Raw genomic sequence first — 230686 nt, 5'->3', positions numbered from 1 at the left:
ATCGTCCGGATCAACCCCGCGGCCGAAACGGTGCTCGGCGTCGACGCCCAGACCGCCCGCGACCGCCCGCTCGCCGATTTCCTCGATCTCCCGGTCCGCATCGGCGACGCGGGCGAGGGCGAACCGGACGGCGGCGAGTCCGGCCCGGACGACGAAGCGGGCGGTTCCCGCGAGACGGTCGAGATCGACGCCGGCGACGGGGCCCGCAGCCGCACGTACGCGGTGTCAGTCTCCCGGCTCACCGACCCCAACGGCACCCACGTCGGGTACACTCTCGTCCTCTCGGACGTCACCGACCGCGAGCGCCGACGCCAGCAGCTGGAGGTGCTCAACCGCATCCTGCGACACAACCTCCGCAACGACGCGGGCGTCGTCCGCGGGTACGGCGAGATCCTCCGCGATCGCGTCGACGACTCGGAACTCGTTCAGATGGCCGACGCGGTCGAGCGTCGCGCGGGCGCGCTGGCCGCGCTCGGCGAGAAGGCCGGGACCGTCGAGCGGCTGCTCGAAGATCGGGACCCCGAGCCGACGGACGTGCGCGACCTCGTGACATCGGCCGTCGCGGACGCCCGTGGTCGCGACGACGCGGCGATCGAACTCGCGGTCGACGGCGAGCCGACGACCGCCGACGGCGGGGCGGCGACTTCCGTCGGCGAGCGGACGACCGGAGACGCCGACGACGACGAGTGGGTCACGCGGGTCCGGCTCGACGCGCTCCGCGCGGTCGTCGAGAACACGGTGGAGAACGCGCTCGATCACCACGACGGTCAGGGAACAGAACGCGATGACGGCGGGGCGTGGGTACGGGTCGCGCTCCGTCGAGAGGAGCGCGGAGGCGACGGCGGCCACGAGGGCGAGGGCGACGCGCGGTTCGTGCTCACCGTCGCGGACGACGGGCCCGGGATCCCCGAGCACGAAGTCGAGGCGGTCGAGTCCGGGCGGGAGACCGCCCTCGAACACGGGTCGGGGCTGGGCCTGTGGGTCGTCGCGTGGGGCGCCGCCGCGGTCGGCGCCGACGTCGAGTACGCCGACCGGGAGCCGCGGGGGACGCGGGTGACGGTGTCGGTTCCGGTCGTAGACGGCTTATAAAGCGTGTGCCTCGCCGTACGCCTGTGCCTTCAGACGATCGTAGCGCTCTCGCGAGTCGAGTACCCACTTGTACTCGAATCCGGGCGGTGGGGTGCTTCAGTCGAGGAACGAGCGAGCCTCTTCGACCCCGAAGCGGATCGTTTCGCGGCCGTACGACGGTGAGAGGCCAATCTCCTCGAATAGATTTAAAAAGAACTCCTGACGGTCGTCTCGGTGTCGTATCCGTATTGCTGCTCTCGGTTCGCCGTACTCCTGAACATCGAGACACCCGTCACAGACGTACCACATCTTGGCGATCCGTGGCGTCAGCGATAGACTCTCTGGGAACCGCTTCTCGCCGGACCGGTACCACCGACGAAGTGACCGCATGAACGGGTGAGATCGCGATATGACGGTATACCTATCGTGATAGTTCTCAGCCCTCGCATTTGGACTGACCCCGATTCACGGTTACTATGTGCCAGCTCCGCTGCCGTCTTTTTTTAATCGGACACCGGTGCTCAACACCCCCATCTTGTGGTCGAACCACTCCAAGGATTGCTTGTAACCATCGAGAGACGGAACAGGCCGTGAGCCCCGTCGTTCGTCTTTGGGACGGACCCCCCGTCACCCATGAAACAGCCGACGAGGATCTCGCGAAGGTACGTGGGTGTTTCGGGGTAGTAACAGCTTCCGCGTGCCCAGTGACTACCGACCCGCTTGAACGACTCTCCGCATCCTGGACACGCTTCCCTCGGTAATTTACTCGCTCTGAATCCTCGGTGCAAGCATATACGTTGCCTGTCCGAGCCCCTCGGCGAAGCCGTAGTGGAGCTTGACGGGGAACTCCTCGCCGAGCTCGACGGTGACCTCGGCGTCGGAGGGGATCGCCTTGTTCATGTCCTTGAGGTAGTCGAGGCTGAACAGCGAGTCAGCGGGGCCGGCGGTGAGCGCGATGAGGTCCTCGCGGTCGAGCTTGAGGTTCACGTCGTCGGTGTCGCCCTCGGCCTCGATGAAGAACGCCTCGTCGCCCTCGTCGACGCGGAGGCGGATGTGGTCGGAGACCATGTCGGCGGCCTTGATCCCGCGGTCGAGCTGGGCGCCCTCGACGACGATCTCGGAGGCGAGATCGAGGTCGGGGATGTCCGGCTCCTGGCGGATCGAGTCGGGGTCGATGAGCGCGAGGGTGTACGAGAGGCCGTCGATCTCGATGTGGAGCTTGCGGGTCTCCTCGTCGAGTTCGAGGTGGATCAGGTCGCCCGAGTTGGCCATGCCGGCGATGTCCTCCAGGCGGGCGAGGTTGACGCCGATGACGCCGCCGTCGGCGTCGTAGGACTCGAACGCGGCCGCCTCCAGCGTGAGGTCGACCATGCCGACGTTGGCGGGGTCGACGGCCCGGATGGAGAGCTCCTCCTCGTTCAGGCGGATCTTACACTCGTCGACCAACACGCTCACCGAATCGAGCGCGTCCTGAAACGTCGACGCGCCCACGATGGCCTTGAACATATACGTTCGGCTAGGGCGGTATCCCCTAAAAAGACACCCGATCGGGTCGGCACGGAAACGCTCAAACCGACCGGATGAGCCGGGCGACGACGACCCCGAGCGTCACCACGGCTCGCAGCGGGCGGAGCCGTTCGAGCCGGTATTCGAGGGTCTCCGCCTCGTCGGCGTCCCGGCCTCTCGCCTCCGCGTCCGCGCCGTCGTCCGCCGGCTCGCGCGTGAGGTCGCGGGGCTCCTCGCTACCGGGGCCGCGGGGCGCTCCGTCGCCGGGGTCGGGCGGCTCGGATCGGCCCGTCCGTCGGGGCGCTGTCGGCCGGCTCCGCGAGCGGTGTCGGGTTCACGTCGGTCCGCTCGGGCGCTGACAGTGGCTCGTCGACCGTGTGTGGCCTGCGCCGCGCCAGGCGGTACACGACGGTGCGAGGGTAATTCATGAGTAGACGAGCCGAACGCAAGACGGAACTGAAACTCGTCCGCGCGGGATCGGGCTCCCGGACCGATCGCGCCGGTCGTCGCGCGCGGCCCTCAGACGAGCGGCTCGACGAGGTCGCGCCCCTCGGCGAGCAGGTCGTCGACGGCCTCGTCGGAGTCGGCCTCGGCGTACACCCGGAGCTTCGGCTCGGTGCCCGAGGGGCGGACGAGCAGCCACGAGCCGCTCTCTAAGAGGAGCTTGAACCCGTCGAGCGTGACGACCTTCGCTACGGGGGACCCGCCGACTGCCTCCGGGATGTGGTCCTCCAGCTCGTCGAGGACCGCTTCCTTCCGGTCGTCCGGGCAGTCGAGCGACACTTTTCCGGCCGCGATGTGGCCGTGCTCGTCGAGCAGGCGGTCGACGCGCGCGTCGAACGGCTCGGCGGCGTGGGTCGCGGCCGCGAGCAGCCCCATCAGCACGCCGTCCTTCTCCCGGACGTGACCGCGGAGGGTGAACCCGCCGGACTCCTCGCCGCCGAACAGCGCGTCGTGCTCACCCATCGCCTCGGCGACCCACTTGAAGCCGACCGGGGTCTCGTACACCGCCTCGCCGTGCGCCTCGGCGATGCGGTCGACGAGGAACGTCGTCGAGACGGTGCGGACCGCGGGCCCGGAGTCGGTCTCCAAGAGACGGTCGTAGCAGGCGGCGTAGAAGAGGTTCGCGTCGAGGACGCCGCGCTCGGGCGTGACGACCGCGATCCGGTCGGCGTCGCCGTCGTTGGCGATCCCCAGATCCACGTCGCTCTCGGGGTCGGTGACGCGCTCGGCCAGTTCTCCGAGGTGTTCGGCCGACGGCTCGGGGGAGTCGCCGCCGAAGGTCACGTCGCGCTCGCAGCGCAGGCGCTCCACCTCCGCGCCGGCCGACTCGAGGAGCGCGTCCGTGACGCCGCGCCCGCTCCCGTGCATCGCGTCGTACGCGACCGTGAGCCCGTCGAGGTCGACGCCGTCCCCGTCTCCGGCGACGCGGCCGACGACCTCGCGGGCCGCGTCGGCGTGTTCGCTCACGAGGTCGACCCGAGAGATGTCGCCGCGCTCGGCTTCGGGGAGCAGGTCGGGCTCGGCGAGCCGGTCGACGACATCCTCGGTCACGTCCGGCAGCGCCGGCGCGCCGTCGTGCGGGATGAACTTCACGCCGTTGTACTCGGGCGGGTTGTGCGAGGCGGTGATCATACACGCGCCGGCCAGTCCGCGGTCGACGATAGCGTGGGCGATCACCGGCGTCGGCGCGTCGCGCTCGGGGAGGATCACGTCGAAGCCGTTGCCCGCGAACACCTCCGCGAGGCTCTCGGCGAACCCCTCCGAGGTCTCGCGGGCGTCGTACCCCACCGCGACCGGTTCGTCGTGCCCCGCCGCGTCGAGGTGGTCGGCGATCGCCTGTCCCACGATCCGCACGCGATCGTCGGTGAACGTGTCGAGTGTCGCGCGCCACCCGTCCGTGCCGAAGGCTATCTGGTCCATGTCGGCCACGTCGGCGGCGGGGACAATAATGCCCCGTGTCGGCCGCGAAGGTTGCGCGAGCGGATCGCCCGCGGCTATTGATAAATAAACCGCGGCGGCGCGTGCCTCCGAATGCCCGCAGGGCGTGAGGAGCACGCGCGAGGGAGTCGGACCGACGCAGTCGCGCCGGTCCGACGTGGCTGGGGAGGCGTGAGGTGCTGTGCTGGGCAGAGGGGACTCACCGGGGCGCCGCGAGGCCGGGGCTTCGGAGGTGGCCGCCGCCGATCTGCTACCGGCTACTTACAATCGAGGGGCCGGAGTTATGACGGCGCGAATCGACCTTGCCAATTAGTTCCAAGGCACTATCGGTCGGAGTTTCGGGTCCGCTCCCCGTCGATCGCCTCCGTTTTTACTATCTGGTCTCGAACTCGAGGTATGACCCGAATCGTCGCCGTCTCCGGCAGCCGGAGCGCGGCCAGCACCACGCGGGCCGCCCTCCGCGTCGCGCTCGACGCCGCGGCCGACGCCGGCGCCGAGACGGACCTGATCGACCTGGCCGCGGTCGACCTCCCGCTGTACCACCCCGAAGAGGACGCCCAAGGCGACAGCGAGGCGCTGAAGCGCCGCGTCCGCGAGGCCGACGGCGTCCTCGCCGGCACGCCCGTCTACCGCGGATCCTACTCGTCGACGTTCAAGAACTTCCACGACTTCTGCGGCTCCGACGAGTACGCAGACACCGCCGTCGGCCTGCTCGCGACCGCCGGCGGCGGCTCCTACGGCGGGACGCTCGAACACCTCCGCTCGACGTTCCGGAACGTCCACGCGTGGACGGTCCCCCACGAGGTCGGGATCCGGGGCGCCTCCTCGAAGGTCGAGACGGGCGGACCGGGAGACGCGGACGCCCCGGACGACGGTCCGCGGATCACCGACGACGACCTCCGCCGGCGCACCGAGCGGCTCGGACGGGTCGTCGTCGAACACTCGGAGCGGCTGCGGGAGTGAGACCGGTCGCGGCCCCACGGTCGCCGCGCTCGACGCGCCGCAGCCGGCAGGGATTTGCCCCGCGAGACCGATCGTCCCCCGATGAGCCGTATCCGCCCGGACGAGCTGGACGAGCGCCTCGGCACGGACGACGAGCCGTTCCTGCTGGACATCCGCCCCGAGTCGGACTACCGGAGCGGCGCGATCGACGGGAGCCGGAACGTGCCCGTGTACGACGACCTCCGGAGCGGCGACGACGCCGCGCTCCGCCGCCGGCTCGACGAGATTCCCGACGACAGCGAGGTCGTCACCGTCTGTAAGATGGGGATCGTCGCCAAGCGCGCGACCCGCGTCCTCGACGAGGCGGGCTACGAGGCGTCGACGCTCTTCGGCGGGATGAGCGGCTGGAACGGGTACGAGCGGGACTCGCTCGGGTACAAGCTCCGGTCGCTGTGGTGGCGGCTGCGCGGGTGAATTCGATCGCGTCTGCGAGTTTGTCACCGGCGTCTCGCGACCCCGCCGTCGACACCCTACGACCCCGCCGTCGACGCTCCGCGACCCGCCGGGCTTTTGCCCGGCTCGCGTCTACGTCGCCCATGACCGAACCGGGTGACGACGACCGTGTCCGCTAACCGGAAGGGGGACCGCCGCGAGCGCGAACTGGTGAACGCCCTGGACGAGGCGGGCTTCGCCGTGATGCGCGCGCCGGCCAGCGGCTCCGCGACCGAGCGCGAGCTCCCCGACGTGCTCGCGGGCGACGGCGAGACGTTCTACGCCATCGAGGCGAAGTCGAGCGCGGGCGACCCGATCTACCTCACCGGCGAGGAGGTAGAAGCGCTGTTGTTCTTCGCGCGGAACTTCGGCGCGAAGGCGCGGATCGCGGTGCGGTTCGACCGCGAGGACTGGTACTTCTTCCACCCCGGCGACCTCTACACCACCGACGCCGGCTCGTACCGGGTGAAAAAGGAGAAAGCGCTGGCCGACGGCACCGACTTCCCCGAGTTCGTCGGCGAGACCGAGAAGGTGACGCTCGCGGAAGTCGGCGACGACGGCGACGACGCCGACGCGACCGACCCGGAGACCGAGGAGCGGCGGACGATCTTAGAGGCTGTCCGCGACGGGCACATGCCGGTCGCGGACGCGCTCGACGTGCTGTGACGGTCGGCGCGGCCGCTTTCCCGGGTCGCCTCGACGGCCCGCGGACCCCCTCGCTTATCCCTCGCCGCGTCGAACCCCGGGACGAATGAGCGAGGACTTCGGCCTGCTCGAACCGGCGGACCAGCCCGGCGACGAGTGGGAGAAACTCGACGTCTCCGACACCGAGGCCGACCGGATCGCCCGGCGGCAGGACCGCGAGTTCGACGAGTTCCGCAAGCGGATCAAAGACACCGAGCAGTTCAAGCTCCAGGAGTCGGTGTTCGACGACGCCACGCTGGCGGCGGTGTACAAGCTGGTCCAGGATGGCTACGTCGACGCCTTCGGCGGGCCGGTGTCGACGGGGAAGGAGGCGAGCGTCTTCGAGGCGCTCGGCGGGCAGGCGGGCGAGCGGCCGGAGCCGGGGTCGGAGGCGGCCGGCGGCGGCCCCGAGGGCGTCACGCCCGAGCGCGAGGTCGCGGTGAAGGTGTACCGGATCAACTCCTCGAACTTCCGGCAAATGCGCGACTACTTGGAGGGCGACCCGCGCTTCGAGGGCATCGCGAGCGACAAGAAGGCGGTCGTGCTGGCGTGGACGCGCAAGGAGTTCGCGAACCTCTCGCGCGCGCAGAAGGCCGGCGTCCGGGTCCCGGAACCGATCGCGGTCCAGCGGAACGTCCTCGTGATGGAGCTCGTCGGCCACGCCGAGGAGCGCGCAAGGCGGCTGAGCGAGGTCGACGTGGAGAACCCGGAGACCGCCTACGAGGTCGTCCGCGAGTACATGCGCCGGCTGTACGGTGCCGGCCTGATCCACGGCGACCTCTCGGAGTACAACATGATCATCCACGACGGCGAGCTGGTGATCATCGACCTGGGGCAGGCCGTGACGGTTCACCACCCCAACGCCGGGGAGTTCCTCGCCCGCGACTGCGAGAACGTGGCGACGTTTTTCACCCGGCAGGGGCTCGACGTCGACCCTGACGACCTCCGCGCGTACGTGACGGAGCCCGAGGCCGACCCGACCGGGGAGCCGGCGTCGGGCGGGAAGACGGAGTCGAACGCGGAGGCAGACGGGAAGTCGACCGGAGCCTCCGACGAAGCGTAATTCGGGGCGCTTCCGTCGCGGCGTCGAGGCTCAGACCTCGCGGGCGTAGATCGCGGTCGGATAGGTTTCCTCGGACAACCCCTGTACGCGGATCAGTCCCCCGGAGTCCGGGTCCGACGCCGCCGGTCTAATCTCCATACGCGTCGCTCGTGGAGTCGACAAAAAACCTCATTCCGGTGTGACACGCCTTCGGGCGGACAACCGGCCGGAGACCACCGTCACGCGGCCACACGGCGCCCGCCGCGGAACACTCTTAAAAGGCTCCGCCGGGTACTCCGTGATATGCAACACGTGACGGTTCCGCAGGACCGGATCGGCGTCGTCATCGGCGCCGGCGGCGAGACGATGCGAGAGATCGAAGAGCGGGCGAACGTGCGGCTCGACATCGACTCCGAGTCCGGCAGCGTCGCCATCGAGGAGCGCGACGACCCCGTGGCGGCGATGGTGGCCCCGGACGTGATCAAGGCGATCGGCCGCGGCTTCAAGCCGGAGACCGCGCTGTCGATCCTCGACCACGACCTCCGGACGCTCGACCTGGTCGACCTCTCCGAACACACTCGCAACGACAACGACCTCCAGCGTAAGAAGGGCCGGATAATCGGCGAGAACGGCCGGACTCGGGAGCTCATCGAGGAGCTGTCGGGCGCGAACGTCGTCGTCTACGGGTCGACCGTGGGCGCGGTGGGGCAGCCCGAGGAGCTGGAGGTGGTGCGGCGCGCTGTCGGAATGCTGCTCGACGGGGCTCCGCACGGCGCGGTGTACTCGTACTTGGAGCGCATGTCGAACGAGCTCGACGACGACGTGAGCTTCAACGCGCCGCAATAACAGAGAATATCTTTTTCCCGTTGCGGCCGCGGTCGCTTTTCGACTAACGACGACCTCTACCGGGATACGCTGATCTCCGCCAAAGCCCCAGCCTCGTCGGCCTTCCTTCAGTCGGCCGACTCCGACGAAGGACTCCCGGTCCATCTGGCAGCCGACGCGTTGCGTCGCCGACCTCGCGCGTGCTATCCGGCCGTAGAGCGGCCTCGCAGGCACGCGCCGCCGTAGTTTGGCGCCGCTCAACCTCGGCCTCAACGGTCGAGTTAGCGTACTATATAAAGGGTCGTGTGAACGCACCGCATACTGGCCGATACTCCCCCACCGTGTTGCGATTTCGCACGACCTGAACAAAGGGTTTATATAGAATCACAAACAATCAATGGTCGTAATGTCACAGCGCCAGCGGATGGGCAATCAGCCCATGATCGTACTTTCCGAGGAATCGCAGCGAACATCCGGAAAGGACGCGCAGAACATGAACATCACGGCCGGCAAGGCGGTCGCGGAGTCCGTCCGCACCACGCTCGGCCCGAAAGGGATGGACAAGATGCTCGTCGACTCCGGCGGGTCCGTCGTCGTCACGAACGACGGCGTCACCATCCTGAAAGAGATGGACATCGACCACCCGGCGGCCAACATGATCGTCGAGGTCTCCGAGACGCAGGAGGAGGAGGTCGGCGACGGCACCACCTCCGCGGTCGTGGTCGCCGGTGAGCTCCTCGATCAGGCCGAGGAGCTCCTCGACCAGGACATCCACGCGACGACCCTCGCGCAGGGGTACCGTCAGGCCGCCGAGAAGGCCAAGGAGATCCTCGACGAGGAGGCCATCGACGTCTCCGCGGACGACCGCGACACACTCGTCGAGATCGCCGAGACGGCGATGACGGGCAAGGGCGCGGAGAACTCCAAGGACCTCCTCGCCGAGCTCGTCGTCGACGCCGTCCTCGCGGTCCAGGACGATGACGGCATCGACACGGAGAACGTCTCCGTCGAGAAGGTCGTCGGCAGCTCCATCGACGAGTCTGAGCTCGTCGAGGGCGTCATCGTCGACAAGGAGCGCGTCGACGAGAACATGCCCTTCGCGGTCGAGGACGCCGACGTGGCGCTGTTCGACGGCGCCATCGAGGTGAAGGAGACGGAGATCGACGCCGAGGTCAACGTCACGGACCCCGACCAGCTCCAGCAGTTCCTCGACCAGGAAGAGGAGCAGCTCCGCGAGATGGTCGACCACCTCGTCGACATCGGCGCCGACGTCGTCTTCGTCGGCGACGGCATCGACGACATGGCCCAGCACTACCTCGCGCAGGAGGGTATCCTCGCCGTCCGCCGCGCGAAGTCCGACGACCTGAACCGCCTCGCCCGCGCGACCGGCGGCCGCGTCGTCTCCAACCTCGACGACATCGAGTCGGACGACCTCGGCTTCGCCGGCTCCGTCGCCCAGAAGGACATCGGCGGCGACGAGCGCATCTTCGTCGAGGACGTCGAAGAGGCGAAGTCCGTCACCCTCATCCTCCGCGGCGGCACCGAGCACGTCGTCGACGAGGTTGAGCGCGCCATCGATGACTCGCTCGGCGTCGTCCGCACGACGCTGCTCGACGGGCAGGTGCTGCCCGGCGGCGGCGCCCCCGAGGCCGAGCTCGCGCTGCAGCTCCGCGACTTCGCCGACTCCGTCGGCGGCCGCGAGCAGCTCGCCGTCGAGGCGTTCGCCGACGCGCTGGAAGTCGTCCCGCGCACTCTCGCCGAGAACGCGGGTCTCGACCCCATCGACTCGCTGGTCGACCTCCGCTCCCGCCACGACGGCGGCGAGTTCGGCGCCGGTCTCGACGCCTACACGGGCGACGTGATCGACATGGAGGCCGAGGGCGTCGTGGAGCCGCTCCGCGTCAAGACCCAGGCCATCGAGTCCGCCACCGAGGCGGCCGTCATGATCCTCCGCATCGACGACGTCATCGCGGCCGGCGACCTCAAGGGCGGCGGCACCGACGACGGCGGCGACGAGGGCGGCCCCGGCGGCGCGCCCGGCGGCATGGGCGGCGGCATGGGCGGCATGGGCGGCATGGGCGGCGCGATGTGAAGTTCGGCTAACGCCTTCACCCCCCACCCCGACCGCAGCTGTTCCGCTGGACCGCTTCACCGATCGACCGTCGCGCGCCCCTTCGGGCCACGACGACACGCGATTTTTATCGACGCCGACGCTCCAGCGACGCGACCGTCTCGCTTCCCGTCAGTTACGATCCGCGCTAGCGACTCCCACATTCGGTCCGCGCTAGCGACCCCCACATTCGGTCCGCGCGACACGACGGTAACACCCGCGTAACCACTGGACGGCGGTGTCCGCGAGCGGTTAAGTGACTCCCGCCCGCTCGTTCTCCCGACGAGGTTCTCACGTTTACGATGCCACAGCAAAAAGCCGACTACGCCGACGACACCGAGATCAACGCCGAACTGGACGAGCTCCCAGACGACGAGACCGTCGAAGAGACGGTCGCGAACTTAGCGGAGCGCGGCTTCGACGTGCTCGTCGTCGACGACGCCGACGAGGCGCTGGAGACTGTTACCGCCCAGATCCCAGATGAGGCCTCGGTGATGAACGGGCACTCGACGACGCTCGAAGAGATCGGGTTCGACGAGTTCCTGAGCGAGGGCGACCACGAGTGGGAGAGCCTCCCGGACCAGATCTGGAGCATCGACGACGACGCGGAGCGACAGGCCGCGCGGCGCGATTCGCAGACGGCCGACTACTTCCTCGGTGGGATCAACGCGGTCGCACAGACCGGTGAGCTCGTCGCCGCCGACCTCTCCGGCAGCCGGATCGGCGCGTACCCGTTCGCCGCTGGCAACGTCGTCATCGTCACCGGGATCAACAAGATCGTCCCGACGCTCTCGGACGCCTTCGATCGGCTGGAGTCGGTCGCGTACCCGCTGGAGAACGAGCGCGCGCAGGAGGCGTACGGCGCCGAGTCCGCGATCGCGAAACAGCTCGTCTACCGGCGCGAGACCGAGGAGGGCCGGACGACGGTCGTTCTCGTGCGTGAGCAGCTCGGCTACTGATCTCCCGCGGCCGCGCGATACACGCCGACAGAGCACACGATTTCTCCCTTTGGACGACCGCCAGCCCCCACCGTGCGACGCCGAGACGGTGAGACTGTAACCCGTCCCCGATCCTCCGAGGACCGCCGCGTCGGTTCCGCGGTAGCGCCACGCTCGGCGGTTTCGAACCTTTCCCTTCTCGACGGCCTCGCGGCTGGCGGAGTTGCTCGCCGCGAGGATACGGGCCGGGAGGGATTCGAACCCCCGACCGTCCGGTTAAAAGCCGGACGCTCTCCCTAACTGAGCTACCGGCCCAGACGAATCGCCGTAGGGGCAGCCGACGGATAAACGTTTAGAACCGCGGAAGGCGTCGGCGTCGCCACCCGAAACGGTTTCCGACCCCCAGCCGTCGCCGGGAGCATGCCATTCGACATGCGCGCGTTCGCCGCCGAGCTCTGTCGCCACCGGTCGACCGCCGGCGAGGAGGCGGCCGCGGCCGCGTTCGTCGCCGAGCGGCTCGCCGACCTCGGCTTCGAGACGTACGCCTGGGACGCCGACCCCGCCGTCCTCGCGGACCACCCCTCCTTCCCGGACGACCTCGACGCAGCGGCCGTCGACGGGCGGCGCAGCGTCGCCGGCGTGTTCGAACTGGGCGGTGCGGGCGACGACGGTGGCGCGAGCGACGGCGACGACGCGGCCCCCGAGTCCGCCGCCGCCGACCCGGTCCCCACGCTGGTCCTGAACGGCCACCTCGACGTCGTGCCCGCGGAGGCGGCGGAGTGGTCGAGCGACCCCTTCGAGCCGGTCTGGCGCGACGCGTCGGAGCGAAACGCGGACCCGGCCGCCGCCGACGCGGGCGGCGACACCCTCACGGCCCGCGGCGCGGCCGACATGAAGTGCGGGCTCGCGGCCTGCGTCGCCGCCGCCGTCGATGTCCGCGACGGGGTCGCCGACGGCGCAGTCGACCTGCCGCCGTCCGGGCTCCGACTCGTCGTCGAGGCCGTCGCCGGCGAGGAGGACGGCGGGTACGGCGCCGCGACCGCCGCGCTCGCGAACCCATACCCCTTCGAGCGCGACGCGGCGATCGTCGCCGAGCCGACCGAGCTACGTCCCGTCGTCGCCTGCGAGGGGTCGCTCATGGCACGGATCGAGATCGACGGCCGGAGCGCCCACGCGGCCACTCGGTGGCGCGGCGAGGACGTGCTCCCGCGCTTCGAGGCCGTGCGGGAGGCGTTCGCGGACTTGGAGACCGAGCGCGGCGAGTCGGTCTCGCACCCGCTGTACGGGTCGTTCGCTGTTCCGTGGCCGGTCGTCTGCGGCCGGGTCGAGGCGGGCTCGTGGGCGTCGACGGTCCCGGCGACGCTCGAAGCGGAGTTCCGGATCGGCGTCGCGCCCGGGGAGACCGTCGCGGAGGTGGAGGCGGCGTTCCGCGAGCGCCTGGACGACGTCGTCGACGCCGACCCTTGGCTGCGCGATCACCCGCCGCGGTTCGAGCGGTTCTCCGTCCAGTTCGAGCCGGCCGAGGTCGCCGTCGACGAACCGGTCGTCGAGGCGGTCCGTGCCGGCCTCGTCGCAACGGGGCTCCCGGACGTCGAGCCGCGGGGCGCGACGTACGGCGCCGACTCGCGACACTTCGTCGCGGCCGGGATCCCCGCGGTGCTGTTCGGGCCCGGTACCATCGACGAGGCGCACTACCCCGACGAGACGATCGCGTGGGAGGAGGTCGTCCGGGCACGCGACGCGATCGCCGCCGCCGCAGGACGGTTCGCGCGCGACTACGCGGCGTAGTCGTCCGGTGACGGGCAGTTCCTACCGGTCGCCGTCGAGGTACTCGTCGACCGCGTCGGCGACGATCGACCCCGGATCGACGCTCTCCATCGACGCCCGTCGGCGCAGCTCGACGTACGTCTCCGCCGGGAGCCGGACCTGAAGCCGACCGAGTTCGACCCCGGCCTCGCGGACGGCGGCCTCGACCTCCGCGCCGTCGTTGACCGCGGACGCGATCGCGCGGACCTCCCGCACGGTGAGGTCGCCGTCGATCGTCGCCCACGCGAGCAGGTAGCGGTCCCGCCCGCCGAGCCGCGCGACGTGTTTCGCCGCGCTGGGGGCGATTCGCCCGTTGGCGACCTGCCGCCGGATCGCCTGCGGGAGGTCGTGGACCCGCGCCCACTTCCGGATAAACGCGACGCTCACGTCGTCTCCGGCACGTTCGGCGGCTTCCTTGTACGACCCGACACCGCGGACGAGCGCCGCGCAGGCGGCGGCGCCGCGCAGCATCAGGACGTTGTCGTCGTCGCCGACGTCGCCGGCCGCGAAGCGGCCCACGGTCCTCGCGGCCTCGGCGACGCTGTCGGGGTCGTTCGGGTCGAACCCCACCGCGTCCGCGGCCCGGTCGCCGGTCACCGACGGGTCCGACCGGACCACCGGTTCGCCGACGGGGGACCGTCGGTCAGCGCGTGACTCCTCGGTCATACACACACCTTCGGGGCCGCGAATATAAACGCCGGGCACCGGGGCGGAACTCGCTCGAACGCCGGACGCGCCGGATCGCCGGGGGTCGATGCGCTTCGCGGTCCGGACCGGTCGTCGGCGCTCGACGCTACTTCGGGGTCCGGGCCGCCCCGTCGTCACCCTCGTCCGTTCCCCTCGCGTACAGGAGGTACGAGTACGCCACGGTGACCGCGGCGGTCGCGAGCGCCGGGCCGACGAGGAAGTACACGGCGTACTCGCCGGCGAAGAGACCGACGGCGGCGATCGCGGCCGAGAGCTTGAACAGCCGAGCACCGAGCGCGTGGGTGCGGTCCCAGACGGCGTCGTCGCTGAGCGTCCACGGCGTCCGGATCCCGAGGAACCAGTTCGGCTCGACGTGCGGGAGCAGGGTCCCGAGGTAGTAGAACAGCGCGGCGCCGCCGGCGGCCGCGACCGTCGTCACGTCGACCGCGTAGCCGAGGTTGACGGCGAGCACGGCGAGGTGGAGGGCGACCAGGAACGCCGTGAGGACGACGACGAACCGGTCGTAGTGGACCCGGAACGCCGCGACGTTCTCCCGCAGGGGATCGATCCGCGGGAGCACGGCGAACAGGCCGATCAGTCCGACCGCGAGCCCCGGCACGAGCCACATCCCGGCCGTCCGCGAGAGCGTCTCGGTCGGCTCGCCGGCGGCGTTCCACCGCGTTACCATTCGCTGCGGGAGGTCCGGTGCGACTGCGAGGCTTGCGGCGGCGCCGACGGCGACGAGGAGGACCGCGACGCCGAACCGGAGCCGCGTGGAGAGCACGGATTCGGAGGGCATGCGGCCGGAGACACGCGCCGAACCGATAAAAGGTACCCACCCGTGCGACTCCGACCCGAAGACCCCGGCGCGACGCAACCCTTACCGGTCGTGACCGCCAACTCTGGCCATATGACCGACGAACGCGACGACGACGGCCACGAGTTCTCCTCGGGGCAGGGCGTCGACGCCGACTACGACGCGTTCACGCTCGACCCGCCGGAGCTCGGCGAGGACCCGAGCCGCGTCGACCCGGTCGACTCCCGGGTGCTGACCGAGGAGCTGGACCGCCGGAACATCGGCAGCGAGGACGTCGACGTCGAGCAGCTGATCGACGTGGGCCTCTCGTACATGGGGATCAACCGGTTCGAAGAGGCGACGGAGACGTTCGAACGCGCCGCCAACTTCGCCGAGGAGGACTCGCTGGAAGCGCAGGAGGCGTGGGTGAACAAGGGCGCCGCCCACGCCCAGTTGGAGGAGTTCGACCAGGCGATCGGCGCGTATCAGGAGGCGCTCCGGATCGACGAGGAGTCCGAACACGCCGCGACCGCCGAGACGAACCTCGCGTACTCGCTCTGGGAGTCCGGCCGGAGCGAGCAGGCGCTCGAACACGCCGAGCGCGCCGTCGAGACCGACCCGCGCTTCGCGGAAGCGTGGTACAACCGCGGGTTCCTGCTGGTCGAGCGCGGGCTCGCCGAGGACGCGGTCAAGTGCTTCGACAACGCGATCCGCCTCGGCTACCGCGACGCGGGGGTCCTCGAAGAGAAGGCGCGCGCCCTCGAGGAGGCCGGCGAGCACGAGCAGGCCGAGGAAGTCGCCGACCGCGCCGAGGAGCTCCGTCGCGAGGCCGAAGAGCAGATGGTCGAAGAGCAGACTGGACAGGCCCCCGGACCCGGCGGGCAGGGCCGTCAGGGCGGGCAGGCCGGCGGCGGGCGGGGCGGCGACCCCGAGGGCCCGGAGCGAGAGCTTCAGGGCGAGGGGCCAGAGGGCTTCTGAATGCTCCTCCGCGAGCGCGAGACCGCCGAGGGACGGCTCGTCTCCGTCTGTGATCCGGACTGCCTCGGCGAGACGTACGACAACGGCCGCGCGACGATCACCGTGAGCGAGGAGTTCTACGGCGGCGACGACGCCGTCGAGGCGACCGCCGAGGAGGTCGTCGCGGGACTTCAGCGCGCACAGGTCGCGAACATCGTCGGCACCGAGGCGGTCGGCGTCGCCGTCGACGCGGGGCTTGTCGACGAGGAGACCGTCTTAGAGTTCGAGGAGACGCGGCACGCGCAGTTGCTCTGGCTGTAGCGGCGCACCGCCGCCCGCGTCTCGCCGGGATCCGAACCGGCTAAGGGCGCGGGCGACGAGGCGAATCCGATGAGACGACTCACGCGGAGCGAACTGGCGTCGCGGGTGGGGCCGCGGCCGCCGTCCGACGCCTTCTGGCGGCGCGCGATCGACCGCGGGGAGGCCGCGCTCGGCGTCGGCGCGGACGCCGTCGGCGAAAGCGCGGCCCCGGGCGACGAACCGGACGACGGACCGACGGAGCCGCTCGACACGGGGGACATCGTCGACGTGGGCGACCACGCCTTCGTCGTCGTCGACGCCGACCGCACCGAGAGCGGCGGGCAGATCTACCGGATCGAACTCGTCGCCGACCGCGAGGGAGACTGAGGATCGGGAGACGGATCGACTCGGAAGACGGGCCGGACCGGGTGGCGAAACCCGATCAGAGCCCGGCGACGTCCTCGATGGCGTCGGTGAGTTCCTTCACGCTCTCGACGGTGTGCTCGCCCATGTGGCCGATCCGGAACGTCTCCTCGCCGAGGTCGCCGTAGCCGTTCGAGAACGCCATGTCGTACTCCTCGCTCACTTCCTCGATCGTCGCGGCCACGTCGATCCCCTGCGTGTTCTCGATGCAGGCGACCGTCTGCGACTCGTACCCCGCCTCGGGGAACATCGCGAAGTGTTCGTCGGCCCAGTCGTGGACGTACTCCGTCATCTCGCGGTGGCGCTCGTCGCGGGCGCGGTGGCCCTCCTCCAGCATGCGTTTCATCTGCTTGCGATACGCCAGCATGATCGGAATGGCGGGCGTCGAGTGGGTCTGTCCCTTCCGGTCGTAGTAGTCGATCGTCCGGCGGAAGCCGCCGTACCACGAGGAGTCGCCCTTCTCGACCTCGCGGTCGTAGGCGTCGTCACTCACGACGCAGACCGCGAGCCCCGGCGGCATCGCGAACGCCTTCTGAGTGGACGCGAAGATCACGTCGATGCCGTGTTCGTCGATGTCGACGTAGTCGCCGCCGAGCGACGAGACGGCGTCGACCGCGAAGTACGTGTCCGGGTACTCGGCGATCACGTCGCCGATCTCCTCGACCGGGTTCCGCACGCCGGTGGACGACTCGTTCATCACGCCCGCGACCATGTCGTACTTCGCGTCCGCGGACTCGATCGCCTCGCGCACGTCCGCGGGTTTGACCGCCTCGCCCCACTCGTACTCTAGCCGGTCGACGTCCTTGCCGAGCCGCTCGGCGACGTTGGCGTAGCGCTCGCTGAACGCGCCGCAAGTCGGGACGAGGACGTGCTCGTCGACGAGGTTGAGCGTCGTCGCCTCCCAGAACTCCGTGCCGGAGCCGGTGAGAATTACGACCTCGTGGTCGGTGCCGAGGAACTCCTTCGTGTCCTCGACGATAGTGGTGTACAGGTCGGTCATCCGGTCCATCCGGTGCCCGAACATCGGCTCGGCCATCGCCTCGATGACGTCGTCGCGGACCTCCGTCGGGCCGGGGATGTACAGCGTCTTCTCGTCGTAGTCGTCGCGGTATTCGCGTTTCTTCGTCACGGGATCCACCTGTCAGTTCGTACCGGGACGCGTGCGGGTATGTTCCTTGTGTTACGTTCAAAAACCGGGAACGCCGGCGCCGGGCGCGACCGGCGGCGGGCCGAGGCGGCACCGCGACGGAGTTGCGCGGATCAACCGTCTTTATAGGCACAGAGCAGAGAATCATGGTATGATACATACACCGAGAGTCGCAACCGCCCGGGGTGGCCCGCCGTGAGCGGCGACGAGGAGCTCGCGAAGGACCTCGGCCCGCTCGCGGCGCTCACCATCGGGATCGGGACGATGATCGGCGCTGGGATCTTCGTCCTGCCCGGCACCGCGGTCGCCCGCGCCGGGCCGCTCGCGGCGTTCACCTTCGTCCTCGGCGGCGTGATCGCGCTGTTCACGGCGCTTTCGGCCTCCGAGCTGGGCACCGCGATGCCGAAGTCCGGTGGGGCGTACTTTTACGTTAACCGCGCGCTCGGGCCAATGTTCGGCTCCGTCGCGGGGTGGGCGAACTGGCTCGGGCTCGCGTTCGCGTCCGCCTTCTACATGTACGGCTTCGGCGAGTACGTCAACGCGCTCGTCGGGATCGGTCCGGTCGGGATCGGCTTCGTGACGCTGGAGGCGGCGCAGGTGATCGGGCTCGCGGGCGCGCTCCTCTTCATCGCGGTCAACTACTTCGGCGCGAAGGAGACCGGCGGCCTCCAGATCGTCATCGTGATGTCGCTGCTCGGGATCCTCGCCGTCTTCACCGTCGTCGGCATCCTGAACGCCGACATGGAATCGCTCCGGCCGCTCGCCCCGCCGGGCACGACGAGTCAGGTGCTGCCGGTGACGGGGATCATCTTCGTCTCGTACCTCGGCTTCGTCCAGATCACCTCGGTCGCCGAGGAGATCAAGAATCCCGGCCGCAACCTCCCGCTCGCGGTGCTCGGCTCGGTCGTCATCGTAACGGTCGTCTACGCGCTGTTCCTCCTCGTCCTCCTCGCGGCGGTGCCGAACGAACTCGTCGCGAACAACGAGACCGCGGTCGTCGACGCCGCCAGACTCCTCTTCGGGCAGTACGAGGTGTTCGGCTTCTCGCTGGGCGCGCTCGGCGCCAGCATGCTCCTGATCGGCGGGCTCCTCGCGACCGCCTCGTCCGCGAACGCGTCGATCCTCTCCTCGTCGCGGATCAACTTCGCGATGGGCCGCGAGAAGATCGTCACGCCGTCGCTCAACGAGATCCACGAGCGGTTCGGAACGCCCTACAAGTCGATCGCGCTCACCGGCGCGCTCATCCTCGTCTTCCTCGTCGCCGGGAGCGTCGAGTCGCTGTCGACGATGGGCTCCGTCCTCCACCTCGTCGTCTACGGGCTGCTCAATCTCGCGCTCATCGTAATGCGCGAGTCGGAGGTCGAGGGGTACGATCCCGACTTCGAGGTCCCGTTCTACCCGCTCGTTCCGATCATCGGTACGATATCGTCGTTCGCGCTGATAATCTACATCGACCCGACGATCATTCTGCTGTCCGCCGGGCTCGTCGTCTTCGCGCTGCTCTGGTACCTGCTGTACGCCCGCGGGAAGGTGGAGGCGCGTGGCGTGCTCGGCTCGTGGATCCTCGACCGCTCCGAGGACCTGCCCGAGCAGGCCGTCTCGGCGGCGACCGCCGTCCAGCCGAGCGGCGACGACTACCGGGTGATGGTGCCGCTCGCGAACCCCGCGACCGAGGAACACCTGATCACGCTCGCCTCGGCCATCGCAAAGCAGCGGAACGGGACCGTCGTCGCGGTCAACATCGCGAACGTCCCTGACCAGACCTCGCTGGAGGCGGCCCGGGACCGCGGCGCCCACGAGGCGGCGCACGGTCTCCTCGATCAGGCCCGCGAGGACGCCGAGACGTTCGGCGTCGACGTGGAGACCCACGTCGTCCTGTCGCACCGCGTGTTCGAGGAGGTGTTCGACGCCGCGCGCACCTACGGCGCCGACATGACCGTGATGGGCTGGGGCGAGGACTCTCACGGGGCGCCCGGGCGCGCCGAGTCCGCAGTCGACGAGCTGGCGTACTCGCTCCCCTCGGACTTCCTCGTGTTCCGCGACCGCGGGTTCGACGCCTCGCGCATCCTCGTGCCGACCGCGGGCGGTCCGGCCTCGGACCTCTCCGGCGCCGTCGCGAAGATGCTCCAGACCGAGTTCGACGGCGAGGTCACGCTGCTCCACGTCGCCGAGGACGACGAGGAGGCGGGCCGCGCGTTCCTCACCGAGTGGGCCGACGCGCACGACCTCTCCGACGCCACGCTCCGGATCGAAAGCGGCGACGTCGAGAACAGCATCGAGCGCGCCGCCCGCGACGCGACGATGCTCATCATCGGCGCGACCCAGAAGGGACTGCTCTCGCGGCTGGTCAGCGGGTCGCTCGTGTTGGACGTGCTCAACGAGGTGGAGTGTTCCGTGCTGCTCGCGGAGCCGCGCAGCGCGCGCGGCATCCTCGGCCGGCTGTTCGGGAGCGGCGCGCGGTCGAACGACGTGACGGACGCGATGGAGACGCCAGCGGAGGTTGGCGTCGGACCGGAGCCGTCGACGCCCGAGATCGACGAGGGCGCGGACCAGGGGTCGAGCGCGGGCGACGAGTCGAAGGCAGACTGACGCGGCGAATTTATGTTACATAGCGGGTGGCGTCCGAACGATCCCCGTCAGCCCCAGTGCCAGAAGTGGTTGTCGTCGTCCTCGACCGGGTCGGTGCGCTCCCGGAGGGCGGCGACGTCCTCGGCGGTCGGCTCGTGGTCGTCGGGGAGCCGCTCCATACAGTCGAAACAGAGGAAGAACTCCGAGCCGTCGGTGAGTTCGAGCGTCAGCCCCTGCGTCGACTCGAACGCGAAGTTCCACAGGTCGCCGATCCCGCCGGCGATCCGCACGGACCGCTCGCACACGTCGCACGCCTCGGAGGCCATACGCGTCTCTCACGGGGTCCGCGGGGTAAGGCGTGTCGCCTCGGTAATTATATATCGCCGCTGTTTGGAGAGACGCGATTGACAGCTCTGCGGTGAACACCGCTCGGTCAGCACCCACTCGTTTATAAGCGACTATCAGCAGATCGGCGGCGAACACTCCCAAAGCCCCAGCCGGCGGGGCGGGCGCAGGCGACGTAAGCACCGAACGAGGGAGCGACAGCGACCGAGTGAGGCGCGCAGCGAGCGTGCGCCCGCCCCGCCGGCTCCCCCTTTGAGTCCCGCCCGACCGCAACCGCACGGCGCCTCACGCCTTCCCAGCCTCGCGGTTCGCGCTCTCCGAGCGCTCACCGCGTCCAGCGAGAATCGAAGATTCTCTGGCAGCCGGCGCGTAGCGCCGGCGACCTCGCGCGCTCCGTCGCGGCCGCCGAGGGCGGCCGCTCGCAGGCACGCGCCACCGTGAGGGATTCAGCGCTGCTCCGCGTCGATAACGTGTCCGTCGCTCGGGTCGAACCCGACCGCAACCGCGCCGTCGAGGGGGTCGACGGTCCGGACGAGCAGTTCGCGGTCGCCCCAGTCGAGCGTGACGCGCGTTGTCTCGCCGAGGAACTCCGCGCTGGCGACCGTCGCGCGCAGCGTGTTTTCGCCGACCGGAGCGGCGGTCTCGCCGCCCCCTGCTCCGCCCGCGCTCGCGACGCGCAGGTGTTCCGGACGGACGCAGAACGCGATCCGGTCGCCGACTTCGGGCGAGTTCGTCGCGGGCGCGCCCTCCCCAGCATCGCCGCCGCCCCCGGGTGCGACGCGGAGGGTCTCGTCGCCGCCGTCGACGTCGACCGCGAGTTCGCCTTCGCCGAGCGACTCCACGACACGGCCCGCGAACACGTTATTGTCGCCGACGAACTCCGCGACGAACCGCGTCGCGGGCTCGCGGTACACCGTCCGCGGGGGTGCCACCTGCTCCGGCGTCCCGTCGTTCATCACCGCGACGCGGTCGGAGACGGCCAGCGCCTCCTCCTGGTCGTGCGTGACGTATATCGTGGTAATCGACAGTTCGGACTGGATCCGCTTCACCTGCGCGCGGAGCCGTTCGCGGAGCCGTGCGTCGAGCGCGCTCATCGGCTCGTCGAGGAGGAGCACGTCGGGGCCGGGCGCGAGCGCCCGCGCCATCGCGATCCGCTGCTGTTGCCCGCCCGAGAGGCTCTCCGGGTCGCGGTCGGCGGCGTCCGGCAGGTCGACCAGTTCGAGAAGTTCCGCGACGCGCTCGTCGCGCGTGACGCCGTCGGGCGGGTCGGCGAAGTTGAGCCCGTACGCGACGTTCTCTCCGACGGTCATGTGCGGGAACAGCGCGTAGCTCTGGAAGACGACGCCCACGTCGCGGTCCTCCGGGGGCACGCCGGCGACCGACTCGCCGCCGAACCGGACCGTCCCGCTCGTCGGCTCCTCGAACCCGGCGATCAGGCGGAGCGTCGTCGTCTTCCCGCAGCCGGAGGGACCGACGAGCGTGAAGAACTCGCCCTCCCGCACCCGGAGGCGCACGTCGTCGACCGCGGCCGTCTCGCCGTAGCGCTTCGTCACCCCGTCGAGTTCGACCGCGACCGGTGGGTCGGGCGCAGACTCCGACTTCGGTTCAGAGCCCACGGTGGTCACCCCCGAGCCGCTCGATGACGACGAAGCTGACCCCGGTGACGACGAGCAGGACGACGCCCATGGCGGTCGCCGGTCCGAGCCGCCGCCCGATGAACCGTTCGATCGCGACGGGCATCGTGTACGCGTCGGCGCCGGTCGCCAGCACGACGGTCGAGGTGAACTCGCCGATCGAGACGGCGAACGCGAACGCCGCGCCCGCGACGACCGCGGGCCAGACGAGGGGGATCTCCACGTCCCGGATCACCCGCGCCCGCGAGGCGCCGAGCGCCCGCGCGGACTCGACGAGCGAGCGGTCCAGCCCGGCGAGCCCGGGCGAGACGGTGCGCACGACGAACGGGTAGCCCGAGACCGCGTGCGCGACGACGATCGCGGCCGCGCCGCTCGCGGCGATCCGCCACCCCCCGATCTCGACGCCGAAGACGAGCCCCCGCAGGAGACCGAGCCCGACGATGATCCCCGACACCGCCAGCGGCGCCATCGCGGCCGCGTCGACCAGCGTCCGCCCGCGGTACCGCCGCGTGGTCAACACCGCGACGACGACGCCCATCGGGAGCGCGAGCAGCGTCGCGCCCGTCGCGAATGCGAGCGAGTTCCGGATCGCGGGCCACGGCCGCACCTGAAACGCCGCCCCCGTCTGCTGGCGCTCGACTAGGAATCGGTAGTGGTCGAGCGTGATCGCGCCGTCGCCGCCGGTCACCGACGCGAGGACCATCGACGCGATGGGCGCGAGGAAGACGACCCCGGCGACGACCGCGTAGGCGGCCAGCCCGGCCCGCGGCAACAGCTCGCGGAGCGTCGCGGCGGGCGGGGAGAGCGGGCGCCGGGGGAGCGGCCGAGCGCCGCGCGCGCCGGTCGGCTGCCGGGCCTCGTACCGGAGGTACGCGAGCAGGACGCCGAGCGAGACCGCGAGTTCGATGATCGCAAGCACGGCGGCCTCGGCGTAGCTCAGGTCCCGCACCAACCGGTAGACGAGCACCTCGACGGTCACGAGCTCGAACCCCCCGAGCGCCAGGACGATGGGGAAGGTTCCGAAGGTGAACACGAACGTCAGCGCCGCGCCCGTGAGGACGGCGGGGTACACCTGCGGCGCGACCACGTCGACGAACGCCCGGACCGGCCCGGCGCCGAGGCTGCGGGCGGTCTCGACCGCGCTCGCGTCCACCGACTCCCACGCCGCGGTCGTCACGCGCGCCACCAGCGGCGCGTTGTAGAACGCGTGGGCGATCACCACCGCTTCGAGGGTGAACATGAGTTCGACCCGCGGGAGTCCGAGCGTCGTCAGGGCGGCGTTCAACGTGCCGTTCTCGCCGAACGTGGCGACGAACCCGACCGCCACCATGATCGACGGGAGGACGAACGGGACGATGGTGAGCGAGCGCAGGGTTCGCCGCCCGGGGAACTCGAAGCGCGCGAGCAGGTAGGCGGCCGGGAGGCCCAGGGCGACGCTCGCGACGGTCGAGAGGACCGCTTGGTACGCGGTGAAGCCGACGATCCCGAGCCGGCGGTCCGGCGAGAGGAGCGCCCGCGCGACCGCGACCGGGGACTCGCCCGACAGCAGCCGGGCGAGTTCGCCGAAGTAGAACGGGTCGGTGAGCACCTCGGCGAAGGCGCCGAGGGTGACGGCGCCGTCGACGACGACCGCCTCAATCAGGACGGTCGCCGTCGGGTAGTAGAAGGCGACGACGAGCGCGGCGCTGGTGAGGACCGCGAGCGCCGTCAGCGCGCGCGCCTCGGCCCACTCCCCGAGCCGAGACAGTCGCCCGTCGTGGTCGGTCACGCGCTCGGTCCCTCGTCGGACACGCGATCAGTTCCCGGCGTATTGCCGCTCCCAGGCCTCGACCCACGCGTCGACCGAGCCCTGGAGCTCGTCGTAGGTGAACGTCACCGGGTCGGCCGGCTCCTTCGCCAGCTCGGCGTAGTCGCTCGGCAGCTCCGCGCCGTCGGTCGACGGGAACGCGACGTTGCGCTGGGCGATCTCCCCCTGAACGTCCGGCTCCAGCATGAACGACATGAACTCGCGGGCGAGGTCGGGCTCGTCTGCGTCGGCGAAGAGGGCCATCCCCTCCGGGTTCGCGTACGCCTGGTCGTTCAAAAAGCGGATCTGGTGCTTCTGGAGGTCCGCGTCCTCCATGTCCGCGAACACCTGATCGGTGGAGTAGGAGACGACGATCGGCGCCTCCCCCTCGCTCCACGCCGCGTACGCGTCGTCCCAACTCCCCAGCACGCGCACGTCGTTCGCTTGGAGTTCCGCCCAGTAGTCGAGGTAGTCGTAGTCGGGGTCGCCGTCCCCGCCCGCGACGGCCTCGCCGTCGCCGTCGCTCGCGACCCCGCCGTCGCCGAAGCGGCTGATCGTGTGGAGGAGGAACGCCCGCCCGGTCGCGGAGCCGCCGGGGTTCTGCGCGATGAGCGCGCCCGCGTGCTCGTCGTCGAGCAGTCCGTCGAACGTCTCCGGCGCCTCTGTGGTCGTGCTGTCGTACACGAGGCTGACGTAGCCGGTGTCGAACGGGACCGCCCGCTCGAACGGGTCGAACCGGAGTCCCTCCTTGACCGCGTCGCGCCCGTCGACGTCGCCCGCCTCGGCGAAGAGGTCCTCGTCGAGCGCCCCGTCGACGCGGACGAGGTCCTCCGTCGTGAGTCCGACGTAGAGGTCGGCGTCGATGCCCGCGCCAGAGGCGGCGCGCTCGACGTAGTAGTTCACCTCGTTGTCGGGCGTCGCCCACTCCAGCGTGGCGTCGTACCGGCTCTCGAACTCCTCTTTGAGCCACTCGCCGGGGCTCACCGACGGCGCGTCGATGAAGTTCGTGTACGTGGCGACCGTCAGAGTCGGCGTCTCGTCGCCGCCGTCGCCGCTCTCCGATCCGCCGTCGTCGGTTCCGTTGCCGCCGTCCCCGTCCCCGCCGTCGCCCCCGTCGTCGACCTGCTCCGCGCTACAGCCGGCGAGCGCGATGGCCCCCGCCGCCCCGGCCGCAGTCAGGAACCGCCGTCGGGTGTGTGGCCGAGCGCGTCGCCGCCGTGTCCTGCTTTCGTCGTCGGTCATCACTCGGTTGTTGTACTCGGTGGTTACATAAGGGATCCGAGTCGGGGCGACACCGATTTCCCCGTCGCCGCCGTCGAATTCGTATGAAGCAGCGTCCGACGAACGGATCTGCGGCGACGCCGCCCCCACGCGAGACGACCACCCGACGCCGCCTGATCGCCGGCGGCGCGGCGGTCGGCGTCGCCGGGCTCGCCGGCTGTCTCGGCGCCCGCGACGGGCCAGTCCCGGCGCCCGAGGTGACGAGCGACCGGATCGACGACTGGCGACGGACCGACGAGTTCGAGCGGACGGTGTTCGAGCGGTCGTACGGTCCCGTCACCGTCCGGGCGCTCGAACACACGGGAATCTACGAGTACGCGCCCGTCGCGGACGCGCTCGCCGAGACGCTCGGCGGGTCCGGGTCGCCGGTCGTCTTCTTCGCGACGCGGATCGACCTCCGGCCCGCCGTCGACCGACTCCCGGCCGAGATCGGCCGCGACCGGATCATGCGCGAGGTGGAGGCGGCCGCGACCGACGCCTTCCGCGGGCAGCTCCGGAGCGCCGGCATCGAGAACGTCGAAATCGCCGACGAGGGGATCTCCACCGTCCGGTCCGGCAACACGGCGACCGTGTGGCGGCTGACCGGCGAGTACGCGCTCGACGGCGAGGTCCCGCTCCCGGACGGGACCGCCGCGGGACTCGATCGACCCCTCGACATCGGGGCCCGCCTCGGCGTCTGGCACGACGGAACCGACGTGATAGTCGCCGGCGGCGCGTATCCGACCGATCCCCTTCTCGACGCCTTCGACGCGGCGCTGCCGGACTCAATCGACGCCGAGAGCGCTGTGCGACGGCTCGCCGGCGCCGAGAGCGCCGAGGCGCTCGCGACCGACCCCGCCGCCTACGACGAGGACGTCTCGCAGTTGCTCATCTCGGTGGTGTGAGCCGACGGCCCCCCGGAGCCCCCCGCTCGGCCCTCCTTCCGCCTCGAACCGACCCGTTTAATCGGCGCGCCCGACTCTCAGTCCGTATGAGCGACTTCCCGGAGTTCGAGGTGATCCCCGCCGTCGACGTCCAGGACGGCGAGGTCGTCCAGTTGGTCGGGGGCGAACGCGGGACGGGCAAGCGCTACGGCGACCCGGTCGCGGCCGCCGAGCGCTGGATCGAGGCGGGCGCCGAGACCCTCCACCTCGTCGATCTCGACGGCGCGTTCGAGGGCGAGCGCGTCAACGCCGCGGCGATCGAGTCGGTCGTCGAGAGCGTCCCGGACGGGGTCGGCCTCCAACTGGGCGGCGGCATCCGGACCGCGGACGGCGCGCGAGACCTGCTCGACTTGGGACTCGACCGCGTGATCCTCGGCACCGCGGCGGTCGAGACGCCCGAGATCGTCGACGAAATCGACGCGACGCACCCCGGGAGCGTCGTCGTCAGCCTCGACGCGAAGGACGGCGAGGTCGTCGTCTCGGGCTGGACGGAGGAGACCGGACTGGAGCCCGCCGCCGCCGCCGCGCAGTACGAGGACCTCGGCGCGGGCGCCATCCTGTTCACCAACGTCGACGTGGAGGGCCAACTGGAGGGGATCGACCGCGATGCGGTCGCGAGCGTCGTCGAGGCCGTGGATATCCCGGTTATCGCGTCCGGGGGCGTGGCGACGGTCGAGGACGTTATTGATTTAAAAGAGGCCGGCGCGGCCGCCGTCGTCGTCGGCACCGCGTTATACGAGGGCGAGTTCACGCTGCGCGAGGCGCAGGACGCGGCGGACGAGATTTAAATCGACTTCGTATTTACCGTTGATTGCTTATAATAATTGACTGCGGATCGCCGGCGAACACCGCCAAAGCCCCAGCCGCGAGGACTCGCGCGCCTCGTTGCGCGCTTCACTCGGTCGCTCACTCCGTTCGCTCCCTCGCTCCAGTGCTTACGTCGTCGTGCTTCGTCCTCGCGGCTGCCCCTTTGACTCCCACCCGACCGCACCGCAACCGCGCCTCACACCTCCCCAGCCTCGCGGCTCCCTCCGCTTCGGTCCGGTCGCCGCGTCCCTCGCGCGCGCGCTGCCTCGCGGCCGCCGGTGGCGACCGCTCGCAGGCACGCGCCACCGCACCGCCCGTTTATAACCATTCCCTCGACTCCCGCACCACGTCCGCTCCTCTCTCGCGGATCCGGAACCCCGCCACACCCGCAACCGACTTACGAATCCCCCGCGACGGGCCGGTATGAGCGACCACGACCGGACCGCGGCCGTCACCCGCGAGACGAGCGAGACGACGATCGAACTCACGCTCGCGGTCGACGGCGACGGCGACAGCGGGGTCTCGACGGGGATCGGCTTCTACGACCACATGCTCGAATCGTTCGCGAAGCACGGCCTGTTCGACCTCACGGTCCGCTGCGACGGCGACCTCGACATCGACGACCACCACACCGTCGAGGACGTGGCGATCTGCCTCGGCGAGGCGTTCGACGAGGCGCTCGGCGACAAGCGCGGCATCCGGCGGTACGCCGACCGCCGCGTCCCGCTCGACGAGGCGGTCGCGAGCGTCGTCGTCGACGTGGCGGGGCGGCCGTACTACGAGTTCTCCGGAGAGTTCTCACAGGAGTCTGTCGGGGAGTTCACCAGCGTCATGGCCGACCACTTCGCGCTCTCCGTAGCCCACAACGCCGGGCTGACGCTCCACGCCGCGGTCGAGCGCGGCGACAACGCCCACCACGAGGTCGAGGCGCTGTTCAAGGCGCTGGCGCGCGCGCTCGACGACGCCACCCGGCTCGACGAGCGCCGCAGCGACACGCCAAGCACGAAGGGCGAGCTCTGAGGCGGCGTCCCTCGGGGTCACTCGGGCGCGGCGAACTCGTTGTACTCCCCGTTGTGGTATACGAGCTCGCCCGTCTCTTCCAGCTCGTGGAGCAGGTCGAACACCTCGCTGTACTCGTGTTCGCGGTCGTACTCGACCGCCAGCCGCTGGACGACCACCCCCGGCGTCACCGCCGCGGCCTCGTGTTCTCGGACGATCCGGACCGCGAGCCGCCCGAGTTCCGTCCGTTCCGAGTCCATCTCGTGACGACGTTCGGCCGGGGTCGGCAAAACGGTCCGGGTCCGGGACGCGCCCGGTTCGCGTCCCGTCCGGACTCGGTTCGCGTCCGGTTCGCGTTCCGCCGACAACTTATCACACTGCGAACCGTTGGCAGGGCCGTATGGAACTCCGCTGTGAAGGCTGCGCCGGCTGCTGCGTCGACTGGCGTCCGCTCGATCCGGCCGCGGCGGGCTCAGACCGCACCGGGCCTCGTCCCCCGCTCGACGACACCTACGACCTCGTCCCGCTCACCCGCGACGAGGTCGTAGGCATCGTCGACGACGGCCTGGGCGACGCCCTGGTCCCCCGACTGTTCGAGCCGGCCGAGCGCGACGAGCGCGTTCGGATCGACGGGACCGACCTCGCCGCGATCGACGGCCGCCCCGTCTTCGTCGTCGGCCTCCGGAAGCCCCCCAAACCGGTCGCACCGATCGGGACCGACGAGCCGCGCTGGCTCGGCGCCTGCGCCTTCCTCGACCCGACGACGCTCCAGTGCCGGATCCACGGCGACGACCGCTACCCGCGCACCTGTTCGAGCTACCCGGGTCACAACCTCGAACTCGACGCCGAGACCGAGTGCGAGCGCGTCGAGGCCGCCGGGGGCGGGGACCGGCTCCTCGACGACGAGCCGGCCGACGACCTCCCGGCGCCCGCGTTCGGCCCGCAGGCGCTCGGCGCGACGGTGTTCGCGTACCCCGACCCGGAGGACCTCGACGGCGTCGTCGCCCGGCTCCGCGACGGCGGGGCGACCGCCGACGACCGCGCCCGCTTCGCCGGCGCCGCCGTCGGCTCTCGCCCCGGATCGCTGTCGGTGACGCGCGACCGCATGGCCGAGGCTCGGGACGACGCCCGCGAGGCCGACTCGTGGGTCGGGTCCGCGATCCGCGAGTGGACGGAGCGCGCCGGCGCCGACGGCGAGCGGGTCGGCCTCGACCGCGACGCGCGCGACCGCCTCGCCCGCGTCGTCGAGGACGACGCCGGCGCGCCCGGCACGCCCGGCTGGGACGCGGAGCGATAGGGGACGCGCCGACCGTCCTCGGTCGTGTGTTCGCGCCGCCTTCTTGCGCGCACGCACACGCGCGTGAGGCTTACCCGTCTCCGGACCCTCCGTTCGAACATGGACGAACGAGCCCCGACTGACGAGCCGGTCGAGTACGCGCGAGAGGACGTGTCCGTCCTCGTCGTGGGCGCCGGCGCCGCCGGCGCGCGCGCGGCGATCGAACTCGCCGAGCGCGGCGTCGACGACGTGCTCGTCCTCGGGAAGCGCGGACACGGCGACGCCCACACCACGTGGGCTCGGGGCGGGATCAACGGCGCGCTCGGGACCCACGACCCCGAGGACTCGCCCGCGATCCACGCGGCGGACACCCTCAACGAGGGCCACCTGATCAACGATCCCGGGAAGGTCGAGACAGTGACCGCGCAGATGCCCGAGCGGCTCCGCGAGCTCGACGACTGGGGGATGGCGTACTCCCGCACCGACGACGGCGCGATCGACCAGCGGTTCTTCGGCGCGCAGTCGTTCCGCCGGACCGCCTTCGCCGGCGACCACACCGGCGAGTCGCTGCTGAACACGCTCGTCGACCGCGCGCAGGCGCTGTCGGTCCCCTACCGCGAGAACGTGATGATCACGAAGCTGGTCTCCGACGGCGAGGCCGTCCACGGTGCGGTCGGTTTCGACATGGACGACGGCGAGTTCGTGCTGTTCAACGCGGGCACCGTCGTTCTCGCCGCCGGCGGCCACGCGGCGATCTACAACCGGCACACCTCCCGCGACGACGAAAACAACGGCGACGGCGCGGCGCTGGCCTTCGACGGCGGCGCGTCGCTGATGGACATGGAGTTCATGCAGTTCCACCCGACGGGGATGGCCGTCGACGAGGCCGACCCCGAGTGGGCGCCGTGGAGCGGCCGCCTCGTGACCGAGGCCGTCCGCGGCGAGGGGGGCCGCCTGTTCAACGCCGAGGGCGAGCGGTTCATGGAGCGCTACTCTCCGGACCAGATGGAGCTCGACGCCCGCGACGTGGTCGCCCGCGCCATCGCCCGCGAGATTGGCGAGGGGCGCGGCACGGAGCACGGCGGCGTCTACCTCGACATCTCTCACCGTGACGCCGACTTCATCGAGGAGCGGCTCCCCAGAATGTACGAGCGGTTCCAAGACCTCGGCGTGGACATGGCCGAGGAGCCCGTCGAGGTCGCGCCGACCTCCCACTACGGGATGGGCGGCGTCGCCGTCGACGACCACGGCGAGACCGACGTTGACGACCTCTTCGCCATCGGGGAGACGATGGCGGGCGTTCACGGCGCGAACCGCCTCGGCGGCAACTCGCTGGCCGAGACGGTCGCGTACGGCGTCGTCGCGGGCGAGCGGATCGCCGACCGCGTCGACGGGCCGGGCGAGGTGCCCGACGCCCTCCGCGAGGAGACCGTCGAGCCGCACCTCCGCGACCTGCGCGCGATGGCGGACAACGACGGCGCCAACGAGGTCGACGCGGTGCTCGCCGACCTCCGCGAGCTGATGTGGGAGCACGCGGGCATCCTCCGCGACGAGTCGTCGCTCCGGGAGGGGCTCGACCGCCTCGCCGCCGTCCGCGACCGCGCCGCGGACATGCGCGTCGGGCCGGTCACCAGCGAGTCGTTCGAGCTCGCCGTCGACGCCGGCTTCATGCTTGTCGCCGCCGAGGCGGTCCTCCGCGGCGCGCTCGAACGCGAGGAGTCGCGCGGCGCGCACTACCGCACCGACCACCCCGACACCGATCCCGACTGGCGGCGCAACGTCTACTTCGACGCGGCCGACGTCGGCGGCATGACACTCCGCACCGAACCGGTCGATCAGCCGAGCGACGCCGTCCAGGCCGCCCTCGACGAGGGCCACGAGCTGGACTACCACCAGCTAGAGTAGCGACGGCCCGCTCCGCTCGTCCCTCCTTCACCCGCCCCGCTCCCGGTACCAGACGCGCTCGCCGACCGGCGACTCGCCGTCGTCGATCGGGAGCCGGCTCACGAACAGGTCCCGCACGGCGAGCGTGAGCGTCAACTCGACGGGCTCGCCGCGGTCCCCGTCTGCCACCGCTTCATCTCCTCCCGCCTCTCTCTCCGGCACGATCGGCCGCACCGTCACGACGCAGTGGCCGTCGCGCTCGCCGATCGATTCGACGACGCCGACCGACCACTGGTCGACGTGGTGCGACGGTTCCCTGGCGTGGACGCGGTCGTGGTTCACGACCGGCTCGCCTCCGCGTCGGTTGCGTCGCCCGCGACGCGCCGCACGGCGAGCGCGCCCTCGCAGGTACACGTCTCCTCGCACTTCGGGCACTCCGCCGCGGGGCGCTCGATCGGGTCGCGGTGGATCGTCTCGTAGCCGTGCGCGTCGAACAGTTTCTCCGGGGAGTCGTCGCCGCCGTGGTACCACGAGTCCGCGAGGAACAGGTCGACGCCCCGCTCCGCGCCGGCCTCGTGGAGGCGACCGAGCAGCCGGCTGCCGATCCCCCGACCCGTCGCGCCCTCCCTGACGTACCCCGTTTCGAGGTGGCCGTATCGCCCCGCGGCGGGCAGCAGGTCGGGGTCGTCGAAGAAGTACATCTCGTCGGCGACGGCGGTCGGATCGGTGAACTCGCGGAGCGCCATGACGCCGAGGATCGCGCCGTCCCGGTCGCCCTCGCCGTCGACCGCGTCGGTTCGGTCACTCTCGCCGTCAACCGCGTCTCCCGCCGACTCGACGGCGTCCCCCTCGACCACGACCAGCACGTGGTACGTCGGGTCGTCGATCCCGAGGTCCACGCCGTAGGAGCTCCCCTCGGTGAAATGAGAGGTGATGAGCGCCTCCAGCGGCTCGGCGTCGCCCGGTCGCGGCTCGCGGATCGCGATCTCGTCCATCTACCGGACGGACGCCGTCGCCGACCAAGAGCGGTGCGGTGCCGGCACCGGCCGCCTCCGGTCGGCGCCGATCAGCCCCCGGCGCCCGGCCGCCAGACTCCCTCCCGCCGGTCGAGCCACGCCACGACGACGACGTGCGGGAGCGTCATGGCGGCGATGGCGACGAGCGACACGGCGAGCAGGTCGCCCGGCGCCGCCACGCCCGCGGGGACCGAGACGCCGACCGCGCCGACCACGAGGAACCCGCCGAGCGTGAGCGGCGCCGCGTCGCGCCCGAAGCGGGCGAGCGCGCCGACCGCGTCGCCGGCCGACGCCGCGCTCGCCGCCGCTGGGTCGACGAGGACGAGCCGGCCGACGTGCCGGAGCGCGTGCCACAGCGCGAAGTACACCCCGATCGCGAACACCGGCGCGGCGAGCAGGAACCACGCCCACAGCACGGCCAGCTCGCCGGCGTCGCGGCGCCAGCCGCCGGCGTCGCGCCCGCTCCGAACCCGCCGGTAGCCGAGCCCGACCGACGCCAGCGTCGCGGCCGCCATCCCGACGCCGACCCCGGCGCGGACCGCGGGCGCGAACAGGGGGTCGACGGCCGTCGCGGCCGCGCCCCCGTCGACGAGGAACAGGCCGACGATCCACTCGGCCACCAGCCGGTACTCCTCGGGGTGCGCGAGGAGCGGGACGCCCATCGGGAGGCCGCCGCGGACGATAAGCGCCAGCCAGCGCTCGGCCGAGGTGGGGAGGTGGTCGACGCCCGCGATCGCGAGCGTCGCCACGTCGCCCTGCCCCCAGTGGAGCCACGTGAGCGCGATGAACCCGACGAACGCGGCGACGGGCGCGGCGAAGAACGCTGCGACGACCGCCCCGCCGAGGACCGCGTAGCCGACGGAGACGACCGCGATCGACCGCCGGAGCGACACGCCCGGCGCGGCCCGTAGGGGGACGAGGTGGTCCACTGCGCCGTGCGCCATCCCGACGGCGAGGGTGCCGAGCGCGAACGTCGCGACGCCGAGTTCGACCGGAAACAGGGGGGTCGCGGCGCCGACCGGCAACAGCGCCGCCAGCACCAGCGCCGGACGTCGCGCGAACCACCGGTCGACCCGCTCGGCCGCCGGGTCGGCGTCGCGCCCGTCGCCGACGCTCTCGTCGGCCCCGCGTCCCGCGGTCGCGACGGACCGGGCGTCCGCCGCGCTCCGCGACGCCTCCGACGCCTCAGTCATCGACTACGTCCGGGTCCGGGTCGGCCGGGGACTCGGGGCCGCGAACGTCCCGCTCGGGCTCCGACCCGGCGCCGGCGACAGCGTCCGCCGCCGCCCGGCGGCGCTCGTTCCAGTCGAGCACCCACTCGAACAAGACGAGGCCGTTGATCGTCATCACTCCCGCGGCGACGAAGAACAGCATCTCTTCGATCGGGAGGCCGAGGACCGCGATCCCGGTCGTCAACTCCGGCGAGAGGTACCACGTCCCCATGCCGATCGCGATCCGGTCGGCGACCCAGAAGTACGCCGCCGGGGCGAGCGTCGCCGTGATCCACAGCCGCGGCGTGCGCGCGAGGTAGCCGCCGCCGACGCCCCACTGGAGCGCGAGGACGGGCCCGACCCACGCGATCAGCCCGCCGAGGTACAGGAACGACGGGTCGAGCCACGCGAGCCCCAGCCCGATCGGGACCATCGCGAGGCCGACGAGGACGCCGGCGGCCCGGGGCACGCGGTCGAAGTCGCCCTCGCGGAACGTCGGATCGAAACCGATCCGGTGGAGCGCGAACGCGACCACGATCGTCTGGATCGCGAAGAACAGGTACTCGCCGAGCGGGATCGAGAGCGCCCGCGCGACGACGGCGCCGTCCGCGTACCCCCAGGCGCCCCGGCGGATCATGTAGCTGATCCACGGGGTGGTGTAGGCGTACGCGATGGCGACGAGGATCGCGATCCCACCGACCGCCCGGCGCTGCCGCGTCGCCTCGTACCGCGGGGCGAGGTACCACAGCAGCGCCAGCACGGGGAGACTGAAGACGAGGTGAAACTGGAGATACGTCAGCGTCGGTAGCATCGGACCACCCCGGCGAAGACGCTCATGCCAACATATCGCCCCCGTTTCTGTTTAACCCTTCAGCCCAACGTGGTCAGGTATCGCCGGCCCGAACCGGTTCGGTGATCAGTCCCCGGCCGCGAGGACGCCGTGCGCCTCCAGCACCTTCCCCAGCCGGTACATGGAGGCGACGACCGAATCACAGACCGGCCGCACCGCGGACTTCGGGACGAAGCCGACCGCCAGGCCCGCGACCTCCAGCATCGGGAGGTCGTTCGCGCCGTCGCCGACCGCCACCGTCTCGCGCATCGGGACGCCGACCTCGGCCGCGAGGTCGGCGAGCGCGTCGTCCTTCGTCCCCTCGATCAGCGGTCCCTCCGCCTCGCCGGTGAGGGCGCCGTCCGGTCCGGTCGGCAGTCGGTTGGCGACGATCGTGTCGACGGCGACCCCCTCGCGAGCGAGCGCCGCCTCGACGCCGCGCTCGAACCCCCCGGTGAGGACGGCGACGTGGTGCCCCTCGTCGCGGAGGCGCTCGATGAGACGCGCGGCGCCGGGCCGGATCCGCACCGCGTCGAACGCGTCCTCGACCTCCGCCTCGGGAAGGGCTTCCAGCAGCTCCGCGCGCCGGTAGAGGCTCTCGGCGTAGCTGAGTTCGTCGTTCATCGCCCGCTCGGTGATCTCGGCGACCTCGTCGGCGACGCCCGCCCGCTCCGCGAGCAGGACCGTCATCTCGGAGTCGGAGAGCGTCCCGTCGAAGTCGAACGCGATGAGACTCATGGCGTCCGTTCGTCGCGGCGGGGACTTGAAGCGCGCGGTCGCCCCCGATTTTCACCGGCGGGAGTGCCTCTCGGACACGGCCCGCTCACAGCCGCTCGCCGCGGTACTCGAAGTACCTGACCTCCTCGGCGCACCAGGCGCAGCCGCACTCGCTGTAGTAGCCGCTCCGCCCGGTGAGCCGATCGGGGTGGGTGATCTCGATGCCGCGCTGGAACCGCTCCGCGAGCTCGTGGTATTGGTCGCACTCCTCCCAGAACGACGCCGCAGCGGCCATCGTGTCCGTTTACGTGAAACTCGCATTTGAACGTTACTCCGAACTCGCGCCCGCCCGGCCCCTTTCGGCCGCGTCGCAGCGGTTCGCGCCGCCCTCCTCACTCGCCGTCAGCGTCGGCGAGGAACTCCACGTCGCCGGCGATGACCGCGCTTGCGATGACGCCGACGCCGACCACGGTGGCGACCCCGAGGGTGGTCATCGTCACCGAGAGCGCCGAGCCGCCGATCGCGACGCCCACGAACGCCCCGACGGCCCCCCCGACGCCGCCGGCGATCACCGCCAGCGTCTGTGCCTCCCGCATAGGTGTCGCTTTAGTAACACGGGTTATAAGCGTTCCCGCCGGGTTCTCTCCGGTGATAACGCCGCCCTCATTCCGGCGCCGGTGCCGCTCTCGGCGGTCGCCGGCGCCTCAGCGCGGGTACCGCCGCCCGAGGTCGGCGCCGTCGTCCGCCGCGTCGCTCCCGGCGGGCTCTCCGTTCGCGTTGTCGGAGTTCTCGTCGCCCGCATCCCCGTCGCCCACCTCCTCGCCGCCCGGACTCACGCTCCCGGTTCGGTAGCCGGCCATGTCGAGGGTGACGTACTCGAAGCCGAGGTCGGTGAGGTGTTCGTGGACGGCGTCGGCGAAGGCCGGGTCGAGCGCCCGCTCCAGTTCGTCGGGGGCGATCTCGACGCGTGCGAGGCCGTCGTGGTCGCGAACCCGGAACCCCTCGAAGCCCCACTCGCGGAGCACCCGCTCCGCCTTCTCGACGCGGGTCAGCCGCTCCTCGGTGACCTCCAGCCCGGTCGGGATCCGCGAGGAGAGACACGCCATCGAGGGCTTGTCGGCCACGGAGAGGTCGCGAGACTCGGCGATCGCGCGGACCTCCGCCTTCGTGATCCCGGCGTCGAGCAGCGGCGAGAACACGTCGAGCTCCTCGACCGCGCGGAGCCCCGGTCGGTGCCCCTCGCCGGGGTCGTCCGCGTTCGTCCCGTCGCAGACGGTGTCGATCCCCAGCTCCTTCGCGGTCTCGTACATCCGGCCGAGCCGCATGGTCCGGCAGTGGTAACACCGGTCGCCGTCGTTGGCGACGAAGTTCGGGTCGTCGAGCTCGGAGAACGTCACCGTCTCGTGGCGGACCCCGATCTCGTCGGCGACTCGCTTCGCGTCGTCGAGCTCCGCCGCGGGGAGCGTCTCGCTGCGGGCGGTACACGCCACGGCGTCGTCGCCGAGCGCCTCCGTTGCCAGCGCGGCCACCACCGCGGAGTCGACGCCGCCCGAGAACGCGACGAGCACCCCGTCGCGCTCGCCGAGCGCCTCGCGGGCGGTCGCCGCCTTCGCCGCCGCCTCGGGGTCGAGCGACCCGTCGCCGACGGCACGCGCGTCCTGACTCATGGCAGGCGTTGGCGACGAGCGCGAAAAAGGGCGTCGCACCCGGCGCGCTGGTCCTCGCTCTGAGACGCGCGCCGCCCCCCGACCCGCCGGACGCCGCGGGGATCCGCGGGAGCGACCCGCACGCTTTACACCGTTGCCGTGATACCGGCGGGTAGATGGAGCTGGAGGCGATCCCCGGCGTCGGCGCCAAGACGGCCGCTTCGCTGCGCGAACTCGACGACCCGGTCGCGACCGTCGAGTCCGGCGACGTGGCCGCCATCGCCCGCGCGCCGGGCGTCAACGAGGCCCGCGCGGCCCGCATCGCCCGCGGAGCGATCCGGCGCCGCCACGGCGACGACGGTCGCGTGCTGGCCACCGACCGCGCCCGCGAGCTGTACCGGGAGGCGATCGACCTGCTGCGCGAGCGCACCGTCACCGACTACGCGGCGAAGCGGCTGGAGACGTTCTACCCGAGCGCGTCCGCCTCGCGGATCGCGGAGGCGCAGTCGTTCGCCGCCGCCGCGGCCGACCGCGACCCCGACCCGGCGGTCCGCGAGGCGCTCGCGGACTGCGCGCCCCTGTCGGACCCCCCGACCGTCCGCGTCCGCGACCGCTGCCTCGCGACGGCCGACGCCGAGACGCTCGCGCGCGCCGAGGCGGAGGTTCCCGAGCTCTCCGTCGAGACCGTCGAGGACGCGCGTGACGTCTCCGAGCTGGGCCGCTCGTACGCGTCCGTGATCGTCTTGGACGAGTCGTTCGCCGGGCTCGACGTGGAGGGCGACGTGAGCGTGCGGCCGGACGCGCTGGAGGCGCCGGCGGAGACGGTGCCCGAGCGGCTGCTCGCCTTCTTCGCCGAGAACCGCGACCGGCTGGAGGCGGCCGCGGCGGTCCACGAGGCGGCCGCGGCGGCCGGCGACCCCGTCTCGGGCGGCGGCCCTCCAGTCGCCCTCGACCGCCTGCGCGACGCGCTCTCGCGGCTCGACGACGACGGCACGATCGCCGGCGACGCGGAGCTGGACCGGCTCACCGCCGCCGTCGACGACCTCGACGCCGCGGTGTCGACGGCCGCCTCCGTCGCCGACGACCGGCTGCGCGAGGCGATCCGCGAGCGCGACGTCACCATCGAGGGGACCGACTTCCTCTCCCTCGTCGAGCAGGGCGCCCGCGTGGACTCCCTGCTGGACCGCGAGCTCGCCGACGAGTACGACGCGGCCGTCGACGCCGCCCGCGAACACCTCGCCGACGCGCTCCGACTGGAACCCGAGGAGGCGGAGCTCGCGGAGCGCGTCTTCGGCGGCGACCCATCCTTCCCGGTCGACCACGACGAGAGCGCCGTCTCGCGGCTCCGGACCGAGCTCTCCGCGGCCCGGGACCGCCGGGCGGCGAAGCTGAAGGCCGACCTCGCGAGCGACCTCGGGGACCTCCGCCAGCCGGTCGAGGAGCTGGTCCGCGACGCCCTGGAGCTCGACGTCGAGCTCGCCGTCGCGCGGTTCGCGCGCGACTTCGACTGTACGCTGCCCGAGGTGGTCGAGCCGGCGGGCGACGACGGCGGCGAGGCCCCGCCCGCCGGCTTCCGCATCGAGGGCGGTCGCTCCCCGCTCCTCGACGTCGACTTCCCCGATGTCGAGCCCGTCGACTACGGCGTGTCGGGCGCGACGCTGCTCTCCGGGGTGAACTCCGGCGGGAAGACCTCGACGCTCGATCTGGTCGCGCTGGTCGTCGTGCTCGCGCAGATGGGGATGCCCGTGCCGGCCGAGTCGGCGACCGTCGAGCGGTTCGAGGAGATCCACTACTACGCGAAGTCGCAGGGCACCCTCGACGCCGGCGCGTTCGAGGCGACGCTGCGGGACTTCGGCGATCTCGTCGACGGCGCCGACGGTCGGCTAGTCTTGGTGGACGAACTCGAATCCATCACCGAGCCGGGCGCCTCCGCGAAGATCATCGCGGGCATCTTGGAGGCGCTCGACGACCAGGACGCGACCGCCGTCTTCGTCTCGCACCTCGCCCGCGAGATCCGCGCCGCCGCCGACTTCGAAGTCGCGGTCGACGGCATCGAGGCCGCGGGGCTCGTCGACGGCGAACTCCGCGTGAACCGCTCGCCGAAGAAGGGGCACCTCGCGCGGTCGACGCCGGAGCTCATCGTCGAGAAGCTCGCGGACGACCGCGGCGGCGAGTTCTACGGCGACCTGTTGGAGAAGTTCTGAGCCGGGAGCGGGTCTTCCCCCGCCCCGAGAACTCAGTCGCCGCCGTCGAGCTCCGCCGTGACCGTGATCTCGACGTCGAGCGGCGCGGGGAGCCGAGACACCTCGACGCAGGTCCGCGCCGGGTACGGCTCCGAGAGGAACGACCGGTACGCCTCGTTCACCGCGTCGTAGTCGTCCATGTCGGTGAGGTAGACGGTCGCCGACACGATCGCGTCTGGGGTCGTCCCGGCCGCCTCCAGAATCGCGGCGACGTTTTCGAGCGTCTGCGTCGTCTGTTCGCCGACCGAGTCGGGCGCCTCCCCCGTGTCGGGGTCCACGCCCGTCTTCCCGGAGACGTGGACCATGTTGCCCGAGACGATCGCCTGCGAGTACGGGCCGAGCGCTTCCGGGACGTCGTCCGTCGTGATCTCTCGCATGACCGGGGCGACGGCGCGCCGCGGCATCAAGATGCGGGTCGCGGGGGTCGCCTCGGCCGCTCCGACACCGCCGCGAGGCGGTCGCCCCGACCCACGCCCCGTCCGGGCGTTCGTCGCCCCGCCGACATATTCATACAGGCTCGGTCGGAATCGAGCCGTATGCCAGCCGTGTCCCCGTTCGGCGTCCTCCTCTTCGCGGCGCAGGTCGGCGTCGGCGCTCAGGTGTCCCGCTTGCTCCCCGACCGTGACCGCGCCCGTCGCGCGGCCGTCGGGCTCGCCGTGGCGGTACTGGGTCTCTTGATCCTGTTCCGCTTCGGTTCCATCGCGGCGCTCACCGTCGACCTGATCGCGCTCCTCGTCGTTGCGAGAGCCGTCGGATCGCCCGGCCGTCGGCCGACGGCGGGGTAACGCGACGGTCTCGGCGCCGCGTCGTCCCGGTTACGATCGCACCCTCAGAGCCAGACGAGCCGCCACTCGCCGTCCGCGGTCGCGACGAGCCACTCCAGTTCGAACTCGTCGCCGTCGCCGTCGGTGACTGTCACCGAGACGACCGCGTTCTCCGCGGCGACGGTCTCGATCGTCTCGTCGTCCGCGGCCCCGGCGAAGAAGTCCGAGACGCTCCGGACGCGCTCGGCGTCCACGTCCTCGGCGACGACGGCGGCCTCGACGAGCCCCTGACGCCGCGCGCCGTCGAAGAGGCCCGGCACGTCCGCCGCCACCTCGCCCAGCGGCGACGCGGGGTGCGAGAGCTCCCGGACGTCGTCGGCGAACGCCGCCGCGCTCTCGGCCTCGCCCGCCCGCCGGTAGTACTCCCTGACGACTGTCACCGGTCCCTCCGGTTCGCCGGGCCACACGACGCCCCACTCGCCGTCGTCGGTCGCGACGAGCCACCGACGCTCGAACTCGCCCCCGTCGCCACCGACGACGGTCGCCGAGACGACCGCGTTCTCCGCGGCGATCGACTCCAGCTCCTCGTCGGTGAGCGAGGCCGACAGGAATCCGGATATCGAGCGGATCCGGTCGGCCGAGACGTTCTCCTCGACGACCGCGGCGTCGGCGAGTTCCTGTCTCACCGTGGTGTCGAACGCCATCGGCACGTCCTCGGCGAGCGTCGAGAGCGGGGAGACGGGGTGCGCGAGCGCCGGAACGTCCGCCGCGAACGCCTCTGCGTCTTCGCTCGCGCTCGCCCGCCGGTAGTACGCCTCGACCGCCGCCGCGGGACCGCCGGCGCCTTCGGCGGTGGAGGAGCGCCCGGCCGCGAGCGCGAGGACCGCTGCGCCGCCAACGGAGAGGAACGACCGTCGTTCCATGACCGTGTGTCAAGCGATGTCGAGCAAAAGTTCTTTTCCCAATTTCGCCCCGAAAGCCGCCACAGACGCCGCTCAGTCGTCGTCCGCGACCGCGGGCTTCCGACGGTTGCCGCGGGGGCCGTCGAGGTCCACGTCGGGCAGCATGTCGCGGAGGTAGCGCCCGGTGTGCGAGGCGTCTTCCCGAGCGATCTCCTCGGGGGTACCGCTCGCGACGAGTTCGCCGCCGCCGTCGCCGCCCTCGGGGCCGAGGTCGATCACGTGGTCGGCGTTCTTCACGAGGTCGAGCTCGTGTTCGATGACGACCACGGTGTTGCCGGCGTCGACGAGGCGGTGGAGCACGTCGATCAGCTTGCGCTCGTCCTCCTTGTGGAGCCCCGTCGTCGGCTCATCGAGCAGGTAGAGCGTGTCGCCGGTCGCGCGCTTGCCGAGCTCCTCGGCGAGCTTGACGCGCTGCGCCTCGCCGCCCGAGAGGGTGGTGGAGGGCTGGCCCAGCTCCATGTAGCCGAGCCCCACGTCCTTCAGCAGTTTCAGGCGGCGTTCGAGCCCGCGGTGGCTCTCGAAGAAGTCGTACGCCTCCGCGACGCTCATGTCGAGCACGTCGGCGATGGTCTTCCCCTTGTACTCCACGTCGAGCGTCTCGTCGTTGTAGCGGGCGCCGCCGCACTCCTCGCAGGGGACGTACACGTCCGAGAGGAAGTTCATCTCGATCTTGACGGTCCCCTGCCCGCCGCACTCCTCACAGCGGCCGCCTTTCACGTTGAACGAGAAGCGGCCCTTCTCGTAGCCGCGGCGCTTCGAGAGCTTCGTCTCCGCGAACAGCTCTCGGACGTGGTCGAACACGTCCGTGTACGTCGCGGGGTTCGACCGCGGCGTCCGCCCGATCGGCGACTGGTCGATGAGCCGCACCGTCTCGACCCCGTCGAGCCCCTCGATCGCGTCGTGTGCGCCGGGATCGACCGAGGTGTTGTCGTTCATCTCTCGCGCCAGCCCCTTGTAGAGGATGTCGTTGACGAGCGTCGACTTCCCCGAGCCGGAGACGCCGGTGACGGTCGTCAACGTGCCGAGCGGGATCGGCACGTCGAGGTCCTTCAGGTTGTGCTGGCGCGCGCCCGTCACCACGAGTTCGCCGTCTGGCTCGCGCCGCTCGTCGGGCACCGGGATCGACTTCCGGCCCGCGAGGTAGTCGGCGGTCACCGACTCGTCGGTCCCGACCACCTCGTCGAAGTCGCCCTGCGCGACGACCTCGCCGCCGCGCTTGCCGGGGCCGGGGCCCATGTCGATGATCTCGTCGGCGCGCCGCATCGTCTCCTCGTCGTGTTCGACGACGAGCAGCGTGTTGCCGAGGTCGCGGAGCCCTTCGAGCGTGTCGAGCAGACGGTCGTTGTCGCGCTGGTGGAGGCCGATGGAGGGCTCGTCGAGGACGTAGAGGACGCCCACCAGCCCGGAGCCGACCTGCGTCGCGAGCCGGATGCGCTGGCTCTCGCCGCCGGACAGCGTCGACGCCTCGCGGTCGAGCGTGAGGTACTCCAGCCCGACCTCCTCCATGAAGCCGAGCCGCGCGCGGATCTCCTTCAGAATCTCCTCGGCGATCGTCGTCTCGCGCTCGTTCAGCTCCGCCTCCATTCCCTCGAAGTGCTCGCGGGCGTCGGCGATCGACAGCTCGTTCACCTCGGTGATCGACGTGCCGGCGACGAGGACGTGCCGCGACTGCTCCTTCAGTCGGGTGCCCTCGCACTCGGGACAGGTGGTCACGGCCATGTACTCCTCGATGTGGTCGCGGGCGCGCTCGGAGTCGGTCTCGACGTGGCGGCGCTCCAAGTTGGGGATGACGCCCTCGAAGCGCTCCGTCTTCTCTCGCGTGCCGTTCTTCGTCGTCCACTCGAAGTGGACCATCCCGTCGGTGCCGTAGAGGAACTGCCGCCGGATCGACTCGTCGAGCTCCTCGAAGGGCGTGTCGAGGTCGACGCCGAAGTGCTCCGCGACGTTGTCGAGCTGGCGCGAGTAGTAGGTGCGGTCGTAGCTCCACGGCTCGAACACGTGCTTCAGCGGCTTCGAGGGGTCCTCGACGACGAGGTCCTCGTCGACCTCCTTCGTCGAGCCGATCCCCTCGCACTCCGGGCAGGCGCCGTACGGACTGTTGAAGGAGAACGAGCGCGTCTCGATCGCGGAGAACTGTACGTCGGAGTTGGGGTTGCCCAGCTCCTCGGAGAACTCGACGACGAGGCGGTCGTCGCCGTCGGCGTCGGCCGCGAGCGATCCCGTCGAGCGCGCGTTCGACGCGAAGGGAACGTCCTCGGGCGGGTCGGGGACGATCAGCTTGAGGACGCCGCCCGCCTCCTCGAGGGCGGTCTCGACCGAGTCGGTGATCCGCGAGCGCGCGTCCGGGGCCACTCGAACGCGGTCGACGATCACGTCGATCGTGTGGTCGTAGTTCTCGTTGAGGTCTGGGTCGTCGAGGGTGAGATCGACGGGCTCGCCGTCGATCTCGACGCGGCTGTACCCGTCGCTCACCAGCTCCTCGAATAAGTCCTCGAAGGCGCCCTTCTGGTCGCGGACGACCGGGGCGGCGATCTTCGCCCGCGTGCCCTCGGGCAGGTCGAGGATCTGCTTCACCATGTCCTGGGCGGACTGCTCGCCGACCTCCTCGCCCGTGACGGGGTCGTACTGGGTGCCGATCCGGGCGTACAGCAGCCGGAGGTAGTCGTGGAGTTCGGTGACGGTCCCCACCGTCGACCGTGGGTTGTTCGCCGCGTTCTTCTGGTCGATCGAGATCGCCGGCGAGAGCCCCTCGACGGACTCCACCTGCGGTTTGTCCATCTGTCCGAGGAAGTTGCGCGCGTACGCCGACAGCGACTCGATGTAGCGGCGCTGTCCCTCTGCGTAGACGGTGTCGAACGCGAGCGACGACTTCCCCGAGCCAGAGAGCCCGGTGACGACGGTGAACTCCTCCCGCGGGATCCGGACGTCGAGGTCCTTGAGGTTGTGTTCCTCGGCGCCGCGGACCTCGATGTAGTCCTTGCTCATTTCACTTCGTCCGTTGCGGGCGCGCGCGGGAATAGTCGTCGGTCGCGGGGACCGGCAGCGCCCGTTCTCGCCGTCGGCCGCGCCGAGCGCGGGGACTCACTCCCCGACGAACTCCGCGGGCGGAGAGAGGTCCCGCCGCCCCCCGAAGGTGACGAGGAAGAGGACGCCGACGCCGACGCCGTACGCCAACATCAACGGGATCGTCGCGAGGAACATCGTGATCACGTCGGCGGGGGTGAACACGGCCGCGACGAGCAGGATCCCGATCGTCACCTCGCGCCAGCGGGCGCGGAACACGCGGTACGGGACGCCGGCGTTGTTCAGCAGGACCATCGCGATGGGGATGTCCGCGAGGAAGCCGATCCCGATGGTCGTGTAGATGACGAGCCAGAGGAAGTCGCTCACCTGGTAGGTGATGACCATGTCCGCGAGGCGCGCGTCGGTGACGAGCCAGCCGATGATCCCGGGGGCGATGTACGCGTACCCGAGCGCGAAGCCGCCGATCATCCCGGCGCCGAGCGCGCCCGCCCACAGGTACACCTGATAGAGCCGCCCGGCGACGAAGCCGCGCTCGCGGAGCGCGGGCCACGCGTAGTAGAGGGCCACGGGGAACGCGGCGAAGATCCCGAGCATCACCGAGAACTTCACCATGAAGATGAGCGCCTCGACCGGGTGGAGCGTGATGATGTTGATCCCGCCCTCGACCTCCGCGGGCACGCGCCGTTCGAGGTCGCCCCGGACCGTTCCGAGCCCGCCGAGGTACAGCCACGTGAACGCGGCCGCCATCACGGCGCCGAACACCGCGACGATCCGGAACGACCGCGTGCGCAGCGAGTCGAAGATGAACTTGAGGTCCGTGTAGTAGCCGCCGATGTCGTCTTCGGCCTCCTCCTCGTTGCCGTCGGTGAGCTCCGCGAGGAACGTCGAACTCGCCCGCGAGGTCCGGTTCTGGACGTTCCCGACGAGCCCGTCCTCGCCGGCGTCGTCCGCGCCGCCGTCGCCGTCCGCGCCGCCGTCGCCGTCCGCGCCATTGTCGCCGTCGCTCCCCTCGTTCGCCTCGTCGAAGCGGTCGAGGATCGCCTGCGCCTTCTCCGGGTCGTCGTCGTCGATCGCGGATTGCGCGAGCGCGAGCGACTCCTCTTCGCCCATCTCGGCGAACGCGTCCGCGGGGGCCGCCCGCACGCCCGCGGCGTCGAGTTCGCCCACGTCGATGGCGGTCGGGTCGCCGTACCGGTAGCCCGCGCTCGCGGTGTCGAGGTCGGTGTACACCGCCCACAGCGTCGCGACGGCCGCGAACGCGATCGCCCACGCGGCCGCGTAGACGCCGAGCGCGGTCGTCGGGTCGACGCCGAGCCCGGCGCCCGGTTCGAGGAACCGCCGCGTGCTCCCCGCGAGCCGGAGCAGGTCGTTGACCGCGGTTCGACCGCCGTACTCGTAGAAGCCGTACACGAGCGCGCCACCGAGGACGGTCGCGCCCCCGACGACGTTCCAGTGGTTCCGCACGGCGCCGAGCACGTCGATCCGGTCGGAGCTCCGTTTCGCCGTGACGACGAGCTTCGCGAGGTAGAGGCTGAAGCCGTACAGCGCGACCAGCGGGAACGCCCACAGTAGCTGGGTGAACGGGTCCGGCGGCGAGAAGACGGCGCCGAACACGAAGATGGCGACGACCGCGTAGCGCCACTTGTCGCGGAACGTCTCGTACGGGACGATCTCGGCGTACGACAGCCCGGTGATGACCATCGGCATCTGTCCGGCGAGGCCGAACGAGAGGGAGAGGAAGACGATGAACTCAGTCCACATCACGATCCCGTAGGTGGGCTGGATGTCGGCCTCCAGCCCGAACTCCGCGAGAAAGCCGAACATCAGCGGGAAGAAGGCGAAGACGCCGTAGGCGACGCCGGCGGAGAACAGCCCCGCGGCGAGCAGTCCGAGGAGCGCGAGCTTCCAGCGGGCGATCGGCGACTGCGGCCACATACCGCGAGCGCGGAGTTCGTCGCGGGTGACGTAGATCAGCGGCGGGATCGCGGCGATCGCGCCCACGATCAGCCCGATCTTCGCCTGGAGGAGGATCACTTCGAACGGGGTCGTCGCGATGATGTCCGCCTCCTCGGCGACGGCGGCGCTCATGTTGGACTCGGTCACCTCCCGCAGCCGGTCCCAGATGTACGTTCGGAGCGCCCAGAACGTCGCGAGGAAGCCGATGAGGAAGACGACGAACACCTTCTGGAGATCCTTCTGGATCGACCGAAGGAACGCCTTCGCCGTCTCGCGGCCCTCCGCGATCGACTGCTGGGTGTCTTCGTCGAGGGCGCTCGCCATACGGAAGGCGACGGTCGTCGCCGTTATCAACCTTTTCGACCGCGGGCGCTCCGGCCGCCGAGCCGTCGCGGGGCCGTTGAGCAGTTACGAGCCCGCCGGGCCCGGCCAGGCCGCCGCTTCGGTCGCTCCGTCGCCGCCGCGAGACCCGGTTTCGCCCCCGCGCGACGCAGCCATCCGAAAAGGTTGATAACCGCCCGGTCGCGTAGGGCAACTGAATGGACGACTCGGACCGGCCGCGCGACGACGACTCGGCCGCCGCTGACGGGTCGACCGACGAGGACGAACCCGAGAGCGACGCCGCCGGAGAGGGCGGCGAGAGCGTCGAGTCCGTCGACGCCGCGTCCGAGAGCGTCGAGTCCGAGGTCGAAGCAGAGGTCGGACCCGAGGTGGACCCCGCCGCGGTCGACGCCGACTCGACCGCCTCCGCTGACGCCGACTCGGCCGCCTCCGCGGCCACCGGCTCCGCGGACGCCGCCGACCCGTCGACTGACGGCCTCCCGGCGACGGACGACGCCCAGAGCCTCGGCGACGGCGGCACGCCGGCGACGACCGCGGACGCACCGACCGCCGACGCCGCCACGGCCGTCGAGGACGAGCCGTTCGAGGGTATCGAAGGGCCGGAGACGGACGAGGAGATGCCGCTGGCCGCGCACATCGAGGAGATGATGCGCCGGCTCGCGGTCGTCTTCCTCATCGGCGGGCTGGCGACGCTCGTCGTCGTCACCGAGTCGACGGAGCTGATCAACTACTTCTGGAGCTACCACATCCCGGCGCCGCTGGAGAACCGCCCGCGGCTGTACGGCCCGCTCGAACTCCCGCTCACCCGCCTGAAGGTGGCCGGTCTCGCGGGCGTCGTGGTCGGGCTCCCGGCGTTCGTCTACGAGACGTACCGGTTCATGCGCCCGGGACTCTACGAGACGGAGCGCCGCTACTACCTCGCGGCGGTCCCGACGAGCCTAATCTTAGGCGGTGTCGGGATCGCGTTCGCGCACTTCCTCGTGTTGCCCGCGATCTTCTCGTATTTCACCACCTACACCTCCGACGCCGCGACGATCGCCTTCGGGCTCGCGGAGACGTTTAACCTGATCGTCATCATGCTCGCGTTCATGGCGATCGTCTTCCAGATCCCGCTTTTCATCATGCTCGCGATCATGATGAACCTCGTCACCCGGCAGTGGCTGGAGGCGAAGCGGCTGATCTTCTGGGGGTCGTTCCTCGGGATCGCGTTCCTGTTCAGCCCCGATCCGACCGGGATGGCGCCGATCATCGTGACGCTCACGATGATCGCCCTCTTCGAGGGGACGCTCGCGATACTGCGCTGGACCGGGAACTAGATCCGGTCGGTGCTGTTTCTACCACTGATTGCGGATCGACAGCAGACACCGTCAGCGCCTCAGACGCTCGGTCGTTCGTGAACTGCGGTTCTACGGCGACCGCCTCCCAATCCCCAGCCGCCCGGCTCTACGCAGACACCTGCTGATCGCCGACGACACCTCCGAAGCCCTAGCCGCGAGGACTCGCGCGCCCTGTTGCGCGGCTCACTCGGTCGCTGACGCTCCCTCGTTGCGGTGCTTACTGCGGCGTGCTTCGGCCTCGCGGCAGCGTGGCGCTACGCGCCACGGGCAGCCGGCGGCTTCGCCGCCGGCGACTGCCCCTTCGAGTCCCGCCCCGACCACACGGCGCCGCACCTCACACCGCCCCAGCCTCGCGGTTCACTCCGGGCTCCCTTCGGTCGCCCGTCGCTCACCGCGTCCCTCGCGCGTGCGACTCGCGCCCCGCGGGCGCTCGTCGGCACGCGCCGCCGCTCCGCCGACACGCGGCTCCGCTCCGCCGACACGCGGCTCCGCTCCGCCGACACGCATTAGTCCGCCGCGGCAGGATCGACTCGGTATGGTCCTCGGCCTCGTCGTTCCGGCAGCTATCTCGTTCGTGTTCGCCGCGGTCGCGGCGTACGTGGGCGCCCTCCGCGCGCTGGAGGTGTACTTCGACCCGAACCAAGACAGCGTCTTCCTCATGGACGACCGCGACCCGCCGAACCGCCGGTGAGGCCGCGGCAGTTCTGGTTCGGCCCCGCCAGCGGCGCCCTCACGCCTCGCCGAGCAGCTCGACGAGCAGCGCGTTCTGCGCGTGCATCCGGTTCTCCGCTTGGTCCCAGACCAAAGCCCGGTCGGATTCGAGCACGCCGTCCGTGATCTCCTCGCCGCGGTGCGCGGGCAGGCAGTGCATCACCTTCGCGCCGGTGTCCGCGAGCAGGTCGGCGTTCACCTGGAACCCGTCGAAGGCGGCGAGCTTCTCCTCGCGCTCGTCCTCCTGCCCCATCGAGATCCAGACATCGGTGTAAACGACGTCGGCGCCCTCGATAGCGGTCGCCGGATCAGTCGTCGGCGCCACGTCCGCGCCGAACTCGGCGGCGCGGTCGAACACGTCGGGGTCCATCCCGTAGTCGGCGGGCGTGGCGACCTCCACGTCGACGCCGGCCATCGCCGCGCCGACGACGAACGACTGCCCGACGTTGTTGCCGTCGCCGACCCACGCGACCGTGGCGTCCTCGCCGACCGTCTCCCGGATCGTGAGGAGGTCGGCGAGCGTCTGACAGGGGTGCGCCTCGTCGGTGAGCCCGTTGATCACGGGACAGTCGGCGTACTCGGCGAGGGTCTCCACGTCCTCGTGGTCGAACAGCCGGGCCATCACGCCGTCGACGTACCGGCCGAGGACCCGCGCCGTGTCCTTCAGCGGCTCGCCGTGGCCGAGCTGGATGTCGTCGGGGCCGAGGAACATCGCGTGGCCGCCGAGTCGAGTCATGCCCGTCTCGAAGGAGACCCGGGTGCGCGTCGAGGGTTTCTCGAAGATCATCCCCAGCGTCGCGTCCCCGAGTCGAGGGTCGGTCTCGCCCGCCTTCATCGCGGCGGCGCGGTCGAGCAGGGCGTCCAGTTCGGCGGGCGTCACGTCGTCGATGTCGAGGAAGTCGTCGGTTGCGAGGGGCATCGTTGGTGTGGTGTCGGGTGGTGGTGTCGTTCGAAAACAGTCGGTTTCGGGGAGGTGCGTCGGGTTACAGTCGCTCGCGGCAGACCTCGGTCAGCACGCGCACGGCGCGGTCGAGGTCGGGTAGCGGGAGCCGCTCGTCGGGCGCGTGGTCGAGGTCGGAGTTCCCGGGCCCGTAGGTGACCATCGGGCAGTCCCACGCGGCCGCGAAGAGGTTCATGTCGCTCGTGCCGGTCTTCCGGAGCAGGCGCACGTCGCCGCCCGCGGACCGGATCGCGACGCGGAACGCCCGCGCGAGGTCGGTCCGCGGACTCTCCATCACGGGCGGCATCGGCTCGCCCCAGCGGACGGTGCCGGTCGACAGCTCCGCCTCCGCGAGCTCGTGGATCTCGTCGACCGGCCGCGACGGCGGGATCCGCAGCTGGACGTCCACTGTCGCCTCCACGGCGAGGCCGTCGTCGCTCAGGCCGCCGTCGACCGAGATGGGCTTGGTCGTCACCTGGTCGAACACGGCGGTCTCCGCGTCGTCCGGCGTGAACGCCTCCTCGACGCCGTGCCACCAGTCGATCGCGTGCTGGATCGCGTTCGGCTCCGGCCGCGAGGAGTGGCCCGACTCGCTGGTGTTCACGTACGTCCCCTCGAGCAGGCCGCGGTAGCCGAGCGTGATCCCCTGCCAGCCCGACGGCTCGCCGTTGACCACCGCCTCCGGCGCGTCGCGGTCGCCGATGAGGTGGCGCGCGCCGCCGGAGTCGACCTCCTCGCGGACGACGCCCGCGAAGGAGACGCCGGTCTTCACCGCGGCGACCGCCATCGAGACGAGCGGTCCGGTCGCGTCGACTGACCCGCGACCCCACAACACGGGGTCGCCGGGGTCGCCGACGCGGACGTCGGAGGGCTCCGGCAGCTCGCCCTCGGACGGCGCGGGCCGCACCTCGACAGGGATGTCGCCGGGGACGGTGTCGACGTGCGAGGTGAGGAGCACGGCGTCGTTCGCCGGGGCGCGGACGTTGCCGACCTCGTCGATCCACGCCTCCCGGCCGTTCGCCTCGAAGAAGTCGACGAGGCGCTCGGCCGCCCGCTCCTCGTTGCGCGACGGCGAGGGGATCGAGACCATGTCGTACAGCAGCTTCCGGGCCGGCGTGTCGCAGGCCGCGGGGTAGCCGCCGCCGGCGACGACGTCGGTGCCGCCGGCCGCGGCGTCGTCGGCCGCCTCGCCGCCCTCCCGATCCTGTTCCTTGCCGGCCGCCATCAGCCGACCACCTCGGCTATCGCGTCGACGACGGCGTCGGCGTGCTCGCGCTCGATCGTCAGCGGCGGCAGCAGGCGCAGCACGGTCCGCCCCGCCGGCAGCGCGAGGATCTGGTGGTCGATGGCGAGGTCGCGCAGCAGGCGGTTCGACCCGCGGCGCACCTCGATCCCGACCATCAGCCCGTCGCCGCGCACGTCGCGCACGTCGTCGCCGAGGCGGTCGCGGAGCTCGCTGCGGAGGTAGTTCCCGACCGCCTCGGCGTGGGCCGGGAGGTCCTCGCGCTCGATCACGTCGAGGGTGGCGCCCGCCGCGGCCGACACCACGGGCCCGCCGGAGAACGTCGAGCCGTGATCGCCCGAGTCCTCGGCGATCCAGTCGCGACACAGCGTCGCGCCGATCGGGAGCCCGCTGCCGAGCCCCTTCGCGGTCGTGAGGATGTCCGGTACCACGTCGTGGCGGTCGGCGGCCCACATGTCTCCGGTGCGCCCGAGCCCGGTCTGGATCTCGTCGAGGATCATCGCCGCGCCGGAGGTGGCGGTCGCGACGCGGACAGCCTGAAGGTACTCGGTCGGGACGGGGTTGATCCCGCCCTCGCCCTGGAGCGGCTCCAAGATGACCGCGGCGGTGTCCTCGTCGACCGCCTCGCGCATCGCCTCGGCGTCGCCGTACTCGACGAACTCGACGCCGCCCGCGAGCGGGCCGAACCCGTCCTTGTACTTGTCCTTCCACGTCGTCGCGAGGGTCCCCATCGTCCGGCCGTGGAACCCCTGCGTGGTCGCGATTATCTTCTCGCGGCCCGTCGCGTGCCGGGCGAACTTCAGCGCGGCCTCGTTCGCCTCCGTCCCGGAGTTACAGAGCCAGACGTTGTCGACGTCGACGGGCGCGACCTCGGCCAACCGCTCGTACAGCGCCGTCCGCGCCGCGTGCGGGTACGACGCCTGGACGTACAGCAGCTCCTCCAGTTGGCTCGTCGCGGCGTCGACGACCTCCGGGTGGCAGTGGCCGACCGGCGTACAGGCGTAGCTGGCCCCGAAGTCGAGGTACTCCGTGCCGTTCGTGTCGGTGAGGTGTACCCCATCTCCCGAGGCGATCCCGATCGGCTTCTCCGAGAAGACGAAGCCGCTCACGCGGTCTCACCTCCGTCGGGCTCGGCGGGTCCGCTGTCGCCGTCCGCCTCTCCGGTTTGGCCGTCCGCCGCCTCGTCGTCTCCCCCCGCTGTTCCGTCGCCGCCGAGCGCCGCCCGCTCGATTGTCGTCCCCTCGCCGCCGAGCGCGGCGACGACCGGGTCGCGGACGTTGGCGTCCGCGATCACGACGCGGCCCGCTCCGCCTTCGAGCGCCTCCCTCGCGGCCATCACCTTCTTGCCCATGAACCCCTCGGCCGCGTCCTCGACGGCCGCCAACTCGTCGGGCGTCGCGGCCGCGTCGATGCGCGTCTCGGGGTCGTCCGGGTCGGCGTACACGCCCGCCACGTCGGTCAGGAGGACGAGGTCGGCGTCGAGCGCGCCCGCGACCGCCGCGGCCGCGCGGTCGGCGTCGGCGTTGACCGCCGTCACCTCGCCGTCGCCCTCGTCGCCCGCCATCGGCGGCGAGACGACCGGCGTGTAGCCGCCGTCGAGGAGGCCGGCGAGGAGGTCGGCGTTCACCGACTCGATCCGCCCGGAGTGGTCGCCGCGCCGGATCTTCCGCTTCCCGTCCTCGACGACGCGGACCGCGGACTTACGCGGCCCGGCGAGGAGGCCGCCGTCGACCCCGGAGAGGCCGACCGCGTCGACTCCGGCCGAGCGGAACTGTGCCGTCAGTTCGGTGTTGAGCTTGCCGGCCATCGCCATCGCGAACGCCTCCATCGTCTCCGCGTCGGTGAACCGCCCGGTGACGCCCGAGGCGGACTCGACGTAGTCGGGCTCGATGCCGAGCCGTTCGAGCGTCTCGTCGACGACCGTCGAGCCGCCGTGGACGACGACGACGGGGCGCCCGTTGGCCGCGAGGTGCGCGACGTCGCCGACCGCGCCGGCCGGGTCGACCGCCTTCGCGCCGCCGACCTTGACGACGACGGGCGGCTCGGCCGCCGGTTCGGAACCACTCCCCGTCACGGCGCACCCACCGGGTGGAGCCCGTCGAACTCGAGGCCCGCCGTCTCGGGCAGTCCGAGGGCGACGTTCGCCGCGTGGACCGCCTGCCCGGCGGAGCCTTTCATCATGTTGTCGATCGCCGAGAAGACGACCACACGGCGGTTGCCGGGGTCGAGCTCGAAGCCGACCTCGCCGTGGTTCGTCCCGGCGACCGCCTTCGGCTCGGGGTAGCGGTAGACGCCGCCCCCGCCCGAGACGATCCGCTCGAACGGTTCGTCCGCGTAGGCGTCGCGGTACGCGCCCCAGAGGTCCCCCTTCGAGACCGGCTCGTCGGGGAAGACGTGACACGTCGCGCTCGCGCCGCGGACCATGTCGACCGCGTGGACCGTGAAGGAGACGGAGAGTCCGATGTACGCCTCTATCTCCGCCTCGTGGCGGTGGCCGGTCGGGGCGTACGGGCGCACGACGCCCGAGCGCTCCGGGTGCGAGGAGGCCGCGCCGCCGCCCGCGCCGCCCTCCGAAGAGCCGACCTTCACGTCGACGACGACCTCGCCGCTCTCGGGACCGAGCGCGCCGGCGTCGACGAGGGGCTTCAGCCCGAGGATCGTCGCGGTCGCGTTACAGCCCCCGCCGGCGATCAGGTCGGCGCCGGGGAGGTTCCCGCGGTTGATCTCCGGGAGCGCGTACTCCGCGCGCTCCAAGTACTCCGGCGACTCGTGCCCGTCGTACCACTCGTCGTAGGCGTCGGCCTCGGGGAGCCGGAAGTCCGCCGAGAGGTCGACCACGGTGTCGGCGGCCTCGGTGAACTCGTCGATGCGTTCCATCGAGACGCCGTGCGGCGTCGCCGCGAACAGCACGTCGACCGATTCGAGGTCTTCGGGGTCCGAGAAGCGAAGGTCGAGCCCGCGCAGGTTCGGGTGCGAGCGCCCGACGGTCATGTTGTCGGCCGACCGCGAAGTCGCCTGGACGACCTCGAAGTTCGGATGGCCGGCGAGGAGCTGCAGCAGCTCGCCGCCGGTGAACCCGGTGCCGCCGACGACGCTGGCGGTGTAGGCGTCGGCGGCCGCGCCGCTGTCCTCGGCGTCTACGGTCACGCGTCGGCCCCCGCGACGGCTCCGTCGGCCAGCTCGGTCGCCTTCGCCTCCAGCCAGTCGACGACCCGCGACGGGACGTCGACGTCGGTGGCCGCGTCGAGCGCCTTGAACTCGACGGTGTGGTTCACCTCGTGGACGGTATAGTCGTCGGCCGCGCCGTCGCCGTCTGCGCCGACGCCGGTCTCGGCGGTGTCCGATTCCGCCTCGACTCCCACCTCCATCAGGTCGACGCCGAGCATACCGCCGCCGACGGCCTCCGAGGCCTTCTCGACGAGTTCGGTCGCGTGTTCGTCGAGCTCGAACGGCTCCGTCTCGCCGCCCTTCGCGGCGTTCGTGAGCCAGTGGTCCGAGGAGCGCGTCATCGCCGCGACCGGCTCGCCGTCGACCGCCAGCACGCGGATATCGCGGCCGGGCTTGTCGACGAACTCCTGGACGTAGAACACCTTGTGCTCGTAGTGGCCGAGCGTCTCCTTGTGTTCCAAGATTGCTTCGGCGGCGTTCCGCGAGTCGATCTTCGCCATCAGCCGCCCCCACGAGCCGGTCACGGGCTTGAGGACGCACGGGTAGCCGAACGACTCGATCGCCTCTAGGGCGGCCTCCGTCGTGAACGCGACCTCCGTCGCCGGGGTCGGCACGTCCGCCTCGGCGAGCGCGAGCGAGTTCTTCGCCTTGTCGGCGCAGACGTCGCCCGTCTCCGGGCCGTTCACCACGGGGACGCCGTAGCTGTCGAGGAACCGCGTCGCGTACAGCGACCGGCTCGTCGACAGGCAGCGGTCGACCACGAGGTCGAGGTCGTCGACGGCGGCCGTCGTCGAGTCCAGGCCGAACCGCTCCTTGCGCACGTCGATCTTCGCCACGTCGTGGCCCCGCTCGCGGAGCTCGCCGAGCAGGAGCTTCTCGTCTTTCCGGATCCGCGAGTAGAGGACGCCTACGCGCACGTCGATTCCCCTCCGTTCGGGTCGGTGTTCACGCGCATGTCGACCACTCGGGTGTCGCGGCCGCGGCGGTCGTCACCATCTACTCGCCCCAGTCCTCCTCGAGCTCTGGCGCCTCCTCCAAGACGACCGGGTCGAGCGAGATGACCTCCAGCTCGGTCCCCGTGACCGGACTGTCAATGATCTCGCCGACCTCCACGTCGGCCGGGATCTCGATTTCTTCGCCCGCGATCGGGTCCTCCGCGGTCAGCGTGTCAGTGTCGCTTGTCATCGTACTCCACTCTGGGTGACTCGATACCATAAATCTTCCGAACTTACCAAAAAATATACACTAGCCAAAGCACCGGCTATCGGTTCGAGAGCGGCCGAAAGCGCCCGAACGAACCGGACTATCAGATCCTAGTTACTTGTTCGTCCCCTCGCGGAGACGAGTTCGCGACCGGGGGTCGTCGGTCGACCCCCGGTCGCGGCGGTCGTCGCAGTCGGTCCGGCTGCGGCGGTCGGTTCGGCGGCGGCGGCCGGTTCGGTGTCCGCCCGCGGCGACCACCGCGGTCGGTCCCACGATCACTCATACGTCGCCACCTCCGCGTCGAGCGCCTCGGCCGCCGCCGCCAGCGCCTCGCGGCGGTCGTCGAGCGCCGTCGCGTCCGCGTCGATCCCTGCGGTCGCGGCCGTCAGGTCCGCCGCGACCGCCTCCGGCGCGGGGCCGCCCGCGGAGTCGCGGCTCGCGACGCTCGCGGCCGGATCGAGGACGCGTTCCACCTCGTCGCGGGACACGCGCTCGAAGAGGGACTCGCCCAGTACCGCCTGTGCGGCCTCGTCAACTTTTGCGGCGGCGGTCGCTGGGTCGTCGCCGTCTCCGACCGCGGGGGCGGCGCTCGCGACGATCTCGTGGGCGGTCCGGAACGGGAGGCCCGCCATCGCGAGCAGGTCGGCGACCCCCGTGGCCGTCGAGAACCCCTCGCCCGCGGCGGCCGCGAGCGCGTCCGCGTCCCACTCGGCGGTCGCGACCGCGCCCGCAGCGATCTCGGTCGCTTCGCGCACGTCGCCGGCGATATCGAAGACGCTCGCGTGGGCGCGCTGGAGGTCGCGGTTGTACGCCCGCGGCAGCCCCTTCAGGAGGCTCAACGTACCGGTCGCCTCCCCGATCGCGTCGCCCGCGACGCCGCGGGTCAGCTCCAGCGTGTCGGGGTTCTTCTTCTGGGGCATGATCGACGAGGTCGAGGCGTACGCGTCCGCCAGCTCGAGGACCCCCTTGTTCGAGAAAACGATCAGGTCCTCGGCGAGCCCCGATAGCGTCGTCGCGAGCGTCGCGAGCGCCGTCGCCGTCTCCGCGAGGAAGTCGCGCGCCGAGGCGGCGTCCATCGAGTTGCGGACCGTCCCGTCGAAGCCGAGCAGCTCCGCGGTCCGGTCGCGGTCGACGTCGAACGGCGTCCCGGCGAACGCGGCCGCGCCGAGCGGCGACCGGTTGACGCGGTCGTACGCGTCCAGGAGCCGCTCCGTGTCGCGCGCGAGCCCGCCCTCGTACGACAGCAGGTAATGCGCGACCGTCGTCGGCTGTGCCGGCTGGAGGTGGGTGTACCCCGGCATCACCGTCTCCGCGTGTTCCTCGGCGACCTCAACGAGCGCCTCCCGGGCGGCGACGGTCGCCTCGGCGGCGTCGAGCAGGTCCTCGCGCAGCCGGTACCGGATACACGTCGCCACCTCGTCGTTGCGCGAGCGGGCGGTGTGCATCCGGCCGCCGTCCGGGCCGACCCGGTCGATGACGGCGGTCTCGATCGCCTCGTGGACGTCCTCGCCGTCCGGGAGCGCGCCGTGGCCGGCGGCCTCCACCTCGTCGAGCGCGGCGAGTATCTCGCCCGCGACCCCGCCGTCGACGATCCCTTGTTCGGCGAGCATCACCGTGTGCGCCCGGTCGACGGCGAGGTCCGCCTCGAAGATTGCGGCGTCGGCCGCGAGGCTCGACAGGAACTCGCGGGCGGGTCCGCCGCTGAAGCGCTCGCGCCGGACGGCGGTGTCGTCACCGCCGGCCGCCTCGTCCGCGTCGCTCGCGTCGGGATCGTCGTCGGTCATCTAGTTATCGTCCGCGTCGGACCCGTCCGTCTCGCCGGACCCGTCCGTCGCGAGCTCGGGCTTCGAGACGCTCGCCTTCACGTCGTTGGCGAGGCGCTCCTGGAGTCCGTGGTACTTCGCGACGCCCGTCGCGTCCGACTGGGCGATGCCGGCGACGTCCTCGGTGTTGAATGAGGCCATCTCCTCGGAGTAGACGGCGTACTCGGAGTCGCGGGCGACGACGCGGCAGTCGCCGCCGGACACCTTCACGGTCGCCGTGCCGGTCACCACGTCCTGCGTCTCGTCGACGAAGGCGTTCAGCGCGTCGACGACGGGCGCGAACACGAGCCCCTCGTACGCCTTCTCCGACCACTCCTGCTCGATCCCCTTCTTGAACGAGCGCTCGTTCTTCGTCAGGACGAGATCTTCGAGTGCCTGGTGGGCCGTCAGCAGGACCGTCGCGGCCGGGTGCTCGTAGTTCTCCCGCACCTTCAGCCCGAGCATGCGGTCCTCCATCACGTCGGTGCGGCCGACGCCGTACCCCCCGGCGTGCTCGTTGAGGTGCTGGATGAGCGGCACGGGGTCCATCGCCTCGCCGTCGACGGCGACGGGGATCCCCTCCTCGAACGTCACCTCGATGGTGGTCTCGCCCTCCGGCTCGGCGGTCCACTCGTAGATGTCCTCCGGCGGCTCGTAGTTCGGGTTCTCCAGCTTCCCGCCCTCGACCGCGCGCGACCAGATGTTCTCGTCGATGGACCAGACGCCGCCGTCGCCGGCCTCGACGGGCAGGTCCTTCTCCGCGGCGTAGTCGATCTCCCACTCGCGGGTGAGGCCGAGTTCGCGCACGGGGGCGATCACTTCAAGATCGGAGCCGCGCCAGACGGCCTCGAACCGGAGCTGGTCGTTCCCCTTCCCCGTACAGCCGTGGGCGATGGCGTCACAGCCCTGCTCCTCGGCGACGCCGAGGATCGCCTCGGCGATGACCGGGCGCGCGAGGGCGGTCCCGAGCGGGTAGCCCTGATAGCTGGCGTTGGACTTCACCGCGTCGAAACAGAGGTCCGCGAACTCATCCTTCGCGTCGACGACGTGGATGTCGAGCCCCAGCGCCTCGGCGGTCTCCTCGGCCTCGTCGAACTCCTCGGTGGGCTGGCCGACGTCGACGTTCACGCCGATGACCTCGTCGTAGCCGTACTCCTCTTTCAGCAGCGGTACGCAGACCGTGGTGTCGAGTCCCCCGCTGAACGCGAGTACAACGCTCGTCATTACCAGAGTACACCCGGCCTACGGTCTTAAATTCAGCGGTTTCGAGATTGTAAGAAAAAGACAGCGCGGCCGCTCGCGGTGACGATAGTCGAGACTCTCCGGAACGGAACGGCGCGAACGCGACGAGGGATGAAGATTACTGGCCCGAAGGGCCTCGTCGTCGCGCCGCGCCGGAAGCCGGTCGCGGCGGTCGGACGTCTCGTCGCGGTCGCAGGGCTCGTCGGCCTCGGAGAAGGGCGGCGTCGAGACGAGCCACTGCGGTCATCGCGTGTATGTACCGATCTCCGATATAAAACTGTTCCGCACCGCCCGGCGCGCGCAAGGTTTGCCGGACGGCCCGGAGATCGCCGGTCGCCCGGTCTACAGCGCCTCGCGGTACGCTTCGAGCGTCGTCTCGACGTCCTCCTCCGTGTGCGCGTAGGAGGTGAACTGACACTCGTACTGGTTCGCGGTGAGGAACACGCCTCGGTCTTTCATCTTCTGCCAGAACACCCGCTCCCAGCGGTCGGTCGCAGCGTCGGCCACGTCGGCGCCCGTCTTTGGACACGAGTCGTACCGGGCGCAGTCCGGGTCCTGCCGACAGCCGCCCGCGCAACAGGCGTCGACGTCGTCCGGCGCCTCGCGGGTGAACACCGTCTTGAACATCGAGTCGGTGCCGACGACGGTGTACTCCGGCGCGCGCTCGGCGCAGATCTCGGCGATCCCCTCCCGGAGCTGCCGACCGAGGCGGTTGACGTGCTCGTACACGTCGTTTTCGGCCGCGTACTCCAGCCCGGCCTTCCCGGCGGCCATCGTCACCGGGTGCCCGGAGAAGGTGCCGGACTGGAACACCTCGCCAGCGGGCGTGAACCCCTCGATGATCTCCGCTTTCCCGCCGATCGCGCCGACCGGGAAGCCGCCGCCGATGATCTTCCCGAACGTCGTCACGTCGGGGGTGACGCCGAACTTCGACTGGGCGCAGCCGAGGCCGCCCACCCGGAACCCGGTGATCACCTCGTCGAAGATCAGTAGCGAGCCGTGGTCGTCACAGAGGTCCCGCAGCGTCTCGTGGTAGCCGTCGACGGGCATCACGATCCCCTTGTTGGCGAGTATCGGCTCGACGAGGACGGCCGCGATCTCGTCGCCGTGTTCCGCGAACACCTCCTTCGCCGCCTGCGGGTCGTTGAACGGGATCGGCAGGGTGTGCTCGGCGAACGCCTCCGGGATCCCCGCCGTCGACGGGTGCGCGTCGCCCGGCGACCCTTCCACGAGCGTCGACTCCTGCGCGCCGTGGTAGCCGCCCCGCATCACGACGATCTTGTCGCGGTCGGTGTGGCCGCGCGCCAGTCGGACCGCCGAGACGGTCGCCTCCGTGCCGGAGTTGACGAAGCGGATCGACTCGACGCTCGGGACGTGCCGCGCCACGAACTCGGCGTGTTCGACCTCGATCTCCGTGGGCGCGCCGTACATCGGTCCCTCCGCGACGTGCGACTGGACCGCCGCCTCCACCGGGTCGGGCAGGTCGTGGCCGTAAAGGAGGGGGCCGTACCCCATCACCCAGTCGACGTAGCGGTTCCCGTCGGCGTCGATCACGTGGCCGCCGTCGCCGCGCTCGACGAAGAACGGGTGCGGCATCGTCGCCCGGACCGAAGAGTTGACGCCGCCCGGCATGACCGACAGCGCGCGGTCGTACAACTCGCGCGAGCGCTCGTGGTTCATACCGACCGGTTGGGTCGGCGGGCTGAAAGTAGTTGCCGAACCGCCGTCACGCCCGCCCGAAAAAAGTCCGTCCGTCGATCCGTGCGCGGTGTCTGCCCGCCGGGAGCGTCGCTACACCGCCTCCGTTCCGGTCGCACCGGTGCGGACTTGGAGCGCGTCCTCCACCGGCATGATGAACACCTTGCCGTCGCCGGCCTCGCCGGTCTTCGCGGCGTCGGCGATGGCGTCCGCGACCTCGTCGGCCGGGATGTCGGCCACGACGACCTCGACTTTCACCTTCTGGTGGAGATCGACGGTGAACTCCTCGCCGCGCCACTGGCCCTTCTTCGCGGGCTGGCTGCCGCGACCGGAGACGTTCGTCACCGTCAGCGAGGGGGCGTTGATCTCCGCGAGCGCCTGCTTGATGTCTCCGAGCTTGTCGGGGCGGACGACCGCCGTGACCATCTTGATGTCCGTGCCGGCCGCCGCGCCGCCGTCGGCCCGGGGAGACTCCCCATCGGACTCGGTCGTGTCGATCACCGACGGGCCGCCGTCGGTCGCGACGCGGTCGCCGCCGAACTCGGGGTAGGTCTCGACGCCGTGTTCGGAGATGTCGAGGCCCTCCTGTTCGTGCTCGGCGGTGACGCGCGCCTCGCCGGCGAGCTTGAGCACGTACCAGACCGCACCGGTTGCGGTGATCGTCCAGCCGCCGATGATGACCACGCCGACGAGCTGAGCGACGAAGTGGGCGCCGATGCCCGCGCTGAGCTGACCCGGTGCGGCGACGAACGGGAAGAGGAGCGTCCCGAGAACGCCAGCACTCCCGTGAACCGGGAACACCGCGCAGACGTCGTCGATCTTCAGGTTGTCCGAGACGAACTCGAAGACGATCGGGAGCTGCGCGCCGGCGAGCCCGCCGACGACGACGGCGCCCCACCATGCCGTGGTGTCGGGGATTGCGGTGATGCCGACGAGCCCGGCGAGCAGGCCGTTGGCGACGTAGAGGGTGTCGACCTTCCCGGTCTTCGCCCAGACGACGAGCGCGGCGCCGATCCCGCCGGACGCCATCGCGATCGTCGTCCCCATCGCGACGAGGTTGAGCGTCAGCGTGTTGAACACGCCGCCGCTGACCACCGACGCCGTGCCGACGTTGAAGCCGTACCAGCCGAACGCGAGGACGAGCGTCCCCAGCACGGCGAACGTCAGCGAGTGACCGGGGATGACGTTCGTCGAGCCGTCCTTCCCGTAGCGGTCCATCCGCGGCCCGAGGATGGCCGCGGCCGTGAGGCCCGCGATGCCGCCCATGCCGTGGACGATCATGCCGCCGGCGAAGTCGTGGAACGCGGTGCCCGTCAGCTGTGCGACGAGCCCGTCACCGGAGGCCGACCACGTGAAGGCGATGACCATCGGGTAGATGACCGCGGCCAGGAGGAACGTGTAGGTGACGTACGCGCGGAGCTTCGCGCGACCCGCGACCGCCCCGGAGACGATCGTCGCTGCGGTCATCGCGAACACCGCGCCGTAGAGCCAGTTGACGTAGGGACCGACCACGCCCGACTCGACGGCGAGTTCGCCGCCGGAGTACAGCGATCCCGCGGCGGAGGCGATCCCCGACGACCCGTTCACGAGGCTCGTGAACGCCGTGCCGATGAGGAAGAACACCGCCACCCCGACGCTCCACGTCAGGAGGTTCTTCGTCAGCTGGTTGGCGACGTTCTTCGACCGCACCTGCCCGGCCTCCAGCATGGCGAAGCCGGCGTGCATGAAGAAGATGAGGAACGTCACGACGAGGATCCACGTCCCGTTCATCGCGGACGCGAACGTGCTCGGATCGATCGTGGCGAGGACGCCGCCCGTCACAATTCATCCACCTCTACTGAACGCTCGTCCGATTCAAACCGTGCTTCGCTCGTGTTCATGTGCTGAATCACGTTTCGATTCCCGGGAACGCCTATACATAAACGTTAGAGTTGAGTTTCACAAAAAACACGGTTGATAATACGGCGGTCGTCCGATATAAGGACGTGGCTATGGAATATAAGGACGTTTTTCTCGCGGTTCCGCCGCAATTGTTGCGCTCGAACTCGACGGTCGTTGTGTAGCTCAGCTATCTATTTCGGCGTGACCCGTCGCCGAGCGGCGCTCTCGGGGCGGGCGCGGTCCCCTCTGGCGAGTATTGCCGCGCCGCCGTCCCGCGCTTGGGCGTCGCACGGGCTCTCCGTCCCGAATTCGGGTCGTTCCGGCCTCGTCGGCAGAAGTAGACGTTTGTCAACCCGTCTCGCGGTCCCTCGACGGAATCGATATCTCGGCGGTGTCAGACTGCCCTCTCTGCCGACCGATGTCCCGGAAACACCGTTATTCCGGCTTCAGACCCTCGTTCTGGACGCGCATCACGGCCTCGCCGTCGGCGAGGTTCGGCGCGTCGACGAGGCGGACGATCCGCTTGTCGCCCTTCGACTTGCGGAGGTACATCCGGAACGTGGAGGCGTGTCCGAGGATGTTGCCGCCGATCGCCTGCGTCGGGTCGCCGAAGTACGAGTCGGGATTCGACGCGACCTGGTTCGTGACGAGGATGGCGGTGTTGAACAGGTCGCCGATCCGCATCAGGTCGTGGAGGTGTTTGTTGAGCTTCTGCTGGCGATCCGCAAGCTCGCCCCGACCGACGTACTCCGCGCGGAAGTGCGCGGTGAGGGAGTCGACGCAGACGATCCGGATCGGCCATTCCGTCTCCTCGTGTTCGCCGGCCAGCTCCTTCGCCTTCTCGGCGAGCAGGATCTGGTGGTTGGAGTTGAACGCCTTCGCGACGTGGATCTGGTCGAGGAACGCTTCGACGAGCTCTTCGAGCGCCTCCTCGTCCGAGGGCGTCCCCTCGATCTCGCGGCGCTCCATCTCGTCGGCGAGGATCTCGTCGTCGAGCCCGCGGACCATGTCGTCGATCCGCTCCGGTCGGAACGTGTCCTCGGAGTCGACGAAGATACAGCCGCCGTCGAGGCCGCCGTTCTCCGGCTCTAGCTGGACGTTGACCGCCATCTGATGGGTGACCTGCGACTTCCCGGACCCGAACTCGCCGTACACCTCCGTGATCGACTGCGTCTCGATGCCGCCGCCGAGCAGGTCGTCCACCTCGTCGATCTGCCAGGAGAGCTTGCCGATCTCCTGGCGGCGCTCCAGCACGCTCGCGCCGGTCTCGAAGCCGCCGACGTCGGCGGCGTCGCGGGCGGCGTTGATGATGTCGGCGGCGGACGACTCGCCGATGTCGGCCGTGTTCGACATCTCGCCGGGGCTCGCGACGGCGATCGACTGGTAACTCTCGAATCCGTTGTCCACGAGCTTGTCCGCGGTTGCCGGGCCGACGCCGGGGAGGTCCTCGAGTTCGTCTTCAGGCATGTACACAGTACTTGTTTGCCATCCCGTATAAAGACTGGTTTACACCCGAGTGAAAGTGAAGTTCGCCGAGCGTCACCGCTCGGTCGCGGTTCGCTATCTCTCGAAAGCGTTCGTCGGAGCGGCCCGCTCTGTCGCGCGGTGAAACTGGTCGAGGGGTCAGGGGCGACCCGGCGGTCGGGTCCTCAGAAGCCGACGCGGCGGACGTACCCGAGGTCGCGGATCTCCACGAGCAGGTCGCCCGACAGCTCGGCGTCGGTGATCACGTACAGCTTCGGGTCGTCGGTGAACTCGGGGTCCTCGCTCAGCACCTGCCGGATCGAGACGCCGCGGTCGGCCAGGATCCCCGTTACCTCGGCGACGATCCCGGCCTCGTCGGCGGCCGCGACCTCGATGGTGAGCACCGTCAGGTCGAGGACCGGGGCGAGGTCCATCAGGCTCGGGACCGACGAGATGTTGGTGAAGATGCGCTTCAGCTCGGGGTCGGCCAGGATCGCGTCGGTCGTCGAGTCCACGACGCGCCGGTCCACGTCGAGCTCGCGCGCGATGCCGGTGTAGGGGATCTCGATCCCGCCGGAGACGACCCGCCCCTCCTCGTTGACGGAGAAGCCGCGCTCCAAGAACAGCCGGATCACCGCCTGCTGGCTGGGTGACCCCTCGAACTTCTCGAGGATCTCGTCGAACATTCGTTGTCGGGAGTGGTCGCGGCCGGGCGTTAAAAAGGCGGGTGCGTCGCGGCCGGTCGCGTCGCGGTCGTCTGGCGACCCCGCCGGCCCGGACCACTTCCGCCCCGCCACCCGACCCCTTTTAGCCGACGCCGCCGAACTCCACCCCGTGTCAGAGTCGCCGCACCTGCGGTTCTTCCCGTACGAGGAGCCGTACCCGAACCAGCGCGAGGCGATGGACCGGGTCGCCAACGCGCTGGACCGCGGACAGGACGTGCTGTTCGAGGGGGCGCCCGGGACCGGGAAGACCCTCTCGGCGCTCGTGCCCGCGCTGGAACACGCGCGCGAGCACGACCGCACGGTCGTCATCACGACCAACGTCCACCAGCAGATGCGGCAGTTCGTCGAGGACGCCCGCGCGATCACGCGCGAAGAACCCATCCGCGCGGTCGTGTTCAAGGGGAAGTCGTCGATGTGCCACATCGACGTCGACTACCAGGAGTGTCAGACCCTCCGCGACACCACCCGCGAGATGGTCGAGACGGAGAGCGAGGTCCGCGAGCTGGAGTCGCGACAGCGCGAGCTGCTGGCCGAGAGCCGCGAGGGCGATACGGGCGCCGCCGAGGCCCGCGAGTCGGTCATGGACGAACTCGACGAGCTGGAGGCGGAGATGGAGGAGTACGACGCCGCGAACGTCTGCGAACACTACCGCAACAATCTCACCCGCGACACGGACGACTTCTTCGGGTGGCTCTTCGAGGACGTCCGCACCCCCGACGACGTGTACGAGTACGCCGACGAGCGCGCGCTGTGCGGCTACGAGCTGCTGAAGAAGGGGATGGAGGGGGTCGACCTGGTCGTTTGTAACTACCACCACCTGCTCGACCCGAACATCCGCGAGCAGTTCTTCCGGTGGATCGACCGCGACCCGAGCGAGATAATCACCGTGTTCGACGAAGCGCACAACATCGAGAACGCCGCCCGCGACCACGCCACCCGAACGCTGACGGAGAACACGCTCGACGCCGCCTTAGACGAGGTGGCCGACAGCGACGACTCCCGCGCGGAGCCCGCCGAGAACGTCCTCCGCGCCTTCCGCGACGCCCTCGTCGAGACGTACGAGGACGCGCTCGGCTTCGGCGGCTCCGAGTCCGTGACGGAGAACTGGGAGGACATTGCGGTCGCCAACGACGACCGCCGCGACGACCTCACGCTCGCGTTTCTCCGCAACTACGAGGGGACGGGGATCGACGCGGAGACCGAGCTCGCCGTCCAGCTCGGCCAGGCGATAGACGAGGAGTACGAGCGCCGCTACCGGGACGGGGAGGCGACCACCCGGTCGGAGTCGCAGACGCTCGCGGCCGCCCGGTTCGTCTCGACGTGGATGGACGAGGGCGCGGAGTTCGGCCAGTATCCCGTGCTCTCCGTCCGGCGCGACGGCGGCACCGACGAGGTGTACGGCCGGGCGGAGCTGTACACCTGTATCCCGCGGAGCGTCACGAGCGAGCTGTTCGACGAGGTGGCCGCCTCGGTCCTGATGAGCGCGACGCTGCGCCCGTTCGACGTGACCGAGGACGTGCTGGGGCTGGAGGACGTCGCCTCGATGGCCTACGACATGGGGTACCCCGAGGCGAACCGCCGGACGTTCGCCGCCGACGTGCCGCCGCTGTTCGCCGCCGACCGAAACGACCCGGAGACGCAGGAGGCCGTGTCGTCGCTGCTCCGCGACGCAATCCGCTTTACCCCGGGCAACACGCTCGCCTTCTTCCCGTCGTACGCCGAGGCCGAGCGCTACCACGAGCGGCTCGCTGGGCCGAGCGGGGGCGGAAGCGCCGCCGGCGGCGCCGCGGCGGACGCCGTCGACCTCGGTCCGATCCACCTCGACGGGCCGGGCGAGGACGAGGAGCGGCTCCGCAGCGAGTTCGTCGAGAGCGACGGCGCCGCGCTGTTCACCTCGCTGTGGGGGACGCTCGGTGAGGGCGTGAGCTTCGACGGCGACGACGCCCGGACGGTCGTCGTCGTGGGCGTCCCGTACCCGCACCTCTCGGACCGCACGGAGGCGGTCCAGGACGCCTACGACCGCGCGTTCGCGGACCGCGACCGCGCCCGCGACCCGGGGTGGACGTACGCGGTCGAGGTCCCGACGATCCGCAAGACGCGACAGGCGCTCGGCCGAGTGATCCGCGGCCCCGACGACTACGGCGTCCGGATCCTCGCGGACCGGCGCTACACGACCGCCGACATGGGGAAGTACTCGGTCCGGTCCGCGTTCCCGCCCGAGGAGCGCGAGGAGCTGCTCGACGTCGACCCCGCGAAGCTGAAGTTCGCGATGCTGAACTTCTATCAGGACCACGACGCGTACGACGGCCCGCCGCCGTCGCCGTGACGCGGGCGCGCGGTCCCGCTCGCGGGCGCTCGCCTCGACGTCACTTCCGGCCGTCCTATCCGGGCATCGACGCGAGCAGGATCGAGACCAATATCAGGAGCCCGGCCAGCAGCGTCGTGACCACGGCGTGGATCAGCGTCATCGCGGCGACCGCCCGCCGCGGCTGCTCGTAGCTCCACCAGAACATCGTCCCGTCGACGAGGAGCGCCGCGAGGAGGATGAGCCCCCCGGGGAGTTCGAGCCCGTTGCCGGCGACGCTGATCACCGCGGGCAGCGGGCCGATGTAGAGGGCCCGCCGCGGGTCGGCGTCGCCGAGGACGTTCCGGGCCGCGACGTGCGCGGTGAGACAGAGGAACAGCGCCAACAGGACGGTCGTCCCGAGCACGGAGACCGGCGTCACCGTCTGTAAGAGCATGGTCGCCATACGCGGCGACGGGTAAAAGTGATCGCGGAACGCGGTCGCGGTGTCGCCGCATCGCGGCCCCGTCTCGATCGCGGGCTCGCCGCGTCAGTCCAACAGCCCGAGGCCGTTCAGCTCCTCGACGATCACGTCGACGGCTGCCTCGGCGTCGGCGGGGCTCGTGCCGCCGGTGACGACCACTTTCCCGCTGCCGAAGAGCAGCGCGACGACCTCCGGCTCGTCGAGCCGGTAGACGAGCCCGGGGAACTGCTCCGGCTCGTACTCGATGTGTTCCAAGCCGAGCCCGATCGCGATCGCGTTCAGGTTCAGGCTCTCGCCGAGGTCGGCCGACGTGACGATGTTCTGGACGGTGACCTCCGGGTCCTCGATCGGGATCTGGAGCGCGCGGAGCTCCGCGAACACGATGTCGAGGCTCTCGTGGACCGCCTCGACCGAGTTCGCGCCCGTACAGACGATCTTCCCGGAGCGGAAGATCAGGGCGGCCGACTTCGGGTCCGTGGTGCGGTAGACGAGCCCGGGGAACTGCTCGGGGTCGTAGTCGGCGCCCTCGAGGTCCATCGCGACGCTCTGGAGATCGAGTTCCTGCCCGATCCCCGTGGAAGCGACGACGTTTTCGACGGTGATCGTCTCCTTCGGGTCGGCCCTCATTACCTCCATCCTCGCCCGAACGACTTAAAAAGGTGGCTGGTCGGAACCGCCACGCTATTGCCGTCGCCGCGCGGAGCGGTCGGCGTGTACTGGCTCGAACTCGCCGGCGAGACCGACGCCTTCGCCGCCCGCGAAGCGGCGACCGCGGCGACCGGCGTCGACCTCCTCGCGCCGGGGATCGCTCGGACCGGCGGGATCGACGGCGCGCACGTCCGGCGCCTCGCGTACACGCGCGCCGCCCACGATGCGGTCGCGCGGACGGACGCCGACGTCGACGCCGCGGTCGCCGCGCTCCGCGCCGCGCCGCTCGACCGCTCCGGAAGCGTGGCGGTCCGCGCCCGCGACGTCCGGGGAACGTCGGGAGTCTCCACCGAGGCGGTCGAGCGCGAACTCGGGAGCGTCCTCGTCGACCGCGGGTTCGACGTCGACCTCGACGACCCCGACCACGTCCTCCGCGCGCTCTTCGCCGCCGGCCCGCGCGCCGAACACGACGCGGTGGCCGGCGCGGACGGCGGCGACGCGGACCTGTGCGCGCTCGGGTGGGTCGCCGCCGAGGCCGCCCGCGACTTCGCGCCGGACCCCACCGACCGCCCCTTCTTCCAGCCGGGGAGCATGGCCCCGGTCGACGCCCGCGCCTACGCTAACCTCGCGGGCGCCGCCCCCGGGCGGACCCTGCTCGATCCCATGTGCGGCACCGGCGGTCTCCCCCTCGAAGCGGGCCTCGTCGGCGCCGACGCGGTCGCCTGCGACGCGCAGGCGAAGATGGCCGACGGCGCGCGGCGGAACTTCCGCGCATACCTCGCCGACGACGCCGACGCTCCCTCCCCCGACTGGCACGTCGCCCGCGGCGACGCGACCGCGCTCCCGCTTCCCGACGACGCCGTCGACGGGGTCGCGTTCGACGCCCCCTACGGCCGACAGTCGAAGATCGCGCGCCACGAGTTGGCCGACCTCGTCGCGGGCGCGCTTGCGGAGGCGGCCCGGGTCGCGCCGCGCGCGGTGCTGATCGCCGACCGCGACTGGCGCGGTCCCGCCCGCGACGCCGGGTGGACCGTCGACGCGGCGTTCGAGCGCCGGGTTCACCGGTCGCTGACGCGCCACGTGCTGGTGTTGCGCCGCGAGGCGGACGCGGGAGGCGAGGCGGACCCGGCGGATATCTCGCCCGACGCGGACGGAAGCTTGCCGGACCGAGAGTGAACGACCGATCGGCGGAATCGCTCTTATCCGACGCTGGCGCGACAAGTTTCAGTTCCGCCCCGACGCCGGGCAACGGTTAAGTGCGCGGCCTCTCGTGGTACTCGCATGACCGGGGACGGCGGGGACATGCTCTCGTGGGACGAGTCGGTGTTCCGCGACGAGTCGGTGTTCGAGATCGACCACGTCCCCGAGACGTTCCGCCACCGCGAGAGCCAACTGGAGAACCTCAAGTACGCGCTCCGCCCCGCGGTTCGCGGCTCCCGCCCGCTCAACACGATGGTTCGCGGACCGCCGGGAACAGGCAAGACCACCGCGGTCCAGAAGCTCTTCGGCGAGCTCGGCGCCCGGACCGAGGTGCGGACGGTCCGCGTCAACTGCCAGGTCGACTCCACGCGCTACGCGGTGTTCTCCCGGCTGTTCGAGGGGATCTTCGAGTACGAACCCCCGTCGTCGGGCATCTCGTTTAAGAAGTTGTTCGGCCAGATCACCGACCGCCTCGTCGAGGAGGACGAGGTGCTCGTCGTCGCCTTGGACGACGTGAACTACCTCTTCTACGAGAACGAGGCCTCCGACACGCTGTACTCGCTCCTCCGCGCCCACGAGGCGCACTCCGGCGCGAAGATCGGCGTCATCGTCGTCTCCTCGGACCTCGGGCTCGACGTGATCGACGACCTCGACACCCGTGTCCAGTCGGTCTTCCGGCCCGAGGAGGTGTACTTCCCCGTCTACGACGCGACCGAGATCTACGACATCCTCGCCGAGCGCGCCAAGCGCGGCTTCCACGAGGGCGTCATCGGTGACGCCGAACTGGAGCGGGTCGCCGACCTCACCGCCGAGAGCTGCGACCTCCGGGTCGGGATCGACCTCCTGCGCCGGGCCGGGCTCAACGCGGAGATGCGCGCCTCGAAGACCGTCTCGAAGGAGGACGTCGAGGACGCGTACGACAAGTCGAAGCACGTCCACCTCTCGCGGTCGCTGCGCGGGCTCTCCGACTCCGAACGTGACCTCGTCCGCGTCCTCGCCGAGCACGACGGCGAGCGCGCCGGCGCGGTGTACGACGCGTTCAACGACGAGACGGGGCTCGGCTACACCCGCTACTCGGAGATCATCAACAAGCTCGACCAGCTCGGCGTGATCGACGCGGAGTACGCCGACGTCGACGGCCGCGGCCGCTCCCGCGAACTCTCCTTGGCCTACGACGCGGAGGCCGTCTTGGACCGGTTGGAGTAGGCGGCGACCTACCTCTCGTCGTCACCACGCGCCGTCTCGTACCCAGTCGCCCATGCGAGGGCCCCGACGGCGAGGATCGCGACGGTCTCTCGGTCCGACCCGACGAGGGACTGCGCGACGACGGAGACGGCCCCGACCGAGACGGCGACGTACGCGCCTTCGGGGACCGCGAAGGGGAGTCGACCGCGCGACTGAAGCGCCGCGGTCACGAACATCGCACCGAGGAGCGTCAGGCCGAACAGCGGGAGGACAGCGGTTGCCGAGGACACACTTCCGACTGATCGCGTCGCGAGTAATACATTTCGGCGGTCGCGCGGTCGGAGCGAACCGCCGACGCCTTTTCAATAGCTCCGCCCGCACCTCGTCGCATGAAGACGAGCGGCGGGAGCGACGCGATGAAGCGGCGCGCCGGCGAGTCGGCGGCCGAGGCCGTCACCGACGGCGACGTGGTCGGACTGGGGACGGGGTCGACGGCGGCGCACGCGATCCGGCGGCTCGGGGACCGGGTCGACGCCGGCCTCGACGTCCGGGGCGTCCCGACCTCGTTCGCGAGCCGCGAACTCGCGGTCGGGGCGGGGATTCCCTGCCTCGACCTCCCCGAGGCGGTCGGTCTCGACGGCCCGGGTATCGACCTCGCCATCGACGGCGCGGACCAGGTGGCGACCGGCGTCGACGGGGGCGGCGCCCCCGACACCGGCGGGGCTCTGATAAAGGGCGGCGGCGCGGCCCACGCCCGCGAGAAGTTGGTCGACGCCGCGGCCGACCGCTTCCTCGTCGTCGCGGACCCCTCGAAGGAGTCGCCGCGGCTGGACCGGCCGGTCCCGGTCGAGGTGCTGCCATCGGGACGGACCGCCGTCGCCGCGGCCGTCCGGGAGGCCGACGGCGAGCCGACGCTGCGGCGCGCGGAGCGGAAAGACGGTCCGGTGGTGACTGACAACGGGAACCTCGTGCTCGACTGCGCGTTCGGCGAGATCGCCGACCCGGTCGCCCTGTCGGCGACGCTGGCCGAGGTTCCGGGCGTCGTCGAGCACGGGCTGTTCGTCGGGATGACCGACGAGATACATGTCGGCACCGAGTCCGGCGTCCGGATCGAGTCGGTCTGATATCCCCGGGCGACGCCCCGCAGCGCGGCCGCTCGGCGGGCGGCACGCAAATAAAATGGAACGGAAACGAGTTCCGTCTTAGAGGTCGCGCGGCTGGACCGTCTTCCGGTCGTTGGCCTCGGCGCGGCGCGCGGCGTCTTCGAGCAGCTCGTCCACTTCGTCGTCCAGCGCGTCGTAGAAGTCCGAAGCGACGTTCTTGTCGTCCAGGGCTTCCTTGACGGCCGCTTTGACAATGAGGTCTGCCATGCGATCGGGCCTACCCGGTGATGGTTAATAAGAGTTCCTGAATTCGACCGCGAGGGGCGCCGTGCGGCCCGTTCGCGGGAGGCCGCGAGTACAAGCGCGTATAAGTCTTGTGAGATTCTCGTCTCCGCCCCGCCGCGAACACGACGCGAAACGCGGCCCGACCCCACTCCGAGCGCGGTCCGGACGGAGCGCGCGTCGTCGCGTGACGCTCGCGAACGCGCTTCGACCCCGGCTCGACCTCGCGCGCGGCGCGCCCGGCTCGAACCGACAGCTTCGACCGAGGCCGCCCCCGACGACGCCCCATGCGAGAGACGTTAGCGGCGCTGGAGGCGGGTGAGATCGGCATCGAGGAGGCGGAGTCGCGGCTCGCGGGCTACGCGACCACGGACGCGGGGCGCTTCGACGCCGCCCGCGAGCGACGCCGCGGGATCCCGGAGGCGATCCTCGCGGAGGGCAAGACACCCGCGGAGGTCGCCGCCCTGGCGACGACGGCGCTCGACACCACCGGCCGGGCGCTCGTGACGCGGGCGGACGAGGCGACGGCGGCCGCGGTGGCGTCGGCGGTCGGCGACGTGGGACCGGACGCGACGGTCGAGCGCGACGATCGGACCGGGACCGTCGTCGCGCACGCGGCCGACTTCGAACTCCCCTCGCTCGACGCCGCGGTCGCGGTCGTGGCCGCCGGCACCGCGGACGCGCCCGTCGCCGGCGAGGCCGCGGTCGTCGCCCGCGAGATCGGGGCGACCGTCGACCGGGTCGACGACGTCGGCGTCGCCAACCTCGACCGGATCGTGGACCAGGCCGACCGGGTCCGCGAGGCGGACGCCGTCGTGGTCGCGGCGGGTCGCGAGGGGGCGCTCCCGACGGTCGTCGCCGGCCTCGTCGACGCCCCCGTGATCGCGCTCCCCGTCTCGACCGGCTACGGCGTCGGCGGCGAGGGAGTGGCGGCTTTGGAGGGGGCGCTCCAGTCGTGCTCCGTGCTGACGACCGTCAACGTCGACGCCGGGTTCGTCGCCGGCGCGCAGGCCGGGCTGATCGCCCGCGCGGTCGACGCCGCGCGCGCCGAGTGAGCGGGGGGATCGAGCGAGGAGATCCGGCGACATCCGGACTCGCTTAACCGACCGTATACCGGCAGCCGACTGGGTCGAAAAAGGGTATTAGTTCGTCGAGCCCGTATGGTAGTTGCCGACGCACGTCGGCATCACATGCCACGCTGTGACCACTGCGGGTCGCACGTCTCGGACCGCTTCGCTCGCGTCTTCGCGGACGAACGCGGCGACCTGAACGCGTGCCCGAAGTGCTCCGCGAACGCGGGCATCGCAGAGGTGTCTCGCGAGCGGACTCGAACCGGGGACTGACCGGCGAAACGCCGATCGAAGGACGAGCGCACGGGGAGCGACTGCTCCGTTCGCCTGCCCCTCCGGGCACACCCGCACACACTTGCCGCTCGCGCTCGGACGGCCGACCGTGGCCGACCACCACGTGTACGTCATCGAGTGCGCCGACGGCACCCTCTACACCGGGTACACGACCGACGTCGAGCGGCGCGTCGCCGAACACGACGCCGGCGAGGGCGCGAAGTACACCCGCGGGCGGACCCCCGTCACCCTCCGCCACGTCGAGTCGTTCGACTCGAAGTCGGCGGCGATGTCGCGGGAGTACGCGGTCAAGTCGCTGTCGCGCGCCGAGAAGGAGCGGCTGATCGGCGAGGGCGACGACGCGGGGGACTGACCGCTTCGCCTCTCGCTCACTCCACGAGGCGCTCGATTTCCGTGACGAGGATGCCGGTCGCGCCGACCGACCGGAGCTCCGAAATCGTCTCGAACACGTCGCGCTCGTCGACGACGGCGTGGACCGCCACCATCCCGTTGCCGTTCTCGTCGGCCTCGACGTCCATCACGGTCGGGCCGCCGAGCCCGGGGATCACGTCCTTCACTGCGTCGAGCCGCTCTTTCGGCGCGTTCATCATCAGGTAGCGACGGCCGTCCGCGGCGAGGACGGACTCGAAGGCGGTCACCACCTGCTCGACCTTCGCGTCGTCGACCACGTCGGGGCGCGCGAACAGCCGGACGGAGGAGTCGAGCACGTCGTCGATCACCGCCAGCCGGTTCACTTTCAGCGTCGTCCCCGTCGAGGTGATGTCGACGATGGCGTCCGCCATGTCGACGTGCGGGGTCAGCTCCGTCGCGCCCGTCACCGTGACCACGTCGGCGTCGACGCCCACGCGGTCGAGGTAGTCGCGGGTGACGTTCGGAAACTCGGTCGCGACCGTCCTGTCCGCTAGGTCCTCGACCGCCGACACCCCGCCGGCCTCGGGCGCGGCGAGGACGAGCCGACAGGAACCGTAGCCCAGATCGAGCAGGTCCACGAGGTCGCCCTCGGCCGCCGCGCTCGCGACGTCGACGACGCCGCCGGACTCGGCCGCCTGGTCGAGGCCGGTGACGCCGAGGTCGGCCGCGCCGTCGCGGACGTACTCGGGGATGTCGGCCGCCCGCGCGAACAGCACCGTCACGTCCTCGTCGACGGTGTCGGCGTACAGCTGGCGGTCGGCGGTCTCCTCGACGTGGAGCCCCGCGCGCTCCAACAGCGAGAGCGTCGGCTCGTGTAGGCGGCCCTTGTTGGGGACGGCGATGCGCATACGGGGAGCGTCGCGCGGACAGGGGGAAACGTTTTCGTCCGGAGGGGCGGGACTGGTAGCGACGCGAGACTGGTTATAAACAGATGCGGTGGCGCGTGCCGGTGAGCGGCCGTCAGGCCGCGAACCGCACGCGCGAGGGAGTCGGTCGCCGAGCGAAGCGACGGCGACCGACGAGGCTGGGGAGGTGTGAGGCGCGGTGCCGTGCGGGGTGGGACCCAAAGGGGTAGTCGCCGGTGGCGAAGCCGCCGGCTGCCCGTGGCGCGTAGCGCCACGCTACCGCGAGGGCGCAGTAGGCGTTCAGGAGAGCGAAGCTCTCATGAGCCAATCAGAACGCGGAGCGTTCTGATGACGACGTAAGCACCGCAGGGAGCGAACGGAGTGAGCAACCGAGGAGCGCAACAAGCGTACTGCGCCCTCGCAGTTGGGGCTTTGGCGGTGTTCGTCGCCGATTCGTTACCAACCGCTTATATACGAGTCGCCGGTCGCGTCGAATCTTCTTCCGACCACCCAGTACGCGACGGGGAGGCAGCCGGCGAACGCGACCGGCCAGACGGTCAGCTGGGAGATCGGATCGGGCGGCGAGACGAGGCTCCCGACGACCAGCCCCGCGGGACCGGCGACGGCGACGATCGCGGTGGCCCGCTCCCACCGCGACGGCGGGTACTCGCGAGACCGTCCGCGGCGCCACCACAGCAGGTAGTAGAACAGCACAATTCCCGAGAGCGGTGCGAAGACGCCCCAGACGGCCGGATAGTCACTTCCGCGGGCGTGCGCGTCGAGGTTCACCCAGACGCCGGATGCGAGCCAGACGAACAGCACTAGGGCGGCGCCGAAGGCGACGGGGGGAGTGAGGAGGGACACGACCGGGTGTTCCGTCGGATCAGTAATCGGTTTTCCCCCGAGCGGAACCGTCCGCGCGGAACCGGTTTTGTCGCAGTCACCGACGTAGCCGCGCCGCTCAAGTGGCTCGCCGCCCAACGACGCGTATCGTGAGCGACGCCGACTCCCCCCTCTCGGAGGACCGCCCGACCGTCGACCGCCCGCTCCGCGTCGACGCCCCGTTCGAGCCCGCGGGCGACCAGCCCGAGGCGATCGAGCAACTCGTCGAGGGGTACGAGTCGGGCGCGACAAAGCAGACGCTGCTCGGCGTGACGGGGTCCGGGAAGACCAACACCGTCTCGTGGGTCGCCGAGGAGTTGGACCAGCCCACTCTCGTTCTCGCCCACAACAAGACGCTCGCGGCCCAGCTGTACGAGGAGTTCCGCGAGCTGTTCCCGGACAACGCCGTCGAGTACTTCGTCTCCTACTACGACTACTACCAGCCGGAGGCGTACGTCGAGCAGACGGACACGTTCATCGACAAGGAGATGTCGATAAACGAGGAGATCGACCGCCTGCGCCACTCCGCGACGCGCTCCCTGCTGACCCGCGACGACGTGATCGTCGTCGCGAGCGTCTCGGCCATCTACGGGCTAGGCGACCCGGGGAACTACCGCGACATGGCGCTCCGCCTGGAGGTCGGCGAGGAGGTCGGCCGCGAGGAGCTGCTCACCCGGCTCGTCGACCTGAACTACGAGCGCAACGACGTGGACTTCACGCAGGGGACGTTCCGCGTCCGGGGCGACACCGTCGAGATATACCCGATGTACGGGCGCTACGCGGTGCGCGTCGAGCTGTGGGGCGAGGAGATCGACCGGATGATCAAGGTGGACCCGATGCACGGCGAGGTCGTCTCCGAGGAGCCCGCGGTGATGCTCCACCCGGCGGAGCACTACTCGATCCCGGACGACAAGCTGGAGCAGGCGATCGCGGAGATCGAGGACCTGATGGAGAAGCGGGTGAGCTACTTCGAGCGGCAGGGCGACCTCGTGGCCGCCCAGCGCATCGAGGAGCGGACCACCTTCGACATCGAGATGCTGCGGGAGGCGGGCTACTGCTCCGGGATCGAGAACTACTCGGTCCACATGGACGACCGCGAGTCCGGCGACGCCCCCTACACCCTGCTGGACTACTTCCCCGACGACTTCCTCACCGTCGTCGACGAGTCCCACCAGACGATCCCGCAGATCAAAGGGCAGTACGAGGGCGACAAGTCGCGGAAGGACTCGCTCGTCGAGAACGGGTTCCGGCTCCCGACCGCCTACGACAACCGCCCCCTGACGTTCGAGGAGTTCGAGGAGAAGACGGACCGCACCCTCTACGTCTCCGCGACGCCGGGCGACTACGAGCGCGAGACCTCCGACCGGATCGTCGAGCAGATCGTCCGGCCGACCCACCTCGTCGATCCGAAGGTGGAGGTGACGGGCGCGACGGGGCAGGTCGACGACCTCCTCGAACGCGTCGACGACCGGATCGAGCGCGACGAGCGCGTCCTCGTCACCACGCTCACCAAGCGGATGGCCGAGGACCTCACGGAGTACCTCGAGGAAGCGGGCGTCGACGTGGCGTACATGCACGACGAGACCGACACCCTCGAACGCCACGAGATCATCCGCGACCTCCGCCTAGGCAACATCGACGTGCTCGTCGGGATCAACCTGCTCCGCGAGGGGCTCGACATCCCGGAGGTGAGCCTCGTCGCCATCCTCGACGCCGACCAAGAGGGGTTCCTCCGCTCCACCACGACGCTCGTCCAGACCATGGGGCGGGCCGCGCGCAACGTCAACGGCGAGGTCGTCCTCTACGCTGACGAGGTGACCGACTCGATGGAGGCGGCGATCGAGGAGACCCAGCGCCGGCGCGAGATCCAACTGGAGTACAACGCCGAGCACGGCTACGAGGCGACCACCATCGACAAGCCGGTCAGCGAGACGAACCTCCCCGGCTCGAAGACGGACACCTCGTCGGTCAGCGTCGGCGACGTGGAGAGCGAAGCCGAGGCGAAAGCCCAGATCGAGGCCCTCGAGGACCGCATGGACGAGGCCGCGAGCAACCTCGAGTTCGAGCTGGCGGCCGACATCCGCGACCGGATCGCGGAGCTGCGCCGCGCCTTCGAGATCGACGGCGGCGACGAGGGCGTGCCCGCGCCGATGATCGACGAGTAGCGCCCGATTCTCAGCCCGCGTCACCGTGACGGCGGGGTTTTTACGTCGCTGTGCCACACTCTCGCCCGTGTACCGTCGTGCTGTCGTCTCCGGAGCGCTCGCGGTCGCCACCGCCGGGTGCGTCGACCGCCTCCACGACGTGGCCGCCTCGACGCCGCGCGACCTCGGCGTGCGGAGCCGGTACGTCGACGGCAACCCGATGGTCGACGCGCGCAGCGTCCTCGCGCGCCCGGAGGAGCTACCGACTCACGCCGCTTCCTTCCGGTCCGCCGCCGCGGCCCGCGGCGCGCTCAAACCCGACGCGACCGAGTCCCGCGCGTTCGTCGAGCGCACCGACTTCGTCGACGACGGGGGCGACGCGATCTTAGTGATCGCCCAGCGGCTCACCGCGCCCGAGGTCCGCCTCCGGCTCGGCGGGATCAGCCGCACCGGCGACCACTCGCTTCGGATCGCCGTCGACCAAGGCGGCGTCCGCGGCGAGATCGACGCCGACGAGCCGGTCGTCAAGACGCTCCTGTTGCGCCTCGCGGACGAGCGCGGCCCCCCGGAGCGCGTGATCGTCGCCATCGGCGACGAGCGCGCCGGCATCACGGTGTGACGGTCGGGCCCCCCTCCGCCGCGATCCCGGCTCGGTCCCGCGATCGTTTTGTGGCCGGGACGCTTCCGGTCACGCATGTCACTCCGCAGTCGACTCCTCGGTTCGGCCCTCCTCGTCGTCGGCGTCGCCGCGATCGGTCTCGCGGGAACGGTCGCGCCGGCGTTCGTCCCCTCCTCGTCCGCGGCCGACGGAATCGCGCTGACCGCACCCGCTCCCCTCTCATCGCTCGCCGCCCCCGCGCTCCTCGCGGCCGGGTCGGTCCTGCTCGTCGGCGGCGCGGCCGCCGCGACCGGGGGCGACGGCTCCGCCCGCGCGGCGCTGGTCGCGCCCGCGTTCGGCGCCGTCGCCGCGCTCGCGTTCGGCGTCGGCCTCGTCGCGGCGCCCGGATCGGCCCCCGCGACGGCGACGAACCCGGCGGCACACGCCGTCCTCACGACCGGTCCGCCCGCGCGGATCGCCGCCGGTGCGGCCGTCGGCGGCGCCGTGGCGCCGGTGGTCCGCGCGACGACAACCGAGGACACCGTCGCCCTCCTCGCCGGCTCCGTCCTGCTGCTCGCGGCGCTCGCGGCGGGGGCGTCCGACCCCCTCTCGTTGGTCACGGGAGGGGTCGGCGGCGCGGTCGCAGTCGCCCTCCTCTGGGCAGTCGACCCGGACCGCTGGCGGCCCTGACCCGGCTCACGATCGCCCGCGCGTCTCAGTCGCTCGGCCGCTCGCTTTCGGCCTCCAGTTCGATGTCGCGGTCGGCCTCGCGGGTCGCCGCCTCCTGCTTGGCGAGGTCGACGTCGCGGGCCGCGTCCCCGTCCCGGGTCTCGTCGGTGCGGAGGTCGTCGTCGGCCACGGTGTCGATCTGTTCGAGGGCGCTCTCGATGTCTTCCAACCCGAGCAGCTTCTCCGTCTCCTCGTCGAACTCCTTGCCCTCTAACCCCTCCATCTCTTGGACGTCGGAGCCGGAGAGGGCCTTGCCGTAGCGGCCGACGAGGCTGGTGAGCTCCTGCGGGAGGACGAAGGTGGTGGACTCGCCTTTCCCGATCTCCTCTAGGGTCTCCATGCCGCGCTCGATGATGGCGCGTTCGCCCATCGACTCGGCGGAGCGGGCGCGGAGGACGGTCGAGATGGCGTCTCCCTGCGCTTCGAGGATCTGGGACTGTTTTTCGCCCTGCGCGCGGATGATGTTGGACTGCTTGTCACCCTCGGCCTGCTCGACCGCGGAGCGGCGTTCACCCTGCGCTTCGAGGATCATCGCGCGGCGGCGGCGCTCCGCGCCGGTCTGTTGCTCCATCGCGCGCTGGACCTCCTGTGAGGGACTCACCTCGCGGACCTCGACGGCCTCGACGCGGATCCCCCACTCGTCGGTGGGTTCGTCTAACTCCTCGTTGATCCGGTCGTTGATCAGCTCCCGCTGCGAGAGCGTGTCGTCGAGCTCCATGTCGCCGATGACGGCGCGGAGGGTGGTCTGTGCGAGGTTCGAGACGGCGTTCTTGTAGTCGTCGACTTCGAGGAACGCCTTCTTCGCGTCCATCACCTTGATGTAGACGACCGCGTCGGCGGTCACGGGGGAGTTGTCCCGCGTGATCGCCGACTGGCTCGGCACGTCGATCGTCTGGGTCCGCATGTCGAACGCGTACGTCCGCGAGACGAACGGGGGGATGAGGTGGACGCCCGGTTCGAGCAGCTCGCGGTACTCGCCGAAGACGGTGAGCGCCTCCTTGTCGTAGGCGTCGACGATCTCGACGGCGCTGACGACCGTGACGGCCGCCAAAAGCACCGCCAGCGCCGCGACGCCGAACGCGAGGCTCTGCCCGAGGAGGGCGACGGCGACGAGGAGGGCGACGCCGAGCGCGAGGTACTGCCAGACCCCGTCCGGGATCTCCCCCAGCAGCTCCTCCAGCTCGGCGGAATCGCCGCGCGGACCTTGTGTTCCCATACCGGAAGTTACGGCCCGACGCTGTTAACGGTTGCCACGAGTTCGCGCGCTGACGCGTCATCTCTCGCGATCCGTCGTTCCCGCCGTCGTCCTCGCACGCGCTTGACCGCCGATCTCAGAGATACCGGAAACGCCCGCGTGGGCCGGTCGGCTTTAACTACGCGGCAGCGGAACAGAGATCCATGCCATCCGACGAGGGGGACGACGGCCCGAAGTTCAGCACGCGAAGCGTCCACGCCGGCTCTGACCCGGACCCGGCGACGGGCGCCCGCGCGACGCCCATCTACCAGACGACCGCCTATCAGTTCGACGACGCCGACCACGCCGCGGACCTGTTCGGCTTGGAGGAGGCCGGCAACGTCTACTCCCGGCTGATGAACCCGACCAACGCCGCCCTCGAAGAGCGGATCGCCTCGCTTGAGGGCGGGGTCGGCGCGGTCGCGACCGCCTCGGGCATGGCCTCGCTCGACGTGACGACGTTCCTCCTCGCCTCGGCGGGCGACAACATCGTCACCTCGTCGGCGCTGTACGGCGGCACCTACACCTACCTCACTCACTCCGTCGAGCGCCGCGGCGTCTCGACGCGGTTCGTCGACCCCCTCGACTACGAGGGGTACGCCGAGGCCATCGACGAGGACACGGCGTACGTCCACCTTGAAACGATCGGGAACCCCGCCCTGGTCACGCCCGACATCCAGCGGATCGCCGACATCGCGCACGACCACGGCGTGCCGCTGTTCGTCGACAACACGTTCGCGACGCCGTACCTCTGCCGGCCGCTCGAACACGGCGCGGACCTCGTCTGGGAGTCGACGACGAAGTGGCTCACCGGCAACGGCACCACGGTCGGCGGCGTCGTCGTCGACGGCGGCTCGTTCCCGTGGGCCGACCACGCCGAGAAGTACCCCGAGATCGCGCAGGACAACCCCGCGTACCACGGGATCAACTTCGCCGAGCGGTTCGGCGACGCGGCGTTCACCTTCGCGGCGATCACTCGCGGCCTGCGCGACTTGGGCGACCAGCAGTCGCCGTTCGACGCGTGGAACACGCTCCAGCAGACGGAGTCGCTCCCGCTGCGCATGGACCGCCACTGCGAGAACGCGGGGATCGTCGCCGAGTACCTCGACGACCACGACGACGTGGCGTGGGTGAACTACCCCGGGCTGGAGAGCCACGAGACCCACGAGGAGGCGAGCGAGTACCTGGAAGGCGGCTACGGCGGGATGCTCACGTTCGGGCTGGAGGCCGGCTACGAGGCGGCTCGCGCGACCGTCGAGGAGGCCGACCTCGCATCGCTCGTCGCGAACGTCGGCGACGCGAAGACGCTCGTCATCCACCCGGCGTCGACAACGCACCAGCAGCTGACCGAAGCGGAACAGGAGGCCGCCGGCGTCACCCCAGACATGGTGCGCCTCTCCGTCGGCATCGAGGACCCCGCCGACATCGTCGCCGACCTCGAAGCGGCTATCGAGGCGGCGACCGAATAGCCGCGGTCCGCCCTTCGCTGCCCCGTTTCTGACAGGGTCAGTTCTCCGCCTCGAAGCCGTCCTCCCACCGGAACGTCCCGTTCCGCTGGACGACCTCGCCGTCGATCTCCATCCGGGAGCGCTCGCTCACGTCGGAGATCATGTCGACGTGGACCGCGCTGTCGTTGCCGGACTCGCCCTCCGGCAGGCAGGCGTCGTAGGCGCGGCCGACCGCGAGGTGGACGGTGTCGCCCATCTTCTCGTCGAAGAGGATCGAGTCGGTGAACCGGTCGATGCCGCGGTTCATCCCGATCCCGAGCTCGCCCAGCCGCCGCGCGCCGTCGTCGGTGTCGAGGACGTCCGCGACTGCCTCCTCGCCGGACTCCGCCGAGAAGTCGACGACCTCGCCGCCCTCGAACGCGAGGTGAACGTTCCGGACCCGCGTCGCGTCGATCGTCATCGGCACGTCGAAGAAGACCTCGCCCTCGGTGTCGTACGGCGCGGTGAACACCTCACCGGAAGGGAGGTTGTGCGAGTCGTACGCGACGGAGGCGGCGGAGTTAACCGCGGTGCGGCCCGCGATCGACATCGTCACGTCGGTGTCGGGAGCGCCGTCGCGCTCGGTGACGATCCGGACCTCGTCGCCCGCGTCGAGGACAGACTTCATCTCGGCCATCTCGTCGGCGAGGGACTCCCAGTCGCGGAGGACGGCGTCGTAGACGAACTCTTGGTACTCCTCGTAGGCCATCCCCGCCTGCTGGGCGAGGCTCCGCGTCGGGTGGACCGTCGACACCCAGTCGGTGTCCATCCGCGCCTCGCGGACGCCCTGCCGCGCCTTCGCGTACGCCTGCCGGGTCGGGCGGTCGACGTCCGCGACCGCGGTGGTGTTGCGCCCGCCCCCGACTCGGAGGTAGGCGTCGGCGGCCTCGAACATCGCGCGCTCGACCGCGGGGTCCGAGTCGAAGTCGTCCGCGTCGACATCGCCGTCGGTCCCGGCCTCGACGCCTTTCAGATAGGCGCGGGAGAGCTCCGCGGAGCCGTACATCGTCGTGGCGTTCGCGCCCCGCTCGCCGAGGGCTTCGGCGACCGCGACCCCCAGCTCGTGGGCGTCCTCCGCGACGCTGACAACCACGTCGTCGCCGGCCTCGATCCGCGCGCTCCAGTCGACAAGCACCTCGGCGTGCTCGCGTACGCGTTCGTCCATGATTACTCGTGTCGCGGGGGAGCGGTAAATCGGTGCCGGGACGGTCGGACCGGTCCCCGCAAGCTGGGCCGCGACGAGTCCGCCCGGTTGCCGCCGACCGTCGAGACCGGTCCGCGACCGTCAGATCAACACTTCGGCGTCGGTGAGGAGCGTTCGCTTCGCTCGTCTTGCCTCCGGCCCCTCCGAAACGATATCGGGCGTGGCGGCCGGCTCGTCGAACCGGTCCGGGTCCGGAGCCCAGGAGTCGAGCAGCTCCGCGAACGTCGGCCCCTGCCGTCCGGTGAGATGGATGAACCCGCCGTACTGCCGCCGTTCGGCCGAGGTCGCGTCCGGGTCCGGGAACGCCTCGCGGATACAGCCGACGCTCTCGCGGAGGTACTCCGCGGCCTCGTGTTGGGAGTACTGGCTGTCCGCGTAGTACTGCTCCTGACCGCGCTCCGTGAGGTCCGCGTCCGCGAGCGCGGAGGACTCGTACCGAACCGCGTCTCGGCTGATCTCACCGCCGAGGAAACTGAGGTTCACCGTGAAACAGTCCGGGTATCGGAGGATCAACAGAAAGAAGATCTGTTCGTCGACAGTGTAGCGTTCCTGTAAGCGGTAGTAACACTCCAAGTAGTACGCGGCGAGCGCTCCGATCCAGTCGTCGCGTTCGCCGTCGAGATACGCGGTCGCGACGTCGTAGTACTCCTCGCCGGCGACCTGCTGTAAGCGGTACTCGAAGCTCTGTCGCATCTCGTCCAGTTCGTCCTCGTACACTTCCGTCAGCGGGACGTCCGGATCGTCGAGTAGCCGGGCCTGCCGCTCGCCGGCGTCCGCGATCCGGGCCATGTTCTCGTGGAGGTCCCGTTCCGCCTCCCTGTCGGGGAGCGGAATTCGAACCGCCTGTCGGCGCAGCGTGTCCGCCCCGGCCTCCGAACGCTCGTGCCACTCCATACCGTCGGTAACTGCTCAGACAGCTAATAAAATTGGAGGATGAGCGGCGGTGGTTCCCGGTGAGCGGCCGGTCGGAACCGGCCACCGCCGTCACTCGGAGTCGAGACCGCCGTCACTCGGAGTCGAGACCGCCGTCACTCGGATTCCCGACCGACGGTCGCGAGGAGCCCGACCGCGAGCAGTCCGACGCCCACGACTCCGCTCCCGAGCCGCGCCAGCCCGAACAGCGCGGTCCGGTCAACTCGCCCGCGCAAGTACTGACCGAGCACCCGGTACGAGCGGCCGTCGACGCGCAGGTCGTCGACTCCGGCGAGGCGGTCCGCGCAGTTCGCGTCGCCGAGCGCCCACCGACCGGAGGCGGAGGTGCGTTCGACGACGAGATCGAGGGAGCCGGGAGCGATCCGATACCCCCGCATCGAGACGTCGTCGCCGTCGGCGAGGGCGACGGCGGCCTCTGCGCACCTCGCGGGGAGGCCGGTCGCGTTCACGGTCCGGTGTCGTTCGAGCCCCGGTCCCGCGCGGAGCGCCGCCTCCCAGCGGACGACCCTCACGTCCGCGATCAGGGCGAGCAGGAGGAGGACACCCGGGACGACGAGCAGCCTGCGGTCCATCCCGGCGGGCGGGTTCGGCCGAGCGAATCATATGCTTTGGGCCGCCGGCTCGGTCGTTCGGGGACCGGACTGCGCCGGCCCGTCGGAGGGATCAGTCGACTCCCGCGCATCGGCGTTACTCTAAGTCGAGCAGCGCCGCGATCTCGTCGAGGTACTCGTCGTAGATCCCGACGGCGGACTCGATCGGGTCGGGCGAGGCCATGTCGATGCCGGCGAGTTCGACCACGTCGAGCGGGTAGTCGGAGCCGCCCGCCCGCAGCATCTCGCGGTAGTCGGCGGCGGCCTCGTCGCCCTCGTCGAGGACGCGCTCGACGATCGCGGCCGCGGCGGAGATGCCGGTCGCGTACTGGTAGACGTAGAAGTCGTAGTAGAAGTGCGGAATACGCTGCCACTCGCGCTCGATGCCGCCCGTGAGCTCAGCGGGCGCGTAGTAGTCCCCCTTCAAGTCGCCGTAGATCTCGTCGAACGCGTCGGGGGTGAGCGCGTCGCCGGCCTCCACGCGCTCGTGGATCTCCTGTTCGAACGTCGCGAACATCGTCTGGCGGAAGAGGGTCGAGCGGAAGCGTTCGAGGTACTCGTCGAGGACGTGGGTGCGGAGCTCGTCGTCCTCGACGGTGTCGAGCAGGTGGTGGGTGAGCAGGGTCTCGTTGACCGTCGACGCGATCTCCGCGACGAATATCTCGTAGCTCGCGTCGTGCCACGGCTGCGCGTCGCCCGCCAGCTCGGAGTGCATCGAGTGGCCGAGCTCGTGGGCCAGCGTGTACATCGAGGCGATGTCGTCCTGGTAGTTCATCATGATGTACGGCTGGGTGTCGTAGGTGCCCGAGGAGAACGCGCCCGAGCGCTTCCCGCGGTTCTCGTACACGTCGACCCACCGCGAGTCGAGCCCCTCGGCCAGTCGCTCCTGATACTCCTCGCCCAGCGGCGCGACCGCCTCGATCACCCACTCGCGGGCCTGTTCGTACTCCACGTCCGGACCCTGGTCGCCCGTCAGCGACATGTAGAGGTCGTGGCTCTGTAGCCGGTCGACGCCGAGCGCCTCGGCCTTCAGGTCGGCGTGGCGGTGAAGCACGTCGAGGTTGTCGTCGACGGTGTCGACGAGCGTGTCGTACACCTCGACGGGGACGTTCGAACCGTCGAGCGCGGCGGCGCGCGCGGAGTCGTAGTCGCGGATCTCGGCGCTCGTGACGTGTTCGCGGACGGCCTTCTCCAGCGACGTGCCGACCGCGTTGCGCACGTCGGCCCACTCGTCGTAGAACGTCTCGTGGACGCGCTCGCGGAACTCGCGGTCCGGGTTGGTCTGGAGCTTCGTGAAGTTCGCCTGCGTGATCTCGACCTCCTCGCCGTCCGGGTCCTCGACGACGCCGTAGGTCATGTCGGCGTTCGTCAACATCGAGTAGATCTCGCTCGGTGCGTCGGTGACCTCCGAGAGGTCCGCGAGCACCTCCTCGACCTCGCTCGACCGCGTGTGCGGCTTCTTGCGCAGCACGTCGTCGAAGTAGTGTTCGTACTCCGCGAGCCCGGGCTCGTCGTCGACGAAGTCCGCCACGTCCGCCTCGGTCAGCGACTGGATCTCGGGGTCGAGATACGAGATCGCGCTCGACGCCTCAGAGCCGAGCGACGACGCCTTCGCCGACATCGCCTGGTACTCCTGGTTCCGCGTGTCCTCGGCGCTCCGGAGCCGGGCGTACGTCATCACCTGCTGGAGCTCGCGGAAGATCTCCTCGCGCAGCTCGAGGAGCTCGAGGAGGGTCGCGGCGTCCTCGGTCGCGCGCCCCTCGTAGTCGGCCAGCTCGCCGATCCGGTCGGAAACCGTCTCGTAGGCGGCCTCCCACGCCTCGTCGTCGGCGTAGATGCCGTCGAGGTCCCACTTGTACTCGGCGTCGATCTCGGACCGCTCGGGAACCGAACTCATACCGATCGGGTCGGCCTCCCGGACACTAAGCCTTGGCAAACCCCGCGCCGCAAGCCGATAGGCGTGCGGCGCGTTACCTCGACTCTACACCGTCGCCGCCGCCCGACCCCGCTCGCCCGGCCCACGCGGCGAGGTCGACGACGAGCACGAGCGCGTCCTCGCCGTCGCGGTAGTAGCCGCCGACCCGCCGGACCGGTTCGAACCCCTCGTCGGCGTACAGCGAGCGGGCGGGGTCGTTCCCCTCGCGCACCTCCAGGCGGACGACCGCGACGCCGGTCGCGCGGAGCCGCGCCAGCGCCGACCGGAGGAGGGTCCGCCCGATCCCCTCGCCGCGGGCGTCGGGGTGGACGGCCAGGTCCTTGACGTGGCCGATGTCCCGGCCGTGGTTCGGCGTCCGGTCGGCGACGACGAACCCGACGACCGCGCCCTCACGCTCCGCCACGAGGAACGCCGGCTCGTCCAGCAGTCGCTCGAAGGCGTCGTGCGGCCACGGGTCCGAGAAGCAGGCGCGCTCGATCCGGACCACCGCGAGGAGGTCGGCGCGCTCGGCCTGCCGGACCGTCAGGTCGGCGACGCTCACGGGCCGAATTGGCGGCCGCGAGGAATAAACGCGCCGGGTCCTCCCCCTACCGATCGATCCAGGGCTCCTCGGGGTCGGTGTCGGCCGGATCGGGGGCGCACACCTCGAAGCACGCGCCCTCCGGGATCCGGAGCCGCCGCCCGTCCGGGAGCCCGACGGGGCCGTCGGCGTCGCAGCGGAGTTCGACCGTCCACCCGTGGGACTCGACGATCTCGCGGATGATGTCGAGCCCGTACCCCGTCCCGTCGGCTCGGGTCGTGAACCCGGACTCGAACACGGAGCCGCGGTCCTCGGGGTCGATCCCGGCCCCGTCGTCCGCGACGAGGAACCCCTCGTCGGTGGCGGTGACGAGCACGGTGAGCGCGTCGTCGCCGGACGCCGGCGCCTCCTCGTCCCCGTCTGTCGGCACGTCCTCGCAACCGTCGACCGCGGCTTCCGCCGCGCCCGGCGTCGCGTGCTCCCTCGCGTTGCGGAACAGGTTCTCCAGGGCCTGCCGCATCCGCCCCCGGTCGCCGTACACCTGCGCGTCGCCGGCGACGACCAGCTCTGCGCGCTCGTCGCCCTCGGCGGCGGTCTCCCACGCGTCGCGGGCGACGCTCGCGAGCGCGAACTCGGTCGGCTCGTCCATGCCGGTCCCCTGCCGGGCGAGGGTGAGCAGCTCCGAGACGAGCTGGTCGATCCGTTCGACGGCGCGCTCGCCGCGTTCGAGGGGCTCCGTCTCGCCGCGCAGCCGCGCCATCTCGATGGAGCCGCGGATCACCGACAGCGGGTTCCGGAGGTCGTGCGAGACGATGCTCGCGAAGCGGTCGAGCCGCTCGTTCCGGTCGGTGAGCCGCCGCTCGCGCGCCTTCCGCTCGGTGACGTCGCGGGAGTTGACGAGCAGTTCGCCGACGGGGCTGTCGGCCGGCAGCGAGCGCGTCCGCGACTCCAGCCAGACCCAGTCGCCGTCGGCGGTGCGGTAGCGGTACTCCAGGGTGGGCGCCGCGTTCGGCTCGTCGAGCGCGCGATAGAACCGCTCCGTCACCCGCTCGCGGTCGTCGGGGTGGACGTAGCCGAGCGGGGAGCGCCCGACGGTCGCCCCCTGCTCGTAGCCGAGCACCTCCTCGACGGAGGGGCTCTCGTAGACGACGAGGCCGTCGCCGTCGACGACGGTGACGAGGTCGCTACCGTACTCGAGGAAGGCCCGGTAGCGCTCTGGGAAGGTTCGGTCGACGTCGACTCGACGGACCGTGACGATCCGGCCGCCGAACTCCGGGGCGAGCTCCTCGTCGACGATCGACTCGACCCACGCGTACCCGCCGCTCGCGCGGCGGATGCGGTGGGTGACCGTCCGGTTCGCCGTGACCGCCGACAGCGCGTCGGCCACCGGGTCGCGGTCGCTCGGGTGGACGCGGTCGAGGAGGTCGCTCCCGACGAGCGCGTCGCGCTCGACGCCAACGACGTCCGTCGCCGACGGGCCGGCGAACAACACCTCGCCGTCCACGGCGACGGCGAGGAGGAACCGGTCCGCTTCGACCGAGCCGCCGTCCGGGGGCGCCCCGTCGCGAGTCCCCGACTCCCGGTCGGCGGGCGCGCCGCACGTTCTGACGGTCTCCGGTCGTGTTTCCGCGCGAGCCGCCCGCTCTGCGTCGTCGGTCTCGGGGGGATCCGTCGCCGAGGCGTCGCCCTCGTCGCCGCCGCGGTCGGGCGTCGACGTGTCGGATGGCCGGAAGGTCACTATGGGTTCTACCGACGGTACGGACGTGGGGTGATAAAGCTGCGCGCCGGAGAAATTGGTTTTGATAATCGACGGACGCCCCGATCCATCCGGACCCGGTGCGGCCGTCCAGACTGGTGGTCAGGTCGCGCTCCGACGACCCCCCGAGCGGCCGGATCCGCGGGCGTCACACCTCGTCGACGACGGCCCCGTCCGCCCACGCGGCCTCGAAGCCCTCGTTCACGCGCGCCGCGAATCCCCGGTCGCGGAGGTCGAGCATGCCGAACAGCCGGTCGGGCGAAAGCGGGTCGGCGACCTCTAGGCACACTTCCTCGCCGTCGATGAGATAGAAGTTCCCGTACGCGTCTTCGGTGACGCGTAGCTCGAAGGGCCCCTGCGCGATCGTCAGCGTCGCCCGGTCCTCGTCGACGGCGGCGCGCGCGTCGTCGAACACGCTCGGCGAGATGAGTACGGAGACGTCGACGCCGCCCCGGATCGCCGCGAGGAGCCGGTCGAGGAGCGCCGGTCCGTCGCGGTCGACGTCGAACTGCGCGGAGACCTCGGTGGCGAAGACCACGATCGACTCCTCGGCGGCGTCGATCCGCTCGAAGAGGAGGTCGAGGGAGTCGTCGTCGAGCGCCGCCCCGGACTGCTGTTCGTCGGCCGCCTGTTCGACGCCGCAGGCGCGATCGACGGCGAGAGCGACACGACCGACCGAGCCCGAACCGACGGCGGCGCGTCCGCCGGTGGCGCCGCCGCCGACTCTACGGGCGAAGCGTTCGAGTGGCAGACTGACCCGCGGGCCTCGGACGACGATCCGAGTCAGAAGGGTTAAACGCTCGCCGCGGATACCGGCTCGTGAGGGCGCGTAGCTCAGCGGACAGAGCACTTGGTTCCGGACCAAGATGCCGCGGGTTCAAATCCCGTCGCGCCCGTCACGTTTTCTGACGGAGTAAATTGACAGGACGGCGGCCGGGTGTATATAAGCCGAACCCCCAGTGACGGGTTTGAGTTCGTCACGCAGCGTGACGGGGGCCGTCGCCTTCGTGTGGTTCGTGAGATACACGTGACGGAGTCGGAGTGAACTACCCCACCCTACCGCTCGGGCTGACGCCCTCGCGCTTGAGGGTGGAGCTTCCTGTTTTCACGACGCGCTTTGCATCCACAACCGAGGACACAGGGAGCGCAGTCTCCACAGGCGTTAATTCGGAGCGTCCCGCTCCTAACCGCTTCTTCACACCGCGAGAAAGAATATTCAACGCCGCGTTCGCGTCTCTGTCAGCCTCGAACCCACACGCCGGGCAGGAGTGTTCGCGCACCCACAACGGTTTCTCGGTCGAAACGCCGCAGGACGCACACTCTTTCGTCGTTCCGCGCGGATTCACAGCAACAAAGTACGTTCCTTCGCGTTCGCACTTGTATTTGAGCATCCGCAGGAATGTTCCCCACGCCGCACCTGCCCGGTTCCGCGAGTTTCCCGGTAGTTCGACCAACCCCTTTGCGTCCAAGTCCTCGACCGCCACGAAGTCGTACTCCCGAGCGTAGTAGTTCGAGAGCTTGTGAAGGAAGTCGCGGCGCTTGTTCTTCAACTCGGCGTGGCGTTCTGCCACGACCCGACGCTGTTTCTCCCAATTGTCCGACCCGTGCTGTTTCCGCGAGAGGTCGCGCTGTGCGCGTTCCAAACGTTCGCGTTCGTCGGACAGATCGAGGGATTCGACGGCGGTTCCGTCCGTGTCGTGGGCGTACTTGAGAATCCCCACGTCGATGCCGACGCAGTTCTCGGGATTCTCCGGCTTCTCCGGCGGGTCGTCGGGCGTCTCGATGCCGAGAATGGCGTACCACTTCCCGGTAGGTTCTTGCTTGACCGTGACGGTCTTAATGTCGGCGTCGTCGGGGAGGTCGCGGTGGAAGGTGAGCGGGATTTCTCCGAGTTTTGAGAGCCACAGTCGCGTCCGACCGCCCGTGTTCTTGAGCTTGAAGCCGGATTGACTGTAGGTGAAACTGCGGCACTCGCCAGGTGCCTTCCACTTGAGCGTCCCGACGCGGTGGCCGTTCTCTTTGCGCCCTCGTAGTGTCGAGAGGTTGTCGCACAGCCGTTGCACGACCTTCTGTAGTACCTTCGAGTGAATGTCTTTCAGGTCGCTCCACTACTTCTTGAGACTCGGCAGGAGCTTCTGCTCGGAGTATGCCGAGGTGTCGTCGTTCCGATTCAGGCGGTGGAGGAAGTGGTTGTAGACTTGTCTACAGGTATCGAGAGTCCACGCTAACTGTTCTTCGAGAGCGTCGGACGGTCGGAGTCGATACCTGTAGTTGTAGTTCACGAGCGTTCTTCGATGAGTTCGTCAAGTTGTCCGCGAACGAACGACGAGAGGTTAAGATGGTTCTCCTCGACCCACTCGGCTTGGTCTTCGCGGATGGTGATGTTCTTCCGCCTCACTACATACGCACTATGCGTGTTTGTGCGCATAGTTGTTTCGATTGCGTGGGCCTGTGGGCCGAGCGTCGAACGTGTTTGAGAACCGTGCGGCGCTGTATCCCCTCCCTACTCACTCGCTTCGCTCGTTCGTTGAGGAAGGGGCCTTAGCGCCTCAATTCAGGTAAAGTCCTTTGGGTGGTTGGTGGTTTCGTCGTGCTAGGCTAGTCTAGCCCGAGGTTTCACGATTAATCAGCCGCTCTCGTCGGGAGGCGGAATCGCGACGCTCCTTCGCCCCCTCTTTCTTTGATTTGATATTTAATACTGAAAATATATCTGTCCGGTGTCTGATACTCAACTAATGTATCGGTTCACCCCGGACGAAATCGATCACGAGCGAGCCCACCACCAAGCGGTCATTCAGGGAGCCGACGACCTGGACGTCAAGCGGATCGGAAACCTCGGCGAACTCGCGTTCGAGCAGTTCTGTCGCGAGTACCTCCCCGTCGAGATGTGGGAGTAGGAAAATAAGGAAGCAATCCGGCGGTGTAACTCCGAGAGCTTCTCCGGACACGACTTCGAGGTGTTCGGCTACACGGTCGACGTGAAGTCATCGCGAGACGTCTCGGCCTTCCTTCCCGAGTCGCTCGTTGAACGGGATCCCGATGACGACATCGTAGTAATGGTCTGGCATCGGGACAACGAGGACAGTCTAATGCTACTCGGGTGGGAGCGACTCGAGACACTGAAATCGAAGGTCGAAACGGAGAAGGCGTTCTCAGGCGAGTCCCCGGAAAAACTCGACCACCTCGCGGCCCGCCCGATGAACGAACTGATCGACCTCGGGCCCAACACCGCTCACATGAACCAGAAGCCGGAGAATCCGTTTTCACCAGGGGATCGGGTGGTGAAGGCTGGCGACTCGGAGCCGTCGGTGGGGATCGTCGTCGAGGTACTGCCGCCGGAGCAGAACACCGGTGCGTTCGAACACGAAATGGACGGGGAAGCGGTTCGGGTCGCCTTTCCGAGTTCGCTCGACGAGGGACCAGGTGCGTGGCGGGACTACCACCCCGCGATCCTCGCGTCGTACTGTGACGACCAGGACGTCAAGCTCTGGACGTACAAACACGAGAATCTCGCGTTCGCGGAGAACCCGTATGTGTCGGGGGACCAGATACTCAAGACCAGCCATAGCGATCCGAACACGGCCGTCGTGGTGGAAGGCTCTGAGGAGCGTGGTGATGACAACGTGGCAGTCGCGTTCTTGGGTGACTTCGAGGCGGAGGACGTATCGCCGGGAGAGCTTGCGACGCACTGTGAGGAGAACGGGATTAAGTGCTACACGTACGAGTATTCGGAACTGAATTTCTCAACGCAAGACTCAGTCGATCACATCGACAGCCGCGTAGTCTCGTCTGATGGCGATGAATCAGATGGAACTAGCTGTGGAGGATCTTCGAACCGCTGGTGAGCATAATTTTCGGGATGGACCGTCGCTGTCGGCGGCGGACTGCCGCCGACGCGACAGTGTCGCCACTGACGACCGCTGTCCGACCCGATGGACAGCTACCGGAAGAACCGGTCGTCAAGCGGTTGATTCGCTGGAACGGACCTGCGGACACCAAGCGCTGTCCAAGCTGCGCGAAGCGTCATTTCGCAAAACTCCGTGAACGACCACTGCCAGAGGCGGCGCCCCCCGCGGCGGGGCGCCGCCACGTACCGCCAGTGTAGATACCGCCAGCTATTCTGGAGCAGTAGGCTCACCACAAACATCACCAGCCGTAGCCCAGCGTCCTGAGAACTGGTGAATGCGAGGCTCTGCTTGGCTAATCGGTAGCTCGACTCGATGCCGAAGCGCTTGCTGTAGTGCTCTCGGGCATCCCGTGGCGTGTCGATAAACGGCGCGTCAGCGGCGTAGCCGTGACGCGCCACCCCGTGTTCGTCGTATCGTCCCTGTTGGTAGACGCAGTCGATGAACACAGGGAACGTTACCTTGCCGGCGAGTTCGTGTTCGATCTCGCGGCTCCAGCCTCTACTGAGTTCGTCTTGGATCGTTTCACCCCACTTGACGATCGGCATCACGTAGGCGTAGTTGTGCGTGGACAACAGCCCAAGACAGGTGCTGTTGTAGAACCCGCGATCGAGATAGACGGCCTTGACGCTGAGGTCAAGGCCGTCGAGGAGCTCGAGAAACTCACCAAGGACGTCGCTGGTGGTGTCGCCAGCGACAAGCTGGCGCACCGCCAGCGTGTACCGTTTGTTGCGTACCCGCGCGTACAGCGTCGCGTACGCGTGAAACGTCGTCGTTCCCCGTTTCGCTTGTGAGGAGTACAGCGCTTCTGTTTCGTCTTCATCGCCGTAGTAGGGGTCGAGGTGGAGGTCTGCACAGGCCTCCACCGGTCGATCTGGAAGCGTCTCAAGCGCATCTCGTTGAAGTAGCGTGTCGCCAACCGCCTCAACGGAGTCAAGTTCAAACTGCTCGGTGAGATGTCCTCGGACGGTGTTGGCGTGTGGCGAGTCCTCGGTCGTTTCGCAGACGTGATTGATCGAGGTCCCGCCGGCGCTGGCGCCGGCGAGGACCTCGTACAACGTCTCTGTCGTGACCTTGACGTTCTCGTCGATGTCTATCTCAAGCTCTTCATCGAGGCTGTTGACGACAAAATTAAGAAGATGCTCTTCCTCTATCTCGTTGTCTGCTTCGGTAGGTTCCACACTCTTCCCAAGCAGACACTTTCACTCAAACCCGATGTGATCGACTGATATTGGTTCTCCGTTCTCTCTAAGTGGGCTATCGGTTACCCTAGCTGGATAATATTCGGGGATTAATCGGCTGTAACACCATCCTGTTCTCGGAGAACAGTTGCGACATCTCCGAGGCGCTCCGATTCCTTCGGGAGATTCTCGAGTGCCGTATCAAGATCGACTGCCAGCGAATACTGATTTTCGTCGCCACGACCTCGTCCCTGTCGCTTGTTGAGCACGTTCGTATCGGCGAGATCATTGAGCCGGTCACGGAACCGGCGGTTTGAGAGCGCGTTCACGTCCGCGTACTCACAGAAGGTCTTGTACTGAGTGTAGATCGGTGTCGTCGTCACGGGTGTGTCGCCTTGGATTCCGTGATACGTGACTGCCATGAGCGCGAGCATTCGCTGGTTCGGGAGTGTCTGAATCCCCGACTCAATGGCTTTCGTCTCCAGGAAGTCCCGTGCCTCGCGCACGTGCTCTTCTGTGACGGTCGTCTCGCCCCTATCGTCGGCAAACCGAGTCGCACGGAACAGTAGGCGGATCGCCTCGCGAGCGTCTCCCGTGTCCTGTGCGCCTAACGCCGCGGCAAGCGGGATCGTGTCGTCGCTCAGAATCTCGCTTCGGAGATGCTGGTAGTCCTCGATACTGTTCTCGAAATACGTGTCACGGAGGGCACCGGCGGCACGTCGTGCGAGGATATTGCGGAGCTGATCAGCGTCGTAGGGCTCGAAGCGGACCTCGTCTTCACCGAGGCTCGACCGGACGTCAGCGTCGAGGTTCTCGCGGAACTGGAGGTCGTTCGTAATTCCAATGAGGGAGAGACGGACGCCATCCGGATTCGACCGCGGGAGTTCGTAGAGGATGTAGTCGTCGTCACCGATGGCATCGATCTCGTCGAGGACAACGATGACCGTCCCGCCGACCTTCTCCAGATTCTCGATCACCATATTGAGGAGAGTCTTCCGCTGGTGACCGCTCGGGAGCTCCTCACCGGGCCCAAATCGCTTCTCACGGAGTCGCTTGACGAGATGTGTCAGGACGTGGTAGGAGCCGTCCATGCCCTTACAACGAATGTGGACCACAGTGAGGCCCATCTCAGAATCATCGGCGTACTCCTGAAGTTGGTCGGTCTTGAGGCGGATTCCGACGGTCTTCCCCTGCCCGGACTGCCCGTACACGATCAGGTTGAGCGGCGTCGAGCCCATCGTCGCCGGACGGAGGGCGGAGTGGATCTGGTCGAGTTCCACCTCGCGCTCCGGCAGCGACTCGGGCTGATACGTCTGCTCGTTGGGGTTGAGGACGTCCATGTCCTCGAAGATCGTGTCCTCGTCGCCGAACGCCTTCATACGCTCCCGTTTTCAGGTGTCATACATAAAACCCCCGTGTCCTACATGTCTTTCTGTCTAAGATACGGGTGTACGTCCTGAAAGCTGTGGTCGGTTCTCTCTCGGCTCTACTGTGCTTTGGGTGGCAAAGGGGGACAGAGGGGGGTGCGTCCAGCAAACTACTGAGATACTCGACTGTAGTTCTAGTGTCCTCATAACGAGCCACGATCCTAGAACCGCTCTGTACCCGATACGACACTCGTATTCATCGTCTCAGGACCGCGCAACCCTGGGAGGGGGGTGCGTCCGGCAACGGACCGCAGCGAATGTCGCTTCGAGAATAGTCGGCCCACAACGTTTTATCAAAACTCCCGAAGACGCATGTCCATGGGCCAAAATGTCTCGCGAATCCACGGGCACGACCTCCGCTCGGTGTGGGAGGACGAAGAGCGGGACTTCACGCAATGGTTGACAGAGAACATCGACCTGCTCGCGTCCGAGTTGGGGATAGAGATCGAGGACGCACGAGCTGAGGAAGCCGTCGGCGACTTTTCGGCCGACATCGTCGCACGAGAGATGAACACGGGCGAGACCGTCGTCATCGAGAATCAATACAACCGGACGGACCACGACCACTTGGGGAAACTTCTGACGTACTCGTCGGGAAAGAACGCCGGGTTCACGATGTGGCTCGCCGAGGAGTTCCGGCCGGAACACCGAAGCGTCCTCGAATGGTTGAACGAAACCGGGCCGAAAGGCGCGAAGTTCTTCGCGATCAAACCCCGCGTCGTGAGTATCGAGGGATCCGAGGAGCGTGGGTTCGAGTTCGAAGTCGTTGTCGAGCCCAACGAATGGGAACGCGAGGTGAGCACCGAGTCGCTGTCCGACCTCGGGCGTAGCTACCGGCAGTTCTTCGCCGAGATGGTCGAGGCGTACTCGCAGCGACGGCCGACTTGGTACAAACTCAAGCCCGGACCTCGGAACTGTCTAACGTTCAGTGCCGGTATCGGGGGCGTCCGATTCGGCTGGGTGTTCCACCAGGGGCCCGAGTTCTCTGTTGAGCTCTACATCTCCACGTCGGATAAGGAACGCAACGAGGAGATATTCGAGGCGCTGAAACGCGACCGAACGGAGATTGAGAGCAATTTAGGCGTCGAGTTAGAGTGGGAACGGTTGCCTGAGAAACAAGCATCCCGGATCAAACAGCCTGAAGATATTGATCGGACCATCACCGATCTCACCGCAGACCAGCGAAATCACTTGGTCGAATGGGGGGTGGATGCGATGGACGAATTTCAGGAGGAGTTCGAACCACGTCTTTCCGCTCTCGGCTCCAACTGATCGCTGCTTCTACCGGTGTAACGAACTCGCTGCGTAGGTGCCTCCCATCCTCCCCGTCTTGTCGGACGCACCCCCCTCCCCCACTATCTAGTTCGAACTACAGCTCCGATGAGATTCCCTACTGATACTGTCACTCAGCTTTGAACGTTGAAGTAGGAGCATGACGTAGGCGGTAGTGAAGACGGATGATGCCGATTACGGACTTCTTGTCGTGTACGCGTGTGTTTGACGAGTTCGAATCGCTGTCATCAGCTCAACGTTATCACGCGAAAACCTACGCCACCGGTCTTGTTGCGGCCAGCAACAAGACCGTGGCAGGCATCTCACGCGAAGTCCTTCCAGCTGGAGACAAACGCGCTCTCAACAAATTCCTCACCGAGTACGACTGGGACGAACAACAGTTCAACCACGAACGCCTCGAAGAACTCCAAAAACACGGTGAAACACGCTGGTCGAAGGCTGGCTACATCATCCTCGACGACACGATCACCCACAAAGCCGGGGACGAAGTCCCCGGCGTCGGCCACTTCTACGATCACGCTGAAGGTGACACTGTCTGGGGCCAAGACCTCATCTACGCCTTCTACGCTGACGACAAAACCGCCTACCCACTCACCTTCCGACTCTACGAAAAACAGGACGACAATGACCAAGACCACGACACCAAGTACGATCTCGCCCGCGAGATCGTCACCGAACTCGAAGACGAGGTAGGTGTCCCGGCGGACACCTACCTCTTCGACTCGTGGTTCGCCCACGATTCTGGCCTTCCTGAACTCATCGAATCCTCCGACAAAGACTGGATCGGCCCGCTCCGGAGCAACCGACAGGTGACCTACGGCGGCGAAGAGATCCGCGTCGATGCGCTTGCAGAGCGCATCGACACGGTTGAACGCGACGTTGAAGACGAGATGCCTTGTTTTGCCGCCGAGTGACGGCTATCTCAGACGCTCTCACGGAAGGATTCCGTCAAGCTAACCGGGAATTGGACGCCGTCTGGCGATATGGCATCGCTCAGACGGCTTGCCTGGACGCTCTTCGGTAGACTGGCGGAACTAGCGGAATACATTGACAGCGATACAGTCCACGAGACTGTGGATCGGTGCCCCAGTAAGGTTCAGTGACCGGAGGAAGCCGTAGGTCCGAGCGGCCTGTTCCAAGCCCTGCTTGGACAGGCCGCGGAACTTCGCCAACCACGGTTGGAGCAGTGACCAGAGACACTCTACCTGGTTCGTGTGGACGCCTTTGTCGGAGACGTACCTCTCGTCGTGGACAACGTATTGGTGATCGTGCTCCATGCCTCGGTAAGCTGGCAGTCCATCGGTCCAGACCTCTCCCAGCGGCTGGGAGAGGTCGTCTGCTTCCTCGATAACTGGCCCAAGGTCATCTTCATAGTCGCTTCCTTCCTGAGCTGAGACCACGCGAAGCACGTCGCGGCACGCCGCGACGAGCGTCAGTTCGTCACCCTGATCCCCTGTCCAGCGGGTACGTCCACCCTCGGGCGACCCGCCGCGGTTGAGTCCCTCCCGCGGCGGATCTTGGCCTTTGAAGCCCGAACACACCTGCTGTGTTTCATCGACCTGTGTTGGCCCATCGACTGTCTGGGAGATGCGCTCCCAGACAGTCGGAAATCCCCGACAGAACGCGGTTTCAAACTCTCTGAGCTGGTCGTGAAGCGTCGTGTAACACGGTGAGAGGAGTTCAGCGATTTGGGTAATGCTGAGGAGTGTATCAGCGTAGAGGATGAAGGCGATGAGGAACTCACCTGGGGTGAGTTCCGAATCGTAGAAGGGTGTCCCTCGCGTGTACGTGGTTTTCCAGTCACAGCGGCCACACCAGATGCGGTCAGAGCCGTTGAGAGCGTGGAGGTTGTCTGCGCCGCAGTGTGGACAGGAGCGTTCTTCCCAGATCGTCTTGAGACGCCGCTCGACGATGGCGTCGAGCGGCTCGGCCCGAAATTCTATTACCCCAAGTTCCGCAAGTTCTGATAGCCTCTGGCCGAAGGCAGGACGGTCTTCATACATACCCGTTTTTGCCGGGCCAGAGGCACTAATGCTCCTGGTTCCGCCAGTCTACTGAAGAGCGTCAGAGCTAGATTTCGCAACACACAATTGATCCCGTCATCGACCACGTCGAGGGATCATTCCCCCGCGTCGGCGTGCTCCCTGCCGAGAAGCGGTGGGGGGACGGCCCGATCACCGCCTTCCGTTTCGATCCTACTGATCACTCTGCGCGCGTCGCTCTCGCGGGCACGCATCTCGTCGGGGTTACTGCGCGTCGCTCTCGCTGGCGAGCGTCCCCCCGGCGTCACCGCGCGCCGCCGACCCGGTGCTCGGGCCTACTGCGCGGCCGAGCGACTCTCGTCCGAAGCCTCGGGCGATCGCGTCCGAACCGCGTCCCACCCGCCGATACAGGCCTCACACAGGTAGTACGCGAACCCGTCGACGTCCCGGTGCGTGAGTGTGGCGTCGACGCCGCATCTCTCGCAGTCCATGCTCGGGAACTGCGCTAAGGGGAATATATGTCTTCTGCTCCAGCCACTCTCCGTGATAATCCGTGATAGAACCGACCGAACGGAAAGTCCGGCGTCGGTACGTGATCCGGTCGAGAGTCTACCGCAGCGCGTCGAGGTCGAACTCGAAGGCGGCGACCGGCACCTCCAAATCGTGCTCGACGAGTACCGCGGGATGGATCTCACCGATCACGCCGACGCGTTCACCGTCGATCACGACCGCGGCGGCGCGGCCATCGATGAACGTCGGATGCTCGACTCGGGGTGTCGCTAGGTCGGCGTCGAAGTCGTCGCACAGCGCCTGAAGCTGGCCTTTCGCGGCCTCATAGGAGGCGTCGCGCCGGGCGACCGCGCCGGCGACGTGCCGCGACTCGGCGACGTTCGTGTCCGCGTCGTCGTCGCGCTCGGCGACGAAGCCGACCTCGGCGACGTCCTGCGGGTAGGCGTTGTGGGTGTTCCGCTCCAACAGCATGACGAGCGACGGGAGGGCCCACGTTCGGAGCTGGGTGTACTCCTCGCTGTACGGCTCGGTGATCTCGACGGGGGAGCCGCCGCCGAATACCCCGTCGCCGTCTCCGACCGCGGCGCCGCCCGTGCCCGGTTCGATCCGCATCCGGTCGTAGTTCTCGGTCCCGCTCGTCATGTGGAAGTTCAGCAGATCCTCGAAGCCCAGCCCGACGAGACTCGTACGGACCGCGTCCTCCAGCCGGGAGCGCTCGTGGCGCCCGCCGACGGTGCCCACGTCGGGGTAGCGCGGCGTCAGGTTGTCGAAGCCGTACGCGCGCCCCACGTCGTCGACGAGGTCGAGGGGGTGGAGCACGTCGACGCGGTACGGCGGGATCTCCACCTCGTAGCGGACGTCCTCGCCGAGCGTGTACGAGGCGTCCAGTCCGGCGCGCTCGAAGCAGTCGACGACCTCCTCGGGCTCGAAGTCGACGCCGAGCAGCGTCTCGATCCGCTCGTGCGACACCGTCTTCTCATCGACGTCGAGGTTCGGCCGGACGAGCTCCGCGCCGTACTCGCTCGGGTGCGTCGCGCCGTCGGCGTAGTTCACCTCGACCTCCTCGATCGTCGCGCCGCGGGCCGACAGGGCGTAACAGATGATGTTACACATCCGGTCGATAGTCCACTGGTCGGTGCCCGTGAGCTCGACGAGCAGCTCGCGGGACCCCGTCGTCACCTCGGTGCGCTTCCCGTTTATCACCGGCGGGAACGAGAACAGCCCGAGCTCGTCGTAGATCGCCGGGTAGCGATCGAGGTCCGTGACGAGGTCGGCGTACGTCTCGCCCGTGGCGTGCTCCTCCAGCACCGCGGCCGGGCTCAGCTCGTCGTTCGCGTCGAGGGGGACGAACGTGTCGCCCTCGGGGTCGACGCCGCGGTAGGTGATCGACGGTTCTGCGCCCTCCTGGAGCGGCGCGCCCTTCACCATCGCGAGGTCGTGGATGCCGATGGCGCCCTTCGCGCGCCCCCGTCCCATCGTCGCGTGGAGCTTCTCTTGGAGCTGGATCAGCGACTCCAGCGCCGCCTCGTCGAGGTCGAGGCCGCGGACCACCGCGCCGGTGACGTACGGGCGCTCGTCGGGCACCGACTCGTCGACCTCGATCCTCCACTCGGGGTCGTTCGTGTTCGGCACGTAGACGCCTCGCGCGTCGCCGTAGTGGTAGCGCAGCGAGCGGGCGACCCCCTCGACGGAGAGACGGTCGAGCCGGTCGGGCGCGAACTCGAACTGGTACATGCCGTCGTCGGTCTCGCCTTCGAACTCCAGGCCGAGCCCGAACAGGTCCGCCTTCAGCTCCTCGTCGTCTTTCTCCTCGTGACCGGTGAGCTCGCGGAGCTCGTCCGGGTCGACGTCGACGACGGGCATCAGTAGCTCACCTCCGCGTCCCGCAGGAACTCGATGTCCGCGAGCGTCCCGTGGAGGTCGCGGATGTCCTCCGCGCCGGTGGTGAGCATCGCGAGCCGCTCTAAGGCGAGCCCCCACGCCATCACGTCGCAGTCGACGCCGAGGGGGCCGGTGACTTCCTCCCGGAACACGCCGGAGTTGCCGATCTCGATCTCCTCGCCCGTCTCCGGGTGTTCCCCGAACAGCTCGAAGGAGGGTTCGGTGTACGGGTTGTAGTGCGGCTTGAACCGGATGTCCGTGATCCCGAACTGCCGGTAGAACTCCTCGAAGGTGCCCATCAGGTCGCGCACCGAGAGGTCCTCGGCCATCACCCACCCCTCGATCTGGAAGAACTCCAGGAGGTGCGTCGGGTCGAGGGTGTCGTTGCGGTACACCTTCTCGACCGAGAAGTAGCGCTGCGGCGGCTCCAGCTCCGCGCCGGCAACCCCGGAGAGGTATCGCATCGACAGCGACGTGGTGTGTCCGCGGAGGGCGACCTCGCGGGCGAACTCCTCCGACCACGGCGAGTGGTAGCCGTCGCCGTCGTCGCCCCACCCGTCGCGGTGGGCCGACTCGACGCGGGCCATCAGTTCGTCCGAAATCGACTCCATGCGGTCCACGTCGAGCGCGAACCGGTCCCAGTGGGTCCGGGCAGGGTGGTCCTGCGGCATGAACAGGCAGTCGTTGATCCAGAAGTCGGCGTCGGCGTGCGGGCCCTCCATCTCTTGGAACCCCATGCCGACGAGGACGTCCTTCACGCGGTCGGCGGTCCGACGGAGGACGTGCTTGCGACCGCCGCGGGCCGTCTCCGCCTCCGCCTCGACGTTGTACGCGGCGAACTCGGCGTCCCGCCACTCGCCGCTGGCGAGGAGCTCAGGCGTGAGCGCCCCGACCGTCTCGGTCGCCTCCACGCCGGTCATCAGCGCGTCGACGCCCTCGTCTGTGAGCCGGACCGTCCGCGTGACGGACTCGCCGACCGCGATCAGCCCGCGCGAGTCGAGCCGATCGATCACGGCCTCGTCAACGTCGAGGGCGTCCCCGTCGAGACTCTCCCCGTCGGCGTCGGCCTCCGCGAGCGCCGCGAGCGCCGTCGCCTCGGCGTCGTCGGGATCGGCGTCGGGGTCGACCGAGAGCTCGCCGCCGTCGACGCTCCCGTACCCCTTCCGCGCGAAGTTCGCGAGCGCGATGTCGACCTCCGGACCGTCCAACGCCGCCTCACCGATGACTGCGCCCATCGAGACCGAGTCGGCGTCGGCCCCCGCGTCGCGGCCGGCGCGGTAGAGCCGCGTCTCGGGTAGCCCCTCGTCGACGTAGCGCCGCCCCTCGTCGGTGAGCGCGAGCGTCCGGTCGGTCACCGAGCCGACCTCGACGAGCCCCTCGTCGGCGAGGTCGAAGGCCGCGCCGGCCACCGTCTCCGGCTTCAGGTCGGTCTCCGCGGCTATCTCTGCCACCGTTCGTTCGTCCGTCGCGCTCGCGGCCTCGAGGACCGCGAGCTGTCGTTCCGGGAGTCGCATTCGAGTTGTCTCTACACGCGTGCGGCTGGTTGGTAACGGTTCCGGGACCGAGACGCGCCCGGCTCCCGGTTCAGTGACTCTGTCGCGGGCAAGGCATCATATATGATAAATTGAACGACTGATTTATGTATGATATCCGCCTCTAGGGGGTATGAGCAGCGTAACGGCCGAATCGAGCGGCTCCGGTTCGGTTCCGGAGCGGGCGCGCGTCCGTCACGGGGGCAGCGGTCCCAGTCCCAGTCTCGCCGTCGTCGAAGCGATAGCTGATCTCGCCGGCGTCGATCCGGCGGACCTCCCCGAGGAGGGCGTGGTACTGTACGAACACGTCGACCCCGACGCGCTGAACTCGCTCGTCGCCGGGCGGTCCGACGCCGACGTCTCCCTCACCGTCGCGGGTTACGACGTCCGCGTCGGCCCCGACTCCGCCGTCGCTCAGCGCTCGGGGAACTGACCCCGGCCGCCTCGGTCCCTTCACTCGTTACTCCGCGTCGGCAGCCCGCTCGCGGAGCCGCGCGACCCGATCCCCGAGCGCGGGCTGTACCTCGAACCACGTCGACCAGTCGCCGGTCTCCGGCTCGACGCCGCGGCGCTCCGCGACGCGCTCGAACGCGTCGGCGACGCGGTCGGCGCCGACCGCGTCCGCGGCGCGGGCGTCCGCCGCGTACTGGACCCGCCGACCGGCCCAGAAAGAAACGAGCCCCACGGCGACGAGCGCGGCGAACCCGGACTCGAAGGGGACGAGGGTCGTGACGACCGCGGCCAGCGCCCCAAGCACGGCGCCGACGGCGACGGCGCGGAACTCGGCGTAGTACGTCGTCACGCGGCCGGCCTCCGCCGCGAACAGCCCGACTGCGGCGTCCTCGTCGAGGTCGGTCAACACGTCTTCGGTGAGGAACAGCACCCGTCTACGGGGCGGTCCCCGGACCGACACCTCAGCGGGACCGTCGGCTGGGGCGCCGTCCCCGCCCGCGCCGTCGACGGCTTCGATCGCGACGCGCTCGACGGCGAGTCCGCCCGGTTCCGCCAGCGCCACGATCTGCGCTCGCTCCGCGTCCGTCGGTTCCCGCAGGTCGCGGAACCGGTCGGCCGCGTACAGCGGCCCCACGGCGACCGCGAGCGCGGCGACGACCGCGACGCCGACGACGAACGCGACTCCGATCATCGTCCTCGCTGAGGGCACGCCCGAGGTAAAAAGGCCCGATGTCGCGCCGGGCCCGTCGCGACGGCGGCGCCCCCCTCCGGCGTTCACTCCGGAACGCGTCGCGCGAGCGCCCGGACCGCCGCGGCGGCCTCGCTCTCGGGCGCGGCGGTCGTGACCGGCCGCTCCGTCGCCACCGAGCGGCCGACGCGGGGGTCGGCCGGGACGACCTCCGCGGGCGCCCCGAGCGCGTCACCGATCGGGTCGACCGGCGGCGGCTCGGTCACGCGGTTGACCGCGCAGCCGACCAACCCGGCGTCGAGTTCCCGGGCCAGCTCTCGCGTCCGGATCGCGTCGGCGAGCGCGAACGCGCGCGGCGAGACGACGAGGAGGCAGGCGTCCGCGACCGCGAGCGGCACGCCGGCGTCGGCGCGGCGTCCGGCGGGACAGTCGACGACGACCGTCCCGAACTCGCGCTCGACCGCGGCGACCGCCTCCGCCAACCGCGTCAGGTCGGCCGCCCGAGCGCCCGCCAGCGTCCGCCCGCACGGGACGATGTCGACCGGGCCGGGACGGAGCGCCTCCGTCGGGGCCGCCGCGCCGGCGAGCACGTCGTGGAGGTCGGGGCCGCGGCCGTCAGGCAGGTCCGCCATCCCGAGGTCCGCGTCGACGACGACGGCGTCGAGCGCGGCGGCGACGTTGTACGCGAGCGTCGTCTTCCCCACGCCGCCTTTCCCGCCCGCAACCGCGAGGATCACGCCAGCGCCTCCAGCGCCTCGACCCGGATCTCGCTCTCCTCGGCGCGGTCCGCCAGCGCCGCGGCGCGGTCGCGGACCGCCCGCAGCCGCTCGGCGTCGGCCGCGACGTGCTCGTCGAGCGCTCCGACCCCGTCGAGGCCGTCGACCTCCTCGACGACCGTCGTCGCCGCCGCGAGGTCGGCGTCGGTCAGGCGCTCCGCCCGTTCGATCCGCGCCTCGACGGCCACGAACCACGCGTCGACGCCGCCACCGGCCGCACTTCGCCGCGGTGACTCGGGCGTAGCTGACTGGTCCGGGTCGCGCTCGACTCGCGCCGCGACTCTCTCCGCGTCGCCGTCGCCCTCGGCATCCTCCCGGCCCGGCAAGTGCCCCTCCGAACCGGAGGCCCCCGCGTCGCCGCCCGCGTCCGGGGTCCCGTGGCGCCCTTCCGCTCCGTCCACGGCGGCGCGCGGCGGCCGATACGATTCGAGGTCCCGGACCGCCGCCCGTGCGAGGTCGGTCCCGCCTGCGGCCGTCTCGTGGGCCTCGTCGGCGTCCGACGACACGGGCTCGACGTTCGCGATCTCGACCGGCGGGTCGACGGGGTCGGCGAGCGCGGCGAACCCGAACGCCGCGCGCTCGCCCGGGTCGAGTACCGCGGTCACACCCGCTGCGTCCCACCCGGCTTCGGGGACGCCGCCGCGCCGCGGCGAGAGCAGCGGACCGTTCAGCCGGCTCTCCATCCGAACACGCCGCGGGACCGCCCCGTCGTTGCGCACCCGAAAACCGACGAGCGACGCGTCCCCCTCGCGGTCGACGGACCAGTCGAGTTCCATGCGCCGGGTCCCGCGGAATCGTATTTAACGCTCAGGCGAACCCGCCCCCGTCGGGTTCAGCGCCCGTCGCGCGCGCCTCGAAAGCGAACATCGGCCGTCCGAAGGAGTGACCGCGGGCTCCGCCCCGACTCCTCGATCCGCCGCGCCGCGCTGCCGCGCAGCTCGACCGGTCCGTCGAGCGCCGCGGTCCTGACGGCCGCGAGCGACGCCGCGACCGGGTCTCCGTCGTACGCGCCCGGTCCCGTCCCGGCCGCGCTCGGATCGCCGCTCGGAACGACCGCGAGCGCGCGTCGGAACTCGGGATACATCGCCTCGGCGAGTTCGCGGCGCGCTCGCACGTCGCCCCGCAGCGCCGCGACCCGCTCTTTCAGCCGCTCGATCTCTCCGGTCGCCTCGGCGACCCGCCGCCGCGCCGCCGTCAGGTCGACCGGTTCGACCTCGATCCCCGCGAGCTCCGCCTCGATGTCCGCGATCTCTCCCGCGACGGACGCGGTCCGCCCCCGCGAGCGCGCGGCCGCCGCGAGCTGTCGCCGGAGCCCGGCGTCGGCGGGGAGTCGTCCGAGAACCTCGCCCGGAGCGGGACACCCTCTGACGACGTTCGGCCCGTCCTCGCTGTCCTCTCGGTTCGACCCCGACTGCGTCGACCTCGCCCCGGTCACAGCTCTCTGCCGCGCATCGCGTCCGGGTCCGGGTGGTCCGTCCCCGCCGCGAAGGCGGCGTACGGCGTCGACTTCGCGGACCGGTCGGCGTAGGCCGCGGCCGCCTCTCGGACCGCGTCGTCGACGGCGACGAACTCGTTGAACGGTTCGGTGCGCTCTATCTGTACGTCCCCGCCGTGCGACTCCCGCAGCCGCAGCGCGAGGAACGCCGCGTACTCCGTCTCGTTGAGCAGCGCGGCGCGACCGAACCGCCGCGCGACGACCGACTCGTGGCGACGACAGAGGTTTCGGAGGCCGGTCCTGGCGGCCGCCGAGTACGTCACGACCAGCAGCACGCCCGCCGGTGGTCGATTTTGAAATATATCCGTTCCGGACCGGAACGTTTCAGTCGGCGTCAGTGACGCCGGATCGATTCAGCGTCCGCGGGGCCGGGGTCAGTAACTAGAACCGCTCGACGTCGAACGCGGGCTCCTCCCCGCCGTCCGGTGCGTCGTCGACCCCGCTGGCCGCGAGGACGCGCTCGCGCGCGGCCGGTTCAGAGGGCGCGACGACCACGGTGCCGTCGACCGGGTCGTCCCCCACCGCGCGGAACACGTCGCCCTCACCGTCGAACTCGGTCGCGTACGTCCGGAGCACGGCCGCGACGCGACGCTCGGTGGCCGCGAGGTCGGCGTCGCCGTCCTCGAACTCGCGGAGCGCGTCCTCGACGTTCCGTATCGCGGAGATCCGGTCCATCTACGTCGTCCGGAGGTGGCCCTGCTTGGGCTCGTACACTTCGCCCTTCGTGCGGAGCTTCTCGATCTCTCCCTCCGCCTTTCCTTGGTCCATCCCGATCTCGCCCGCGCGGTCGAGCACCTCCTCGACGGGCGCGCCCTCCTGATACTCCTCTTCGATGTCGGCGATGAGCCCCTTGATGTTCTTGATGCGGTCGCGCTGGCTCTTCGACGTGCCCGTCTCGACCACGTCGGCGTCGAACTGGCCCGTCTCCGGGTCGACGCCGATGTCCTTGAGACAGGACTCGACGATGTCCGTCGCGCGGTCCGCGTCCTCGCGCTCGACGGTGTCCGAGAGCCGTACCCGCGCGCTCGCCTCGGAGAGCCGCACCATCGCCTCCAGCTTCCGGGCGGTGACCGGCACGGGCGCGTCCTCGTCGGCGCCCTTCGAGCGCAGGTCGACGTAGAACTCCTCTATCACCTCCTTCGCCTCCTCCGTCATCGTCGGGAAGCAGGACCGCTTCGCGTGGGCGATGTACTTGCGGAGAAGCTCGGAGTCGATCTCCGGCGCGACCTCCTCGGTCACCTCCGCCACCTGTTCGGAGGTGAACTCCGAGCTCGCCAGCTCCTCGCGCTGGGTGTTGAGCTCGCCGGCGTAGTTCGTCTTGATGATGTGTTTCGCCAGCCGGGAGTCGTGCTCCGGGTCCGGGCTGTCCGTCACGGTGAAGATGAGGTCGAACCGCGAGATCAGCGCCGGCTCCAAGTCGATCTGCTCGCCGATCGGCTCGTACTGGTCGAACCGGCCGTACTTGGGGTTCGCGGCGCCGAGCAGGGAACACCGCGCCTTCAGCGTCGCGTTGATCCCCGCCTTCGAGACGGAGATCTTCTGCTGTTCGAGCCCCTCGTGCATCGCGGAGCGGTCCGAGGAGTTGTGGACGACGAGCCCGTTCGCGACGAAGTTGTGCGTCTCCTCGACGGTCAGGTCGTACACCCGGGGTCGCTCGCCGTCCTCGATCCGCGCCAGTATCGACCGCAGTTCCGCCTTCACGGCGTTTACCTCCTCCACGACCGCCTCACGCACGTCGTCGAGCCGGTCGGTCTCGACGGCGCCGGACAGCCAGCGGGAGACGGTCGCCTGCGTCACGTCGAGCCTCGACGCCACGTCCGACTGACCGACGCCGTACGCGTCCAGCGCCGCCGACAGCTCCGATCGCGTCTCGCCGACCGGACCGCGGTCGAGCAGGTCGCGAGCGCGCTCTTCGGCCGTCTCGACCGGTCCCTCGATGACGTCTGCGAGCCGCTGTCGGAGCACCTCGCCGCGGTGTTCGGTCGACTCCGGCGGAACGGTTTCGACCGACTCGACCCGACGCCACTTCACGTCGCCGCGGACGAAATCGCGGAGGTCGTCGAGGTCGGTCTCCCCGACTCCGGTGAGAATCTCTCGGAGCCGCTCGGTCACCGTCCGGCGGACCTCGTCGCGTTCGCCCCATTCGCGGGAAATCTGCTGTTGGGACAGCGCCGTCCCTTCGGCAAGCTCGGACTGCGAGACGTGGTATCGGTGCCGAAGCTCCGAGAGCGTCTCCCACGCCGCCGTCGCGTCGAGCGCGTCCACGTCTTCGGTCGCGCGTTCACGCCGATCCTCGAACGCCGAGAGTATCCGGTCGGCGCGGTGGAGCGAGACGTTCGCAGTCCCGCTCTCGAAGTCGTGGTACGTGACCGCGTCGAGCCCGCACTCGCGCTGGTGAAGCCGGAGCGACTCGCGAGACCGCGCGAGCGCGTCGCCGACCTCCGGGACCACGTCGAGGATCGTTCGGCCGCCGTCGGCCGAATCGACGACGCGGTCGAGGGCTTCGGCCTTCCGGGTGGCCGTGAATCCGACGAAGCGCCGGAACGCCGCGAGCGAATCCGCGTCGGTCACCGTGAGGTAGTACACGTCGCGACCGCCGTCTCGCTCGCGGTACTGGAGCTGGCTCGACACGCCGAACCCTAAGAGGAGGTTCCGCGTGCCGCGGAGCAGGTCCCGACTCGCCGACGCTATCCGAACGTTTCCGGCCGACTCGTCGACGTGGCCTTCGCTGTCGGCGAGCGCCCGGACGAACGCGGCCTTCGCCGCGCGGCTTCCGGTCGAAACGGGAGTCGGGAAGCACTTCTCGTCGTACCGGCCGAGGTTCATCCCCGCGTTGAGGACGGCGTCGGCGTGTTCCTTCCCGGTGACGCGGACCGTCTCGACGCCGCCGTCGCGCCGTTCGCTCGGCGGGCGGACCGGCTCCGCGTCGAACGCCTCGCGCGCCGCGCGTTCAAAGTCGTCTAAGAGGTCGTCGTCCGTGTTGGTGAACCGAATGCCGTAGACGCCCTCGTCGCGGTCGTAGTAGACGTTCCCGTCGCCGGAGAGGTATCCGAGGACGCTCGCCATCGCGGCGTCGACGCTCTCCCCGTCGCCGGGCTCGGCCGCTGGCCCATTTCCACCGCTCGCAGCCACCGCTCCGCCGTCCGCCGCCTTCGTCGGAATCTCGCGAGGGACGTACACCCAGTCGCCCCCGTCGAGGGCGGCCGCCTCGCGCTCGACACGCTCCCCGTCGTCGAGGACGAAGAACGGGTGGTCGGCGGTCGCAGTCAGCGACTCGCCGGTCTCCGTCGTCACTCGGGTCAGCTCCGACGGCGCGTCGTACTCGTGGACCGCGGAGACGGACCGTTCGACGAGGTTCCCGTCCTCGTCCATCGACCAGACGTCGAGGTCGACGTCGCGGATATGGCGTCCGTTCGAGAGTTCCTCGACATCTCCGTCTTCGGCGGCCTCCCGCGCCAGTTCGTCGATGCGCTCGACGCGGCCGTCCGCGAGCGAGACCAGCGCGTCGCCCGTGACGCAGTCCATTTTGTCGAGCTCGTCAACTGCCGCAATTCCCTTGTCCGCGAGGACGAGAGCGCCGGCTTCGAGCGACCACTGCTGGCCGTCGCCGAAGTCGTCTCTCACGGCTGCAGCTGTAAGGCCGGCCGCCGACGATCCCTTCCCAGAGGTGTAGACGGACCGCGGTGCGATGTTCTCGACGTACGAAATCATCTGGGAGTTGTGAGAGACGACCCCGTTCGAGACGTAGTTGTGCGTTCTCTCCACTTCGAGATCGTAGACCCAGTCTTCATCGGATTCGACCCGTTTGATGGACTCGATCGAGTCCCATCGGACTTCCTCTACGACCGAGGTGTTCTGACTACCAGACACGGCGATACCGCCATCTGTGGCAGCGCGCGATGCGACGGCCACACGGTCACCGACGTCGAGTTCATCCGCACGCCGCGGAACGTGTCCGGCACCAGTCTGAACGAACAGCGGATGCGACGGCGTCACCTCCAGTTCCATGCCGGAGGCAGTCTCGACACGATACATTGTCTCGGGAGCCTCCCGCTTCCAGACTTTCGTCGCTCGCGCGGATCCGATCGTTCCGCCCGACTGTAGCGAGGGTACTTCGAAATCGACCTCGTCGAAGACGCCGTCGTCGATCGGTTTCGGATCATCGAGATTGTCCTCGACGAGATCGCCTATCGGAACTTCTCGTCCATCAGCAAGTGTCACATTGGTATCAAATTTAAGACACTTACCCGTGCCGGGGTCACCGATCAGGAGCATGTGCAGGTCGCCCCGAATCCGCGACCCGTCGGGGAGATGCTTCGTCACGCCGGAGAACAGCTGGAGGATCATCGCGAGCTTCTCCTCTTCATACCCGTAGATGGCGGGCGCGATCGAACCCACCATCGCCTCGTAGATGTCGTCGCGCTCGGAGAGCTCGATGATGTCGCGTTTGTCCGCCTCGGTGATGTCCATGTCCTCGAACTCCTCGTCCTCGATGGCGATGGAGACGCCGTCCATGTACAGGTCGAAGATGGCGGACTTCTCGTTGCCCTGTTCGACCTGCTCGATGTGGAGGATACCGACGCAGGTAACGTGGTCGCCGGGGCTCACTTTCCCGGTGATGTCGTCGACGATGTCGACGTCCAGCGACTGGGGCGTCTCGCCGCCGCGGAGCCCCTCGGGCGACTCTTGGATACGGAGCTTCTGTGAGTCGACGAACTCGGACTGATCGAAGTTGACGCGGAACGGGCCCTGTCGCTCGCAGCCCTGGCACTCGTGGGGCTCTTGGAAGCCACCGTCGGACTGCGGGATGTACGTCATGGTGCCGCAGCGCTGGCACTCGAAGGCGGCCTCCGTCACCTTCGGGCGTACGTCGGTGGCCTTACGAACGATCCCTTGAATCGAGACGAGCTTCCCGATATGGTCGTCGTGGACGCGGATACCGCGGATGTCGACGCTATCGGGGAGGTCCTCGATGCGGACATGCGCGCGGCCGAGGCTGACGTCGGCGGGGAGGTCATAGAGCCGTAGCGCCTCCTCGGCGTACTCGCGCATCTGTTCCGGCTTGTTCAGGAAGTCCTCGGCGAGGTCGCGGTCGAACTGAAAGAGGTCGTCGTAGGAGACGTACAGCGAGCGCTGCTCGTTGGGGTACCGTTGGGCGAGCTGTCCGATCTCCTCCCGGTAGTAGTTGCGATAGAACTGAATGAACCGCTCCGTGAGGTCCTGGGTGCCGGCCTGAGCCATTGCGACACCTCTTCGTCACCATCACGTATCAACCTCCGGTTCGGGGCGGACGTGGTCGCCTCGGGTGCGGCGTCCGGCGTCGTCGCGCCGGCCGACTCGGCGGCGACCGCGCCCCAACCGACCGAACTACGCCCGCCCGACGAAGGTCGCGTCGGCGGAGGTGCGCCCCTCGTTGAACGAGAGGACCTTCGCGCGGATCACGTCGCCGGGTTCGAGCCCGCTCGGGATGTCCTCGGTGAAGAGGACGAATCCCTCCACCTTGCCGACGGCGACCTCGTTCCCCGAGTGGTGGTCGGTGAGTTCGGTGACGCCGAACTCGTACGTCTCGCCGATCTCGACCGGCGGTTCGCGTTCCTGGGCCGCCTCGTGAGCGCGTTTCGACTCGCGCGCCTCCGTCGACGGGCCGCGGAGCCGACGGGCGACCGCGAACAGCGCGAATAGCGCGACCGCGACGCCCGCACCGACGACGAGCGGCGACGAGGGGATCATACCCGTGCGGTCGACCGCGGTCGCCTAAACGGTGTGGGTCCGCGGCGACGCTTCGGCGCTCGGCGACCTCGACATCTCGCCGCTCGCGCGGCCCGAGTCCCGCCGCGCCCGCATGAGAAACGCCTTTGCCCTCGAAGCCCCCCTCTCGATCCGATGCGACACAGCCGCGGTTCCCGACGACTCGCGCACGGGTGTGGTGTGCCGTGAAGGTCGCGGACGCGGTGCCGGAGTTCGCGGAGGCCTTCGGGTTCGACGAGTTCAACCGGATGCAGCGGGAGGCGCTGCCGGGGATCTTGGAGACCGACCACAACGTGGTCGCGTCGGCGCCGACCGCCTCCGGGAAGACGGCGCTCGCGGAGCTCGCCATCTGTAAGACGCTCGCCGCGGGCGGGACCGCGCTCTTCGTCGCGCCGCTGCGGGCGCTCACGAACGAGAAGGAGAGCGAGTGGGAGCGCTTCGAGGATCTCGGCTACTCCGTGTACGTCGTCTCCGGCGAGCGCGAGTTGAACCCCCGCCGCGCCGAGCGCGCGGACGTGCTGGTGACGACGCCGGAGAAGGCCGACAGCGCGACGCGGAAACACGACTCGGCGCGGTACTCCTTTATCACCGACGTGGACTGCGTCGTCATCGACGAGGTCCACCTGCTCGACTCCGAGAAGCGCGGCGCGGTACTCGAAGTCACCGTCTCGCGGCTCCGCCGGCTCCAAGACCCCCGCGTGGTCGCGCTCTCGGCGACGATGCCGAACATCGGCGACGTGGCGGAGTGGCTCGACGCGCCCGCGGAGACGACGTACGCTTTCGGCGACGAGTACCGTCCCGTCGACCTCGAGACCGGCGTGAAGACGTACTCGCACGGCTCGAACGCGTTCGCGGACAAGTACCGCCGGCTCTACCGCGCGCTCGACCTCGCCGAGCCGCACGTCCGCGAGGACGGACAGACGCTCGTGTTCGTCTCCTCGCGGCAGGACACCGTCCAAGCCGCGAAAAAGGCGCGCGACGAGATCACCGAACGCGACATCCCGATCGACTCGCGCGACGACTACGACTTCCACAACGAGGCGAAAGAGCTCACCAACGACACGCTCCGCCAGTCGGTCACCGACGGCGTCGGGTTCCACCACGCCGGCCTCGGGAAGGACGACCGCGACCGAGTCGAGGAGTGGTTCAAACAGGGGAAGATCAAGTTCCTCTTCTCGACGTCGACGCTCGCGTGGGGCGTGAACCTCCCCGCTCGCTGCGTCGTCATCCGTGACACGAAGTACCACGACCCGCTGGAGGGGGAGACGGACATCTCGCCGCTGGACGTGCTCCAGATGCTCGGGCGCGCCGGTCGGCCGGAGTACGACGACGTCGGGTACGGCTGGGTGGTCTGCGACCGCGCCGACGCGGACAAGTACCGGAAACTGCTGCGCGAGGGGAAGGCGATCGAGTCGCGGCTCGCCGCCGACCTCGAGTCGCACCTCAACGCCGAGATCGCGATGGGGACGATCCGCGGGCTCGAAGACGTGATGGCGTGGTTGGAGACGACGTTCTACTACGTTCGCGCGCAGTCGAAGCCCGACCAGTACGACTTCTCGACGCTCCGCGACCGGGTGCGGAACACCCTCGAATCGCTCGTCGACGACGGCTTCGTCGCGGCCGACGACGACCTCGCGATCGAGCCGACCGCCCTCGGTCGGCTGGCCTCGAAGTACTACCTCCGGCTCGACACCGCCCGCCGGTTCCGGCGCCTCGCCGAGCGCGAGACGCTGACTGCCGACGCCGTGTTAGAGACCGTCGCGTCGGCGGGCGAGTTCGACTCCGTCTCCGCGCGCTCGGCCGAGGCCGACGCGGTCGACCGCATCCTCGACGGCCGCGACACCGACCTGGAGGACGGTCACCGCAAGGTGTTCGCCATCCTGCTGGCGGGGATGGCCGACTCGATCCCCTCCGACCTCCGCTCCGACGCGTGGGTGATCCGGCAGAACGCGCTCCGCCTGCTCGCCGCGCTCGCGGAGTTCCTCGACCGGTTCGCGGGCCCGCGCGCCGCCAACCTCGCCCGTCGCGTGGAGGCGCGCGTCGAACACGGCGTCTCCCGCGAGGCGGTCGCGCTCACGGCGATCGAGGGGGTCGGCTCCGGCCGCGCGGAGCGCCTCGCGGACGCCGGGCTCACCTCGCCGGCCGACGTCGTCGACGCCGGTCCGGCGGAACTGGCGAACGCCGGGATGAGCGACTCCGTGGCGGAGCGGATCGTCGACGCCGCCCGCGACTGCCCCCGGATCGACGTCGACTGGGGTGAGTTCCCCGACGGCATCGCGGTCGGCGAGAACGAGATGTGCGAGGCCGCCGTCGCGGCCGTCTCGGGGAGCGCCCGCGCGGGGATCCGCGTCACCGTCAACGACGTGGAGATGACCGCGACGACGACGTACCTCGACGGGGAGACGACGGTCCCGGTCGGCGTGTTCGGCCCGCCGGACGCCGACGAACTGGAGTTCGTCGTCGAGGTCGTCTTCCCGGACCTCCCGCTGTTGCCCGTCACGGCGACGCGGACGGTCCGGGTGGCGTAGGCGCGCCGGCGTCCGAATCCGATCTTGCGATCCGTCGGTATCCGCTTATCAACGAGCGGCCGGGACGTTCGAGCGATCTGCCGTCTCGTCGCGTCACCCGTTCTCACCGCCACCCGCCCGGCATCTCTCTTAAACTCCCGGAACGACCGCTTAACACCCATTCCGCGGCCACCCGCCCTATGCCGGAACGACTCCGCGTGCTCGCAGGCGACTGTCAGGTGACCGACCGCGGCGACCGCACCCGAACCCATCGGGGCCGCGTCGTGGTACTGATCAAACCCGACGACACGACGCTCGTCCACGACGCTGACGGCTACCAGCCCGCCGCGTGGCTCACCCGCCCCGAGAGCGTCGTCGTCGAGGGTGACGGCGACGGGTTCACTGTCACCGCTCGCGACGGATCGCGGCGGCTCCGCGTCGTCGCCGAGGAGGCGACAGCCAGCCGGGCGCTCCCCGTCACGGAGGCGGGCGTCCCGGTCGGCACCTGCCCCGACGACGGCGGCCCGCTCGTGCGGTCGCGCGGCGACGTGGCGTGTCTCGACTGCGAGGCGCGCTGGGGGCTCCCGGCGGGCGCGAGCGTCACGGACGCGACCTGCGACGACTGCGGGCTCCCGAAGATCCGCGTCGAGCGCGGCGAGCCGTTCCACCTCTGTCTCGACCCCGCGTGCGACCCGATGGAGGCGGCCGTCAGCGACCGGTTCGACGGCGCTTGGGAGTGCCCGGACTGCGAGGGGGACCTCCGGGTCCGCTCCGCGCCGGGTCGCGTTTACCTCGGCTGCGAGCGCTATCCCGACTGCGACACCACCTTCTCGTTCCCCGCGGGCGTCGCCGTCGACGAGTGCGACTGCGGGCTCCCCGTCTTCGAGACGGCGGCCGGACTGGGTTGTCTTGACGGGACCTGCGAGGTCGACGGCCGCGCGACGGGCGAAAAGCCGGAGGTCACGGGGAAAGGAGACGGCTAACAGCGCTCCGCCCGGCGGGGTGGCTTACTCGGCGAGCTGCTGGCGGCCCGGTGCGATGAGGCGGTCGAGGTACTCGGCGAGCGCGCCCTTCGCGTCCGCGGGGTGGAGTTCGCCCGACTCCAAGTCGGCTTCGAGGGCGTCGTAGGCGTCGTACTCCAGGTCTCCGCCGTACTCCTCCGGGCGCTCGACGGTGACCGCGTCGAACCGCGGGAAGACGTGGTACTCGAACACCTGGAGGACGGGGTTCTCTCGCTCCGCGCCGTCGTCGGTCGGCTCCGGATCTGCCGTCGGCGGGCAGTAGGCGTCGTTCACCTTCGACTCGATGTCCTCGCGGGAGTCCTCCATCGAGATGGTGACGCCCTCGCTGGAGGACATCTTGCCGCGGCCGGTCGCGAGGTCGGCGATCAGCGGCGTGTGGAGGCTCGTTGGCGGCTCGCGGTCAATGCTCGGCAGCACGTCGCGCGCGAGCATGTGGACCTTCCGCTGCTCCATCCCGCCGACCGCGACGTCGACGCCGAGGTACGGGATGTCGAGCGCCTGCATCAGCGGGTAGACGGCCTGTGACACCTTCACCGAGTCGCCCGAGCTGATCTCGGCCATCGCCCGCTCGGCCCGCGCGAGGGTGGTCTCGAGCTCCAGGGCGTGGAGGTCGAGCGTGTAGTCGTCGTCGAGCTGGAAGTCCGAGCCGAGCACGAACTGCGTGTTCGACTCGTCGAGCCCGTAGGCGATGAACTGGTCGCGCATCCGCTCGGCGGTGTGGCGGATCTCCTCGAACGACCCCTTGTCGTTGAGGTAGGCGTGTACGTCCGCGAGGAGGACCGTAACCTCGAAGCCCGCCTCCTGGAGGTCGATGAGCTTGTTCGCGGTGAGCATGTGACCGATGTGGAGCACGCCCGAGGGCTCGTAGCCGACGTACGCCCGCTTTCCTTCGGGGTCGTCGGCCAGCGCCTCGATCTCCGACTCGGTGACCACCTCGGCCGCGTTCCGGGTGATCAGCTCGTGAGCGTCCATACCTCCGAGTGTGCGTTCCCGGACATATGACTTCTGGATGCGTGCCGACGACTCACGCGGAGCGCCGCCAGCGCGCCCGTCGGCCGCTTTGACTCGCGTTCCGGTCGTCCCCGGGCGCGCTCACTCCTCCGTCTCGGGCAGCGTCCGCCCCGCCCGGTGTTCGGAGATGATCCGGTCGATCCGCTCGGCCTTCTCGTCGCGCCGGCGCTGCTCGGCGCGCTCCTCCCAGTCCTCGACGGCGGCCGCGAGGTCCTCCTCGCTCGCGACCGCCAGCTCGTCCACCTCGCGGACCGGCACGGCGTCGGCCGGCACCACGGGGACGGCGCGCTCGAACAGCACCTCGTCGGCGACGTCCGAGAGGTTCCCCTCGCCGCGGATCACGGCCCGCGGCTCCGCCTCCGCGAGCCGCTCTGCGGTCCGCCGGCCAGCGCCCGACGCGTCCCGGAGGTAGACCACGTCGCCGGCGACGAGCCCGTAGGCGTCGTCCGCGGCGTCGAGCGCGTCGAGCGTGAACTGCTCGACCACCTTCACGCTCACCAGCCCCCGCCCCTCGGCCACGTCGCCGAAGTTCGAGTGGTCGAGCCGCCACAGCTCCTTCAGCGTCTCCACCTTGCGTTCGAGGTCGGCGACGCGCTCTTCTGCCTCGTCGCGCTCGCGCTCCAGCCGGTCCGTCTCGCGTTCGAGCCGCGAGACCGCGCGCCGCGAGCGCGCCTCGATGCGCTCCTCGCGTTTCGCCTCCTCCAGCTCGCCCTCCAGCTCAGCGATCCGGTCGTCGCGCTCCTCTAAGTCCTCCTCCAGCGACTCGGCGTGCGACTCTAGCCGGTCGACGCGCTCGCGAAGCCGGCGGATCGTCTCCTCCTCCTCGGTGCGGTCGGGCTCGGTGGAGTCCGCCTCGTCCGCGTCGTCCTCGTCTCCGTCCCCGCCGTCGTCCTCGCTCAGGTCCTCGATGACGGCCTCGACGGACGAGCCGCCCGCGACGACGCCGGCGATCACCGCCCCGCGGTCGAGCCGCGGGGGCGTCTTCGCCGCGATCCGCTCGAACTGGTCCTCGTGGTCGTCGTAGGCGTACAGCGCGGCCGCCAGCGCGTCGCGCTCGTGGTCGTTCGCGTAGCTCGCCTCGCGGGTGCGGTGGAGCTTCTCATCGACCGGGAGGTCGGTCGTCGGCCGCCACCCGGCGGCGTCGAACGAGCGCCGGAACTTCTCGACCGTCTCCGGCATCGGCTCCACGTCGGCGGCGACGATGATCGGTCGCCCCTGCTCGACGATCCACTCGGTCACCTCGGCGGTGTCGCCGGTGCGGGAGGAGTACAGCGCGTGGACCGTGCCGTCGAGGCCGACGACCGCGGCCGCGGTGGTCGTCCCGGGGTCGATCCCGACGATGACGCGGTCGCGCCGCTTCACCAGCGGCTCGTACTCGATCCCGTCGCGGCGTTCCCGCTCGACCTCGACGCGCACGTCGCCCGCCCGCGAGTTCGACACCGGGATATCCTCGGGGCGGGCCTCGACGGTGAACGTCGCGTTCGCGTAGCCGCCGTACTTCTCGGTCACGTCCCGCTCGAAGTCGAGGTTCGCATCCTTCAGCTTCGACTGGACCTGGCGCGTCCGCTTGCGGACGTTACCGTGGATCCGCCGCGTGTAGCGGTCCTGACTCCACCCGCCATTTCCGGTCGAGCGCCCGCGGGACACCTTGACGGTCGTCTCGTCGGTGAACGCGGTCACCTCGTGGCCGACGTTCGCGGCGGCGAGCCGCGCCGACGCCTCCGCCTCCTTCATCGGCTTCTTGCCGTAGGGGATGCCGTGCCGGGAGGCGACCCGCGAGAGCGGCTCCGGCCGTTCCGCGCCGGTCACCTGGACGAGGCGGGTCCCGTCCGGCAGCGACCGGAGGAAGTTGACGAGCTCCCCCTTGTCCGCCGCCAGCTCGTAGGCGTTGTCGGTGGCGACGTAGAGGGGCTCGCGGTCGTCGATCAGCCGGCAGAGCTTCCGGAACGAGACCACGTCGCGGGTGATCCGGGCCATCGGACCGTCGGCGTCGGGGGCGTCCGGGTCGTCCTCGTCGACGGGGTCCAGGATGACCAGCGCGTAGGAGGGGCTGTCGCCGCGGACGTCGCCGCTGTGGACGTCGACGCCGAACACCGGCCGGTCGCGGGCGCGGATGGTCCGGGTTGTCACATCCCGAGTAGGTCGTTGCCGCGTATATACCCCACGCCGGGGGCGGTCGCGGACCGCCGCCGCGGGAGCGAGCGGTCAGAGGATTCGGGGCTCTTCGCCGGCCTGCTGTCGCCGGCCGCTGATGACGCCCGGCGTCCCGCCCGTCTGGATGATGTTGAACGCGGTCATCAGGTCCGACCGCGAGATGAGGCCGACGAGTTCGCCGTCGGCATCGACTACGGGGAGGCGGCCGACGCCGTGTTCCTGCATGGTCTGGAGGGCGGTCAGGGCGTCGGCGTCCGGGTCGACGGCGACGAGGTCGGTCACCATCACGTCGTCGACGCGGTAGGCGTCGCGCTCGACTTCGCGGACCGACCGGGCATCTTCGAGGGTGACCATCCCGACGAGCTCGTCGCCGTCGAGGACGGGGTAGCCAGTGTGGCGCTCCTCGAACATCCGGCTCATCAGGTCGCCGACCGAGGTGTCCTCCGTCACCGTGTGGAGCCCCTCACGGGGCGTCATCACGTCGCCGACGGTCACGTCCTCGAAGGCGGCCTTCAGGGTCGTCTGCTGGGCCTCGCCCGAGGCGGCGATGTAGACGAAGAAGGCGAGCACGATGAGCAGCAGCTGGAAGGTGAACAGGCCGAAGATCCCCATCAGGAACGCGAACACCTTCCCCACGGAGGCGGCCCGCTGGGTCGCCTGCGCGTGTGGCTGGTTCCGTGCGAGCAGCGCCCGGAGGACCCGCCCGCCGTCCATCGGGAACGCGGGCAGCATGTTGAACACGGCGAGGACGATGTTCAGGAGCGCGAGGTAGCCGAAGACGAAGAGGACGGCGTTCGAGCCGACGGGCGCGACGAGGACGACCCCGTAGCAGGCGATCCCCACCGCGACGCTGACGAGCGGGCCGGCGATCGCGATCCAGAACTCGTGTCTCCAGTCTTCGGGGAACTCGGCGAAGCTGGCGAGGCCGCCGAGCAGCCACAGCGTGATCGACTCGATCTCGTAGCCGTATCGCATGGCGACCAGCGAGTGGCCGAACTCGTGAAGCAGCACCCCGACGAACAGCCCGATCACGGCCGACAGCCCGAGTACCCACGGCGTGGTGCCGCTCGCGACCGCGGTCGCGTCGATCCCGAGACCGGCCGTCTCGTTCATCACCTCCGCGATCATCCCGACTTGCGACCCGATCAGGTACGCGAACAGCGGTAAGACGATCAGAAACGTCCAGTTGAGCCGGATCGGAATCCCGAACGCGCTCCCGATCTTGATTCCACGCATGCCATCGCGTTCGGCCGGTGAGCGGTTAAGTCACAGGGGTCGGTCGACGTTCGAGCCGCCGGGACCGGGCGGTGAGCAATTAAATACGCGCCTCCCGTCACGGTCGCGTATGAGCGACGCAGGCGACGCCGAGTCGGTCGTGAAGCGCGGCGACGACATCGCGTACGAGCCCGTCGAGGCCGCCGAGGGGCTCTCGAAGGGCGTCCTCCTCGACGAGTCGGACGGCGCGCCGACCTTCGCGATGCGCCGGTTCGAGCTCGAACCGGGCGCCGAGGTCCCCCGCCACACCAACGCGATCGAACACGAGCAGTACGTCCTCGCCGGGGAGTACGTCGTCGGGATCGGCGACGAGGAACGCACCGTGTCGGCCGGCGACACTCTCCTGATCCCGCCGGGGGTCGAACACTGGTACCGCAACGAGCGCGACGAGCCCGGCGCGTTCATCTGTGCGGTGCCGAACGGCGACGACGCGATCGAACTCGTCGAGTAGCGGGCGTCCGGGCTCGGCCTCGCGCGCCGCGAGGCGGGCACCTACTCCAGCGTGCCGACGCGGTCGGCGACGTAGCCGAACTGGTCGCGGTAGCCGTTCGGCGATAACAGTACGGGGTAGAATGGCTCGTCGGCGAGCAGCGGTTCGCCGTCGGCGGCCGCGAACCGCTCGCCGGGCTCGACGCGCTCGAAGTTGCGCGCGAACACCTCGTACGCCTCCGCCTCCGGCTTCGGGATCCGCTTGCGGAGTCGGAACACCGACACGTCCTCCCGACCGCCAGCGTCGAGCACGTCGTCGGCGCCGGGCGCGGAGATGGCGCCGGTCGCGGCGAGGAACGCGCGCGACAGCCAGTAGGCGTTGTCAGCGGCCGCCTCGGAGCCCTGGAGCCCCGCCTCCACTTCGAGCGTGTGCGGGTGCTCGATGAGTCGGCCCTCGGTGAACGCGTCCGTCTGGATCACCGCGTCCACGGGGAGGTGCGGCGCGACAGCGCGGGTCACTTCGTCCATCGAGTCGATGACCGCGAACGGCTCCGCGTACGACTGCGTCGAGTGGATCGCGAGGGTCGTACACCCTTCCAGCGCGTCGACCAGTTCGGCCGCGAGCCGGACCTCGTGGGCCTCCGCGTCGGGGTTTCCGGGGAACGCCCGGTTGAGGTCGGCGTCGAGGTAGCGCTCGCCCGCGTCGAGCGCCGCCTCGTTTGCGGTGACGAGGCGGACCGGTCGCTCGGGGTCGAGGTCGGCGTCGAGCAGGCGCTCGACGGCGCGGGCGCCGCAGGGCTCGTCGCCGTGGATCGCGCCGACGACGGCGACCTCGGGCTCCCCGTCGCCCAGATCGTGGATCTCCATACCACACCCTGACGGGCGGCGAATAAGTGGCGTTCGGATCCGCGGCGAGCGGTCCGATCCCCGTGCGTCAGGCAACGCCCGGGCTCAGTGCCCCTCGTCGACGCGCTCAGTGTACTCGTAGTCGGCGGGGTACGCCGGCTGACGTGCGCCGTCGAGGGGTATCTGCCACCCGTCGACCGCGGCGGGGTCGTCGAGCGCGGCCCGGAGCGTCTCTCGCACGTCGTCGACGTCGACCCCGTAGAAGTCGCTCGGGATCCCGTCGAGGTACTGGAGGGCCGTCTCGAACAGCGACCGCATCCCCGCGTCGTTCTCGAAGTCGACGCGCTTGTACGCGCCCGCGGCCACCTGGACCATCCCGTGGAGGAAGGCGCTCTCGGCCGTGCCGCTGCCGTAGTTGTACCACTCGTCCTCGAAGCAGTCGTGGCTCTCGTGGTAGGCGCCGTCGTTGAAAAGCCGCACGCCGTGTTCGGTCGCGCGTCGGAGCGTCGCGTGTTCCCAGTACCCGCCGACCGCCTGTGCGTCTGGCAGCCCGTCCGCGTCGCCGGATGACGCGTCCGCGTCGCCGGACGACGCTTCCGCCTCTCCGGACGCCGCGCGCGACTCGTCGCCCGCGTGCCATCCGGTCGGGTTCCCGAGCGGCGGGGCGACGCCGGGGTCCCGAGTGTGGTCGTCCATGTGCGTGCCGTTCACGCGGCAGCGACCTAACCGTTTCGCGGCGCCGGCGGCGAAGCCGACCGGCCCGCGAACCGAACCCTTCTTTCCCCCGCTCGCGCTCGGGTCGACCGCATGGACGCCGGACTCCTCGCCGCGGTCGCCGCCGCCGTCGTCTGGGGCGCGTACCTCTTCGTCCTGAAGCGCGCCTTCGCCGGATACCCGCCCGCCGCGCTGACGGTGGCGATCAACGTCGCGGCGGTCTCGTGGTTCCCCGCCGGGACCGGGCTGACGGTCGGGTTCGGCGACGCCGCGGCGGGGGTGTCCGGGCTCGTCGCGCCGCGTCGGGCCGCGGTCGTCGCCGTCACGACCCTCGGGACGGCCGCCGCCTTCGTCCTCTTCTTGCGCGCCATCGACCAGGGGGCGGTGTCGTACGTCGCGCCGATCAACAAGATCGTCCCGATGTTCGTCCTCCCGCTGGAGGTCGGACTGCTCGGGCAGGTCCTCGCGCCGGTCCAGGTCGCCGGCGTCGTCGTCACCACCCTCGCGGTGTACGTCGCGAACTACGAGCCGGGGGGTTTCTTCGCGCCGTTCGCGCGGGCCGCGCGCTCCCGGCCGGCGCAGCTGGCGCTCGCGAGCGCGGCCTGCTACGCGGTCGCCGACGTGGGCAAGCGGGTCGCGCTCCAGGAGTTCTCGATCCCCGGCACGCTGTGGGTGCCGCTCCTGCTCGCCGGCGTCGCGGTCGTCCTCTTTCCGGCGGCGCTCCGGAGCCCGTTCGCGGTCACCCGGCGGGACCTCCCGAAGTTCCTCGCGGCCGGCGGGCTCGTCGCGCTCGGCGAGCACCTGACGACGGTCGCGTTCGCGGCGCTGCCCGCGAGCGTCGCCTCCCCCGTGATCAACACGCAGGCGATCGTCGCGGTGGTCCTCGGGGGCGTGCTGCTCGGCGAGCGGCACTTCCGGCTCCGGCTCGCCGCGGCGGTCCTCGCGGTCGCCGGCGTCGCGATGATCGCCGGCTGACGCGGTCGGCCGCTCGCCGCCACGCCTGCCGCTACCCGAGTAACACTTGTCTCTGGGGCCCGTACGGGCCGTATGGAAACTCCGCCGGAGTCGGTCCCGATCGATCACGCCGAGTCGATCGTGAATGCCCTCGGCGACGGCGCGTACGTCCTCGACGCCGACCGGAACCGCGTGTTCGTCAACGACCGCCTCCGCGAGGTGACTGGCTTCGACGAGGCGGTTCTCCACGCGAAACACCCCGAGCGACTCGTCGCGGAGGGGCGCTGGAGCGAGGAGGCGGGCGAGCGCTACCGCGCCGCGGTCGAGCGCGTCCTCGGGGGCGAAGCCGACGACGAGCGCGTCCAGCTCACGACGACGCTCGACGACGGGAGCGACGTGACGACGGAAACGCGGCTGACGCCGATCGAGCGCGGCGGCGCCGTCGTCGGCGCGGTGGGAGTCATCCGCGACGTCACGGCGCGGGTCGAGCGCGAGCGCGAACTGGAGCGCCTCAACGAGCGGCTCGAACGGCTCGCGGGGTTCATCTCGCACGACCTCCGGAACCCCCTGTCGGTCGCGCGGGGGTACATCGACCTCGCGCGCGAGACCGGCGACACCGAGCAGTTAGCCGCCGCCGAGAGCGCGTTCGGTCGGATCGAGTCGATGATCGACGAGGCACTCGTAATGGCCCGCGATCCGGACGCGATCGAGACGGAGGACGCCGCGGTCGACCTCGCCGACCTTGCGGCCGACTGCCTAGGGTCGGGCGACTTCGGAGAGATCCCCGCTGACGCCGACCTCGTCGTCGCGGACGCCGGCGCCGTCACCGGCGACCCGACCCTGCTCCGGCGCGCCGTCGGGAACCTCATCGGCAACGCCTTCGAGTACGGCGGGGACGCCCCCACGGTTCGAGTCGGCGTCGACGACCGCGGGCTGTACGTGGCCGACGACGGTCCTGGGCTCCCGGATGACGAGCGCGACCGGGTGGAACTGACCGACTTTGGCGTCTCTCCTGGGGGCGGGACCGGGATCGGGCTCGCTATCGTCGAGCACGTGGCGGCCGCGCACGGCTGGACGCTCGAAGTCGACGAGTCCCCAGAGGGGGGCTTCCGGGCGACGCTGGTCGGTGCGGAACCGACGGGATAAAGAGGAGGCCGATCCAACGCCAGTCCGCGTGCGAGGGTAGCCAAGCCCGGAAACGGCGGCGGATTCAAGCTCCGCTCCTGTAGAGGTCCGTGGGTTCAAATCCCTCCCCTCGCATCGCCGGGGTCCTCCCCCCGTGATGCGGGAAGACGCTCTCGGAGCGCTCTTCCCTCGCAAAATCCACTCGAACGCCGCGAGCGACTGCTCTGTCAAATCGGCTGCCAGAGGGACCTTCGGTCCCTCGCTGGAGTCAGTCGTCCGAAGCGAAGCGAGGACGACTGACGAGGCCGGGGAGGCGCGAGGTGCGGTTGCTGTGTGGGGCGGGACTCAAACGGGCGGTCGCGACGGCGAAGCACGACGAACAAACACCGCAGGGAGCGAGCGGAGTGAGCGACTGAGGACCACAGCGAGTCGCGCGAGTCCTCGCGACCGGGGCTTTGGCGGTGTTCGCCGATGATCCACGGTCACCGACTTCCGAACAAGCGGTCGACCTGACGGCCTCGATCACCTCGCCACCACACAGTTCTCCACGGTGATCCGACACGTCCCGAAACGACACGAACGTCCAGCGAACCGCAGGGTCCGAAACGGTTTTGCCCCGGCCTGCCGGACGGTCGATATGCCAGCAGATCCCGACACGGGGTACGACCCCTCGCTGGGTCGGAAGTTCGTGTTCGTCACGGGCGGAGTGATGTCCGGGCTGGGCAAGGGCATCACCGCCGCCAGCACCGGGCGCCTTCTCGCCAACGCGGGCTTCGACGTCACCGCCGTCAAGGTGGACCCGTACCTCAACGTCGACGCCGGGACGATGAACCCGTACGAGCACGGTGAGGTGTACGTCCTCAAGGACGGCGGCGAGGTCGACCTCGACCTCGGCAACTACGAGCGCTTCCTCGGCACCGACATGACGTTCGACCACAACGTTACCACGGGGAAGACGTACCAGCACGTCATCGAGCGCGAGCGCGCCGGCGACTACCTCGGCAAGACCGTCCAGATCATCCCGCACGTCACCGACGACATCAAGCGTCGCATCCGGGAGGCCGCCGAGGGGAGCGACGTCTGTCTCGTCGAGATCGGCGGGACGGTCGGAGATATCGAGTCGATGCCGTTCCTCGAAGCCCTCCGCCAGTTCGCCCACGAGGAGGACGACGATGACATCCTCTTCACGCACGTCACCCTCGTCCCGTACTCGAAGAACGGCGAGCAGAAGACGAAGCCCACCCAGCACTCCGTGAAAGAGCTGCGCTCGATCGGCCTCCAGCCCGACATCCTCGTCGGCCGCTCGGAGGACCGGCTCGACCCGGAGACGAAAGAGAAGATCGCGCTCTTCTGTGACGTGCCCACGGACGCCGTCTTCTCGAACCCCGATGTCGAGGACATCTACCACGTCCCGCTGATGGTCGAAGACGAGGGATTAGACGAGTACGTGATGGAGCGGCTCGGCCTCGCCGACGAGGCGCTTCCGAAGGAAGAGCGGTCGACGGAGTGGCGCGAGCTGGTCACCCGCGACCGCGACGAGGAGATCGACGTGGCGCTCGTGGGCAAGTACGCGCTTGAAGACGCGTACATGTCGATCCACGAGGCGCTGAAACACGCCGGCATCCAGACCGGCACCGAGGTGAACGTGCTGTGGGTCGATGCCGACGAGACGCAGGCCGAACACGAGAAGCGGCTCGCTGAGGCCGACGCGGTCGTCGTCCCCGGCGGCTTCGGCTCCCGCGGGACCGACGGGAAGATCGAGGCGATCCGCTACGCCCGCGAGAACGGCGTGCCGTTCCTCGGGCTCTGCTTGGGCTTCCAGATGGCCGTCGTCGAACACGCGCGCAACACCCTCGGGCTCGACGGCGCCCACTCCGCGGAGATCGACCCCGACACGCCGCACCCCGTCATCGACCTGCTCCCCGAGCAGTACGAGACGGAGGACATGGGCGGGACGATGCGGCTCGGCGCCCACGAGACCGACATCGAGCCCGACACGCTCGCCGCCCGGGTGTACGACGCCGACGCCTGTACCGAGCGCCACCGCCACCGCTACGAGGTGAACCCCGAGTACATCGACGATCTGGAGGCCGACGGACTCGTCTTCTCGGGGCGCGCCGACAACCGGATGGAGATACTCGAACGCCCGGACCACCCGTTCTTCTTCGGGACGCAGGCGCACCCCGAGTTCCGGTCGCGGCCCGACCGCGCGAGCCCGCCGTTCGTCTCCCTCGTCGAGGCGGCGCTGGGATCGACGGACACAACCGAGCGGAACGCGGACGTGAGGCTATAGATGGTCGAGACGGAGGAATTCATCGCGGAGGCGAAAGCGGAGATACGGGAGGCGATCGGCGACGCGAACGCCGTGATCGCCTTATCCGGCGGGGTCGACTCCTCGGTCGCGGCGACGCTCGCCTACGAGGCGGTCGGCGACCAGCTCACCCCCGTCTACGTCGACACGGGACTAATGCGGAAGGGGGAGACCGCGGAGATACGCGACACGTTCGACTTCATGGAGTCGCTGCGCGTCATCGAGGCGCAGGACCGGTTCTTCGACCGGCTCGAAGGCGTCACCGACCCCGAGGAGAAGCGCCACGTCATCGGCGAGGGGTTCATCGACGAGTTCGAGACGGTCGCGCGCGACGTGGACGCCGACTACCTCGTTCAGGGGACGATCTACCCCGACCGCATCGAGTCGGAGGGGAACATCAAGTCGCACCACAACGTCGGCGGGCTCCCCGAGGTCGTCGACTTCGAGGGGATTGTCGAGCCCGTCCGCGACCTCTACAAGGACGAGGTGCGCGAGGTCGCCCGGGAGCTCGGCCTCGAGGAGATCATCTCCGAGCGCATGCCGTTCCCCGGGCCCGGGCTCGCCGTCCGGATCGTCGGCGAGGTGACCCCCGAGAAGGCCGCGGTCGCCCGCGAGGCGACCCACGTCGTCGAGGAGGAGTTAGCGGAGTACGACCCGTGGCAGGCGTTCGCCGCGGTCCTCGGCAAGGCGACCGGCGTCAAGGGCGACAACCGCGTCCACGGCTGGGTAGTCGCCGTGCGCTCCGTCGAGAGCCGTGACGGGATGACCGCCCGCGCGCAGGAGCTCGGCTGGAGTACGCTCCAGCGGATCCAGAGCCGGATCACCGGCGAGAACGAGAACGTGGCGCGGGTCGTCTACGACGTGACCCACAAGCCGCCCGCGACGATCGAGTACGAGTGATGACGGACCAACCACTCGCCGTCGTCGCCGGCCCCGACGAGCACGGGCTCGGCGAGGAGCTCGCCGCGTGCGGCGTCGCGATCAACCGTATCGAGGGGCTCGTCACCGCCGACGCGCTCGCCGAGGCCGGCATCGCCGACGCCGCGTACTTCGTCCTCACCGACGTGGAGGAAGCGACCGGTATCCCGGTCGCGAAGGAAAAGAATCCGGAGGTCCAGATCGTGACGTACGCGAGCCGGTCGCTGCCGGAGTTCGTCGCGACGGTCGCCGACCTCGCGGTTGGCCCCGAACTGCTGGACGCCGCGACGGTCGCCGAGGAGCTGACCGGCGACGCGGACGACCCCGCCGAACCGGCCGACGACGCGGACGGCTCCTCCGAGCCGTGACCGGGGACGAAGCCTCGGCCGACGAGGGCCCGACGACCGTCCCTGTCACCCTCTACACCCGCGAGAACTGCTCGTTGTGCGTCATCGCCCGCGAGACGATCGAGTCGGTCGCCGCCGACCTCGACCCCGTGACGGTCGATATCGACGAGATAGACGTCGATACCGACCCGGAACTGGCAGACGAGTACGGCGAGCGCGTCCCCTACGTGCTGGTCGACGGCCACCCGGCGTTCAAGTACGAGGTCGACGAGCGCGACCTGCGGCTGAAGCTTCTCGCGGCGACCTGATCCGGGTAAAAACGCGCGACGGACCGCCCGGCTCTACCGCCCGGTCTACTGCTCGACCGTCTCCGCCCCGGGAGCGTTGGCCTTCACGCCCGTCACGGCCTCGACGGCGCTCGACCGGGAGGCGTACCCCTCGCCTGAGTCCGCGAGGACGTTGCCGTTGCGGTGACGGAGCCGCCAGCGCCACTCGTCGGCGGCGTCCTCGTATATCTCGAACGCCGCGCCGCCGGCCACCAGCGCGCTCGCGTCGGGGGCGTACTCGCCGACGCGCTCGACCGCGTCCGTCGCGTTCGACTCGGAGGCGTACCCCTGGCCGGAGTCGGCGATGATGTTCCCGTTGTCGTGGACGAGCCGCCAGCGCCACTTGCCGACCCTGTCCTCGTAGGCTTCGAACGTCGCCTTGCTCTCGCCGTCGCCTGCCCGGCCCTCCGCCTCCTCGTCGTCCGGGAACTCGAGCCCCGCGCCGCCCGCGTTGGACCTGACGCTGTCGAGCCCCTGCTGTGCCTTCGACCGGGAGGCGTACCCCTGGCCGGAGTCGGCGATGATGTTCCCGTTCTGGTGGACGAGCCGCCAGCGGTACTCGTTGGCCGCGTCCTCGAACACCTCGAACGCGGCGGGATCGATCCGGAGGTAGTCCGCGGCCGCGACGTGGTCGCACAGCTTCGAGAGCGCGCGCTTCGCGTTCGACTTGGAGGCGTACCCCTCGCCGGAGTCGCCGATGATCTCGCCGTTGTCGTGGCGGAGCCGGAAGCGCCACTCGTCGGCGGTGTCGGCGTACAGTTCGAACGTCGCGTCGCTCTCCGGGCCCTCCGTCTCGTCCGGGATTGCCATGTCCGGGTCCGTCGCGTCGGTCGGCTCCGGGCCGTCGTCGGCCACGGCCGCCGCCTCCTCGACCGGCGTCTCGATCCGGAGGAAGCCGGCGCCGAGCGCGTTCCGGCGCACGCTGTGGAGGCCCTGCTGGGCTTTCCCGCGGCTGCTGTACCCCTGTCCGGCGGTCGCGATGACGTTGCCGTTGCGGTGGCGGAGCCGCCAGCGCGGCTTCCCGCTCGCGTCCTCGAACAGCTCGAACCGGGCCTTGCTCTCGCGCAGCGACGCGACGACGGCCTCCGCGGCCGTCAGCTCGTCACGGGTCGCTTCGAGGTCGGCCTCTGTCTCCGAGAGATCTTCACGGGCCGCCTCCAGCTCAGACTCCGTCGACGCCAGTTCGCCGCGGGTCACCGCCAGCTCCTCACCCGCCTTCTCGGCCGTCGCGGTCGCCGCGGCGGCCTCGTCGCGCATGCGCTCGTAGTCCTCGTAGACGGGGTCCGAGAGCAGGGGGACGACCGTCCCCGCGACCCCGATCAGGAGGAGCCCGACCCCGTAGACGGTGATCACGGCCGGGTCGCCCGACGCGGTGAGCCACCCGTCCGGGAAGGCGTTCACGAACCACACGACGCCGAGGACGCTCACCGCCGTGCCGAGGTAGCCGAGGTACGTCCCGGTCCGCCGGAGCGGGAACCGGATCACGGCCCCGAGCATCACGAACGGCGGGGCCAGCGCGGCCAGCGCGTACCCGACACCGCGGGCGACGGTCGCCGACTCGGTGAGGAGAAACACCGCGACGCCGGCGAGGCCGAGCAGCACGCCGAAGCCGAACAGCCAGTAGCCGTTCACCTCGTCGGTCGTCGTCGGCGTGCCGATTCGCCGCCGGTACAGTCCGCCGCCGTCTTGTTTGTCATCTGTTGCCATATGACGGCTGACTCCGGCTAGCCGGTTATATGTAATGGCGATTGACACGAGCGCGCGCTCGCCTCCCCGACTACCGCGACCCGAGCGTTTACGACCCTGACGCTCCCTCGTGGTGGCATGTACGTACTGCGAGGCGGTCGCGTGGCGGACGCCGAGGGGACCCGCGAGGCCGACGTGGCGGTCGCGGACGGCGATATCGTCGCGGTCGGCGAGCCGGCGGCGGTCGACGACGCGGTCGCGGAGCGCGACGCGGGGGAGGTCACGGAGGTCGACGCCGACGGGCGGGTCGTCTCGCCCGGACTGATCGACGCGCACGTCCACGCGATGATGGACGGGAGACCGGACGTCTCGACGGCGGTCTCCGACAGCGACTACGCGGCGAGCTACCGGGCCGCGAGCAACCTCGAGGCCGCGGTCGAAGCGGGCGTCACGACCGTCCGCGACCTTGGCAGCCGCGGGACGCTCGCGCTCGACGCCGGCGAGGCGATCGCGGCCGGCGACATCGACGGGCCGCGCGTGCTCGCCTGCGGCCGCAACGTGATCATGACCGGCGGCCACGGCAACTGGTTCGGTCGGGAGGCCGACGGCCCCGCGGAGGTGCGGAAGGCGGCCCGCGAGCAGCTGAAGGCGGGCGCGGACGTGCTCAAGTGTATGGCCACCGGCGGTGTGCTCACCGAGGGCGCGGTGACGGGTGCGCCCGAACTGACACCCGAGGAGCTCGCCGCGTTCACCGACGCCGCGGCGCCCACGGACACGCCGACCGCGGCCCACGCTCACGGCGAGGTCGGGATCAAGAACGCGGTGGAGGCCGGCATCTCTAGTATCGAACACGGGACATTCATGGACCGCGAGGCCGCCGAAATGATGGCCGAGCGCGGCACCTACTGGGTGCCGACCGCGAGCGCCCTCCGCGGCATCGTCGACAACGGGATCGAGGCCGGGATCCCCGAAGACGCCGTCGCGAAGGCCGAGGACGCCGCCGAGCGCTTCGGCGACGCGTGGGACCACGCGCTCGACGCGGGCGTCCCGATCGCGATGGGGACCGACGCGGGCACGCCGTTCAATTTCTTCGAGGAGATCCCGCAGGAGATGGGGTACATGGTCGATTACGGGCTCTCGCCGGAGCGCGCGCTGGAGGCCGCCACGGTTAACGCCGCCGATCTGCTCGGACTCGACGACGTGGGGCTCGTCGCCGAGGGGTATCGGGCCGACCTCGTCGTCCTCGACGCCGACCCGACCGAGGACGTCGAGGCGTGGCGGGACCCGGACGCGGTGTTCGCCCGCGGCGAGCGCGTCGCCTGACGGCCGACCCGGACACCGTCCGACTGCCGCTCGCGAACCGGCCTTTTTACCGGGTCGCGCCCCGACGATCGACCGATGACGACCTCGTCGACCCGGCACGCGGACCCGGACGAGAACCCTTACGTCGAAGACCCGCCGACCGACTTCGACCCGGCCGCCGACCTCTCCGAGGACGAGGCCGCCGAACAGGCCGCCCTGCTCCGGGCGGCCGTCCGCGAACACGACCACCGGTACTACGTCGAGGCCGCCCCCCTCGTCACCGACGAGGAGTACGACCGGCTGTTCGCCCGACTGGCGGACCTCGAAGCGGCGTTCGACCTCCCGACCGAGGACTCGCCGACGCGCCGAGTCGGCGGCGAACCGCTCGACGAGCTGGAGAGCGTCGAGCACGTCGCGCCGATGCGCTCGATCGACAACGACACCGACGCCGACGCCGTCCGCGAGTTCGACGAGCGCGTCCGCGAGGGGTTGGCGGACGCGGCCGACGCCGGCGACCTCCCCGGGTTCGACCCCGGCGACCTCGCGTACGTCTGCGAGCCGAAGTTCGACGGGCTCTCCGTCGAGGTGCTGTACGAAGGCGGCGCGTACGTCCGCGCGGCAACGCGCGGTGACGGGCGCGAGGGCGACGACGTGACCGAGCAGGTCCGGACGATCGGATCGGTCCCCGCGCGGCTCCGGGGCGACGACCACCCCGAGCGCCTCGCGGTCCGCGGGGAGGTGTACATGCCCCGCGACGCATTCGAGGCGTACAACGAGGCGCTCATGGAGCGGGGCGAGGAGCCCTTCGCGAACCCTCGGAACGCAGCGGCCGGGACGCTCCGCCAACTCGACCCCGCGGTCGTCGCCGAGCGCCCCCTCGACGTCTTCTTCTTCGACGTGCTGGCGTGGGAGGCGGGCGACGACGGCCCCGGGCGCCCCGCGCGCCACCGCGACGCGCTCGACGCGTTCGCGTCGCTCGGCCTCCGGCGGAACGACCGCGTGAAAGTCGTCGACGATGTCGAGGCCGCGATCGACTACCGCGACGAGATCCTCGCCGCCCGCGACGAGCTGAACTACGCGGTCGACGGCGTCGTGATCAAGGTCGACGCGCAAGCGCACCGCGAGGCGCTCGGGAGCACGTCGCGCGCGCCGCGGTGGGCGTTCGCGCACAAGTTCCCGCCGCGGACCGCGACGACAACGGTCGAGGGCGTCACGGTCCAGGTGGGCCGCACCGGACGGCTCACGCCCGTCGCCGAGCTCGACCCCGTCGCGGTCGGCGGGGTCACCGTCTCGCGCGCGACGCTCCACAACCCCGCGGAGATCGAGGCGCTCGGCGTGAACGTCGGCGACCGGGTCCGGATCTACCGCGCGGGCGACGTGATCCCCTACGTCCCGGAGGTCGTCGAGAAGCGGTCGGAGGGGACCTACCAGTTCCCCGAGAACTGCCCCGTCTGCGGCGCCGCGGTCGGGCGCGACGGCCCGCTCGCGTTCTGTACCGGCGGGCTCGGCTGCCCCGCGCAGCTGGAGCGGGCGGTCGAACACTGGGCGCGCCGCGACGCGCTCGACGTGGAGGGGCTCGGCCCGGAGCGCGTCGAACAGCTCCGCGAGGCCGGCCTCGTCGAGTCGCTGCCGGACCTGTACGACCTGACCGCCGCCGATCTCGCCGCACTGGAAGGGTGGGGCGAGACGAGCGCCGAGAACCTGATCGCCGAGCTCGACGCCACCCGCGACCCGCCGCTCGACGACTTCCTCGCCGGACTCGGGATCCCGGACGTCGGCGCGACGACGGCGCGGGCGCTCGCCGCGCACTTCGGGACGCTCGACGCCCTCCTCGACGCCGACGAGGCGGCCCTCCGCAAGGTCGACGACGTCGGCCCCGAAGTGGCCGGGTCGATCCGCTCGTTCTTCGACCGCGAGGAGAACCGCGCCGCGATCGCGGGGCTCCGCGAGCGCGGCGTCGACCCCGAGCCGTTCGAGAGCGACGCGGGCGACGGTCCGGCCGACGCGCTCGACGGCCTCACCTTCGTGTTCACCGGGTCGCTCTCCGTCCCGCGGAGCGAGGCCCAGGCGCACGTCGAGGCGCACGGCGCGTCGGCGACGTCGAGCGTCTCCGGGAACACGGATTACCTCGTCGCCGGCGAGAACCCGGGCCGGTCGAAGCGCGACGACGCGGCCGCCGAGGACGTGCCGGTCGTCGACGAGGACGGGTTCGGCGACCTGCTCGCGGACCGCGGCGTCGACTGGCCGCCGACCGACGACTGAGGCGACGGGAACGGGGGCACCGTCGGCCGCGCTCCGCGGCGACCCGTAACCATTTATCAACTTACGACGGAACCGAATGATATGACCGCGATTGAACTGCGGGGCGTGACCAAGGAGTTCGGCGACGTCACGGCCGTCCGCGACCTCGATCTCACCGTCGAAGACGGCGAGGTGTACGGGTTCCTCGGTCCGAACGGCGCGGGCAAGTCGACGACGATCGACATGCTCTTGGACCTCGTCCGCCCGACGGCGGGGACGGTCCGCGTCCTCGGTGCCGACGTGGCGACCGACGGGGTCGATGTCCGGCGTCGGACCGGCGTGCTCCCCGACGGATTCTCTGTGTACGACCGCCTCTCCGGGCGGAAACACGTCGAGTTCGCCGTGGAGTCGAAAGAGGCCGCGGACGACCCAGACGCGCTGTTGGCGCGCGTCGGGCTCGCCGACGCCGCCGACCGGGCCGCCGGGGAGTACTCGAAGGGGATGCGCCAGCGGCTCGCCCTCGCGATGGCGCTCGTCGACGACCCCGACCTGCTGGTCCTCGACGAGCCCTCCTCCGGCCTCGACCCGGCCGGCGCGAAGGAGATGCGCGAGATCGTCCGCGCGGAGGCCGAGCGCGGTGCGACCGTCTTCTTCTCCTCGCACATCCTCGAACAGGTCGACGCCGTCTGCGACCGCGTGGGCATCCTCCGCGACGGCGAACTGGTGGCCGAAGACTCCGTCGAGGGGCTCCGCGAGGCCGTCGGCGGTGAGGAGACGCTTGACGTGGCGGCCGCCGGCGCCGACGACGAGGCGGTGGCGGCGGTCCGCGCGCTCGACGGCGTCTCGGGCGTCACCCGCGACGGCGACGAACTGGTGGTGAACTGCGACAGCGACACGAAGACCGAGGTCATCGCCGCCTTGGAGGACGCCGGCGTCGCGGTCGCCGACTTCCACACCCGCGAGGCGTCGCTAGAGGACCTCTTCCTCGCATACACGGAGGGTGACGCGGCGACGCGCGACGCCGGCGCCGCCCCCTCCGCGCCGACCGAGGGCGAACCGACCGACGACGCGACGGACGACGATTCGGCGCCCGAGGAGGTGGACCGATGAGCCTCATCGCCATCGCCCGGAAGGACTTCCAAGAGACGGTCCGGTCACGGGGCATGATCGCTTTGGTGGTGCTGTTCTCGCTGCTCGTCGCGGCGTTCGCGTTCGCCGTGCGCCCCACAGCCGAGAGCGAGCAGTTCGCCACGGAGGTGCTGTTGAGCGTCTTCATTGGTCCGTTCCTCGTCACGACGCTCGTCCCGCTCGTCGGCGTCGTCGTCGGCTACAACGCGGTGAGCGGCGAGCGCGAGTCCGGTTCGCTGAAACTGCTCCTGTCGCTGCCGCACTCGCGGGCGGACGTGGTCTTCGGCAAGGTCGTCGGCCGCGGCGCGGCGCTCGCGCTCGCGGTGTTCGCCGGCTTCCTGCTCCCCGCGCTCGTGTTGATCGCCGCGCCCGTCGTGTTCAACGGCGGCGCGTTCCTCGGGTACACGGTGTTCGCGGCCGCGCTCGGCGTCGTGTTCGTCTCGATCGCGGTGGGCTTCTCCGCCGCGTCGTCGACCCAGCGCCGGGCGCTCATCGGCGGCGTCGCGATCTACGTCCTCTTCGTCCTGCTCTGGGGCGCAGTCACCGGGCGGCTCGTCGGGGCGGCCGGCCCCCTCGTCGACGCGCTCCCGGTGTCGGCGACGCAGCTCCGGGTGTTCCTCCGCGTCTCGAACCCCACGACCGCGGTGGAGGCGCTGTCGAACGCGTTCCTCGGCGAACAGCTGTTCAGCGGCGAGACGGCGAACCAGCAGCTCTCCGCGGCCGCGATGTTAGTCTTCTGGACACTCGCGCCGCCGCTCGCCGGCCTGCTGAAGTTCGACACCGACGACCTGTAAGCGGGAGCCGCGCCTGCGGCTCGCGGAGTCGCTCGCCGCAGGAAGTTGGATCGGGGGGATTCGAACCGCGCCCTCAGACACGCACGTCGCTGTCGCTCACGGTGTGTTCGCGACAGCGACAGTGGGCTCGGGCGGGTTCGAACCGAAATCGGACGTGCTCGCTCGCTCCGCTCGCTGCGCGCGACCGATAGGGTTCGACAGCCCTCGCAGACATTCCCGTGACTCACTTCGTTCGTCCCAGAAATGGGCTCGGGCGGGTTCGAACCGCCGATCTCAGCCTTGTAAAGGCCGCGTCATAACCAGCTAGACCACGAGCCCTCACCCGTCTGAACCCACCGGGAGCGGAAAACGGTTTCTTTCTCCGGCGCGACGATCGACCGTGAACCGCCGTCTCGCCGGGGTCGCGGCCGCGCTCGCGCTCGTCCTCCTCGCCGTCGCCGCCGTCGCCGCGACCAATCCCGCGTTCCTGATCACCGGCTACGACACGACCACGGTCGAGGCCGTCGACGGCGACACCGGGGAGTCGCTCGCGACGGTCGAGGCCCGCGTCGCCGACGGCTTCCTGAAGCAGTACGTCGGACTCTCCGCGACCGACGACCTCGACGCGGGCGAGGGGATGCTGTTCGTTCACGGCGACGCCGCCGAGCGCGCCTACGTGATGCGCGACATGGCGTTCCCAATCGATATCGTCTTCGTCGATACCGACGGGACCGTCACGACGATCCACGAGGCCGCGCCGGAGTCAGGCTCGCTCACGCGCTACGAGGGCACCGGGAAGTACGTCCTCGAAGTCCCCCGCGGGTGGAGCGAGCGCCACGGCGTCGACCCCGGCGACCGACTGGTGATCGACCGCGAGTGACGCCGCGGCGCCGCGGCCGCGCCCGGCGACGAAACCGCTTTCAGCCTCGCCGGCGTCGCCACGACCATGACCGGACTCCCCGCCCGGATCGCGTGGAACCTCCGCCACCGCTGGCGGCGGATGTTCGCGCTCTGCGTCGTCGGCGCCGGCGTCGCCGCGCCCCTCCTCACCGGGGTCTGGTGGTGGCTCCCGCTCGTGTGGTTCTTCGGCCTCTTCATCGCGCTCCCGATCCTCCACACGCTGGTGAAGCCGGTCCCGGACGACGGCTCCGACGAGGACGCGCACGCGACCGGCGACCCCGCGCTCGACGCCCTCCGCGAGCGCTACGCGAACGGCGACATCGACGAACGCGAGTTCGAACGCAAGCTGGACCGCCTCCTCGAAACCGAGGACGCCGAGACGGTCGACGCCCCCGGCGAGGACGTCGCGAACAGGGTCCGCGAGGGCGTCCGGCGCGAGGTAGAGCGGCTGCGGGAGTGAAAACGAGGCCACCCCCCGAAGGATCGGGAGCGAATCCGGCGCGTTACTCGTCGATCTCGCGGTTGTGGACCGCTTCGCCGGAGGTCCCGTCGAAGAGGTGGATCGTCTCTTCGGGGATCTCGACGGTGATCTCGTCGCCGGCCGAGACCTGCTGGAGGCCGCCGACGGTGGCGATGAACGTCTCGCCCTCCGGGGCGTCCGCAAACCGGAGGTACACGGTGTTCTCGTCGCCCATCGGCTCGACGACCTCGACGACCGTCGAGAAGGTGTGGTCGCCGGCCGAGTCGCCGGCCAGCGAGATGTCCTCCGGACGGACCCCGAGGGTGAGGTCGGTCACGTCGCCCACGTCGTCGAGCGTCGACCCCGAGAGCGGGTAATCGAACATGTCGCCGATGAGGGTCTCGCCGTCCCGCTCGACGGGGAAGAAGTTCATCGACGGGTCGCCGATGAACCCGGCGACGAACCGGTTCGCCGGCTCGTGGTAACACTCCAGCGGCGTCGCGACCTGCTGGAGCTCGCCGGCGTTGAGGATCGCGATCCGGTCGCCCATCGTCATCGCCTCGGTCTGGTCGTGCGTGACGTACATCGTCGTCACGTCGAGCTCGTCTTGGAGGCGCTGAAGCTCCGTCCGCATCTCCGACCGGAGCTTGGCGTCGAGGTTGCTGAGCGGCTCGTCCATGAGAAACACCTCCGGGTCGCGGACGATCGCCCGCCCGAGCGCCACCCGCTGCCGCTGGCCGCCGGAGAGGTCGGCTGGCTTCCGGTCCAGCAGCTCGGCGATGCCCATCGTCTCCGCGGCGTCGGCGACGCGCGTCTCGATCTCCCCGTCGGAGAGATCCGTCGACTCCTCTAACCCGAACGCCATGTTCTCCTCCACGGTCATGTGGGGGTACAGGGCGTACGACTGGAACACCATCGCGATGTCCCGGTGCTGCGGTTTCACGTCGTTGACCCGCTGGCCCGCGAGGCGGATCTCCCCGCTGGAGATCGTTTCAAGGCCAGCGACCATCCGGAGCGTCGTCGACTTGCCACAGCCCGAGGGACCGACGACGACGAGGAACTCGCCGTCGCGCATCTCGATGTCGACGTCGTCGACGGCGACAATCTCGCCGTCGCCGTCGGGGAACACCTTCGTCACGCCGTCGAGTTCGAGCGTTCCCATCCTATCGCCCCCGCGAGTCGGCGCGGCGGTTTGAGAGCGATTCCTCCGGTCGGCTGCGTGAGTGCTGTCGAGTCATAGATTGCTGCTGGCGAGCGATGGCGGTCACGTCGCCACCCCCTCGGCGAACTCCTCGCCGAACGCGATGTACACCGCGAGCGTCGGGAGGGCGGCGATGAACGCGCCCGCCATGCGGAGCGCGAAGTCTTGGCCTTCGAGCGACGTTCCCAGTCCCGCGAGGATCAACACGATCGGCGCGGCCGCGCTGGACTCCGTTTGGACCAACACGAGGGTGAACAGGAGGTCGTTCCAGATCTGTGTGAACTGATAGATCAGGACCACCGCGAACATCGGTCCCGAGAGCGGGAGCACGATGCGGCGGTAGATCCGGCGAATCGACGCGCCGTCCAGCCGCGCCGCCTCGATCATCTCGTCGCTCATGTTCTTGTAGTACGACCTGAACAGAACAGTACAGATCGGCAGGCCGTACGCCACGTGCGTGATGATCAGTTCGATGACGCTGGCGTAGTCGTTGTTGATCCCGAGCGCCCACAGGAACCCTAACCACTCCTGGAGCGGGATCATCGACCAGAACTGCGAGAGCGGCACGAGAACGGCCTGATAGGGAATGAATACCCCGGCGACCAACAGCGCGAGGACCGGCGCCTTGTACTTCTGCTTCCAATTCGACTGGGTGAGCCCGTAGGCGGTGAAACTCCCGAGGAGCGCCGAGATGACGGTCGCCGGGATCGCGTACAGCGCGCTGTTGATGAGTCCCCGGCCGAGCGCGTCGAACGCCGCCCGCCACTTCTCAAACGTGAACGTACCGCCCGTGGGCGGCGCGAAGGGAAGGGACCCGCTCACGCCGCTGGCCGTCTTGAACGAGGTGACGAGCCCCGACTCGATCGGGATCAGGAAGAAGCTCAACATCCCGAGCAGCCCGAGGTACAGGAGGACCCGGTACGCGTCGAGGCCCGAGAGTAGTCCAGCGGACGCTCCGGGGTCCGCTTCCGTTACCGTACCACCGTCGGTTCGTGCGTCGTTGCTCATAGGTTCCCTCGGTTGTACTGGTAGTAGAGGTACGGACCGACGATGCCGAGCGTCATCACGAACAGGGTGATGGCGACCGCGGACGCGTACGCCCAGTTCAGGTTCGCGTACGCCTCGCGAACCATCTTTGTCGCGAGGATGTCGGCCCCGTTCGGTGGTCGGTACCCGCCGACGAGCGAGTAGAGGAAGTCGAACGCCTTCAGCGCGAACACCATCAGGACGACCGAGGCGCTGATCGTCGACCCCTTCAGCTGGGGGATGATCACGCGCCAGTACATCCTGACCGTGGAGGCCCCGTCGACCTTCGCCGCCTCGTAGTGTTCGTTCGGAATCGCCCGCAGGCCCGCGAGGAACACGACCATCGCGTACCCAGCGAACTGCCACATCAGCGCGAACATGACTGCCCAGAGGACGATGTCCGGGTTCCCGATCCAGTCGACTCGGCCGAGTCCGAGCGACGTGATCACGATGTTGATCACCCCGTTGTTGAAGTTGAACATCCACGCCCAGAACTGGGCGGTGACGACGAACGAGAGGCTCATCGGCAGCAGGTAGATCGTCCGGAAGGTGTTCTCGAACCGGATGTTCCGGTCGATGAGGATCGCCAACCCGAGCCCGAGCGCAAGCGTCACGAGGGTGAACCCGACGAGCAGGATGAAGGTGTTGATCGCGGCGTCGACGAACCCGCTGTCCGCCAACGCGCGGCTGTACATCTGGAGGTCGAGGTCGCTGTAGTCCGGGGTCCCGAATCCGGTGAAGTCCGTCAGCGATATCAGGAGGTTCCAGATGATCGCTCCGTAGACGAACAGTCCCACCAACAGGAACGGCGGGAGCCAGAACTGCGACGACTCCACGAAGTCGCTGCCGAAGCGCTCGTTCAGCGCGGCGACCGGACTGAACCCGGAGCGCTGCCCGTCCTCGGCGACGCCGCCGTCCGTGACCGCGTCGCCACTGTCGTCGCCGGTGTCAGTATTTCGTGTCATATGGTTCTTCGTGCGCCGAAACCGCCGAAATCCGGTCGCATCGTGGACCGGAGTCAGTTAGAGACCGCGTCGACGAATCCTTGCGTGGCGGCGTCGACGTCGTACGGTCCGGAGAATTCGCTGGAGATCACGTCGTTCAGCGACGTCATGGTCTCCGAGGGGACGCCGAGACCGTGCTGGAGGTTCGGCGGTCGCTGGTCCGCGCTGGCGAAGTCCTCCTGCGTCTCCTGGAGGTACGGGCCGAACTGGCTCATGTCCACGTCGGTGCGCGTGGGGATCGAGCCCTTATACTGGTTGAACGCGACCTGTGCCGCCTCGCTGCCGGCGAAGGCCATGAACTGCTCCGTGGCCTCCGGACTCGGGTTGTCCGAGGGGTAGAGGAACGAGTCGAAGTGGAGCATGTACATGCCCTCCGAGCCGGGGTACGTCTTGAAGCCCCAGTCCTCGTCGTAATTGAAGTCCTCGGCGTTCCGGTAGGCGCCGGCCGCCCAGTTCCCCTGGTGGATGAACGCCGCGTTCCCCTCGATGATGTTCTGGTTGGACTCGGTGAGCCCGATCGAGGAGGCGTCCTCGTTGATGTAGTTCCCGAGGATCTCCGCGAGCGACTCGAAGGTCGCGCGGACAGCGGCCTCGTCCGGGCTCCCGTCAAGGAAGCTCATGTACGCGTCGTACCCCTCCTGTCCGAGCATCGTCGAGGCGAACAGCTGGGTCGTGGTCCAGGTGCCGCTCGCGCCGTGGGTCATCGGAATCGCGTCAGTCTCGCTCTGGACCGTCTCCAGCGCGTCGATCAGCGCCGAGACGCTCGTCAGCGAGTCGGGGTCGACGCCCGCTTCCTCGACGACCGACGTGTTGTAGAACAGGCAGTTCAGCCGGTGCGAACCGAGCGGAACGGCCCGGTACGCGCCGTTGTACTGGTGGAGGTCGACCGCCTCGTCGACCATCACGTCCTCGAAGCCTTCGGACTCCCAGACGCCGCCGACCTCGCCCAGCACGCCCTCGTACCGCTGGAGGTTCGGGCCGGGCCAGTTGGCGAAGGAACTCGGCGGGTCGCCGTTCTGGAGCCGGTTCGCGACGACCGCGTCGAGGTTCTGATTCCCGCCGCCGCCGATCGGGTTGAACTCGTGGTCGACGTCCGGATACTCCTCCTCGAAGGCCGCGACGAGTGCTTCGGCCGCGCGGGCGCCGTCGCCGCCGGTCCACGCGTGGAGCACTTCGAGCGTGTTATCGCTGCCGCCGTCGCTACCGTCGCCGCCGTCGCTACCGTCGCCGCCGTCGCTACCGTCGCCGCCGTCGCTACCGTCGCCGCCGTTGCCGCCGGAACAGCCAGCGAGGCCTGCGAGCGTCGCTGCCCCCGTCGCTCCGACGAAGTGTCGCCGCGACAACCGCTTGTCTTGATCTGTCATGGTACTTCACGATGTACAATGGATCTTTGGCATATATACTTACTCATTTTTTTAGAACTATTTCTGACGGATTTCTTTACGGACGGTTTCTGTCCCGAGCGACCCGGGACCGACGGGCATACCACGGTTCGGGCGATGAGCGTACTCATGCGCCCCTCGATCGCCGCCGTCACGTACCCGATCGCCGGCGACGCCGCCGAGCGACCGCTGCTTGCCGTCTGGCTGCTGTTCGCGCTGTCGGTCGTCGTCCCCGTGCTCCCGGCGGTGCCGGTCGTCGGCTACCTCGTCCGCGTGTTGGCCGCCAGCGAGCGCGGCGAGTCGATCCCGCCGTTCCTCTCCGAGCCGCGGACGCTCGTTCGTCGGTCGATCGGGGGAGCGGTCGTCTGTCTGGCGTACCTCGGCGTTCCGCTCGCCGCCCTCCTCGTGACGCTCTACGGGGTCGTCTCGCTGGAACCCGGCGCGAACGCGCCTGTCGGTCGGATCCTCGCCGGCTCGACGGCCGTCCTCTTCCTCGGCATCCTCGGCACGTATCTCGCGCCGATCGCGTTGACCGTGTACGGGCGCGAGGGGTCGCTCCACGGAGCGTTCTCCCCGGACGCCGTCCGCCCGGTCGCCGGACACGCGGCGTATTTCTTCGGCTGGACGCTCGGCTTCACCGCGCTCGTGGTCACCGTCGGGGTCGGCGGCGCGCTGTTCACCCTGTCGCGTCTCGGCCCCCTCGCCGGGACCCTCGTCCTCGCGTACGGCCTCCTCGTGGCCGCGTACCTCCTGGGTCGCGCCGTCGAGCGCGCGAGGCGACGGTAGGCCGCGCCCGTCGGCCGCCGAACGCACGCCCCGGGGGCGCCGCGACCGACCGATTCTTGACCGGGCGGCCCGGAGGTGACGGTAATGCAGGGACCGCTGTGGATAGACACGCACGCGCCAGATCTCGACGAGATCCGGCAAGACGAGGCCCGCGACCGCCTGCGCCGGGCCGTCGACGAGCCGATGAACCTCGTCGTTCAGGGGCCGCCGGGGGTCGGGAAGACGGCGGCCGCGCGCGCGCTCGCCGACGCGTCGCACGCCGACCCGGACGCCGACCTGATCGAGATCAACGTCGCCGACTTCTTCGGCCGGACGAAAAAAGAGATCCGCACCGACCCGCGGTTCGAGGGCTTCCTCGCGGGGCGGAGCGGCATGGCGAAACGCGACATGATAAACCGCGTCCTGAAGGAGTCCGCGTCGTACGCGCCGATGTCCGGCGAGTACAAGACGGTCCTGTTGGACAACGCGGAGGCGATCCGCGAGGACTTCCAGCAGGCGCTGCGCCGCGTGATGGAGAAGCACCATCGGACCACGCAGTTCGTGATCGCGACCCGCCAGCCCTCGAAGCTCATCGCCCCGATCCGGTCGCGCTGCTTCCCGGTCCGCGTGCGTTCCCCGACGACCGACGAGACGATCGATGTCCTCGAGACGATCTGCGACCGCGAGGGCGTCGACTACGACGGTGACGGGCTGGAGTTCGTCGCCAGCGCGGCCGGCGGCGACCTCCGAGAGGCGATCCTCTCGGCGCAGGCGACCGCCGTGGAGGGCGACGAGATCACCATGTCGACCGCCTACGAGACGCTCGGCGAGGTCGGCGACGACGACGCGCTCCGCGAGGCGCTCGCCGCCGCCCGCGACGGCGACCTGAAGGGCGCGCGCTCGACGCTCGACGACCTCCTCGACGAGGGGTACAGCGGGCAGGAGCTGCTCCGCGAGACGCTCCGCGTCGCCCGCGCCGGCTCCGAGTTCGGCGGCGACGACCTCGCGCGGCTCCACGCGCTCGCCGGCGAGGCCGACCTCGACATGACAGACGGGCTCGACGACACGACGCACCTCGTCCACCTGCTCGCGGCGTGGGCCGCGGGACGGACCGAGCTCTCGCCCGGACTGCGGGACGCGGAGGTGCCCCCGTGAGCCGCGCGCCGCCGCTCTCGCGGCTCCTCCCGTTCCCGGTGGTCGACGCCGCGTGGGACCTAGCGCTCGTCCCGGCGCTCGCGGGCGCCGTCGCGCTGCCCGTCCTCTCGCCGGTCGGCGTCGCGCTCGTCGCGCTCGCGGTCGGGATCCTCTGGTTCCACCGCGACCCGGAACGCGATCCGCCCGACCCGGAGGAAGCGGTCGTCTCCCCCGCCGACGGCACGGTCTCCGTCGTGCGCGAGGAGGGCTCGCGGCTCCGCGTCGGCGTGTTCATGAACGTCACCGATGTCCACGTCAACCGCGCGCCGATCGCGGGCAAGGTCACGGAGGTCCGCCACCGCCCCGGCGCGAACCGCCCCGCGTTCGACAAGGAGTCGGACCGCAACGAGCAGGTCGCGATCGACTTCGGCGACTACGAACTGCTCGTCATCGCCGGCTGGTTCGCCCGCCGGATCCACCCCTCGGTCGAGGCGGGCGACCGGGTCGAGCGCGGCGACCGCGTCGGACACGTCTCCTTCGGCTCGCGCGCGGACGTCGTGTTGCCCGCGGACGTGACGCGCGACGACCTCCTCGTCAGGGAGGGCGACGGCGTGCGCGCGGGCGAGACGATCATCGCGGAGCGGCCGGACGATCCTTAGCTCCCTTGCGCGACGCGGTCGAACGGCTCCGGACCCCTCGCGCGGCGCTGTTGCGCACGGCGTCGAGTCGGGCGTCGCCTCGGACCGCACGACCGACATCCGAGTTCGGGCATACGCTTTTGTTTCGCGGCAGTGACCGTTATCGCGTATGCCAGATGATACCATCCACGAGTCGAAGCGGTCGCGAACCCGACAGGGGCTGGCCACGTACCTCCGCCGGATCGCTCGGGCGCTGGGACGCGGCGAGCCGGTGCCGGTCGACGAGGCCGGCACGGTGACCGTCGACGCGGCCGCCACCGGCGACGTCGAGGTCGAACTCGAACGCGACGACGAGACGGTCCACCTCGAGGTCGAGATAGAGTGGCCCGACGAGGAGGCCGCGGTCGACGCCGACGCGGCCGCGAGCAAGGCCACGTTCGAGCTGTACGCCGACAGCGCCGACCAGTACCGCTGGCGGCTCCGACACGACAACGGGAACATCATCGCCGACGGCGGCGAGGGGTACGCCGACAAGCGCGACGCCCGCTCGGGGATCGAGAGCGTCCAGCGGAACGCCCCGGGTGCGCACGTCGTCGACGTCTCGCGCGACGAGGAGGCGCCAGACGAGGGGGGCAGCGACGCCGTCTTCGAGCTGTTCCGCGACAAGGCGGACAAGTACCGCTGGCGGCTCCGGCACGACAACGGCAACGTCATCGCCGACGGGGGACAGGGGTACGCCTCCAAACAGAAGGCGAAACAGGGGCTGCGCAGCGTCAAGTCGAACGCGCCGGGCGCGGCCGTCGAGGAGCCCGGAGACGCCGAGGGATCCGAGGAGTAGCACCGCCCGCCCGGTCTGGGGCTTCGACCCGCCCGGTCCGATCCCGCTCGACCGACCGCGGACCGCACCGCTTATTCGCCGGCCCTCACTACCTCGGGCCGACATGGACGCGCTCGACGCCAAGTACCCGTTCTTCGCGAGCGCCCGCGAGGCGGTCGCGTCCGCCGGGGTGTCGCTGCCCGACCTCGTCGCGGCCGACGCCCCGGCCGTCGAGCGCGCCCGCGAGCGCGTCGAGCGCGCGCTCCTCGAAGGAACGGTCGCCTCGGAGAGCGGCGCGTTCCCCGGCGAGTCGGCGTACGACGTACAGGCCGAACTCCTCTCGTACCCCATCGCCCGGATCCTCGTGTCGCTGCTCGACTCCGACCCCGCCATCGAGAAGTACGCTGCCGCTGAGGCGGCGACTGCTATGGACCGGGTTCGTCGCGACCTCGAGACCGACGACGAGTTGCGGTCGGTGTCGACCGCGACGGTTGCGCTCGACGACCTGCTCGCCGAGTTCGACCTCGCGGACGCGGTGCGCCCCGGCCGTAGCGCCCCCGCCGGCGTCAGCGGCGGTTCGAGGGGCGGCGCGGCCGGGGGACCGACCGGGAACGCCGCGGGCCGCGACCCCGACCACTACCGGATCGACGTCGGATCCTACCTCCGGCTCACCTCGCCCGAGTGGGGGGACTCGTGGCGGCTCGTCAACCGCGCGCTCGCCGACGGCGCGGTGCGCGTCACGCGCGACGAGCTACTGGCGGCGCTGGAGGCCGCCGTCGAGGAGCGCGTCGCCGAGGGACTTCCGTTCGAGGACCTCGGGGAATCGCTCGCCGAGGCGCTGGAGTCCCGTGTGGCCGACCTCCGGGGCCTGCTCTCCGAGCGGACGTACGCCGAACCGCCGGATGTCGTCGACCGCGAACTGTTCCCGCCGTGTATGACCAACCTGATCGAGAAGGCCGCGGACGACACTAAGCTCTCGTCGGCCGAGTCGTTCGCGCTGATGGCGTTCCTCGTCGGCATCGGGATGACGCCCGACGAGGTCGTCGCCTTCTGTGCCGACACGAGCCTCGACGCCGAGGGGATCCGCTACCAGACCAAGTTCCTGACCGACGACCGGGGCACCCAGTACCCTCCGCCGACCTGCGAGACGCTCGCGAACTACGGGATCTGCCACAACGAGGACGACCACATGCAGGTCGCGATCGGCCCGCTCTCGTACTACGAGAAACGCGTGGCGGCCGCCGACGAGGTGACGGACTGGCGGGCCGAGCGACGACCGGACGAGACGACCGGGGCGTGAACGCGACGCCCCGGACGCGGAGAAAGAGTCGGCGAGGTCGGACCGGCTACGGCTCGTCTTTCGCGCGCATCAGGTACGTCCCGATGCCGGCCATCAGCAGGACGAATCCGGCCAGCAGCCCGATGAGCGCGATCGCCCCTGCCTCGGGGAGGACCGTCGACCCGCCGAAGGTGACCCCGATCCCGACTAACCCGACGGTGAACACCGCGGCCGCCGCCAGCGAGACGGTGATCTGCCGACGGAGTTCCGCGTCGATTTCCATGGCTGCGGCTTCCCGTCGCCACTAAAAAAGGACTTCGATGGGCGTCCCGCCTGGCGACTCACCGCGCGAGATGGGTGATGTCCCGCCGCAGGCTGTACCCCCGCGGCACACCGACGACCTCCAGGCAGTCGGCGCACAGCACCCGCTCGTAGTCGCGGTTCGTGTCCTTCTCCAACAGAGAGACGTCTTCGAGCGGGAACACCGACTCGCACCGGTCGCACTCCGCCTTGTCGCCGTCGACGATCTTCATCGCCTCTCGGTACCCGGGATCCGTACATAAAATCGCGGCCGGCGTTATCACTCCGGATATCGGCGGTCGGAAAAATCGCGTTCGAGCGTCGGTCGATGCGGTCGGGGGTCGGTGGGCTCCGGCGTTAGCCGAAGAGCTCGCCGAGGCCCTCGCCGCCGTCGCCGTCCTCTTCGTCGTCGTCAGCCTCGTCGGCCTCCTCGGCCTCGTCGGCCTCTTCCTCCTCGTCGTCATCCGCCTCGTCGGCGGCGTCGGCGTCGGCGGCGCCACCGGCGGACGCGCCGGCGGCCGGGGCCGCGGCGGCCGTCTCGATGGCCTCCTCGATGTCGACGTCCTCCAGCGCGGCGACGAGCGCCTTGACGCGGGACTCCTCGACGTCGACGCCGGCGGCTTCCAGCACGCCGGTGACGTTGTCTTCGTTGATCTCTTCGCCAGTCTCGTTCAGGATGAGCGCAGCGTAAACGTATTCCATTGGTGTGTACCTCGTGTTATCCGAACATCGCGCCGAGACCGTCGCCGCCGTCGTCGCCGTCGTCCTCGTCGGCGTCGTCGGCGTCGGCCTCCTCGGCGTCTTCCGTGTTGTCGTCCGCCTGTTCCTCCTCGTCGTCGGCGTCGTCCGTCGCCGGCTCCGCCGCCGGCGCGGCCTCGACGCCCTGGAGCTCCTCGGGGAGCGCCTCGGCGTCGTCGATCTGCGCCGCAAGCGCGCGCAGCTGGGCGTCGGCCTTCCCGATCAGGTCGGGCACGACGTCCGGGCTCTCGATCTCCGCGAACAGCCCGACGGACTTCGCCTCGCCGGACGCCTTCGCGAGAAGGGTGCCGGCGGTGGCGGCCGTCGGGTATGCGGCGTTGACCGAGAGGTTTCGCGCGGCGGCCGCGGCGGACCGGATGTCCGCCTCGTACTCGTCGACGTCGAGTTCGAGTTCTTCTGGCTCGAACAGGACGCCCTCGGAGTAGACGGCGCGCAGGTCGAGACCGACCTCCTTGGGCTCGATGCCGAGCTCGACGAGGACGTTCGCGAGGTCGTCGTCGACGACCTCGCCCTCCTCCAGCACGGTCGAGTCCTCGGTCACCTTGATCGAGCCGTCCATGATGCGGGCGGACGCGCCGACCGTCTGGAGCTCGCCGACGAACGGTCCCGGGTCGACGCCGGTGTCGCCCTCGGGGATCACGATGTCGTTGGGGGCCACCTCGCCCGCGTTGATCGGGGCGGGGGTCTTCGAGGCTTCGAGCTGCTTGAAGAGGCCGAACGGGTTGTCGTTGGTGCCGATGAGCGCCACCTGGCCGCTGACGTACTCCGTCAGCGCCTCGACGCTGTCGCCGACCTCCTCGAGCGCTCGGGTCGTGAGCGTGTTGCGGCTCATGCGGACGGCGGCCGAGCCGTGGAGCTCCCGGCGCATGGCCTGGAGCTGCCGGCTCGGGATGCCGGCCACGCCGACGATCCCGACGGACTGGTAGGAGTCGATGAACTCGACGAGCTCGTCGACTTCCTCCCGTTTCCACTCGGGGATCGTCTCGGTCTTGCGGACCGAGCTCATACGGGCACCTCCTTCGCGGGACCCATCGTGGTCTTCACGTAGATCCCGTCGATGTTGAGCGGGCCCTTCTCGAGGTCTGCTTCGAGTCGCCGGATGATGACGTCGATGTTGTCCGAGATCGCGTCGGCGCCCATGTCTTCGGCGCCCACGCGGGTGTGGAACGTGCGCCGGTCGCGCGACCGGAGCTGTACCGTGTTCTTCATCCGGTTGACTGTGTCGACGACGTCGTCGTCCGGCTGCAGTGGGGTAGGCATCTTCCCGCGCGGACCGAGGACGGTACCGAGGTACCGACCGATGTCCTGCATCAGGTTGGCCTCCGCGACGAAGAAGTCGGTCTCGCCGGCGAGGTCCTTTGCGCGGTCGTCGTCGTCTCCTAAGTCTTCGAGGTCGCCGCTGTCCAGCACTTCGTCAGCGACCTCCTCTGCGCGGACGGCGGTTTCGCCCTCCGCGAAGACGACGATCTGTGTCTCCTGCCCCGTTCCAGCCGGCAGCACGACGGACTCGTCGATACGGTTCGACGGATCGTTGAGGTCGAGGTCTCGCAGGTTGATCGCGATGTCCACGGTCTCGCGGAAGTTCCGCTCGGGCGCATCGTCGAGTGCGAGGGTTACGGCCTCTTGTATTGTGTCTGCCATTTTCACCTCCGTAGTACGCAGGTCGCTCCTACGGGTCAGTGAAACAGGCGAAGCCTGTCTCATCGGAGAGTGGTTCATCGGAGGTTTAAAAGCGTCGAACCGCCGGTCGCCGTGTGAACCGGAGGCAGGGCCGCTCGCTGGCGGTCACGCGGTCGCGCCCGCTTCGCCGGGCCGCAGGACTCGGATTCGACGGGCGTCGAACGCCAAAACGTCGGATAGGGGAACCCTTTTGACGGCGCTCTTCGACCCATGAAGTAATGACGCAGGGTGGTCCGCCGTGACGATGGACGACCGCATCGACGACCTCCGGAAGCGCCGCGAGCGGGCGGCCAAGGGCGGCGGCGAAGACCGGATCCAGTCGCAACACGACAAGGGGAAGATGACCGCTCGCGAGCGGATCGACTACTTCCTCGATGACGGCACGTTCCACGAGTTCGACCGGTTCCGCACCCACCGCAACCACACCTTCGGGATGGAGGAGAAGCAGATCCCGGGCGACGGCGTGGTGACCGGCTACGGCGAGGTGAACGGCCGGAAGACGTTCGTCTTCGCGCACGACTTCACCGTCTTCGGCGGGTCCCTCGGCGAGGTGTTCGCCGAGAAGGTGTGTAAGGTGATGGACAAGGCGATGGATGTGGGCGCGCCGGTCGTCGGCCTCAACGACTCCGCGGGCGCCCGCATTCAGGAGGGGGTCGCCTCGCTCGGCGGCTTCGCCGAGATCTTCCGGCGCAACACGGAGGCCTCGGGCGTGATCCCTCAGATCTCGGCGATCATGGGGCCGTGCGCCGGCGGTGCGGTGTACTCTCCGGCGATCACAGACTTCACCTTCATGGTGAAAGACACGTCGCACATGTTCATCACCGGGCCGGATGTCATCGAGACGGTCACCGGCGAGGAGGTGAGCTTCGAGGAGCTGGGCGGCGCAGTGACCCACTCGTCGACATCCGGCGTGGCGCACTTCGCCGAGGAGAGCGAAGAGGAGGCGCTGGACAACATCGCGCGGCTGCTGTCGTACCTCCCGGCGAACAACGTGGAGGACCCGCCGCGCGTCGAGCCGTGGGACGACCCGGAGCGCGCGGACGACGCGCTCGCCGAGATCGTCCCCGACGCCCCCCGGAAGCCGTACGACATGAAAGACGTGATCGAGAGCGTCACCGACGAGGGCTCCTTCTTCGAGGTTCAGGAGAACTTCGCGAAGAACGTCGTCGTCGGCTTCGCCCGGCTCGACGGTCACTCCGTCGGCGTCGTCGCGAACAACCCCCGCGTGAACGCCGGCACCCTCGACATCGAGTCGAGCCAGAAGGGCGCGCGGTTCGTCCGCTTCTGCGACGCGTTCAACATCCCCATCGTCACCTTCGAGGACGTGCCCGGGTTCATGCCCGGCACGGATCAGGAACACAACGGGATCATCCGCCACGGCGCGAAGCTGCTGTACGCCTTCTCCGAGGCGACCGTCCCGCTGCTCACCGTCATCACCCGGAAGGCGTACGGCGGGGCCTACTGCGTGATGTCGTCGAAGCACATCGGCGGCGACGTCAACTACGCGTGGCCCACCGCCGAGATCGCGGTGATGGGGCCGAAGGGCGCGGTCAACGTCCTCTACCGCGAGGAGCTGGCCGAGGCCGACGACCCCGACGCGCGCAGACAGGAGCTCATCGACGAGTACCGCGAGGAGTTCGCGAACCCCTACACCGCCGCCGACCGCGGCTTCGTCGACGACGTGATCGAACCGACCGAGACGCGCGCCCGCCTGATTGAGGACCTGAAGATGCTGAAGGGGAAGCGCTCGGACCAGCCCGCAAAGAAGCACGGCAACATCCCGATCTGATGGCGACCGACCACGAACCGGCCCGCGAGGGGTCGGCGGGCGAGGGTGCGACCGACGAGGCTCCGACGACAGATCCGGCGCCCGCGCTCGCCGGCCTCTCGATCCCCGACGACGCTCGCGACGACGAGGCGGCCGCGATCGCCGCCGCGGTCGCCGCGCACCTCCGGGACGCCGAACTCGCCGCGGCGGCCGCCGCGAGCGACGCGGACGACGACCGCGACGAGGACCGCTGGGGTTTCGCCGCCCGGATCGACCGGCTCCACCGCCGCCGGGTGCGCGTCCCCGTCGACGCGCCGACCGACCCGTGGACCGCGGCCGGTCGGAGCGACCGGTTCTGACCCTCTCGGCGGAGGCGACCGATCCCGACTTCTCGCCAGACCCACTTCCCTTCGCTCTGTGGCGGTCGAGTTTAGACGGTCGCTCGCGCCGTCGCTGGTCGGACACTCCACACGTCGAATAGCGTCGCCGGACGCGGTGGCGTCCGGCCGCGTACATTCCCCTGACGGCGCGCCGTCGACCCGTCGCGCCGTCGACCCGGCCCTGACTCAGGGCGCGTTCGTAGATCGGTCCACTGACATATATACCTGTGGTAGTCTCTCTCGCGGTCGGTCACTCCTCTCCGAGCTCGTCGCCGCCGGAGGTCGACGGCCCACCCCGGTCGCCGAACAGCCGGTTGAGGACCATCGGAACGACGACCACGAAGGCGAGGAGCGCGCCGACTCGGACCAACAGCGACGCGTCGGTCGCTACCGCGAGTCCGAGGTAGACGGCGGCGCCGACGAGGACCGACGGCAGCATGTATGGGTTCCCGGCGTCGAGCATACCTCACCGTGGCGCCCGCCGCCCTCTTAACCGCCTCGGCACGGACCGACAGAGTTTGGTAGCAGTTCGTGGAAGAACCGACAGGAATGTTCGATAAGGTTCTCGTGGCGAACCGCGGCGAGATCGCGGTCCGCGTGATGCGCGCCTGTGAAGAGCTCGGCGTCGACACCGTCGCCGTCTACAGCGACGCCGACAAGCACGGCGGCCACGTCCGGTACGCGGACGAGGCGTACAACGTCGGGCCCGCCCGCGCGGCCGACTCGTACCTCGACGGCGAGGCGGTCGTCGACGCGGCGCGGTCCGCCGGCGCCGACGCGATCCACCCCGGATACGGCTTCCTCGCTGAGAACGCCGAGTTCGCCGCCCGCGTCGAGGCCGCCGACGGGATCACGTGGATCGGTCCCGCGAGCGACGCGATGGAGCGGCTCGGCGAGAAGACGCACGCGCGCCGCGTGATGGACGACGCGGACGTGCCGATCGTCCCCGGGACGACGGAGCCGGTCACCGACGTGGAGGCCGTCACGGCGTTCGGCGACGAGTACGGCTACCCCGTCGCGATCAAAGCGGAGGGCGGCGGCGGCGGCCGCGGGATGAAGGTCGTCGAGAGCGCCGACGAGGCCGAGGAGGCGCTCGAATCCGCCAAACGCGAGGGCGAGGCGTACTTCTCGAACGACTCGGTGTACCTCGAACGCTACCTCCAGACCCCCCGTCACGTCGAGGTCCAGATCGTCGCCGACGGTGGCGACGACGGCGAGGGCCCCGCCGACACGTCCGACGTGGTCCACCTCGGCGAGCGCGACTGCTCGCTCCAGCGTCGCCACCAGAAGGTGATCGAGGAGGGGCCCTCCCCCGCGCTCTCCGACGAACTACGCGAGAAGATCGGCGAGGCCGCCCGCCGGGGCGTCGCCGCCGCCGACTACACCAACGCCGGCACCGTCGAGTTCCTCGTCGAAGAGGACCCTGACCGCGACCCGTCGGAGCCGCTCGGGCCCGACACCCCATTCTACTTCCTCGAGGTCAACACTCGGATTCAGGTCGAACACACCGTCACCGAGGAGCTGACCGGGATCGACATCGTCAAAGAGCAGCTCCGGGTCGCCAGCGGCGAGGGGCTCTCCGTCTCGCAGGACGACGTCGAGCTGGAGGGCCACGCGATCGAGTTCCGGATCAACGCCGAGAACGCCGCGGACGACTTCCAGCCCGCCAACGAGGGGTCGCTGGACACGTACGACCCGCCGGGCGGGATCGGCGTCCGCGTCGACGACGCGCTCCGGCAGGGCGACGAGCTCGTCACGGACTACGACTCGATGATCGCGAAGCTGATCGTACGAGCCGGCGACCGCGAGACCTGTCTCGCCCGCTCGAAGCGCGCGCTCGCGGAGTACGACATCGACGGCGTCGTCACCATCGTCCCGTTCCACCGGCTCATGCTCGACGACGAGCGCTTCGTCGACGGGACGCACACGACGAAGTACCTCGACGAGGAGCTCGACCGGGAGCTCGTCGCCGAGGCGCAGGAGCGCTGGGGCTCCGAGACGGTCGGCGCCGCGGACGACGACGAGGAGGTGACCGAACGCGAGTTCACCGTCGAGGTGAACGGCAAGCGCTTCGACGTCGAGTTAGAGGAGCGCGGCGCGCCCGCGATCCCGGTCCCGGAGGGCGGCGGGAGCGGTGGGAGCGGCCAGCAACGCCCGCCGCAAGCGAAATCCGACGACGGCGGCGACGAGGGCGACGTCGACGTCGCGGAGGGCGGCGAGGCGATCGAGGCGGAGATGCAGGGGACGATCCTCTCGGTCGACGTCGCGGAGGGCGACGAGGTCGCCGCCGGCGACGTGGTCTGCGTGCTGGAGGCGATGAAGATGGAGAACGACGTGGTCGCCGAGCGCGGCGGCACCGTCGCGGGGGTCCACGTCGCGGAGGGCGACAGCGTCGACATGGGCGACGTGCTGATCGTGTTGGAGTAGTCGGACTCCTGTCCCCGCGAGTCGCTTCGCGCGTTTCCTCGGTGACGAACCCGTCCCTCACGGCACTCTCGGTGGCTCTATCACTGGAAATAATCGGCGGGAATGATTGATACGACCGCGTCGCCGAGAGTCCGTAATGGAACACCCGAGCGACGAACACCCGGAGCGGATTCACGTGCTGTACGTGAACGGCGACGCCAACTTCGCCGAACTCGCCCGGGCGAAACTCGAACGGATCGCCCCGCGAGTCACGGTGACGACCGTCGGCGACGCGCGGGCCGCCCTCGATCGGGCGATCGAGGGCTCCGCCGACTGCCTCGTCACCTCGTACTCGCTGCCGGAGGGGACCGGGATCGACCTCGTCTCGCGAGTCGAGACCGAGCGCCCCGACCTGCCGACGGTCCTCTTCACCGGGAGGGGCAGCGAACGGATCGCCAGCGAGGCGACCCAGGCCGGCGTGTCGGACTACATCCCGATCCACGGGACCCAGGACAGCTTCGAACTGCTCGCCGGGCGGATCCGGACGCTCGTCGACGCGGCGCGCAAGCAGGCGGCCGCCGAGCGGTTGTCGGACCGCTTCCAGCGGACGCTCGAACGCGCCACCGACGCGATCTACGCGGTCGACGACGACTGGCGGGTGGAGTACATGAACGAGACGATGGTCGAGCGGGTCGACCGTGACCCGGAGCGCATCGTCGGGAACACGATCTGGGAGACGTTCCCGTCGATAGTGGGGACGGAGCTCGAAGAGCGGTATCGCACGGCGATGGCCACCGGCGAACCGGCGTCGTTCGAGCAGCGGCTCGGCGAGCCGTTCGACTACTGGGTCGAAGTGCGAGCGTTCCCGGACGAGGACGGGCTCACCGTCTTCTCGCGGGAGATCACTGACGACCGGGAACGCGAACTGGAGCTGGAGCGCAGCGAAGCGGTACTGGAGAACGTCCACGACGCGGTGACGGTCGTCGACGAGGACCGGTCCGTCGTCTTCGCGAACGCGGCTGCGGGCCGACTGCTGTCGGACGATCGGTCGGCGGACCTCACGGGAGAGCGGCTCTCCGACCTCGTCGGCGACCGCGTCGGCGAGTCGGACGCTCGCGCGTTCTCCGAGACCGTCGACCTGACGCTCGACGAGATGGAGAGCGACGGCGGGACCTCCGGGTTCTACGACGCAGACCTCCAGATGGATGTCGCCGTCGGAGGCGGCCAGCGGACGTTCGACATTCGGCTGACGCCGTTCCAGCGCCGATCGACCAACCAGGTGCTCGTTGTCGCCCGCGACGTGACCGAACAGAGCGGGGCGAAACGCCAGCTGGAACGGGAGCGAGACGCGCTCCGAGAGCTCCAGACCGTCATGGGGAAAACCGACATCTCGGCCACGGCTCGCCTCCGGGACCTCCTCCGTGTCGGCTGCCGGACGCTCGGGCTCGAGATTGGCATCGTCTCGCGGATCCGCGACGACGACTACACGGTCGAAGCGGTTCACGCGCCGGACGCCGACCTCGAGGCCGGCGATCGGTTCGACCTCGAAACGACGTACTGCGCGGAAGTGGTCGAGACCGACTCCGTCTGCTCGTTCGCCGACGCGGTCAGCGACGGGAAGGAGACGCATCCCGCGTACCGCGACCTCGAGCTCGAGTCGTACATCGGCGTGCCGCTCGTCGTCGACGACGCCCGCTACGGGACGGTCAACTTCTCGAGCCCGACGACCCGGGTTGCCCCGTTCGGAGCGCTCGAACGGACGTTCGTCGAGCTGTTGGCCGAGCTCGTGAGCGCCGAGCTCTCCCGGGCCCGAGACCGAGCCGAACTGGAGCGACAGGAGTTCCTCTTCGACCGCGTCCAGGACATCGCGGACATCGGCGTCTGGGAGTACTTCCCGTCGCGAGAGGAGCTCACGTGGTCGGACGGGACGCGCCGGATCCACGGCGTCGACGCGGGGTACGAGCCGTCGATCGACAACGCGGTCGAGTTCTACCACCCGGACGACCGCGCGACGATCACCGACGCGGTCGAGGCCGCGGTCGAGGACGGGGAGCGGTACGACCTCGACCTCCGGATCGAGCGGGCGGACGGCGAGGTGCGCGACGTCCGGGCGTGGGGAGAGTACGTCGAGGACGCGCGGCGGGGCGACGCGGCGCTTCGCGGCGTGTTCCAAGACGTGACGGAGCGGGAGGCGAAGCGGCGCGAACACCAGGCACTCGCGGAGGAGTACGCGGCGCTGCTGGAGACGTCCGGCGACGCGATATTCCTGCTTGACGTCGACGCCGCCGGCGACGAGCCGTCGTTCGAGTTCGCCCGACTCAGCCCCGGCTACGAGTCGCAGACCGGGCTCACGACCGCGGACGTCCAGGGTGAGACGCCGCGGGCGGTGTTCGGGGAGGAGCAGGGGGCCGAACTCGCGGCCAACTACGCCCGCTGCGTCGCGGAGGGCGAGCCGATATCGTACAGCGAGGAGCTCGAGACCGTCGCCGACGGCCGCTTCTGGGAGACCAGCCTCGCACCGGTGATCGTCGACGGCAAGACAGTCCGGCTCGTGGGTATCGCCCGGAACGTGACCGAGCGGGTCGAACGGGAGCGGGAGCTCGAGGCGACGAACCAGCGACTGGAGTCGCTCATCGAGGCAACCCCGCTCACCGTCATGGAAGTCGACGCCGACGGGAGCGTCGTTCGCTGGAACGAGGAGGCCGAGACCATGTTCGGCTGGTCCCACGAGGAGGTGCGCGGCGAGGAGAACCCGCTCGTCTCGGCGGAGCGGTGGGACGAGTTCGCCGCGCACCGGCGGCGGGCGCTCCGTGGCGAGCGGGTCCGCGCCGAGGAGGTACGGCTGGAGACGAGGGCCGGGGCGGAGCTGGATCTCCTCCTGTCTATCGCCCCGATAACGGATCCCGACGCCGAGGTCACGGGCACGCTCGCCGTCGTCGAGGACATCTCCGACCAGAAGCAGCTGGAGGGCCGGCTCCGGGCGCTCCAGGAGACCGCTCAGCGGCTCAGCAGCGCCGAGTCCGCCGGGGCGATCGGCTCCGTCGCCGTCGACGCCGCGGCCGACGTGCTCGGCCTCGACATCACCGCGGCGTGGGAGTACGACGAGCGGGCGGACGCGCTCGTCCCGATCAGTGAAACGCCGGCGACGACGGACCTGTTCGGAGCGGCGCCTCGGTTAGACCGCGGCGAGGGGCTCGCGTGGGACGCGTTCGAGTCGGGGGAGACGCGGGTGTACGACGACCTCGGCGACGCGGACCGCCGATACGACCCCGACACGCCGATCCAGAGCGTGGTCATCGTCCCGCTGGGCGAGTACGGCGTCATGATCACCGGGTCGACGTCGCCCCGTGAGTTCTCCGAGACCGACGTCGACCTGTTCCGGATCCTCGGTGCGACCGTCGAGGCGGCCTTCGCGCGGGCGAGCCGTGAGGCGGAGCTCCAGCGACAGAACGAGCGGCTCGACGAGTTCGCGAGCGTCGTCGCCCACGACCTCAGGAACCCGATCACCGTCGCGCAGGGGTTCCTCGAACTCGCGGCGGAGACGGGCGACCCGGACCACTTCGACCGGGTACAGTCGGCGCACGACCGGACCGAGCGGCTCATTGACGACCTGCTCGCGCTGGCTCGCGGCGAGACCGCGGTCGAGGACGCCGAGACCGTGGACCTCGGGACCGTGACGACGGAGGCGTGGGGGTACGTCGACACGGACGAGGCGGCGCTCGCGGTCGCGGACGCCGTCCCGACGGTCACCGGCGATCCGGGGCGCCTGACGCAGCTCTTCGAGAACCTCTTCCGGAACGCGGTCGAACACGGCGGGTCGACCGTCTCGGTGACCGTCGGGCGGCTTGACGGTGACGGGGGCTTCTACGTGGAGGACGACGGGAGCGGGATCCCGCCGGATCGACGCGACGAGGTGCTCCGTCACGGCGTCACGTCCAGCGACGGAGGGACCGGCTTCGGGCTCTCGATCGTGGCCGACATCGCGAGGGCGCACGGCTGGACGGTCGCCGTGACGGAGGGGAGCGACGGCGGCGCGCGGTTCGAGTTCGACGCGGCCGCGTAGGGCCGCACCCGAGTCGGAGCGGGGGACCGCGACGCCGGTCGGGCCGATCTGACCGACGCTGTTTAACCGAACGCCCGAGAACGAGGGGGTATGGAACCGGTCGACGACTGGCGGTCGGCGATCGCCGAGGCCGGCGAGCTGACCGGCCCGATCGCCGCGGCCCTCGTCGAGGCCCACGGCGACCGCGGCCAGCGCGCCATCGAGGCCGTCGGCGAGGGGCGCGTGAAGCGCTACCGCGACTTCACCGTCGTCGTGGGCCACGAAGACGAGTACGTGGTCGAGGACGGGGAGTGTACCTGCGCGGACGCGACGTACAACCTCGACGCCGACGACCCCGACGAGCGCTGCTGGCACGCCATCGCGGTCGACGTCGCGGACGGGCTCGACGCCGTCGACCACCACGACATGTGGTACTCCGAGGTCCGGGAGTTCCTCTGAGGCCGCCGCCCGCGCCGCCGAGCGTCGAAGCTTCTCTGCCGCCGCTCCGCGCCGTCGGACCCCACCGAAACAGCCGCCGCTCGCCCGCGTGAGGCGACGTTTTTCGCGAACTTCGGTCTGAGAGTCGAAAACGTTTACAACAGCGGCCGGTCTCCCCTACGGTATGGCGGACTGTCCACTCGCCGACGACTGCCCCAGCTTCGACGAACGGATCCAGGGGATGGGGTGTCAACACTACGGCAACAAAGGCGGCGCGGAGTGGTGTAACCACTACGACATGCCGATCTACGAGCTGAAACAGCAGCCGGTCCAGCCCGGCGAGGCGGTCGTCGTCGAGGTCGACGACATCCACGAGAGCGGTGCTGGCGTCGGCCGCACCGACGACGGGTTCATCGTCCTCGTCGACGGGCTCCTCCCCCCGGCGCGCGCCGAGGTCAAGATCCACCGCGTGAAGTCCAGTCACGCGACGGCCAGGGACGTGATCGAGCGCCTCCCCGACGACCCGGACGCGGAGGAGTCCGACGACGAGGACGCGGACGCCGAGGGCGAGGGCGACGACGAGGAGGACGACGACGAGGGGCGCAGTCGCCGCGACCGCCCGGACCGCGAACGGCTCGGCAGCCGCGAGAACTTCTGGGGCAAGTGACGGCGTCTCGGGGGAGCCCCGCCCCACGGACAGTCCGGACGCCGTCGATCCGTCGCGCGATTCTCCGCCGCCCGACTCCCGCGACGCCCGTCGCCTGAAACCGCCGTTTTTTGAGCGACCGGCCCGTCGATGACCACATGGTGGCAGACGACGAGCAGCCGGAGCCGGCCGACGTCGACGCCGACTCGATCCTGGAGGGGGCCGGGTTCGACGCCGACGAGAGCGTGCTCACGCGCCGGCAGGCGGAGGTGTTAGCGCTCCGCGAGCGCGGGCTCCGACAGTCGGACATCGCCGACCGACTCGGCACCTCGCGCGCGAACGTCTCCAGCGTCGAGGCGAGCGCCCGCGACAACGTCGAGCGCGCCCGCGAGACGGTCGCGTTCGCGGAGGCGCTGTCCTCGCCGGTCCGCGTCGAGATCGAGGCGGGAACCGACCTCTACGACGCGCCGAAGCGGGTGTACGACGCCTGCGACGAGGCGGGCGTCAAGGTGAACCAGACCGCCCCGGAGCTGATGAAGGCGATCGGCGACCGCGCGGGCGACGCGGTCCACGGCCGCGAGGTCCGCAACCGGCTGTTCGTCACGGTCGCCGCCGACGGGCAGATCCGCGTCCGGCGGCCGTAGCCTCGCGCCGCAGTCGGTTTCCGCTCTCTCACTCCACGTCGATCCGCTCCGCGACGCCGACGAGCGTCGCGCCCGCGGTGACCGTTGCCTCGCGGGCGACCGAGTACGCGATCCCGCTGCGGTCGGCGCGCGCGACCTGATGCGTCTCGAACGTCGTCGGGTCGAACACCTCGCCGACGCGGTCGCCCTCGGTCACCCGGTCCCCGACGTCGAGGTCTGGCTCGGGGACGAACAGCCCGGAGTCGCCGGCGGTCACCCGCCCGAGGTGGTTGCGCGCGACGACGCCGTCCCACGGCTCGGGCTCGCCGTCGAGCAGCCCCTCGTGTCGCAGCGCGCCGATCATCCCGGCCACGCCGGTCTCGACCGCCGCCGGGACGACCTCCCGGCTGTGGGCGAGCTCGGGCGTGATCGTCGGGATCCCCTCGCGGGTGGCCGCGACCCGGAGCTTCCCGGCGAACCCGCGCTCGTCCCACTCCGTGTCCGCGTCGTCTCCGGCTGCCTCCGCGAGCAGCAGGTCGGTGCCGAACGCCTCCGCGAGCCCGCGGCAGGCGTCGTCGCCGCGCATGTACACCGCGTGGGTCGCCATCGACGGCGACCCGGTGTGGAGGTCGACGATCGCGTCCGCCTCGCCCGCGAACGCCCAGAGCCGGGCGGCCATCCGGTCGTGGAGCGACCCCTCCGGGTCGCCGGGCCAGCATCGGTTCATGTTCGGCTGGCGCGAGTCGAGCGACTCCGGCGTCGTGTACGAGACCCGGTCGAAGGTGAGCGGGTCGGCGACCGGCACCGTCACCAGCGTGCCGTCGAGGTCGGCGGCCGACGGCCCGCCCTCGGCTCCGGTTTCGGCTCCGGACGCGCCCTCGGCGCCGTCGCCGACGAGCCGGTCGTGGAGCCGCCGGAGCACCGCGGTCCCGTTCACCTCCCGACCGTGCTGAGCCGCCTGCGCGTACACCACGGGCGCGTCTCCGGGCGCGTCGAGCTCTGGCCCGCCGTCTCCGTGGACGATTTCCCCCTCGCCGTAGGCGTGGACGGTCGTCCGGATCGGCACGCCCGACGGGAGCCGCGCGAGGGTGAGGCTGCGACTTGTGTGCATGCGAGCGGCTCGGGCCGGCTCGGAGTTATACGTCCGGGTGTGACTCTGACTCCTACGGACCCCCGTCCGACCGCGGACGCTAAGGCCATGGCCCGCACACCACGTTCCATGCGCGTCACCCTGCTCGGGACGGGCGACACGACGGGGACGCCGACGGTCGGCTGCGACTGCGACACCTGCGAGACGGCTCGCGAGCGCGGGGTGTCGCGGTCGCGCTTCTCCGTCCACGTCGCCAACGAGCGGACCGGCGAGTCGCTGCTCGTCGACTTCAGCCCCGACTTCAGACAGCAGTTCCTCGCGGCCGACGTCCCGCTGCCGGACGCCGGCCTCGTGACGCACATCCACTTCGACCACCTCGACGGGCTGGGGAACGTCTACCGGCTCGTCGACGGGCTGCCGGTCCACGCGCCAGCGGAGACCGACCCAGCGACCGACGAGAGCGTCGCGGAGACGATCCGAGACAAGTACGACTACCTCGAAGACCGGATCGGCGTCCACGCCCGCGACCCCTTCGAGCCCTTCGAGACCTGCGGCTTCGAGGTGCGGTTCGTCCCGGTCGACCACCCGCCGCTCGTCTGTTACGGGGTCGTCGTCCGAGATCCGGTGACCGGCGCGAAACTCTCGCTCACGGGCGACACCAGCTACGACGTTCCCGAACGCTCCCGCGAGGCGCTCGCCGGCGCGGACCTCCTCCTCGCCGACGCCATCGTCCCCGCATCGCTCTGTGAACATCACCCGATCGGCGGCCGACACGAGGGGCCGGACGGCGTCGCCCGCACGTTCGGCACGAAGCACATGACCCGGGAGGGGGCGCTCGCGCTCGCGGACGAGCTCGACCCCGACCGGACGCGGCTCGTCCACCTCGCCCACTACTACCCCGCCGACGAGGCGTTCGAGGAGCCGCTCGCGGTCGACGGCGAGGTGTACGAGCTGTAGCGAGCACGGCGATTCTCCGCGGGCTGTATCCTTTTGTCTCGCTAGCACGTAGCACGCGTAGATGGCCGCGACGGACCGACTCCGAACCGCGCTCGACCGCTTGGAGCCGCCGCCGCGCGCGGTCGACTGGTCGCTGTTCGCGTTCGTCGTCGCCGAGGCGGCCACCGGGTTGGTCTCCTTCACCGTCGGCGTCCCGGAAGGGTGGCCGCTGTTCTGGCTCCACCGCGCGCTCGGCGTCGGCATCGTCGGGCTGCTCGGGTGGAAGCTCGCCCGCGTCCGGCGTCGGCTCACCGACCCGACCCTGTGGCGGCGGTCGACCGCGCTCTCTGTCCTGACGCTCGTCGCCGCGGTCGGCGCGCTCGCGACCGGCACCACGTGGGTGTTCGGCCTCGACGTGCGGCTCTCCTACTGGACCCTGCTGTCCGTTCACGTCGGGTTCGGGCTCGCGCTCGTCCCGCTCGTGGCCGCGCACGCCGCCACCCGGTTCCGCCCGCCTCGGCGCGTCGACTTCGAGCGGCGGCGGACCGCGGTCCGCTACTTCGCGCTGCTCGCGGCCGGCGGCACGACCTACCGCCTCCAGCAGGGGATCAACGACGCGCTCGACACGGCCGGGGCAGACCGGCGGTTCACCGGCTCGCAGCCCCGCGAGGGCGACGGAAACGGCGCCTTCCCGATCACCTCGTGGGTCGCCGACGACCCCGACCCGATCGACCGCGACGCGTACCGGCTGGCGGTCGACGGCCTCGTGAGCGACGCCGTCGAGCTGACTGCTGCGGACCTCGCCGCGGGCCACGAGACGGAGGCGCTGCTCGACTGCACGAGCGGCTGGTGAACTCACCCCGGAGTCAAGCCCCGGGGCTTCCTGCTTCAACGACGCGCTTTGCATCCACACGCTCTCGCTGAGGTGTGAACGTAGGGAGCGCAGTCTGTACAGGCGTTGATTCGGAGCGTCCCGCCCCTAACTGCTTCAAACCGCGAGTGAGAATGTTCTTCGCCGCGTTGAGGTCGCGGTCTTCAGTATGGCCACACGCCGGACACGAATGCTCGCGCACCCAGATTGGCTTATCCGTCTCGACGCCACAGGACGCGCACTCTTTTGTCGTCCCGTGAGGTTCGACCGTCTCAACGTGCGTGCCGTGTAATTCACCCTTGTACTCCAACAACTCGATGAATCGCGACCATGCGGCGTCTTGCTTGTTTTTCGCGTTCTGGCTGGTTTCCAGCATCGGCTTCACGTCCAAGTCTTCGACAGCCACGACATCGTACTCTTGGACGAGCCACGTCGTGAGTTTGTGCTGGTAGTCTCGCACCTTTCGCTTGATCGCGCGCTTGGCTCGGGCCACTTGTTGTCGTTGTTTCTCCCAATTGTTTGAGCCGTGTTCTTTTCGGGCGAGTTTTCGCTGTTCGCGTGCGTAGCGGTCGTACTCATCCGTCAGGTCAAGCGTATCCACGGATAGGTTTTCCGAGGTGTGGATGTAGCTGGTGATGCCGAGGTCAACACCGACACAGTCTTGGGGGTCAATCTCGCCCAGTGACGGTTTCACGGGTGTGTCTTCCACAGAGGTCACCAGTGAGACGTACCATTCACCCGTTGTCTCTTTTTTCAGGATAACCTCATCAATGTCCTGTGCTGCTGGGACTGTGCGGTCTGCGCGGATTTTGAACCAGCCGATCTTTTCGAGGCGGAGTCGCACGAATCGGTCGTCGCCCGTGTTGTGATCCACGTTGTAGCGACGGGATTGATTGTACGACACCGACCGAAATTCACCCGCGCCTTGCCAGTTCAACCGCCCGACGTTGTAGCCTTTATTTCGGCGTTCTTTCAGTGTTTCCAGATCGCTGTGTATCTGGCTGATGGCCTGTTGTGCGGCGTGACGGGAGGGTTCCGCAAAGGTCGGCCATTGGTCTGCCCATTCGGTGAGTTTGCCGTGCTGGTCGTAGTCAGACGGCCGGTCGTTGTAGTCCGAATTGTAGTAGTCTCGGACGGCGTGGTTGCGAATCTGTCGGAGGATGTCGATCTGGTGCCACGCTTCGCTCGCCACGTCGTTGTGTAGGTACGCGCGGAAGCGAAGCGTGTGTTTCATGGTTCTCAGTCGAGTTTTTCGACGGTGAGTTTCAGCTGGTCGCCTTCCTCCAGATCAAGTCCGTCTCGGACTTCTTCTGGGATTGTGACGACACCCCGTTGTCGCAGTTTCGGGTAACATTCCATTTGTCCCATACTGAACTACACAGACTCAAGCAGAATAATGCTGTCGGCTTCAACCCCGGGGTCAAGCCCCGGGTCAGTCACCTCGACCGCCTGTACTCGGTCCAGGAGTGGGCCGGGATCCGCGTCGACGACCTGCTCGACGCGGCCGGAGATATCGACGACGACGCGGCCTACGTCCGGTTCACGTCCGTCACCGGCTACCGCTGGAGTCTCCCGATCGAGGAGGCCGAGGACGCGCTGCTCGCGACGCACGTCGGCGGCGAGCGCCTCTCGCACGGGCACGGCGCGCCCGCCCGGCTGGTTGCGCCCGACCGGCGCGGGTTCCAGTGGGTGAAGTGGGTGACGCGCGTGGAGGTCCGGTCGGAGTACGACTTCGGGCAGTGGATCGTCACGCTGGTGAGCGGGTTCGACTAACTCCGCGGCCGGTCCGGCCTCACTCGTACTCGGTCCCGACGACCTCGCGGATGCGCTCCGCGGTCACCGGGCCGACGCCGTCGACGTCCAGTAAGTCGTCTTCGGGCGCGGTCATCACGGCCTCGACGGTGCCGAAGTGTTCCAGCAGCGTCCGCGCCGTCACGGGCCCGATGTCGGCGATCGAGGAGACGACGTACTCCTGCTGTTCCGCGCGGGTCTTCGTCGTCTTCTCGCCGTGGACGCTCACCTCGCGGTCGCGCGTCTCCTGCTCCCGCTTGGCGATCGTCGCGAGCAGCTCGGTGGTGTCCTCCTCGCCCTCGGTGCGGAGGACGCTCACGTCGAAGTCGACCGCGAGCGACGCGAGCGCGCCGCGGATCGCGTTCGGGTCGATATCGCGCTGGCCGTAGAGGTTCGTCCCTTCGACGACCATGACGGGGCGAGCGTACGCCCGCGAGAGCTCGCCCACCTGCTCGAACATCGACCGGTCGGAATCGAGCATCGAGTCGACGAAGTCGGCCGCCGACTTGCGCTCGACCGCGACGCGGTCCGAGAGGACGTAGTCGCCGACCGCGAGCGTCTCCAGCCGGGTGACGAGGCCGTCGCGCGTCGAGAGGTCCTTCGCGATCGAGGAGTCGAGCTCGCGCTGGTCGACGACAACCTCGACGCCCTCGTCGACGCCGGCGGTGGCGACGACGCCGTCGTCGCCTGCGTCCGTCTCTCCCTCGACCTCCGTCTCTCCGCCAGCCTCGGCCTCCACGTCGTCCACGTCGTCTTCTCCCTCCCGCGCTTCCGCAGCGAAGTCGGTGAGACCGGCGTCGCCCTCGTCGTCACCGCCGATCTCGCCTTCATCGTCACCATCGACTTCGCCCTCAGCCTCACCCTGGTCATCGCCCGAGCCGCCTTCGCCAGAGTCGCCCTCGCTCGCGGACCCGCCGGCGAACGCGTCGAGGCCGGCCTGTCCCTCGTCGCCGACTGACTCCTCGATGTCGTCGGTGGCCTCCTTCAGCTCGGCGAGCTGGCTGGCCATCTTCTTTTCTCGGCGCCGTGAGATCCAGAAGAACGCCTCGTCGCGGGTGTCCTCGGCCATCAGGACGACGACCTTTCCCTCGGCCTGCCGGCCCGTCCGCCCCTTGCGCTGGATCGAGCGGATCGCAGTGGGGACGGGCTCGTAGAAGCAGACGAGGTCGACCTCGGGCACGTCGAGGCCCTCCTCCGCGACCGAGGTGGAGACGAGCACCTCGAACTTGCCCGTCTTGAATTCGTCGAGCGTCTCTTGTTGCTGTTTCTGGCTCATCCCGTCGGAGCCGTCCTTGTCGCCCTGTCCGACGAACTTGCGCACGTCGAAGCTGGCGGAGAGGAACTCCACGAGCGCCTCGGCGGTGTCGCGGGACTCGGTGAACAGGATGGCGCGCTCGCCCTCGTTGATCCCGAGCGTCTCCGCCAGCAGGATGCGGGCCTTCGAGAACTTCGGGTGGAGCCCGTCGAACGACTCCGCCTTCCGCATCGCTTCTCTCACTTTGGGGTCCGCGACCATGCGCTGGCTCGCCTTCGACGCGCCCGACGACCGGGCGGCCTCGCGCTGGCGCTCGAAGTAGCGACGCACGGACTCGACGGACTGCGTCTCGACAAGCTCGGTCGCGCGCCGGAGCTTCATCACCTCGGCGTGGGTGGACATCCCCTTGTACCCCTCCGACTGGTCGTTGTCCATCATCTGTTTCAGCTGCCCCCGCATCTTGTTGAGGTCCTTCTGCGAGAGGTCGGGGTTCGTCGTGTTCGTCACGCCGAGCTGTTTCAGCTTCTCCAGCCGGTCCGTGATCACCTCGTTGAGCGCGTCCCGGATCGCGAGCACCTCGTCCGGCAAGGTGACTTGCTCCCACCCGACATCGGTGTCGTGAGTGTACTCGTCGACGTCGGCGTCCTCCTCGGTCATCACCTCGACGTTGACGAGCCCGAGGTTCTCGCAGACCGTCTCGATCTCCTCGGTGTCGCCGCCCGGCGAGGCCGACATCCCGGTGACGAGGGGGTCGGCTGCGTCGGCGTGGTACCGCTCCGCGATGTAGACGTACGCGTAGTCGCCGGTCGCGCGGTGGCACTCGTCGAAGGTGAGGTGGGTCACGTCGCGCAGCGAGATCCGGTTACCGACGAGGTCGTTCTCGACGACCTGCGGCGTCGCGATCGCGATGCGCGCGTCGTCCCAGAGCGCGGCGCGGTCGTCGGGCTTCACGTCGCCGGTGAACACGACGATCTCGTCGTCCGGAATCTCAAGCGCCTCGCGGTAGAAGTCCGCGTGCTGCTGGACGAGGGGCTTCGTGGGGGCCAAGAAGAGCGCCTTCCCGCCCGCCTCGTGGAGGCGCTCGACGGTGACGAGCAGGCTGACCGTCGTCTTGCCGAGGCCGGTCGGGAGACAGACCAGCGTGTGTTTGTCGGCGGCGGCGTCCGCCAACTGGAGCTGGTAGCGGCGCCGCTGGAGGAAGTCGTCGACGAGCAGGGGTCTGTCGATCCCGGCGGCCTCGGTCGCCATCGGCGGTGCTTCGCCGCCGTCGGCCTAAAGCCTTCGCGAAGCGGGGTGAAAGTTATCCGTCGACGGAACGCTCCTCTCGGAGCTCCTCCGGAACGTCCTCGTCGACCAGCTGCGCCCACTCCGCGAGCCGGTCGTCGGATCTGTTCTGCGTGCTCATTACGCGACGGATCTCCGTGGTGCGTATTAACAGTTACCCCGATTCCACACGATCTATTATATGCTCGGCGGATCGCCGCTCCGCGATCGCCCGCGACCGGAGCCGGTTCCGCTCGAGGCGACACGCACACCTTTTACCGCTCACGCGCCTCCGGGCGGCATGAGCAACCTCGACGAGTTCCTCGCGGGCGAGCGGCTCGACGACGTGGTCTTCTACCTGAGCGACGCGTACCTCGACGACGACTCCCGGCTGCGCGAGGTCGGCACCGAGACCGCCGGCGGCGTGCGGCTGATCCTCGACGGCGAGACCGGGCGGTCGGCGTTCCAGGCCGGCACGGGCATGGGCGCGATGGAGTTCGCGAAGACGGCGATGGCCGCGGAGGGCGAGATCGCGCGCTCGCTCGACGACGGCGCGTGTCCGTTCGCGGACGGCCCGGACGCGGACGACGCGAGCGAGGATCCCGAAGCCGACCACGACATCCAGTTCATCTTCGCGTTCGCCGAGGCGCAAAACGAGGAGGTCGGCGGCCTCTACGCCGAGGGCGACGTGGTCCACGCGTACGCTCACTGTACCTGCGGCGAGAGCTACTCGCACAAGTGGGTCGTCGGCGACCGCGACGACTGAAAGCCCGCCGAGCGACCGGCTACCCGCTTGGCTCGACTACTCCTGCTCGGGCGCGTCGTCTTCCGGGACGGCCCCCTCGACGAGCGACTGGTCGCCGTACTGCTCCCGGAGGTCCTTCTTCGAGAACTTCCCGGTAGCGGTCTTGGGAACCTCGTCGATGAACTCCACCGCGTCCGGGACCCACCACTTGGGGTACTCCTCGCGGAGCCCGGTCTCGATCCGCTCGACGAGCTCGTCGCGGTCGACGCCCTCGGCCACGACGATGAACGCCACGGGGCGCTCCTGCCAGCGCTCGTGGGGCACGCCGACGACGGCCGCCTCGCTGACGCCGTCGTAGGCCATGATCGCGTTCTCCAGCTCGACGCTGGAGATCCACTCGCCGCCGGACTTGATCACGTCCTTCGTCCGGTCGACGAGCTGCATGTAGCCGTCCTCGTCGACGGTGACCACGTCGCCGGTCTTCAGCCAGCCGTCGACGAACTCCTCCTCGTTCGCCTCGGGGCGCTTGAAGTACTCCTTCGTGACCCACGGGCCGCGGATCCGGAGCTCACCGAACGCCTCGCCGTCCCACGGGATCTCCTCGCCGTCCTCGTCGATGACCTCGAACTCCAGGCCGGGAGCGACGAGCCCCTGCTTCGAGCGCTTGTTCACCTGCGTCTCGTACTCGGCGTCGCGAAGGTCATCTTTGAGATGCGAGACGGTGCCGATCGGCGACAGCTCCGTCATCCCCCACGCGTGGAGCACCTCCACGTCGCGCTCGTCGTACCACTCGACCAGTGCCTTCGGCGCGGCCGCGCCGCCGATGATCACGGTGTCGAGCGTCGAGAGGTCTACCTCGTTACCCCCCTCGATGTACTCGCGGAGGCCGAGCCACACCGTCGGCACGCCCGCGGAGATGGTCACGCCCTCCTCTTCGATCAGCGCCGCGAGGTCCGCGGGGTCCGGCGATGGACCGGGGTAGACGTGCTTCGCGCCCGCGGCGGCGGCGGTGAACGGCATCCCCCACGCGTTGACGTGGAACATGGGAACGACGGGCATCACCACGTCAGAGTCCTCCATCGGGATCCCCTGCGGGGTCTGGGAGGCCATCGTGTGGCTCCATAGCATCGAGTGGGTGTACTCGACGCCCTTCGGCTTCCCCGTCGTGCCGGAGGTGTAACAGAGGCCGGCGGGCTGGTCGCCGTCGAGGTCCGGCCAGTCGTACTCGGTCGAGTGGTCCGCGATGAACTCCTCGTAGGCGGGCGCGTTGAGCGCGTCGATGCCCTCCGAGCCCATCGCGACGAAGTCGACGCCGTCGAACTCTTCCGCCCCCTCCGCAGCGCCCGCGATCTTCTCGGCGAGCGACGGGTCGACGAAGATGATCTCGTCTTGGGCGTCGTCGACGATGTACTGGATGTGCTCGTCGGGCAGCAGCGGGTTGATCGTGTGGAGCTGCGCGCCCGTGTTCGGGACGCCGAAGTACGTCTCGAAGTGCCGCGTGTGGTTCCAACAGAACGTCGCGACGCGGTCGCCGCGCTCGATCCCGTGGTCGTCTAAGGCGTTCGCGAGCCGGGCCGTCCGGTCGGCGTACTCGGCATACGTGTGCCGCGTCCGCCCCTCGTGCGTCCGCGAGACGATCTCGGTGTCGGGGTACAGTCGCTCGGCGCGCCACATGAACGGTCGCAGGGTCTGCGCGTGTCCGCCTGGCATACCTCTCACCTCACGCGGTCTGGAACTATGAACGTTATCATGATTGATCGTGACTCTTCACCCCCGAAACAGGCTCGCGTGGACCGGCGCGTGGTTAGAGTCTGGCCGCGGGTCGTCGCCGTCGTCGCCGTCCTCGTCGGAGACGGCGCGGCCGTCGACGCCGTCGGCGAGGAAGTCTCGGACCGGCGGGCCGACGTGTTCCGGCTCGACGAGGAACGCGTCGTGGCCGTGGTCGGAGTCGACCACGTGGTGGGCGACCGGCACCCCGGCCTCGCGGAACGCGTCGCCCAACGACGCCGACTGCTCGACGGTGAAGTGCCAGTCGGCGGTGAAGCTCATCAGCAGCGTCTCGCCCTCGAACGCGGCGAGGGCGTCGGCGTCGGTCCCGTGGCCGGCGGCGAGGTCGTACTCGTCCATCGCGCGCGTCAGATAGAGGTAGCTGTTCGCGTCGAAGCGGTCGCCGAACCCCTCCGCCTGGTAGTCGAGGTACGACTCGACCTCGCGGTACGGGAAGAACCCGGCTGTCGGCTCCGGCGGCAGCCCGAGGTCCCCGTCCTCGCGCGTCAGGGAGTCGCGGCCGGCCGACCGGCGCCCGAACTTCCGCTCCATCGACGCCTTCGAGAGGTACATGATGTGGCCGATCTGGCGGGCGATCGCGAGCCCCTCGGTCGGGGCCGGCCGGTCGTCGCCGTAGTAGTCGCCCCCGTTCCAGTCCGCGTCCGCGCGGATCGCCCGGCGCGCCACCGCGTCGAGCGCGAGACACTGCGCGTCGAGGCGTCCGGCCGTCGCGATCGCGACCACGCGGTCGACGTCGTCCGGGTACCGCTTCGCCCACTCCAAGGCGTTCATCCCGCCGACGCTGCCGCCCACGACCGCCCGGAGCCGCCCCACGCCGAGGTGGTCGAGCAGCCGGCGCTGCGCGCGCGCCCAGTCCTCAACTTGGACCGGCGGGAACGCGGTCCCCCACCGGTCGTGGTCGGGCTCCTCGCGGAGGTCGAGGTCCGCGGGTCGCTCGCTGGCGGGGCCGGTCGTCCCGTAACAGGAGCCCGGAACGTTCGCGCAGACGACGTAGTACTCGGTCGTGTCGATCGCCTTCCCCGGGCCGACGACGTCGTCCCACCACGCCCGGGCCTGCCCGGCCTGCCCGGCCCCCGTGGTCTCCGCGTCCCGCTCCGGCTCGGGGGAGCGCGCGACGTTCTGGCTCCCGGTGAGCGCGTGGCAGACGAGCACGACGTTGTCGCCGTCGAACTCGCCGTGCGTCTCGTAGGCGACCTCGAAGTCGGGGACCGACTGCCCGCACTCGAAGGTGAACTCGCCGAGCGAGGCGACGCCGTGGTCGGTCGGGACGGCGCTCATCGGTCCGCCCCCTCGTCCGCGGCCCGCTCCTCCTCGGTCCGGCCCGCCGCGACGTGCTCGCCCGCGGCCAGTCCCGCGTCGAGGTCGGCGATCACGTCGTCGGGGTCCTCGATCCCCACCGAGAGCCGGAGCATCTCGGGGTAGACGCCCGCGAGCCGCTGCTCGTCCTCGTCCATCTGCGCGTGGGTGGTCGAGGCGGGGTGGATGACGAGCGTCTTCGCGTCGCCGATGTTCGCGAGGAAACTCGTCAGGTCGACCGACTCGCAGAAGGTCTTTGCGGCCTCGTACCCGCCGTCGACGCCGAAGGTGACCATCCCACCGAAGCCGTCGAGGTACTCCGCGGCGTTGCCGTGGCTCTCGTGGTCCTCGAAGCCGGGGTACGTCACCCAGTCGACGCGGTCGTCGCCGCGGAGGAACTCGGCCACCCGCCGCGCGTTCTCGCAGTGGCGATCCATTCGCAAGGGGAGCGTGTTCAGCCCCTGGATCGTCTGCCACGCGTCGAAGGGCGACTGCTGGCCGCCGGTCGGCCGCACGCCGCGCTGGCGGGCGACGTTCGCGAACGCGGCGTCGCCGAACTGCTCGACGAAGTCGATCGGGTACGCGGGCGATTCGCCGTCGAGCTCGGCGTAGTCGGCGTCGGGGTGGTCCCACGGGAACTGCCCGCCGTCGATCACGACGCCGCCGACGGTGGTGCCGTTGCCCGTGATCCACTTCGTCGTCGACTCCCAGACGACGTCGGCGCCGTGCTCGAACGGCCGACAGCAGTACGGCGTCGCGAACGTGTTGTCGACGACGAGCGGCACCGCGTTCTCGTGGGCAATCTCGGCGAGCCGCTCGAAGTCGGGCGTGACGAGCGAGGGGTTCGCGAGCGTCTCGACGTGGACGAACGCGGTGTCGTCGTCGATCGCGTCGGCGTACGCGTCGTAGTCGAGGGTCTCCACGAGCCGCGTCTCGATCCCGCGGCGGTCCGCGACGCTGGTGAGGTACGCGGCCGTCCCGCCGTACATCTCGGAGCTGGCGACGACGTTGTCGCCCGCGCTCGCGAGGACGGTGGTTATCGCGTCGAACGCGGCCATCCCCGAGCCCGTCGCGACCGCGTCCGACCCGCCGGCGAGGTCGGCGAGCCGCTCTTCTAAGACGTTCACCGTCGGGTTTGAGAGCCGGGAGTAGACGTGGCCCTCCGCCCGGAGCGCGTACAGCTCCGCCGCCGTGTCCGCGTCGTCGAAAACGTACGAGGTCGTCTGGTGGATCGGCGTGGCGCGGGCGCCGGTCGCCGCGTCGGGCTCGGCGCCGGCGTGGAGACTCCGGGTGGAAAACCCACGTGTCATGTACGTAGTGTATATCTCTGGACACTGCTATAACTGTCAGTTACGGCAAGTGATGCCTCGGCCTGTCCCGCGGCGGACACCGAACGGCGCGCCGCGGCTCGAGACCGAACCCGTCGCTACTGCGACGCCGCTTGGAGAACGCCCCCCGAAACGGTTTCCGGCAGTCTCACGAGGATTCGGGTATGACTGAAACACCCACACCTGCCGACCTCGTCGCCGACCTCACGCTGACGGAGAAGGTCCGACTCGTCCACGGGGCCGTCGACCCTGAGGGTCGGGCGACGGGCTACGTCCCGGGCGTCGAGCGCCTCAACATCCCCCCGCTCCGGCTGGTCGACGGGCCGCTCGGTGTCCGGGTCCCCGGCGAGTCGGCGACCGCGTTCCCCGCGCCGGTGGCGCTCGCCGCGACCTTTGACTCGGCTCTCGCGCGCGAGCACGGCGCGGCGCTCGGCCGGGAGACGCGCGGCGCGGGACAGGACGCCCTGCTCGCGCCCGGCGTCAACCTGATCCGCGTCCCGCACAACGGCCGGAACTTCGAGTACCTCTCCGAGGACCCGGTCCTCTCCGCGACGATGGGCGCGCGGGTGGTCGCGGGGATCCAGTCGGCGGACGTCATTGCCACCCCCAAACACTACGTCGCGAACAGTCAGGAGACGCATCGCGCGTCGGTCAGTGCCGAGATCGGCGAGCGCGCGCTCCGGGAGTGTTATCTCCCCTCGTTCCGCGACGCCGTCGAGGCGGGCGCGGGATCGGTGATGACCGCCTACAACGGCGTCGACGGCGTCCGGATGAGTGACCACCGCGAGCTCGTAACCGGGGTGCTGAAAGGCAAGTGGGGGTTCGACGGGTTCATTGTCTCCGATTGGTACGGAACGGAGGCCGCGGCGGCCGCGGCCAACGCGGGCCTCGACGTGGAGATGCCGGGCACCTCGCCCGAGGCGCTCCACGACGGGACGGAAGATGAGGGCGACGAGTCCGACGGCGGCGGCTTCGACGACCTCCCCGAATCGATCGCTCGCGGCATGCCCGATCCGCGGACCTGCGAGGGGTTCGCCGAGACGCTCGCCAACGCGGTGCGAGACGGCGACGTCCCCGAGTCACGCCTCAACGACATGGTCGTCCGGGTCCTCCGCGCAATGGACGGCGTCGGGCTCTTACGTGACGCAGACGAGCGCGCCGACGGCGCCGTCGACACGCCGGCCCACCGCGAGCACGCCCGCGAGGTCGCCGCGCGAGGGACCGTCCTGCTGAAGAACGACGGCGGGGCGCTCCCTCTCGACGACGATGCCGATGTCGCCGTGATCGGCCCGAACGTCGACGAGGCGGTCCTCGGCGGCGGCGGCTCCTCGGAGACGACGCCGGTCGTCTCCACGGCGCCGGTCGAGGGGTTCGAGTCCCGCGCCGCGGGCGACGTGACCGTCGCCCACGGGCTGCCCCGAGTCGAGGGCGTCTCGATGTTCGACCTGCTAGCGGGCGACGAGGAGACCGACGAAGACGCGCGCGGTCCCGACGTCGACGGCGCGGTCGACGCCGCGGGCGACGCCGACGCCGCGGTGGTCTTCGTGCGCGACGCCGCCACCGAGGCGATGGACCGCGAATCGCTCCGGCTCCCCGGTCGACAGGACGAGCTCGTCGAGCGGACCGCGGCCGCCGCGGCCCGGACGGTTGTCGTCGTCAACACCAGCGCCCCGGTCGAGCTCCCTTGGCGCGACACCGTCGACGCGGTCCTGGTGAACTGGTACCCGGGACAGGCGCACGGCGACGCGGTCGCGAGCGTCTGCTACGGCGACGCCGACCCCGGCGGGCGGCTGCCAGTGACGTTCGCTCCCGAGGCGGCGTACCCGACGGCGGGCGACGAGCGCCGCTACCCCGGCGTCGACGGCGCGGTCCGGCACGACGAGGGAGTGTTCGTCGGCTACCGCTGGTTCGACGCGGACGACGACCGCGCCGCGGGCGCGGGCGACGCCGAACCGACCTACCCGTTCGGCCACGGCCACTCGTACGCGACCTTCGAGTACCGCGACGCGAGCGTCGAGGCGGCGCCGGCGGCCGACGCCGAGCGTCGGGCGACCGTCACCGTCGCGAACGTCTCCGACCGCGACGGCCGCGAGGTCGTCCAGGCGTACGTTCGCCCGCCGGCCGTGGACGGGGTCGACCGCCCGGTCCGGGAGCTCGCGGGGTTCGCGAGCGTCGCTGTCCCGGCGGGTGAGGTACGTACCGTCGAAATCGCGCTCGACGAGCGCGCGTTCGCGCGGTACGGGGAGTCGGGGTGGCGGGTCGACCCCGGCGAATACGCCGTCGAGATCGGCCGTTCGAGCCGGGACGCGCGGGTTGAGCGCGTCGTCGACCGCCGCGACGAAGCGTGAGTTTATCCACGGTCGCGAGCCAACAAGAGGTAATGGCAGTCGCCGTCCCCGTTCCCGACCTCGCCGACCACGCGACCGACTGCGCCGACCGCCTGCGCGAGGCCGACAGGGTGCTGCTCGCGTCCCACATCGACGCCGACGGGATCACGAGCGCCGCGGTCGCGTCCACCGGGCTCGCCCGGGCGGGGATCGACCACGAGGTCGTCTTCGAGAAGCAGCTGGACGCCGACTCGATCGCCGGGATCGCCGCCCGCGAGTTCGACGTGGTGCTGTTCACCGACTTCGGCTCCGGCCAGCTCGACGCCATCGCCGACCACGAGGACCGCGGCGACTTCGTCCCCGTCATCGCTGACCACCACCAGCCCGCCGACCGCGACACGCGGTACCACCTCAACCCCCTCTTGGAGGGGATCGACGGCGCGAGCGAGCTGTCGGGGGCCGGCGCGAGCTACCTCCTCGCCCGCGCGCTGGAGGGGCCCGACGGCGACAACCGCGACCTCGCCGGGCTCGCCGTCGTCGGCGCGGTCGGCGACATGCAGGACTCGGCGGACGGGCTCGTCGGCGCCAACGAGTCGATCGTCGCTGACGGTGTCGACGCCGGCGTCCTCGAGGCCCGGACCGACCTCGACCTGTACGGCAGACAGACCCGGCCGCTCCCAAAGCTCTTGGAATACGCCTCCGACGTGAAGATCCCGGGGATCTCGAACGACGAGGCGGGGGCGATATCCTTCCTCACCGACCTCGACGTCGACGTGAAACGCGACGGGGAGTGGCGGCGCTGGGTCGACCTCGACGGCGGGGAGCGACAGGCCCTCGCGTCGGCGCTGATGCGCCGCGCGGTCGCCTCGGGCGTCCCGTCCGAGCGGATCGAGGCGCTCGTCGGGACCTCCTACACGCTGGTCGACGAGGAGCCCGGAACGGAGCTGCGAGACGTCAGCGAGTTCTCGACGCTGCTCAACGCGACCGCCCGCTACGAGCGCGGCGACGTCGGCCTCGCGGTGTGTCTCGGCGACCGCGGCGACGCGCTCGCGGAGGCGCGCCGGCTCCTCCGCACCCACCGGCGGAACCTCTCCGAGGGCCTCCAGTGGGTCAAAAACGAGGGCGTCACCCACGAGGACCACCTCCAGTGGTTCGACGCCGGCTCCCGCATCCGCGAGACGATCGTCGGTATCGTCGCCGGGATGGCGGTCGGCTCCCCCGCGGTCGACCGGTCGAAGCCGGTGATCGCCTTTGCCGAGGAGAGTGCCGAGGAACTGAAGGTGTCCTCGCGCGGCTCGCATGCGCTCGTCCGCCGGGGGCTCGACCTCTCGACGGTGATGTGCGAGGCGAGCCGATCGGTCGGCGGCGACGGCGGCGGGCACGACGTGGCCGCGGGCGCGACCATTCCTATCGACGAGCGCGACGCGTTCCTCGCCGCGGCCGACCGGATCGTCGGCGAGCAGCTCTCTTGACGGGGGCGACCACGCCGCCCGGTCGTCACCCGACCGTCCGCCGGACCCAGCCCGACGCGCCGCTCGGGACGGGGCCGGACTCTTTCCGGGGCTGGCGCGTCCCCTCGCCGTCGACCGCGCGGACGACGACCTCGTGTTCCCCGGCGGGCTCGAAGGCGTGGCGCCACTGCCGCCAGACGTCCGCGTCGGGCAGCGCGTCGGAGAGCTCGGCGTCGGTCCACGAGTCGCCACCGTCGGTCGACACCTCGACGCGCTTGACGCCGGGCGTCCCGGCGTAGGCGTGGCCGGCCAGTTCGATCCGGCCGTCGCCGAGTTCCGTGATTCCCTCGTCCCAGAGCTTGGCCACGGTGGTCACCTCGCCGGTCCCCTCCCAGCCGCGCTCTTCCCAGTAGCCGTCGTCCTCGACGTTCAGCAGTTCGATTTCCGAGAGCCATTTCACGTTCGTTTCGCCCCAGTGGCCCGGGATCAGCGTCCGGACAGGGTGGCCGTGGTTCGTCGGGAGCTCCTTGCCGTTCATCCCCCACGCGAGGAACCCCTCGGCGAGGACGTCGACCGGGAACTCGACGTAGTACCCGTCCTCGCCGCGCAGCATCGCGCAGTCGCAGTCGCCCTGCGGGTCCACAGATTCGAGCAGCGGCCGGATCGGCGTCCCCGTCCAGACGGCGGTGCCGATTCGGCGCCCGTTCAGGTCCTCCCCGACGCACCGCAGCGTCACCGCGCGGTTCTCGGCGGGGCGCTCGATCAGCTCGTCGAAGTCGACCGTCCGCTCGGAGCCGGTCTCGCCGGTGAACGTCAGCGACCACTCGCCCGCGGTGACCTCCGGGTCGAACTCCGCGATGTCGACGTTGTAGAACTCGCCGATCGGCGTCACCATCTCCTGGAGCCCGTCGCTTTCGACCGTCAGCGACGCCGAGTCGAGTTCTCGGAGCCGCGCGGCTGCGCCCTCCGACCGCGGGGCGTTGGGAAAGGGCTCGTCCTCCGACGCGAGCGCCCGCCGGCCGACGACGGTCGCGGCGACGAACCCGAGCGCGCCGGCGACGACCCCGAGCGTCCGGCGGCGCACCGCATTGACGACCGCCGGCGAGCCCCTCACTGTGCCGGTGTCACCTCCGGACGGGGTCGCGGACGACGGCAACCACCCGATCCCGACGACGACCGCCGCGGGGAGCGCCGCGCTCAGCGCACCCGTCGAGACGCCCGTCAAGCCGGCGGCAAGCAGCCAGGATCCCCCACCCGCGATCGCGGCGCCGACTGCTCGCCGATCGGTGCGCGCGGCGAGCCGAAGGCCCGCGAACGCGACCGTCCCGAACAGTCCGACGGCGATCGCGAGCGCCAGCGCGATGTGGATCAGGTGACCCGCCTCGCCGAGCGTTTCGATCGTCGCCGTCACGATCGGTCCAGGGGTCAGGTTGACGACGGTTTGGTCGATCGGCCTGACGACGAACGACGGCGTCCACCCCGCGACGAGGTACGAGCCGGCGATCGCGGCCGCGCCGGCCGCCGCGGCGAGAAGCGGTTCCCGTCGCTCGGTAACGTTGATCACGGTCAGGGTTAGGGCCGCAGTAACTTGAACTGCGGCCTCGGGGCGGTGTTGAGATAAGGTCGAAGGATGAGGCGGTCAAAGGATCGAGTTGTCTATGCTCAGTTTCGACCGCCTCAGCGGCGATAGCGGTTGTATCGAGTTAGATTTTCTGGAGCGAGAGGCGACACCCGAGTCGGCGATGAAACTCGGTATCCGACTCCATTTGGCGGGGCTATCACTTTCGGATACCGTCTCGACTCTTGAGAGATTGGGTGTCGATCGCCATCGAACCACCGTCCATCGGTGGGTACAGAAAGCCGATTTACAGCCGACGGACGGTGCGAATCCGAATCACGTTGCGGTCGATGAAACCGTGGTCCAGCTCAACTCTGAGCAATATTGGCTGTACGCTGCTGTCGATCCCGACACAAACCACCTGCTCCACGTTCGGCTCTATCCGACGAGAACGAACGCGATCTCCTCGATGTTTCTCTCAGAACTCCGTGAGAAACATCAGGTCGACGACGCGGTCTTTCTCGTTGACGGTGCGCCATGGTTACACGCGGCCTGTCATCGTCATGGGCTCCGATTCCAACACGTCACACATGGGAATCGGAATGCCGTCGAACATGTCTTTCGCGAAGTAAAACGACGAACAAACCAATTCTCAAATACGTTTAGTCACGCTGAACCGAGTACCGCCGAAAATTGGCTACAAGCGTTCGCCTTCGCATGGAATCAGCTTATCTAAACACTACCCCGAAACCGCTACAGTACCGTCGGCGTCGCCGGAGTACGCACAGCCGCGACGGCGAGAAAAGCGATCAGAACGAGCGCCGCGAGCGATCGCAGCGAGGGGGCGGCGTCGCGTCAGGCCTCGCCGAGGTCGCGGAACATCGCGCGGTAGTCGTCGGTCGACAGCGACTCGCCGAGGTTGTCGATGTCGGCGTCTAAGTCCTCCAACCGGTCGACCAGGTCGGCGTACGCCTCGTTCTCCTCGCGCTGTGCGGCCGGTTTCTGCGAGCTGAGGACCGCGCGTTTGCTGGCGAGGGCGGCGGCCTCCTGAACGAGGTCGTCGTACTCGCTGCGCGTCAGTAGCGTGTCGATGGCCGCGAGCAGCTTCGAGCGGCTCACCGGCTTGGTGAGGTAGAGGTCGAACCCCATGTCGATGATGTCGAAGTCGGGTTCGACCGCAGTGACCATCGCCACGCGACAGTCGTACCCCTCCTCGCGGATGTGTTCCAAGACGTCGTCGCCGCTCCCGTCGGGGAGGCGGCGGTCGAGGAGCACCACGTCGACGCCGCCGTCGACGCGATCGATCGCCTCGGCGGCAGTCTCCGCCACGTCGACGGCGTACCGCTCCTCTAAGAAGCCGGCGTACAGCGCCGCGATGTCTGGCTCGTCCTCCACGACGAGCACCGACGGATCGCTCACCGCCGATCACCGCCGAGGGCGACCGGACACGCTTCACCGGGCATACACGAATGGGCGGCGTGTCGAGAGATAAAACTGTCGCCGTCCATTCGCCCGATGTGCTCAACCGTCTTTTATATACCCTGGCTGCCAAAGGGGAGACGAATGTCAGAACTCGTCTCCACCGGGGTCGAGGGGCTCGACTCCATTCTCACCGGCGGCATCACCGAGCGGTCGACGGTCCTCGTCTCCGGCAACCCGGGCACAGGCAAGAGCATTTTCGGCATCCAGTACCTCCATCACGGCGTCTCCGAACACGACGAACGCGGCGTCTACGTCTCCTTCGAGGAGGACGAGGCCGACATCCGCGGCGCGGCCGAGTCCGTCGGCTTCGAGAGGTTCGACGAGATGGTCGAGGACGGCGACATCGTCATCCTCGACAAACGCGAGATGCTCCGCGAGACCGACTTCTCGACGGCGGTCGACCGCCTGCTCGACACCGTCGAAGACGGCGACTTCGACCGCCTCGTCTTGGACTCGCTGTCGATGTTCCAGTTGTTCTTCGACGCCGAACAGGAGAAGCGCACCTACCTGCTGAAGTTCTCGGACATCCTCAAGGCGAACGGGCTCACATCCCTGCTCATCAACGAGCAGGGCGCCGTCTTCCCCGACACGGAGGTCAGCTTGGAGAACTTCCTCACGGACGGGAACATCTACTTTATCCAGACGCCGACCGACTCCGGGGTCAACCGCTACGTCTGGGTGGCGAAGATGCGGAAACAGGACATCGACACCGACATCTTCCCGATGGAGATCGGACAGGGGGGGATCACGGTCCATGAGCGCGCGGGCGGGTTCTCGATGATGGGCGGCTCCGACGACCAGCCCTCGTTCTAACCCTCGCAGCGCGGCTGCGTCGATCGCGACCCGGTGACGCTCTTTCGATCGCGGCACGATCGACGGTCTTCCGATCGCCGCCGCCGCCCAACGCTGATCACTTTCGCGATGAGAGGTCGCGCCAGACGTCGTCGAGGCGGTTCTTCACCGCCGACCGCTCCTCCACCTCGACGGTGAGTCCGTCGCGGAAGTCGACCTCGACCCCATCGACCTTCCGACGGTACACCTTCACGCGCCGGTGTTCGTCCGAGAGCGGGCGGTCGTGTAACTCCAGTAGATCGGCCTCCTCCAACTCGTTGATCCGTCGGTAACACGTCGCGATCGGGACGTCCAACTGGTCGCTGAGGTCCTGCGCCGACTTCGCGTCGCCCGTCGCCGTCAGGATGTCCGTGTTGTATTTGTTACCGAGTACGGTAATCAGATTGTCCCCCACCATTCACGTTATCGAGATTGATTTTGTGTCTTATAACGGTACCGGTGATTGTCTCGATCGCCGAACGGCTCGATCCGGCGGCCGGGACGGGGACCGCGACCGCTTCAGCGGTCCGGACTGCTGACCCGTGTTATCGCCGCTGATACCCGCTCCCGTGGGTTTATGACCGGTGTTCGAGCAGAGTGGGTATGGAGCTTATCGAGGGGTTGTACTTGATGACAACCACCGTGCTGGCCGGCGCGAGCGCGACGCTGGTTGCGTTCGCCGTCGCAGCGTACCGGTCGTCCGGTCGCACGGCGATGGCGTACCTGGCTGTCGGCTTCGGACTCGTCGTCGTCGCGGCAGTCGGGACGCCCGCGGCCGCCTTCCGGACCGAGTTCGCCGACCCCGAGGCGCTACTCTTAGTCAACACCGGGCTGCTCGCGGCGTCGATGGCGTTCATCGCCGGGAGCCTCGCGGTGTATGAGCCGGGGACGCGCGAGTTCGTGATCCCCGAGTCGGAGCTGTCGCGTCTGCGCGATCGGTGACAGTCGGGTCCGAGCCCTAACCCCCCGCGTCGCCGCCGAATCGATCCTAAGCGAACGCCGCGAAACTGGAAGCGTACCCCGCTCCCCGACGCCCTTTTGCGTTCTCGGTCCGTAACGATCTCGATGACAGATCGCTGTCGAAACGGCGGCGCGACCGCGAGCCCGCGACCGGTTCCGCGGCGGCGCCGACCCGGTGAATCGCCCCGAGGCTCGGGGCGTCGACGATGACGGCTGCCGACGCCCGCGGCGGCCTCTCGCCGGTCGCGCGCCTCTCGGACCTCGCCGCGCGCGCCGGCGTCGGCGCCGGGGTCACGGTGCTCGTGAGCGTCCTGCCCGTCGTCGGGCTGGTCGCGCCCGCGGTCGGCGCTGGCGTGGCGAGTTGGACCGACGACGCAGAGCGCCCCCGCGGCCCGAAGATCGGGGTCGCCACGGGCGCGCTGGTCGCGCTGCTGTCGCTGCCGCTGACGTTCTTCGCCGTCTGGGTCGCGGCCGCGGTGTCGCCCGCGGCGACCGTCGGCGTCCTCGCGCTCACGCTGTTCGGCGCGGCGTACGTCATCGGCAGCGGCGCGCTCGGCGGCTACCTCGCGGATCGGATCGCCGAGGACCGCGATACCTCGCCGGCGGACGCCGACCGCGAGGCGCCCGCGACGCCGATCGAGCGCCTCAAACACCGCTACGTCGAGGGCGATATCTCCGACGCGGAGTTTGAGCGCCGCCTCGACCGACTGGCCTCCGCCGACCGCGACCGCACTGACTCGGCGTCTCGACGCGAGACGCCCGAGACGACTGCCCCCGAGCACGAGCGCTGAAACGGCCTCGGGGGGATCGCTCTTTCGAACGGCGTCGTTGACACCCGGTATTCACCCCTTCTCGCTCGTCACGTCTCGCCCGACGCGGTCGCCGCTCGTTCGCACATCGGATTCGTGATGGAGACCGGTCGGTACCGCCGCTGCGCCGCAGATCCAGATCTGATACTCTCTCGCCGAAGTCGTTGATATATTCTGTAACTAAACTACTCAAAATAACCCGAAAATCGCACGACCTGACGTGTTTATCAACTCGGATAACCGGGAACGTGATCTTAAGTAGGAAATCCACTTCGCTATCGATAACGCCCGCCGGGCAGGCCGGGGGCCGACGCAACACAACCAATGTTCGAAACCATACTGGACGAGGAAGAGCGCGGGCAAGTGGGGATCGGGACCCTCATCGTGTTCATCGCGATGGTGCTGGTGGCGGCGATCGCCGCCGGCGTCCTGATCAACACGGCCGGGTTCCTCCAGACGCAGGCAGAAGCAACGGGCGAAGAAAGTACAAGTCAGGTTTCCGACCGGCTTCAGGTGGTGAGTCAATCTGGATATCTCAGCGACACGTCCTCCGGTACTGTGGACCACCTACAGTTCGTGCTCGCACAATCACCGGGTGCTGATAATATCGATCTTGATGAAGTGTCCGCTGAGCTAATTGGAGAGGATGGGCAAGAAACCTTCCAACTGAGTAGTGATGAGGTCGATATCAACATTTTCACTGGCGGTTCGAACAACGTAATGACTGATACTAGTGATCGAGCAGAAGTCTCGATTGCGCTCACCAGCAACAACGACATTGCCGGTGTGACAGAGAATCTCGGCTACACGCTTGAGGAGGGTGACACGTTGACGTTCACTTTCACCACACCATCTGGGGCGACAACCACTACGGAAATTCGGATTCCGAGCACTGTCGTTGATAATTCAGTGAGGCTGTGAACATGTTTGAAACTATCACTAATTCCGAGAAGCGCGGTCAAGTTGGTATCGGAACGCTCATCGTGTTCATCGCGATGGTACTGGTGGCGGCGATCGCCGCCGGTGTGCTGATCAACACGGCTGGGTTCCTCCAGACGCAAGCAGAGGCAACGGGACAGGAGAGTACGGACCTCGTCTCTGAACGGATCGACGTAGCGAGCGAAGTCGGTATTGTCTCTAGTACAAATACTGAAGAGCTTGATGAGATCCGTCTTACCGTTACTGGTGCACCAGGTGCTGATCAAATTGACCTCGGTGAATCCACGATCCAGGCTGTCGGACCTGGTGGCCAAGAAAATCTAGTTTTCGCTGCAGGTCCTGATACTGATGTTAGTGGTTCGCCTGGAACAGATGAAATTATTGCTCCGTCGGAGATAAGTGAATCAGCGACGACAATTGATGTGAATGTTGGTTCACTCTCAAATGGCCAAGAGGTCCGTCTGACTGATGGTACTGGTAGTAATACCTACTCACAGACTGTTACTGGTGGCCAAATAAACACGATCGACTTCTCTGGCGAGGGACTTGACCTGAGCGCCGGCGATCTCACAGTTGAGCTGGTTGACAGTGGTGGCTCCGTAGCCAATTCTCAGACCTACACGGTTTCAGCAACTGTAGGCCCTGATACCCTTAATACCGATGTTAGTGGTTCGCCTGGAACAGATGAAATTATTGCTCCGTCGGAGATAAGTGAATCAGCGACGACAATTGATGTGAATGTTGGTTCACTCACAAATGGTGAAGAGGTCCGTCTGACTGATGGTACTGGTAGTAATACCTACTCACAGACTGTTACTGCTAGCCAAATAAACACGATCGACTTCTCTGGTCAAGGACTTGACCTGAGCGCCGGCGATCTCACAGTCGAACTGATTGACGGTTCTGACTCCCTAGTAACTGGTCAGTCCTACACGGTTACAACCAAACCAACTGCCATTGGTGACGTCAGCCAGCTCGGTGCTGATCAATTCGGTGTTCGTGAGGGTAGTACATTCCAACAGAACCCCGTCATCGATGACTCGAACCAACAGTACCAGATTATCCTGAACCCGGCAGTTGGTTCACTACAGAACACTGATAACCCGAACAATAAGTTCGGACAGGCTGATACTGCTTCGCTCGACATCGTCTCGCCTGCCGGTGCGACGACTTCAGCTGAATTGCGTGCCCCAGACCTGTTCAACAACAACGAAGAAGCAGTCAGGCTCTAACGACTCTCGAATCACAAGTTAACCGCCTCGGCGGAGCCGATCCGCCCGCAACACCTATTTTACGGCGCGCGTTACCACGACGCATGAGTGACCACGACGCACCGGCTGCCGACCCCGACGCGCCGCCGGCCGATCCGGACGAACTCGACTTCACCGATGACGAGAATGTCGTCGAGATCGATGAAGGGCGGTACGTCGTCGGCACGAACGGCCGCCCCAACGTCGGGCGCTCGCAAGACGACCGCCGACCGCCGCCGGACGACGCGGCTCCTCCCGCCGACTCGGGCGAGTTCACCACCGCGGAGCCCGCAAGCCCCGACGACCGCCGACCCGCTGGTAACGACCCGCGAACGAGCGCCGCCGGGCCCGGCGTCGAGGACCGCGACCAGCGACAGGCAAGCGGACAGGACCGAGCCAGCAAACGGGGACAGCCCGGCAGGCGGGGACGTACCGGGTCAAGTCCCGGCGAGCAGCAGGCACCGTCCGGCGCGGACGCGGTCGACCGGCAGGCGGTGAGCCGGTGGCTGGCGACCTCCTTCGACGACGACGGCTTCGACTACGGTATCGATGCGACGCTCCACGCGAACGGCGACACCACCCGCCAGCGGACCGTGTCGAACGACGTGACGGCGACGTTCGACACGTTGATCTCGTGGTTCGCCTCCAATGCGGGGCCGAACTCGCCGACTCCGGAGGCGATCGGGTTGCTGCTCGCGGCCTCCGAGACGACAGTCAACCTGCCGCCGGTGGTGATCAAGCGGTTCGCCGCAAACCAGGGGCTCACGGCGAGCGATAGTATCGGCGACCTCGTGCGCGCCGCTGAGGAGGAAGGCGGCTTTCAGATTGAGTGAGCCCCATTGGGGCCGGTTCTCAGCACAGGTTCACACCATCACTTCAACGCGAGCGTTGATTAATTACAGAGCGCAGATACTGTTGTAGAAGGCTTACAACGCCCGAACTACCTCGGCGTTTGAACGGGTCGCATCCACTGGTTGAGGTCGCTGACGGTTTCTTGACTCACATGGACCCACGTCTGGCCATTCCAGGTCTCTTCGACACGCTGCCAGTGGTCATTCGACTGTGGAATGAACCGCACTCGATGGCGGGTTCCTGCGTGGTCAGTAAACTCGAGAACTTGTTCACACCGAGTTGACGACGTCATTGGCTGTGTTGGAGTCGCAGTACTTTGTGGAGCTGTACATTCAGTTTGTGAAGCGCTGTCGACCGTCGCTGTATTGCTGTCTGACATTTATTCACCGGAGGGAATCTCTCAATCATACCCTCCACCCCGCTCGGGGGGTACAAACTACTTTTGTACAGGCGGCCGAGGCGACTGCCCCGGGGCTTGACCCCGGGGTTGAAGCCGACAGCATTATTATGCTTAAGACAGTATAATTCAGTATGGGACAGATGGAATGCTATCCAAAACTGCGACAACGGGGTGTTGTCACGATCCCAGAAGAAGTCCGAGACGGTCTTGATCTGGAAGAAGGCGACCAACTGAAACTCATCGTCGAAAAACTCGACTAACCAACCGTGAAACACACGCTTCGTTTTCGCGCGTACCTGCCTGACGACGTGGAGAGCGAAGCGTGGCACCACATCGACATCCTCCGGCAGATCCGCAACCACACTGTCCGAGACTACTACAACTCCGACTACAACGACCGACCATCAGACTACGACCAACACAACAAACTCACCGCTTGGGCAGACCGCTGGCCGACCTTCGCGGAACCCTCCAGACACGCCGCACAACAAGCCATCACTCAGATCCACAGCGATCTGGAAACACTACAAGAACGTCGAGAAAACGGCTACAACGTCGGAAGGTTACAGTGGCAAGGCAAAGGCGAATTTCGGTCAGTGTCGTACAATCAACCCCGTCGCTGGAACGTGGATCACAACACGGGCGACGACCGATTCGTGCGACTCCGACTCGAAAAGATCGGCTGGTTCAATATCCGAGCAGACCGCAACGTGCCATCCAAAGACGAGATTGACGAGGTCATCCTCAAAAAAGAATCGACGGGTGAGTGGTACGTCTCGCTCGTCACCACCGTGGAAGACACGCCAGAGAAACCGTCACTGAGTGAGATTAAACCCGAAGACTGCGTGGGTGCTGACCTCGGCATCACCAACTACATCCACACCTCGGAAAATCTGTCCGTGGCTACGCTTGACCTGTCGGATGAGTACGACCGGTACGCACGCGAGCAGCGGAAACTCGCTCGGAAAGAACACGGCTCTAACAATTGGGAGAACCAACGCCAGCAGGTGGCGCGAGCCAAACGCAAAATCAAGCGGAAGGTCGAAGATTTCCAGCACAAGCTGACGACGTGGCTCGTGAAAAAGTACGATGTGGTGGCCGTGGAGGATTTGGACGTGAAACCGATGCTGGAAACCAGTCAAAATGCGAAAAGCAAACAGGATGCGGCGTGGTCGCAGTTCATCGAACTGTTAGAGTACAAAGGTGAATTACACGGCACACACGTTGAAACGGTTGAACCTCGTGGGACGACAAAAGAGTGTTCGGTTTGTGGCGTCGAGACGGCCAAGCCGATCTGGGTGCGGGAGCATTCGTGCCCTGCGTGCGGACACAAGGAAGATCGTGATTTGAACGCGGCGAAGAATATTCTCACTCGTGGATTGCGGCAGTTAGGGCTGGGACAGTCCGAATCAACGCCTGTGCAGACTGCGCTCCCTACGTTCACGCCTCACCGAGAGGCCGTGGATGCAAAGCGCGTCGTTGAAGCAGGAAGCCTCGGGGCTTGACCCCGGGGTGCGTTCACCAACTACTAGACGGGATCAGATCTCGATGGCTGAGCCCACAGGCGTTCACTTGACGTACCGCAATCCAAATTCTCATTCGGCTCTGCTGAAATCCTATTATTCAGATATATTATCGGCTGAAACAGCCGGTCGACAAAGAGTGCGTATCGAGCATCAATGGCATGTGTGAGACGGTAGGTCTCCCGAAGCGTTTTGCGTCTCGGTGAAGTAGCGGCAGGTATGGCACGAGCTGATTCTGGGAATTCGGACCCTCCTGAACGGGAAATCCGCTTAGTGAAGAACCCAGATGGCCAGTGGACGGCTCGTGATCTCCGTGTCGGCGTGACTGCTCAAGATAAAAGCCGGGACGTAGCACTTGACAATCTTGATGCCGTCATTGAGGCGGTAGAAGGTGATGGCGGGCGGCCTCCAACCGATGAGGAGATACGTGACCTCGGTGTTGATCCTGAAGTCGCTCAATCACAGAGCGATGAGCTTCCCGATGTCCTACAGTAGCAATGGTGACACGGGACTTTTCGGGTGAAGACGTGTACAAAGTGCTGGTGAACGTTGGTGGGTTTCAGCACGTCCGTACCACAGGGGATCACCTGATTCTTCGATGGGATCCACCAGAAAGCCATGAGAACACGGATACGCGTACGGTGACTGTTCCGGCCCACGACTCAATCAGCATCGGAACGCTCCATGATATTGCTGACGACGCCGGTGTGGAGAATTTCGAAGCGTTCTGCGAGTGGATCGACGAGAATCGGTGACGACTGATATAGGTTTCTGATACTCACGGACATAAATACGTAAACACATCTGGGATTTCGACCCGGTCGAGTGCAGAGAGAGCAGCCTCACGGAGATCGTCGAGTGTGTCAAACAGGCGGTTCCCAAGTTCTTGATCAAGTTGTCTCCAACACTCTTCCGCGGGGTTCAGCTCCGGTGAACCCCGCGGTAGGTAACAGAGTTCTATCGGTGTACCTTCAGCAAACTCTTGGACCTTGTTCGCCGTGAAATACGAGGCGTTGTCCAAAACGACGCAAATCTTCTCGCCGAATTCAGTCTGAAGTGCGTCGAGAAGTCGAATCGTCGTGTCGCTGTTAAAATTCCCTGCACACGGCAGGAAGAACGTCTCACCGCCATCGCTGACTGCACCAAGCAACTTGATGCTATCCCACGCGCCCGTCACCGGCAGTGACGGGCGCTCCCCTTCCGGAAACCACGCATAAATCAACGTCGAGAGAACCTGTCTCGTCTGATCGATGGTCAGGATCGTGTATTCGTCGTCCAGGTCGTTGCGCTTTTTTTGAAGCCTTCTTTCCAAGCTTCTTGGGCTCTTTCGTCGGATTTGTAGAACTCCGGCCGGGCTGTCTTCCAGGACAGCCCGGCCTCAGACATCAATCTCCGGACGTGCCGCTCACAGTACTCAACGTCAAACTCTTCGGCGAGATAGTGACGAGCTAGTGGAACAGACCACGCGGGCGCGTCTAATCCTACTTCCTCGGGCGATTCGTGAAGTACCTTGACGAACCGCTTGTGCTGTTCATCAGAGAGTTCGGTTGGTCTGCCTTCGCGCGGATCGTCGTAGGCGACTTGCTCGACCGGCTCATCAGCGAGCCGGTCGAGCCGACCAACCCACCGAGACAACCATGGACCGGTGTATCCGTATCGTTCAGCAACCTCCGCCATCGTTGCATCGTCTTCTTCAAGATAGTTGATCACCGCCATTAGCCGCTGTGTCGGCTTTTTATCTTCGACCTCCGCGAGAGCGTCGCGGAGGTCGTCAAGAGTGGCGGCGTCAAGCGTGGACATACTCGCTAATCACACTCTAACCTAAAGAATATTTAGCTGACAGTATGAGTCACCTGTATTGACCGGAACCGGAGTAGAACGTATCACTTTCTGAGAATTTCAACGGAGCCTCTCATTCAAATTTAAATAGAATAATTCACAAAAATACGGTAGCGTTGCCATCACACCCGATTACCGACACGATTACACTTAGACCGCTTAGCTGAAGTTCTAGATTACGGACAATAACCAGTATAATCGCAAGACGTAGCGGGGTTACTCTGTTGCGAAACCGACTGATAATAAAAATAAAAAGAGCTACCCAGAAGATCCGACAGAGCGTGTGAATAACATAGGGCGGTGCCATCCACCGAGGCCCAAGCGACCACTAACCGGGGCGGACACCCGATCCAATACACTACACAGATCGGCAAGCGACCAGAGCACCGAGACCTGGGAAACCACTCGACGCGGCCTCAACATCGGCAGCCACACCGAGGACGAACCCACGTGGATGGATCCGGTCTGATCTGCTCAGCAGCAACCCACCCCTTGTCGTCAGCCAACCAAGGCCACGCACACTGGAAGCCACAGGCCGACAGTGATGCGGCTCGCCACAGCCTGGTGAGACGGCTGTAATATCGCTCCATCAGACACGCCTCTCAGGAGACCTGCGATCCGGTGGCAGCCAACAGACGATGCCACGCCGGGAAGCAGGGTGATTGTCTGGAAGCAAACGGACAGTCCCGAGTAGCAACTGGTGGTCTGTCGCGAGGACATGAGACTTCTTCATCGAGCAGGCGGGCGTCCTACGGGAGGAAACGTGGTGTCCTGCGTTGGGGAACAGGAAGTTGTTCTTTCAGGAACGCGGTGTCTTGCGGCAGGAAACGAGATGTCTTGCGTTGGGGAACAGAGAGTTGTTCTTTCAGGAACGTAGTGTCTTGCGTTGGGAAACAAGATGTCCTGCGTTGGGGAATGGGGAGTCTTGCGTTGGGGAAGCTGTGTCCTGCGGTAGGAAACAGGGAGTCTTGCGTTGAGGAAGCGCCTGTCCTGCGTTGGGGAACGTGGTGTCTTGCGTTGAGGAAGCGCCTGTCCTGCGGTAGGAAACGTGGTGTCTTGCGTTGAGGAAGCGCCTGTCCTGCGTTGGGGAACGTGGTGTCTTGCGTTGGGAAACGGGGAGTTGTTCTTCCCGGAACGGGGTGTCTTGCGTGGGGAACGAGTGGGCCTGCGGTCGGGACCAACTGGTCTTGCGGCTGGGAACGGCGAGTCGTTGCTTCACCAGCGGCTGGTCCGGCGATAGAGAATCGACGGGCGTGCCCGAGGGCGGACGGATCTATGGGTCCGGGCGCGACGAAGTCTGTCTCAGCCAACGGATACGCCTCCGGACGGAAGCGGGTACGCACAACAACTGACTTGGTGAGTCTCACACAAGCGATCACCCAGTCGGCTTCAAGATAGCGAGCCCTCGAACGGCGGGGAGCGATAACATGACCCCGCTTCGAGATGGCGCCGTGAGGGATTCACTGCTTGGTGGCAATCGTTGCGCCCGACTCGCTGCGAGCCGCTGTGGGGCGGCGCTGCTGGGGCCACACCGTGAGCGCAACTCAGCTGTCACCGGTGTGTGTTGTGTCCAACTGGAGCCCTCAGACGTAGGCCACGAGGAGGGCGCGATAAGGAACCACGGACGTGTTCACCGAGCGATTGTCAGTCTCCTGCGGGTCGCGACATGTGTCATCGGCCGCACGGGCGGTGGCCAGACGCGAGTCAGCCGTCCCGAGTGACGGTGCGAGCCGACGGGTGCGACTGAATCGAGGGTGGGTGAAACTGTTGTGTGTCGTGTGGCGTCGTGCTGGGCGCTTCCCCAACCGACGGCGTCGTCGTCGTGGCTGTGGGGTGTCGCGATCGTTGTTGGCGTCGGGAACAAGGGGGTCGCTACTGGTGCACGCACGGAGTGACAATGCGGTGGTCGGGTGGGTCATGATCTGGTTACACGGATCGAGCGGAGAGCCCTCAGGGATGTCTTCAGTCAGCGGCATGGATCGACGCGACAGGCGATCGGGTGGCGAATTGGGACACACTGTCGAGCGAGTGCGCCGTGGCTGTCTGGCGTCCCATCTCCTAACGGGGGATGGACTGTGGTCTCGTTCAGGGAGAGACGTTTGCTGGTGAGCCGTGCGTCTCGGTGCGTCGCAGTGGTCACGGCGGTGTCTCAGTGTGGTGTGTGCGGTCGTTCAGTCGTGCGAGCATGGGCGTGGCGACTAGTGGCGTTGTGCTGAGCGTGATGTCGGCCTGGGGACGACGGCGCCTTGCGTTGTGATCGTCGTGGGGGACACCACGGTCGTGAGGGAGCTGCGCGGCGTGGGACAGTCGGTGTTGCTGTGGTGGTGACGGATCGATCGTACGGTGCTGTGGTGGTACACAAAGCGTCACGACGACGTCGACAGCGAGGCCGTCCGGAAGGGCGCCATACCAAGAGCGGAGGCGACGTCGTGGTGCGTGTGGTGGGAGGTTGGTCTCACGTCCCGGATCGATCTGGGAACACCTGGGGCCACAGTGGGTTCAGACGAAGAGTACTCTAGGCTTTCGGTGGGTTCACATTAGAATTACTCTGGGCTCTCGGTGGGTTCACAGGAGCATTACTCTGGGCTCTCGGCGGGTTCACGTCGAACGCTCACCTCGATCACCTACGGGTCACGGTTGGATCGCGCTGGACTCACGACGGAGTCAGTTCGGATTGATCCTCTAATGGTTTGCTGGTCATGTTGGGATCGGTTTGGATCGATACTGTACTCCTTCGAGGGTCGTGGCGGGATCGATTCGGATCGATACTCCAATTGTTCGAGGGTCGTGGCGGGATCGATTCGGATCAATACGCCAATTGTTCGAGGGTCGTGGCGGGATCGGTTTGGATCGATACCGGGCTCGTGCTGGCCACACGATGGGGTCAAAAGCGCAGTTCTCCGCTGTCACTGAGGGTGTCGGCGTTTCCCTGACCACTGTGTGTCACGCCAATTATCGTGGGGAACTTGAGACTACAGCGGGTATAGCGGGACTGTGATGCGTGGTTTCGGCCGATTCAGCATAATTCGAGGTGGAGCCTCCGACCTCAAGGAGCGAGCATAGCGAGCGAGTAGGTCGGAGAGGAAACCGACAACGCACGACGCAACCGCACGACGGTAGCTACCTGACTCCCCACCGTATAAGTACCGTTAGATAGTAATCTGAAACATAGAGGTGCGTCGAACTGCGCCGGTCAAGCTTGTTGTTCCCGATGAGCGGTACGACGACCTCCACGAATCCGCGCGACAGTTCCTTCACTGTGCGAATCGTGCCGCTGAATTCTGTTGGGACGACGACTCCTACGCCAACTGCGTTACGGCGAACTCGACGGCACGGGACGCGCTCTACGAACAACTGCGAGAGGAAACTGATCTTACGGAGAATCGAGGAGAAAGCCTCGCGCTTTAGCCCTGTCTCTTACCCACAAGTTCACCGAGTCCCAAACAAACGTTTCAGACGCTGTCGAACCATATCTATTCTCGAGAGATCGAGGTGGGGAGTAATTCGGACGGTGATATCGGCAGTGGGGGGTTGTTGAATGTGGTAAACAAGATCAGCAAAATCGTCCCATAGAAGTGTTAAATCTGTAGATATCGAGGCTTCGGTCGGATTCATTGACCGCAACAACGACTCGATTTGTGGGTAAGAGACAGCGCTTTAGCGCGGGGATGAATCCGACACTACACTTCACACTTCACCGTTCGATGGTACGGCTGGATATTCCACGCTGAGCAAATACACACCTTCAAGTAAGTATATCTACATGGGTTACATATGGCGAAACAGGTCGTCACCCGCACCTATACTGCGTCCATACGGAACCAGTCTCGGGTGCAAGACGACCTTGATTCGCTCGGGTTCGCCGCCTCGAAACTCTGGAACGTCGGACGGTGGACGTGTAGTCGGATCTGGGACGAAATCGATCACATCCCGAACCACAACGAACTCACCACGTACCTCAAAACCCACGAACGCTATGCTGACCTGCATTCGCAGTCAAGTCAGCGAGTACTTCAAGAACTCGCTGAGGCGTTTAACGGCTGGTACGGTAAACGACGCAACGGAGATACGAGAGCGAACCCGCCCGGCTACCGCAAACACGGTGACGAACACCCGCGTTCCACAGTCACGTTCAAAGCCGCTGGCTTCAAACTCGACACCCAGTACAACCGCGTTCGACTCTCAAAGGGGTCGAATCTTAAGGAGTATTGGTCGGACTTCATCCTGTGTAAGTACCAGACTCGCCCCGACGTTGATTTTTCGACCGTCGAGAACGTCCAACAGGTTCGAACAGTTTGGACGGGTGAGAAATGGGAACTACACTTCGTCTGTAAGGTTGAAGTAGAGGTGGCTGAAGCCCCCGGTGAGAAGGCGGTGGGTGTTGATCTCGGGATCAACAACTTTGCCGCGCTTGCCTATGAAGACGGCCACAGCGAACTGTATCCGCTGAACTGTCTGAAGCAGGACGACTACTACTTCAGCAAGCGGATTGCCCGGTGTGACGACTCGAACTCTGAGCAGGCCACCCGGCTGAACCACAAGAAGTTGGCTCGTCGCACTCACTATTTCCATACGCTCTCGAAACACATTGTTGAACGGTGTGTTGAGGAAGGCGTTGGAACGATCGTAGTGGGAGATCTCTCGGGAATCCGCGAAGAGGATGACTCTGACGAGTCGAAAAACTGGGGCAAACACGGCAACCTCGACTTACACTCGTGGGCGTTCGACCGTTTCACAGACCTTCTCGAATACAAAGCCGAAATGGAAGGTATCACCGTCGAGGAAGTCTCCGAGGAGGACACGTCGAAGTCGTGTTCCTGCTGTGGTCGCAAGCGTGACGCGAACCGAGTTGAACGTGGATTGTATGTGTGCGATGAGTGTGGGACGGTAGCGAACGCGGATGTGAACGGGGCAGAGAATATCCGACAGAAAGTATCTCCGAGTCCCGCCACGGATGGCGGTGATAGGAGTAACGGCTGGTTGGCACAGCCATCGACGTTCCTGTTTGACAAGGAAACTGGTGGGTTTGCACCTCAAGAACAGGTAACGTCGTAAACCACAATATCCCAACCCAGTGGTGCCGTGGGAATCCTCGCGCTTCAGCGCGGGGAGGGTGTCAAGGATCGAAGTGGTAGATGTAGGGGTGGTCAGCCTTCCCAGCGGGCATGATTTCTTCGAGTAGCTCGCGAACCTCGGATTCGGAGGGAGCACTGGTGATGATTCGATCGTCGTAGATTGCTACATAGGCTTCGTTGAGTCCCAACTCGCGCAGTTCGCGACCCAAGCTGCGGGCTCGAGCCTTCCCCATCTCCTGATGGTAAATCTGCTCCAGTTCGTCGGTTTTCTCCCGCAACTGCTCGATCTCCGACGCGTATCGCTCTCGGTTGCGCTTGTTCTTCATGTAGAAGCGCAACTCCTCGGCGTCCGTCTTTTCGGCTTCCTCGGGAACTGGAAACGAGTCGATGATGCCGAAGCGATGTTTGGCCTCTTCGTACTCGTCGTCGATGTCAGTGCTGAGCGAGCCCCCGAATATGATGTTCTTAACCCCGATCCACCCATCGTAGACGATCTGATCCTCGAATGGCAACAGGACGACACTCGAAACCGGGACTGGAAGTGCAGATTCATCCCACACTTCGACGAACGGCAGCCGAGCCGGGCGGACTGCATATGCCTTCGGCGGTTCTGTCCAATCGAGGAAGATCGCGTCGTCTTCGCGATAGCGGACGACGACAAACTCTCCGGTGATGAAGTCAGTCCATGCTGCGACCTGCTCGAGATCAGCCTCCGACAGGTCAGCAGGGTTCTGGTCAACGAAGTCCTCTATCAGGTCCGTCGTTGACTCGTTGTACAGCGTGTTTCGGAGCGGGAGAAGCTCGTCAGTGTAGTGCTGTTCGAGGTCAGCGACCGTTTCGATCTCTTCGATGACATCGAATCGATCGTTGACATACACCAAGAGGTGGGCGTACAGATCAAGAAACCGTTGTTCGCTCTCTTCGGACAGCCGTCTGTCGGCTTCACTCATTGTTGACATCCTCTCCGCCCTGAAGGGTGAAGATTCCCACGGCCCCGCACCGCTGGTTTGGGGTGTTTACGGTTTGTAGCTGTCCCGATGACGGCTACTGGCTGTGCCAATCAGCCGTTACTCCTATCCCGGCATGGGATTCAGAGGTACTTCTTACTGTACCCGAACACTACAACAGAAAGGGGTACTTTCTGTGTGTGTGTGGTCGGGAATCCCAATATTGTCCGATTAAGTGGGCGGGTGGACCGCCTCGGATGATTATTAATACGACGACCACTCAGTTAAAACACCCAGCCAGAAGTTCGTGGCTGCTGTAGAGAATTGTCGGATTCATCCCCGCGCTGAAGCGCGAGGCTTTCTCCTTGATTCTCCGTAAAAGACGTGTTCATGGTCACAGTGAACTACCCCACCCTACTCGCTCACGGCTGACGCCGTTCGCTCCTTGAGGGTGGGGCTTCCTGCTTCCACGACGCGCTTTGCAGACACGGATGTATCCGCAGGGAGCGCAGTCTCCACAGGCGTTGATTCGGAGTGAACCACTCCTACTTCTTCAAGACCACGAGAAAGAATATTCCACGCCGCATTCGCGTCCCGATCCGCTTCAAACCCGCAGGAAGGACAAGAGTGTTCACGAACCCACAGCGGTTTCTCGGTTTTTACGCCACAGGACGCACACTCTTTGGTCGTGTCTTTCGGGTCGACCTCTACAAAGTGCGTGCCTTCACGGTCGCATTTGTATTCGAGCATCCGCTTGAACGTCCCCCACGCCGCCGACGCCCGGGTTCGAGAGTTGCCCGGTAGTTCAACCAACCCTTTCGCGTCCAAGCCTTCGACGGCCACCAAGTCGTACTCGCTGGCGTAGTAGTTCGACAGCTTGTGCAAGAAATCACGTCGCTTCCGTTTTAGATCGGCATGGCGTTGGGCAACGACTTTCCGCTGTTTCTCCCAGTTGTTCGACCCATGTTCTTTCCGTGAGAGGTCGCGCTGGGCGCGTTCCAACCGTTCGCGTTCGTCGGACAGGTCAAGCGACCCGACAGCAGTGCCATCGGTATCGTGGGCGTATTTGAGTATCCCAACGTCGATCCCAACACATCGCTCGGAGTCGGTTGGTTTTTCGGGTGTCTGTTTGCCGTCGACAGCGAATGAGGCGAACCACTCACCGGTCAGCTCTTTCTTGATCGTGACTTCTTTGATCGTCACGTCGTCGGGGATCTCTCGGTGGTTCACGATTGGAATATCCGCGAGTTTCGACAGTGACAGTACAGGCTGGCCGTTCTTACTATCGAACTCGAAACCAGACTGTACGTAAGTGAAACTACGGAAGTCCTGTGGGGCTTTCCAGTTGAGACTACCGACGTTGTAGCCCCGCTCTTTCAGTTCGGAGAGAGCTTTGATGCTGTCCTCAATTCGCATGACAGCCGCCTGTGCGACTGTCGAGTACAGATCGTTCAGTTCCTCCCACCAATCTTTGAGGTCGGTGAGTTGATCCCGAACCTGCCGCACTCGTTGGTTGAGTGTCCCCGCCGAGTCTGGGATTTGCTCAAATTTGTTGAGTGCGTGGTTGTAGAGTTGCCTACAGGTGTCACGGTGGTAATCCAGTTGCTCACGCTGTTCGGGCGTGGGATTGAGTCGGAACCTATAGGCGTAGTGCATTGGGAGTAGCTATTCGTCGGGGTCAGACGTTCGGACGATTTTCACGTCTGCGCCACGCCACTGTTTCGGAACGAGAACGTGTGCGCCGTTTCCGGTGGCTTTCACTTCGCCTTCGATGACTTCGTGGCCTTCGATTTCGTGTCTATCCATCACCTGTATTTGTACATTGTTTCAACGTAAGTGTGTCGGTACGTGGGGCATGGAGTAGTGATACAGAGCAGTGTATGTGAGGCGATGACGGCGGTGTATCCCCTCCCTACTGCGCTACTCGGCCTCCGGCCTGTGTTGCTCCTTGAGGAAGGGGGGTTACCGCCTGTATTCAGCTAATCAGGCGTTTCGAACTCCGAGCAAGCCCGTCATCGATACTCCGAGATCGTACGATACGGGACGTAGTACCCAATTTCATCGATCCACGTCGACAGCCACTCGTCAGCAGTCGCTTCATCGATCTTTCCAGCATCGATTGCAGCTAACAGGACGCCGACTGACCCGATAACGGTCACGCCCTGGTCTTTCGCAAACGACCGGGCATCTCCGTCGTCTGTCAGCAGTCGACCGTTGTGTGCGTCGGCGAGGGCGAACGCCTGTGCTTCTCCAGGATCGAGATGCCCACCAACAACGGCTTCTCTGTTTGCGACGGTATCCGAAATCGTGGCGACTGGGATTTCGTCGTCAAGCGTATCGAGTGGTGAACTACCCCACCCTACTCGCTCACGGCTGACGCCGTTCGCTCCTTGAGGGTGGGGCTTCCTGTTTCCACGACGCGCTTTGCAGATACAGGCGTATCCACAGGGAGCGCAGTCTCCACAGGCGTTGATTCGGAGTATCCCACTCCTACTTCTTCAAGACCACGAGAAAGGATGTTCCACGCCGCGTTCGCATCCCTATCCGCTTCAAATCCACACGCCGGACAGGAGTGTTCGCGCATCCACAGCGGTTTCTCAGTCTTCACACCACAGGAAGCGCACTCTTTTGTCGTCCCGCGCGGGTTCACGGCGACGAAGTGCGTCCCTTCACGTTCACACTTGTATTCGAGCATCCCCAGGAACGTTCCCCACGCCACTCCCGCCCGATTTCGTGAGTTTCTGGGGAGTTCGACCAGCCCTTTTACATCCAAGTCCTCAACAGCCACCAAGTCGTACTCTGTGGCGTAGTAGTTCGACAGCTTGTGGAGAAAGTCGCGGCGCTTTCGCTTGAGATCAGCGTGGCGTTCCGCCACGGTTTGTCGTTGTGTCTCCCAATTCGTAGAGCCGTGTTCCTTCCGCGAAAGGTCGCGTTGGGCGCGTTCCAATCGTTCGCGCTCGTCGCTGAAGTCGGGACTTTCGATGGCGTACCCATCGGTGTCGTGGGCATACTTGAGAATCCCCACGTCGATACCAACGCACCGATCTGGATCGGTTGGTTTCTCAGGTGTCTCTTTCCCGTCGACAACGAATGAAGCGAACCAGTCCCCAGTTGGCTCCTTCTTAATCGTGACTTGTTTGATCGTCTCGGTGTCGGGGATTGTGCGGTGTTTGATGAGTGGAACATCCGCAAGTTTCGACAGCGACAATACGGTCTGACCGTTCTTACTATCGAACTCGAAGCCAGACTGTATGTAGGTGAAACTGCGGAAGTCCTTGGGAGCCTTCCAATTGAGACTTCCGACGTTGTAGCCGTTCTGTTTCAACTGGGAGAGGGCTTTGATGCTGTCTTCGATACGCATAACAGCGGCTTGTGCGACCGTTGAATAGAGGTCATTTAGTTCATCCCACCAGACTTTAAGATCGGTGAGCTGATCGCGTACTTGGCGTACTCGTTGGGTGAGTGTTCCCGCCGATTCGGGGATTTTCTCAAATTCGGTGAGTGCGTGATTGTAGAGTTGCCTACAGGTATCTCGGTGTTGATCCAACAGCTCACGTTGTTCAGGCGTGGGATCAAGCCGGAATCTGTAGGTGTAGCGCATTGACTATTCGTCGGGGGTTGAGGTTCGGACGATTTTCACGTCTGCACCACGCCATCGCTTCGGAACGAGAACGTGTGCGCCGTTGCCGGTCGGCTTCACCTCTCCCTCAATGACTTCGTGGCCTTCTACTTCGTGTCTATCCATCATCTGTGTTTAAACATTATTTCAACTTAACTCTATCGGTGGGGTGGTTGGGCAGCGAGTACGAACGTGTTTGAGACATGATGACGGCGGTGTATCCCCTCCCTACTCGCTCCCGCTGGTCGCTCCTTGAGGAAGGGGGCTTACCGCCTGTATTCTGCTAACTGGAGATATGGGTGGTCATCAACACCGTGCTCGAGCTCCTCGCGAACAACCGGGACCGTACAGATTCCAGAGAGGTTAGCAACTACCCACAGCTGGTCGATGTAGGCGAAATTCGAGAGGACAGTCGTGTTCAGGACGCTCGGGTTCGCTGGAATATCGTCGCTTGTCATTTCGCACGTGACTCCTCGTCATCCGAAACCTCCTCATCAAATTCGAGTTCACTTGCTGTCTCTACCTCGTAGGCCGCGTCGTCTTCGTCAATGAGCCCGAGGCGGAGTTCAACGCCGTGCTCGCGGAGGATGTCACGCATCGACCACCGGTCGACAGCAGCGAGTCTCGCGGCATCACCGAGCGTGATCCGCTCACGTTCGTAGAGGGCCACCGCAGCTGCAATACGTTCGTTCTCGTGGTCCTCGAAGTATTCACGCACGAACTCTCGCAATGCATCGCTCTTGCCACCAAACACACCAGCCTCAACAGCACCCTCGATGAGGAGGTCAAGGTCGTCTGGATAGGAGCCGGTGATTCGTGCCATCGTTCTATGCCAGAGTACGTCTTCATACTATTTATGAACTGCGCCAGAATTCCATATGCATTGAGAAGGCCAGTCTCAACTTCTGTTATCGTGGGGCTCCGTCCTGAACCCCTCTCTCACCAGCCCCTCTAATTCTACACTACTTATTCTTATTATCAGTCGGATTGTGGTCACCATAACTCGGCGCCTGCTGTCGATTTGGACGACTTGTAACCGTCACCGTAATTGGGTCTCTATCACCGACACACCAACCCAGAGTTGCCTGGGTATTATCACAATCAATATTCTCAACCGGCCGTTTATACTGTGGTATCGAGGACCGCCTGATTACACGATATGTTGCGACGACGACGAGTTGTGGTGCCGGTGTGGTGCCGGTGGGCGGCTGGATCCACGCTCGGGAGCGAGCGGGTACCCGTTCCTGTCGACGAGCAGTACCGTCGGGCTCGCTACCAGCCGCCGGACGGGCCCCGACTGTCACAGGTGTGCCCTCAGGCGTCCGTTCGACGCGGCGGCGTACAGGAGACGCCGCCAGCCCGAACGACAACGAGAGCGAGCCAGAGAGCGCGGTCACCTGCGGTGTGGCGACACGCTGGCTGTCGCACCGTGACACGACGAGTGGATCGACGCCGGCGCACTCGGTCACCGCCGTGGGGATACTCTCCACGTCCCGAACGCCCTCGTCGATCGCGTCGACGACGTCCGGGCACCCATCGGGAGCGACAGGTCTCACGACGCCGGTGGCCATCAGCACAGCGCCGAGCCACTCCCGGCACCCGACAGGTCCCCCGACCAGCAGCGAGGCAGCGCGCTCAGTTGGCGACAGGTGAACAGTGCTGAGCGTATCACAGACACCCGCCGAGACCGACGCCCAGTGGGTCCGATTGATTCCGCCAGGCGTCACCGATCCAGCTGCGCGGATTGCCGATTCGATGGGGGGCGTGTTGGCACAGGCAATCGGGACGATCGTCAGCGCTGCCCAGCCGAATCTTCGGGCTATCGATATCCTGTGTTACCGGGGAATCGCTCACGAGGAGTATCTCCTCCGACCGTGTCCAGCTCCAGACAGCCGTCGCGGTTCGGCACTCCCGATTCCCTCGGACCCGGAGATTGAGACAACTTCTGCCAGCGTTCAGGATGTCGATACGCTTACGATGCGGTTTGGGGCGTGGTTCGCAGACCAACTCATTGATCGGATCGGTGTCGAAATCGTTACTTGTGATCCGACGCCGCTCGGCCGGACACAGACACTCACGACCCGGTTGGTGACCGATTCGGAGACACCGATCGCAGTCGACCGAGCCGGGTCACAGAGTCAGCTGGCGACGTATCTTGACGGGCTGCTTGAGCAGTCGGTCCCCCACGTCGCGCGCACGATTGTTGCGCCGGCTGGGTCGGGCACCTACCACGTCGAACAACAGGTTGGCCATGTCACCCCGCAGGCACGCACGCTCCAGCGGCGCGACCTCGCACGCCACAGTACGCAACACACTGGGCCGTCGCTTGCCGCGCAGTACGACGCCGACGCGATCACGTCGACGTGGGAGCTGTTGACCGAGGCTGAGTGGGAACCCAAAACGCTACGCAGCCAGTCACCGTGTCACCCAACCCTTCACCGCCAGCCTGGGGCTGGTGCGGCTGCGGGCACGTTGGTTGATCTTTGTACCCAACAGCTGGAGTATCAGCGATTGCTCGGAACGCTTGGGGATCCACAGCCACTCGCCGAGCAGTACGACGCCCTCGCGTATTCACCGACACTCGAAGTTGAGGCTGCGTCGCTGGCGAGCATGTTGGGGCTCGTCTGGGGGTATGACACACCGGCGTGGGAGACCCAACACGACTTCGATCGCCGGCCCCCGATCCTTGAGTCGCTCGCGCTGCTTCGATCGGCTCCTGGGACCGATGAAACGGCTGGGCATAACCCACGGGTTCCGGGTGGGGACCAGTCGTCGTCCAACTTTTGGACCCCGGCGTCGGCGACGGTCGCTGACTGGCCGCTGCCGTCGTCGGGATCCGGAGCGGTGGGGCCGGCAGCGTCAGCCGTGACACGGCGGGCGATCAAGCGGCTTCGTGAATACGGCGACTCACTGTCGATGACTGCGACGTCTGGTGTTGATACGCCGTGGGCCACCGCTGTGCGGCGCCCGCCAGACGGCGACGCGAGTATTCTTGTGGTTGATGACGATGGGTCTGTCCCGCCGGGCGAACTCATTGCGGCCGCCTCGCATGGTGTCGAAACCCACGCGATAACGGTCGTCACCGAGACGCAGGCCGCCGCCAAACGGGCGGCCGCGATCTTACGAGAACCGTTTGTTGGGGCAGCCGACACGGAAACGATCCTGTATCCACGGACGGCCCGTCATTGGATCACGTCAGGACACGTTGCTGTTGTGCCTCGCGAGATGCCACTTCAGTGGACGATTGATCCAGATGGAACAGTTCGGTTGTCCACTCATAGCGAGTGTCTCGCCAGTGGAACCGTCTGGGGGGAGCCTCTCAGACCAACAGCAGCGTCCGATGATCCCTCCACCCCGCTGCGATGGGTCGCCCCAGAGTCGCCGCCGGTTGTGCGGACGACCGATGGCGTGGCTCGCGATCAGTACGACACGCCAGCTGCGCTCGCTGACGAGTACCGGTCGATCCAGCTCCCGGCGGTCCCCGCCCGGCGCTGGTGGAGTCCACGCGCGACGTGTCTCTCAGTTGGGCCCGACGGGCCGTCAGTGGTCGATCCACGCCGGCGGTTCGGGAGCAACGGGGAGTCACTCGAAACGGCTCTCGAAGAATTCGTCACCACGTACACGTGTCAGGCTGAAACAACACTGACAGCGTCGACGATCGCAACTGCGTGTCGCCGCTTGTTGTGCCCACAGTCGGCCACCGTGGTGTCACAAACGAAGCTGAAACGGCTGGTGACAGACCTCTCACGGCGAACGACGGGGCCGACCCACACCGAATCAGCGCTCATGGAGCCCGAGACGGTGACGCTCACCCAACGTGGGTGGATCTACCCGGACACGACAGCGGACCGGCCGGCCGCCCCGTTTGCTGACGCGACGGCGGCCGGGACGCCGACAGCATCGCTTGCAGAGAGCCTTGCGGTTGCCCCTGACTACAAATGACAGACCCAACTGACACGGACGACGTAAAGATTTACTCACAGTGGCCCCGCGTCGGTTGTCTCCGGTTGCGGCCACCGGAACGCGACGATGGGACGCCACCGGCACAGAGTCACCCGCTTGCGTCGGTGATCCGATCGGCGTTTTCAAACACCAAACTCCGGCGGCTTGAGTTGTTGTCATGGCCGGCAGCACCGCATCAAGAATGGGTGCTTCACCCGATTGATTCGACGGTCCAAGCCCAACCAGATGAAGACGATGATCTTGATGACCCCGGCCAGACGCAGGTTGACCGATTTGGCACTTCAACATCGGTGACTCACGACGAAGCGAGCGCGGCGACTGGGGCGCTTGAATCGGCGTGTAAAGAGCAGCTCGTCAAGCCGTATGGGTACGGCTACGATCGGTGTGCTGTCGATCTGTCACCGCTTGAAGGAACCATTCGGCCGACGTGTCGGCTTGCGGTTCGGGAAAGTCCCGATCTGTTACCGTTAGCACAGCGGAATCCACACGGTGTCGTTGAGCTCATCAGCGATCTCAACGACCAAGATGTTCCTTATCTGCTACAGACGATTATTTCTCGGGGCGGAAAACAATCTGATTTCGAACTCTCACAGCGGCTTGCCGTTTATCGGCCCAACTACGGACTTGCCACCGAACACGATTTCGCCAAACACCTCGATACTGGTGAGCGAGTCGATCTTAGCACGTACTATGACGACCAAACGAATCGGATTCGCTCGAACTTTGATCTCGATGCGACACGGTATTTCGATATCGACACCTCTGGCGATCGCTACGAGGCCGTCTCACGACACAAACATGATGTCGAAATCATCCGTGCGGCACGACGTGTGCTTGCCGGGCGCAAAGATTGTCACGACCTGTACGCGGGGTATCACGACACCGACAAAGAACTCGAGAACCTCTATCAGTATGCCAACTACTACACGAAGATCCCAGTTGATAAGCGAACAGTGCGAGCGTTCGTCGCGCTCGTGTCTGACTCAATCAAGTACTCTCCGTGGGAGAACGTCGGCTACATCGATCCGCCCAAGCTGATCACAAATCCCGTCGTCGTACCGACAACTGCGGGCGAGACAGCGGATCCGGAGGCCGCTTCGCCTGAAAACGTCACCCAGTACGACGACGAGCAGTCGGTCAGACTAATGACCCAGGGATCAGCGGAACATCAGCTCAACGAGGACTGGGTCAAGAACCACTTTGCGGACGCTGGCTGGACGGTCAAGCAACTCGATACTGAGGCAACCGAGTCTGTGCCTGATATCTGGATACAAAAAGACGAGATCGAGTACTTCGTTGAAGTCGAACACAAAGGCACCGATCAACCAGCAAATGTATTGACAAACGCAGCACGCGCCGCGCATTATGATATGGACGTAATTTTTGTTGTCAAAAAGAAACCCATAGCGCAATCGATCGCCAAAATGCTTCGAGAGCCCGTCACCGACACCGACGTTCATAATGGCGCGCAGCTGTACACGATGTCGGACGAGCTGACGCTTACTGACGGGAGTACCCCGGTGTTGCCACCGGACGTCGGGTCATCCAAGTGGTATCTTCGGTATCAGGAGCCACCGGAACCCGAAGCCGAGGGCGAGGACGATGATATTGAAGCGCGTTCGCCATCACAGATCGAGCCGGAACTCCGGCTTGAGACACCGGATGGGGAGGTGCTTGCCGCTGGGTCCGTTGACGAGAGCGTCGCAACATGGGAGTTTGAAGAGCTCCTCTGCGAATCGGATCCGAGTGCTGCCGACCGGACGAAGGTTCATGGACCGTTTGTCCCAACGCAACTTGCGTACTTAGCCCGGAGTAGCCTTCGGTATCGTAACGGCGACCAACTCGAGCGGCTTGATCCAAATGAGTACCCTGCTAATTGGAATCAAAGCGACGCGGCTGGCAAACGTGAACGGTACAAGAATGCCTACGAAACATTTGTTGACCGATACACTGTCGCTGTCGACTACACCGAGATTGAAAAGCCCGACTTTATCACGCCGATGAACGAGCGGATCTACAAACCGCAGACGTCACGCAAAGCCCCCGGTATGCGTGAGTCTGGCCGGGCGCTCTGGCAGTTCGCTGAGCGTAAATCTCGTGACAATAATGCCCTTGATCTGATCAAAAACCGGACGTGGCGGTGGCCCCACGATGTGACCTCGCCGGACATGTCTTTTGTTGGTCACTCAACTGTGTTGTCCGAACTCGGGCTCGAAGACTGACAGGCTGCCCCCCTAGTGCGTGGTTCGTAAGGTGGTGGTCTCTTGTTTTCTTAACTTTCGAAATAAAATAATATTGGAGCGGTCAAAGAGACGGAACTTGTCCTGCTCCTTAGTAGCTTCCTCAACAGAATATTTGAGTCTAGAACGGCTGAACACGGCGATGTTAGTTGGGAGATGGTTCGTTCGCGGATTCGTTTGTATCCCCCGAGATGAGTGAGAGGGACTTGGAACAACGGCTGTTCCGCAGCGCTCCCTCTCTGTCTTATGGAAGCAACACCAGATAGCTCTACAGCTGTGGCCGGCGGCCACCTCGTCACCTCACGGGCGTGGCAGTCGGTCACAGCTGTGGTGCGGCCCATCGTATCAATTCAAACTACCGTCCAGCTTCAGCTGGCTGGCAGCTCGACCACACCACCGACTCCCGGTGGACTCGCCGGAGGCACGCGCTCACAGGAGGGCCGGACCGATGTCTGATGATTCGTTCCGGCACCGCGTCCAGGATGCGTGGGGTACTGCGTGTCTGATCTGTGAGCGATCACCTAGCGAGTGGATCTCGAGTGACAATCGCCGGCTGGTGAACTCGCTTCATCACATCAACGGTGACGATACCGACAATCGCGTTGTAAACGTGATCCCGCTGTGTCAACGCTGTCATATTCACGTTCACAAAACCGATGCCCCTCCATACAGATAGTGGCATCGCCAACTCCCGATTGAACACCGCCATGCGTGGAATGCCCATCACAAAGCGTACTACGAGGGGCCACGGCTGAACAGCATACAGGCCGAGTGGTTCTTCGGCGATGACGAGGGCACGCCGGAGAGCGCGCGATCGCATGACCAGCAGTCGGCGCCACCAGATGGGTCCGACGAGACGGCTCCCCCCGAGAGTGACGCGACAGCAGCGACGACTGACGATCATGAGTCCAAGCCGATAGCATCAGCCGTCAACGAGGAACCCGATGCCTCCACTAGCGACCGGGTCCGTCGCAGGGTTGACCCAGATCTCGATCCGGAGACGGTCAGCATTGAGTACACTCCGAGTCACGGTGATCGCCGTCGAATCCGGTTCGTCGACCGAGACGATGGGCCGGGCTGGTGGCAACTTGAGGAGGTATGGACCGGCCAACGGTGGCGGCCGGTCGGACGCGAGCCCATCATGGAGGTTGATCTCACGACCTACTGACTGATCTTCCCCTGTATTTCCTGTGGAAATCTTGTTCTCAAGAGAACATCTCCCTACTGGTTTCGCTGTTGGGATGAACAGCGATGAGGTGGTGAACCACTTTGCGGTTGGTTACCGCCCACCAGGGGGGTTCGAGGCCGAGTTCACGGACAAGCTCCACCCTCAACGAGCGAACCCGTCAGGGTGAACGAAGTAGGGTAGTTTGTTGACACAAAAGATACGGACAGGGCTAGATTGGCTCGAATGCACCGATCTCATCGATGATTTGCTTCGGATTCTCGGCGTGTTCGATGAACGAGAGAACGTTTTCCGACCCCCCCGAGATGTTGTAGACGTTCTCGTAGCCTTCTGGCGTCACCAGGTCGCCGTAGGCCGCGAGATCGACGAGATACAGCGCGGTGTCCGCAGACACCTCGTCCCGATACGCATCGAACGACTCCTTGACCGTCTGGGAATTGCGGGCTGTGAACGGCGTGTTGTCCCAGATCTGCATATCGGTGAAGACGACGATACGTTCAACAGCATCCCCTCGGTCGTGGAGGTGCTTGATCGCCTTCCAGCCGTTCGTCGAGTTCCCGACGTCCTCGTCGATCGCCAACACCGCCGCTTGGCGCTGCAGGACTGGCGTGTCCACGTGCATCGGAACGGTCTGGAAGTCGTCTCCGAACCCGCCGACGTCGGCATTCTGGTCGGCCAGGATCGCACCGAACAACGCACTAATCTCCTTCAATCGGAGTGTGCTGTTCGCGGACAGCGGTTGATCCATCGATCCCGACAGGTCAACCGCGACAAAGGTACCGCCGAATCCGCCAGGCACCGTCTCGACCGCGACATCAATTGCGTCTTCGAGCCACTGCTCGACCGTCGGTGCTTGGACATCCGCGTCTTGCAGCGCGGTGTAGGCCTGGTAGTACCGGAACGGGTACAGCGGCGCGTGCCGGACTGCCTCCAAGTCGAGGTGATTCACGACGGTGTCCTCCGAAACGCCGGCTTCGAGCATGTTCCGGAGGTTCCGGATCGACGCGAAGATGGGCAGCGTGTACTTGCCGTCCTCGATGAGCAGTTCCCAGGCGTCTTGGGTGTTGCCGCGCTCGGAAATGACCGTCTCCCAGGTGTTAGGCGACGGCAACGGGTCGACGTCGGGATAGTCGTCGAGGCCGCCACGCATGAACCGCTCGAAGAGCGCTTCCTGCTCGGCGTCGACGGGCGTGGGGTGAACCCGGTTGAAGACGTCGTGTAGCGTCACCTCGCGCCGCGACAGCTCGTACTTGCCCAGCGTGTAGGCGTCGGCCATCTCCACCAGCGCGTCCTCGATCCCGCGTCGAAGCGGCCACGGCGCAGTCCCGCCAAACAGCTGATCGTGGACCGCAAGCGCGGTGGCTGTCTCGTCCATCCGCTGGATGATCGCCGGCGCCCATTCGCGGATGAGCGACTCGGGGGAGTCGTCCTTGAATCGGTCGTCGTTGGCCGCCAGTACGAGTAGCACTTGTGGGATGTCCCGCAAGTAGAGCTCCTGGCGCGCATAGGCCGCGAGCTTCAGGACGAATTCCGGGTCTTCGTTTGTGGCGGCATCGAACTGGCGAACGACAGCAGCCAACTGTTCGTCATCGGACTCGTAGAACGAGCCTTCCAGCAGCTGATTGATTGTGCGCTTGTATAATGCGAGTCGGGGGTCGGCAGGCTCGAACGCTTCTCCATCTTCATAGTTGGTGGTCCGCGTTGCCTCCGCGACCGTTTGTTTTGGCGTGTTGAATTCCATCCTATCACCCGGAGCCGCAACAGGCGACTCCGATCGCAGCTGCCCACACGCTCTGTGAGCAGCGAGTCTTGGGAGAGAAACTCCCCGAACCAGCCTCGCATCGCTCGGCTGGACGTTCCCGGCACGATTCGAACGTGCGACACCCGGCTTCGAAGGCCGGGGCTCTGTCCTGACTGAGCTACGGGAACACGAGTGGCCGGACAATTCCTGGAGCGAACGACGGGATTCGAACCCGTAGAGTGCCATCGACGTAGCGCTCCAGATCGACGGCCACTGGCGACACGGCGACCGGAAAACTGTCAGAGCGGGACCGGTGTCGAGCGTCCTCTCGTACGCTCTTTGTCCGGGATGTTCTCGATGGACTGCGCCACCGACAGGATTTGAACCTGTGAGTTCCTAGCGAAGCAACGCTCCGACTCGACGGTCGCCACGTGCGGTCGGGCAACCGGTGGTGCGACGGGCTATGACTCCCGTTGGTGTGCTTTGCGGGCGAAGAAACGCACCACCTCGACGACCACACGCTTGGGGAAAGCTGACCGTGACAGCGTCACGGATCCGTGGCTGCCCGCTATGTCAGGCACGGAAAACGCTGTCAGGGGCAGCCCCCCGAGTGCTCCCGAGGGGAATCGAACCCCTGACCTCCAGTTTGAAAAACTGGCGTCTCTCGCCAACGGAGACTCCGGGAGCGCTGGAGAGTAAATCAAGCACCGAGGTGTGGGCACGCACGGGTTATCGCAGGCGTTCGAAACCCTCGAGTTGCCCGTGCGTGAACGTCACTTGATACGTGACGAGTGTCTCGAGATCCTCGAAGGAGTGTGTGAGCTTGAAGCGGCCGTGGTAGTCGTCTCGTTCGATCCAGCCGTCGTGGACTCGATTCAGACTGCCGGCCATGTAGCGAAAATCGTCCTCGTCGACGTCGTCACGGCTCGCGTATGGTCGATCTTCCGGCGGGACCGCTTCGGTGTGCCACTTCTCTTCGAGGAGCCGACCGTCCGCCGTAATCCGAAATGTGGTCATAGTCGGTCGATTGATGCCTTTCGTCTGCCAGTCGACGTCCTCGACAGGAGTAATCCCTTCGGGGTACTCCGGTAGGGTGACGTCGTCGTAGAGTTCGACTGTATCGAATAGTCCCATTGTTGTCCTCCATTGCGGGGCCAGGAGTCGAACCTGGACCTCGGGGATATGAGCCCCGTGGACTGCCATTACCCTATCCCGCAGCACACAATTCGGAACTCACTCATGGGCATCTCTCAGTTCTCCACAGCTGTCCGTCCCTCAATCTAGTCGGCTGGAAGTGAGAGGTTTCGGACTGTTGGAGAATGCTCCAGCCCGGATTTGAACCGGGGGCTCGGCCGTGAGAGGGCCGTGAGTTTGGCCGCTACTCCACTGGAGCGGGGTGGCCTCGTCTGGAACGGGTCATCGGCCAGTGGGACGGGCAGGATTCGAACCTGCGTGTTCTCGTTACAAGTGAGATGAAGGAACTCTCACCGTCGCACCGGGGTCTCCGGTGAAAATTCGGCGAGAGTGTGTGAATGCCAGGCTCTTCCACCGTCCCGCAGTCTCCCCGGCACGACTCGAACGTGCGTCTCCTCCTCTACAGGGAGGCATCGTAGCCGTTAGACCACAGGGAGAAAATGTCGCCGCGAGGATTCGAACCTCGGAAGGACCTACGCCAGCGGGTCTGAGCCGCTTCTCGTTGACCACTTGAGTACGGCGACGTAACGGTGAAGCGAGAATTGTCTCCCGGCACGACGGCCGGATGCCGCCACCAGGATTCGAACCTGGGAAGGACTAACCACACGGGTCTCGACCGTGTCCGTTCGACCACTCTGGCATGGCGGCGTAATTCGAGAATCGCCGGCGACTCTGCGAATGACTTCGGCACGCAGCGGCGGGAGAGCGATTTGAACACTCGTGTCCTTGCGGACGCTGCGGTTCCAACGCAGTCCCTTGACCAAGCTAGGGAAACCCCGCCAACGGTGAGACGGAGAGTCGAACTCCGAAGCCTCGCGGCTCTCGGTTTCAAACCGAGCGCGGTCGCCTATCCGCATGTCTCACCATCTCCGTCGGAACTTGCTCCGACAAGCCCGCCTCGCGTTTCTCACCGGGACACCGGAAGACGCGCATTACTCAGCTTCTGACCCTCTCTACCGAGGCGAATGTGCTCATCAGCACCCAGCCACGGCAGGGATGGATGGCGGTCACCTCGTTCCGTGGAAGTATGCGCCGTCCTCGGTGACGCAGATTTCCACGCTTCCAATCGTGTCGATAGACGTTGTTTCACCGATTGGGACGTGACGGAACGCTTCCTCCTCGCAGGCAGGGCAGACATTCGTTGTCATGACGCCGCGACCCAGATTCGAACCGGGAGACCGATAGCAGACGGCTACGGCATAGCAGGCCGCTGGGTTCCCCAATACCCAGTCGCGGCACAGTGAACCGACGAGGATTCGAACCTCGGTCCTGTGCGCCCAAGGCACAGATCGTCGTCCACTGGACCATCGGCTTACTGGACTGCCGAGCGTTCGGCAGTTGATTATCTATCTGTACGACTTTCCAACTGCGCAACCGCGACCGAGGAGTCGTGGTTGCGCGTCTCATCGCGGGGGCGTACTTCGGGAGGTTCCCGGGAATACCACACCGGCTCATGTAGGTTGTAGACCCTGCTGGGCCCAGCATCGTCGGAACGATCCAGCTGATCGCACCAACGGGCTGCCTACCTCGATGGGTATCCCCACGTGGCCACGCCACGCATCCACGCCGACGCCGGGATTTGAACCCGGATCACGGCCGTGACAGGACCGTATGATCGCCGGATTACACCACGTCGGCATATCGCCCCGGCCGGAATCGAACCGGCGACCTCCGGATTCAAAGTCCGGCGTCTCTCGCCAGCGGAGACTCCGGGGCTCGACGTAGCCGCAGCTCTCGCTGCGGGGCTGTTGGCTACCGACTTCCGTACGCTCAGCGCGGACGGAGTCCGCTCGCTCCTGTATCGGAACGAACAGAAACCAATCAGCCGCGAGCTTGGCACCACGAACTCGCATCAGGCTGTGTCCTGAGCGAGTACTGGGCACAGGCAGGCGGCAATCCCGTGTTCCCCGACCCCTGACGGGTAGTCCGTATGGAGGCCGAGTTATGCGGGTGAGAGTGTCCGGGCGTCGCCGGATTGCGTCGAACTCTCGTATTCGAAGTCGACGTGGATCCGGCGGTTTGCGCCCGGTCTCTTCGCACGCTGATCTTGTAGGCACTCGCCAAACACGGGACCCGCGGCTAAGCGAGAACGAGCACGCCGCGGGGTGAGGCAAGTGATGATCATCGTGTTGAACGCTCCCAGTTTGAGGGGTGTATCGGGCGTCAGCCTGGAATATCGTGGCAATTGTATTAAAATTAGCCAAGGTGTGTTACCTACAGGCACGGCAGTCACACTTCGACAAGCGGTTGCGCACGACGTTCATTACTCTAGCATCGGCTGTCGTCGATAGCCGGACGCTGACCGGTGTTCTCGGTTGGATCTACAGAAACTATTTACACCAACCTGCTCTCTGTGGCGTATATGAGTGGCCGACCGTCGGTCCGGTGCTAGCCGGGAGCCCAGTCACACGGCGTGACTGACGGTTCTCGGTTAGATACCAATGACCGAGAATACCGACTCAAACGAATCTCAGAAGCCAGAGAGTGTAAACAGCAGGTGTTCCAACCCCACCGAACAACGATCATCCTCCGGATGCCAGTGCAGTGGTGCTTCCCCGCCGTGCGATGTATGTGACACCACCCAGTACGACAAACTCCACGAAGTCTCCCTTAGTGAGCGGGCGTATGATGTGTGTGGAGAGTGCCTCCAGCTCCTCGTTGACGATGTCGAGGAGTACCACTGGTGGGACCGCCTGACTGAAGCGCACTACAATCGCGCTGCGGAGTTTCTCCGCTCCCTCGATGTAGTCTGGTGCGTCAAGGATCAGGCGTACGCTGGCGGGGAACTGTGGGTCCACACGCCCTATTGCGATGCTGCAGTCGTCAGAGATGTGTGTGACCACTTTGGCTTTCAGATTCGCTGGTTTAGCGCTGTATACCCCTTTGACGATGGCTTCGAATGCGTCTCAGAGCACGGCCCCTGTGTCGAAATCAACCTCACATTCACGACCCACCGTTCGGATCCACTCCCGCTTGAATACGACATTCAGAATGACGTGGCGTACCACGAGATCGAGTGGCTTGATGAGTATCGGCGCCTGTTCACGTCGCCTCCCGAGTAGTTCGGACTCGCAGATCGAATTGCCTCTCCAAAATACGGTTGCACAACTGTCTCACTATTTGACGACTCGATCTGAGCGCCAAGAGTCTGTATTCCACTCTACCCGATATGATTATGAATACATCGGAGAGATGGGAATCTATGAGAGGGGACGAAGCTACGGGGTATCGACTGTTTGCGGGATCGGTCCTACACGGTTGGCGAGTTAGCCAATGCAACGTTAAACCCAAATCGTGCGAGGCTTTATGAGTCGGCAGAGCCAATATTTCTCTGACCAATGAGTCTGGACGACGTGGTTGAGGAGGCTCTCGCAACATACGGGATGTCGCGGAGCGAAGAGGCCGAAGAAACCGGCCGCACGGTCGCGACGCTCCAAGACTAGCGCACGCCGCTTACTTGAGGGTCCGAATTTTCTCTGCGAACTCCGCCTTCGATAGCCCAGAGGCCTCCATCAGCTCGGGGTTGTCGGTGCGCTCAACTGCCTCTTCAACGAATTCGATCCAGAGCTCCTCGTGCGCTGTTGCGTAGACTGTTTTCGCTTCTACAGGATACATATCCAGCTCGTATGCCGTCAGGTTGATCTGGACCTCGTGTTTCCGCTCAAGCGTTGTCGCTCCGAAGTCAGAGAGATGTTTGAGGAGCACATTCTTCCGACGAATCGTCAAGAGACGCTTTGACTCGTTAATATACTCGTTTACCCACTCCCGCCAGTCGTATGTCTCTGAGTCGATTTCCACGGAGGTTTCTGGCATCGAGAAATCGGGAGCAATCCGACGGAGGTAGAACTGAACCAGGGCAACAGCAGTCCGATGGTTCGCATTCGGAAGCGCGTGTTTGAGAATGAGATTTGAGGCGAGACGGCCTGTAACATCAGTTGCGCTGCCCTCCCACGATGTCCGGTTGAGCGCGTCTGGGAGTGCATCGATGTCGATGCTCTTGTACGCTTCAACGGGAACTCCTTCTTCTTCCTCGTTCTGGGCTATGAGCGCTTGATAGATCTCGAGGAGCCGGGCAACGATAGTACCGTTGTCAGCACCCATCTCTGAGAGTGCCTCGCCAAGATCGAATTCGAGATTGCCGACGTCCCCACCACCAACGCGGGAGGTATAGATACCGAAGAACTCGCTGTCAAGATCGTACTTGCGAATCTTCACCGCCACGTCATCGTCGTACTCAACAATCCTGGTAACGATCTCTGATGGAGCCTCGTGGACAAAATCAAGAGAGAACTGATTGTCGCCCGGATGGTGATAATAGACGTGACCCATCTACCTGATTCGCTGTACTTAGGGGAGCATCTTAATTCACGCTACCTTTCGGACCGACCTGGCATCAGGATTCCATCGAATCGAGTCTCTCCCAGTCGACGTTGATTCGGAGATGATACTCACTGTCGTAGCTTCCCTGTTCGGATCGTATTGGGTCGAGGAGCGGACACTCGCTCATGAATGACCTGAGGAACGTCTCACGCGCCGGAGATCGAAGCCGAGCTGGTCGGCGATAGATGATCCGCTTGGTCGCAGCGCCGTTGTCGGGTCGCTGGAGGCACTCAACGACCGTCGCCCACGAATAGTCTCGATCCTCCGCGACGACTATCGCCTGTACGTGTTCTCGGATGCCACCACAGAGTTCGAGATGATCGGTACAGTCAACGGTCGTCTTTTCCACATCTGTGACGTTCACGGCGGTATCCTCGATGAGCCTCGACTCGTAGCCGAAGAATTTGATCTTGAGCGGAGCGGCTACGTCCGTGAAGTCGGTCAGTCAGGCTAATCTCCGGGAATAACGGCAGACTATCTTGATCCGTTTTAGCCGTCATGATCTGGTAGACGGTTCAACTGAAGTGGTAGCGCGGAGTACTCTACTCAGCGGCCTCATGAATGAGCTTGTCGGCCTTCTCGCGAAGTGTCCCAGTCATGTGAAGCCCGTGTGAGTCAATCCGCCTTACGAGATCGTGTGCTGCCTCTCGATCAAGTCCCTCCTCTACTGCCCGAACGATCACACCGACCGTTCCAGTGACTGTCGCCCCAAGCCCACGAGCCGTGGTTCGAACACGCTGGTCATCTGAGACGACACCGACCGGCCGGTCCTCAGCTGTGTAGGCCAACACCGCAGCGATCAGAGATACGTCTCTATTCTGTTCTGTTTCGCCAAGGACCTCTTTGGCTTGCTCAACACGATCCTGAACAGCTGGATCGGTCGTCGCAACCGCATCCTGCGCAATGAACCGGGTCAGATTTGTCTGTGCGGGCTCTGTCGTGACCTCACGTTGGACTGTGGGGAGGACAACAAGCGTACCAGTAAAGCTTGTCAGCTGTTCGAGCTCACCGATCGTTCCGAGTGCGATGAGCGTCGTCGCATCGAGAAAAATCCGCGTCACAGCTCACGCGCAGCAGCGGCGTCTGCTTCGATATCCTCCGGAGAGAGTTGGGTCGTGAGGTTATGTTCACGGGCAATTTCGAGCCACTCTGCGAGACTGACATCGGCAAGTCGAGCCGCCTCATTAACCGAGAGCTCGCCACTTTGGTACCGTTCAATCGCGACACGTCGACGGATGGATGAGAGGCCCTCTGCGAGTGCTTTTCGAATGACTGTACTCTTGTCTTCATCCAACAGCTCACTTACCGCTTCAAGCTCGTCTTCATCATCATCAGGAACTCGGGCACTAATCGATGGCATGTATACGCAGTATCACGTTGTACTACATAATGGTTTCTCATAGCGGAACACGGAGGAAGCCTACCAGTCTCGTATACAGAGAGACCGGTCTGGAGGGTTTCGATCCCGTCCCATCGAATCCGAACGCTCGTGAGGCAGTATATTGAGCGAGATCAGCGCATGCCTGAATCGCGTTTTCGAATATCCACTCGACGGTCAGCGACCTCTCATCGCTCTCGGAAGCGGTTCACCACCCGGTATCCACGTTGAGAGAGTCCAGAGGCTCTTTTTCCACCGCTACCTCCCGCCAGCGGCTGATCACAGGGTAGACCATCCGTTGTAGTTTAGCGGCGCGTCGAGGCGGTGTTTATGCGGATAGTTGAGCACGCTCTTCAGTAGACTGGCGGAACCAGGAGCATTAGTGCCTCTGGCCCGGCAAAAACGGGTATGTATGAAGACTGTCCTGCCTTCGGCCAGAGGCTATCAGAACTTGCGGAACTTGGGGTAATAGAATTTCGGGCCGAGCCGCTCGACGCCATCGTCGAGCGGCGTCTCAAGACGATCTGGGAAGAACGCTCCTGTCCACACTGCGGCGCAGACAACCTCCACGCTCTCAACGGCTCTGACCGCATCTGGTGTGGCCGCTGTGACTGGAAAACCACGTACACGCGAGGGACACCCTTCTACGATTCGGAACTCACCCCAGGTGAGTTCCTCATCGCCTTCATCCTCTACGCTGATACACTCCTCAGCATTACCCAAATCGCTGAACTCCTCTCACCGTGTTACACGACGCTTCACGACCAGCTCAGAGAGTTTGAAACCGCGTTCTGTCGGGGATTTCCGACTGTCTGGGAGCGCATCTCCCAGACAGTCGATGGGCCAACACAGGTCGATGAAACACAGCAGGTGTGTTCGGGCTTCAAAGGCCAAGATCCGCCGCGGGAGGGACTCAACCGCGGCGGGTCGCCCGAGGGTGGACGTACCCGCTGGACAGGGGATCAGGGTGACGAACTGACGCTCGTCGCGGCGTGCCGCGACGTGCTTCGCGTGGTCTCAGCTCAGGAAGGAAGCGACTATGAAGATGACCTTGGGCCAGTTATCGAGGAAGCAGACGACCTCTCCCAGCCGCTGGGAGAGGTCTGGACCGATGGACTGCCAGCTTACCGAGGCATGGAGCACGATCACCAATACGTTGTCCACGACGAGAGGTACGTCTCCGACAAAGGCGTCCACACGAACCAGGTAGAGTGTCTCTGGTCACTGCTCCAACCGTGGTTGGCGAAGTTCCGCGGCCTGTCCAAGCAGGGCTTGGAACAGGCCGCTCGGACCTACGGCTTCCTCCGGTCACTGAACCTTACTGGGGCACCGATCCAGAGTCTCGTGGACTGTATCGCTGTCAATGTATTCCGCTAGTTCCGCCAGTCTACCGAAGAGCGTCCGAGAATCTGCAATCACCGGTCGTATTTTTCCGTGGCTCGATTCCCAGGTCCTCAAGTTTCTTGTCCGTCGGTCAGTACAGAGCGTATTTATCGAATCCGACAAAAATCAGATATTTGAAATTAATGCTTTTTTGACTTCCTTCTCACCAGCAGCCGTGAGCTGCCCGATTGGTTTTCCCTGCCTGATTGCGCCAGGTGGTATCGTATATAGCGCCCAGGGCATGAAATACGACTGCTTGCCTAGTGAAACCCCTTTCAAATGCGAATCTTTGACTTCAGGAGTATACTGATTCTGGTATTTGTTTGCGCTCGTCCCGATACACATTATCGTACAGTCGGTTGCGCCGAACGGGTGCGTGTCGTGAGCCAAAACAACTGCCGGGCGGTCTGCGTGTGCGTCCGTCGGATCGCGAACCCAACAGACTGTTCCAGATGGGTGCCTACTCATGCTGGAGGTCTGCTTCGAGCTCGTCGAGTTCGGCCTCCAAGTCCGCGTCTTCTGGCTCTTCTGCCGGTGTCATCGCTTCGGGATCGGGGTCGTCTGTGTCTCGGTGGTGCCCAAACAGTCGATTCACCTGATCCAGATTTCTGACGTACCGGTGGAGGTCATCACGCTCGGGAAGCGCATGGTAATACCCATCTTCGGTTTTACCCACGTATTCCTCGTCGTAGAGCCGAGCAAGCGTTGTTGTGGCTGTCCCTCGCGGAATGCCGAGGTCCTCATCGAGATCTTTCGGAGAGAATCCCCATTCGGGGTTTCGGTACAGGTGTGCGACGATGTTTGACTTCGTGGTGCCCGGTCGAAGATCGAGTTCTGGGTCGTGGTTTTCGAGGTAGACGGGCATACTGTACCAGCCTGTAGTAGCGTGTAGTATATAGTAGTTTCTCAATATTGTACTTCTTCCACGAGCCGTTCAACGCGCTCGAGAGCGTCGACAACCTCAGTGAGACCCACTGCGGAACACCTCCTGTTTCACCGTCTTGAGCGCTGCTGAGTCGCGAAGCGTCAGTCCTTCAGTAAGTATCTCTCCGATTCGATCGTGGCTTCCTGCTGACGTGCTGGGTTCGACGATAATGTGTGCCTCATACCGATCGCCATCAATCGACGTGTTGGCAATCTCACGTTCAATGCGGTGAGCCTCACGCTGGGCTTGTCTTCGATTTTCATCGACAACAACGAACAAGTCAATGTCACTCGTCCGATCAGCGGTGCCTCGCGCCACGCTCCCAAACAGAACGATACCGATGTCTTGACTAAGCTGTTCGTTGAGTTCGGTAACAATTGTCCTGACTGGCTCGTGATACTCTGCTTGTGGGATCGTTGTTATCGGATCGTCTGCTTTGACGAGCATCGACGGATCGATTTGAACTCCATTTGCTCGGCCAGCTCGGTCGACACAGATCACTCCAAGTGACTCAAGCACATCAACGGCAGCGTTCACACCACTCAGTCCTCGTTCTGTCAAGCGGTGAAGCTCACGGTTTGTGAACTCCCGATCTGGATTATCGACAAGAAGGTGTACGATGTCTGCTGTTGCTCCGTATCGGAACGCGTCGGGATCTCCAAGGGGGATAGGGAGTCGGATATAGGTCCCCTCTCTTTGAACCGTTTTAGTATTCATGATCTGTTAGACGGTTCAATTATAGAAAAGTCTTGGTGTCCTAGTCCACCGAGTGGGTGTGACCCCTCGGCATTCTCTGCTATCCGAACTCGTAGTCAGTGTCGCGAGCGTCGACATACTCGCCGTTGCCCGTCCGATCGGGCACATAACACGGTCCGTGATTCGGCCCATTGAAGACGGGCGCCTCAATATCCAGCCCGCTCCGACGGTGAACGAGCAGCGGTAGTCGGTCACGCAAGTTTTCGATGCGCGGTTCCCGCCGTGCGTGGAGCGTGCCACCCGGCGGCCGGCGTTCGGTGAGCGGCGGGAGCCGGTCCTTGAAGAGATCCTGTTCGGTCAGAATCCGCACGTCGAGGCGCTGTGCCAACTGCCATGCGCTCGCCGTGACGCGGCGGGCGACAGCAAGCACGGGCAGTGCTCGCGCGAGAGCGGCCCGGAGCGCGACGGCTTCGACAGCGTCCCGCTGGACCGGCGCTTGGTGCCAGTCTTTACACTCGACAACGAGGAAGTCGGTCGGCTCCCCACGCAGTCTGTCCCGGCGGGCGATCACGTCGGTTTCGAGCCCGAAACAGTACTCGTTGCGGGCGGTTCTGTACCCCCACCGGTCGAGTGCGTCGGCCACCTGGGTTTCGAGCCACCGGCCGTTGGTTGGATCGTGATCTGGGTCTTCGCTGTCGGGCGTGCCGACCGTGTCGATGTCGTCCGTGAGATCGAGGGTGTTGTTACTCATCGGTTGGATCCTCAAGGGTGTCTGCGGCGGCTGCGCGCTCGGCTGCTTGTTCGAGTGCGGTCGCGACTGTTTGGGCTTCGCTCGGCGTGAGCACGGCGTAGGTGACTTCGTGATCATCACCGAAGCCGAGGAGGACACGCGAGCCCTCGGTGACTTCGGTGCGGTCGGTGCTAACCTGGATGGACCCATCTGTCGCTGTCGGGCGGTTGTATCTGATGACGGTCTCCAGATCGAGTGATTGGTCACTCATTGGTTGGTCCTCGTGAGCGAGCGCTGTGGCTGTTGGTGTGACGTTGCGACTGCTGTCGTCGGATGGGTTGTAGATATCATTGTCTCGTTGGCGTGGGTGTCTCGGCTGTCTGGTGGGTACTTGTCGGTGCGGTGCGACTGCGGGCATTCGTGGCGCAGATTCATCGGATACGTAGTGTGTGGGGTGGCCCCGTTCGGGGTGGTGATACGCAGCGTGGGTTGGGGGTGGTGGCGTCCCCGCTTGGTCTCGATCGGGTGCTGTTGCCCGGTTGGTGGAAGCGGGTCGCGATGCGTCACCAGCGGTATTGTCGTACCCCTGTTTGGTGGGAGCCACGCCGTCACGGGTGGCGTTCGCGACGTGAGTGTGGCTGTGGTCGTCCACCGGCGATGGCCATCTATCTGGACGGGACGAACGCGATCGAGTTCGCGAACGTCACTCAGTCGGCGATCATAGCTGCTCGCGGAGATGTCTGCGCGGTCGAGGAGCTCGCTGCGGCCGAGCGGCGTGTCGGCCCGCAGCAGGGCGGCGTACAGCTTGGTCGCTGTCGGGGTGAGATCCGGCCGGAAGCGCTCGGGTGGGAGCGTGGCCGCCGCGCGTTCGACGTCGGCAGGGGTTGGGTTGGGTGACTCGTTTAGCGCTCGCTGAAGGCTCACCACGACATCGTACGGACACGCTCCGTGGGTGTCCGACGGGCCAAACGAGCGGAGACAGCGCCGCACGAGCCGCTGGCGCTCGCGGGGTGTCCACTGGACGTCGTGGGTCATCGCGACCTCTTCTAGCACCCGCCGGATGGCGGGGTACGTCGTCGCGTCTCGAACGGGAATCGTGAGGGTGGGTGCGTCTTCAGTTCCGTCGGCGATCGCCTCGCGGACCGTCGTGAGTTCCTGTTCGAGGGTCGTGGTGATCTCGTCGTGGAGTGCGGTGATTGTCGGGCCCGCAAGCACCCACGACATCGTGAGATCGAGTTGGGTGTTGGGCTCCACGTCGTAGGGAAGTCGCCGGCACAGCTTTGCGGGGCGCTCTTCGAACAGCATCCGATACCCTGAATGGATCCCGTAGACAGACTGTTTGGGAACAGTCTTGCTGAGAAACTCACAGAGATTCTCGAGTCGGGTGGGGTTCCGCGCAACTGCGTCGGTATCCGGGAGTCTGATCGTAGCGGTGAGATCGATACCCGCCGCGTGGTACAGGTGGGTCGCCGACGCGACGAGCCCGTGGAGGGCTTCGAAGAGCTCGCTCCGAGCGGCCGTGTCGTCGCTGTCCGTAAGCGCCGCGAGTCGGGCAAGCTGCGTGTCGCGAACCGTTTCGACGCGCTGACGCCACGCCGTGTAGGTCGTTTCGTCCTCGCTGAACCACCCGACTTGATGGCCGCGACGAAGCGTTCGCCCCGGATCGCGGTCGGTGACGCCGTCGTGGATCGCGGTGAAGTCGCGACCGACTCGTGAGGGGGTGAGGATCTTGCTCAGCGCTTTGTCGCTGAGTAAGGCAGCCGCGAGACGTCCCAACGTAACCAGGGGGCCACCCCACTGGCTGACGACGAGCGCCGTCTCGGCGTGGTGGCTGAGATAGGTGACCCGACCGTCGTCGAACGGAGCTGGGTGGTCGTCGACGAGCGTGATGCCCGTCTCGTGGGCTGGAACGGTGAAGCGCCGGTGGATCGACTGCGTCTCGGGGGATTCCTCGGGGCCGGTCAGCCATTGGACGTAGTCGGCATCGCCATCCGGGTCACCAGTCGCCGCGATCCATTCATCGATCCCCGTGGGGGTGGCTCCCGGCTGGCCCTCCCGGCGGGGAGACACTGTACTTGTAGCGTCGTGAGGGGTGTCAGTAAGACGGGCATCCAGCTGGCGCTGGTTCGGATGGATGAGTTCGTCGTTGGCGTCGAGACACTGGGTAACCGCCGTGTCGCCACGTTCGGAGAGTGAGACCGTGTTGTGCTGGCCGCGACGGTCGACCGTGACGAGGCCACGATCTTCGAGATCGAGCACGTACCGGCTGACGGTTCCCGTCTCGATATCGATCGCGTGATCCTGTTCTAGATCGCGGTAGCTCCGCTCTCGATCGGTGTCGAGATTCCCAAGGAGACGCCGTTTCCCCGGTGTGCTGGCGAGCCCGTTGAGCGCCGCCCACGCGGAGTGGGTGTCGTCCGTGGGCGCTAGTTGATTGGGAGTGCGGCGGTGATCTCCGTGGGACCGATCCCGGTCGCCAGTAAGACTGAGGTGGATCTCGCTCCACGCTGGGTACCGACGGGTCAGCTCACGCTGGAGCGCCGGCGACGCGACGACGCGCACGTCGAACCCATCGGCTAGGACGGCGATCGCCGCGAGCGCTCGGACGCCAGTCCGCCGGTCTGTGAGGTCCGTCCATGTCTCTCCATCGAGGAACAGCGTGAGCGTCTGTGGGTGATCGTCGAGTTCGCGGTGGAGTGCGACTGGTCCCTTCGCGAGCGCGCCAAGGTCACCGTTGACCGCCCCGCGTCCCGTCCCGACGGACTCGACAGTATCGGTGAGGTCAGCGTACCGTCGCCGGTGGTACGCAGAGCGGGACTCAGGATCTTCCTCGGCATACGTGAGCGCAAGCGCCGCGATGGCGCGCGTGTAGCTGACCGCCTCGGCGGTGTCGTCACTCCACGTGTCCGTTGTAGTGTTCCACCCCGGGAGTGTCGTCGAGAGGATCGCTGCGCTGGCTCGAAACGGCTTCTCGGTGGTGACATGACTACGGACGGTCCGCTGACTCCGTGGACGGAGCTTCGTGAGAAGCTCCGGTACCCACTCGGTCAGCCGCGGGGAGACCGCTGTACAGACGATCCCGGCAGCGGACGCGTTCGAGTCGCTGGCGATGAGTCGCACCCCGCGCTCAGGGGCCGCTGGGTGGCGTGTCGTCACCAGCGATCACCGTACCGTCTGTCGCCGGCGACACTGGTGAGCCCCTGGCGGCGACCCATTACCGATGCGCGGATCTTTTCCGGCGACCCGCATCACTCGCCTCGCTCCTGATGTCCGCCGTCCGATCGAGCGCGTTCCCGAACCGCGATCAGGAGCGGCGTCGGGTCCCGCTGTCTCGTCTGTTTGGGCTCGCGCTCAGTTGGAGTGTCCGGATGGACGTGTGGGTCGGCCGTCGTCGTCGGACTCGTGACGACGACAGTCGGATCGAGCAGGACGTACGTTGTCGACTGGGTACGCGCGTCCGCACATGTTCCGATATGGCCGGTGACGACGTGTTCGCGAACGCCGCGCGTGAAGATGGTCGGATGCGTGTGGCAATCGCCCTCGCACATGATGTAGCCGATCTCGTACGCCGGCTCGCCCGCCGCCCGGTAGGCGTAGGCGGTGATGTCGTCGCCCTCACGGACGGTCTGCCCGCAGACCTGACACGCGAGATAGTCTGTGTTGAGGGGAATGCGTTCGAGTCGGCGGGTGTCCCCGATTAGCGGCTGGTTGCTGGCCATCAGCTGTGCTCCTCCTCAGTAGTATCGCCACGATGGCCGGCTTGCCATGCTTGGCGGCCGGACAGCGCGCGGCGACCGTGTTCGGTGAGGCGGTACTCGGCAGTTCGCTCATCGTGTGTCTGCTTGACGACGAGGTCACCCTCGACGAGCGCATCGAGAGTCTGGGCGAGGCGGCCGTGGTCGAGATCCTCGCCGTAGTAGTCGTCGAGTTCTGTTTTTAGTGAGCGTCCGTTGTGAGTGTCATCGTGCGAGAGCGCCCACAGGAGGTCGCGCTGGAACGCGGTACAGTTCGCGAGGTCGCTGACGACGGTGTCTTCGTTCATGCGTCGCCCTCCGCGCAGTTGCGACAGACAGAAACGCCGCGCTGGGCGTCGACGCCCTCAGCCGGCGCTGGACAGAGCGCGCAGGAGCCGTCGGTGTATCTGTTCGATTCGTCGGTCGTCTCGCAGGGCTTAAGCCCTACAGTTGCCACCATTAGCATGGTTCTGTGATACGGCACAGAACCCGTCCCGGCTGGGTGCTGGAACACCGCAGCCGGGGGTTCTACACTTTCTCGCGAGCCAAGGGTTCGTCACTCGGGCTCTGTGGATACACTATGTATAGCTAATAACTTATAGTTTATCTATTTGCTAAGAGATTTTTTACCTGTAATTATATTGTTTACCAGCATAATAGATACCTACGTGTCCATGGGTAGGTATGAGATATTCTGGTGAATGGATGGTTCTCGTGGATGATCGTATCCTCGAGTATCTTCATAAAAATGAGACAGGTTCTCCGAGGAAGATGAAGAACGATGGACCAATAAGGTATTCTGATGCATATATCGGTAGACGATGTAAGCGTCTCGCTGAAGAGGGCTTGGTACAACACCTAGGAAATGCCGTGTATACAATCACAGAAGATGGTGAAGCATATCTTGACGGCCGTCTAGATACTGAAGACTGGCACTACAATGATGAGCAGAAGGCGGGTGGCTCTACAGAACCGAATGAAGATTCTGCCAACAACTACTCGTGAAACTGGAACCTCCTACCCGGTATCTCACAGTGGATAATGTGTTGTGGATCTCAACTGTTGGCGTTAACACCGTAGTTCAATAGAACAAACCTGATCTACTTTTCTTCGCTATCCACTGAGAACTAGTTACAACGCCGTTTGGACCGTGATCTGGAGTAGTTGTGGGAGCAATACGCTGATCGCAATTTGGCTCCACATTGTGAACGTTGCCGGATAAACGCGTGTGTCTCGGACTTCCTTGAGCCGCCGCCGCGCATCGTCCAATTTGTCTTGATCGACAACTTTTGAGTTGTTAATATCGTACGGATTCTCAATTGCTTGATGGAGTTCTGTCTCAAGTTCGCGAATTCGTCGCTCCTTCTTTTTCGACATGAGCTGGTGGATTGTGTACATCGAATAGCCAATCGAGAGAAGGCCAACAAACCACGCTGTCGAAAAGAAAACCAACTCAAACAGGCCGGGCACGTAGCCGTCCACCGAAAGCAGTACTGGCCCGTAGACGAGGAGAAAGAACAAGATCAGTCCAGCCGTATAAATATAGTACGACCGCTTCAGGAGCTGGCCAACCGCAGCAAACCCACCCATGTTGCGCGGATCATAAAAGAACAGATTGAATTCGGTCTTTTTGATCCGACGTGGCAATAAGAAGTGAATCCCGTAATAGGTGAACGCAAACTCAACGATAACCGGGAGGAATACAAACTCCCAGGTAAAGAGAAAATTTATTGCTGTCACTTGGTTTGGAACCCCGACGTTGAGAATAGTATTCGCGTATAGCACAACGACGGCGCAGAGATAGATGATGACCTTTGTTCGCCAACTGAATATCCGCTGAAACTGGTTGATATCGGCCGTACCAACACGGTCCTGTGCTCGGAGCGCGGCAAGTGCCTCCTCGTAACCGCTCGACATATACCGGACCCCATAGACTCCCAAGAATACCGCCGCATACCCGGCAGCGGTGTTTGGGGTCTCAATCAGGATGTGGGTCCCGCCGGTGGCGTGTACGTAGACCTGGAGGACTGCCAGATCGAGTACACTGAATGCCCCAACGAATAGATACGGTGGGTAGATATCTCGCCTAGGGAGTGCTGTTGAGAGACGTGAAAAGCCACACAACGCTGCGATATATTCGATGAGATTTTTCTCATCTTTAGCTTCAAAATTTGTGGACATGGTGAGGTCGTGACGTACGTACGGCTTAGTTCTATTGTTGACCCTTATTTTGTCGTGAGAATGCGGTGCCTATCGACTCACGATCGCAGGCTCTCGTCGTCGAACGCGGTGTCGCCCTCAACATCCATCACGTCGAGGATCGTGGGTGTCACGTCGAAGAGGTTCGCGTCGGTCAGGTCGAGGTCGGGGTCTGTCGCGTACAACAGCGAGTTCTCGAACTTGTACATCCCGTTGCGGGGCCCCTCGGTGAAGACAGCCTCCTTGCCGGAGGAGCCGGAGTTAAGATCGAACCCGTCGGCAGGAATGACAACCAGATCGGGGGCGATGTCGTCGTGGTTGCCGTCGAACACAATCTCACCTTTCACGATCCACTTACACACCTGTCGACCGTTGTGACCAGTCAGCGATTCAAGATCCGCAATGAGCTCTTCACATGTCGCCTCGTACCCGTCTTGAGGAACGACACCCTCCGGCTCACGGCGCTCAACGTTCAGGTAGAACCGACCAGGAATGAGCGAGTAGGCGCGCGTTTTGTCGTTGATGTCGGTGAGTGCGTCGTGGATCTTGCCGATGTACTCATCGAGCGTACGGTAGAACTCAATGAATTCCTCAGCGCACCCCCCATCGTTGGCGTAGTCGCCAAAGAGGAAGTGGTTCACCCGGTTGGTGCTCATGAAGACGCCGAAAAAGAGGTCCCAATCATCTTGGTCGAGGTAATGTGAAATTTCTTGTACCAGGTACCAAGCGTCGCGTGCGCGTTCTCGATGAAGTCAGTCTTGTCGTCGTCATGGCCGAGCTCGGCGTTGACATCAATTTGGTACTCAAATCGCTCGAGTGTCTCGCGGAGTTCGTCGTCGCTCGTGGCGGAGTCAAGATCTGGCAAGAGGAACCCGGAGACCATCTGCTGGACGCGCGTCGACGGCGGGAACGTGACCGGGACGTTGAGCACGGTCGCGTCGGGGCCGGCGTCGGTGACGCGGTCCCACAGGCGAATCGCCTTCACATGGCGCCCGAGCGGGACGTACCTCTCGTAGAAGTCGCACTCGCGATCCTGAAAGCCGTACACACCTGTGGCGCCCGGGTTCACGCCCGTCATCAGACTCGGCCAGCAGGCGCTCAACTCCGGCGAGACGATGCTCTCCAGCCGTCCGCCGGAGCCCGCCTCCGCGATCTCGGTCAGGTTCTCGAAGACCTCTGGGTGGTCCTCGACGAGCTCGAGCGGGACGCCATCAATGCCGAGGAAGACAACACGATCGTCGTCATCGCCACGCAGCCGGTCAAACAGAGCTATATACACCGCACGTAGGTGATCTAACAGACTCCTTACGGTCTTGCCCGCTAGAGGACGCTACCGAGTGAACGCACCCCGGGGTCAAGCCCCGGGGCTTCCTGCTTCAACGACGCGCTTTGCATCCACGGCCTCTCGGTGAGGCGTGAACGTAGGGAGCGCAGTCTGCACAGGCGTTGATTCGGACTGTCCCAGTCCTAACTGCCGCAATCCACGAGTGAGAATATTCTTCGCCGCGTTCAAATCACGATCTTCCTTGTGTCCGCACGCAGGGCACGAATGCTCCCGCACCCAGATCGGCTTGGCCGTCTCGACGCCACAAACCGAACACTCTTTTGTCGTCCCACGAGGTTCAACCGTTTCAACGTGTGTGCCGTGTAATTCACCTTTGTACTCTAACAGTTCGATGAACTGCGACCACGCCGCATCCTGTTTGCTTTTCGCATTTTGACTGGTTTCCAGCATCGGTTTCACGTCCAAATCCTCCACGGCCACCACATCGTACTTTTTCACGAGCCACGTCGTCAGCTTGTGCTGGAAATCTTCGACCTTCCGCTTGATTTTGCGTTTGGCTCGCGCCACCTGTTGGCGTTGGTTCTCCCAATTGTTAGAGCCGTGTTCTTTCCGAGCGAGTTTCCGCTGCTCGCGTGCGTACCGGTCGTACTCATCCGACAGGTCAAGCGTAGCCACGGACAGATTTTCCGAGGTGTGGATGTAGTTGGTGATGCCGAGGTCAGCACCCACACAGTCTTCGGGTTTAATCTCACTCAGTGACGGTTTCTCTGGCGTGTCTTCCACGGTGGTGACGAGCGAGACGTACCACTCACCCGTCGATTCTTTTTTGAGGATGACCTCGTCAATCTCGTCTTTGGATGGCACGTTGCGGTCTGCTCGGATATTGAACCAGCCGATCTTTTCGAGTCGGAGTCGCACAAATCGGTCGTCGCCCGTGTTGTGATCCACGTTCCAGCGACGGGGTTGATTGTACGACACTGAGCGAAATTCGCCTTTGCCTTGCCACTGTAACCTTCCGACGTTGTAGCCGTTTTCTCGACGTTCTTGTAGTGTTTCCAGATCGCTGTGGATCTGAGTGATGGCTTGTTGTGCGGCGTGTCTGGAGGGTTCCGCGAAGGTCGGCCAGCAGTCTGCCCAAGCGGTGAGTTTGTTGTGTTGGTCGTAGTCTGATGGTCGGTCGTTGTAGTCGGAGTTGTAGTAGTCTCGGACAGCGTGGTTGCGGATTTGGCGGAGGATGTCGATGTGGTGCCACGCTTCGCTCTCCACGTCGTCAGGCAGGTACGCGCGAAAACGAAGCGTGTGTTTCACGGTTGGTTAGTCGAGTTTTTCGACGATGAGTTTCAGTTGGTCGCCTTCTTCCAGATCAAGACCGTCTCGGACTTCTTCTGGGATCGTGACAACACCCCGTTGTCGCAGTTTTGGATAGCATTCCATCTGTCCAATACTGAATCATACTGTCTTAGGCATAATAATGCTGTCGGATTCAACCGCGGGGTCAAGCCCCGGGGCAGTCGCCTCGACCGCCTGTACACCATACAGTTGTGGCAGATGTCGTGCTGGCAGTTCCGCATGCGAAATTAAGGGGTCACCGAAGTCGGATGTCGCAAGACGATGGACAACATGGTGACCGGAATCGGCAGACTGTGTCGGCACCACAGTCGCGGTACAGATCTCTAGTGAGAATCTGTTGATGTGTTTCTCGTGGAGATTCCATTCCACAGGGGACTCGGGAGGAAGTCTACGAGTTCAATCGTGAGTCGCCAATGGTGTTGCTAGCTTACCGCGACGAGCGCGCCGACGACACCGCTCTCTGACCGAAATAGCGGTACGTTGGTACCAGAACCGATTATACACGCCAACTAGATCAACTGCGTTAGTCTTGCGACAGCGATTGGTCGGTGGGCTGGCCGGTCGCCGGTCGGTTCGAGACCGCTTGGACGGCTGCGGTTTGCGGTTCGTTCAGGACGCGACGCGCGCGCTCAGGGAGCATCCACGCCGAGTCGATGTGTTCGTCGCTGATATCGATGGTTCGCTGGGAGGTGTAGCACTTGTAGTGGACGGCAAAACGCCCCTCTTCGTTGTCGTTGACCCACGCGTTCGTCGCTACGGGCGTGTGAATCTCGACGGAGATCCCCGTCTCTTCGGTTATCTCTCGGCAAAGGCCACGACGGACCGGCTCTCTGGGGGCGAGCCGTCCCCCAGGCAGCTCCCACTCTCTGTCAGTCGCGCGCTGGAGGATAAGGTTCCGCCCACGGGGGTCGATGATGACGCCGCGAACACTCACCGTCGCGTGGAGTAGTTCGTCTGTCATTACAGTAAATGAAACTCAAGTAATAATAAATTTGTGGGCCGGCGCGTGTTCAGATCCGAGCGACGTCTCAGCGACGAAATCTGAGATCCTCGTTGCCTGAGTTGGTACTGAAATATCCTTTTAATAACAGCTAAATGTCAACTTACATGCCCAACGACTTCCCGGCGAGCGTCGATGTCAATTACGCCGACGGCGAGGGCGAGACCCCGTCCGACTATCCCTCGATCCAGCACAAACTCGAGAAGCCGATCGAAGTCACCCGGCAGGGACTCGAAGAGTACGACAACCCCGCGGTAATGTGGACGGGCGCGAAAGACCCTACGCTGACGCTGTACGTCATCAACCAGGTCGCCGAAGAGCACGGCTACGAGAAGTCGACTGCGGTGTTCATCGACCACTTCCAGCACTTCGATGACATCATCGACTTCGTCGAGCACTGGGCTGACGAGTGGGATATCGAACTCGTGTACGCCCGCAACGAGGACGTGGGCGCGTACGTCGACGAGCACGGGCTCAAACCCGGTGACGACATTCCGGTCGACGAGCTGAACGAGCAGAACCAGCACCACATCCGTGATATCCTCGAGTTCGAGGAGGACACCTTCCCGTTCCTGCTCGACACCTACGTCGGGAACCACCTGCTGAAGACCGTCGCGCTCAACAACGCCCTCGAGGCGCACGACATCGACGGCGTGATTTCGGGCGTGCGCTGGGACGAGCAGGAGGCCCGCGCCGACGAGACGTTCTTCTCGCCACGGCACGACCCCGATCTTCCCACCGCACGACCGCATCCAGCCCATCCTGTAGTTCGCCGAGGCCGACGTGTGGGAGATGTTCTGGGGGTACGTGGTGCCGGACACCGTCGAGGCCTTCCCGGACGAGGGGTACATCCCGCAAGCGGACGACGACCTTCCCGAAGGCGTCACGCAGGAGGACGTGCCGATCTCGCCGAAGTACTTTGCCGGGTTCCGTTCGCTCAGCAGCGAGGTCAGCACCGAGAAGACGACCGAGGAGCCCGCGTGGCTCCAGGACCTCGAGGACACAACCGAGCGCGCCGGCCGTGCCCAGGACAAGGAAGATCTGATGGAGCGGCTGCGCGACATCAGCTATATGTAACGCCGATCAGCGTTTTCGAGGTGGAGCCTCCGGCATCAAGGAGCGAGGGGTTCCGACGCTCAGTCGGAAGCGCGACGCGAGTAGGCCTGAGAGGAAGCCGACACGAGCTTTCGCAACCAATTTGTTACACCATATCTTACTGCTAGTCAGTGCTGTGCGTCCACAAGTGGCGCGCAGTACGGGCCGCAGTAGCCCGGCCCTGAATGGTGGGTTTGTCGACCCCGAAGGGCGTCCGGTAGGCGGGGCGCACAAGACGCCCCGTCGCGCCAACCGAGAGCGAGAACCAGATCAAAGCCCCACCCTCAACGAGCGAGGCCGCAAGGCCGAGCGAAGTAGGGTGGAGTCGGTTACATGCGGCGTACTCCACGATCGCGTCATCGGTCGCTTCCGGACCGAGTGCAGAGATCTCTCGGGAGTATACGACATCGTGACCGTCACCACGGAGTGCAGAGACGTACTCTTCGGGCACATTCACATCGGCGAGAATCCGGCTTACGACTACGCTGCGTCCTCAGTCGATCCCGCATTCTCGCCGCGGAGTTCGTCGACGAGTTTGCGCGTCCGTCGCTCACCGTCGCGACGCATCCGTTCGGCCTCCCGCTCATCGTCCTCGAACGCGTCGCGGTGTTCGTAGTAGTGCGCGAGCGCGCCGAAGAGGTCGGCCATCGAGATCCCGTACTCTCCGGCGACGACGTGCGGATCCTCCTCGGCATCGATCACGCGGCGCTTGATATCGCGCACAGCGATCCGCGTCCCCTCCACGCGCGGCTCACCGGAACGAATCGTCTCGTCCCGCACGATTGAGGTCATACCCGGGCGTACGGCTGATATCGGCTTAGTCTTTCGGGGATACCGGCCCCGTTTTAGCGCGGCGTCGAGCCGCTCCGTGAGCGCGTCGACTGTGGGCTCGACGCAGAAGCCGGCATCGACGTGACTGGACGGATCCGTACTGAACGGCGCCACTAAGTAGCATTACACCGAATTGGGAGGTATGAGCAGTATCGATATCCCATCCGACGTGCTAGATGCGATGGCGGCACCGCCCGAGGATCGGGAGCCGATCGTTCGGCAGGAACTCGCAGTCTCACTGTACCGGGAGGGATATCTCTCGTTCGGGAAGGCTCGGGAGCTCGCCGGGCTCTCGAAGGCGGCGTTCCACCGACTACTCGGTGACCGCAAGATCCAGCGCCACTACAAGGAGGCGGACCTCGCACTCGACGTTGCGTACGGGCAAGACTGACAGTTATCGTACACACGCCGCCGCTGTTGGCCCTCGCACTCATCGAACGGCTTCATCTCGTTGAAACTCAGATCGACGACGGGGTTGTTCCGACGACAGTCTGGGACGAACGTACGGAGACCCCTCGGCCAGAGAGAACTCGGGGACAGTTTGGGGTTTGTTGGAGTCTCGCCCAACACTTATACTGTTGGCCGTTGTCCCAACACGTAGGGGATGCCACAGGAGCCGCTCTTCCAGTATACGCATGTTGAAGCCGGCCTCGTCGAGAACGTCGTGCTTCGGCCGACCGATGATACCGAGACATACCCCTCTGGCTGGAAGTACACGCTCCACTTGGGCACCCTCGACGATCTCACACTCGTCCGGTACGACAACTCGCACGAGGACACGAAGGGCCACGAACACCACACCGCGGCCGGCGACAGAGACGACATCGAGTTTCCGGGGATGGAAGACCGACTCGTGGAGTTCTGGGCGAGCGCCGACGAGTACTGGGAGGCCGTCGGCGGTGACCCGCCCCGACCCCACTGATCGACCTCACCCGTCTCACCCATATCCCAATCATGACCACACTCCATATCACCGTCGGCGACCGCGAACAGCTCCGCCAAGACGCACTCCAGTTCGTCCGGGATGTCGACGCCGATGACCTCGACAACCAGGACGGAACGGCGACGCTCCAGTTCGGAACCTACGACGACTTCGTCGACAGCCTCACCCCGCTCCGCCTCGAGCTCATCCGCGCGATCGCGGCAGAGACCCCTGAGAGCATGCGCGAGGCGGCCCGGCTCGTCGATCGCGACGTGTCGGATGTCCACTCAGACCTGAAGCAGCTCGACGTGTTAGGGATCCTCACCCTCGAAGAAGGCGGCCCCAGCGGCGCGATCCAACCCATCGTCCCGTTCGATCGGATCGAGGTCCACATCGACTATCCCCTCCTCGATCGCGGCGACGCCGATACCGCTGCGAGTGCGTAGCGGGAGCACGCGGGCACGACATCTCACCACGCGCCGTCGATGGCGCGTCGATAGGCTGTTTCTGCTTGCTCGGCAATCGCGTCCCAGTCGTACTGTCGGGCGTGGGCGACGGGCGATGTCGGTGAGCGGGCACCACCTAGTGCGGCGTCGAGCCGCTCCGTGAGTGCGTCGACCGTGGGCTTGACGAGGAAGCTGGCGTCAGCGATTACTTCGTCGGCGGCCGACTCCGGATGATCGGCCGCGATAACGGTACAGTCCGCCGCCATCGCCTCCAAGAAGGTGATCCCGAACCCCTCGCGGGTGCTCGGCGACCCGAACACGTCGGCGGCCCGCATGTGGCCGAGCACGTCCTCGTAGTCGTCGAGAAAGCCCAGCATCTCGACGCGGTCGGCGTGGGTTAGCGTGTTCGCCTGTGCGGCCAGCGCGTCGCGTTCGGGGCCGTCGCCAATGACCCCGAGCGTGGCGTCGTGGTCGGCGGTGACCGCGTCGAACGCCTCCAAGAGCACGTCGACGTTCTTGTGCTCGATCAGCCGGCCCGCGAAGAGCACGTCGTAGCCCCCATCGCCGTCGTCGCCGGGGAGCGGCGCGGTGCGAACCTGCTCGACGTCGATCCCGTTCGGCACGATCTCGATATCCTCGCGGTCGGGGCCGATGGCGGCGAGCCGATCGGCCGTGATCGCCGAGATCGCGGTGGGGTGGGTCTTTCTGCAAACGTTATTTCTTTATTCCGTCACGAGTCGTCGCAGACCGCGTCTCGCAGCTCCGCGTGGAGTTCTGGATGGTGTTCTTTCAGGATTGCCGCATCGTCTTGCAGCTCTTCGATGCGACTCCGGATCCGATGGACCGTCTGGTACTCCTTTTCTGCGGAGATGTCTGCGTCTCCACGGATCCGTTCCCGGTCCGTCGTGGTCATGATGGCTCGGTATTTTCCCACGCCGGGTATCTGTCGTGCCATCCACTTCTACATTGATTTCTCCGCACTTTAACTTTGCTATGGTGCTAATGTTTGCTTTGGAGCAAAGTTATTTGGCGCTGGAGAGCGTTGGATCTGTTGAGAAGTGCGGAATCGGTCATGAAAATGGCCACTGGGTGTTCTAGCACCCACTGACCGCGCTTCGCTACCCACGAAGCATGACGCAATCCGATCCAACACGACAAGAACCTGTTGTCGACGACGAACAGACCGTTCTCGGTCCACCACTCTGTGAGTGTCCCGTCTGTGGTGCCATTGGACTCCCGGAGCGGATCGAGGATCACGACTGTCAGACGTTCCGTGCCACCGAGGGGTTGTGATGAGTGAAAACATCGAATCCGCGGCAGCGTTTCAAGACGTGTACGTACGGATCCGGACGGATCTGCTCGTCATCGGCGATTCGATCCTGACTGACCGCCATCACGCCTCGAACGGGAACTACGAGGACGACGACCCGCAGAACCAGATCGGCGGCATCATCCCAGCATTCCCGCTGTCCGGCTGGCTGCGTCACGGGATGGAAGCGGTCGTTCAACAATACGGCGGCACGGCGTGTCACCCTGGCGAATCAAACGCGAACTTCAAAAAGAGGGACGTGTACGACCGCGATCTGGACGCCGGCTATCACGAAAAAGGGGCGTGCGTCGACGACCCGAACGCAGACGGTGGGTGCGTGATATTCGATCTCTTCGGGGGGTTCGGCGGCGTTCCCGGGAAAGTGATGAGGCGACCGATCAAATTCAATCCGGTTCGGACTGCTGTTGATTACACGCGCGGACAGGCTGAGGGCCACTACCGACGGCTCACTCGACATGTCGCCTCGCGCAACGCCGATGACAATCGTGAATCGCTCCGAAGTGTGGAACTGGACGCCGTCGCAAATCTCGACGGCTGCTGGCAGCTCTCCTTTCGCGAGACGAAACCCGAGTTCCTCGGCTTACTCTGTGAAAGTCTCGAGTATCTTGATGCGCATAACACCGACTTCATACACCAACTCGGCGGTGCGCGCAACTTCGGTGCGGGAATCGTCGATACGCATCTGATCAACCCGCTTTATGAAGACCACGAGCTGAAACGCGTCTTCAACCGCAGCCGAGGCACCACCAAGGCGATGGACGAAAAAGACGAGCAATGGGCTAGCGAGTACCGGCCCGCGTTCGTCGACGCCCTTGAGACGCGCATCGAGGAGGAGACAGCATGAGCGAGCAGCCACCAGCTCACGAGCAGTCGGCGACCCGTGAAGAGGAACTGCTCGTTGCCTACCGTCACGACGCCCACAAGCTGAACGGCCGATCTCACGCCGCTGCTGTCGACCAGATCGCTGGTGTCCGCGTGAACCAGTCGGTTCCCTACGGGGCAGATCGCGATGCTGCCGCGCTGAGTCGTCCCAGCGGCGAACCAACCACGACGGTGGACAGCCACACGTCACCGTATCGGCTCTCGCTCGTCGACGGTGAGAGTCGGAACCCTCTTTCAGATGTCACGCGGACCGACATTGAGCATGCCGTTCGGGAGCTGCTCTCCGAGACCGATCCCGAAGCCGCCCATTACGTGTGGTTGACCAGCGATCTCGCCGCGCTGTTCAACGAGGCCGTCTCATACCCATACACGTCGCTGAAGTACCATACGCTGCTCGTGGCGGCGCTTCTCGACAACTATCGGGACGGTCATTCGTTTTCCGACCTTCGGCTGGTCGTCGACGACGCTGAGACGATTATTCCCCATCGAACCGTGTTCGCGGGTGATCGATTCGCACTTCGGATTACCGCGGCGGAGCCCAATCAGCCGTCCACGGGGCTCGGGGATCGACTGCGCAGATCGTGGGCGTCGATATGGACCCAGCTGCCGACACACCCGATCGACACGGATCATGCGACTGAGGACAGGATCCTCGATGCGAACCTGCGGCGCATCCGATCGTGGAGCACCGCACTCCAGTACATCGAGGAGTACGGGGCGGTGTTCGACTCATGACGCTGATCCAGCAAGTCCACTGGGAACTCGACATGGACTATCTGGGACATCCGTACTACGTGTCAGGCAACGCCATTCGCCACGCGCTCGCGCAGCAACTATCACAGGATCGGCATCAACAGCTCCACGCCAGTCACG

General features: G+C 67.1%; 206 protein-coding genes, 16 tRNA genes and 13 pseudogenes (2 of these 235 only partly in view). 97 read left to right on the top strand and 138 right to left on the bottom strand.

Annotation, left to right across the window (positions count from 1 at the left end):
• Positions 1-1089: pseudogene (locus EO776_RS15350) on the top strand (histidine kinase N-terminal 7TM domain-containing protein); it begins 772 nt to the left of the window's first position.
• 96 nt (positions 1090-1185) lie between these two features.
• Here EO776_RS15350 and EO776_RS15345 read toward each other — a convergent pair.
• The 3 genes from EO776_RS15345 to EO776_RS15335 all read right to left on the bottom strand — a co-directional run bounded on the left by EO776_RS15345 (position 1186) and on the right by EO776_RS15335 (position 4497).
• Positions 1186-1458 (bottom strand): hypothetical protein, encoded by a 273-nt coding sequence (locus EO776_RS15345; protein ID WP_094494297.1) that lies wholly within the window; start codon positions 1456-1458, stop codon positions 1186-1188.
• Between the two features lie 372 nt (positions 1459-1830).
• Positions 1831-2574, bottom strand: a complete 744-nt coding sequence (locus EO776_RS15340) for a DNA polymerase sliding clamp (protein WP_089308514.1) — start codon at positions 2572-2574, stop codon at positions 1831-1833.
• Between the two features lie 519 nt (positions 2575-3093).
• The gene (locus EO776_RS15335) at positions 3094-4497 is read right to left on the bottom strand and encodes a phosphoglucomutase/phosphomannomutase family protein (protein ID WP_094519665.1); all 1404 of its coding nucleotides are present in this window, start codon (positions 4495-4497) and stop codon (positions 3094-3096) included.
• Positions 4498-4911: 414 nt separating this feature from the next.
• Here EO776_RS15335 and EO776_RS15330 point away from each other — a divergent pair, with 414 nt between their 5' ends.
• The 7 genes from EO776_RS15330 (at position 4912) to EO776_RS15300 (ending at position 11569) form a co-directional block, all read left to right on the top strand.
• The gene (locus EO776_RS15330; protein ID WP_049932033.1) at positions 4912-5478 is read left to right on the top strand and encodes an NADPH-dependent FMN reductase; all 567 of its coding nucleotides are present in this window, start codon (positions 4912-4914) and stop codon (positions 5476-5478) included.
• 81 nt (positions 5479-5559) lie between these two features.
• Positions 5560-5931: a rhodanese-like domain-containing protein gene (locus EO776_RS15325; protein WP_094519666.1), complete on the top strand. Its 372-nt coding sequence runs from the start codon at positions 5560-5562 to the stop codon at positions 5929-5931.
• A 135-nt stretch (positions 5932-6066) separates the two neighbouring features.
• Positions 6067-6615 carry a Holliday junction resolvase Hjc gene (gene hjc / locus EO776_RS15320; protein WP_094519667.1) on the top strand — a complete coding sequence of 183 codons (549 nt, stop codon included), beginning with the start codon at positions 6067-6069 and terminating at the stop codon, positions 6613-6615.
• Positions 6616-6700: 85 nt separating this feature from the next.
• Positions 6701-7696 carry a serine/threonine-protein kinase Rio1 gene (gene rio1, locus EO776_RS15315; RefSeq protein ID WP_094519668.1) on the top strand — a complete coding sequence of 332 codons (996 nt, stop codon included), beginning with the start codon at positions 6701-6703 and terminating at the stop codon, positions 7694-7696.
• 282 nt (positions 7697-7978) lie between these two features.
• Positions 7979-8521: a KH domain-containing protein gene (locus EO776_RS15310; protein ID WP_006114650.1), complete on the top strand. Its 543-nt coding sequence runs from the start codon at positions 7979-7981 to the stop codon at positions 8519-8521.
• Positions 8522-8939: 418 nt separating this feature from the next.
• Entirely contained in the window at positions 8940-10592 is a 1653-nt protein-coding gene (thsA, locus tag EO776_RS15305) for a thermosome subunit alpha (protein ID WP_080508593.1), read from the top strand.
• 320 nt (positions 10593-10912) lie between these two features.
• Positions 10913-11569, top strand: coding sequence for a lactate utilization protein (locus EO776_RS15300; protein WP_049932039.1), 657 nt, complete (start codon positions 10913-10915; stop codon positions 11567-11569).
• A 220-nt stretch (positions 11570-11789) separates the two neighbouring features.
• On the opposite strand, the gene EO776_RS15295 is transcribed toward EO776_RS15300, so the two are convergent.
• Positions 11790-11863, bottom strand: a tRNA-Lys gene (locus tag EO776_RS15295).
• A gap of 105 nt (positions 11864-11968) precedes the next feature.
• On the opposite strand from EO776_RS15295, the gene EO776_RS15290 reads away from it, so the two are divergent.
• Complete coding sequence (locus EO776_RS15290; RefSeq protein ID WP_129452526.1) at positions 11969-13336, top strand: M20/M25/M40 family metallo-hydrolase; 1368 nt, start codon at positions 11969-11971, stop codon at positions 13334-13336.
• A gap of 21 nt (positions 13337-13357) precedes the next feature.
• Here the strand turns inward: EO776_RS15290 and EO776_RS15285 are convergent, their stop codons facing one another.
• Positions 13358-14020 (bottom strand): DUF7119 family protein, encoded by a 663-nt coding sequence (locus EO776_RS15285; RefSeq protein ID WP_086220468.1) that lies wholly within the window; start codon positions 14018-14020, stop codon positions 13358-13360.
• Positions 14021-14147: 127 nt separating this feature from the next.
• Positions 14148-14840 (bottom strand): SdpI family protein, encoded by a 693-nt coding sequence (locus tag EO776_RS15280; protein WP_094519670.1) that lies wholly within the window; start codon positions 14838-14840, stop codon positions 14148-14150.
• A gap of 111 nt (positions 14841-14951) precedes the next feature.
• Here EO776_RS15280 and EO776_RS15275 point away from each other — a divergent pair, with 111 nt between their 5' ends.
• The 3 genes from EO776_RS15275 (at position 14952) to EO776_RS15265 (ending at position 16481) form a co-directional block, all read left to right on the top strand.
• Positions 14952-15815, top strand: a complete 864-nt coding sequence (locus EO776_RS15275; RefSeq protein ID WP_129452525.1) for a tetratricopeptide repeat protein — start codon at positions 14952-14954, stop codon at positions 15813-15815.
• A complete protein-coding gene (locus EO776_RS15270) occupies positions 15816-16115 on the top strand; it encodes a DUF424 domain-containing protein (RefSeq protein WP_049932049.1) in 300 nt (99 codons plus the stop codon).
• A 69-nt stretch (positions 16116-16184) separates the two neighbouring features.
• On the top strand, positions 16185-16481 hold the full coding sequence (locus EO776_RS15265) for a hypothetical protein (RefSeq protein WP_129452524.1): 297 nt from the start codon (positions 16185-16187) through the stop codon (positions 16479-16481).
• Positions 16482-16536: 55 nt separating this feature from the next.
• Here EO776_RS15265 and EO776_RS15260 read toward each other — a convergent pair whose 3' ends face one another.
• A complete protein-coding gene (locus EO776_RS15260) occupies positions 16537-17646 on the bottom strand; it encodes a pyridoxal-phosphate-dependent aminotransferase family protein (protein ID WP_094494303.1) in 1110 nt (369 codons plus the stop codon).
• A 213-nt stretch (positions 17647-17859) separates the two neighbouring features.
• Here EO776_RS15260 and EO776_RS15255 point away from each other — a divergent pair, with 213 nt between their 5' ends.
• Positions 17860-20253, top strand: a complete 2394-nt coding sequence (locus tag EO776_RS15255) for an amino acid permease (protein WP_129452523.1) — start codon at positions 17860-17862, stop codon at positions 20251-20253.
• 47 nt (positions 20254-20300) lie between these two features.
• On the opposite strand, the gene EO776_RS15250 is transcribed toward EO776_RS15255, so the two are convergent.
• The 4 genes from EO776_RS15250 to EO776_RS15235 form a co-directional block, all read right to left on the bottom strand.
• Entirely contained in the window at positions 20301-20558 is a 258-nt protein-coding gene (locus EO776_RS15250) for a DUF7561 family protein (RefSeq protein ID WP_049932058.1), read from the bottom strand.
• Between the two features lie 465 nt (positions 20559-21023).
• Positions 21024-22193, bottom strand: coding sequence for an ABC transporter ATP-binding protein (locus EO776_RS15245; RefSeq protein WP_086216879.1), 1170 nt, complete (start codon positions 22191-22193; stop codon positions 21024-21026).
• Positions 22183-23979 carry an ABC transporter permease gene (locus tag EO776_RS15240; protein ID WP_129452522.1) on the bottom strand — a complete coding sequence of 599 codons (1797 nt, stop codon included), beginning with the start codon at positions 23977-23979 and terminating at the stop codon, positions 22183-22185. The genes EO776_RS15245 and EO776_RS15240 overlap by 11 nt, the downstream gene beginning before the upstream one ends.
• Before the next feature lie 27 nt (positions 23980-24006).
• Entirely contained in the window at positions 24007-25239 is a 1233-nt protein-coding gene (locus EO776_RS15235) for a thiamine ABC transporter substrate-binding protein (RefSeq protein ID WP_129452521.1), read from the bottom strand.
• Between the two features lie 83 nt (positions 25240-25322).
• On the opposite strand from EO776_RS15235, the gene EO776_RS15230 reads away from it, so the two are divergent.
• The 3 genes from EO776_RS15230 (at position 25323) to hisB (ending at position 28028) form a co-directional block, all read left to right on the top strand.
• Positions 25323-26162 (top strand): hypothetical protein, encoded by an 840-nt coding sequence (locus tag EO776_RS15230; protein WP_094519676.1) that lies wholly within the window; start codon positions 25323-25325, stop codon positions 26160-26162.
• 86 nt (positions 26163-26248) lie between these two features.
• Positions 26249-26989 carry a 1-(5-phosphoribosyl)-5-[(5-phosphoribosylamino)methylideneamino]imidazole-4-carboxamide isomerase gene (gene hisA, locus EO776_RS15225; protein ID WP_094519677.1) on the top strand — a complete coding sequence of 247 codons (741 nt, stop codon included), beginning with the start codon at positions 26249-26251 and terminating at the stop codon, positions 26987-26989.
• 442 nt (positions 26990-27431) lie between these two features.
• Positions 27432-28028 (top strand): imidazoleglycerol-phosphate dehydratase HisB, encoded by a 597-nt coding sequence (gene hisB / locus EO776_RS15215; RefSeq protein WP_094519679.1) that lies wholly within the window; start codon positions 27432-27434, stop codon positions 28026-28028.
• 17 nt (positions 28029-28045) lie between these two features.
• On the opposite strand, the gene EO776_RS15210 is transcribed toward hisB, so the two are convergent.
• Positions 28046-28267 carry a hypothetical protein gene (locus EO776_RS15210; protein WP_094519680.1) on the bottom strand — a complete coding sequence of 74 codons (222 nt, stop codon included), beginning with the start codon at positions 28265-28267 and terminating at the stop codon, positions 28046-28048.
• A 140-nt stretch (positions 28268-28407) separates the two neighbouring features.
• Between EO776_RS15210 and EO776_RS15205 the strand changes: the two genes are divergently transcribed.
• The gene (locus EO776_RS15205; protein ID WP_094519681.1) at positions 28408-29304 is read left to right on the top strand and encodes a YkgJ family cysteine cluster protein; all 897 of its coding nucleotides are present in this window, start codon (positions 28408-28410) and stop codon (positions 29302-29304) included.
• A 99-nt stretch (positions 29305-29403) separates the two neighbouring features.
• The gene (locus tag EO776_RS15200) at positions 29404-31188 is read left to right on the top strand and encodes an L-aspartate oxidase (RefSeq protein ID WP_094519682.1); all 1785 of its coding nucleotides are present in this window, start codon (positions 29404-29406) and stop codon (positions 31186-31188) included.
• Positions 31189-31215: 27 nt separating this feature from the next.
• Here the strand turns inward: EO776_RS15200 and EO776_RS15195 are convergent, their stop codons facing one another.
• The 8 genes from EO776_RS15195 to larE all read right to left on the bottom strand — a co-directional run bounded on the left by EO776_RS15195 (position 31216) and on the right by larE (position 36607).
• On the bottom strand, positions 31216-31509 hold the full coding sequence (locus EO776_RS15195) for a DUF7861 family protein (RefSeq protein WP_049932083.1): 294 nt from the start codon (positions 31507-31509) through the stop codon (positions 31216-31218).
• Positions 31506-32162, bottom strand: coding sequence for a GNAT family N-acetyltransferase (locus EO776_RS15190; protein ID WP_129452520.1), 657 nt, complete (start codon positions 32160-32162; stop codon positions 31506-31508). Before EO776_RS15190 ends, EO776_RS15195 begins: the two co-directional genes overlap by 4 nt.
• Before the next feature lie 71 nt (positions 32163-32233).
• A complete protein-coding gene (locus EO776_RS15185) occupies positions 32234-33376 on the bottom strand; it encodes a Brp/Blh family beta-carotene 15,15'-dioxygenase (protein WP_094519684.1) in 1143 nt (380 codons plus the stop codon).
• Positions 33369-34205: a lycopene cyclase domain-containing protein gene (locus tag EO776_RS15180; protein WP_094519685.1), complete on the bottom strand. Its 837-nt coding sequence runs from the start codon at positions 34203-34205 to the stop codon at positions 33369-33371. The genes EO776_RS15185 and EO776_RS15180 overlap by 8 nt, the downstream gene beginning before the upstream one ends.
• A gap of 105 nt (positions 34206-34310) precedes the next feature.
• Positions 34311-34961, bottom strand: a complete 651-nt coding sequence (serB, locus tag EO776_RS15175; protein WP_049932087.1) for a phosphoserine phosphatase SerB — start codon at positions 34959-34961, stop codon at positions 34311-34313.
• Positions 34962-35046: 85 nt separating this feature from the next.
• Entirely contained in the window at positions 35047-35235 is a 189-nt protein-coding gene (locus EO776_RS15170; protein WP_129452519.1) for a hypothetical protein, read from the bottom strand.
• Between the two features lie 97 nt (positions 35236-35332).
• Positions 35333-35536, bottom strand: a complete 204-nt coding sequence (locus tag EO776_RS15165; RefSeq protein WP_049932090.1) for a hypothetical protein — start codon at positions 35534-35536, stop codon at positions 35333-35335.
• Positions 35537-35644: 108 nt separating this feature from the next.
• The gene (gene larE, locus EO776_RS15160; protein WP_089308494.1) at positions 35645-36607 is read right to left on the bottom strand and encodes an ATP-dependent sacrificial sulfur transferase LarE; all 963 of its coding nucleotides are present in this window, start codon (positions 36605-36607) and stop codon (positions 35645-35647) included.
• A 155-nt stretch (positions 36608-36762) separates the two neighbouring features.
• On the opposite strand from larE, the gene EO776_RS15155 reads away from it, so the two are divergent.
• A complete protein-coding gene (locus EO776_RS15155) occupies positions 36763-38790 on the top strand; it encodes a MutS-related protein (protein WP_094519687.1) in 2028 nt (675 codons plus the stop codon).
• Between the two features lie 32 nt (positions 38791-38822).
• Here EO776_RS15155 and EO776_RS15150 read toward each other — a convergent pair whose 3' ends face one another.
• Entirely contained in the window at positions 38823-39206 is a 384-nt protein-coding gene (locus tag EO776_RS15150) for a RidA family protein (RefSeq protein ID WP_089308492.1), read from the bottom strand.
• 159 nt (positions 39207-39365) lie between these two features.
• Here EO776_RS15150 and EO776_RS15145 point away from each other — a divergent pair, with 159 nt between their 5' ends.
• On the top strand, positions 39366-39614 hold the full coding sequence (locus tag EO776_RS15145; RefSeq protein WP_049932095.1) for a hypothetical protein: 249 nt from the start codon (positions 39366-39368) through the stop codon (positions 39612-39614).
• A gap of 44 nt (positions 39615-39658) precedes the next feature.
• On the opposite strand, the gene EO776_RS15140 is transcribed toward EO776_RS15145, so the two are convergent.
• The 3 genes from EO776_RS15140 to tatC (EO776_RS15130) form a co-directional block, all read right to left on the bottom strand.
• On the bottom strand, positions 39659-40516 hold the full coding sequence (locus tag EO776_RS15140) for a hypothetical protein (RefSeq protein ID WP_049932097.1): 858 nt from the start codon (positions 40514-40516) through the stop codon (positions 39659-39661).
• A 72-nt stretch (positions 40517-40588) separates the two neighbouring features.
• A complete protein-coding gene (gene uvrA / locus EO776_RS15135; RefSeq protein ID WP_094579752.1) occupies positions 40589-43540 on the bottom strand; it encodes an excinuclease ABC subunit UvrA in 2952 nt (983 codons plus the stop codon).
• Between the two features lie 96 nt (positions 43541-43636).
• Entirely contained in the window at positions 43637-45859 is a 2223-nt protein-coding gene (tatC, locus tag EO776_RS15130; protein WP_094519689.1) for a twin-arginine translocase subunit TatC, read from the bottom strand.
• A 215-nt stretch (positions 45860-46074) separates the two neighbouring features.
• Between tatC (EO776_RS15130) and tatC (EO776_RS15125) the strand changes: the two genes are divergently transcribed.
• Both tatC (EO776_RS15125) and EO776_RS19105 read left to right on the top strand, forming a co-directional pair.
• Positions 46075-47193, top strand: coding sequence for a twin-arginine translocase subunit TatC (tatC, locus tag EO776_RS15125; RefSeq protein WP_089308488.1), 1119 nt, complete (start codon positions 46075-46077; stop codon positions 47191-47193).
• 556 nt (positions 47194-47749) lie between these two features.
• The gene (locus EO776_RS19105) at positions 47750-47905 is read left to right on the top strand and encodes a hypothetical protein (protein WP_176450650.1); all 156 of its coding nucleotides are present in this window, start codon (positions 47750-47752) and stop codon (positions 47903-47905) included.
• Positions 47906-47944: 39 nt separating this feature from the next.
• Here the strand turns inward: EO776_RS19105 and argF are convergent, their stop codons facing one another.
• From argF to EO776_RS15060, 14 genes are all read right to left on the bottom strand, one after another.
• A complete protein-coding gene (gene argF / locus EO776_RS15120; RefSeq protein ID WP_094579751.1) occupies positions 47945-48844 on the bottom strand; it encodes an ornithine carbamoyltransferase in 900 nt (299 codons plus the stop codon).
• A gap of 64 nt (positions 48845-48908) precedes the next feature.
• On the bottom strand, positions 48909-50090 hold the full coding sequence (locus EO776_RS15115) for a [LysW]-lysine hydrolase (protein WP_086216042.1): 1182 nt from the start codon (positions 50088-50090) through the stop codon (positions 48909-48911).
• Positions 50090-51217: an aspartate aminotransferase family protein gene (locus tag EO776_RS15110; protein ID WP_049932109.1), complete on the bottom strand. Its 1128-nt coding sequence runs from the start codon at positions 51215-51217 to the stop codon at positions 50090-50092. The genes EO776_RS15115 and EO776_RS15110 overlap by 1 nt, the downstream gene beginning before the upstream one ends.
• The gene (locus EO776_RS15105) at positions 51214-52182 is read right to left on the bottom strand and encodes an acetylglutamate/acetylaminoadipate kinase (protein ID WP_099289010.1); all 969 of its coding nucleotides are present in this window, start codon (positions 52180-52182) and stop codon (positions 51214-51216) included. Before EO776_RS15105 ends, EO776_RS15110 begins: the two co-directional genes overlap by 4 nt.
• Positions 52179-53255, bottom strand: coding sequence for an N-acetyl-gamma-glutamyl-phosphate reductase (argC, locus tag EO776_RS15100; protein WP_100050318.1), 1077 nt, complete (start codon positions 53253-53255; stop codon positions 52179-52181). Before argC ends, EO776_RS15105 begins: the two co-directional genes overlap by 4 nt.
• Positions 53252-54193, bottom strand: coding sequence for a lysine biosynthesis protein LysX (lysX, locus tag EO776_RS15095; RefSeq protein ID WP_099289011.1), 942 nt, complete (start codon positions 54191-54193; stop codon positions 53252-53254). Before lysX ends, argC begins: the two co-directional genes overlap by 4 nt.
• Before the next feature lie 79 nt (positions 54194-54272).
• Positions 54273-54461, bottom strand: coding sequence for a lysine biosynthesis protein LysW (gene lysW / locus EO776_RS15090; protein WP_049932116.1), 189 nt, complete (start codon positions 54459-54461; stop codon positions 54273-54275).
• A gap of 132 nt (positions 54462-54593) precedes the next feature.
• Positions 54594-54758: a hypothetical protein gene (locus EO776_RS19100; RefSeq protein ID WP_158228679.1), complete on the bottom strand. Its 165-nt coding sequence runs from the start codon at positions 54756-54758 to the stop codon at positions 54594-54596.
• Positions 54755-56263: an argininosuccinate lyase gene (gene argH, locus EO776_RS15085; protein WP_049932118.1), complete on the bottom strand. Its 1509-nt coding sequence runs from the start codon at positions 56261-56263 to the stop codon at positions 54755-54757. Before argH ends, EO776_RS19100 begins: the two co-directional genes overlap by 4 nt.
• Positions 56264-57505, bottom strand: a complete 1242-nt coding sequence (locus tag EO776_RS15080; RefSeq protein WP_094579748.1) for an argininosuccinate synthase — start codon at positions 57503-57505, stop codon at positions 56264-56266.
• Between the two features lie 360 nt (positions 57506-57865).
• Positions 57866-59203, bottom strand: a complete 1338-nt coding sequence (gene hemL / locus EO776_RS15075; RefSeq protein ID WP_086216037.1) for a glutamate-1-semialdehyde 2,1-aminomutase — start codon at positions 59201-59203, stop codon at positions 57866-57868.
• A gap of 111 nt (positions 59204-59314) precedes the next feature.
• Positions 59315-61042 (bottom strand): ammonium transporter, encoded by a 1728-nt coding sequence (locus EO776_RS15070; protein WP_176454938.1) that lies wholly within the window; start codon positions 61040-61042, stop codon positions 59315-59317.
• Between the two features lie 495 nt (positions 61043-61537).
• Complete coding sequence (gene radA / locus EO776_RS15065) at positions 61538-62569, bottom strand: DNA repair and recombination protein RadA (protein ID WP_049932122.1); 1032 nt, start codon at positions 62567-62569, stop codon at positions 61538-61540.
• 182 nt (positions 62570-62751) lie between these two features.
• On the bottom strand, positions 62752-63252 hold the full coding sequence (locus EO776_RS15060) for an ACT domain-containing protein (protein ID WP_089308480.1): 501 nt from the start codon (positions 63250-63252) through the stop codon (positions 62752-62754).
• 148 nt (positions 63253-63400) lie between these two features.
• Here EO776_RS15060 and EO776_RS15055 point away from each other — a divergent pair, with 148 nt between their 5' ends.
• Positions 63401-65617, top strand: coding sequence for an ATP-dependent DNA helicase (locus EO776_RS15055; RefSeq protein WP_094552649.1), 2217 nt, complete (start codon positions 63401-63403; stop codon positions 65615-65617).
• A 55-nt stretch (positions 65618-65672) separates the two neighbouring features.
• On the opposite strand, the gene EO776_RS15050 is transcribed toward EO776_RS15055, so the two are convergent.
• The gene (locus tag EO776_RS15050) at positions 65673-66032 is read right to left on the bottom strand and encodes a DUF7473 family protein (RefSeq protein ID WP_049932127.1); all 360 of its coding nucleotides are present in this window, start codon (positions 66030-66032) and stop codon (positions 65673-65675) included.
• Positions 66033-66125: 93 nt separating this feature from the next.
• On the bottom strand, positions 66126-66686 hold the full coding sequence (locus EO776_RS15045) for a TATA-box-binding protein (RefSeq protein WP_049932128.1): 561 nt from the start codon (positions 66684-66686) through the stop codon (positions 66126-66128).
• A gap of 84 nt (positions 66687-66770) precedes the next feature.
• Here EO776_RS15045 and EO776_RS15040 point away from each other — a divergent pair, with 84 nt between their 5' ends.
• Both EO776_RS15040 and EO776_RS15035 read left to right on the top strand, forming a co-directional pair.
• Complete coding sequence (locus EO776_RS15040) at positions 66771-67883, top strand: TIGR01177 family methyltransferase (RefSeq protein WP_246041456.1); 1113 nt, start codon at positions 66771-66773, stop codon at positions 67881-67883.
• Positions 67884-67988: 105 nt separating this feature from the next.
• Complete coding sequence (locus EO776_RS15035) at positions 67989-69113, top strand: ORC1-type DNA replication protein (protein ID WP_099288929.1); 1125 nt, start codon at positions 67989-67991, stop codon at positions 69111-69113.
• An 8-nt stretch (positions 69114-69121) separates the two neighbouring features.
• Here EO776_RS15035 and EO776_RS15030 read toward each other — a convergent pair whose 3' ends face one another.
• The gene (locus EO776_RS15030) at positions 69122-69382 is read right to left on the bottom strand and encodes a hypothetical protein (protein ID WP_049932131.1); all 261 of its coding nucleotides are present in this window, start codon (positions 69380-69382) and stop codon (positions 69122-69124) included.
• A gap of 99 nt (positions 69383-69481) precedes the next feature.
• Here EO776_RS15030 and rpiA point away from each other — a divergent pair, with 99 nt between their 5' ends.
• Complete coding sequence (rpiA, locus tag EO776_RS15025) at positions 69482-70216, top strand: ribose-5-phosphate isomerase RpiA (RefSeq protein WP_094494218.1); 735 nt, start codon at positions 69482-69484, stop codon at positions 70214-70216.
• Positions 70217-70294: 78 nt separating this feature from the next.
• On the opposite strand, the gene EO776_RS15020 is transcribed toward rpiA, so the two are convergent.
• Entirely contained in the window at positions 70295-70462 is a 168-nt protein-coding gene (locus EO776_RS15020) for a DUF1931 family protein (RefSeq protein ID WP_004047560.1), read from the bottom strand.
• Positions 70463-70764: 302 nt separating this feature from the next.
• Here EO776_RS15020 and larB point away from each other — a divergent pair, with 302 nt between their 5' ends.
• The 3 genes from larB to EO776_RS15010 all read left to right on the top strand — a co-directional run bounded on the left by larB (position 70765) and on the right by EO776_RS15010 (position 72193).
• Positions 70765-71532: a nickel pincer cofactor biosynthesis protein LarB gene (gene larB, locus EO776_RS15015; RefSeq protein WP_094494219.1), complete on the top strand. Its 768-nt coding sequence runs from the start codon at positions 70765-70767 to the stop codon at positions 71530-71532.
• A gap of 135 nt (positions 71533-71667) precedes the next feature.
• Entirely contained in the window at positions 71668-71820 is a 153-nt protein-coding gene (locus EO776_RS19095; protein ID WP_008440770.1) for a DUF7563 family protein, read from the top strand.
• Between the two features lie 109 nt (positions 71821-71929).
• Entirely contained in the window at positions 71930-72193 is a 264-nt protein-coding gene (locus EO776_RS15010; protein WP_049932157.1) for a GIY-YIG nuclease family protein, read from the top strand.
• Positions 72194-72209: 16 nt separating this feature from the next.
• Here EO776_RS15010 and hisG read toward each other — a convergent pair whose 3' ends face one another.
• Positions 72210-73100, bottom strand: a complete 891-nt coding sequence (gene hisG, locus EO776_RS15005; RefSeq protein WP_094520605.1) for an ATP phosphoribosyltransferase — start codon at positions 73098-73100, stop codon at positions 72210-72212.
• Between the two features lie 453 nt (positions 73101-73553).
• Complete coding sequence (locus tag EO776_RS15000) at positions 73554-73961, bottom strand: hypothetical protein (protein ID WP_094520606.1); 408 nt, start codon at positions 73959-73961, stop codon at positions 73554-73556.
• 128 nt (positions 73962-74089) lie between these two features.
• Between EO776_RS15000 and uvrB the strand changes: the two genes are divergently transcribed.
• The 3 genes from uvrB to EO776_RS14985 all read left to right on the top strand — a co-directional run bounded on the left by uvrB (position 74090) and on the right by EO776_RS14985 (position 77411).
• Positions 74090-76144 carry an excinuclease ABC subunit UvrB gene (gene uvrB, locus EO776_RS14995; RefSeq protein ID WP_086216334.1) on the top strand — a complete coding sequence of 685 codons (2055 nt, stop codon included), beginning with the start codon at positions 74090-74092 and terminating at the stop codon, positions 76142-76144.
• 67 nt (positions 76145-76211) lie between these two features.
• Complete coding sequence (locus EO776_RS14990; RefSeq protein ID WP_086216333.1) at positions 76212-76742, top strand: hypothetical protein; 531 nt, start codon at positions 76212-76214, stop codon at positions 76740-76742.
• A 75-nt stretch (positions 76743-76817) separates the two neighbouring features.
• On the top strand, positions 76818-77411 hold the full coding sequence (locus EO776_RS14985) for a hypothetical protein (RefSeq protein WP_094520607.1): 594 nt from the start codon (positions 76818-76820) through the stop codon (positions 77409-77411).
• 25 nt (positions 77412-77436) lie between these two features.
• Here EO776_RS14985 and EO776_RS14980 read toward each other — a convergent pair whose 3' ends face one another.
• Positions 77437-78666, bottom strand: a complete 1230-nt coding sequence (locus tag EO776_RS14980; RefSeq protein WP_094520608.1) for an SPFH domain-containing protein — start codon at positions 78664-78666, stop codon at positions 77437-77439.
• 182 nt (positions 78667-78848) lie between these two features.
• Here EO776_RS14980 and EO776_RS14975 point away from each other — a divergent pair, with 182 nt between their 5' ends.
• Complete coding sequence (locus tag EO776_RS14975) at positions 78849-80153, top strand: O-acetylhomoserine aminocarboxypropyltransferase/cysteine synthase family protein (protein ID WP_049933351.1); 1305 nt, start codon at positions 78849-78851, stop codon at positions 80151-80153.
• A gap of 37 nt (positions 80154-80190) precedes the next feature.
• Here the strand turns inward: EO776_RS14975 and EO776_RS14970 are convergent, their stop codons facing one another.
• From EO776_RS14970 to EO776_RS19090, 7 genes are all read right to left on the bottom strand, one after another.
• A complete protein-coding gene (locus EO776_RS14970) occupies positions 80191-81336 on the bottom strand; it encodes an aminopeptidase (protein WP_094495148.1) in 1146 nt (381 codons plus the stop codon).
• A 120-nt stretch (positions 81337-81456) separates the two neighbouring features.
• Positions 81457-82269, bottom strand: coding sequence for a hypothetical protein (locus tag EO776_RS14965; RefSeq protein WP_094520609.1), 813 nt, complete (start codon positions 82267-82269; stop codon positions 81457-81459).
• Positions 82270-82403: 134 nt separating this feature from the next.
• The gene (locus EO776_RS14960) at positions 82404-82880 is read right to left on the bottom strand and encodes a hypothetical protein (protein WP_094520610.1); all 477 of its coding nucleotides are present in this window, start codon (positions 82878-82880) and stop codon (positions 82404-82406) included.
• 115 nt (positions 82881-82995) lie between these two features.
• Positions 82996-84795, bottom strand: a complete 1800-nt coding sequence (gene pepF / locus EO776_RS14955; protein ID WP_094520611.1) for an oligoendopeptidase F — start codon at positions 84793-84795, stop codon at positions 82996-82998.
• Between the two features lie 73 nt (positions 84796-84868).
• A complete protein-coding gene (gene rimI, locus EO776_RS14950) occupies positions 84869-85375 on the bottom strand; it encodes a ribosomal protein S18-alanine N-acetyltransferase (RefSeq protein ID WP_094520612.1) in 507 nt (168 codons plus the stop codon).
• 46 nt (positions 85376-85421) lie between these two features.
• A complete protein-coding gene (locus EO776_RS14945) occupies positions 85422-87092 on the bottom strand; it encodes a PAS domain-containing protein (protein ID WP_094520613.1) in 1671 nt (556 codons plus the stop codon).
• Between the two features lie 166 nt (positions 87093-87258).
• Complete coding sequence (locus EO776_RS19090) at positions 87259-87960, bottom strand: DUF7436 family protein (protein WP_186279035.1); 702 nt, start codon at positions 87958-87960, stop codon at positions 87259-87261.
• On the opposite strand from EO776_RS19090, the gene EO776_RS14930 reads away from it, so the two are divergent.
• Positions 87934-88006 (top strand) — tRNA-Arg (locus EO776_RS14930). The two genes, EO776_RS19090 and EO776_RS14930, sit on opposite strands and share 27 nt — an antisense overlap.
• Before the next feature lie 150 nt (positions 88007-88156).
• On the opposite strand, the pseudogene EO776_RS14925 reads toward EO776_RS14930, so the two are convergent.
• Positions 88157-89392 (bottom strand): annotated as a pseudogene (locus EO776_RS14925) (RNA-guided endonuclease InsQ/TnpB family protein).
• 453 nt (positions 89393-89845) lie between these two features.
• On the opposite strand from EO776_RS14925, the pseudogene EO776_RS14920 reads away from it, so the two are divergent.
• Positions 89846-90865: pseudogene (locus EO776_RS14920) on the top strand (hypothetical protein); the annotation flags it as partial.
• A 185-nt stretch (positions 90866-91050) separates the two neighbouring features.
• Here the strand turns inward: EO776_RS14920 and EO776_RS14910 are convergent.
• Positions 91051-92196, bottom strand: coding sequence for an ISH3 family transposase (locus EO776_RS14910; RefSeq protein ID WP_129452518.1), 1146 nt, complete (start codon positions 92194-92196; stop codon positions 91051-91053).
• A 110-nt stretch (positions 92197-92306) separates the two neighbouring features.
• On the bottom strand, positions 92307-93575 hold the full coding sequence (locus tag EO776_RS14905; protein ID WP_094519892.1) for a Cdc6/Cdc18 family protein: 1269 nt from the start codon (positions 93573-93575) through the stop codon (positions 92307-92309).
• 366 nt (positions 93576-93941) lie between these two features.
• On the opposite strand from EO776_RS14905, the gene EO776_RS14900 reads away from it, so the two are divergent.
• Both EO776_RS14900 and EO776_RS14895 read left to right on the top strand, forming a co-directional pair.
• Positions 93942-94895, top strand: coding sequence for a DUF4268 domain-containing protein (locus EO776_RS14900; RefSeq protein ID WP_094519893.1), 954 nt, complete (start codon positions 93942-93944; stop codon positions 94893-94895).
• 185 nt (positions 94896-95080) lie between these two features.
• Positions 95081-95806 (top strand): annotated as a pseudogene (locus tag EO776_RS14895) (IS701 family transposase); the annotation flags it as partial.
• 144 nt (positions 95807-95950) lie between these two features.
• Here EO776_RS14895 and EO776_RS14890 read toward each other — a convergent pair.
• The 4 genes from EO776_RS14890 to pheS all read right to left on the bottom strand — a co-directional run bounded on the left by EO776_RS14890 (position 95951) and on the right by pheS (position 100803).
• Positions 95951-96919 (bottom strand): IS1595 family transposase, encoded by a 969-nt coding sequence (locus tag EO776_RS14890; protein ID WP_129452463.1) that lies wholly within the window; start codon positions 96917-96919, stop codon positions 95951-95953.
• A gap of 314 nt (positions 96920-97233) precedes the next feature.
• A complete protein-coding gene (locus EO776_RS19085; protein ID WP_155120046.1) occupies positions 97234-97389 on the bottom strand; it encodes a hypothetical protein in 156 nt (51 codons plus the stop codon).
• 118 nt (positions 97390-97507) lie between these two features.
• Entirely contained in the window at positions 97508-99271 is a 1764-nt protein-coding gene (gene pheT, locus EO776_RS14885; protein ID WP_094520355.1) for a phenylalanine--tRNA ligase subunit beta, read from the bottom strand.
• The gene (gene pheS / locus EO776_RS14880; protein WP_049932768.1) at positions 99271-100803 is read right to left on the bottom strand and encodes a phenylalanine--tRNA ligase subunit alpha; all 1533 of its coding nucleotides are present in this window, start codon (positions 100801-100803) and stop codon (positions 99271-99273) included. Before pheS ends, pheT begins: the two co-directional genes overlap by 1 nt.
• A gap of 151 nt (positions 100804-100954) precedes the next feature.
• Between pheS and EO776_RS14875 the strand changes: the two genes are divergently transcribed.
• Positions 100955-101254 carry a HalOD1 output domain-containing protein gene (locus EO776_RS14875; protein ID WP_049932767.1) on the top strand — a complete coding sequence of 100 codons (300 nt, stop codon included), beginning with the start codon at positions 100955-100957 and terminating at the stop codon, positions 101252-101254.
• A 27-nt stretch (positions 101255-101281) separates the two neighbouring features.
• Here EO776_RS14875 and EO776_RS14870 read toward each other — a convergent pair whose 3' ends face one another.
• The 8 genes from EO776_RS14870 to EO776_RS14835 all read right to left on the bottom strand — a co-directional run bounded on the left by EO776_RS14870 (position 101282) and on the right by EO776_RS14835 (position 109963).
• Complete coding sequence (locus EO776_RS14870; RefSeq protein ID WP_100050518.1) at positions 101282-101965, bottom strand: peptidase; 684 nt, start codon at positions 101963-101965, stop codon at positions 101282-101284.
• An 83-nt stretch (positions 101966-102048) separates the two neighbouring features.
• Positions 102049-102699, bottom strand: coding sequence for a MinD/ParA family ATP-binding protein (locus tag EO776_RS14865; protein ID WP_049932764.1), 651 nt, complete (start codon positions 102697-102699; stop codon positions 102049-102051).
• Positions 102696-103514 (bottom strand): DUF7857 domain-containing protein, encoded by an 819-nt coding sequence (locus tag EO776_RS14860; RefSeq protein WP_094520353.1) that lies wholly within the window; start codon positions 103512-103514, stop codon positions 102696-102698. The genes EO776_RS14865 and EO776_RS14860 overlap by 4 nt, the downstream gene beginning before the upstream one ends.
• 56 nt (positions 103515-103570) lie before the next feature.
• On the bottom strand, positions 103571-104173 hold the full coding sequence (locus EO776_RS14855) for a DUF7856 family protein (protein WP_094520352.1): 603 nt from the start codon (positions 104171-104173) through the stop codon (positions 103571-103573).
• Entirely contained in the window at positions 104170-104508 is a 339-nt protein-coding gene (locus EO776_RS14850) for a DUF7855 family protein (RefSeq protein ID WP_049932754.1), read from the bottom strand. The genes EO776_RS14855 and EO776_RS14850 overlap by 4 nt, the downstream gene beginning before the upstream one ends.
• A 106-nt stretch (positions 104509-104614) precedes the next feature.
• Positions 104615-104908 (bottom strand): DUF7854 family protein, encoded by a 294-nt coding sequence (locus EO776_RS14845; RefSeq protein WP_086215228.1) that lies wholly within the window; start codon positions 104906-104908, stop codon positions 104615-104617.
• Positions 104909-109474 (bottom strand): LAGLIDADG family homing endonuclease, encoded by a 4566-nt coding sequence (locus tag EO776_RS14840; RefSeq protein ID WP_100050517.1) that lies wholly within the window; start codon positions 109472-109474, stop codon positions 104909-104911.
• 126 nt (positions 109475-109600) lie between these two features.
• On the bottom strand, positions 109601-109963 hold the full coding sequence (locus tag EO776_RS14835) for a TRAM domain-containing protein (protein WP_049932746.1): 363 nt from the start codon (positions 109961-109963) through the stop codon (positions 109601-109603).
• A gap of 203 nt (positions 109964-110166) precedes the next feature.
• Here EO776_RS14835 and EO776_RS14830 point away from each other — a divergent pair, with 203 nt between their 5' ends.
• Both EO776_RS14830 and EO776_RS14825 read left to right on the top strand, forming a co-directional pair.
• Positions 110167-112509, top strand: coding sequence for a DEAD/DEAH box helicase (locus tag EO776_RS14830; RefSeq protein WP_094520350.1), 2343 nt, complete (start codon positions 110167-110169; stop codon positions 112507-112509).
• Between the two features lie 179 nt (positions 112510-112688).
• Positions 112689-113471 carry a topoisomerase DNA-binding C4 zinc finger domain-containing protein gene (locus EO776_RS14825; protein WP_176455026.1) on the top strand — a complete coding sequence of 261 codons (783 nt, stop codon included), beginning with the start codon at positions 112689-112691 and terminating at the stop codon, positions 113469-113471.
• A gap of 24 nt (positions 113472-113495) precedes the next feature.
• Here EO776_RS14825 and EO776_RS14820 read toward each other — a convergent pair whose 3' ends face one another.
• The 3 genes from EO776_RS14820 to EO776_RS14810 all read right to left on the bottom strand — a co-directional run bounded on the left by EO776_RS14820 (position 113496) and on the right by EO776_RS14810 (position 117911).
• Positions 113496-114482, bottom strand: a complete 987-nt coding sequence (locus EO776_RS14820) for a tyrosine--tRNA ligase (RefSeq protein ID WP_049932743.1) — start codon at positions 114480-114482, stop codon at positions 113496-113498.
• Positions 114483-114602: 120 nt separating this feature from the next.
• Complete coding sequence (locus EO776_RS14815) at positions 114603-116651, bottom strand: DUF460 domain-containing protein (protein WP_094520349.1); 2049 nt, start codon at positions 116649-116651, stop codon at positions 114603-114605.
• A gap of 75 nt (positions 116652-116726) precedes the next feature.
• Positions 116727-117911, bottom strand: coding sequence for a CBS domain-containing protein (locus EO776_RS14810; RefSeq protein WP_049932738.1), 1185 nt, complete (start codon positions 117909-117911; stop codon positions 116727-116729).
• Between the two features lie 109 nt (positions 117912-118020).
• Between EO776_RS14810 and EO776_RS14805 the strand changes: the two genes are divergently transcribed.
• Positions 118021-118401: a cupin domain-containing protein gene (locus EO776_RS14805; protein ID WP_049932736.1), complete on the top strand. Its 381-nt coding sequence runs from the start codon at positions 118021-118023 to the stop codon at positions 118399-118401.
• 41 nt (positions 118402-118442) lie between these two features.
• On the opposite strand, the gene EO776_RS14800 is transcribed toward EO776_RS14805, so the two are convergent.
• On the bottom strand, positions 118443-119246 hold the full coding sequence (locus EO776_RS14800) for a M14 family metallopeptidase (RefSeq protein WP_089308455.1): 804 nt from the start codon (positions 119244-119246) through the stop codon (positions 118443-118445).
• A gap of 84 nt (positions 119247-119330) precedes the next feature.
• Positions 119331-119921 (bottom strand): DUF309 domain-containing protein, encoded by a 591-nt coding sequence (locus EO776_RS14795; RefSeq protein WP_086220063.1) that lies wholly within the window; start codon positions 119919-119921, stop codon positions 119331-119333.
• Between the two features lie 111 nt (positions 119922-120032).
• Between EO776_RS14795 and EO776_RS14790 the strand changes: the two genes are divergently transcribed.
• From EO776_RS14790 to EO776_RS14760, 7 genes are all read left to right on the top strand, one after another.
• Positions 120033-120914 carry an EamA family transporter gene (locus EO776_RS14790; protein ID WP_100050515.1) on the top strand — a complete coding sequence of 294 codons (882 nt, stop codon included), beginning with the start codon at positions 120033-120035 and terminating at the stop codon, positions 120912-120914.
• A 72-nt stretch (positions 120915-120986) separates the two neighbouring features.
• Entirely contained in the window at positions 120987-122039 is a 1053-nt protein-coding gene (locus tag EO776_RS14785; RefSeq protein ID WP_049932725.1) for a PAS domain-containing sensor histidine kinase, read from the top strand.
• 30 nt (positions 122040-122069) lie between these two features.
• Positions 122070-122153 (top strand) — tRNA-Leu (locus EO776_RS14780).
• Positions 122154-122655: 502 nt separating this feature from the next.
• Entirely contained in the window at positions 122656-124311 is a 1656-nt protein-coding gene (locus EO776_RS14775) for a CTP synthase (protein ID WP_094520348.1), read from the top strand.
• On the top strand, positions 124312-125229 hold the full coding sequence (gene guaA / locus EO776_RS14770; protein ID WP_094520347.1) for a glutamine-hydrolyzing GMP synthase: 918 nt from the start codon (positions 124312-124314) through the stop codon (positions 125227-125229). It abuts the gene before it with no gap.
• Positions 125229-125615 (top strand): DUF7126 family protein, encoded by a 387-nt coding sequence (locus tag EO776_RS14765; protein WP_049932720.1) that lies wholly within the window; start codon positions 125229-125231, stop codon positions 125613-125615. The genes guaA and EO776_RS14765 overlap by 1 nt, the downstream gene beginning before the upstream one ends.
• Positions 125612-125902: a glutaredoxin family protein gene (locus EO776_RS14760; RefSeq protein WP_089308452.1), complete on the top strand. Its 291-nt coding sequence runs from the start codon at positions 125612-125614 to the stop codon at positions 125900-125902. Before EO776_RS14765 ends, EO776_RS14760 begins: the two co-directional genes overlap by 4 nt.
• A gap of 45 nt (positions 125903-125947) precedes the next feature.
• On the opposite strand, the gene EO776_RS14755 is transcribed toward EO776_RS14760, so the two are convergent.
• A complete protein-coding gene (locus tag EO776_RS14755; protein WP_094520346.1) occupies positions 125948-127627 on the bottom strand; it encodes an HVO_2922 family protein in 1680 nt (559 codons plus the stop codon).
• Between the two features lie 117 nt (positions 127628-127744).
• On the opposite strand from EO776_RS14755, the gene EO776_RS14750 reads away from it, so the two are divergent.
• From EO776_RS14750 to EO776_RS14735, 4 genes are all read left to right on the top strand, one after another.
• On the top strand, positions 127745-128929 hold the full coding sequence (locus tag EO776_RS14750) for a metal-dependent hydrolase family protein (protein ID WP_176450643.1): 1185 nt from the start codon (positions 127745-127747) through the stop codon (positions 128927-128929).
• A 75-nt stretch (positions 128930-129004) separates the two neighbouring features.
• Positions 129005-131170: an NAD-dependent DNA ligase LigA gene (gene ligA, locus EO776_RS14745; protein WP_094520345.1), complete on the top strand. Its 2166-nt coding sequence runs from the start codon at positions 129005-129007 to the stop codon at positions 131168-131170.
• Positions 131171-131251: 81 nt separating this feature from the next.
• Complete coding sequence (locus EO776_RS14740; protein WP_086215238.1) at positions 131252-132259, top strand: ABC transporter ATP-binding protein; 1008 nt, start codon at positions 131252-131254, stop codon at positions 132257-132259.
• Positions 132256-133071 carry an ABC transporter permease subunit gene (locus EO776_RS14735; protein ID WP_086215239.1) on the top strand — a complete coding sequence of 272 codons (816 nt, stop codon included), beginning with the start codon at positions 132256-132258 and terminating at the stop codon, positions 133069-133071. Before EO776_RS14740 ends, EO776_RS14735 begins: the two co-directional genes overlap by 4 nt.
• Positions 133072-133315: 244 nt before the next feature.
• Here EO776_RS14735 and EO776_RS14730 read toward each other — a convergent pair.
• Positions 133316-133389 (bottom strand) — tRNA-Val (locus EO776_RS14730).
• A 61-nt stretch (positions 133390-133450) separates the two neighbouring features.
• Here EO776_RS14730 and EO776_RS14725 point away from each other — a divergent pair.
• Both EO776_RS14725 and EO776_RS14720 read left to right on the top strand, forming a co-directional pair.
• Positions 133451-133930 carry a DUF192 domain-containing protein gene (locus EO776_RS14725; RefSeq protein ID WP_089308447.1) on the top strand — a complete coding sequence of 160 codons (480 nt, stop codon included), beginning with the start codon at positions 133451-133453 and terminating at the stop codon, positions 133928-133930.
• A gap of 66 nt (positions 133931-133996) precedes the next feature.
• Positions 133997-134410: an SHOCT domain-containing protein gene (locus EO776_RS14720; RefSeq protein WP_089308446.1), complete on the top strand. Its 414-nt coding sequence runs from the start codon at positions 133997-133999 to the stop codon at positions 134408-134410.
• 43 nt (positions 134411-134453) lie between these two features.
• Here EO776_RS14720 and EO776_RS14715 read toward each other — a convergent pair whose 3' ends face one another.
• From EO776_RS14715 to EO776_RS14700, 4 genes are all read right to left on the bottom strand, one after another.
• Positions 134454-135572 (bottom strand): ABC transporter ATP-binding protein, encoded by a 1119-nt coding sequence (locus EO776_RS14715; RefSeq protein ID WP_089308445.1) that lies wholly within the window; start codon positions 135570-135572, stop codon positions 134454-134456.
• A 102-nt stretch (positions 135573-135674) separates the two neighbouring features.
• On the bottom strand, positions 135675-136619 hold the full coding sequence (locus EO776_RS14710) for a carbohydrate ABC transporter permease (protein ID WP_086215243.1): 945 nt from the start codon (positions 136617-136619) through the stop codon (positions 135675-135677).
• The gene (locus tag EO776_RS14705) at positions 136616-137602 is read right to left on the bottom strand and encodes a carbohydrate ABC transporter permease (RefSeq protein WP_049932706.1); all 987 of its coding nucleotides are present in this window, start codon (positions 137600-137602) and stop codon (positions 136616-136618) included. The genes EO776_RS14710 and EO776_RS14705 overlap by 4 nt, the downstream gene beginning before the upstream one ends.
• Positions 137603-137655: 53 nt before the next feature.
• On the bottom strand, positions 137656-139005 hold the full coding sequence (locus EO776_RS14700; RefSeq protein ID WP_100050514.1) for an ABC transporter substrate-binding protein: 1350 nt from the start codon (positions 139003-139005) through the stop codon (positions 137656-137658).
• Between the two features lie 147 nt (positions 139006-139152).
• Between EO776_RS14700 and EO776_RS14695 the strand changes: the two genes are divergently transcribed.
• From EO776_RS14695 to EO776_RS14675, 5 genes are all read left to right on the top strand, one after another.
• On the top strand, positions 139153-139809 hold the full coding sequence (locus EO776_RS14695) for a DUF4013 domain-containing protein (RefSeq protein ID WP_100050513.1): 657 nt from the start codon (positions 139153-139155) through the stop codon (positions 139807-139809).
• Between the two features lie 84 nt (positions 139810-139893).
• A complete protein-coding gene (locus EO776_RS14690) occupies positions 139894-140943 on the top strand; it encodes an AAA family ATPase (protein ID WP_094495657.1) in 1050 nt (349 codons plus the stop codon).
• The gene (locus EO776_RS14685; RefSeq protein WP_094495658.1) at positions 140940-141581 is read left to right on the top strand and encodes a protein sorting system archaetidylserine decarboxylase; all 642 of its coding nucleotides are present in this window, start codon (positions 140940-140942) and stop codon (positions 141579-141581) included. The genes EO776_RS14690 and EO776_RS14685 overlap by 4 nt, the downstream gene beginning before the upstream one ends.
• Before the next feature lie 148 nt (positions 141582-141729).
• Positions 141730-142398, top strand: a complete 669-nt coding sequence (locus tag EO776_RS14680; RefSeq protein WP_094520343.1) for an HVO_2922 family protein — start codon at positions 141730-141732, stop codon at positions 142396-142398.
• A 103-nt stretch (positions 142399-142501) separates the two neighbouring features.
• Entirely contained in the window at positions 142502-143677 is a 1176-nt protein-coding gene (locus EO776_RS14675) for a DNA primase (RefSeq protein WP_100050512.1), read from the top strand.
• A 46-nt stretch (positions 143678-143723) separates the two neighbouring features.
• Here the strand turns inward: EO776_RS14675 and EO776_RS14670 are convergent, their stop codons facing one another.
• The 5 genes from EO776_RS14670 to EO776_RS14650 all read right to left on the bottom strand — a co-directional run bounded on the left by EO776_RS14670 (position 143724) and on the right by EO776_RS14650 (position 146356).
• Positions 143724-143939: a DUF7472 family protein gene (locus tag EO776_RS14670; protein WP_049932697.1), complete on the bottom strand. Its 216-nt coding sequence runs from the start codon at positions 143937-143939 to the stop codon at positions 143724-143726.
• Positions 143940-143997: 58 nt separating this feature from the next.
• Complete coding sequence (locus EO776_RS14665) at positions 143998-144189, bottom strand: hypothetical protein (RefSeq protein WP_049932696.1); 192 nt, start codon at positions 144187-144189, stop codon at positions 143998-144000.
• 124 nt (positions 144190-144313) lie between these two features.
• Entirely contained in the window at positions 144314-144658 is a 345-nt protein-coding gene (gene rpl12p / locus EO776_RS14660) for a 50S ribosomal protein P1 (protein WP_049932695.1), read from the bottom strand.
• A gap of 16 nt (positions 144659-144674) precedes the next feature.
• On the bottom strand, positions 144675-145721 hold the full coding sequence (locus tag EO776_RS14655) for a 50S ribosomal protein L10 (RefSeq protein ID WP_099288811.1): 1047 nt from the start codon (positions 145719-145721) through the stop codon (positions 144675-144677).
• Positions 145718-146356 carry a 50S ribosomal protein L1 gene (locus EO776_RS14650; RefSeq protein WP_100050511.1) on the bottom strand — a complete coding sequence of 213 codons (639 nt, stop codon included), beginning with the start codon at positions 146354-146356 and terminating at the stop codon, positions 145718-145720. The genes EO776_RS14655 and EO776_RS14650 overlap by 4 nt, the downstream gene beginning before the upstream one ends.
• 283 nt (positions 146357-146639) lie before the next feature.
• Between EO776_RS14650 and EO776_RS14645 the strand changes: the two genes are divergently transcribed.
• Together EO776_RS14645 and EO776_RS14640 are read left to right on the top strand one after the other, a co-directional pair.
• Complete coding sequence (locus EO776_RS14645) at positions 146640-148184, top strand: acyl-CoA carboxylase subunit beta (RefSeq protein WP_100050510.1); 1545 nt, start codon at positions 146640-146642, stop codon at positions 148182-148184.
• Positions 148184-148522, top strand: a complete 339-nt coding sequence (locus EO776_RS14640; protein WP_100050509.1) for a hypothetical protein — start codon at positions 148184-148186, stop codon at positions 148520-148522. The genes EO776_RS14645 and EO776_RS14640 overlap by 1 nt, the downstream gene beginning before the upstream one ends.
• Positions 148523-148793: 271 nt before the next feature.
• On the opposite strand, the gene EO776_RS14635 is transcribed toward EO776_RS14640, so the two are convergent.
• Positions 148794-149006, bottom strand: coding sequence for a hypothetical protein (locus tag EO776_RS14635; RefSeq protein ID WP_100050508.1), 213 nt, complete (start codon positions 149004-149006; stop codon positions 148794-148796).
• An 86-nt stretch (positions 149007-149092) separates the two neighbouring features.
• On the opposite strand from EO776_RS14635, the gene EO776_RS14630 reads away from it, so the two are divergent.
• The 5 genes from EO776_RS14630 (at position 149093) to EO776_RS14610 (ending at position 156719) form a co-directional block, all read left to right on the top strand.
• Positions 149093-150970, top strand: coding sequence for an ATP-binding protein (locus EO776_RS14630; RefSeq protein ID WP_100050507.1), 1878 nt, complete (start codon positions 149093-149095; stop codon positions 150968-150970).
• Positions 150971-151106: 136 nt separating this feature from the next.
• Positions 151107-155012, top strand: coding sequence for a PAS domain-containing protein (locus tag EO776_RS14625; RefSeq protein WP_100050506.1), 3906 nt, complete (start codon positions 151107-151109; stop codon positions 155010-155012).
• A 90-nt stretch (positions 155013-155102) separates the two neighbouring features.
• Positions 155103-155450, top strand: coding sequence for a hypothetical protein (locus EO776_RS14620; protein WP_094579671.1), 348 nt, complete (start codon positions 155103-155105; stop codon positions 155448-155450).
• 163 nt (positions 155451-155613) lie between these two features.
• Positions 155614-156096 (top strand): TRAM domain-containing protein, encoded by a 483-nt coding sequence (locus tag EO776_RS14615; RefSeq protein WP_100050505.1) that lies wholly within the window; start codon positions 155614-155616, stop codon positions 156094-156096.
• A gap of 137 nt (positions 156097-156233) precedes the next feature.
• On the top strand, positions 156234-156719 hold the full coding sequence (locus EO776_RS14610; protein WP_089308436.1) for a Tfx family DNA-binding protein: 486 nt from the start codon (positions 156234-156236) through the stop codon (positions 156717-156719).
• A gap of 28 nt (positions 156720-156747) precedes the next feature.
• On the opposite strand, the gene EO776_RS14605 is transcribed toward EO776_RS14610, so the two are convergent.
• Positions 156748-157809 (bottom strand): succinylglutamate desuccinylase/aspartoacylase family protein, encoded by a 1062-nt coding sequence (locus EO776_RS14605; RefSeq protein WP_100050504.1) that lies wholly within the window; start codon positions 157807-157809, stop codon positions 156748-156750.
• A 108-nt stretch (positions 157810-157917) separates the two neighbouring features.
• On the opposite strand from EO776_RS14605, the gene EO776_RS14600 reads away from it, so the two are divergent.
• The gene (locus tag EO776_RS14600) at positions 157918-158745 is read left to right on the top strand and encodes an MBL fold metallo-hydrolase (protein WP_094582219.1); all 828 of its coding nucleotides are present in this window, start codon (positions 157918-157920) and stop codon (positions 158743-158745) included.
• Between the two features lie 61 nt (positions 158746-158806).
• Positions 158807-159574, top strand: a pseudogene (locus EO776_RS14595) (molybdopterin-dependent oxidoreductase); the annotation flags it as partial.
• 16 nt (positions 159575-159590) lie between these two features.
• Here the strand turns inward: EO776_RS14595 and EO776_RS14590 are convergent.
• Together EO776_RS14590 and EO776_RS14585 are read right to left on the bottom strand one after the other, a co-directional pair.
• A complete protein-coding gene (locus EO776_RS14590; protein WP_100050503.1) occupies positions 159591-160829 on the bottom strand; it encodes an RNA-guided endonuclease InsQ/TnpB family protein in 1239 nt (412 codons plus the stop codon).
• A 5-nt stretch (positions 160830-160834) separates the two neighbouring features.
• Complete coding sequence (locus EO776_RS14585) at positions 160835-160963, bottom strand: AbrB/MazE/SpoVT family DNA-binding domain-containing protein (RefSeq protein WP_094520356.1); 129 nt, start codon at positions 160961-160963, stop codon at positions 160835-160837.
• A gap of 84 nt (positions 160964-161047) precedes the next feature.
• Here EO776_RS14585 and EO776_RS14580 point away from each other — a divergent pair.
• Positions 161048-161368: pseudogene (locus EO776_RS14580) on the top strand (molybdopterin-dependent oxidoreductase); the annotation flags it as partial.
• Between the two features lie 19 nt (positions 161369-161387).
• Here EO776_RS14580 and EO776_RS14575 read toward each other — a convergent pair.
• Positions 161388-163889, bottom strand: a complete 2502-nt coding sequence (locus tag EO776_RS14575; protein WP_049932671.1) for a DEAD/DEAH box helicase — start codon at positions 163887-163889, stop codon at positions 161388-161390.
• 316 nt (positions 163890-164205) lie between these two features.
• Here EO776_RS14575 and EO776_RS14570 point away from each other — a divergent pair, with 316 nt between their 5' ends.
• Positions 164206-164670, top strand: coding sequence for a DUF5807 family protein (locus tag EO776_RS14570; protein WP_049932670.1), 465 nt, complete (start codon positions 164206-164208; stop codon positions 164668-164670).
• A 36-nt stretch (positions 164671-164706) separates the two neighbouring features.
• Here EO776_RS14570 and EO776_RS14565 read toward each other — a convergent pair whose 3' ends face one another.
• From EO776_RS14565 to EO776_RS14555, 3 genes are read right to left on the bottom strand one after another with little or no spacing between them, the layout of a single operon-like run.
• Positions 164707-166359, bottom strand: coding sequence for a long-chain fatty acid--CoA ligase (locus tag EO776_RS14565; protein WP_049932669.1), 1653 nt, complete (start codon positions 166357-166359; stop codon positions 164707-164709).
• A 57-nt stretch (positions 166360-166416) separates the two neighbouring features.
• On the bottom strand, positions 166417-167715 hold the full coding sequence (metX, locus tag EO776_RS14560) for a homoserine O-acetyltransferase MetX (RefSeq protein ID WP_049932668.1): 1299 nt from the start codon (positions 167713-167715) through the stop codon (positions 166417-166419).
• Positions 167712-169043: an O-acetylhomoserine aminocarboxypropyltransferase/cysteine synthase family protein gene (locus tag EO776_RS14555; RefSeq protein WP_049932666.1), complete on the bottom strand. Its 1332-nt coding sequence runs from the start codon at positions 169041-169043 to the stop codon at positions 167712-167714. Before EO776_RS14555 ends, metX begins: the two co-directional genes overlap by 4 nt.
• 182 nt (positions 169044-169225) lie before the next feature.
• On the opposite strand from EO776_RS14555, the gene EO776_RS14550 reads away from it, so the two are divergent.
• Together EO776_RS14550 and EO776_RS14545 are read left to right on the top strand one after the other, a co-directional pair.
• Positions 169226-171409, top strand: a complete 2184-nt coding sequence (locus EO776_RS14550) for a beta-glucosidase (RefSeq protein WP_100050502.1) — start codon at positions 169226-169228, stop codon at positions 171407-171409.
• A 32-nt stretch (positions 171410-171441) separates the two neighbouring features.
• Positions 171442-172860: a single-stranded-DNA-specific exonuclease RecJ gene (locus tag EO776_RS14545; protein WP_100050501.1), complete on the top strand. Its 1419-nt coding sequence runs from the start codon at positions 171442-171444 to the stop codon at positions 172858-172860.
• A 25-nt stretch (positions 172861-172885) separates the two neighbouring features.
• Here EO776_RS14545 and EO776_RS14540 read toward each other — a convergent pair whose 3' ends face one another.
• Positions 172886-174403 carry a molybdopterin-dependent oxidoreductase gene (locus tag EO776_RS14540; RefSeq protein ID WP_100050500.1) on the bottom strand — a complete coding sequence of 506 codons (1518 nt, stop codon included), beginning with the start codon at positions 174401-174403 and terminating at the stop codon, positions 172886-172888.
• A gap of 94 nt (positions 174404-174497) precedes the next feature.
• Between EO776_RS14540 and EO776_RS14535 the strand changes: the two genes are divergently transcribed.
• Positions 174498-175133, top strand: coding sequence for an IS6 family transposase (locus EO776_RS14535; RefSeq protein WP_100050499.1), 636 nt, complete (start codon positions 174498-174500; stop codon positions 175131-175133).
• 119 nt (positions 175134-175252) lie between these two features.
• Here EO776_RS14535 and EO776_RS14530 read toward each other — a convergent pair whose 3' ends face one another.
• Positions 175253-175816, bottom strand: coding sequence for a HalX domain-containing protein (locus EO776_RS14530; protein WP_100050498.1), 564 nt, complete (start codon positions 175814-175816; stop codon positions 175253-175255).
• Between the two features lie 144 nt (positions 175817-175960).
• On the opposite strand from EO776_RS14530, the gene EO776_RS14525 reads away from it, so the two are divergent.
• Positions 175961-176692, top strand: a complete 732-nt coding sequence (locus EO776_RS14525; protein ID WP_100050497.1) for an RAD55 family ATPase — start codon at positions 175961-175963, stop codon at positions 176690-176692.
• 97 nt (positions 176693-176789) lie between these two features.
• On the opposite strand, the gene EO776_RS14520 is transcribed toward EO776_RS14525, so the two are convergent.
• Positions 176790-177128, bottom strand: coding sequence for a helix-turn-helix domain-containing protein (locus EO776_RS14520; protein ID WP_094520321.1), 339 nt, complete (start codon positions 177126-177128; stop codon positions 176790-176792).
• Positions 177129-177313: 185 nt separating this feature from the next.
• Here EO776_RS14520 and EO776_RS14515 point away from each other — a divergent pair, with 185 nt between their 5' ends.
• The 9 genes and pseudogenes from EO776_RS14515 to EO776_RS14470 all read left to right on the top strand — a co-directional run bounded on the left by EO776_RS14515 (position 177314) and on the right by EO776_RS14470 (position 184198).
• On the top strand, positions 177314-177652 hold the full coding sequence (locus EO776_RS14515; protein ID WP_094520320.1) for a hypothetical protein: 339 nt from the start codon (positions 177314-177316) through the stop codon (positions 177650-177652).
• A 224-nt stretch (positions 177653-177876) separates the two neighbouring features.
• Positions 177877-178461 (top strand): SHOCT domain-containing protein, encoded by a 585-nt coding sequence (locus EO776_RS14510; RefSeq protein ID WP_129452517.1) that lies wholly within the window; start codon positions 177877-177879, stop codon positions 178459-178461.
• 342 nt (positions 178462-178803) lie between these two features.
• Positions 178804-179400, top strand: coding sequence for an archaellin/type IV pilin N-terminal domain-containing protein (locus tag EO776_RS14505; protein ID WP_100050495.1), 597 nt, complete (start codon positions 178804-178806; stop codon positions 179398-179400).
• A 2-nt stretch (positions 179401-179402) separates the two neighbouring features.
• Positions 179403-179867, top strand: a pseudogene (locus EO776_RS19910) (archaellin/type IV pilin N-terminal domain-containing protein); the annotation flags it as partial.
• 866 nt (positions 179868-180733) lie between these two features.
• Positions 180734-181501, top strand: a complete 768-nt coding sequence (locus tag EO776_RS14490; RefSeq protein WP_129452516.1) for a DUF7500 family protein — start codon at positions 180734-180736, stop codon at positions 181499-181501.
• A gap of 550 nt (positions 181502-182051) precedes the next feature.
• Positions 182052-182180, top strand: coding sequence for an AbrB/MazE/SpoVT family DNA-binding domain-containing protein (locus EO776_RS14485; protein WP_080508704.1), 129 nt, complete (start codon positions 182052-182054; stop codon positions 182178-182180).
• 6 nt (positions 182181-182186) lie between these two features.
• Complete coding sequence (locus EO776_RS14480; protein WP_094520316.1) at positions 182187-183425, top strand: RNA-guided endonuclease InsQ/TnpB family protein; 1239 nt, start codon at positions 182187-182189, stop codon at positions 183423-183425.
• A 237-nt stretch (positions 183426-183662) separates the two neighbouring features.
• Positions 183663-183938, top strand: coding sequence for a type II toxin-antitoxin system HicB family antitoxin (locus EO776_RS14475; protein ID WP_129452515.1), 276 nt, complete (start codon positions 183663-183665; stop codon positions 183936-183938).
• 2 nt (positions 183939-183940) lie between these two features.
• Positions 183941-184198: a type II toxin-antitoxin system HicA family toxin gene (locus tag EO776_RS14470; RefSeq protein WP_129452514.1), complete on the top strand. Its 258-nt coding sequence runs from the start codon at positions 183941-183943 to the stop codon at positions 184196-184198.
• 23 nt (positions 184199-184221) lie between these two features.
• Here the strand turns inward: EO776_RS14470 and EO776_RS14465 are convergent.
• A protein-coding gene (locus EO776_RS14465; RefSeq protein WP_129452446.1) for an IS630 family transposase occupies positions 184222-185243 on the bottom strand; the annotation gives its coding sequence in 2 pieces (ribosomal slippage) (positions 184222-184737 and positions 184740-185243; 1020 coding nt in all).
• Positions 185244-188450: 3207 nt separating this feature from the next.
• Here EO776_RS14465 and EO776_RS19425 point away from each other — a divergent pair.
• Positions 188451-188666, top strand: a pseudogene (locus tag EO776_RS19425) (RNA-guided endonuclease TnpB family protein); the annotation flags it as partial.
• Between the two features lie 390 nt (positions 188667-189056).
• A complete protein-coding gene (locus tag EO776_RS14455) occupies positions 189057-190337 on the top strand; it encodes an RNA-guided endonuclease InsQ/TnpB family protein (protein WP_129452513.1) in 1281 nt (426 codons plus the stop codon).
• A gap of 61 nt (positions 190338-190398) precedes the next feature.
• Here the strand turns inward: EO776_RS14455 and EO776_RS14450 are convergent, their stop codons facing one another.
• From EO776_RS14450 to EO776_RS14415, 8 genes and pseudogenes are all read right to left on the bottom strand, one after another.
• Positions 190399-191307 (bottom strand): hypothetical protein, encoded by a 909-nt coding sequence (locus tag EO776_RS14450; RefSeq protein WP_094520312.1) that lies wholly within the window; start codon positions 191305-191307, stop codon positions 190399-190401.
• 411 nt (positions 191308-191718) lie between these two features.
• A complete protein-coding gene (locus EO776_RS14445) occupies positions 191719-192960 on the bottom strand; it encodes an RNA-guided endonuclease InsQ/TnpB family protein (protein WP_094520734.1) in 1242 nt (413 codons plus the stop codon).
• Positions 192961-192969: 9 nt separating this feature from the next.
• Positions 192970-193110, bottom strand: a complete 141-nt coding sequence (locus tag EO776_RS14440) for a DUF2080 family transposase-associated protein (RefSeq protein ID WP_121600587.1) — start codon at positions 193108-193110, stop codon at positions 192970-192972.
• A gap of 206 nt (positions 193111-193316) precedes the next feature.
• Positions 193317-193646: pseudogene (locus tag EO776_RS19800) on the bottom strand (twitching motility protein PilT); the annotation flags it as partial.
• Positions 193647-193663: 17 nt separating this feature from the next.
• Positions 193664-194905, bottom strand: coding sequence for an RNA-guided endonuclease InsQ/TnpB family protein (locus tag EO776_RS14430; protein WP_094494844.1), 1242 nt, complete (start codon positions 194903-194905; stop codon positions 193664-193666).
• A gap of 3 nt (positions 194906-194908) precedes the next feature.
• Positions 194909-195049, bottom strand: a complete 141-nt coding sequence (locus EO776_RS14425) for a DUF2080 family transposase-associated protein (protein ID WP_129452366.1) — start codon at positions 195047-195049, stop codon at positions 194909-194911.
• 155 nt (positions 195050-195204) lie between these two features.
• Positions 195205-195381 (bottom strand): annotated as a pseudogene (locus EO776_RS14420) (twitching motility protein PilT); the annotation flags it as partial.
• Positions 195378-195746, bottom strand: a complete 369-nt coding sequence (locus EO776_RS14415; RefSeq protein ID WP_094579972.1) for a UPF0175 family protein — start codon at positions 195744-195746, stop codon at positions 195378-195380. The pseudogene EO776_RS14420 and the gene EO776_RS14415, both read right to left, overlap by 4 nt.
• Before the next feature lie 833 nt (positions 195747-196579).
• On the opposite strand from EO776_RS14415, the gene EO776_RS14410 reads away from it, so the two are divergent.
• Positions 196580-198865, top strand: coding sequence for a hypothetical protein (locus EO776_RS14410; RefSeq protein WP_129452512.1), 2286 nt, complete (start codon positions 196580-196582; stop codon positions 198863-198865).
• Positions 198862-201108, top strand: coding sequence for a hypothetical protein (locus EO776_RS14405; RefSeq protein ID WP_186279034.1), 2247 nt, complete (start codon positions 198862-198864; stop codon positions 201106-201108). Before EO776_RS14410 ends, EO776_RS14405 begins: the two co-directional genes overlap by 4 nt.
• Positions 201109-202523: 1415 nt before the next feature.
• On the opposite strand, the gene EO776_RS14395 is transcribed toward EO776_RS14405, so the two are convergent.
• The 14 genes from EO776_RS14395 to EO776_RS14335 form a co-directional block, all read right to left on the bottom strand.
• Positions 202524-204053 carry a TROVE domain-containing protein gene (locus tag EO776_RS14395; RefSeq protein ID WP_129452510.1) on the bottom strand — a complete coding sequence of 510 codons (1530 nt, stop codon included), beginning with the start codon at positions 204051-204053 and terminating at the stop codon, positions 202524-202526.
• 113 nt (positions 204054-204166) lie between these two features.
• A tRNA-Arg gene (locus EO776_RS14390) sits at positions 204167-204241 on the bottom strand.
• 423 nt (positions 204242-204664) lie between these two features.
• Positions 204665-204740: transfer RNA gene (locus EO776_RS14385), tRNA-Glu, on the bottom strand.
• A gap of 42 nt (positions 204741-204782) precedes the next feature.
• Positions 204783-205187, bottom strand: coding sequence for a hypothetical protein (locus tag EO776_RS14380; RefSeq protein WP_129452509.1), 405 nt, complete (start codon positions 205185-205187; stop codon positions 204783-204785).
• 12 nt (positions 205188-205199) lie between these two features.
• A tRNA-Met gene (locus EO776_RS14375) sits at positions 205200-205270 on the bottom strand.
• Between the two features lie 103 nt (positions 205271-205373).
• A tRNA-Glu gene (locus EO776_RS14370) sits at positions 205374-205446 on the bottom strand.
• Between the two features lie 34 nt (positions 205447-205480).
• Positions 205481-205608, bottom strand: a tRNA-Thr gene (locus EO776_RS19080).
• An 80-nt stretch (positions 205609-205688) separates the two neighbouring features.
• Positions 205689-205771, bottom strand: a tRNA-Leu gene (locus EO776_RS14360).
• Positions 205772-205813: 42 nt separating this feature from the next.
• Positions 205814-205895: transfer RNA gene (locus tag EO776_RS14355), tRNA-Leu, on the bottom strand.
• Positions 205896-205942: 47 nt separating this feature from the next.
• Positions 205943-206028, bottom strand: a tRNA-Ser gene (locus EO776_RS14350).
• A gap of 369 nt (positions 206029-206397) precedes the next feature.
• Positions 206398-206484, bottom strand: a tRNA-Ser gene (locus tag EO776_RS19075).
• A 4-nt stretch (positions 206485-206488) separates the two neighbouring features.
• Positions 206489-206561, bottom strand: a tRNA-Pro gene (locus EO776_RS14345).
• A 250-nt stretch (positions 206562-206811) separates the two neighbouring features.
• Positions 206812-206885 (bottom strand) — tRNA-Asp (locus EO776_RS14340).
• Positions 206886-206888: 3 nt separating this feature from the next.
• Positions 206889-206964, bottom strand: a tRNA-Gln gene (locus tag EO776_RS14335).
• A 724-nt stretch (positions 206965-207688) separates the two neighbouring features.
• Here EO776_RS14335 and EO776_RS14330 point away from each other — a divergent pair.
• Entirely contained in the window at positions 207689-208309 is a 621-nt protein-coding gene (locus EO776_RS14330) for a hypothetical protein (protein ID WP_129452508.1), read from the top strand.
• A 391-nt stretch (positions 208310-208700) separates the two neighbouring features.
• Here the strand turns inward: EO776_RS14330 and EO776_RS14325 are convergent, their stop codons facing one another.
• The 4 genes from EO776_RS14325 to EO776_RS14310 form a co-directional block, all read right to left on the bottom strand.
• Complete coding sequence (locus EO776_RS14325; protein WP_129452507.1) at positions 208701-209576, bottom strand: hypothetical protein; 876 nt, start codon at positions 209574-209576, stop codon at positions 208701-208703.
• A 64-nt stretch (positions 209577-209640) separates the two neighbouring features.
• A complete protein-coding gene (locus EO776_RS14320) occupies positions 209641-209991 on the bottom strand; it encodes a hypothetical protein (protein WP_129452506.1) in 351 nt (116 codons plus the stop codon).
• A 178-nt stretch (positions 209992-210169) separates the two neighbouring features.
• Positions 210170-210688, bottom strand: coding sequence for a hypothetical protein (locus tag EO776_RS14315; RefSeq protein WP_129452505.1), 519 nt, complete (start codon positions 210686-210688; stop codon positions 210170-210172).
• Positions 210685-210987 (bottom strand): UPF0175 family protein, encoded by a 303-nt coding sequence (locus EO776_RS14310; RefSeq protein ID WP_099288956.1) that lies wholly within the window; start codon positions 210985-210987, stop codon positions 210685-210687. Before EO776_RS14310 ends, EO776_RS14315 begins: the two co-directional genes overlap by 4 nt.
• A 426-nt stretch (positions 210988-211413) precedes the next feature.
• Here EO776_RS14310 and EO776_RS14300 point away from each other — a divergent pair, with 426 nt between their 5' ends.
• Positions 211414-212382: an IS1595 family transposase gene (locus EO776_RS14300; protein WP_129452504.1), complete on the top strand. Its 969-nt coding sequence runs from the start codon at positions 211414-211416 to the stop codon at positions 212380-212382.
• A 132-nt stretch (positions 212383-212514) separates the two neighbouring features.
• On the opposite strand, the gene EO776_RS19795 is transcribed toward EO776_RS14300, so the two are convergent.
• From EO776_RS19795 to EO776_RS14260, 8 genes are all read right to left on the bottom strand, one after another.
• On the bottom strand, positions 212515-212856 hold the full coding sequence (locus EO776_RS19795) for a type II toxin-antitoxin system PemK/MazF family toxin (protein WP_129452503.1): 342 nt from the start codon (positions 212854-212856) through the stop codon (positions 212515-212517).
• Positions 212849-213253, bottom strand: a complete 405-nt coding sequence (locus EO776_RS14290; RefSeq protein WP_129452502.1) for a MarR family transcriptional regulator — start codon at positions 213251-213253, stop codon at positions 212849-212851. The genes EO776_RS19795 and EO776_RS14290 overlap by 8 nt, the downstream gene beginning before the upstream one ends.
• A 96-nt stretch (positions 213254-213349) precedes the next feature.
• Positions 213350-214030 carry a nucleotidyltransferase domain-containing protein gene (locus tag EO776_RS14285; RefSeq protein ID WP_129452501.1) on the bottom strand — a complete coding sequence of 227 codons (681 nt, stop codon included), beginning with the start codon at positions 214028-214030 and terminating at the stop codon, positions 213350-213352.
• Positions 214031-214109: 79 nt separating this feature from the next.
• Complete coding sequence (locus EO776_RS14280; protein ID WP_129452500.1) at positions 214110-214760, bottom strand: restriction endonuclease; 651 nt, start codon at positions 214758-214760, stop codon at positions 214110-214112.
• On the bottom strand, positions 214753-215010 hold the full coding sequence (locus EO776_RS14275) for a hypothetical protein (RefSeq protein ID WP_089309106.1): 258 nt from the start codon (positions 215008-215010) through the stop codon (positions 214753-214755). Before EO776_RS14275 ends, EO776_RS14280 begins: the two co-directional genes overlap by 8 nt.
• Entirely contained in the window at positions 215007-217895 is a 2889-nt protein-coding gene (locus EO776_RS14270; RefSeq protein WP_129452499.1) for a helix-turn-helix transcriptional regulator, read from the bottom strand. The genes EO776_RS14275 and EO776_RS14270 overlap by 4 nt, the downstream gene beginning before the upstream one ends.
• A 92-nt stretch (positions 217896-217987) precedes the next feature.
• The gene (locus EO776_RS14265; protein ID WP_099288464.1) at positions 217988-218458 is read right to left on the bottom strand and encodes a hypothetical protein; all 471 of its coding nucleotides are present in this window, start codon (positions 218456-218458) and stop codon (positions 217988-217990) included.
• Positions 218458-218781, bottom strand: a complete 324-nt coding sequence (locus tag EO776_RS14260; RefSeq protein ID WP_099288462.1) for a helix-turn-helix transcriptional regulator — start codon at positions 218779-218781, stop codon at positions 218458-218460. The genes EO776_RS14265 and EO776_RS14260 overlap by 1 nt, the downstream gene beginning before the upstream one ends.
• Before the next feature lie 376 nt (positions 218782-219157).
• Between EO776_RS14260 and EO776_RS14255 the strand changes: the two genes are divergently transcribed.
• On the top strand, positions 219158-219478 hold the full coding sequence (locus EO776_RS14255) for a winged helix-turn-helix domain-containing protein (RefSeq protein ID WP_080508703.1): 321 nt from the start codon (positions 219158-219160) through the stop codon (positions 219476-219478).
• A gap of 126 nt (positions 219479-219604) precedes the next feature.
• Here the strand turns inward: EO776_RS14255 and EO776_RS14250 are convergent, their stop codons facing one another.
• The 5 genes and pseudogenes from EO776_RS14250 to EO776_RS14230 all read right to left on the bottom strand — a co-directional run bounded on the left by EO776_RS14250 (position 219605) and on the right by EO776_RS14230 (position 224268).
• Entirely contained in the window at positions 219605-220654 is a 1050-nt protein-coding gene (locus EO776_RS14250; RefSeq protein ID WP_129452498.1) for a hypothetical protein, read from the bottom strand.
• 77 nt (positions 220655-220731) lie between these two features.
• A pseudogene (locus tag EO776_RS14245) lies at positions 220732-221945 on the bottom strand (alkaline phosphatase family protein).
• A gap of 81 nt (positions 221946-222026) precedes the next feature.
• Entirely contained in the window at positions 222027-223265 is a 1239-nt protein-coding gene (locus EO776_RS14240; RefSeq protein WP_129452497.1) for an RNA-guided endonuclease InsQ/TnpB family protein, read from the bottom strand.
• Between the two features lie 6 nt (positions 223266-223271).
• A complete protein-coding gene (locus EO776_RS19790; protein WP_129452496.1) occupies positions 223272-223391 on the bottom strand; it encodes an AbrB/MazE/SpoVT family DNA-binding domain-containing protein in 120 nt (39 codons plus the stop codon).
• A 439-nt stretch (positions 223392-223830) separates the two neighbouring features.
• On the bottom strand, positions 223831-224268 hold the full coding sequence (locus EO776_RS14230) for an NUDIX domain-containing protein (protein WP_094580382.1): 438 nt from the start codon (positions 224266-224268) through the stop codon (positions 223831-223833).
• Positions 224269-224414: 146 nt separating this feature from the next.
• Between EO776_RS14230 and EO776_RS14225 the strand changes: the two are divergent.
• A pseudogene (locus tag EO776_RS14225) lies at positions 224415-225384 on the top strand (phosphoadenosine phosphosulfate reductase family protein).
• Between the two features lie 142 nt (positions 225385-225526).
• On the opposite strand, the gene EO776_RS19420 reads toward EO776_RS14225, so the two are convergent.
• Positions 225527-225871, bottom strand: coding sequence for a DUF5615 family PIN-like protein (locus EO776_RS19420; RefSeq protein ID WP_276424952.1), 345 nt, complete (start codon positions 225869-225871; stop codon positions 225527-225529).
• Positions 225872-225882: 11 nt separating this feature from the next.
• Positions 225883-226194, bottom strand: a complete 312-nt coding sequence (locus EO776_RS14220; protein WP_129452495.1) for a DUF433 domain-containing protein — start codon at positions 226192-226194, stop codon at positions 225883-225885.
• A 181-nt stretch (positions 226195-226375) separates the two neighbouring features.
• On the opposite strand from EO776_RS14220, the gene EO776_RS14215 reads away from it, so the two are divergent.
• From EO776_RS14215 to EO776_RS14205, 3 genes are all read left to right on the top strand, one after another.
• On the top strand, positions 226376-226624 hold the full coding sequence (locus tag EO776_RS14215; RefSeq protein ID WP_129452494.1) for a UPF0175 family protein: 249 nt from the start codon (positions 226376-226378) through the stop codon (positions 226622-226624).
• Between the two features lie 213 nt (positions 226625-226837).
• Positions 226838-227155, top strand: coding sequence for a toxin-antitoxin system TumE family protein (locus EO776_RS14210; protein ID WP_121600451.1), 318 nt, complete (start codon positions 226838-226840; stop codon positions 227153-227155).
• 32 nt (positions 227156-227187) lie between these two features.
• Positions 227188-227601, top strand: coding sequence for an HVO_A0114 family putative DNA-binding protein (locus EO776_RS14205; protein WP_129452493.1), 414 nt, complete (start codon positions 227188-227190; stop codon positions 227599-227601).
• A 23-nt stretch (positions 227602-227624) separates the two neighbouring features.
• Here EO776_RS14205 and EO776_RS14200 read toward each other — a convergent pair.
• Together EO776_RS14200 and EO776_RS14195 are read right to left on the bottom strand one after the other, a co-directional pair.
• Positions 227625-228299: pseudogene (locus EO776_RS14200) on the bottom strand (glycosyltransferase); the annotation flags it as partial.
• 32 nt (positions 228300-228331) lie between these two features.
• On the bottom strand, positions 228332-228514 hold the full coding sequence (locus tag EO776_RS14195; protein WP_129452491.1) for a hypothetical protein: 183 nt from the start codon (positions 228512-228514) through the stop codon (positions 228332-228334).
• 379 nt (positions 228515-228893) lie between these two features.
• On the opposite strand from EO776_RS14195, the gene EO776_RS14190 reads away from it, so the two are divergent.
• The 3 genes in view from EO776_RS14190 to EO776_RS14180 are tightly spaced (each overlapping or abutting the next) and all read left to right on the top strand, a layout consistent with a single transcriptional unit that may run on beyond the window.
• Positions 228894-229775, top strand: a complete 882-nt coding sequence (locus EO776_RS14190; protein ID WP_129452490.1) for a hypothetical protein — start codon at positions 228894-228896, stop codon at positions 229773-229775.
• The gene (locus EO776_RS14185; protein ID WP_129452489.1) at positions 229772-230548 is read left to right on the top strand and encodes a hypothetical protein; all 777 of its coding nucleotides are present in this window, start codon (positions 229772-229774) and stop codon (positions 230546-230548) included. The genes EO776_RS14190 and EO776_RS14185 overlap by 4 nt, the downstream gene beginning before the upstream one ends.
• On the top strand, positions 230545-230686 hold the start of the coding sequence (locus EO776_RS14180; RefSeq protein WP_129452488.1) for a hypothetical protein. It continues 749 nt past the right edge of the window; 142 of the gene's 891 nt are visible here — the first part of the coding sequence; the start codon lies at positions 230545-230547; its stop codon lies beyond the right edge, outside the window. The genes EO776_RS14185 and EO776_RS14180 overlap by 4 nt, the downstream gene beginning before the upstream one ends.

It is taken from the genome of Halorubrum ezzemoulense (assembly GCF_004126515.1).
Lineage (GTDB): Archaea > Halobacteriota > Halobacteria > Halobacteriales > Haloferacaceae > Halorubrum > Halorubrum ezzemoulense.
The sequence above is the reverse complement of the archived record's forward strand: the minus strand, read 5'-3'. Positions and strand labels throughout refer to the sequence as shown.

Coding starts and splice junctions, on each gene's coding strand:
- EO776_RS15345 (WP_094494297.1), bottom strand. CDS start 1,458: ATGCGGTCACTTCGTCGGTGGTACCGGTCCGGCGAGAAGCGGTTCCCA.
- EO776_RS15340 (WP_089308514.1), bottom strand. CDS start 2,574: ATGTTCAAGGCCATCGTGGGCGCGTCGACGTTTCAGGACGCGCTCGAT.
- EO776_RS15335 (WP_094519665.1), bottom strand. CDS start 4,497: ATGGACCAGATAGCCTTCGGCACGGACGGGTGGCGCGCGACACTCGAC.
- EO776_RS15330 (WP_049932033.1), top strand. CDS start 4,912: ATGACCCGAATCGTCGCCGTCTCCGGCAGCCGGAGCGCGGCCAGCACC.
- EO776_RS15325 (WP_094519666.1), top strand. CDS start 5,560: ATGAGCCGTATCCGCCCGGACGAGCTGGACGAGCGCCTCGGCACGGAC.
- rio1 (WP_094519668.1), top strand. CDS start 6,701: ATGAGCGAGGACTTCGGCCTGCTCGAACCGGCGGACCAGCCCGGCGAC.
- EO776_RS15310 (WP_006114650.1), top strand. CDS start 7,979: ATGCAACACGTGACGGTTCCGCAGGACCGGATCGGCGTCGTCATCGGC.
- thsA (WP_080508593.1), top strand. CDS start 8,940: ATGATCGTACTTTCCGAGGAATCGCAGCGAACATCCGGAAAGGACGCG.
- EO776_RS15300 (WP_049932039.1), top strand. CDS start 10,913: ATGCCACAGCAAAAAGCCGACTACGCCGACGACACCGAGATCAACGCC.
- EO776_RS15290 (WP_129452526.1), top strand. CDS start 11,969: ATGCCATTCGACATGCGCGCGTTCGCCGCCGAGCTCTGTCGCCACCGG.
- EO776_RS15285 (WP_086220468.1), bottom strand. CDS start 14,020: ATGACCGAGGAGTCACGCGCTGACCGACGGTCCCCCGTCGGCGAACCG.
- EO776_RS15280 (WP_094519670.1), bottom strand. CDS start 14,840: ATGCCCTCCGAATCCGTGCTCTCCACGCGGCTCCGGTTCGGCGTCGCG.
- EO776_RS15275 (WP_129452525.1), top strand. CDS start 14,952: ATGACCGACGAACGCGACGACGACGGCCACGAGTTCTCCTCGGGGCAG.
- EO776_RS15270 (WP_049932049.1), top strand. CDS start 15,816: ATGCTCCTCCGCGAGCGCGAGACCGCCGAGGGACGGCTCGTCTCCGTC.
- EO776_RS15265 (WP_129452524.1), top strand. CDS start 16,185: ATGAGACGACTCACGCGGAGCGAACTGGCGTCGCGGGTGGGGCCGCGG.
- EO776_RS15250 (WP_049932058.1), bottom strand. CDS start 20,558: ATGGCCTCCGAGGCGTGCGACGTGTGCGAGCGGTCCGTGCGGATCGCC.
- EO776_RS15235 (WP_129452521.1), bottom strand. CDS start 25,239: ATGACCGACGACGAAAGCAGGACACGGCGGCGACGCGCTCGGCCACAC.
- EO776_RS15230 (WP_094519676.1), top strand. CDS start 25,323: ATGAAGCAGCGTCCGACGAACGGATCTGCGGCGACGCCGCCCCCACGC.
- hisA (WP_094519677.1), top strand. CDS start 26,249: ATGAGCGACTTCCCGGAGTTCGAGGTGATCCCCGCCGTCGACGTCCAG.
- hisB (WP_094519679.1), top strand. CDS start 27,432: ATGAGCGACCACGACCGGACCGCGGCCGTCACCCGCGAGACGAGCGAG.
- EO776_RS15210 (WP_094519680.1), bottom strand. CDS start 28,267: ATGGACTCGGAACGGACGGAACTCGGGCGGCTCGCGGTCCGGATCGTC.
- EO776_RS15205 (WP_094519681.1), top strand. CDS start 28,408: ATGGAACTCCGCTGTGAAGGCTGCGCCGGCTGCTGCGTCGACTGGCGT.
- EO776_RS15200 (WP_094519682.1), top strand. CDS start 29,404: ATGGACGAACGAGCCCCGACTGACGAGCCGGTCGAGTACGCGCGAGAG.
- EO776_RS15190 (WP_129452520.1), bottom strand. CDS start 32,162: ATGGACGAGATCGCGATCCGCGAGCCGCGACCGGGCGACGCCGAGCCG.
- EO776_RS15185 (WP_094519684.1), bottom strand. CDS start 33,376: ATGACTGAGGCGTCGGAGGCGTCGCGGAGCGCGGCGGACGCCCGGTCC.
- EO776_RS15180 (WP_094519685.1), bottom strand. CDS start 34,205: ATGCTACCGACGCTGACGTATCTCCAGTTTCACCTCGTCTTCAGTCTC.
- serB (WP_049932087.1), bottom strand. CDS start 34,961: ATGAGTCTCATCGCGTTCGACTTCGACGGGACGCTCTCCGACTCCGAG.
- EO776_RS15170 (WP_129452519.1), bottom strand. CDS start 35,235: ATGGCCGCTGCGGCGTCGTTCTGGGAGGAGTGCGACCAATACCACGAG.
- EO776_RS15165 (WP_049932090.1), bottom strand. CDS start 35,536: ATGCGGGAGGCACAGACGCTGGCGGTGATCGCCGGCGGCGTCGGGGGG.
- larE (WP_089308494.1), bottom strand. CDS start 36,607: ATGAGTCAGGACGCGCGTGCCGTCGGCGACGGGTCGCTCGACCCCGAG.
- EO776_RS15155 (WP_094519687.1), top strand. CDS start 36,763: ATGGAGCTGGAGGCGATCCCCGGCGTCGGCGCCAAGACGGCCGCTTCG.
- EO776_RS15150 (WP_089308492.1), bottom strand. CDS start 39,206: ATGCGAGAGATCACGACGGACGACGTCCCGGAAGCGCTCGGCCCGTAC.
- EO776_RS15145 (WP_049932095.1), top strand. CDS start 39,366: ATGCCAGCCGTGTCCCCGTTCGGCGTCCTCCTCTTCGCGGCGCAGGTC.
- EO776_RS15140 (WP_049932097.1), bottom strand. CDS start 40,516: ATGGAACGACGGTCGTTCCTCTCCGTTGGCGGCGCAGCGGTCCTCGCG.
- uvrA (WP_094579752.1), bottom strand. CDS start 43,540: ATGAGCAAGGACTACATCGAGGTCCGCGGCGCCGAGGAACACAACCTC.
- tatC (WP_094519689.1), bottom strand. CDS start 45,859: ATGGCGAGCGCCCTCGACGAAGACACCCAGCAGTCGATCGCGGAGGGC.
- tatC (WP_089308488.1), top strand. CDS start 46,075: ATGGACGACTCGGACCGGCCGCGCGACGACGACTCGGCCGCCGCTGAC.
- EO776_RS19105 (WP_176450650.1), top strand. CDS start 47,750: ATGGTCCTCGGCCTCGTCGTTCCGGCAGCTATCTCGTTCGTGTTCGCC.
- argF (WP_094579751.1), bottom strand. CDS start 48,844: ATGCCCCTCGCAACCGACGACTTCCTCGACATCGACGACGTGACGCCC.
- EO776_RS15115 (WP_086216042.1), bottom strand. CDS start 50,090: ATGGCGGCCGGCAAGGAACAGGATCGGGAGGGCGGCGAGGCGGCCGAC.
- lysW (WP_049932116.1), bottom strand. CDS start 54,461: ATGACAAGCGACACTGACACGCTGACCGCGGAGGACCCGATCGCGGGC.
- argH (WP_049932118.1), bottom strand. CDS start 56,263: ATGACCGACGACGATCCCGACGCGAGCGACGCGGACGAGGCGGCCGGC.
- EO776_RS15080 (WP_094579748.1), bottom strand. CDS start 57,505: ATGACGAGCGTTGTACTCGCGTTCAGCGGGGGACTCGACACCACGGTC.
- hemL (WP_086216037.1), bottom strand. CDS start 59,203: ATGAACCACGAGCGCTCGCGCGAGTTGTACGACCGCGCGCTGTCGGTC.
- radA (WP_049932122.1), bottom strand. CDS start 62,569: ATGCCTGAAGACGAACTCGAGGACCTCCCCGGCGTCGGCCCGGCAACC.
- EO776_RS15060 (WP_089308480.1), bottom strand. CDS start 63,252: ATGTTCGACGAGATCCTCGAGAAGTTCGAGGGGTCACCCAGCCAGCAG.
- EO776_RS15050 (WP_049932127.1), bottom strand. CDS start 66,032: ATGCTCTTACAGACGGTGACGCCGGTCTCCGTGCTCGGGACGACCGTC.
- EO776_RS15045 (WP_049932128.1), bottom strand. CDS start 66,686: ATGAGGGCCGACCCGAAGGAGACGATCACCGTCGAAAACGTCGTCGCT.
- EO776_RS15035 (WP_099288929.1), top strand. CDS start 67,989: ATGACCGGGGACGGCGGGGACATGCTCTCGTGGGACGAGTCGGTGTTC.
- rpiA (WP_094494218.1), top strand. CDS start 69,482: ATGAAGACGAGCGGCGGGAGCGACGCGATGAAGCGGCGCGCCGGCGAG.
- EO776_RS15020 (WP_004047560.1), bottom strand. CDS start 70,462: ATGGCAGACCTCATTGTCAAAGCGGCCGTCAAGGAAGCCCTGGACGAC.
- larB (WP_094494219.1), top strand. CDS start 70,765: ATGCGAGAGACGTTAGCGGCGCTGGAGGCGGGTGAGATCGGCATCGAG.
- EO776_RS19095 (WP_008440770.1), top strand. CDS start 71,668: ATGCCACGCTGTGACCACTGCGGGTCGCACGTCTCGGACCGCTTCGCT.
- hisG (WP_094520605.1), bottom strand. CDS start 73,100: ATGCGCATCGCCGTCCCCAACAAGGGCCGCCTACACGAGCCGACGCTC.
- EO776_RS14985 (WP_094520607.1), top strand. CDS start 76,818: ATGTCACTCCGCAGTCGACTCCTCGGTTCGGCCCTCCTCGTCGTCGGC.
- EO776_RS14980 (WP_094520608.1), bottom strand. CDS start 78,666: ATGGGAACACAAGGTCCGCGCGGCGATTCCGCCGAGCTGGAGGAGCTG.
- EO776_RS14975 (WP_049933351.1), top strand. CDS start 78,849: ATGCCATCCGACGAGGGGGACGACGGCCCGAAGTTCAGCACGCGAAGC.
- EO776_RS14970 (WP_094495148.1), bottom strand. CDS start 81,336: ATGGACGAACGCGTACGCGAGCACGCCGAGGTGCTTGTCGACTGGAGC.
- EO776_RS14965 (WP_094520609.1), bottom strand. CDS start 82,269: ATGGAGTGGCACGAGCGTTCGGAGGCCGGGGCGGACACGCTGCGCCGA.
- EO776_RS14960 (WP_094520610.1), bottom strand. CDS start 82,880: ATGGACCGCAGGCTGCTCGTCGTCCCGGGTGTCCTCCTCCTGCTCGCC.
- pepF (WP_094520611.1), bottom strand. CDS start 84,795: ATGAGTTCGGTTCCCGAGCGGTCCGAGATCGACGCCGAGTACAAGTGG.
- EO776_RS14905 (WP_094519892.1), bottom strand. CDS start 93,575: ATGAAGGCGTTCGGCGACGAGGACACGATCTTCGAGGACATGGACGTC.
- EO776_RS14900 (WP_094519893.1), top strand. CDS start 93,942: ATGGGCCAAAATGTCTCGCGAATCCACGGGCACGACCTCCGCTCGGTG.
- EO776_RS14890 (WP_129452463.1), bottom strand. CDS start 96,919: ATGTATGAAGACCGTCCTGCCTTCGGCCAGAGGCTATCAGAACTTGCG.
- EO776_RS19085 (WP_155120046.1), bottom strand. CDS start 97,389: ATGGACTGCGAGAGATGCGGCGTCGACGCCACACTCACGCACCGGGAC.
- pheT (WP_094520355.1), bottom strand. CDS start 99,271: ATGCCCGTCGTCGACGTCGACCCGGACGAGCTCCGCGAGCTCACCGGT.
- pheS (WP_049932768.1), bottom strand. CDS start 100,803: ATGCGACTCCCGGAACGACAGCTCGCGGTCCTCGAGGCCGCGAGCGCG.
- EO776_RS14875 (WP_049932767.1), top strand. CDS start 100,955: ATGAGCAGCGTAACGGCCGAATCGAGCGGCTCCGGTTCGGTTCCGGAG.
- EO776_RS14870 (WP_100050518.1), bottom strand. CDS start 101,965: ATGATCGGAGTCGCGTTCGTCGTCGGCGTCGCGGTCGTCGCCGCGCTC.
- EO776_RS14860 (WP_094520353.1), bottom strand. CDS start 103,514: ATGGAACTCGACTGGTCCGTCGACCGCGAGGGGGACGCGTCGCTCGTC.
- EO776_RS14845 (WP_086215228.1), bottom strand. CDS start 104,908: ATGGACCGGATCTCCGCGATACGGAACGTCGAGGACGCGCTCCGCGAG.
- EO776_RS14840 (WP_100050517.1), bottom strand. CDS start 109,474: ATGGCTCAGGCCGGCACCCAGGACCTCACGGAGCGGTTCATTCAGTTC.
- EO776_RS14835 (WP_049932746.1), bottom strand. CDS start 109,963: ATGATCCCCTCGTCGCCGCTCGTCGTCGGTGCGGGCGTCGCGGTCGCG.
- EO776_RS14825 (WP_176455026.1), top strand. CDS start 112,689: ATGCCGGAACGACTCCGCGTGCTCGCAGGCGACTGTCAGGTGACCGAC.
- EO776_RS14820 (WP_049932743.1), bottom strand. CDS start 114,482: ATGGACGCTCACGAGCTGATCACCCGGAACGCGGCCGAGGTGGTCACC.
- EO776_RS14810 (WP_049932738.1), bottom strand. CDS start 117,911: ATGCGTGGAATCAAGATCGGGAGCGCGTTCGGGATTCCGATCCGGCTC.
- EO776_RS14805 (WP_049932736.1), top strand. CDS start 118,021: ATGAGCGACGCAGGCGACGCCGAGTCGGTCGTGAAGCGCGGCGACGAC.
- EO776_RS14800 (WP_089308455.1), bottom strand. CDS start 119,246: ATGGAGATCCACGATCTGGGCGACGGGGAGCCCGAGGTCGCCGTCGTC.
- EO776_RS14795 (WP_086220063.1), bottom strand. CDS start 119,921: ATGGACGACCACACTCGGGACCCCGGCGTCGCCCCGCCGCTCGGGAAC.
- EO776_RS14790 (WP_100050515.1), top strand. CDS start 120,033: ATGGACGCCGGACTCCTCGCCGCGGTCGCCGCCGCCGTCGTCTGGGGC.
- EO776_RS14785 (WP_049932725.1), top strand. CDS start 120,987: ATGGAAACTCCGCCGGAGTCGGTCCCGATCGATCACGCCGAGTCGATC.
- EO776_RS14775 (WP_094520348.1), top strand. CDS start 122,656: ATGCCAGCAGATCCCGACACGGGGTACGACCCCTCGCTGGGTCGGAAG.
- guaA (WP_094520347.1), top strand. CDS start 124,312: ATGGTCGAGACGGAGGAATTCATCGCGGAGGCGAAAGCGGAGATACGG.
- EO776_RS14765 (WP_049932720.1), top strand. CDS start 125,229: ATGACGGACCAACCACTCGCCGTCGTCGCCGGCCCCGACGAGCACGGG.
- EO776_RS14755 (WP_094520346.1), bottom strand. CDS start 127,627: ATGGCAACAGATGACAAACAAGACGGCGGCGGACTGTACCGGCGGCGA.
- EO776_RS14750 (WP_176450643.1), top strand. CDS start 127,745: ATGTACGTACTGCGAGGCGGTCGCGTGGCGGACGCCGAGGGGACCCGC.
- ligA (WP_094520345.1), top strand. CDS start 129,005: ATGACGACCTCGTCGACCCGGCACGCGGACCCGGACGAGAACCCTTAC.
- EO776_RS14740 (WP_086215238.1), top strand. CDS start 131,252: ATGACCGCGATTGAACTGCGGGGCGTGACCAAGGAGTTCGGCGACGTC.
- EO776_RS14735 (WP_086215239.1), top strand. CDS start 132,256: ATGAGCCTCATCGCCATCGCCCGGAAGGACTTCCAAGAGACGGTCCGG.
- EO776_RS14720 (WP_089308446.1), top strand. CDS start 133,997: ATGACCGGACTCCCCGCCCGGATCGCGTGGAACCTCCGCCACCGCTGG.
- EO776_RS14715 (WP_089308445.1), bottom strand. CDS start 135,572: ATGGGAACGCTCGAACTCGACGGCGTGACGAAGGTGTTCCCCGACGGC.
- EO776_RS14710 (WP_086215243.1), bottom strand. CDS start 136,619: ATGAGCAACGACGCACGAACCGACGGTGGTACGGTAACGGAAGCGGAC.
- EO776_RS14705 (WP_049932706.1), bottom strand. CDS start 137,602: ATGACACGAAATACTGACACCGGCGACGACAGTGGCGACGCGGTCACG.
- EO776_RS14700 (WP_100050514.1), bottom strand. CDS start 139,005: ATGACAGATCAAGACAAGCGGTTGTCGCGGCGACACTTCGTCGGAGCG.
- EO776_RS14695 (WP_100050513.1), top strand. CDS start 139,153: ATGCGCCCCTCGATCGCCGCCGTCACGTACCCGATCGCCGGCGACGCC.
- EO776_RS14690 (WP_094495657.1), top strand. CDS start 139,894: ATGCAGGGACCGCTGTGGATAGACACGCACGCGCCAGATCTCGACGAG.
- EO776_RS14680 (WP_094520343.1), top strand. CDS start 141,730: ATGCCAGATGATACCATCCACGAGTCGAAGCGGTCGCGAACCCGACAG.
- EO776_RS14675 (WP_100050512.1), top strand. CDS start 142,502: ATGGACGCGCTCGACGCCAAGTACCCGTTCTTCGCGAGCGCCCGCGAG.
- EO776_RS14670 (WP_049932697.1), bottom strand. CDS start 143,939: ATGGAAATCGACGCGGAACTCCGTCGGCAGATCACCGTCTCGCTGGCG.
- EO776_RS14665 (WP_049932696.1), bottom strand. CDS start 144,189: ATGAAGATCGTCGACGGCGACAAGGCGGAGTGCGACCGGTGCGAGTCG.
- rpl12p (WP_049932695.1), bottom strand. CDS start 144,658: ATGGAATACGTTTACGCTGCGCTCATCCTGAACGAGACTGGCGAAGAG.
- EO776_RS14655 (WP_099288811.1), bottom strand. CDS start 145,721: ATGAGCTCGGTCCGCAAGACCGAGACGATCCCCGAGTGGAAACGGGAG.
- EO776_RS14650 (WP_100050511.1), bottom strand. CDS start 146,356: ATGGCAGACACAATACAAGAGGCCGTAACCCTCGCACTCGACGATGCG.
- EO776_RS14645 (WP_100050510.1), top strand. CDS start 146,640: ATGGACGACCGCATCGACGACCTCCGGAAGCGCCGCGAGCGGGCGGCC.
- EO776_RS14640 (WP_100050509.1), top strand. CDS start 148,184: ATGGCGACCGACCACGAACCGGCCCGCGAGGGGTCGGCGGGCGAGGGT.
- EO776_RS14635 (WP_100050508.1), bottom strand. CDS start 149,006: ATGCTCGACGCCGGGAACCCATACATGCTGCCGTCGGTCCTCGTCGGC.
- EO776_RS14630 (WP_100050507.1), top strand. CDS start 149,093: ATGTTCGATAAGGTTCTCGTGGCGAACCGCGGCGAGATCGCGGTCCGC.
- EO776_RS14625 (WP_100050506.1), top strand. CDS start 151,107: ATGGAACACCCGAGCGACGAACACCCGGAGCGGATTCACGTGCTGTAC.
- EO776_RS14620 (WP_094579671.1), top strand. CDS start 155,103: ATGGAACCGGTCGACGACTGGCGGTCGGCGATCGCCGAGGCCGGCGAG.
- EO776_RS14615 (WP_100050505.1), top strand. CDS start 155,614: ATGGCGGACTGTCCACTCGCCGACGACTGCCCCAGCTTCGACGAACGG.
- EO776_RS14610 (WP_089308436.1), top strand. CDS start 156,234: ATGGTGGCAGACGACGAGCAGCCGGAGCCGGCCGACGTCGACGCCGAC.
- EO776_RS14605 (WP_100050504.1), bottom strand. CDS start 157,809: ATGCACACAAGTCGCAGCCTCACCCTCGCGCGGCTCCCGTCGGGCGTG.
- EO776_RS14600 (WP_094582219.1), top strand. CDS start 157,918: ATGCGCGTCACCCTGCTCGGGACGGGCGACACGACGGGGACGCCGACG.
- EO776_RS14590 (WP_100050503.1), bottom strand. CDS start 160,829: ATGAAACACACGCTTCGCTTCCGCGCGTACCTACACAACGACGTGGCG.
- EO776_RS14585 (WP_094520356.1), bottom strand. CDS start 160,963: ATGGGACAAATGGAATGTTACCCGAAACTGCGACAACGGGGTGTCGTC.
- EO776_RS14575 (WP_049932671.1), bottom strand. CDS start 163,889: ATGGCGACCGAGGCCGCCGGGATCGACAGACCCCTGCTCGTCGACGAC.
- EO776_RS14570 (WP_049932670.1), top strand. CDS start 164,206: ATGAGCAACCTCGACGAGTTCCTCGCGGGCGAGCGGCTCGACGACGTG.
- EO776_RS14565 (WP_049932669.1), bottom strand. CDS start 166,359: ATGCCAGGCGGACACGCGCAGACCCTGCGACCGTTCATGTGGCGCGCC.
- metX (WP_049932668.1), bottom strand. CDS start 167,715: ATGAGCGCCGTCCCGACCGACCACGGCGTCGCCTCGCTCGGCGAGTTC.
- EO776_RS14555 (WP_049932666.1), bottom strand. CDS start 169,043: ATGACACGTGGGTTTTCCACCCGGAGTCTCCACGCCGGCGCCGAGCCC.
- EO776_RS14550 (WP_100050502.1), top strand. CDS start 169,226: ATGACTGAAACACCCACACCTGCCGACCTCGTCGCCGACCTCACGCTG.
- EO776_RS14545 (WP_100050501.1), top strand. CDS start 171,442: ATGGCAGTCGCCGTCCCCGTTCCCGACCTCGCCGACCACGCGACCGAC.
- EO776_RS14535 (WP_100050499.1), top strand. CDS start 174,498: ATGCTCAGTTTCGACCGCCTCAGCGGCGATAGCGGTTGTATCGAGTTA.
- EO776_RS14525 (WP_100050497.1), top strand. CDS start 175,961: ATGTCAGAACTCGTCTCCACCGGGGTCGAGGGGCTCGACTCCATTCTC.
- EO776_RS14520 (WP_094520321.1), bottom strand. CDS start 177,128: ATGGTGGGGGACAATCTGATTACCGTACTCGGTAACAAATACAACACG.
- EO776_RS14515 (WP_094520320.1), top strand. CDS start 177,314: ATGGAGCTTATCGAGGGGTTGTACTTGATGACAACCACCGTGCTGGCC.
- EO776_RS14510 (WP_129452517.1), top strand. CDS start 177,877: ATGACGGCTGCCGACGCCCGCGGCGGCCTCTCGCCGGTCGCGCGCCTC.
- EO776_RS14505 (WP_100050495.1), top strand. CDS start 178,804: ATGTTCGAAACCATACTGGACGAGGAAGAGCGCGGGCAAGTGGGGATC.
- EO776_RS14490 (WP_129452516.1), top strand. CDS start 180,734: ATGAGTGACCACGACGCACCGGCTGCCGACCCCGACGCGCCGCCGGCC.
- EO776_RS14485 (WP_080508704.1), top strand. CDS start 182,052: ATGGGACAGATGGAATGCTATCCAAAACTGCGACAACGGGGTGTTGTC.
- EO776_RS14475 (WP_129452515.1), top strand. CDS start 183,663: ATGGCACGAGCTGATTCTGGGAATTCGGACCCTCCTGAACGGGAAATC.
- EO776_RS14470 (WP_129452514.1), top strand. CDS start 183,941: ATGGTGACACGGGACTTTTCGGGTGAAGACGTGTACAAAGTGCTGGTG.
- EO776_RS14455 (WP_129452513.1), top strand. CDS start 189,057: ATGGCGAAACAGGTCGTCACCCGCACCTATACTGCGTCCATACGGAAC.
- EO776_RS14450 (WP_094520312.1), bottom strand. CDS start 191,307: ATGAGTGAAGCCGACAGACGGCTGTCCGAAGAGAGCGAACAACGGTTT.
- EO776_RS14445 (WP_094520734.1), bottom strand. CDS start 192,960: ATGCACTACGCCTATAGGTTCCGACTCAATCCCACGCCCGAACAGCGT.
- EO776_RS14440 (WP_121600587.1), bottom strand. CDS start 193,110: ATGGATAGACACGAAATCGAAGGCCACGAAGTCATCGAAGGCGAAGTG.
- EO776_RS14430 (WP_094494844.1), bottom strand. CDS start 194,905: ATGCGCTACACCTACAGATTCCGGCTTGATCCCACGCCTGAACAACGT.
- EO776_RS14425 (WP_129452366.1), bottom strand. CDS start 195,049: ATGGATAGACACGAAGTAGAAGGCCACGAAGTCATTGAGGGAGAGGTG.
- EO776_RS14415 (WP_094579972.1), bottom strand. CDS start 195,746: ATGGCACGAATCACCGGCTCCTATCCAGACGACCTTGACCTCCTCATC.
- EO776_RS14405 (WP_186279034.1), top strand. CDS start 198,862: ATGACAGACCCAACTGACACGGACGACGTAAAGATTTACTCACAGTGG.
- EO776_RS14395 (WP_129452510.1), bottom strand. CDS start 204,053: ATGGAATTCAACACGCCAAAACAAACGGTCGCGGAGGCAACGCGGACC.
- EO776_RS14380 (WP_129452509.1), bottom strand. CDS start 205,187: ATGGGACTATTCGATACAGTCGAACTCTACGACGACGTCACCCTACCG.
- EO776_RS14330 (WP_129452508.1), top strand. CDS start 207,689: ATGACCGAGAATACCGACTCAAACGAATCTCAGAAGCCAGAGAGTGTA.
- EO776_RS14325 (WP_129452507.1), bottom strand. CDS start 209,576: ATGGGTCACGTCTATTATCACCATCCGGGCGACAATCAGTTCTCTCTT.
- EO776_RS14310 (WP_099288956.1), bottom strand. CDS start 210,987: ATGCCATCGATTAGTGCCCGAGTTCCTGATGATGATGAAGACGAGCTT.
- EO776_RS14300 (WP_129452504.1), top strand. CDS start 211,414: ATGTATGAAGACTGTCCTGCCTTCGGCCAGAGGCTATCAGAACTTGCG.
- EO776_RS19795 (WP_129452503.1), bottom strand. CDS start 212,856: ATGAGTAGGCACCCATCTGGAACAGTCTGTTGGGTTCGCGATCCGACG.
- EO776_RS14290 (WP_129452502.1), bottom strand. CDS start 213,253: ATGCCCGTCTACCTCGAAAACCACGACCCAGAACTCGATCTTCGACCG.
- EO776_RS14285 (WP_129452501.1), bottom strand. CDS start 214,030: ATGAATACTAAAACGGTTCAAAGAGAGGGGACCTATATCCGACTCCCT.
- EO776_RS14280 (WP_129452500.1), bottom strand. CDS start 214,760: ATGAGTAACAACACCCTCGATCTCACGGACGACATCGACACGGTCGGC.
- EO776_RS14275 (WP_089309106.1), bottom strand. CDS start 215,010: ATGAGTGACCAATCACTCGATCTGGAGACCGTCATCAGATACAACCGC.
- EO776_RS14265 (WP_099288464.1), bottom strand. CDS start 218,458: ATGGCCAGCAACCAGCCGCTAATCGGGGACACCCGCCGACTCGAACGC.
- EO776_RS14260 (WP_099288462.1), bottom strand. CDS start 218,781: ATGAACGAAGACACCGTCGTCAGCGACCTCGCGAACTGTACCGCGTTC.
- EO776_RS14255 (WP_080508703.1), top strand. CDS start 219,158: ATGAGATATTCTGGTGAATGGATGGTTCTCGTGGATGATCGTATCCTC.
- EO776_RS14250 (WP_129452498.1), bottom strand. CDS start 220,654: ATGTCCACAAATTTTGAAGCTAAAGATGAGAAAAATCTCATCGAATAT.
- EO776_RS19790 (WP_129452496.1), bottom strand. CDS start 223,391: ATGGAATGCTATCCAAAACTGCGACAACGGGGTGTTGTCACGATCCCA.
- EO776_RS14230 (WP_094580382.1), bottom strand. CDS start 224,268: ATGACAGACGAACTACTCCACGCGACGGTGAGTGTTCGCGGCGTCATC.
- EO776_RS14220 (WP_129452495.1), bottom strand. CDS start 226,194: ATGACCTCAATCGTGCGGGACGAGACGATTCGTTCCGGTGAGCCGCGC.
- EO776_RS14215 (WP_129452494.1), top strand. CDS start 226,376: ATGAGCAGTATCGATATCCCATCCGACGTGCTAGATGCGATGGCGGCA.
- EO776_RS14210 (WP_121600451.1), top strand. CDS start 226,838: ATGCCACAGGAGCCGCTCTTCCAGTATACGCATGTTGAAGCCGGCCTC.
- EO776_RS14205 (WP_129452493.1), top strand. CDS start 227,188: ATGACCACACTCCATATCACCGTCGGCGACCGCGAACAGCTCCGCCAA.
- EO776_RS14195 (WP_129452491.1), bottom strand. CDS start 228,514: ATGACCACGACGGACCGGGAACGGATCCGTGGAGACGCAGACATCTCC.
- EO776_RS14190 (WP_129452490.1), top strand. CDS start 228,894: ATGAGTGAAAACATCGAATCCGCGGCAGCGTTTCAAGACGTGTACGTA.
- EO776_RS14185 (WP_129452489.1), top strand. CDS start 229,772: ATGAGCGAGCAGCCACCAGCTCACGAGCAGTCGGCGACCCGTGAAGAG.